General features: G+C 69.7%; 200 protein-coding genes and 7 pseudogenes (2 of these 207 only partly in view). 105 read left to right on the forward strand and 102 right to left on the reverse strand.

What is annotated here, in order from left to right; genetic code table 11:
* Positions 1-393: the final stretch of a M1 family aminopeptidase gene (locus tag QQM72_RS08605; RefSeq protein WP_314220198.1), read on the forward strand. 1608 nt of this gene lie to the left of the window's left edge; the window shows 393 of its 2001 coding nt (coding positions 1609-2001); its start codon lies beyond the left edge, outside the window; the stop codon is at positions 391-393.
* A gap of 225 nt (positions 394-618) precedes the next feature.
* On the opposite strand, the gene QQM72_RS08610 is transcribed toward QQM72_RS08605, so the two are convergent.
* The 6 genes from QQM72_RS08610 to QQM72_RS08635 all read right to left on the reverse strand — a co-directional run bounded on the left by QQM72_RS08610 (position 619) and on the right by QQM72_RS08635 (position 7509).
* Positions 619-1128: an O-acetyl-ADP-ribose deacetylase gene (locus tag QQM72_RS08610; protein WP_314220199.1), complete on the reverse strand. Its 510-nt coding sequence runs from the start codon at positions 1126-1128 to the stop codon at positions 619-621.
* A 35-nt stretch (positions 1129-1163) separates the two neighbouring features.
* The gene (locus QQM72_RS08615) at positions 1164-2576 is read right to left on the reverse strand and encodes a phytoene desaturase family protein (RefSeq protein ID WP_314220476.1); all 1413 of its coding nucleotides are present in this window, start codon (positions 2574-2576) and stop codon (positions 1164-1166) included.
* Positions 2577-2857: 281 nt separating this feature from the next.
* Positions 2858-3715 carry an inositol monophosphatase family protein gene (locus tag QQM72_RS08620; RefSeq protein WP_314220200.1) on the reverse strand — a complete coding sequence of 286 codons (858 nt, stop codon included), beginning with the start codon at positions 3713-3715 and terminating at the stop codon, positions 2858-2860.
* Positions 3716-3890: 175 nt separating this feature from the next.
* Positions 3891-5717 (reverse strand): gamma-glutamyltransferase family protein, encoded by a 1827-nt coding sequence (locus QQM72_RS08625; RefSeq protein WP_314220201.1) that lies wholly within the window; start codon positions 5715-5717, stop codon positions 3891-3893.
* A 49-nt stretch (positions 5718-5766) separates the two neighbouring features.
* Positions 5767-7038, reverse strand: coding sequence for a tyrosine-type recombinase/integrase (locus QQM72_RS08630; protein ID WP_314220202.1), 1272 nt, complete (start codon positions 7036-7038; stop codon positions 5767-5769).
* 168 nt (positions 7039-7206) lie between these two features.
* Positions 7207-7509, reverse strand: coding sequence for a helix-turn-helix domain-containing protein (locus QQM72_RS08635; RefSeq protein ID WP_314220203.1), 303 nt, complete (start codon positions 7507-7509; stop codon positions 7207-7209).
* Between the two features lie 737 nt (positions 7510-8246).
* On the opposite strand from QQM72_RS08635, the gene cutA reads away from it, so the two are divergent.
* Entirely contained in the window at positions 8247-8567 is a 321-nt protein-coding gene (cutA, locus tag QQM72_RS08640) for a divalent-cation tolerance protein CutA (RefSeq protein ID WP_314220204.1), read from the forward strand.
* A gap of 60 nt (positions 8568-8627) precedes the next feature.
* Here the strand turns inward: cutA and QQM72_RS08645 are convergent, their stop codons facing one another.
* Complete coding sequence (locus tag QQM72_RS08645; RefSeq protein ID WP_314220205.1) at positions 8628-9869, reverse strand: helix-turn-helix transcriptional regulator; 1242 nt, start codon at positions 9867-9869, stop codon at positions 8628-8630.
* Positions 9870-10000: 131 nt separating this feature from the next.
* Between QQM72_RS08645 and QQM72_RS08650 the strand changes: the two genes are divergently transcribed.
* Complete coding sequence (locus tag QQM72_RS08650) at positions 10001-10510, forward strand: ATP-binding protein (RefSeq protein WP_314220206.1); 510 nt, start codon at positions 10001-10003, stop codon at positions 10508-10510.
* A gap of 62 nt (positions 10511-10572) precedes the next feature.
* On the opposite strand, the gene QQM72_RS08655 is transcribed toward QQM72_RS08650, so the two are convergent.
* Positions 10573-11073 (reverse strand): SAM-dependent methyltransferase, encoded by a 501-nt coding sequence (locus tag QQM72_RS08655; RefSeq protein WP_314220207.1) that lies wholly within the window; start codon positions 11071-11073, stop codon positions 10573-10575.
* Positions 11074-11145: 72 nt separating this feature from the next.
* Positions 11146-12534, reverse strand: a complete 1389-nt coding sequence (locus tag QQM72_RS08660; RefSeq protein ID WP_199314899.1) for a tetratricopeptide repeat protein — start codon at positions 12532-12534, stop codon at positions 11146-11148.
* A 189-nt stretch (positions 12535-12723) separates the two neighbouring features.
* Between QQM72_RS08660 and QQM72_RS08665 the strand changes: the two genes are divergently transcribed.
* From QQM72_RS08665 to QQM72_RS08775, 23 genes are all read left to right on the forward strand, one after another.
* On the forward strand, positions 12724-13221 hold the full coding sequence (locus QQM72_RS08665) for a DUF6415 family natural product biosynthesis protein (protein WP_314220208.1): 498 nt from the start codon (positions 12724-12726) through the stop codon (positions 13219-13221).
* 229 nt (positions 13222-13450) lie between these two features.
* Positions 13451-15352, forward strand: coding sequence for a glycoside hydrolase family 15 protein (locus QQM72_RS08670; protein ID WP_314220209.1), 1902 nt, complete (start codon positions 13451-13453; stop codon positions 15350-15352).
* A gap of 25 nt (positions 15353-15377) precedes the next feature.
* The gene (locus QQM72_RS08675) at positions 15378-16892 is read left to right on the forward strand and encodes a sensor histidine kinase (protein WP_314220210.1); all 1515 of its coding nucleotides are present in this window, start codon (positions 15378-15380) and stop codon (positions 16890-16892) included.
* A gap of 71 nt (positions 16893-16963) precedes the next feature.
* Positions 16964-17479, forward strand: a complete 516-nt coding sequence (locus tag QQM72_RS08680; protein WP_057608331.1) for a roadblock/LC7 domain-containing protein — start codon at positions 16964-16966, stop codon at positions 17477-17479.
* Entirely contained in the window at positions 17476-17883 is a 408-nt protein-coding gene (locus QQM72_RS08685; protein ID WP_314220211.1) for a DUF742 domain-containing protein, read from the forward strand. Before QQM72_RS08680 ends, QQM72_RS08685 begins: the two co-directional genes overlap by 4 nt.
* Positions 17855-18526 (forward strand): ATP/GTP-binding protein, encoded by a 672-nt coding sequence (locus QQM72_RS08690; RefSeq protein WP_399076460.1) that lies wholly within the window; start codon positions 17855-17857, stop codon positions 18524-18526. Before QQM72_RS08685 ends, QQM72_RS08690 begins: the two co-directional genes overlap by 29 nt.
* The gene (locus QQM72_RS08695; RefSeq protein ID WP_314220212.1) at positions 18526-19164 is read left to right on the forward strand and encodes a GAF domain-containing protein; all 639 of its coding nucleotides are present in this window, start codon (positions 18526-18528) and stop codon (positions 19162-19164) included. Before QQM72_RS08690 ends, QQM72_RS08695 begins: the two co-directional genes overlap by 1 nt.
* Before the next feature lie 83 nt (positions 19165-19247).
* Positions 19248-20501: an acyl-CoA dehydrogenase family protein gene (locus tag QQM72_RS08700; RefSeq protein WP_314220213.1), complete on the forward strand. Its 1254-nt coding sequence runs from the start codon at positions 19248-19250 to the stop codon at positions 20499-20501.
* A gap of 140 nt (positions 20502-20641) precedes the next feature.
* Complete coding sequence (locus tag QQM72_RS08705; RefSeq protein WP_314220214.1) at positions 20642-21124, forward strand: LuxR C-terminal-related transcriptional regulator; 483 nt, start codon at positions 20642-20644, stop codon at positions 21122-21124.
* A complete protein-coding gene (locus tag QQM72_RS08710; protein ID WP_314220215.1) occupies positions 21121-21771 on the forward strand; it encodes a hypothetical protein in 651 nt (216 codons plus the stop codon). The genes QQM72_RS08705 and QQM72_RS08710 overlap by 4 nt, the downstream gene beginning before the upstream one ends.
* Positions 21768-22343 carry a DUF6624 domain-containing protein gene (locus QQM72_RS08715; protein WP_314220216.1) on the forward strand — a complete coding sequence of 192 codons (576 nt, stop codon included), beginning with the start codon at positions 21768-21770 and terminating at the stop codon, positions 22341-22343. The genes QQM72_RS08710 and QQM72_RS08715 overlap by 4 nt, the downstream gene beginning before the upstream one ends.
* Before the next feature lie 74 nt (positions 22344-22417).
* Positions 22418-22885 carry a DUF6082 family protein gene (locus QQM72_RS08720; protein WP_057608337.1) on the forward strand — a complete coding sequence of 156 codons (468 nt, stop codon included), beginning with the start codon at positions 22418-22420 and terminating at the stop codon, positions 22883-22885.
* A gap of 132 nt (positions 22886-23017) precedes the next feature.
* Positions 23018-23206: an FxLD family lanthipeptide gene (locus QQM72_RS08725; RefSeq protein ID WP_057608338.1), complete on the forward strand. Its 189-nt coding sequence runs from the start codon at positions 23018-23020 to the stop codon at positions 23204-23206.
* Between the two features lie 78 nt (positions 23207-23284).
* A complete protein-coding gene (locus QQM72_RS08730; RefSeq protein WP_314220217.1) occupies positions 23285-25324 on the forward strand; it encodes a lantibiotic dehydratase family protein in 2040 nt (679 codons plus the stop codon).
* Positions 25321-26391 carry a lanthionine synthetase C family protein gene (locus QQM72_RS08735; RefSeq protein ID WP_314220218.1) on the forward strand — a complete coding sequence of 357 codons (1071 nt, stop codon included), beginning with the start codon at positions 25321-25323 and terminating at the stop codon, positions 26389-26391. The genes QQM72_RS08730 and QQM72_RS08735 overlap by 4 nt, the downstream gene beginning before the upstream one ends.
* A gap of 35 nt (positions 26392-26426) precedes the next feature.
* Positions 26427-28466, forward strand: a complete 2040-nt coding sequence (gene fxlM / locus QQM72_RS08740) for a methyltransferase, FxLD system (RefSeq protein WP_314220219.1) — start codon at positions 26427-26429, stop codon at positions 28464-28466.
* Between the two features lie 4 nt (positions 28467-28470).
* Complete coding sequence (locus QQM72_RS08745; protein WP_314220220.1) at positions 28471-29583, forward strand: hypothetical protein; 1113 nt, start codon at positions 28471-28473, stop codon at positions 29581-29583.
* A gap of 231 nt (positions 29584-29814) precedes the next feature.
* On the forward strand, positions 29815-31755 hold the full coding sequence (locus tag QQM72_RS08750; protein WP_314220221.1) for an ABC transporter ATP-binding protein: 1941 nt from the start codon (positions 29815-29817) through the stop codon (positions 31753-31755).
* Between the two features lie 144 nt (positions 31756-31899).
* The gene (gene fxlM, locus QQM72_RS08755; RefSeq protein WP_314220222.1) at positions 31900-33162 is read left to right on the forward strand and encodes a methyltransferase, FxLD system; all 1263 of its coding nucleotides are present in this window, start codon (positions 31900-31902) and stop codon (positions 33160-33162) included.
* A 76-nt stretch (positions 33163-33238) separates the two neighbouring features.
* Entirely contained in the window at positions 33239-34378 is a 1140-nt protein-coding gene (locus QQM72_RS08760; protein WP_314220223.1) for an NUDIX hydrolase, read from the forward strand.
* A 57-nt stretch (positions 34379-34435) separates the two neighbouring features.
* Positions 34436-35920: an NUDIX domain-containing protein gene (locus QQM72_RS08765; RefSeq protein ID WP_314220224.1), complete on the forward strand. Its 1485-nt coding sequence runs from the start codon at positions 34436-34438 to the stop codon at positions 35918-35920.
* Positions 35917-37185, forward strand: a complete 1269-nt coding sequence (locus QQM72_RS08770) for a M15 family metallopeptidase (protein ID WP_314220225.1) — start codon at positions 35917-35919, stop codon at positions 37183-37185. The genes QQM72_RS08765 and QQM72_RS08770 overlap by 4 nt, the downstream gene beginning before the upstream one ends.
* A 121-nt stretch (positions 37186-37306) precedes the next feature.
* Positions 37307-38260: an IS481 family transposase gene (locus tag QQM72_RS08775; RefSeq protein ID WP_314220226.1), complete on the forward strand. Its 954-nt coding sequence runs from the start codon at positions 37307-37309 to the stop codon at positions 38258-38260.
* A 15-nt stretch (positions 38261-38275) separates the two neighbouring features.
* Here QQM72_RS08775 and QQM72_RS08780 read toward each other — a convergent pair.
* Positions 38276-39156 (reverse strand): IS5 family transposase gene (locus tag QQM72_RS08780; RefSeq protein ID WP_314220227.1). Its coding sequence is split into 2 segments (ribosomal slippage): positions 38276-38790 and positions 38790-39156, totalling 882 coding nucleotides; the frame shifts between segments, so codons are not numbered across the junction.
* A 187-nt stretch (positions 39157-39343) separates the two neighbouring features.
* On the opposite strand from QQM72_RS08780, the gene QQM72_RS08785 reads away from it, so the two are divergent.
* Genes QQM72_RS08785 through QQM72_RS08795 form a run of 3 tightly spaced genes read left to right on the forward strand, consistent with a single transcriptional unit; the run spans position 39344 to position 41524 of the window.
* On the forward strand, positions 39344-39571 hold the full coding sequence (locus QQM72_RS08785; RefSeq protein WP_314220228.1) for an ASCH domain-containing protein: 228 nt from the start codon (positions 39344-39346) through the stop codon (positions 39569-39571).
* On the forward strand, positions 39568-40245 hold the full coding sequence (locus QQM72_RS08790) for an NUDIX domain-containing protein (protein WP_314220229.1): 678 nt from the start codon (positions 39568-39570) through the stop codon (positions 40243-40245). The genes QQM72_RS08785 and QQM72_RS08790 overlap by 4 nt, the downstream gene beginning before the upstream one ends.
* A gap of 31 nt (positions 40246-40276) precedes the next feature.
* On the forward strand, positions 40277-41524 hold the full coding sequence (locus QQM72_RS08795; RefSeq protein WP_314220230.1) for a bifunctional class I SAM-dependent methyltransferase/NUDIX hydrolase: 1248 nt from the start codon (positions 40277-40279) through the stop codon (positions 41522-41524).
* An 85-nt stretch (positions 41525-41609) separates the two neighbouring features.
* Here the strand turns inward: QQM72_RS08795 and QQM72_RS08800 are convergent.
* Together QQM72_RS08800 and QQM72_RS08805 are read right to left on the reverse strand one after the other, a co-directional pair.
* A pseudogene (locus QQM72_RS08800) lies at positions 41610-42588 on the reverse strand (transposase family protein).
* A gap of 34 nt (positions 42589-42622) precedes the next feature.
* Positions 42623-43429, reverse strand: a complete 807-nt coding sequence (locus tag QQM72_RS08805; RefSeq protein WP_314220231.1) for an alpha/beta fold hydrolase — start codon at positions 43427-43429, stop codon at positions 42623-42625.
* Between the two features lie 259 nt (positions 43430-43688).
* Here QQM72_RS08805 and QQM72_RS08810 point away from each other — a divergent pair, with 259 nt between their 5' ends.
* Positions 43689-43862 (forward strand): hypothetical protein, encoded by a 174-nt coding sequence (locus QQM72_RS08810; RefSeq protein WP_314220232.1) that lies wholly within the window; start codon positions 43689-43691, stop codon positions 43860-43862.
* A 61-nt stretch (positions 43863-43923) separates the two neighbouring features.
* Here QQM72_RS08810 and QQM72_RS08815 read toward each other — a convergent pair whose 3' ends face one another.
* The 5 genes from QQM72_RS08815 to QQM72_RS08835 form a co-directional block, all read right to left on the reverse strand.
* On the reverse strand, positions 43924-45708 hold the full coding sequence (locus QQM72_RS08815; RefSeq protein WP_314220233.1) for a Shedu anti-phage system protein SduA domain-containing protein: 1785 nt from the start codon (positions 45706-45708) through the stop codon (positions 43924-43926).
* 654 nt (positions 45709-46362) lie between these two features.
* Positions 46363-47811 (reverse strand): amidase family protein, encoded by a 1449-nt coding sequence (locus QQM72_RS08820; protein ID WP_314220234.1) that lies wholly within the window; start codon positions 47809-47811, stop codon positions 46363-46365.
* Positions 47808-49016 carry an MAB_1171c family putative transporter gene (locus QQM72_RS08825; RefSeq protein ID WP_314220235.1) on the reverse strand — a complete coding sequence of 403 codons (1209 nt, stop codon included), beginning with the start codon at positions 49014-49016 and terminating at the stop codon, positions 47808-47810. Before QQM72_RS08825 ends, QQM72_RS08820 begins: the two co-directional genes overlap by 4 nt.
* Positions 49013-49525 (reverse strand): hypothetical protein, encoded by a 513-nt coding sequence (locus QQM72_RS08830; protein ID WP_314220236.1) that lies wholly within the window; start codon positions 49523-49525, stop codon positions 49013-49015. The genes QQM72_RS08825 and QQM72_RS08830 overlap by 4 nt, the downstream gene beginning before the upstream one ends.
* Positions 49526-49559: 34 nt before the next feature.
* A complete protein-coding gene (locus QQM72_RS08835; protein ID WP_314220237.1) occupies positions 49560-49991 on the reverse strand; it encodes an XRE family transcriptional regulator in 432 nt (143 codons plus the stop codon).
* A 746-nt stretch (positions 49992-50737) separates the two neighbouring features.
* On the opposite strand from QQM72_RS08835, the gene QQM72_RS08840 reads away from it, so the two are divergent.
* The 11 genes from QQM72_RS08840 to QQM72_RS08890 all read left to right on the forward strand — a co-directional run bounded on the left by QQM72_RS08840 (position 50738) and on the right by QQM72_RS08890 (position 59438).
* The gene (locus QQM72_RS08840) at positions 50738-50884 is read left to right on the forward strand and encodes a hypothetical protein (protein WP_314220238.1); all 147 of its coding nucleotides are present in this window, start codon (positions 50738-50740) and stop codon (positions 50882-50884) included.
* Complete coding sequence (locus QQM72_RS08845; RefSeq protein WP_314220239.1) at positions 50881-51774, forward strand: helix-turn-helix domain-containing protein; 894 nt, start codon at positions 50881-50883, stop codon at positions 51772-51774. Before QQM72_RS08840 ends, QQM72_RS08845 begins: the two co-directional genes overlap by 4 nt.
* Positions 51775-51776: 2 nt before the next feature.
* Positions 51777-52475: a zinc finger domain-containing protein gene (locus QQM72_RS08850; protein ID WP_314220240.1), complete on the forward strand. Its 699-nt coding sequence runs from the start codon at positions 51777-51779 to the stop codon at positions 52473-52475.
* 155 nt (positions 52476-52630) lie between these two features.
* Positions 52631-53272, forward strand: a complete 642-nt coding sequence (locus QQM72_RS08855; RefSeq protein WP_314220241.1) for a WhiB family transcriptional regulator — start codon at positions 52631-52633, stop codon at positions 53270-53272.
* A complete protein-coding gene (locus QQM72_RS08860) occupies positions 53269-54909 on the forward strand; it encodes a hypothetical protein (protein ID WP_314220242.1) in 1641 nt (546 codons plus the stop codon). Before QQM72_RS08855 ends, QQM72_RS08860 begins: the two co-directional genes overlap by 4 nt.
* A complete protein-coding gene (locus QQM72_RS08865; RefSeq protein WP_057608355.1) occupies positions 54906-55097 on the forward strand; it encodes a hypothetical protein in 192 nt (63 codons plus the stop codon). The genes QQM72_RS08860 and QQM72_RS08865 overlap by 4 nt, the downstream gene beginning before the upstream one ends.
* Positions 55098-55182: 85 nt before the next feature.
* On the forward strand, positions 55183-55416 hold the full coding sequence (locus tag QQM72_RS08870) for a hypothetical protein (RefSeq protein ID WP_314220243.1): 234 nt from the start codon (positions 55183-55185) through the stop codon (positions 55414-55416).
* Between the two features lie 317 nt (positions 55417-55733).
* Positions 55734-56042, forward strand: a complete 309-nt coding sequence (locus tag QQM72_RS08875) for a mobilization protein (protein WP_102912502.1) — start codon at positions 55734-55736, stop codon at positions 56040-56042.
* Positions 56039-57781 (forward strand): relaxase/mobilization nuclease domain-containing protein, encoded by a 1743-nt coding sequence (locus tag QQM72_RS08880; protein ID WP_314220244.1) that lies wholly within the window; start codon positions 56039-56041, stop codon positions 57779-57781. The genes QQM72_RS08875 and QQM72_RS08880 overlap by 4 nt, the downstream gene beginning before the upstream one ends.
* Positions 57782-58222: 441 nt before the next feature.
* Positions 58223-58666, forward strand: a complete 444-nt coding sequence (locus tag QQM72_RS08885; protein ID WP_314220245.1) for a hypothetical protein — start codon at positions 58223-58225, stop codon at positions 58664-58666.
* Between the two features lie 79 nt (positions 58667-58745).
* Positions 58746-59438: a hypothetical protein gene (locus QQM72_RS08890; RefSeq protein WP_314220246.1), complete on the forward strand. Its 693-nt coding sequence runs from the start codon at positions 58746-58748 to the stop codon at positions 59436-59438.
* 57 nt (positions 59439-59495) lie between these two features.
* On the opposite strand, the gene QQM72_RS08895 is transcribed toward QQM72_RS08890, so the two are convergent.
* The 8 genes from QQM72_RS08895 to QQM72_RS08930 form a co-directional block, all read right to left on the reverse strand.
* The gene (locus QQM72_RS08895; protein ID WP_314220247.1) at positions 59496-59903 is read right to left on the reverse strand and encodes a hypothetical protein; all 408 of its coding nucleotides are present in this window, start codon (positions 59901-59903) and stop codon (positions 59496-59498) included.
* Between the two features lie 149 nt (positions 59904-60052).
* Complete coding sequence (locus QQM72_RS08900) at positions 60053-60874, reverse strand: DUF317 domain-containing protein (RefSeq protein WP_314220248.1); 822 nt, start codon at positions 60872-60874, stop codon at positions 60053-60055.
* Between the two features lie 15 nt (positions 60875-60889).
* Positions 60890-61180 (reverse strand): hypothetical protein, encoded by a 291-nt coding sequence (locus QQM72_RS08905; protein WP_107454353.1) that lies wholly within the window; start codon positions 61178-61180, stop codon positions 60890-60892.
* A gap of 104 nt (positions 61181-61284) precedes the next feature.
* Positions 61285-61638 carry a DUF317 domain-containing protein gene (locus QQM72_RS08910; RefSeq protein WP_314220249.1) on the reverse strand — a complete coding sequence of 118 codons (354 nt, stop codon included), beginning with the start codon at positions 61636-61638 and terminating at the stop codon, positions 61285-61287.
* Positions 61639-62144: 506 nt separating this feature from the next.
* Positions 62145-62693: a GNAT family N-acetyltransferase gene (locus tag QQM72_RS08915; RefSeq protein ID WP_314220250.1), complete on the reverse strand. Its 549-nt coding sequence runs from the start codon at positions 62691-62693 to the stop codon at positions 62145-62147.
* 202 nt (positions 62694-62895) lie between these two features.
* Positions 62896-63318 carry an endonuclease VII domain-containing protein gene (locus QQM72_RS08920; protein WP_314220251.1) on the reverse strand — a complete coding sequence of 141 codons (423 nt, stop codon included), beginning with the start codon at positions 63316-63318 and terminating at the stop codon, positions 62896-62898.
* A gap of 130 nt (positions 63319-63448) precedes the next feature.
* Positions 63449-63919 (reverse strand): hypothetical protein, encoded by a 471-nt coding sequence (locus QQM72_RS08925; protein WP_314220252.1) that lies wholly within the window; start codon positions 63917-63919, stop codon positions 63449-63451.
* Between the two features lie 127 nt (positions 63920-64046).
* Complete coding sequence (locus QQM72_RS08930) at positions 64047-64364, reverse strand: IS3 family transposase (protein WP_314220253.1); 318 nt, start codon at positions 64362-64364, stop codon at positions 64047-64049.
* 361 nt (positions 64365-64725) lie between these two features.
* Between QQM72_RS08930 and QQM72_RS08935 the strand changes: the two genes are divergently transcribed.
* Positions 64726-65295, forward strand: a complete 570-nt coding sequence (locus QQM72_RS08935) for a hypothetical protein (protein ID WP_314220254.1) — start codon at positions 64726-64728, stop codon at positions 65293-65295.
* Positions 65296-65489: 194 nt separating this feature from the next.
* Here QQM72_RS08935 and QQM72_RS08940 read toward each other — a convergent pair whose 3' ends face one another.
* A complete protein-coding gene (locus tag QQM72_RS08940; RefSeq protein WP_314220255.1) occupies positions 65490-65951 on the reverse strand; it encodes a TSCPD domain-containing protein in 462 nt (153 codons plus the stop codon).
* Positions 65952-66421: 470 nt separating this feature from the next.
* Here QQM72_RS08940 and QQM72_RS08945 point away from each other — a divergent pair, with 470 nt between their 5' ends.
* Together QQM72_RS08945 and QQM72_RS08950 are read left to right on the forward strand one after the other, a co-directional pair.
* A complete protein-coding gene (locus tag QQM72_RS08945) occupies positions 66422-67141 on the forward strand; it encodes a leucine-rich repeat domain-containing protein (protein ID WP_314220256.1) in 720 nt (239 codons plus the stop codon).
* A 321-nt stretch (positions 67142-67462) separates the two neighbouring features.
* The gene (locus QQM72_RS08950; protein ID WP_314220257.1) at positions 67463-68986 is read left to right on the forward strand and encodes a gamma-glutamyltransferase; all 1524 of its coding nucleotides are present in this window, start codon (positions 67463-67465) and stop codon (positions 68984-68986) included.
* A gap of 457 nt (positions 68987-69443) precedes the next feature.
* Here QQM72_RS08950 and QQM72_RS08955 read toward each other — a convergent pair whose 3' ends face one another.
* Positions 69444-69683: a hypothetical protein gene (locus QQM72_RS08955; protein ID WP_146046172.1), complete on the reverse strand. Its 240-nt coding sequence runs from the start codon at positions 69681-69683 to the stop codon at positions 69444-69446.
* A 114-nt stretch (positions 69684-69797) separates the two neighbouring features.
* Here QQM72_RS08955 and QQM72_RS08960 point away from each other — a divergent pair, with 114 nt between their 5' ends.
* The gene (locus tag QQM72_RS08960) at positions 69798-70355 is read left to right on the forward strand and encodes a helix-turn-helix domain-containing protein (protein WP_102908859.1); all 558 of its coding nucleotides are present in this window, start codon (positions 69798-69800) and stop codon (positions 70353-70355) included.
* 120 nt (positions 70356-70475) lie between these two features.
* Here QQM72_RS08960 and QQM72_RS08965 read toward each other — a convergent pair whose 3' ends face one another.
* The 18 genes and pseudogenes from QQM72_RS08965 to QQM72_RS09055 form a co-directional block, all read right to left on the reverse strand.
* The gene (locus QQM72_RS08965) at positions 70476-70649 is read right to left on the reverse strand and encodes a hypothetical protein (RefSeq protein WP_314220258.1); all 174 of its coding nucleotides are present in this window, start codon (positions 70647-70649) and stop codon (positions 70476-70478) included.
* A 96-nt stretch (positions 70650-70745) separates the two neighbouring features.
* Complete coding sequence (locus tag QQM72_RS08970) at positions 70746-71741, reverse strand: SpaA isopeptide-forming pilin-related protein (protein ID WP_314220259.1); 996 nt, start codon at positions 71739-71741, stop codon at positions 70746-70748.
* 33 nt (positions 71742-71774) lie between these two features.
* Positions 71775-72263: a hypothetical protein gene (locus QQM72_RS08975; protein WP_314220260.1), complete on the reverse strand. Its 489-nt coding sequence runs from the start codon at positions 72261-72263 to the stop codon at positions 71775-71777.
* 29 nt (positions 72264-72292) lie between these two features.
* A complete protein-coding gene (locus QQM72_RS08980; RefSeq protein WP_314220261.1) occupies positions 72293-73165 on the reverse strand; it encodes a DUF317 domain-containing protein in 873 nt (290 codons plus the stop codon).
* Positions 73162-74391 carry an ATP-grasp domain-containing protein gene (locus tag QQM72_RS08985; protein WP_314220262.1) on the reverse strand — a complete coding sequence of 410 codons (1230 nt, stop codon included), beginning with the start codon at positions 74389-74391 and terminating at the stop codon, positions 73162-73164. The genes QQM72_RS08980 and QQM72_RS08985 overlap by 4 nt, the downstream gene beginning before the upstream one ends.
* Positions 74392-74443: 52 nt before the next feature.
* Positions 74444-74746 (reverse strand): hypothetical protein, encoded by a 303-nt coding sequence (locus tag QQM72_RS08990; RefSeq protein ID WP_314220263.1) that lies wholly within the window; start codon positions 74744-74746, stop codon positions 74444-74446.
* Between the two features lie 32 nt (positions 74747-74778).
* Entirely contained in the window at positions 74779-76014 is a 1236-nt protein-coding gene (locus QQM72_RS08995; protein WP_314220264.1) for an MFS transporter, read from the reverse strand.
* The gene (locus QQM72_RS09000; protein ID WP_314220265.1) at positions 76011-76514 is read right to left on the reverse strand and encodes a regulator; all 504 of its coding nucleotides are present in this window, start codon (positions 76512-76514) and stop codon (positions 76011-76013) included. The genes QQM72_RS08995 and QQM72_RS09000 overlap by 4 nt, the downstream gene beginning before the upstream one ends.
* The gene (locus QQM72_RS09005; protein WP_314220266.1) at positions 76511-77353 is read right to left on the reverse strand and encodes a winged helix-turn-helix transcriptional regulator; all 843 of its coding nucleotides are present in this window, start codon (positions 77351-77353) and stop codon (positions 76511-76513) included. The genes QQM72_RS09000 and QQM72_RS09005 overlap by 4 nt, the downstream gene beginning before the upstream one ends.
* Positions 77354-77395: 42 nt before the next feature.
* Positions 77396-77809: a hypothetical protein gene (locus QQM72_RS09010; protein ID WP_314220267.1), complete on the reverse strand. Its 414-nt coding sequence runs from the start codon at positions 77807-77809 to the stop codon at positions 77396-77398.
* 10 nt (positions 77810-77819) lie between these two features.
* Positions 77820-78263, reverse strand: coding sequence for a hypothetical protein (locus tag QQM72_RS09015; RefSeq protein WP_314220268.1), 444 nt, complete (start codon positions 78261-78263; stop codon positions 77820-77822).
* Positions 78260-78742 carry a hypothetical protein gene (locus QQM72_RS09020; RefSeq protein ID WP_314220269.1) on the reverse strand — a complete coding sequence of 161 codons (483 nt, stop codon included), beginning with the start codon at positions 78740-78742 and terminating at the stop codon, positions 78260-78262. The genes QQM72_RS09015 and QQM72_RS09020 overlap by 4 nt, the downstream gene beginning before the upstream one ends.
* A gap of 95 nt (positions 78743-78837) precedes the next feature.
* On the reverse strand, positions 78838-79191 hold the full coding sequence (locus QQM72_RS09025) for an SH3 domain-containing protein (RefSeq protein WP_314220270.1): 354 nt from the start codon (positions 79189-79191) through the stop codon (positions 78838-78840).
* A gap of 147 nt (positions 79192-79338) precedes the next feature.
* A pseudogene (locus tag QQM72_RS09030) lies at positions 79339-80084 on the reverse strand (hypothetical protein).
* 18 nt (positions 80085-80102) lie between these two features.
* Positions 80103-80775 (reverse strand): annotated as a pseudogene (locus tag QQM72_RS40855) (hypothetical protein).
* 18 nt (positions 80776-80793) lie between these two features.
* On the reverse strand, positions 80794-81279 hold the full coding sequence (locus QQM72_RS09045; RefSeq protein ID WP_314220273.1) for a hypothetical protein: 486 nt from the start codon (positions 81277-81279) through the stop codon (positions 80794-80796).
* Positions 81276-81818, reverse strand: coding sequence for a DUF4913 domain-containing protein (locus tag QQM72_RS09050; protein ID WP_314220478.1), 543 nt, complete (start codon positions 81816-81818; stop codon positions 81276-81278). Before QQM72_RS09050 ends, QQM72_RS09045 begins: the two co-directional genes overlap by 4 nt.
* Before the next feature lie 250 nt (positions 81819-82068).
* Positions 82069-82824, reverse strand: a complete 756-nt coding sequence (locus QQM72_RS09055) for a DNA-methyltransferase (RefSeq protein ID WP_314220274.1) — start codon at positions 82822-82824, stop codon at positions 82069-82071.
* 515 nt (positions 82825-83339) lie between these two features.
* Between QQM72_RS09055 and QQM72_RS09060 the strand changes: the two genes are divergently transcribed.
* From QQM72_RS09060 to QQM72_RS09105, 10 genes are all read left to right on the forward strand, one after another.
* Positions 83340-84464, forward strand: a complete 1125-nt coding sequence (locus QQM72_RS09060; protein ID WP_314220275.1) for a C40 family peptidase — start codon at positions 83340-83342, stop codon at positions 84462-84464.
* Between the two features lie 136 nt (positions 84465-84600).
* Positions 84601-84915: a DUF6112 family protein gene (locus QQM72_RS09065; protein ID WP_314220276.1), complete on the forward strand. Its 315-nt coding sequence runs from the start codon at positions 84601-84603 to the stop codon at positions 84913-84915.
* Positions 84915-85607 (forward strand): hypothetical protein, encoded by a 693-nt coding sequence (locus QQM72_RS09070; RefSeq protein ID WP_314220277.1) that lies wholly within the window; start codon positions 84915-84917, stop codon positions 85605-85607. Before QQM72_RS09065 ends, QQM72_RS09070 begins: the two co-directional genes overlap by 1 nt.
* A gap of 36 nt (positions 85608-85643) precedes the next feature.
* Positions 85644-87014 (forward strand): SCO6881 family protein, encoded by a 1371-nt coding sequence (locus QQM72_RS09075; RefSeq protein ID WP_314220278.1) that lies wholly within the window; start codon positions 85644-85646, stop codon positions 87012-87014.
* An 81-nt stretch (positions 87015-87095) separates the two neighbouring features.
* Complete coding sequence (locus QQM72_RS09080) at positions 87096-88568, forward strand: SCO6880 family protein (protein ID WP_314220279.1); 1473 nt, start codon at positions 87096-87098, stop codon at positions 88566-88568.
* Positions 88569-88667: 99 nt separating this feature from the next.
* Positions 88668-89129 (forward strand): DUF6238 family protein, encoded by a 462-nt coding sequence (locus tag QQM72_RS09085; protein ID WP_314220280.1) that lies wholly within the window; start codon positions 88668-88670, stop codon positions 89127-89129.
* Between the two features lie 28 nt (positions 89130-89157).
* Positions 89158-90672 carry a VirB4 family type IV secretion system protein gene (locus QQM72_RS09090; RefSeq protein WP_314220281.1) on the forward strand — a complete coding sequence of 505 codons (1515 nt, stop codon included), beginning with the start codon at positions 89158-89160 and terminating at the stop codon, positions 90670-90672.
* A 13-nt stretch (positions 90673-90685) separates the two neighbouring features.
* The gene (locus tag QQM72_RS09095) at positions 90686-91258 is read left to right on the forward strand and encodes a hypothetical protein (RefSeq protein ID WP_314220282.1); all 573 of its coding nucleotides are present in this window, start codon (positions 90686-90688) and stop codon (positions 91256-91258) included.
* A 278-nt stretch (positions 91259-91536) separates the two neighbouring features.
* A complete protein-coding gene (locus QQM72_RS09100) occupies positions 91537-92460 on the forward strand; it encodes a hypothetical protein (protein ID WP_314220283.1) in 924 nt (307 codons plus the stop codon).
* Positions 92461-92961: 501 nt separating this feature from the next.
* The gene (locus QQM72_RS09105) at positions 92962-93882 is read left to right on the forward strand and encodes an HNH endonuclease family protein (protein ID WP_314220284.1); all 921 of its coding nucleotides are present in this window, start codon (positions 92962-92964) and stop codon (positions 93880-93882) included.
* Between the two features lie 75 nt (positions 93883-93957).
* On the opposite strand, the gene QQM72_RS09110 is transcribed toward QQM72_RS09105, so the two are convergent.
* Together QQM72_RS09110 and QQM72_RS09115 are read right to left on the reverse strand one after the other, a co-directional pair.
* Positions 93958-94128, reverse strand: coding sequence for a hypothetical protein (locus QQM72_RS09110; protein ID WP_314220285.1), 171 nt, complete (start codon positions 94126-94128; stop codon positions 93958-93960).
* 30 nt (positions 94129-94158) lie between these two features.
* On the reverse strand, positions 94159-95436 hold the full coding sequence (locus QQM72_RS09115) for a PIN domain-containing protein (protein WP_314220286.1): 1278 nt from the start codon (positions 95434-95436) through the stop codon (positions 94159-94161).
* 195 nt (positions 95437-95631) lie between these two features.
* On the opposite strand from QQM72_RS09115, the gene QQM72_RS09120 reads away from it, so the two are divergent.
* From QQM72_RS09120 to QQM72_RS09230, 23 genes are all read left to right on the forward strand, one after another.
* On the forward strand, positions 95632-96540 hold the full coding sequence (locus QQM72_RS09120; RefSeq protein ID WP_314220287.1) for a hypothetical protein: 909 nt from the start codon (positions 95632-95634) through the stop codon (positions 96538-96540).
* A 37-nt stretch (positions 96541-96577) separates the two neighbouring features.
* Positions 96578-97036 (forward strand): hypothetical protein, encoded by a 459-nt coding sequence (locus tag QQM72_RS09125; RefSeq protein ID WP_314220288.1) that lies wholly within the window; start codon positions 96578-96580, stop codon positions 97034-97036.
* A gap of 33 nt (positions 97037-97069) precedes the next feature.
* Positions 97070-98212 carry a hypothetical protein gene (locus tag QQM72_RS09130; RefSeq protein WP_314220289.1) on the forward strand — a complete coding sequence of 381 codons (1143 nt, stop codon included), beginning with the start codon at positions 97070-97072 and terminating at the stop codon, positions 98210-98212.
* A 277-nt stretch (positions 98213-98489) separates the two neighbouring features.
* Positions 98490-100037, forward strand: a complete 1548-nt coding sequence (locus tag QQM72_RS09135; RefSeq protein WP_314220290.1) for a restriction endonuclease subunit S domain-containing protein — start codon at positions 98490-98492, stop codon at positions 100035-100037.
* Between the two features lie 206 nt (positions 100038-100243).
* On the forward strand, positions 100244-100417 hold the full coding sequence (locus QQM72_RS09140) for a hypothetical protein (RefSeq protein WP_314220291.1): 174 nt from the start codon (positions 100244-100246) through the stop codon (positions 100415-100417).
* 412 nt (positions 100418-100829) lie between these two features.
* On the forward strand, positions 100830-101096 hold the full coding sequence (locus QQM72_RS09145; RefSeq protein WP_314220292.1) for a hypothetical protein: 267 nt from the start codon (positions 100830-100832) through the stop codon (positions 101094-101096).
* A gap of 46 nt (positions 101097-101142) precedes the next feature.
* Complete coding sequence (locus QQM72_RS09150) at positions 101143-101640, forward strand: hypothetical protein (RefSeq protein ID WP_314220293.1); 498 nt, start codon at positions 101143-101145, stop codon at positions 101638-101640.
* Positions 101641-101739: 99 nt separating this feature from the next.
* Positions 101740-102165 carry a hypothetical protein gene (locus tag QQM72_RS09155; RefSeq protein WP_314220294.1) on the forward strand — a complete coding sequence of 142 codons (426 nt, stop codon included), beginning with the start codon at positions 101740-101742 and terminating at the stop codon, positions 102163-102165.
* A complete protein-coding gene (locus QQM72_RS09160) occupies positions 102162-103007 on the forward strand; it encodes a relaxase/mobilization nuclease (protein ID WP_314220295.1) in 846 nt (281 codons plus the stop codon). The genes QQM72_RS09155 and QQM72_RS09160 overlap by 4 nt, the downstream gene beginning before the upstream one ends.
* A gap of 14 nt (positions 103008-103021) precedes the next feature.
* Positions 103022-103717 (forward strand): hypothetical protein, encoded by a 696-nt coding sequence (locus tag QQM72_RS09165; protein WP_314220296.1) that lies wholly within the window; start codon positions 103022-103024, stop codon positions 103715-103717.
* Positions 103718-103740: 23 nt separating this feature from the next.
* Positions 103741-104499 (forward strand): hypothetical protein, encoded by a 759-nt coding sequence (locus tag QQM72_RS09170; protein ID WP_314220297.1) that lies wholly within the window; start codon positions 103741-103743, stop codon positions 104497-104499.
* Positions 104496-105146: a hypothetical protein gene (locus QQM72_RS09175; RefSeq protein WP_314220298.1), complete on the forward strand. Its 651-nt coding sequence runs from the start codon at positions 104496-104498 to the stop codon at positions 105144-105146. The genes QQM72_RS09170 and QQM72_RS09175 overlap by 4 nt, the downstream gene beginning before the upstream one ends.
* A gap of 14 nt (positions 105147-105160) precedes the next feature.
* Complete coding sequence (locus QQM72_RS09180) at positions 105161-105568, forward strand: hypothetical protein (RefSeq protein WP_314220299.1); 408 nt, start codon at positions 105161-105163, stop codon at positions 105566-105568.
* Between the two features lie 274 nt (positions 105569-105842).
* The gene (locus QQM72_RS09185; protein WP_314220300.1) at positions 105843-106226 is read left to right on the forward strand and encodes a hypothetical protein; all 384 of its coding nucleotides are present in this window, start codon (positions 105843-105845) and stop codon (positions 106224-106226) included.
* Positions 106223-107026 carry a DUF317 domain-containing protein gene (locus QQM72_RS09190; RefSeq protein WP_314220301.1) on the forward strand — a complete coding sequence of 268 codons (804 nt, stop codon included), beginning with the start codon at positions 106223-106225 and terminating at the stop codon, positions 107024-107026. The genes QQM72_RS09185 and QQM72_RS09190 overlap by 4 nt, the downstream gene beginning before the upstream one ends.
* Positions 107027-107053: 27 nt before the next feature.
* Positions 107054-107410 carry a hypothetical protein gene (locus QQM72_RS09195; RefSeq protein ID WP_314220302.1) on the forward strand — a complete coding sequence of 119 codons (357 nt, stop codon included), beginning with the start codon at positions 107054-107056 and terminating at the stop codon, positions 107408-107410.
* Positions 107401-108219: a DUF317 domain-containing protein gene (locus tag QQM72_RS09200; RefSeq protein ID WP_314220303.1), complete on the forward strand. Its 819-nt coding sequence runs from the start codon at positions 107401-107403 to the stop codon at positions 108217-108219. The genes QQM72_RS09195 and QQM72_RS09200 overlap by 10 nt, the downstream gene beginning before the upstream one ends.
* Before the next feature lie 73 nt (positions 108220-108292).
* Complete coding sequence (locus QQM72_RS09205; RefSeq protein WP_314220304.1) at positions 108293-108805, forward strand: hypothetical protein; 513 nt, start codon at positions 108293-108295, stop codon at positions 108803-108805.
* Positions 108806-108932: 127 nt separating this feature from the next.
* Positions 108933-109529, forward strand: coding sequence for a DUF317 domain-containing protein (locus QQM72_RS09210; RefSeq protein ID WP_314220305.1), 597 nt, complete (start codon positions 108933-108935; stop codon positions 109527-109529).
* Between the two features lie 3 nt (positions 109530-109532).
* A complete protein-coding gene (locus QQM72_RS09215; RefSeq protein ID WP_314220306.1) occupies positions 109533-111323 on the forward strand; it encodes a type IV secretory system conjugative DNA transfer family protein in 1791 nt (596 codons plus the stop codon).
* Positions 111320-112591 carry a DNA cytosine methyltransferase gene (locus tag QQM72_RS09220; protein ID WP_314220307.1) on the forward strand — a complete coding sequence of 424 codons (1272 nt, stop codon included), beginning with the start codon at positions 111320-111322 and terminating at the stop codon, positions 112589-112591. The genes QQM72_RS09215 and QQM72_RS09220 overlap by 4 nt, the downstream gene beginning before the upstream one ends.
* Positions 112591-113709: a DnaB-like helicase N-terminal domain-containing protein gene (locus QQM72_RS09225; RefSeq protein WP_314220308.1), complete on the forward strand. Its 1119-nt coding sequence runs from the start codon at positions 112591-112593 to the stop codon at positions 113707-113709. Before QQM72_RS09220 ends, QQM72_RS09225 begins: the two co-directional genes overlap by 1 nt.
* A gap of 65 nt (positions 113710-113774) precedes the next feature.
* Positions 113775-115145, forward strand: a complete 1371-nt coding sequence (locus QQM72_RS09230; RefSeq protein WP_314220309.1) for a DUF317 domain-containing protein — start codon at positions 113775-113777, stop codon at positions 115143-115145.
* 178 nt (positions 115146-115323) lie between these two features.
* On the opposite strand, the gene QQM72_RS09235 is transcribed toward QQM72_RS09230, so the two are convergent.
* Positions 115324-116220 (reverse strand): DUF5655 domain-containing protein, encoded by an 897-nt coding sequence (locus QQM72_RS09235; protein ID WP_314220310.1) that lies wholly within the window; start codon positions 116218-116220, stop codon positions 115324-115326.
* Positions 116221-116652: 432 nt separating this feature from the next.
* Positions 116653-117105 (reverse strand): NUDIX domain-containing protein, encoded by a 453-nt coding sequence (locus QQM72_RS09240; RefSeq protein WP_314220311.1) that lies wholly within the window; start codon positions 117103-117105, stop codon positions 116653-116655.
* A gap of 652 nt (positions 117106-117757) precedes the next feature.
* Between QQM72_RS09240 and QQM72_RS09245 the strand changes: the two genes are divergently transcribed.
* Genes QQM72_RS09245 through QQM72_RS09260 form a run of 4 tightly spaced genes read left to right on the forward strand, consistent with a single transcriptional unit; the run spans position 117758 to position 125667 of the window.
* Complete coding sequence (locus QQM72_RS09245) at positions 117758-119314, forward strand: hypothetical protein (protein WP_314220312.1); 1557 nt, start codon at positions 117758-117760, stop codon at positions 119312-119314.
* Entirely contained in the window at positions 119311-120126 is an 816-nt protein-coding gene (locus QQM72_RS09250) for a hypothetical protein (protein WP_314220313.1), read from the forward strand. Before QQM72_RS09245 ends, QQM72_RS09250 begins: the two co-directional genes overlap by 4 nt.
* 25 nt (positions 120127-120151) lie before the next feature.
* Entirely contained in the window at positions 120152-124609 is a 4458-nt protein-coding gene (locus QQM72_RS09255) for a coiled-coil domain-containing protein (RefSeq protein ID WP_314220314.1), read from the forward strand.
* Positions 124606-125667 carry a Wadjet anti-phage system protein JetD domain-containing protein gene (locus QQM72_RS09260; RefSeq protein WP_314220315.1) on the forward strand — a complete coding sequence of 354 codons (1062 nt, stop codon included), beginning with the start codon at positions 124606-124608 and terminating at the stop codon, positions 125665-125667. Before QQM72_RS09255 ends, QQM72_RS09260 begins: the two co-directional genes overlap by 4 nt.
* 101 nt (positions 125668-125768) lie before the next feature.
* Here the strand turns inward: QQM72_RS09260 and QQM72_RS09265 are convergent, their stop codons facing one another.
* Positions 125769-126374 (reverse strand): hypothetical protein, encoded by a 606-nt coding sequence (locus QQM72_RS09265; RefSeq protein ID WP_314220316.1) that lies wholly within the window; start codon positions 126372-126374, stop codon positions 125769-125771.
* On the reverse strand, positions 126371-127477 hold the full coding sequence (locus QQM72_RS09270; RefSeq protein WP_314220317.1) for a helix-turn-helix domain-containing protein: 1107 nt from the start codon (positions 127475-127477) through the stop codon (positions 126371-126373). The genes QQM72_RS09265 and QQM72_RS09270 overlap by 4 nt, the downstream gene beginning before the upstream one ends.
* A gap of 340 nt (positions 127478-127817) precedes the next feature.
* On the opposite strand from QQM72_RS09270, the gene drmD reads away from it, so the two are divergent.
* The 5 genes from drmD to drmC are packed head-to-tail and all read left to right on the forward strand — an operon-like array spanning position 127818 to position 141600.
* On the forward strand, positions 127818-131051 hold the full coding sequence (gene drmD / locus QQM72_RS09275) for a DISARM system SNF2-like helicase DrmD (protein ID WP_314220318.1): 3234 nt from the start codon (positions 127818-127820) through the stop codon (positions 131049-131051).
* Positions 131048-135088, forward strand: a complete 4041-nt coding sequence (locus QQM72_RS09280) for an Eco57I restriction-modification methylase domain-containing protein (RefSeq protein WP_314220319.1) — start codon at positions 131048-131050, stop codon at positions 135086-135088. Before drmD ends, QQM72_RS09280 begins: the two co-directional genes overlap by 4 nt.
* On the forward strand, positions 135085-138843 hold the full coding sequence (drmA, locus tag QQM72_RS09285; RefSeq protein WP_314220320.1) for a DISARM system helicase DrmA: 3759 nt from the start codon (positions 135085-135087) through the stop codon (positions 138841-138843). Before QQM72_RS09280 ends, drmA begins: the two co-directional genes overlap by 4 nt.
* Entirely contained in the window at positions 138840-140873 is a 2034-nt protein-coding gene (locus QQM72_RS09290; RefSeq protein WP_314220321.1) for a DUF1998 domain-containing protein, read from the forward strand. The genes drmA and QQM72_RS09290 overlap by 4 nt, the downstream gene beginning before the upstream one ends.
* Positions 140866-141600, forward strand: coding sequence for a DISARM system phospholipase D-like protein DrmC (gene drmC, locus QQM72_RS09295; protein ID WP_314220322.1), 735 nt, complete (start codon positions 140866-140868; stop codon positions 141598-141600). The genes QQM72_RS09290 and drmC overlap by 8 nt, the downstream gene beginning before the upstream one ends.
* 255 nt (positions 141601-141855) lie before the next feature.
* Here drmC and QQM72_RS09300 read toward each other — a convergent pair whose 3' ends face one another.
* The gene (locus QQM72_RS09300; RefSeq protein ID WP_314220323.1) at positions 141856-142473 is read right to left on the reverse strand and encodes a hypothetical protein; all 618 of its coding nucleotides are present in this window, start codon (positions 142471-142473) and stop codon (positions 141856-141858) included.
* A gap of 227 nt (positions 142474-142700) precedes the next feature.
* Between QQM72_RS09300 and QQM72_RS40860 the strand changes: the two genes are divergently transcribed.
* Positions 142701-142994 (forward strand): hypothetical protein, encoded by a 294-nt coding sequence (locus tag QQM72_RS40860; RefSeq protein WP_399076644.1) that lies wholly within the window; start codon positions 142701-142703, stop codon positions 142992-142994.
* A gap of 68 nt (positions 142995-143062) precedes the next feature.
* Here QQM72_RS40860 and QQM72_RS09305 read toward each other — a convergent pair whose 3' ends face one another.
* The 5 genes and pseudogenes from QQM72_RS09305 to QQM72_RS09325 all read right to left on the reverse strand — a co-directional run bounded on the left by QQM72_RS09305 (position 143063) and on the right by QQM72_RS09325 (position 148963).
* Positions 143063-144073, reverse strand: a complete 1011-nt coding sequence (locus QQM72_RS09305; RefSeq protein WP_314220324.1) for a hypothetical protein — start codon at positions 144071-144073, stop codon at positions 143063-143065.
* 95 nt (positions 144074-144168) lie between these two features.
* Positions 144169-144717: pseudogene (locus QQM72_RS09310) on the reverse strand (transposase); the annotation flags it as partial.
* Between the two features lie 21 nt (positions 144718-144738).
* Complete coding sequence (locus tag QQM72_RS09315; protein WP_314220325.1) at positions 144739-146193, reverse strand: argonaute/piwi family protein; 1455 nt, start codon at positions 146191-146193, stop codon at positions 144739-144741.
* A complete protein-coding gene (locus QQM72_RS09320; RefSeq protein WP_314220326.1) occupies positions 146190-147680 on the reverse strand; it encodes a DUF4365 domain-containing protein in 1491 nt (496 codons plus the stop codon). Before QQM72_RS09320 ends, QQM72_RS09315 begins: the two co-directional genes overlap by 4 nt.
* Before the next feature lie 230 nt (positions 147681-147910).
* Positions 147911-148963, reverse strand: a complete 1053-nt coding sequence (locus QQM72_RS09325; protein WP_314220327.1) for an IS110 family RNA-guided transposase — start codon at positions 148961-148963, stop codon at positions 147911-147913.
* A gap of 301 nt (positions 148964-149264) precedes the next feature.
* Between QQM72_RS09325 and QQM72_RS09330 the strand changes: the two genes are divergently transcribed.
* A complete protein-coding gene (locus tag QQM72_RS09330) occupies positions 149265-150470 on the forward strand; it encodes an IS110 family RNA-guided transposase (protein ID WP_314220328.1) in 1206 nt (401 codons plus the stop codon).
* A gap of 284 nt (positions 150471-150754) precedes the next feature.
* On the opposite strand, the gene QQM72_RS09335 is transcribed toward QQM72_RS09330, so the two are convergent.
* Together QQM72_RS09335 and QQM72_RS09340 are read right to left on the reverse strand one after the other, a co-directional pair.
* The gene (locus QQM72_RS09335; RefSeq protein WP_314220329.1) at positions 150755-150964 is read right to left on the reverse strand and encodes a DUF6243 family protein; all 210 of its coding nucleotides are present in this window, start codon (positions 150962-150964) and stop codon (positions 150755-150757) included.
* Between the two features lie 321 nt (positions 150965-151285).
* On the reverse strand, positions 151286-154192 hold the full coding sequence (locus tag QQM72_RS09340) for a putative dsRNA-binding protein (RefSeq protein ID WP_314220330.1): 2907 nt from the start codon (positions 154190-154192) through the stop codon (positions 151286-151288).
* 2005 nt (positions 154193-156197) lie between these two features.
* On the opposite strand from QQM72_RS09340, the pseudogene QQM72_RS09345 reads away from it, so the two are divergent.
* Positions 156198-156450: pseudogene (locus tag QQM72_RS09345) on the forward strand (DNA polymerase III); the annotation flags it as partial.
* 135 nt (positions 156451-156585) lie between these two features.
* Here the strand turns inward: QQM72_RS09345 and QQM72_RS09350 are convergent.
* The 5 genes and pseudogenes from QQM72_RS09350 to QQM72_RS40865 all read right to left on the reverse strand — a co-directional run.
* Complete coding sequence (locus QQM72_RS09350; RefSeq protein ID WP_314220331.1) at positions 156586-158400, reverse strand: UvrD-helicase domain-containing protein; 1815 nt, start codon at positions 158398-158400, stop codon at positions 156586-156588.
* Positions 158397-160559, reverse strand: coding sequence for an ATP-dependent nuclease (locus QQM72_RS09355; RefSeq protein WP_314220332.1), 2163 nt, complete (start codon positions 160557-160559; stop codon positions 158397-158399). The genes QQM72_RS09350 and QQM72_RS09355 overlap by 4 nt, the downstream gene beginning before the upstream one ends.
* A gap of 330 nt (positions 160560-160889) precedes the next feature.
* Positions 160890-162341 (reverse strand): hypothetical protein, encoded by a 1452-nt coding sequence (locus QQM72_RS09360; RefSeq protein WP_314220333.1) that lies wholly within the window; start codon positions 162339-162341, stop codon positions 160890-160892.
* Positions 162338-162655, reverse strand: a complete 318-nt coding sequence (locus tag QQM72_RS09365; RefSeq protein WP_314220334.1) for a hypothetical protein — start codon at positions 162653-162655, stop codon at positions 162338-162340. The genes QQM72_RS09360 and QQM72_RS09365 overlap by 4 nt, the downstream gene beginning before the upstream one ends.
* Positions 162656-162742: 87 nt before the next feature.
* Positions 162743-162863, reverse strand: a pseudogene (locus tag QQM72_RS40865) (IS5/IS1182 family transposase); the annotation flags it as partial.
* 277 nt (positions 162864-163140) lie between these two features.
* Between QQM72_RS40865 and QQM72_RS09375 the strand changes: the two are divergent.
* Positions 163141-164292 (forward strand): hypothetical protein, encoded by a 1152-nt coding sequence (locus QQM72_RS09375; RefSeq protein WP_314220335.1) that lies wholly within the window; start codon positions 163141-163143, stop codon positions 164290-164292.
* Positions 164293-165159: 867 nt separating this feature from the next.
* Positions 165160-165828, forward strand: coding sequence for a hypothetical protein (locus QQM72_RS09380; protein ID WP_314220336.1), 669 nt, complete (start codon positions 165160-165162; stop codon positions 165826-165828).
* Positions 165829-165912: 84 nt separating this feature from the next.
* On the opposite strand, the gene QQM72_RS09385 is transcribed toward QQM72_RS09380, so the two are convergent.
* The 9 genes from QQM72_RS09385 to QQM72_RS09425 form a co-directional block, all read right to left on the reverse strand.
* Positions 165913-167451, reverse strand: coding sequence for an NCS1 family nucleobase:cation symporter-1 (locus QQM72_RS09385; protein WP_314220337.1), 1539 nt, complete (start codon positions 167449-167451; stop codon positions 165913-165915).
* Between the two features lie 200 nt (positions 167452-167651).
* On the reverse strand, positions 167652-168671 hold the full coding sequence (locus QQM72_RS09390) for a TIGR03842 family LLM class F420-dependent oxidoreductase (protein ID WP_314220338.1): 1020 nt from the start codon (positions 168669-168671) through the stop codon (positions 167652-167654).
* Positions 168672-168682: 11 nt separating this feature from the next.
* Positions 168683-170086 carry a dihydropyrimidinase gene (gene hydA / locus QQM72_RS09395; protein WP_314220339.1) on the reverse strand — a complete coding sequence of 468 codons (1404 nt, stop codon included), beginning with the start codon at positions 170084-170086 and terminating at the stop codon, positions 168683-168685.
* Between the two features lie 124 nt (positions 170087-170210).
* On the reverse strand, positions 170211-171053 hold the full coding sequence (locus QQM72_RS09400) for a nitrilase-related carbon-nitrogen hydrolase (RefSeq protein WP_054243088.1): 843 nt from the start codon (positions 171051-171053) through the stop codon (positions 170211-170213).
* Positions 171054-171234: 181 nt separating this feature from the next.
* On the reverse strand, positions 171235-172818 hold the full coding sequence (locus tag QQM72_RS09405) for a PucR family transcriptional regulator (protein ID WP_314220340.1): 1584 nt from the start codon (positions 172816-172818) through the stop codon (positions 171235-171237).
* Positions 172819-172847: 29 nt separating this feature from the next.
* Positions 172848-174131: an aspartate aminotransferase family protein gene (locus QQM72_RS09410; protein WP_314220341.1), complete on the reverse strand. Its 1284-nt coding sequence runs from the start codon at positions 174129-174131 to the stop codon at positions 172848-172850.
* Entirely contained in the window at positions 174128-174970 is an 843-nt protein-coding gene (locus QQM72_RS09415; RefSeq protein ID WP_314220342.1) for a nitrilase-related carbon-nitrogen hydrolase, read from the reverse strand. The genes QQM72_RS09410 and QQM72_RS09415 overlap by 4 nt, the downstream gene beginning before the upstream one ends.
* A 180-nt stretch (positions 174971-175150) precedes the next feature.
* Positions 175151-176827, reverse strand: coding sequence for a hypothetical protein (locus QQM72_RS09420; RefSeq protein WP_314220343.1), 1677 nt, complete (start codon positions 176825-176827; stop codon positions 175151-175153).
* 141 nt (positions 176828-176968) lie between these two features.
* Positions 176969-177220 carry a helix-turn-helix domain-containing protein gene (locus QQM72_RS09425; RefSeq protein ID WP_314220344.1) on the reverse strand — a complete coding sequence of 84 codons (252 nt, stop codon included), beginning with the start codon at positions 177218-177220 and terminating at the stop codon, positions 176969-176971.
* A gap of 32 nt (positions 177221-177252) precedes the next feature.
* On the opposite strand from QQM72_RS09425, the gene map reads away from it, so the two are divergent.
* Together map and QQM72_RS09435 are read left to right on the forward strand one after the other, a co-directional pair.
* On the forward strand, positions 177253-178023 hold the full coding sequence (gene map, locus QQM72_RS09430; protein ID WP_314220345.1) for a type I methionyl aminopeptidase: 771 nt from the start codon (positions 177253-177255) through the stop codon (positions 178021-178023).
* 466 nt (positions 178024-178489) lie between these two features.
* Positions 178490-181048, forward strand: a complete 2559-nt coding sequence (locus QQM72_RS09435) for an ATP-dependent Clp protease ATP-binding subunit (RefSeq protein WP_314220346.1) — start codon at positions 178490-178492, stop codon at positions 181046-181048.
* 69 nt (positions 181049-181117) lie between these two features.
* Here the strand turns inward: QQM72_RS09435 and ggt are convergent, their stop codons facing one another.
* Complete coding sequence (gene ggt / locus QQM72_RS09440) at positions 181118-182929, reverse strand: gamma-glutamyltransferase (RefSeq protein WP_314220347.1); 1812 nt, start codon at positions 182927-182929, stop codon at positions 181118-181120.
* 143 nt (positions 182930-183072) lie between these two features.
* On the opposite strand from ggt, the gene QQM72_RS09445 reads away from it, so the two are divergent.
* Together QQM72_RS09445 and QQM72_RS09450 are read left to right on the forward strand one after the other, a co-directional pair.
* Complete coding sequence (locus QQM72_RS09445) at positions 183073-183819, forward strand: hypothetical protein (protein ID WP_314220348.1); 747 nt, start codon at positions 183073-183075, stop codon at positions 183817-183819.
* Positions 183820-183917: 98 nt separating this feature from the next.
* On the forward strand, positions 183918-185471 hold the full coding sequence (locus tag QQM72_RS09450) for an alpha/beta fold hydrolase (protein WP_399076647.1): 1554 nt from the start codon (positions 183918-183920) through the stop codon (positions 185469-185471).
* A gap of 49 nt (positions 185472-185520) precedes the next feature.
* On the opposite strand, the gene QQM72_RS09455 is transcribed toward QQM72_RS09450, so the two are convergent.
* The 5 genes from QQM72_RS09455 to pcaDC form a co-directional block, all read right to left on the reverse strand.
* Positions 185521-186264, reverse strand: coding sequence for an amino acid ABC transporter ATP-binding protein (locus QQM72_RS09455; RefSeq protein ID WP_314220350.1), 744 nt, complete (start codon positions 186262-186264; stop codon positions 185521-185523).
* Between the two features lie 116 nt (positions 186265-186380).
* Complete coding sequence (locus tag QQM72_RS09460) at positions 186381-186800, reverse strand: DUF6278 family protein (RefSeq protein ID WP_314220351.1); 420 nt, start codon at positions 186798-186800, stop codon at positions 186381-186383.
* A gap of 116 nt (positions 186801-186916) precedes the next feature.
* On the reverse strand, positions 186917-187696 hold the full coding sequence (locus QQM72_RS09465; protein ID WP_314220352.1) for an exodeoxyribonuclease III: 780 nt from the start codon (positions 187694-187696) through the stop codon (positions 186917-186919).
* A gap of 39 nt (positions 187697-187735) precedes the next feature.
* The gene (locus tag QQM72_RS09470; RefSeq protein WP_314220479.1) at positions 187736-188371 is read right to left on the reverse strand and encodes an MBL fold metallo-hydrolase; all 636 of its coding nucleotides are present in this window, start codon (positions 188369-188371) and stop codon (positions 187736-187738) included.
* A gap of 43 nt (positions 188372-188414) precedes the next feature.
* Positions 188415-189743, reverse strand: coding sequence for a bifunctional 3-oxoadipate enol-lactonase/4-carboxymuconolactone decarboxylase PcaDC (pcaDC, locus tag QQM72_RS09475; RefSeq protein ID WP_399076548.1), 1329 nt, complete (start codon positions 189741-189743; stop codon positions 188415-188417).
* A gap of 224 nt (positions 189744-189967) precedes the next feature.
* On the opposite strand from pcaDC, the gene QQM72_RS09480 reads away from it, so the two are divergent.
* Genes QQM72_RS09480 through QQM72_RS09490 form a run of 3 tightly spaced genes read left to right on the forward strand, consistent with a single transcriptional unit; the run spans position 189968 to position 196535 of the window.
* Positions 189968-195169, forward strand: coding sequence for a DNRLRE domain-containing protein (locus tag QQM72_RS09480; protein WP_314220354.1), 5202 nt, complete (start codon positions 189968-189970; stop codon positions 195167-195169).
* Entirely contained in the window at positions 195166-195678 is a 513-nt protein-coding gene (locus tag QQM72_RS09485) for a hypothetical protein (protein ID WP_314220355.1), read from the forward strand. Before QQM72_RS09480 ends, QQM72_RS09485 begins: the two co-directional genes overlap by 4 nt.
* 17 nt (positions 195679-195695) lie before the next feature.
* Complete coding sequence (locus QQM72_RS09490) at positions 195696-196535, forward strand: ISAs1 family transposase (RefSeq protein ID WP_314220356.1); 840 nt, start codon at positions 195696-195698, stop codon at positions 196533-196535.
* Positions 196536-196743: 208 nt separating this feature from the next.
* Here the strand turns inward: QQM72_RS09490 and narI (QQM72_RS09495) are convergent, their stop codons facing one another.
* From narI (QQM72_RS09495) to QQM72_RS09520, 6 genes are all read right to left on the reverse strand, one after another.
* Complete coding sequence (gene narI, locus QQM72_RS09495; RefSeq protein ID WP_314220357.1) at positions 196744-197517, reverse strand: respiratory nitrate reductase subunit gamma; 774 nt, start codon at positions 197515-197517, stop codon at positions 196744-196746.
* Positions 197514-198200: a nitrate reductase molybdenum cofactor assembly chaperone gene (gene narJ / locus QQM72_RS09500; protein WP_314220358.1), complete on the reverse strand. Its 687-nt coding sequence runs from the start codon at positions 198198-198200 to the stop codon at positions 197514-197516. The genes narI (QQM72_RS09495) and narJ (QQM72_RS09500) overlap by 4 nt, the downstream gene beginning before the upstream one ends.
* Positions 198197-199897: a nitrate reductase subunit beta gene (narH, locus tag QQM72_RS09505; RefSeq protein ID WP_314220359.1), complete on the reverse strand. Its 1701-nt coding sequence runs from the start codon at positions 199895-199897 to the stop codon at positions 198197-198199. The genes narJ (QQM72_RS09500) and narH (QQM72_RS09505) overlap by 4 nt, the downstream gene beginning before the upstream one ends.
* Positions 199897-203586 carry a nitrate reductase subunit alpha gene (locus tag QQM72_RS09510; protein WP_314220480.1) on the reverse strand — a complete coding sequence of 1230 codons (3690 nt, stop codon included), beginning with the start codon at positions 203584-203586 and terminating at the stop codon, positions 199897-199899. Before QQM72_RS09510 ends, narH (QQM72_RS09505) begins: the two co-directional genes overlap by 1 nt.
* A 304-nt stretch (positions 203587-203890) precedes the next feature.
* A complete protein-coding gene (locus tag QQM72_RS09515; RefSeq protein ID WP_314220360.1) occupies positions 203891-204364 on the reverse strand; it encodes a hemerythrin domain-containing protein in 474 nt (157 codons plus the stop codon).
* A gap of 31 nt (positions 204365-204395) precedes the next feature.
* Positions 204396-205643 (reverse strand): MFS transporter, encoded by a 1248-nt coding sequence (locus QQM72_RS09520; protein WP_399076556.1) that lies wholly within the window; start codon positions 205641-205643, stop codon positions 204396-204398.
* A 301-nt stretch (positions 205644-205944) separates the two neighbouring features.
* On the opposite strand from QQM72_RS09520, the gene QQM72_RS09525 reads away from it, so the two are divergent.
* Positions 205945-206367: a pyridoxamine 5'-phosphate oxidase family protein gene (locus QQM72_RS09525; protein ID WP_314220361.1), complete on the forward strand. Its 423-nt coding sequence runs from the start codon at positions 205945-205947 to the stop codon at positions 206365-206367.
* 87 nt (positions 206368-206454) lie between these two features.
* On the opposite strand, the gene QQM72_RS09530 is transcribed toward QQM72_RS09525, so the two are convergent.
* A complete protein-coding gene (locus QQM72_RS09530) occupies positions 206455-207465 on the reverse strand; it encodes an Acg family FMN-binding oxidoreductase (protein ID WP_314220362.1) in 1011 nt (336 codons plus the stop codon).
* A gap of 338 nt (positions 207466-207803) precedes the next feature.
* Entirely contained in the window at positions 207804-208817 is a 1014-nt protein-coding gene (locus QQM72_RS09535; protein WP_314220363.1) for a 2-hydroxyacid dehydrogenase, read from the reverse strand.
* A 580-nt stretch (positions 208818-209397) separates the two neighbouring features.
* Between QQM72_RS09535 and QQM72_RS09540 the strand changes: the two genes are divergently transcribed.
* Positions 209398-209730: a cupin domain-containing protein gene (locus QQM72_RS09540; protein ID WP_314220364.1), complete on the forward strand. Its 333-nt coding sequence runs from the start codon at positions 209398-209400 to the stop codon at positions 209728-209730.
* Positions 209731-209790: 60 nt separating this feature from the next.
* Complete coding sequence (locus tag QQM72_RS09545; RefSeq protein ID WP_314220365.1) at positions 209791-210003, forward strand: hypothetical protein; 213 nt, start codon at positions 209791-209793, stop codon at positions 210001-210003.
* Between the two features lie 18 nt (positions 210004-210021).
* Here QQM72_RS09545 and QQM72_RS09550 read toward each other — a convergent pair whose 3' ends face one another.
* From QQM72_RS09550 to QQM72_RS09605, 12 genes are all read right to left on the reverse strand, one after another.
* Positions 210022-210573 (reverse strand): vitamin K epoxide reductase family protein, encoded by a 552-nt coding sequence (locus tag QQM72_RS09550; protein ID WP_314220366.1) that lies wholly within the window; start codon positions 210571-210573, stop codon positions 210022-210024.
* Between the two features lie 89 nt (positions 210574-210662).
* Entirely contained in the window at positions 210663-211439 is a 777-nt protein-coding gene (gene narI, locus QQM72_RS09555) for a respiratory nitrate reductase subunit gamma (RefSeq protein WP_314220367.1), read from the reverse strand.
* A complete protein-coding gene (gene narJ, locus QQM72_RS09560; protein WP_314220368.1) occupies positions 211436-212233 on the reverse strand; it encodes a nitrate reductase molybdenum cofactor assembly chaperone in 798 nt (265 codons plus the stop codon). The genes narI (QQM72_RS09555) and narJ (QQM72_RS09560) overlap by 4 nt, the downstream gene beginning before the upstream one ends.
* On the reverse strand, positions 212230-213762 hold the full coding sequence (gene narH / locus QQM72_RS09565; protein ID WP_314220369.1) for a nitrate reductase subunit beta: 1533 nt from the start codon (positions 213760-213762) through the stop codon (positions 212230-212232). The genes narJ (QQM72_RS09560) and narH (QQM72_RS09565) overlap by 4 nt, the downstream gene beginning before the upstream one ends.
* Position 213763: 1 nt before the next feature.
* Positions 213764-217465 carry a nitrate reductase subunit alpha gene (locus QQM72_RS09570; RefSeq protein WP_314220370.1) on the reverse strand — a complete coding sequence of 1234 codons (3702 nt, stop codon included), beginning with the start codon at positions 217463-217465 and terminating at the stop codon, positions 213764-213766.
* A 1236-nt stretch (positions 217466-218701) separates the two neighbouring features.
* The gene (locus tag QQM72_RS09575) at positions 218702-219370 is read right to left on the reverse strand and encodes a response regulator transcription factor (protein WP_314220371.1); all 669 of its coding nucleotides are present in this window, start codon (positions 219368-219370) and stop codon (positions 218702-218704) included.
* Positions 219367-220665: a sensor histidine kinase gene (locus QQM72_RS09580; RefSeq protein ID WP_314220372.1), complete on the reverse strand. Its 1299-nt coding sequence runs from the start codon at positions 220663-220665 to the stop codon at positions 219367-219369. The genes QQM72_RS09575 and QQM72_RS09580 overlap by 4 nt, the downstream gene beginning before the upstream one ends.
* 27 nt (positions 220666-220692) lie before the next feature.
* Entirely contained in the window at positions 220693-221532 is an 840-nt protein-coding gene (locus QQM72_RS09585) for an ABC transporter permease (RefSeq protein WP_314220373.1), read from the reverse strand.
* A complete protein-coding gene (locus tag QQM72_RS09590) occupies positions 221529-222467 on the reverse strand; it encodes an ABC transporter ATP-binding protein (RefSeq protein ID WP_314220374.1) in 939 nt (312 codons plus the stop codon). Before QQM72_RS09590 ends, QQM72_RS09585 begins: the two co-directional genes overlap by 4 nt.
* Before the next feature lie 128 nt (positions 222468-222595).
* Complete coding sequence (locus QQM72_RS09595) at positions 222596-222913, reverse strand: hypothetical protein (protein ID WP_314220375.1); 318 nt, start codon at positions 222911-222913, stop codon at positions 222596-222598.
* Between the two features lie 173 nt (positions 222914-223086).
* A complete protein-coding gene (locus QQM72_RS09600; protein WP_314220376.1) occupies positions 223087-224016 on the reverse strand; it encodes a M48 family metalloprotease in 930 nt (309 codons plus the stop codon).
* Positions 224016-224384, reverse strand: a complete 369-nt coding sequence (locus tag QQM72_RS09605) for a BlaI/MecI/CopY family transcriptional regulator (RefSeq protein ID WP_314220377.1) — start codon at positions 224382-224384, stop codon at positions 224016-224018. The genes QQM72_RS09600 and QQM72_RS09605 overlap by 1 nt, the downstream gene beginning before the upstream one ends.
* A gap of 134 nt (positions 224385-224518) precedes the next feature.
* Here QQM72_RS09605 and QQM72_RS09610 point away from each other — a divergent pair, with 134 nt between their 5' ends.
* The 3 genes from QQM72_RS09610 to QQM72_RS09620 are packed head-to-tail and all read left to right on the forward strand — an operon-like array spanning position 224519 to position 226424.
* Positions 224519-225187 carry a DedA family protein gene (locus QQM72_RS09610; protein ID WP_314220378.1) on the forward strand — a complete coding sequence of 223 codons (669 nt, stop codon included), beginning with the start codon at positions 224519-224521 and terminating at the stop codon, positions 225185-225187.
* A complete protein-coding gene (locus QQM72_RS09615; protein ID WP_314220379.1) occupies positions 225184-225792 on the forward strand; it encodes a phosphatase PAP2 family protein in 609 nt (202 codons plus the stop codon). The genes QQM72_RS09610 and QQM72_RS09615 overlap by 4 nt, the downstream gene beginning before the upstream one ends.
* Positions 225789-226424, forward strand: a complete 636-nt coding sequence (locus tag QQM72_RS09620) for a phosphatase PAP2 family protein (RefSeq protein WP_314220380.1) — start codon at positions 225789-225791, stop codon at positions 226422-226424. The genes QQM72_RS09615 and QQM72_RS09620 overlap by 4 nt, the downstream gene beginning before the upstream one ends.
* Positions 226425-226812: 388 nt before the next feature.
* Here QQM72_RS09620 and QQM72_RS09625 read toward each other — a convergent pair.
* The 3 genes and pseudogenes from QQM72_RS09625 to QQM72_RS09635 all read right to left on the reverse strand — a co-directional run.
* Positions 226813-227280: pseudogene (locus tag QQM72_RS09625) on the reverse strand (sulfite oxidase); the annotation flags it as partial.
* A gap of 103 nt (positions 227281-227383) precedes the next feature.
* On the reverse strand, positions 227384-229888 hold the full coding sequence (locus QQM72_RS09630) for an SWIM zinc finger family protein (RefSeq protein ID WP_314220381.1): 2505 nt from the start codon (positions 229886-229888) through the stop codon (positions 227384-227386).
* Positions 229888-230686, reverse strand: partial view of a DEAD/DEAH box helicase gene (locus QQM72_RS09635; RefSeq protein WP_314220482.1) — the end only. Its footprint extends 2036 nt past the window's final position; only the last 799 of its 2835 coding nucleotides appear in the window; its start codon lies beyond the right edge, outside the window; the stop codon is at positions 229888-229890. Before QQM72_RS09635 ends, QQM72_RS09630 begins: the two co-directional genes overlap by 1 nt.

Raw genomic sequence — 230686 nt, forward strand, 5'->3', positions numbered from 1 at the left:
TGGTACGGGATCGTCGGCGACGACGAGTACAACAGCCCATGGCTGGACGAGTCGTTCACCGACTACGCCACCGACCTGGCGCTGGGCAAGACGGGCACCAGCTGCTGGAGCAGCGTCTCGTGGGCCTCGTCGGCCGAGAAGATCACCAACTCGATGGCCTACTGGGACACCCACTCCTCCCGGTACTCCACCGTCGTCTACGGCTACGGCAAGTGCGCCCTGCACGACCTGCGGCGGCTCATCGGCGACACCGCGATGGCCAAGCTGCTGAAGGACTACGCCACTTCGCACTGGTACGGCGTCTCGACCACGGCCGAGTTCAAGGCTGCCGCCCAGGCCGCCACGAGCACGGACCTGACATCGTTCTGGACCACCCACCGCATCGAGGGCTGACCCCGCCCGGGGTCACCGGCCCCTTCGCCGATCACCCGTTCCGCGGGGACACCGCCCGGCGTCCCCGCGGTCCCGCTGCCGATCGTCGGCCTTCCGAACTTCCGGCCTTCCGAACTTCCGGGCTTCCGAACTTCCGGGCTTCCGGGCTTCCGGCTTTCCGAACTTCCGGGCCTCCGGGCCTCCGGGCCTCCGGGCCTCCGGGCCTCCGGGCCTCCGGCCAGCCGATCAGCCGATCAGCTCGGCGAACACCTGGTACGCCTGCTCGTCGAACAGTACGAACCGCACCTCCTCGACGGACGTCTGCGCCGCGCGCACCGCCTCGACCGCGATGCGGGCGGCATCCGCCATCGGCCAGCCGTACGCCCCGGTGGAGACGGCCGGGAACGCGACGGTACGCGCGCCCAGCTCGTCCGCGACCTCCAGGGATGCGCGGTAGCAGGAGGCGAGCAGGGCGGGGTCGGTGCCGGAGGCCTGGTACACGGGGCCCACGGTGTGGATCACCCACCGGGCGTCCAGTTCCCCCGCGGTCGTGGCCACCGCCCGGCCGGTGGGCAGGCCCTTGCCGTAGTGAGAGGCGCGCAGCCGACGGCAGTCGGCGAGGATCTCGGGGCCGCCCCGGCGGTGGATGGCGCCGTCGACGCCACCGCCGCCGAGCAGCGAGGAGTTGGCCGCGTTGACGACGGCGTCCACGGACTGCCGGGTGATGTCGCCCTGAACGAGCGTGATCGTGGTCATGCCTGGGTGTATACCAACAGGTGGCTGACGGGCGGTCACCTTTTTTGCCGCAGGCTCCGCCATACGGCCTTCGCCGCGTTGTGGCCCGACATGCCGTGCACGCCCGGGCCGGGCGGGGTGGCCGAGGAGCAGATGAAGACGGCCGGGTGCGGGGTGGCGTACGGGAAAGGCGTCAGCTTGGGCCGCAGCAGGATCTGGAGCCCGGAGACCGCTCCGGAGGCGATGTCCCCGCCCACGTAGTTGGCGTTCCGGGCGGCGAGTTCGGCCGGGCCCGCGGTCGCCCGGGCGAGGACGCGATCGCGGAACCCGGGTGCGAAACGCTCCAGTTGGCGTTCCATGGCGTCGGTGAGGTCGCCGGTCCAGCCGCTGGGCACATGGCCGTACGCCCAGAAGACCTGCCGGCCGGCCGGGGCGCGGCCGGGGTCGACGACGCCGGGCTGCACCGTGATCATGAAGGGCCGGTCCGGTGCCCGGTTCTCCCGGGAGACCGCTCTGAGGGCGGCGCCGATCTCCGCGCTGTCCGCGCCGATCTGCACGGTCCCGGCGGCGCGGGCCTCCTTCGCGGTCCACGGGACCGGACCGTCGAGCGCGTAGTCGATCTTGAAGACGCCGGGTCCGTACCGGTAGCCCTCGTAGTAGTTGCCGAAGCCGGCGATGCGGCCGAGCGCGGTGGGCGAGGTGTCGAAGACGTAGGCGCGGGCCGGGGGCAGGTCGTCGAGGCGCTTGACCTCGTAGTCGGTGTGGATGCTGCCGCCGAGGTCCTTGAGGTAGGCGGCGAGGGCGTCCGAGATGGACTGGGAGCCGCCGCGGGCCACCGGCCAGCCGCGGGCGTGCGCGGCGAGGGCGAAGACCAGACCGATGGCGCCGGTGGCGAAGCCGCTCAGCGGGGCCATGACATGCCCGACGAGTCCGGCGAAGAGGGTCCTGGCCCGCTCGTCACGGAAGCGGCGGGTGAGCCAGCTGGACGGCGGCAGGCCGACCAGGCCGAAACGGGCCAGGGTGAGCGGGTCGCGCGGGAGCGCGGTCAGCGGCAGTGACATGAAGTCGCGGGCCAGGGTGTCCCACTTGGGCAGGAAGGGCTCGACCAGCCGACGGTACGTGCCCGCGTCGCGCGGCCCGAAGGAGGCGGCCGTCTCGGCGACCGACCTCGACAGCACCGCTGCACTGCCGTCGAGGAAGGGATGGGCCATCGGCAGCTCGGCGTGCAGCCACTCCAGGCCGTAGCGCTCCAGGGGCAGTGCGCGGAACGCGGGTGAGTTGATGCCGAGGGGATGCGCGGCGGAGCACGGGTCGTGGTGGAAGCCCGGCAGGGTGAGCTCCTCGGTACGGGCTCCGCCGCCCACGGTGTCCCGCGCCTCGAAGAGCGCCACGGAGAAGCCACGCCTGGCCAGCTCCACCGCCGCGGTCAGCCCGTTGGGCCCCGCTCCCACCACGACCGCATCGAGCATCGACGGCACTTCGACCCCTTCGTCAGCCGGTGACCTCCGTAGACCGGTGGCCCCCACACTCAGGATATGCCGGGGGTACGACAACGCCTGCGGCGCGGGGCCCTCGAAGCATCCCCGAATGCCTCGACGGAACCCACCCGTGGGGCCGTCCACCGGAGGGTCCCGTGCGTCGGCGGCCGGACGCGGCCCAGGGTCTCTCGACGCGGCAGTGACTCGCTCGCGCCCGGCAGGAGTGGCCGCGGTTCCGTCACGAGCCCGGAACGGGATCCTCCCCGGCCCCGTCAGCTCGACCGAGGTCCGGCGCCCGACAGCAGTCCCGCCACGCGACGGGCCGTCGCCGCGTCCCTTGCCGCCGTGAAGGGCAGGGAGTTGCCGCCCGTGACCCGGAACGGTCCGCCGTCCAGGGTGAGATGGGCACCGCCCGCCTCCTCCACCAGCAGCAGGCCCGCCGCGTGGTCCCAGGCCGCCTCCCAGGAGAACGCCGTGGCGTCCAACTCGCCGCGGGCTATGGCGAGATACTCGAGCCCGGCCGATCCGCACGCGCGCGGTGCGACCCCGTCCGTCCAGACCCCCAGCAGGGCACTCTTCTGCTCGTCGGTCGTGTAGTCGGGGTGGGAGGTGGCCACCACCAGGTCACGGCCCGGCTCGGGCGGGCCGGCGAACAGGCGCTCTCCGTCCAGGAAGGCACCGCCGCCGCGGACGGCCGTGGCCAGCTGGTCGCGGGCCGGGGCATAGGTCCAGGAGGCGAGCAGGACGCCGTGCCGGACGAGCGCGACGAGCGTGCAGAAGCCGTCGTCGCCGTGCACGAACTGGCGTGTTCCGTCGACGGGGTCGACGATCCAGACCGGCGCGTCGCCCTGTATCGCCTCGTACGTGGCCGGGTTGGCGTGCACGGCCTCCTCGCCGACGACGACCGAGCCGGGCAGCAGGGCGCCGAGGGCCCGGGTGAGGTAGAGCTCCGCATTGCGGTCGGCGTCCGTCACCAGATCGTGCGGTCCGCTCTTCTGGTCGACCTCGTGCGCGCCGAGCTGCCGGAAGCGCGGCATGATCTCGGCCGCGGCGGCCTTGCGGACCGCTTCCTCCACGTCGGCCGAGTGGCGGGCGAGAAACTCGTCGATGGTTTCCGTGTCTTCGATCATGCCTCCATGAGAGCACGCCCCACTGACAATCCCCACCTGCCCGGTGCATCCCGGGTGGAATCGGGATGAAGAACAGGAACGCGATCCTCCGCTCTCCCCGCGTGAGCGACACGCCCGGCACGCGCGGAAGCGAACCGCCCCGCACGCGTGCCGGCGACCCGAGCCGCGCTCGGCGTCAGCGACCCACCGCGTATCCCTGCATCCCGCGCGGGTTCGCGGCCGCGAGCAGGATCCCGGTCTCCGGGTCGCGGCCGACCGCGCACAGCCGGCCCTCGGACCAGGGGTCGCCGAGGGTCACGTCATGGCCGCGTCGCCGCAGCTCCTCCACCACCGCGGCCGGCATCCGGGACTCCACGGTGACGCTGCCCGGCCGCATGCCGCGCGGGTAGAAGGAGCCGGGAAAGGCGTCGTTGTGCCAGTTCGGGGCGTCGATCGCGCCCTGGAGGTCGAGAGCGCCGCGCACCCGCGCGCGCAGCGCCGCGGCCAGCAGGAAGTGCAGCTGCCACTGGTCCTGCTGGTCGCCGCCGGGTGTGCCGAACGCCAGCACCGGCACACCGTCGCGCAGCGCGATCGAGGGGGTGAGGGTGGTGCGGGGGCGGCGGCCGGGCGTCAGCGAGTTCGGCAGGCCCTCCTCCAGCCAGGTCATCTGGAGCCGGGTGCCGAGCGGGAAGCCCAGCTCGGGCACGACCGGGTTGGACTGCAGCCAGCCGCCGCTGGGCGTGGCGGCGACCATGTTGCCCCAGCGGTCGACGACGTCGAGGTGGCAGGTGTCGCCCCGGGTGGACCCCTCCGCGCCCACCTCCGGTTCACCCGGCACCGGGGACGTGGTGCGCTTGGCGACCGTCGGCTCGCCGGCGCCGATGGGGCTGAAGGCGGGGTCGTCGTCGGCGACCACGTACGCGTGCGTGCTCAGCCGCGGGGTACGGCCGCCGGGGCTGCCGGGCCGCAGCTCGTAGGACGCCTTGTCGCCGATCAGCCGCCGCCGCTCCGCGTTGTAGCCGGCGGCGAGCAGCTCGCCCAGCGGGACCTCGGCGGCGTCGCCGTACCAGGCCTCGCGGTCGGCCATGGCGAGCTTGCAGCCCTCGATCAGGAGATGGACGTAGTCGGCGGAGCCGTACGCGGGCAGCTCGGGCGGGAGCAGGGCGAGCTGCTGGAGGAGGGCCGGGCCCTGGCTCCACGGGCCGGCCTTGCACACCGTCCAGCCGTTCCAGTCGTACGTCGCCGGCGCCTCGTAGGAGGCGGACCAGGCTGCGAGATCGGCGGCCGTGAGCGTGCCGGTGTGGCGCTCCCCGCTGGTGTCCAGGGTGGGCCGGGCGGCCTGCCGGACGAGGGCCTCGGCGACGAACCCGGTCCGCCACACCTCCCGCGCGGCCTCGATCCGCGCCTCCCGGTCGCCCGCCCCGGCGGTCTCGGCGAGCAGTCGCCTCCAGGTGCCCGCCAGGGCGGGGTTGCGCAGCAGTGCGCCGGGACGCGGCGGCTTCCCGCCCGGCAGGTACACCTCCGCCGACGAGGTCCACTCCGTCTCGAACAGCTCCCGTACGGTCTCGACGGTCGCGCCGACGTTCTCCACGGGCGCGTGCCCGTGCTCGGCGTACCCGATGGCGTACTTCAGCACCTCCTCGGGGGACTTGGTGCCGTGGTCGCGCAGGAGGAGCAGCCAGGCGTCGAACGCGCCGGGCACGGCCGCGGCCAGTGGTCCGGTGCCGGGTACGAGGTCCAGGCCGAGTCCCCGGTAGTGGGCGACGGTCGCGCCCGCCGGCGCGACTCCCTGCCCGCACAGCACGCGCACCTCGCCGTCGGCCGGGGCGAGCAGGATGGGCACCTCGCCCGCGGGCCCGTTGAGATGCGGTTCGACGACGTGCAGCACGAACGCCCCGGCCACGGCGGCGTCGTAGGCGTTGCCGCCGCCTTCGAGGACGGCCATCGCCGACTGCGAGGCCAGCCAGTGCGTGGACGACACCATGCCGAAGGTGCCCTGGAGGGTGGGGCGGGTCGTGAACATACGGCCTCTCACCTCGCTGTTTACGTGTGCCGGCCCGGACGATGGGCTCTCAGGACGGGTCCTGGGGAGAATCTGGGGAGTTTGCGCCAGAGACCTCCTCCCGCTCCCCCAGAAGGCTATCGATCGCCCTGCGCCCCTTCTTCCCCGCCTCCGGCATGAAGTGGGCGTAGTGGTCGAGTGTGATGGTCGGCGACGAGTGCCCCAACCACTTGGCGAGGGTCACGACCGACTCGCCTGCCTCGAGGACTAGGGACGCATACGTGTGCCTCAACACGTGGAAACCGTCCTTCGGAGCGGCTTGCCACTGCCAAGGCTTCGCCCCTTTAACCTGCGGCATTATGACGCCTGCTCTGGCCAAAGCGGGCTTCCAGATCTCGGTGTTCCACGTGTTGGCGGCGATCGCGTTGCCGTACTTCGTCGTCAGCACGAGACTGAACTTCTTCCGCTCCTTGTCAGGCTCCGGGCCGCCCCACGGCAACTCGATCTCGCTACCGGGGTAGGCCCGCACGTGCTTCAGCAGCTCGCCAGCCACGGAACCTGGCATGTCTACGACACGTGTCTTCCCGCCCTTCGGCAGCGTGTAGTACTTGCGGCCGTTGAGTATCTGCACCTGCCGCCGGACGTTGAGGACTCCACGCCCGTAATCGATGTCCTCCAGGCCGAGCCCGAAGACTTCCCCTTGGCGCAGGCCACACCCAAGGCCCAGAACCACCGCTACACGGTGCCTCTGACTGATCTCATCGCGTACCTTCCGCGCCGTCGCCTCGGGCCATGCCTCACGACGCTCATCGGGCAATTTTGGCCAACGGACCGACCTCGACCTCATCGGGTTCCGCGCGAGGCGCTTGTCATCCACCGCTGTCTCGAGGACGCTCGACAGCGCTGTGAGGATGCTGCGGGCGTACTGCGGGGAGCAAGAGGATTCGAGCTTGACTATGTAGGCGCGGAGCTCGGCCGCAGAGACCTTGTTCAGGGGCATGTCGCCCAGGTGCGGCACCACGTGCAGGCGCATTCGCTGCTCAAGACTCGTACGGGTCTTGGCTGCTCCCCGCATACCCGGCATCCAGAACAATTCAATGTATTCGGCGAGCGTCAGGGAGCCGTCACGTGGATCGACGAACTCACCACGCTCTTGATCGGTACTTGATTGCCGGAGCCATGATTTCGCGTCCTCCAACGTATCGAAGGAGCGGTCTCTGACTCCGGGTATCCCCCCTACTCGATACCTCTTACCTTTTCCATAGCGCTCTGTGCGCTCTCGCTTTCCGCTGATCGGATCCTTCTTCTTCTTGACCCATCGATCTTCGATGTAGCCGGCCAAGTACTGGTCTCCTTTGCTTCCTCGGTTAACTGCAGCGCACGTTGGCGCTAAATGAGCCCTGAGAGGCCACGCGTACGACCAAACCGCCCCCGGCGGCCGCGCCTTGGTCTGGCTCAGCTGACGCGGCTCATACCGGGGCGGCATGGATTGTGCGGGACGACGGTTCCGTTAGGCATCGGGCATGCGGCTGGACCGCTGCTGAGGGACGGCCTTCAGCGGGCTCAGAGAAGTGTTCGAGCGGGAGTCGGCCAGCTCCTGCGCACGGATCCAGGCATCGAGAGATTCCCGCCTGTACATGACACGTCCGCGAGGACCCATGCGGAAACTCGGTGGTCCCTGCCGTCGGTGCCTCCAGACGTAGAGGGTGTGTGGTGAGAGACCGAGGTAGTCGGCAGCGTCCTTCACGGTGAGAAACGCTGCGCGTAGGCCCCGAGAGGCTGAGGAAGAAGCGAGTGGGGATTGCGCGGGCATGCAGAAGTTCCTGTGAGATTCGGGTCATGCGAGCGGGAGAGCCGGGCTGTCCGGCACCCGCCGATGTGACCTCGTGGACAAGTCGTCAGGCTGCACGGCCGGTCGGGCACGCAGCAGTCGCCGACTGCATATTTCGTGGACGCAGCAAGGCGTAGCCGCCTGTCAACTCCTCACCTCTCTCGCGGCACTGCACTGCGTTCGCCTCGGCTCCACCGCCAAGCACAGCTGAAGGCGAACACCTATGCTCCGGACGATCGGCGTTTTGGCTAACCGGCGATCGTCGGCTATGTTGCCCGCCCCCTCCGCCTCTCGGCTCCGTCGCGAGTCACGAGGCCATCCGTCAGGCTCCTTCAACCAGACCGCTCTAGCCGCCTTTTCCGGCACGCATTTCCGGGAGCTTTTACGTTGACATGCTCCCAGCAGAGGTTCCAGTCCTTTGGGGCTTCTTCTTGTCTGCCGTAGGCGAATGCCCTGACAGCTTGAATGGAGTCTTCTCGTCTTGGACCGACGAAGGCGCAGCGATCAGCCGAAATCTCCGTCACGCACCGATCGATCTCATCAATGAGAGGACCTGCCACCGCAGTGCCGAAGCCAGGCACTACCTGCATACGCCGCTGCTGCCTGACTGATCCAGGTCGGCGATTGAGCCCCACCCGCCTTCACCCGTAGCGACCGGCTTGGGGTGCGCCCTGGACGGCTGGGTAAGGTCGCGGTACCCGAGCCGGAGAGGTGATCGTATGGCCAACGACATTGTGATCGCGCAGACGACCAGCGACGACGAGGATCAGGCGAAGGCGCTAGCCCGCGGCGCGGTTGAGAGCAAGCTGGCAGCAGGCGTCCATATTGATGCGCCGATCACAGCCCTCTACTGGTGGAAAGGGAAGGTCGAGACGGCGCAGGAGTGGCGGATTTCGTATATGACTACGTCGGACCGTCTCCCGGCACTGGAGGCGTGGCTGCACGAGAAGCACCCGTACGACGTCCCCCAGTGGATCACGCTGCCCGTGACCGGCGGGTCGGATGCGTACCTGTCCTGGGTTGTCGAGGAGACCGCATAGATTTCGCGGCGTGCCGGGCCGGCCGTACGACTGCGTTCGCTTCCTGGGCCCGCGCAGGGCTCAGGATGCGAACTGCCGCAGATGCAGGCCGAGTTCCTGCTCTTTATCGGGGAGAGACGCTGCGATGGTCGCTGCGCGCTCCTTGCCCATAGTGTTGGGCTTGGCTTGTGCCGCAGCGGCGAACTGGCGTGCCACGTAGACCCCTTGGTCGACGTCACCTCCAAGCAGCAGGGCCGAAGCGAGATCACCGAGAACCACGACGCCTCCATCCGGGAGTTCGTCTCCGAGGCGGTCGACTGCGGTGTCTGCTGCAGCGGTGAGTTCGGGACGCCCCAACTGCCCGTATACAGAGAGGGCCAGCGAGTCCATGCGGTACGGGGTCACGAACCGGACCCACGCCTGCTCGTTGGTGTGATCCGCGAAGTCGTAGGCGAAGCGCGCTCGCTCCAACGCCCGGAGCGCCCCCATCTCGTCACCGGCCGCCGCAGCCTCCTCGGCGTGCCTGCCGAGGACCCAAGCGGCAGCAGTAGCGTTGCCGTGGCCTCGCACATCGCTGGCCGCCTGGGAAAGGAACTCCAACTTCGCCTTCGGCGTCGAGGCGCCGTAGCTGCTGTAGGTCAGGGCCAGGGCTCGGAGCGGAGGGTGCCCGGCGGTCGTCGCACACTGCGACGTGACCTTGTAGTAGGCGTCGGCTTTGTCGTGCTCACCCAGATCCCAGGCAACCCAACCGGCCAGGGCGGCGGTTTCTCCGGCGGCGATGGTGAGAGCCCGCTCGTGCTCGCCGGCACGAGGCAGAGCCGCGGTGATCGCGTCAAGATGCGACTCGACCGTGCTTTGTAGCCGCCGGGCGCTGAGATTGAGTTCCTGGACGTGTAGTTCAGCGGCCCGGTCGATGAGCGCGACGGCGGAGGGAGAATCGATCTTGGACCCCTTGCTGAGGGCGAAGGCGAGGCGCCCCCAGGGCTCGGCAGCCGCGCTCACGCCGACAGCGGCGCCACCCAGCAGCGTGCGACGCTTCACGGCGTCCTGGTCCTCCTCTGCATTGGCATGCCCCTTTCTCTTTCGAGCGCGGGCAGCCTTGGCCTCCCGCTGTAGCTCCTCGAAGGGCACACCGCAGGCCGCCGCGATGTGGGCGATTGTGTGATTGGTAGGGACGTTCTCGAAGTTCTCATAGCGGCTGATCTCTCGGCGGGTCATGGTGTCCCGGCCGGAGACAGCGTTGATCGCGTCTGCCTGCTCCTCCTGCGTCCTGCCCGCCTCCTGCCGGAGCCGGAGGAGCAGGTCGGCGAACGGATCTGGCATGAGTGTGACCTCTGTTGGTGGGCGGAATCCAATCATGGCCTCAATTCCCCCTCCAACTTTCCCCCTTGACAGATATTTCCCCCTCGGGATTCCCCTGGTCGACGGCGTCGCCACGCGGTGCGATAGCCCCCATGACCAGGCTCCAAGAGGAGACCCCGCCCGGCGGGGGCATCCGTAGCTTTGCCGACGTGGCAGGCATGTCATGCGCGAGGTCGGTTCACGAAGACCGGCACAGCACATCGGCGATAGCAGGCATACCGGCGGCATCCCACGGCTGTCAGGCGGCCTTTCTCCCTGATCTCGCGAAAGTTGGGGAGATGCGGCAGACAGCCGGGGCGTTCCTGCGGCGGTGCCGTGTTTCCGAGCCGGTGGCAGGGGTCGTCGTACTGGCCGTCTCGGAGCTGGTCACCAACGCCGTGATTCACGGTGAGGGAGAAGTCGTGCTCCGGATCACGGTGGCCGTCGACGTGGTGCGCGTCTCGGTCACCGATCACCATCCGGCCCCAGCTGTACTCAAGGAAGTCGGACTCGACGGTGAATCCGGTCGCGGGATCCGGCTTGTCGATGCGATCTCAGACGCGTGGGAGAGCAGCGGCGAGGAGACGTGGTGTGAGTTCCGGTATGCGAGGGCTGCGGGTTGAGCCAGACTTCCAAATGGTTCCCGGCCATGCGGTTGACGAGTCGGGCAGCTCAGTCACCTCCCCTACAGGGGACGCGCGGAGGGCCGTTCGCTTGCCTTCGCCCAGTAGTTCGGTTCAAGCATCTCGCCAGGCCATGCGGGCTGACGGATCGGGCCCTGAGGCCCCATCTGTTCGAAGTACGGTGCCAGGTCGATCACGGGCGTCCCGTAGACGGCGTCGAGATCGGTGACCAGGAGGTCCCTGCCTTCGACCTTGAGCAACCGCGGGTAACTGACCGCCAGTTGGTTGGGGCGCCGGTGGTTGCGGTGGACGAACGTACCGGTCGCCGGCCAGTTCTGGTTTCCCCTTGGACTGCGCGCGTGGAGCTGGACGTCTTCGGGTCGGGCCAGATGGAAGCGCCAGGTCACGGTCAGGTGGGAGAACTCCTCAATTCCTTGCAGCGTTTCCAGGGGATACGCGTCGTCGAGCCGGATGATCGATTCGACCCCGCCTTGGTAGTCGTCCTGTACGCGGGTGTGGCCGCCGACGACCGTTGCGATCGACTTGACCTCGTAGGTCGGCATCAGCGCTCGTTCCTCTCCCTGGGCGTAGCGTGCGCGGCGGCCTCCGGTCAGCGCCGCGAAACCGTTCTGTGGTCAGCCTATGGCGCGCAACATGCCTCGCGTGCGACGGTCCAGTTCGGCGACGTAGCGACCACCGCGCTGCCGGACGGGCGAGATGTCGCTCTGCATGCGGACGATGACGTCGCGGGCTCGCCCGGACTGGATACCGGCCATGGCGTCGAGTGCTTCGTTCCAGGTTGCGCATGCCTCGTCGAGGCGTCCCTGCTGGACTTGGACAGCGCCGAGGTAGCCGAGCGTCACGCTGTGGGTACGGGCGAACTGTTGGCGTCGGCGCGTGGCCACGCTGCGCTTGAAGTGGATCTCCGCGTCGCGAGGCTGGCCCATGTCGCGCAGAGCGCAGGCCGTCTCGTGGGCGAGGGAGGCTTCCTGGAAGAAGCCGACGCGGGCCGGTGCCTCAGTGGCGTCGGCGCGGGCGAGGTCCCGCTCCGCGCGGCTAATGGCCGCGAGGGTGCCGGCCCGGTCGCCGTCGGACGCAAGGGCGCGTGCATGGACGATCGCCAGCAGCGCCTTTTCACGATGGCTGGCCTGGCCGTAGCGGTCGCGGGACATCGAGGCGTCGGCCAGGGCCAGTGCCCGGCGTGGATGCCCGAGGTCCACGGCCTGGTGGGCGAGGGCGCGCAGGACGTGACCACCGAGCGGTCCGTCTCCAGCTTCCGCCGCGATGCGGGCGGCAATGGTGAGGTACCGCTGGGCAGTGCGGTGTTCGCTGGCGTCGAAGGCCATCCAACCGGCGAGGTAGGTCATCTCCGCCACGGCGGAGTACGTGTCGCGGCGGAGCTGATCTGTGCGGAATCGGCCGCCGAGCAGCGGTACCGCACCGTCGAGCAGGTGACTGGCGAGGGCCTTGCGGCCGGATGCGCCGCCTCGCTGCTGGTCGCGCGCGGAGTAGTAGACCGTGAGATCGCGGACGTCGTCGATGTCCGCCTGGGTCACCGAGCGCGAGGAGGACGGTCGGCGGTTCGCCGCTGCAGCGGGGGCGGCTGCCCACCACGAGATAGTGGGCAGGGCAAGGCCGGCCGCGGAGTAGGCGGCGGTGGCCAGCAGCTTGCGTCGGTGCATGTCGAGATCGTCGCTTCCCAGCTCGGCCAGTGCGGTCAGAGGGTCGACGCTCCAGTCGGAACCGCTGTCGGTCGTGCCTGTCGGCTCTTCTTCCAGCCCGAGATCAGCCAGGGAGAGGCGGCGGCCGAGTCTGCGGGACAGCGTCTCGCGCAGGATATGCGGTGCTCTGCCGCTGGGCTTTGTGCCCTGGACCCACATGGCGATGTGCGAGCGGGAGATCGCGTCGAGTTCGCGCACTCCGCTCTCAGCGGCCACGCGGGCCACCGCGGCGGCTGCTTGTGGCTGGGACCAGCCTGCTTCGCGCAGAAGTGCGGCGAGGGCGACGTTGCGTTCACGGGCCATGGACTGCCCCTCGGTTCCGGAATGATCTTTGACGCCTTTGACGGCCCTGCGGGCGGTGTGGGCATACCGCTCGGCCGTGATTCACGGTTCGCTCAACGTAGTGACCAGGTCACTCACTTCGCACGTCAGTCGTCGGTGCCACTTGGTGACTTGGGCTCACTTTGGCTTGATCCGAACAGGAGTTGTGTCATGCGCCTTTCGCTGGACCCTCGCCGAAGCGACAGCCAGATCGGAGGCGGGCGCGGGCGGCGAGAGTCCGCCACCGTGGTGCTGGCGCCAGAGCGCGATCACGTGGTTGCCGCGTGGGAGACGGTAACGCTCGTGCTGGGCGAGGATTCACCGCTGCCCGAGAACGCTGCCGATGTGGAGGACCTCGTTCGGCTTCTGCGCGGTCATGTCGCCCAGTTGGGAGCACGGACCGCTGTGGGCAGCCCCGTCCTGGTGCGAGCGCAACGGCTCTGCTCCGAAAGCATTCCCGAGGGCTACATGCCGAGCCGGGTGTACCTGGTCAAGCTCGCCGAAGCCACCCGGGAGCTGATGGCACACGTGGAACGGGGCGGTCCCGGGCCGAATCGAGCGAAGCGCGGGCGGCGCTGGCGGAAGCCGCAGATCAACGCGCTGCGCGGGGCGGTCTTCGCCGTCGCCCTGGCCTGTCTGGTCTTCGCCGCTTCGGTACCGCGGACATGACGGTGACCGGGGCCGTCGTCATCGGGCTGGTCCTCGGGCCGATGGCCTGGCTGGTTCTTCGCGGCGAGCGCGCGGCCGGCCCTGCAGGGGCCGACGAGGACTTGCCGCCGCCCCGGAACGCCCCTTCCTCACTCCGGTAACCACCGGCCACTCCTCTTCCCACCGTTCCCGGCCGCTGCGGCGGCCCCGATACCGCCCCGGACCTGCGGGGCTCACGGAGATCCACACGATGAAACGGATTCGGCGCATCGAGCAGTACGGATTGATCGGCGACATGCAGACCAGTGCCCACGTCTGCGATGACGGTTCGATCGACTGGCTGTGCCTGCCCCGGTTCGACTCGCCGGCCGTCTTCACCAGCTTGCTCGGCACGCAGAAACACGGCACCTGGCGGATCGCTCCGGCCGCTCCTGCCGACCGTTCCAGCTCCGAAGCAGTCGCCGAGCGCCGGTACCGCGGTGACTCGCTCGTCCTCGAATCGGTATGGCGCACCGAGGCCGGTTCGGTCTGTGTCCGGGACTTCATGCCACCGCGCGACGGAGCACCGCAGGTGATCCGGATCGTCGAGGGCCTGACCGGTGAGGTCTCCATGATCTCGGCCATGCGTCCACGGCCGGGGTACGGAAGCGTCAGCCCGTGGATTCACGAAGTCGGTGGGCGCATGGTCGCGGAGGCCGGCGCGGACGCTCTGTGGCTCGACACCTGCGTCCCGCAGGTGGAGAAGGACGGCGTCATGGTCAGTGCTTTCTCCGTCGCCGCCGGGCAGAGCGTGGCGTTCGTCCTCAGCTGGTGCCCGTCCCACGCAGCGGCGCCCGACGTTCCCGACCCCGAGGCCGCGCTGACCGAGACACTCACGTTCTGGGAGGACTGGACACGGGAGTGCACCTACGAGGGGCCATATCGCGAGGCCGTGGTTCGATCCTTGATCGCGCTGAAGGCTATGACGTACGAGCCGAGCGGTGGGATCGTCGCGGCGCCGACCACGTCGCTGCCAGAGGAGATCGGCGGAAACCGGAACTGGGACTATCGCTTCACTTGGTTGCGGGACGCCTCCACGACGCTGGCCGCGCTCCTGGGGACCGGGTACCGGCAGGAGGCGCAGGCATGGCGGCGATGGCTCTTGCGCGCCGTGGCCGGTGATCCGGAAAACCTGCAGATCATGTACGGGATCACGGGAGAGCGTGACCTGCGGGAACGGGAGCTGTCCTGGCTGCCCGGCTACGAGGACTCGACCCCGGTACGGGTCGGCAATGGGGCGGCGGACCAACTGCAGCTCGACGTGTACGGCGAGGTCATCGAGACCCTGTACCTCGCACACGAGAGCGGTGTCGCCCGCTGCGCCGACACCGCCGTGCTGCACCAGCGACTCATCGAGCACCTGGCACAGCGCTGGCAGGAGCCCGACGAGGGCATCTGGGAGATCCGCGGAGCACGCCGGCACTTCGTCCACTCCAAGGTGATGACCTGGGTGGCGGTCGACCGCACCATCCGCCTGACCGAGGCCGGTGCCCTCCACATCGACGTGGCCCCGTTGATCGAGCTGCGGGCAACCATCCACCACGAGGTCTGCACCAAGGGCTTCGATCCGGTGCGCAACACCTTCACCCAGTCCTACGGTTCCCAAGAGCTGGACGCCGCCACGCTGCTGATCCCCCGCGTCGGCTTCCTGCCGCCCGACGACCCCCGCGTCATCGGCACCGTGGACGCAGTGCGTCGTGAACTCGCCTCGCCGGACGGGCTCGTGCGCCGTTACCCGACCATCGGTGACCGTACCGGGGTGGACGGCCTGAAGGGCGATGAGGGCACCTTCGTCCTCTGCTCCTTCTGGCTCGTCGATGCCCTGGCTCTGATCGGCAGCCACAACGAGGCCCACGCCCTGTTCGAACGCCTCCTCGCTCTGCGCAACGACCTCGGGCTCCTTGCCGAGGAGTACGACCCCGTCCAACAGCGCCAGCTCGGCAACTTTCCGCAGGCGTTCAGTCACATGGGCCTGATCCAGAGCGCCCGGCTCCTTCAGCTCCTGTCGACGCAGTCCTCACACCATCGCGGCGCGGTCGCGGTTCCGACGCCCCGTTCGGCCCCACGCAGCACACGCCAGATCTGCGCAGATCTGACGCCGCAACACGCTTAGTCACCCCCACCTGACGAGGATTCCCATGCCTGACAGCGCCTTCCCGGCACGGCCGGCCGCTACCGGCCACCGCAGACGGCGGCCTCCGATCGACGCGTTCACGCTGCACCGTGTCCGCCGCGCCGTGGCATTGCCCCTGGTGCTGCTAGCCGCGCTGCTGGGTGCCGCCTTCCCCCTCTGGTCGGTGTCCGCCGTAGGCCCCGGGTGGCTCCTGGCCTGCCTGGTCTGCGGACTGGCCGGGGTCGCCACGGCGGCGGCTCGCGGAGCGCGTACGGCGGCAGGGGCCGTGCAGGCGACCGCGGAGGAGGACTGGGCAGCGGCACTGGCAGCGGTTGCGGGGGCAGCGGCGGCTGTCGAGAAGTCGGTGCAGTGGTCGGCGGATGAGCTGTGCCGCGGGGGACGCCCGCCGCTGCCGGACCTGCAGGCGCCAACGTCGGCCGGTCCGAACGCCGAGATCAACACGGCGTTGAGTGCCCTCCAGGTGCAGGCCATCGCGTCGCTGATACGGGTGCACGACGAGTCCCAGTCCGTCGTCCTCCTGGAAGTGCTGCGCCGTCTGGCCATGCGCGAGCACGCCCTGGTCGGCAAGGCGCTTCAGGCACTGAGCGAGCTGGAGATGCTGACCGACGACCCGGAGCTACTGGCCAAGATCTTCGAGATCGATCACCTCGTGACGCGGATGCGTCGCCAGGTCGAGAGCACTGCGGTACTGGGCGGCCAGTCCCTGCGCAGCGTGCGCCGGCCCGTTCCCGTCGCGACGGCACTGCGCGGCGCCGTCTCCGAGGTCGTGCAGTATCCACGTGTGTCCGTCGCCGCCGGGTCCGTAGGCGCCGAGCTAGGTCTTCCCGGCCATGTGGGCCCGGACCTGACGCACCTGCTGGCCGAGCTGATCGAGAACGCCTGCGAGTGCTCCGATCCCGCGACGAAGGTGATGGTGCGTGCGCAGCGCGTGGCGAACGGGCTGGCGGTCGAAGTCGAGGACCGGGCTATCCCCATGCATCCACAGACGCGGGCACAGATGAACCACCTGCTCAAAGCCCCCGACGAGGTCGACGTCAGCGGCCAAGTCCGAGCCGGCCAGCTCGGCTTGCTGGTCGCTGCGAAGATCGCCCAGTCGCACGGGCTGTCCGTTCTCCTGCAGGAGAACGTGACAGGAGGCACCACCGCCCTCGTCGTCATCCCGGCACGGCTCCTCGTAGCGATTCCCTCCGTCGACGATGCGACCGCGCGACCCCAGGAAGCCCGCCCCTCCGCTCCGCCGCAGCAGGTCGCCGCGGCTTCAGCCGTCCCGACGGCAGGCCAGGTCACACACCCCGGCAATGTGGGGGCACCAGGAGCCGTAGAGGCGGGTCACTCTGCTGATGCGCCCGCTCTTCCCACGCGTAGACGTCAGTCCGGCTCGTTCCGTCCATCGCGCGAGCGGGAGCAAGCCCCCGTGACCGGGGCGACGCCAGGGCTCGCAGCCGCCTTCCGAAACGGCATCCAGGCCGGCGGGAGAGCCGGTTCTTCCACCGCTTCGGCAGAGCAGCCCGCGCCCTGAACCCCCGGTCCCTCGACGTTCCCGGTGGCCCGTTACATCCACGGGCCCTTCCCCCTTCTGGAGCGATCCCTATGAGCACCCACCCCGCGATGGACAACGTGACCGGCGACGCGCCCGTAACCGAGACAACTGCAAGCGGACAGCGGGACAACATGGCCTGGCTGCTGCGTCAGTTCGCCTCCGACGTCCCGGGCGTCACGCACGCCGTCCTGCTGTCGCGCGACGGACTGCGGCTGTTGGACAGCGACGTCGACAAGGACTGGGCGGACGAACTGTCGGCCGCCCTCAGCGGAGTTGCCTCCCTCGCGGCGAACATCACCGGCCCCAGCCACAAGAAGAGGCCGGCCCGGCAGGTCATCATCGAGCGCGACGACTGCCTCTTCTTCGTTCAAAGCGCCGGGCGTAGCGCGGCCTTCGACAACCACCCCGGCAACGAACGCGGTGAGGTGGACACGATCCTCGCCGTCATCGCAACCACGGACGCCGATGCGGGCACCGTCGGATTCGAGATGGGGCGCCTCGTCCAGAAGTTCGCCCCCTACATGCTGATCCCGGTCCGCGTCGGCACGGGCGGAGAGGTCCGGTGAGCACACACGGCCGCGCGACCGAGGAGTCGATGTTCGTGCGGACCTACACCCTGACGCGCGGGCGGACCAGGCCGCGGCACCTGCTCGGTCTGGAAACCGTGCTGGAAGCAGGACGGGGAAGGCCCGGCCCGGCCCAGGCCGAGGAATGCGAGGAGATCCTCGCCCTGTGCCGGGAGCGCCGACGATCGGTGGTCGAACTGGCGGGACGACTTGGCCGGCCCGTCACCGCCGTCAAGATCCTCGTCTCGGACCTCCTGGACGCCGACGCCTTGGTCGTCTCCCTCACCCACCCCTTTGCCGATACAGGCGCGGAATCCGGTCCGTCTACCCAACTGCTGGCAGCCCTTTCAGCGGGCTTGAAGAGGAAGTGGCCTGATGCCATCGCCTACCCCCAGGCCGGATGACCTGGGCGCGGTGCTGCGTACTTCGCCGCACCCGCGCGCCGGCGCCGCGCCGACCGTGCTGAAGGTCGTGATCGCCGGGGGCTTCGGCGCGGGCAAGACCACCGCCGTAGGCGCCGTCAGCGAGATCGCGCCGCTGAGCACGGAGGAGTACCTGACCGAGGCGAGCGCAGACGTGGACAGCCTGGCGGGCATCGAGGCGAAGCAGACCACCACGGTCGCCTTCGACTTCGGCCGCCTCAGCCTGCCCGACGCGCCCGTACCCCTGGAACTGTTCCTGTTCGGCACGCCCGGCCAGGACCGGTTCGTCGACCTCTGGTACGACCTCTCCCGCGGCGCCGTCGGGGCGGTCGTCCTGGTCGACACCCGCCGTCTGGAGAGCAGCTTCACCCCCATCAGCTTCTTCGAAGACATCGGCCTGCCCTTCGTCGTCGCCATCAACCAGTTCGACGGAGCGCACCGTTACCAGCCCGAGCAGGTCCGCACTGCCCTCGAACTCCCTGCCTCCGTACCGATGATCACCTGTGACGCCCGCGACCCGAACCACGTCGCAGGCGTCCTGCTGACCCTCGTCGGCCACGCCGTGAAGAACGCCTCCGCGAGCCGCGTTCACCACACGCCCACTACCACCCTCCAGGACGCCTGATGTCACATCACCCCAACCCCTACCTCGCATCGCCGACCGCCCCACCCGCACTGTCCCTGCCGCGGCGCGGCACGCGGGACGCCGCCCGCGGGCTGATCACCCCGCCCGCCACCGCCGTCACCGGGCCACAGACCCAGCAGGCACCGGAGCTGGCGCAGCGGTACGAGCTGCTCAACCGCCTGGGCGTGCCTACCGTGGCGAGCGAGGACTTCGACGACCTGGCCCGCGACATGGCCGCCAAGGCCGGGTTCCTGTACGGGTTCGTCAATCTCTTCCTGGAGGAGCAGACCTTCGTCGGGCTGCACCAGCCGCCGGCGGACAGCGGGTACCTCATCGTCGGCCGCACCATGAGCCGCGACCACGGCTGGTGCCCGGAGGTCATGGTCCGCAAGAAGGCTCTCCCGCTGCACGACGTGCACGCCAGTCCGCGCTTCAGCGGCAACCACGTGGTCGACGCCGTCGGGATCCGCTCCTACTTCGGCGCCCCGCTCGTCCATGACAGCGGCACCGTGCTGGGCACGGTGTGCGTCATCGACCCCGAGAAGCGCCCCCTGAGCGAGGCCCGACGGCTCAGGGACATCGTCATCAACGCCGGTGCCCAGGTGATGGACCACATGGTCCGCGCCCCCGTCCGCTAGGCCGTTCCACCACCCCCACCCGGGAGCCGTAGGCGATCCCCGGCCGCTCCACGTTGCGACCTTCGCCCAGGGAGAGGGAGACCATGTCCGCCACACCCACTACACCGCCACCGGCACTGCGCCCCTACCTCACCGCCCGCCACGAAGTGCTGTGGGACGAGGCGGACGCCTTCGCGGCCGAGCACATCGCGCCGCGCGCCGCGCGTATGGAGGCCGCTCCGGGCAGGGTGGAGCGCAAGGTCGCCGACCTGATGGCCGCACGGGGCTGGTTCGCCGTCACCATCCCGGCCGCCTTCGGCGGGCTGGGTGCCGGACATGTGGCCAAGACCATCCTGGTCCACCGCATCGCGCGGATCTCGGCGGCTGCCGCAGCCATCCTGCAGGCCACCCTGATCCCCGTCGGCGCCCTGCTGCACTTCGCCACCTACGAGCAGAAGGGCCGCTGGCTGCCCCGTGTCGCGGACGGTTCCCTGCTGCTATCGATCGCCGTGACCGAACCACAGGCCGGCGGACACATCGGTGGCATCGAAACCACAGCCGAACGTGCCGGCAGCGAGTGGGTGATCACCGGCAGCAAGGTCCATATCGGCAATAGTCACCTCGCCGGTGCCCACCTCGTCGTCGCCCGCACCGCCGAAGCGGGCGTGAGCACCTCCCAGGCGCTGACCGCGTTCATGGTCGAATCAAGCCGCCGCGGGCTCTCGGTCCCCGAGCACCGCCCCGGCCTCGGTCTGCACGGCTTCTCCGCCGGCCGACTCGACCTCGATCACGTCCGTGTTCCCGAGGACAACGTGGTCGGAGAGATCGGCCAGGGGCTGAGCGTGGCCCAGAGCAGCAGCATTCTGTACGGCCGTCCCAACCTGGCCGCCGTGAGCCTCGGCATTCACGAAGCGGTCGTGGCCGCCACTACTGCTCGTCTCAAGACCCGTCCTCGCTATCGGGCCAGCCTGTCCGATCTGCCCGTACTGCGGGACCGCATCGGTGGCATGGAGGCCCGCCTGCGCGCCGGCCGGATACTCGCCTACCAGTCCGTGCACCTTCTCGACCAGGGCCTGCCCTGCGACGCCGACCTGATCAACGCCAAGTACCTCGGCCACCAGTGGGCCGCGCAGTCGGCCCAGGACGCCATGGAACTGCACGGCGCCCACGCCTTCGACCGCGACTACGTCCTCCAACGCTTGTGGCGCGACATCCAGCACACCTACCCGCCCGCCGGCACCGGCGAGGTCCAGCGCATACGCCTAGCCGACGCCGCCTTCGACGAGGACCACATCCAGTGGTCCGAACGCCTCGCCGCCGAAGCCGCCTGGGCACGCCCCGACCCGACCGCCGCATGAGCCCCCGTACGCGGCACCCCGTGAATCCCGACCGCCGCGCACGGGCCGGTGCCGCCGGTCCCCGTCCCCCGCGGGGACCGGCGGCACCCACCCCGGTGACCGTCCGTTCCAGCCGAGAAAGAGACACCGTGACCCCGCCCGTGACGACAAGCGCACCGATCACCCCTCTGACGCCGACGCTGCAGCGCGTCGCCCAACACCTCGCGAACGGCTGTGCATCCCAAGAGATCGCCGCGAAGACAGGGCTCTCGGCGGTCACCGTCCGCCAGTACATCCGCGACATCCGCGCGAGCCTCCACTGCCCGCCCCGCTGCAAGCCCCCCGTCATCGTGCACCGCCTGTTCACCACCCAGCAGGTGGCCTCTCCCACGGCGGACAGGCCAGCTCCGAAGCTCAGCCCCGAGCAGCTGCTGCTGTTGCGAGCCGCCGCTGAGCACAGCGATACGCGCGACATCGCCGTCGCCGCCAAGCTCGCCCCGGCCGACCAGCGCGCCGCGCTCGACCAGCTCCTCGCCGACACGGGCGCACAGGACACCACCGAACTGGTGGTCCTGGCGCACGGCTGGCAGCTGCTGCCGGCCGAGCAGGCAGCCCACACGACGCGAAGCGGGGCAAGCCAGTGACCCGGCCTACGACCTCAGCGGCCAGCGAGTACCGCTCCGCCTCCGTCCCCTTCACGCAGACGCCGCCGACCGCCATCTACGAGATGCGCATGCTGCGCACGGCGGCCGAGCGCGAGGAAGCTGCGGCCCTCGTCCAGGACCGCCAGCGCTGGCTCACAATGCACGGCCTGCCAGTACCCGCCCGCGCCGACATCCCGGCACTCTTCCGCGAGGCGCAGACCATGTCCGCCGGACTGTACGAGGACGGAAAGCTGCTGGCCTGCATGATCCCCGAGCGTGACCCCGACCTGGGATGGGGCCAGGGCCCGTGCCTCTTCCTCCAAAGCGTTCACACCCTGCCCGGCCAGTCCGATGACATCACCCGCCTGATCACCCTGTGGGCGTCCGACTTCGCCGCCCGACTCGACCTCCACGTCGTACGGGCCGAGACCCTGGCCCGCCACACTCTCGAAGCCGAACCCCTCGCTGCCCTCCTGCGTCGGCTCACCGACAACGGCTGGGACGTGTGCGGATCCGGCCCCGGACGCGACGGCGATCGAGTCGCCCGCCTCGAACTCCCCGCCGAGCACCGCGCCGGGCTCCGCGCGCTGATCAGCTGCCAGGTCCACGCGCCTCAGCCGGCTCCGGATGATCGGAGCAACGCGTGACAACTGACGAACCGCAGCGGCCCGACCTCGCCCGCGAGCTGATCGCCCGCGCCACGGAATCGGCCACGCACCGGGCCAAGCGCGTACGCGACCAGCTCGACGCCGTCCAACTCGGACAGGGCCGGCACACCGACCACGTCAACACCAAGGTGCTGCGCCGCATCCTGGCCGACCACGACTGGCCCGGCCACCGCCTCGTCGGCCCCGACGCGGCCCGTGCCGCGTGGAGCATCGCCCTGCACAGCGACGACGAACCCGACTTTCAGCGCGCCGCCACCACCCTGCTGGGACGTGCGGTCCAGGCCGGCGACGCGCTGGTCCAGCACTGGGCGCACCTGCACGATCGCGCCCTCATCACCAGCGGGCGCGACCAGGAGTACGGCATCCAGCTCCTGCTGTGCGCCGACGGCATCGAGCTGTGCCCGCTGCGCGAGCCGGAGTCAGTCGACGCACGAAGGGCCACCGTGGGTCTGCCGCCGATCGCTGTCGCTCTGAAGGCGGTGCGCCGCCGGTACACCGCGCATGACTCTGCCGATGAAGGCCCGACCGTCGTCCTCGCGGGGGCCGCGTGAAGCAGCGGAACCCCAGGTTTTCCACCAGTCGGCCTCCCGGCCGCAACTCCGCTCTGCGAAAGGATCGTTGACAGATGAAGCTCACCACCGCCGTCCTCGCTGCCGGTGCTGCCGTCTCCGTCACCACCGCCGTGGTCGGAGCCGCCCGGCTCAGGCAGGACGCGCGGCACCAGGCCGAGCGCAACGAGGCGGTCGTCGCCCGCAACCAGCTCGACTGGCTGGCGCAGATGTCCACCAACGCCGACCTCGCCAAGCTCTGGGCGCCCGAGGACGTGGACGTCGAGGAGTACATGCAGCTGCTCCATGCCAACCAGCAGATCTGCACCCTCAGCCTGCGCGACCGCCTGGGCTTCGTCCGCGACGGACAACTGCCCTTCTACGCCTCGATGCTCATGAACAGCGACGTCTGCCGGCGCTACTGGGCCCGTTTCGGAGACCTCCGCGCCCAGGAGGCCGAGGGCGACGAACGCGCCGAGCACTTCACCAAGGTCCTGAACCAGGCCGCGAAGGCCCACCAGGAAGCGCAGCCCGTAGCAGCCTGACGGCACGGGGCCCATCGACTCCCAGACGTCCTGGACCAGGCGACGCCTTCGCCCGCCACCGTCTGGCACCAAGCTCCGGGCCCCGACCGGGTCCCGGGATCCCGCACCACCCATCGCCACTAGGAGGCAAGCATGACCGCCGTTCAGACGGAGAGGCCGACCGCCCCCGTGCAGTCGGACCTGGCAACCACCGACGAGACCGACCCGTTCGGACTCGACATCACCTTCATCGAGGGCACGCCGGCGACCGAGACGGTCCTGATGTGCAGCACGGGCGACACCTGCGGCAGCTCCTGCCCCAGCGCCTGCACCACCTCGTAAGCCGGGACACCCCGGCAACGCGGGCCGGACGGGGCTCTCCCCGTCCGGCCCGCCACGCAGAAGATGAGGAGAGCGCTGATGACACGGCACCGGTCCAGCCTGTATGAGGGCGCGGGGCAGGCCATGCTGCGCGCCGCGGTGCACACGACCGAGCCCGCTATGCCGCCCTGGCCAGCGACCACGGCGCCCGTGGAGGAGTGGCGCGTGTGGCTGAGCACGGTGTGGTCCGACACCGACTTCCGCCGGACCGTGTCGCAGGCGAGCCCTCACTTGACGGACCAGGTGCAGGCCATCATCGACGGCCGCACACCGAAGGTGCGCCGGATGCGCCGGGCGGCGCTGGCCACCGCCCGCTACGCGATCCGCTACGCCCGCCGCCCCACCCCCTACGGCCTGTTCGCCGGCGTCGCCCCGCTCGGCTTCGCCCAGGCCACGTCCGTGCGCTTCGGTGAGAAGCACCAGGCGGTCACCCGCCCCGACCCGGTGGGGCTCGCAGAGATACTCAGTGCCTGGGAGAGCGACGCTGCGCGCATGGCCGACGCCGAGGTCTGCGTCAACACCCTGATCCGACAGCGCGACCAGCACATCCACGTACCGTCCGAGGGCGATGCCGAGTTCCGCCTCGCCCTCAGCCCCGCGCTGCGTCTCGTACTCGACCTCGCGCGATCGCCGATCACGTACCGCCAGTTGTCCGACAAACTGGCCGCGGAGTTCCCCGCCGTGAGCGACACGGCGCGCGACCAGCTGCTAGGTGAACTGCTGCGGGTGCGGCTGCTGCGCTCCTCCCTGCGTGCTCCCGCCACCATCGCCGACCCCACCGACGTCTTACCGCCTGCAACGCACACCCAGGCAGCCGGCCTGCGGACAGCGTGCGACCTGCGGCTGGACGCCGACGTGCGGCTGCCCAAGCAGGTGCTGACCGAATCGGAGACCGCGGCCACCGTCCTGGCCCGCCTGGTCACCCATCCGAACGGGACACCGACCTGGCGCCGGTGGATCGAGCAGTTCTCCGAGCGCTACGGCGAGAACACCGCGGTGCCAGTGGAAGCGGTGACTGACCCCGACCGGGGCGTGGGCTTCCCGGCAGGGTTCGTCACGGCGAGCGAACCGCCCCGGCCGATGTCCCGGCGCGACCGCCTGCTGCTGGAGCTGGCCGGCACCGCAGCCGCCGAAGGCAGCCGCACTGTCGCGCTGACCGGGGCGATGATCGAGGAGCTGGAAGCAGCGGCCGGCGACAAGCCCCAGGTCCTGGCACCCCACCTCGAACTGGCCGCACAGGTCCACGCCTCCTGTCTTCCGGCCTTGGACCGAGGCGACTTCCGGCTGCACGTTCTGACCGTCTCCCGCTCAGCCGGATCGATGACCGGTCGGTTCTGGCACCTCCTGCCCGGCACCGAGACGGCGTACGCGAACTTGCCCACCGTCGATCCGGAGGCGGAACTCGCGCAGCTCTCCTTCCACGCCGGGCGGGTGCCGGCCGACCTGCTCACCCGCGCACCACAGGCCCTGCCCCGGATCGTCAGCGTCGGCGAATTCCGCCGTCCCGAACCGCACGTGCTCTTCCCACGCGACCTGGCGGTCACCGTCGCGGACGGCCGCCCCCAGCTGGTGGAGTCCGCGACGGGCAAGCCGCTGGAGCTGCTGGCCCCCACCGCCATCAACTTCCTGTGGAACAACTACACCCCGCCAATGGCCCGCTTCCTCGGCGAGATCAGCCGGGCCGCGTCCCCGCAGGTGACCTGGTTCGACTGGGGCGCCGCCTGGACCCTGCCCTTCACCCCGGCCCTCACCTACCGTCGCACCATCCTCACCACCGCCCGGTGGAAGATCCGCAGCCGTACGCTGCCTGCCCGCACCGCCCCACTCCAGCAGTGGGCGGACCAACTCCATGCCTGGCGTGCCCGGTTCCGCGTGCCGGATCGGGTCCTGCTCGCCGAAGACGACCAGCAGCTGCCCCTCGATCTCAACCGCGACGTCGACCTGGACCTCCTGCGCGCGCACCTGGACGCCAGCCCTCTCGGCATCGCCACCCTGCACGACGCACCCCCGCCGGACGCCGACGGGTGGATCGGCGGTCGGGCCCACAGCATCGTCGTCCCCCTGGCCAGGCGCTCATGACCACGACGACCGTGCCCCGTACGCAGGACCTGTCCGAGGGCGCCCTAGGGATGGCGCTGCTCGACATCGAGCGCCGTGATCTGTCCACCGCCCGCCGCCACCTCGCCCAGGCCACCGTCCGGGGCGTCAGCACCGGCAGCAACGCCAGCCTCTTCCACGGCGCACCCGCCCTGGAGTTCGTCCTGGACCGCGCCCACGGGGCCGCAAACGACGTCCGCGCGGCCGTCGACCGCGTCGTGGACGCCCGGCTCGCCGTCGCCCACCGCCGGCAGGAGGCCGGCACGCTGCCCCACCTCGCCGAATGGGACCTCATCCGCGGCATGACCGGGCTCGCCGCACTGCTGCTGTCCCGCCGCCCGATCGCGCCCCGGCTGCCCGACGTGCTCGCTTGCCTCGTCGCGCTCGCACACCCCGCCGGCAGTGACGGCAGGATCCTGCCCGGGTGGTGGTCGCCGGTCGGCCCCGACGGGAAGGACATGGCAGGCGGACACGGCAACAACGGCATGGCCCACGGCATCGCGGGGCCCCTGGCCGTGCTCTCCCTCGCCCTGCGCGCCGGAGTCAGCGTCCCCGGCCAGGAGGAGGCCGTCGGCACGTTCGCGACCTGGCTCGACCGGCACGGCGACCACTACTGGTCCACCGCAGCCCACATGGACGCCGACCAGCCGCCCGCAGCGGAGCCGGCCCGCCAGTCCTGGTGCTACGGCCAGCCCGGCATCGCCCGCGCCCAGCAGCTCGCCGCGCTTGCCCTCGGCGACCCTGTACGGCGCCAAGCGGCCGAGGACACCGTCGAGGCGATCCTCACCGACCCGCTGCGGCTCGCCCGGATCACCGACTCGTCGCTCTGCCACGGCTGGGCCGGGCTGCTGACTCTCACCCGCGCGGTCGCCGCCGACAGCACCAGCCCCGAACGCTTCACCCCGATCATCCAAGACCTGCACCGACGGCTGGCCGCCGACTGGGAGCACCTGCCCAAACCCGGATTCATGGAAGGCCGCGCCGGGGCCCAACTTGCCCTGAAGGCCACCGACGACACCGGTTGGACCCGCGTCCTCCTGCTCACCTGACCCCACCCCGCTGTCTCGCAAGGAGTTCCCCCCTCATGACCCTCGACGAAGAGAACCTGCCCGTCCCCCCGGACACGTCCTGGTGGCACGCCTCCGTGGCCTTTCCCGACCCGCACGCGGACGCCGCCCGGGCCCTGGCGACCGCGCTGGCCGGGCGCCGCTTCCACTTCCTGCGCAAGGACGCCGGCGTGCGCCTGCGTACCGAACAGCCCGTCGCCGACTTGCTGGACCAGCTCGTCGCCGACCGCGTGATCACCGGATGGGTGGGCGGGATCTACGAGCCGGAGACGCACGCCTTCGGCGGCCCCGAGGGCATGGAGGTCGCGCACGACGTGTTCTGCGCCGACAGCCCGGCCGCGCTCGCCGAGACCGGCACCCCCGGCGCCCGCGAACGCAGCGTGATGCTGCTGTCCGCCATGATCCGCAAGGCAGGGCTGGACCCGTTCGAAGCCGGAGACGTATGGGCCCGGTGGGCCGCCCTGCGCCCCCCCGTCACCCCGCCCCAGGGGCCCGCACTGGACAGAGCCGTCTCCGCGATGCGGCGGCTGATGAACGCGGACGCGGCCCTGCGCCCAGACGCGGAAGCGGGCTGGGTCGAGCGCGTCGCCGAGTTCGAGGACGCCGGCCGCCGCCTGCGCCGGCTCGCCGCAGACGGCCGACTGATACGCGGAATCCGGGCCGTCATCGCCCATCACGCGATCTTCGCGTTCAACCGTGCGGGCGTGCCTGCCGACGCGCAGGCCGCCACCGCATGGCTCGGCCGTCACGTCGCCTTCTCCACCGGAGAAGGAGCTGACGTGTCTACCCCCAAGTCCGCCTCAGCGGACCCTAGCCTCCCTCGAATGGAGACCTCCGTGACATCCGTAACCGACCCCAACCAGCTGCGCGAAGCCCTCGCCCAGCGGCTCGTCGACAGCGGCCACCTGCGCAGCAAGGCGGCCATCGACGCCTTCCGCACCACCGACCGGCACGCCTTCCTGCCCGGCGTCGACCTGGAGAGCGCGTACAAGGAGGACGCCGTCCCGATCAAGCACGACGAGCACGGGGAGATGATCTCCTGCATCTCCGCGCCGTCCATCGTCGCCACCCAGCTCGAACAGCTCGGCGCCCAGCCCGGTCACAAGGTCCTGGAGGCTGGAGCCGCCACCGGCTACAACGCCGCCCTTCTCGGCAAGATCGTCTCCCCCGGCGGGCAGGTGTGGACCCTCGACGTCGACCAGGACCTCGTCTCCGGCGCGAGCAAGCACCTCGTCGGCGTCGACAATGCCACCGCGGTGATGGCCGACGGCGCGGCCGGGCTGCCCGAGCACGCCCCCTATGACCGGATCATCTTCACCGTCGGCGCCGGCGACGTACCCGTGAAGATCCTCGACCAGCTCGCCCCCGGCGGACGCCTGGTCCTGCCGATGCGCATCCGCGGCAGCATCTCCCGATCCTTCGCCTTCGAACGCGACGGCGACACGTGGAAGACCGTCTCCTGCGAGATGGCCACCTTCATCCCGCTGCGCAAGGGCGTCTGCGACGACGTGTACACCCTCGTACCGATGGCAGGCGAGGGCAACGTGCGCCTGGAGACGTTCAGCGAGCAGGACGTCGACCGCGACGCGCTGCGCTCCGTCCTCGACCAGCAGCAGACCAAGCTCTACACCGGGGTGAAGTTCCGGAGGGGCTCAGCCTGGGAGTGGCTGTACCTGTACCTGGCCTGCGTGCTGCCCAACGGCCTGTCCCGGCTGCCGGGCCAGCGCCCCGGGTTCACCCCGCACTTCGGGTGGGGCTCCATGGCCGCCCTCGACGGCGGGTCGCTGGCATACCTGACCATCCGGGAGGGCGAGGACGAGCAGGGCCGGTACTGGGAAGTCGGCGTGATCGGCCACGGCGAGGGCAGCGCCGACCTCGCCGAGCGCGTCGTGAGCGAGATCCGCGCCTGGGACGCGACCGGCGGCAACGACGCCCCCGAGCCGGGCTTCCGGATGGCCGTCGCGGACTCGCGTGACCGGCTGACGGCGGACGACGCCCGCTTCCTCGTCGACAAGCCCTACAGCCGACTCGTCATCGACTGGGCGCGCAAGGGCTGAGCCGATGATCCCCGCGATAGCCAGCCGCATCCCCCTGGTCCTCCGCACCAAGGCGCCCGCGCTCCCCTTGGAGGAGCGCATCAACCACCTCACCGGGCTGACCGTCGCGCCCGCAGGTGCGAGCCACCACGACCTGGTGGCCCGCGCCTGCGGGGTCCTCAACTACGCCGCGCTCATCGCCTCCGACGTCGGCCTGCCCAACCTGGCCGCCGACCTGTGCTGGCGCCAGCACCAGGTCTTCGCCGACGCCGGACGCCTGAGCGGACCGATCGCAGTCATGTCGCTGATGCCGCTGGTCAACCTCTCCCGGCTGCTGACCCGGGACGGCCAGGGCGAGGCCGCCTACGACCTGCTGGTCCGCCTCAACCGCGCCGCGCGGCAGCGGGAGAAGACCGAGATCGATGGCCACACCGTCGACCTCTCGACCCTGACCGGCACGGACGAGGATCACCGCGCGGTGTGCCAGGAGCTGTACGTCACCCTCCTCGTGGACGGCGCCCGCGCCCTCGCCTGCATCGGCCGGTGGGCCGAGGCCGCCGACGCCATGACCCAGCACCGCGGCATCGGCAACCGGCTCCTCGACGGCCGCCAGATCAAGATCATGGCCCTGATGGAACAGGGTCTGGACCAACAGGCCCGCGACCTGATCGACACCACCCAGCCCACGGAGCCTTGGGAGGGAGCCATCGCCCTCCTCCTGCACGCCCACTGCCGGCCCGTAGACACCCCCGTCCCTGAACGCGACCTCGACCGCACCCTTGATGAGGCCGTCCAGCTCCTTGCCCACCCCGATCCGCCGACTGCCGCCTTCCAGACCCGGACGGGCCTGTCAGCCCTGGAACTGGACCGCACCGGACGACATGCCGCCCCCATACTCGACTCCCTCGTCAGCGTCGCCCGACTCGACGCCTACGCCGCACGAGACGCACTGCACCACCCCGTCGCCGCGTCCGCCCTGGACGACGGGGCGACAGACGCGCTCAACGCGGTGATCGCCGCGGCCGGACTGGGATCCGGCGTCCTGTCCGCCCACCACCATGAGGCTCTGACGGGCGCGGTCGGCCACGCCGAGACAGAACTGGAAAGGCTGCTGCAGGCCGAACCAGATCCCAGCTAAGAGGGGACGACCCGGGATGCCCCCGTGCTGCCCACGCTGTTTGGCGGTGTCGGCGTTTCGGCCATTTCCTGCCCGCAGCCGCTCCAAGCCAGACCAGGGATCCCGCGCCCGCGGGGTTCCTGACGCAGGAAATAGCGGGCTCCGCAGCACGACCGAATGACGTGTGTTCGATATCGCAGCCGTGTCGTTAGACCTCACGACTCTGCCGCAGCGACCGTCCTAGGGGGAACGATGACCTCGGCCATTACGCAGGACCAGCCGCCGCAACCGCCCAAGAAGACCGCGCCGGACGACGAACCGCAGGAGGCCGGTGTTCGAGAGGAGGAATACCTCTACCGCGACGAGTCGAGGCTCCAGGCCGGCTCCCTGCTGACCTCCCGCACCATGGCGCGGCGCCTTCCCTCGCTCGTGCGGCGCTCGGTGCAGATGGCCTGGCGCGTGGACCGCGGCGCGACCATCGGCCTGCTGGTGTGCCAGATCGGGACCGGCCTCCTCGCTGCCCTCAGCCTCCTGGCCGTCACGGGCACGATCACCGCGCTGATCTCCTCGGGCGACATCACCGAGCGGCTGTGGGACGCCGCCCCGCAGCTGGCCGTGATCGCCGCCGCCACCGGCCTGCGCACCCTGCTGGGCATCACCGTCGTCTGGCTGACCGGCCGTCTGCGCCCGGTGCTCGGCCGGGCAGCGGAGCTGACGATGATCGAGGCCGCGCTCGGCGCGGAATTGGCCGCCAACAACAAGCCCGGCTACAACGACGCCTACGACATCGCCGACCGCGGCGCCCAGGTCACCCCCGACCTCGTCGAAGAAGCGCAGGACGTCCTCGCGGCCACCGCCACGCTCGCGGCAGGCGCCACCGTCCTGACCGTCCTGCACCCCCTGCTCCTTCCCCTGCTCTTCCTCGCCTGCCTGCCGCAGGCCGCCGCCTACGTCCGCTCCGCCCGCGTGATCTACCTCGCCGGGCTGGAGACCTCCGGGCGGCGCCGGATGCTGGGCAAGCTGCGCTGGCACATGGCCTATCAGGAGTCCAGTGAGGAGATGCGCGCCTGCCTGGCCGGCCCTTTCCTGATCGGCCGCTACCGGCGGCTGGCCGCCTCGGTCAACGCCGCCGAACGCCAAGCCGCGAACACCGGTGCCTGGATGGGACTGGCCGGAGCAGTGGCCGGCGGGATCGCCTCGACCGCGGTGTGGGCGGCGCTGCTGTGGCTCCTGGCCTCCGGGCGGATGAGCCTGGCGGCCGGCGGCGGCGCCGTATTCGCTCTCCAGACCGCCACCGGCTCAGTGCGCGGCATCATCAACGGCGGGGCCCGCCTGGTGCGCACCGGCTGGTACGTACAGGACTGGCAGAACTTCCTCGACAACGCCCACGGCCAGGCCATGACCGACTCCCGCGGCACCGCGCCCGTGACCACGGCCCCGGAGCGCTTCGAGGTCCGCGACGTCACCTACCGCTACGACGGCGCCCCCAAGGACAGCCTGAGCAACGTCTCCCTGCACGTGCGACGCGGGGAGATCGTGGCGCTCGTCGGGGAGAACGGCTCCGGCAAGACGACCCTCTCGCGCCTGCTGTGCGGACTGCTGCTGCCCACCGAGGGCGACGTGGCCTGGGACCACGCCTCCACCGCGGACCTGCACCCGTGGGGGTCGTGGGAGCACGTCGCGCTGGTCCCGCAGAAGTTCACGTACCTGCCGCTGACGATGCGTGACAACATCACGTTCGGGCAGGGCGACACCAGCGACGCGGCCCTGCTAGCCGCCTGCGAGGCGTCCGGCGCCGCGGAGATGCTGCCGGGCCTCCGCTCCGGCCTGAACACCCTCCTGACCAGCGAGTGGTTCGGCGGACAGCAGCTCTCCGGCGGGCAGTGGCAGCGCCTGGTCCTCACTCGCGCGTTCCACCGGCAGGCGGCGCTGCTGGTGATGGATGAACCCACGGCCGCCCTCGACGCCCGCGCAGAGCACCGGATCTTCGCCGGCCTGCGCGAACTGGCCAAGGACCGCGCCATCCTGCTGATCACGCACCGCCTCACCAACGTGGCCGTCGCCGACCGGATCGTGGTCCTGGACGAAGGGCGGATCGTCCAGGAGGGCACCTACGCCCAGCTCACCCAGGAGCCGGGTCTCTTCCGGACCCTGTGGGAGCTGCAGCGCCGGATGAGCGGCGACACCCCCTGATCACCCGGCCCGTGCGAGGCCACCGTTCTGCCAGGCAGAGACACAGGGCCGCTCCCGATGCTCCCTCCGCTCCACGTCCGAACCCGCCCAACTAGCCCCGGAAGGAATGCCGTGACGACTCCACCGGCTACGAAAGTTAGCGACGTGAGCGAGCTTCGCCACCAGCTCGTCGAGCAACTCCGCGCCGACAACCACATCCGCACCGCCGCTGTCGAGCGCGCCTTCGGAACCGTGCCCCGGCACGTCTTCGCTCCCGATGTCGCTGTGGAAGCGGCGTACGCCAACGACATCATCCCCACCCGCCACGCGCCCGACGGCCGGGTGATCAGCTCCGTTTCCGCACCGTGGCTACAGGCCGACATGCTCGAAGCCGCTCGCATTCGGCCTGGCCACCGCGTCCTGGAGATTGGCTCCGGGGGCTACAACGCCGCCCTCATGGCCGAACTCGTCGGCCCGGCCGGGCACGTCACCACCCTCGACATCGACCCTGCCGTCGCCGAGAGGGCCACCCGCCTCCTCAGCGAGAACGGATACGACCAAGTCCACGTCGTCACCGCCGACGCCGAGCACCTGCCCACCGGTGTGGTTCCGGACGGCGGCTTCGACGCCATCGTGGTCACCGTCGACACCTGGGACCTGCCCTGGATCGACGCCCTGGCCGAAGGCGGCCGTCTCATTGCACCGCTGCGTCTGTACGGCTACCACTGGGCCATCGACTTCACCAGGGACGATGGGGCACTGCACAGCGACGAGCCCCTCATCGTCTGCGGCTTCGTCGCCATGCAGGGCGACGGCGCCTGGCAGACGAACCGCCACGCCGTCCCCGGCACCGGAGTCCACCTGTCCTGGGAAGACGGCACCCCGCTGCCTGTCGACCAACTCGCCCCAGCCCTCACCCACGAGCCGACCGTCACCCGCACCAACATCACCGTCCGCGGTCAGGAACCCTTCGACGCCCTCACCCTCTACCTCGCCGGCGCCCTGCCCGGCTTCTGCCGCCTGGAGGTCGACCCCAACGGCGACAACCAGGTCCTGAACCCGCCGCCCCAGCACTGGCCCGGCGCCGCCATCGTCCGCGGAGCCTCCCTCGCCCAGCTGGCCACCGAACGCATCGGCGACGGAGACGACGGCAAGGGCCTGTACGAGTTCGTCGTCCACGGCTATGGCGCCCAAGGACACGTCGCCGCACAGGAGATGGCCGAGCAGGTCGAGCACTGGCAGCGCAACCACCGCGGTGCCCGCTGCCCCCTCATCACCGCCCGCCCGGCAGCCGGCTGTACCCCGGCGGGCACGGACCACGAACCGCACGTGTTCGCCAAGAAGCACACCCGCATCACCGTGGACTGGCCGATCGTTCCCAGCAGCGCTGCCCTGCTCACCAACCCGGGGAGCTGCAGCGCCCGATGAACGGCTGTGCCTCCTGATCACCGCTCGCCCGCCCGCGCTGCACTCGCCCGTCCACCGTCTCGGAAGGCAGAGCTACGTGACCTCTCCCGTCTCCCCTTCGGATCACGTCACACCGCGTGCCGCCCTGTTCACGGGACAGCACGCCGCATCCCGGCACGCAGTATGGCTCGGCGCCGCCGCGATCATCACCGACGAGGTCGGCCGGGTCCTGCTGGTGCACCCCACCTACCGCGAGGACGGCTCGTGGCTGCTGCCCGGAGGCGTCGTCGAACCCGGCGAACATCCGGACGTCACTTGCCGCCGCGAGATCACCGAGGAACTGGGCCTGGCGAACCTGCCCCTGGTGGGCGTACTTGCCGTCCACTCCCTCTCCCCGCACCACCCCGACATTCAGCCCGGCACTCCCTTCCCCGGGGAGATCCGGTTCGTCTTCGATGGGGGAACCCTCTGCCCCGACCAAGTCGAGGCCATCCGCCTGCCGCGCGAGGAGCTGTCCGAGTTCGCCTTCCTGGAGACCCGGGATGCGGTACAGCGGCTGCGCCCTGTGGACGGGCAGATCATGCTCGCCGCCTACCGTGCCCGGCTCGGGAACACCGCCACCGCTCACCTCGCCGACGGCCGACACATCCTCGACGTCCCGGCGCTGGACCGCCATGACGTGCACGTCCGCTACCGGCCTTTGTGGGACAGCCCTCTCAACCGCGGCCCCGTCCCCGAGTGGCTCCCCGTGCAGCAAGCCTGGGCGTGGTGCTTCGTCCCCGACGGCCGGGTCGTCCTCGTGGCCGACCCCGGCCCCCGTGGCGCCCTGCCGATGCTGCCCGGCGGCACCGTGGAGACGACCGACACGACGCCCGAGGACACCCTGCACCGCGAAGCCGCCGAGGAAGCCCAACTCACCCTGGCCGATCCGGTACGACTGGGCTGGGTGCTGGACGAGACCGGCGAGGTCTACGGCGGAGTGGGGCCCAACGCCCGGCTCCGCCTGGCCGCCCGGGTCACCGCCATCGGGCCTGCGACCGCCGACCCCGCCACCGGGCGCCCTTTCGCCCGCCTGCTCGCCACCCCCGCCCAGACAGCCGCTCTCCTGGGATGGGGCCCGCCCGGAGCGCGGCAAGCCCTGCTCGCCGCGGAGACAGCCCGGAAGCGGTGGCGCCTGCCCACGGCTCGCGCCGCCGCCATCGAGGAAGTCCCGCCGGAGGGGATGCGGCTGAGCTGACACGAACGACCACCCCGCCTCGACTCGTCCCGCTCCACGCACCTCTGAGGTAGCCCCATGCCGCTGTCGCACCACCACATCCGCACCACCGTCGAGACCTACCTTGCTCGCCACCCTCACGAGCGAGAACAGCTCGGCGGCCTCCTGGACGCCCTCGACCGTCCCACCGACATCGCCAGCCGGACCACCTTCACCGGACACGTCACCTGCGGCGCGATCGTCGTCGACCCGCCCGGCCGCGTCCTGCACGTGCTGCACCTGGCGAGCGGGAAGGTCCTCGCCCCCGGCGGACACACCGAGCCCGCCGACGAGTCCCTGGCAGCAGCGGCGCTGCGGGAGCTGCACGAGGAGACGGGGATCCCGTCCCAGGCCGTGACACCGTGGCCCGGCTACGAGGCCGTGCCGTTCGACATCGACATCCACGACATCGACGCCCACCCGGGCAAAGGCGAACCCGGCCACCAGCACTTCGACCTCCGGTTTCTCTTCCGCCTGCACACCGCGACCGAGGTGCCGGTGGTGCTGCAGGACGAAGAGGTCGGCGGCATCGAGTGGCGGCCCGTGGACAGGGTGACCTCCCCCTCCCTGCGCGAGAAGCTGCTCAAGCTCACACCGGAGACCGAACCGCAGACCGCCAACGCCTCCGCCCTGATCTACAACGACCGCGGCGAGTACCTGCTCCACCTGCGCGACTACTTCCCCGGCCGGATCTGGGAGCCAGGCATGTGGTCCCTGCTGGGCGGCGGCCGAGAGCCCCAGGACGCCACCCTGGAACACACCGTGCGGCGCGAACTGGCCGAGGAAGCCGGCCTCGACATCGCCGGCCTGACCCCGTTCGGCACCGAGTACGCCTCCGACGACGCCGGCGCGAGCGTGCCCATCGCCATCTACGCCGGCCGCTGGAACGGCGATCCCCGCGAACTCCGCCTGACGGAAGGGGTGATGCTGGCCTGGTTCGCCCCCGACGACCTCCACCGCCTGCGCATCGCAGACACCACCAGCGACCTCGTACGGCGCCACGCCGCCAGCCTCCCGGCCAACACCGCGCCGCAGAGCGGGCCCTCATCGCACGAGGAGCGCCGCCCAGCATCGCCGCACGGCACGGTCCTCAACGTCATCGGCGTCCACCTCTACCTGGAGCGGCCCGACGGGACGGTGCTGCTCGGGCTGCGCCACCCCGACTCCGCGTTCGCGCCGTCCACCTGGCACGCCCTGGCCGGCCACTGCGAGCAGGAGAGCGCCATCACCTGCCTGATCAGGGAGGCCCGGGAGGAAGCCGGTCTGCACATCGAGCGACGGGACGTCGAACTCGTCCATGTCGTCCACCACATCGACCGGGCCGGGGACCAGCCCCGCATGGGCCTGTTCTTCCGCGCCCGGACCTGGACCGGCGAGCCGGAACTACGTGAGCCGGACAAGTGCACCCAGTGGAAGTTCTGGGACCCCGCCGCGCTCCCCGACAACCTCGTTTCCTACACCCGCCAAGCCATCGCAAAGATCCAGAACGGGGATATGTACAGCGAGACGGGCTGGCGCACATGACCGGCACACCGAGCGGCGCACACCGTCGCCTGTCCACTGCAACTGCGGCCGGCCGTGAGGACACCCGCCTCGTGGTGATCCGCGGCAACTCGGCGTCAGGCAAGTCGAGTGTGGCCCAGGGCCTGCGAGATCACTACGGCCGCGGTATCGCGATCGTGGGCCAGGACGTGATCCGCCGGAACGTGCTCAGGGAACACGACACCGCGCGCGGCGCCAACATCGCCCTGCTCGGCCGGATCGCACGCGAAGCACTGAACGCCGGCTTTCACGTGGTGCTCGAAGGGATCCTGTACGCCGACCGCTACAGCCACATGATCACGTCTCTGGTACGCGACCACCGCGGCGTCTCCAACTGCTATTACCTGGACGTGCCGCTGGAAACGACGTTTGTCCGACACGCGTCGAAGGCGGATGCCGCGTACCTGGCGCAAGTCACCGACAACCACCTCGCCTCCTGGTACCGCGAACTGGATCTGCTGCCCGGCAGTCTGGAGACCGTGATCCCGGCCGACAGCACGCTGCAGGACACCATCGCGCGAATCCTGCGCGAAACCGATCTAGCCTCTGCCTCCCCCGTCCCGCCACCGCAGTGCAAGCCGTCACAGGGAGACTCGATGGACCTTCTGGTGTTGATGTCCGATCCGCGGGTCGCCGCGATCCCGATGCGCGAGTGTGGGGAGCCGCTCGTCGACGTGCGTGACCACAGCTTCCGCGTCGACCCCCGCAGGCAAGATCCGCTGGGCGCTTTCGCCCACGTCCGCGAGGGCGTCCTCGCCCGGCTGGAGCACGCCCGCTCGCTTCTGCCCGCTGGCACGGACCTGCTGTTCATCGAGGGCTACCGGCCGCTGGTCCTACAGCAGCGCTACTTCACCGAGTACCGGGGCGAGTTGGCCGCCGCTCACCCCGGCTGGACAGCTGAGCGGCTGCATCAGGCCGCCAGCCGGTACGTGTCGCCGCCGGAGATCGCGCCTCACTCCGCGGGCGCGGCCGTGGACGTAACCCTCGCCGACCAGGACGGCCACGAACTCGACCTCGGCACCCGCGTCAATGCCTCCCCCGAGGAGAGCGACGGGGCCTGCTTCACTCACGCCCCGAACCTCAGCGATCGTGCGCGCTACCACCGCACGCTGCTGCTCAACGCCATGGAGAACGCAGGTTTTACCAACTATGGAGCGGAGTTCTGGCACTTCTCGGTAGCGGACCGGTACGACGCGCTGATGAGGCAGGAGCCGCACGCGCGTTACGGACCGATCGAACTGCCCTAGCTGTTCTGTCTCGGGAGGTTGTGGACGGGTGAGCCAGGTCTCGGCTGAAGGATCTTGAACAGGTGAGGGCCTTCCGGGTTCGGTGTGGATTGCGACGTCTACACCGACCAGAAAGGCCCTCGTGGTTCACCGTAATGCACCCCTGACCGAGACCGGCCGCCTGCGTCTGGCCCGCTGCGTGGTCGAGGACCGCTGGCCGTTGCGGCGGGCCGCCGAGCGCTTCCAGGTCTCACCCACCACGGCCCAGCGATGGGCCGAGCGCTACCGGCAGTTCGGCGAAGCCGGGATGTCCGACCGTTCCTCCCGCCCTCATCACAGCCCGCGCCGGACACCGACCCGCACCGAACGCCGGATCATCAAGGTCAGGCTCCTGCGCAGATGGGGACCGGCCCGCATCGCACACCTGCTCGGCCTGGTGCCCTCCACCGTCCACCGGGTCCTCGTCCGCTACCGACTGGCCCGCCTCACGCACCTGGACCGCGCCACCGGCCGGGTCATACGCCGCTACGAACGCGACCGCCCGGGCGAACTCGTGCATGTGGACATCAAGAAGCTCGGCAACATCCCCGACGGCGGAGGCCACAAGGTGCTGGGCCGGCAAGCGGGCCGCAAGACCCGCTCGAACGCCGGCTACAGCTACCTCCACACCGCTGTCGACGACCACTCCCGCCTCGCCTACAGCGAGATCCACGCGGATGAGAAGAAGGAGACCGCGACCGGTTTCTGGACCCGCGCCCAGGCGTTCTTCACCCAGGCCGGCATCACCGTCGAACGGGTGCTGACCGACAACGGCTCCTGCTACCGCTCCCGCCACTGGCGCGACCTGCTCACCGCGGCCGGGATCGCCCACAAGCGCACCCGGCCCTACCGGCCGCAGACCAACGGCAAGGTCGAACGCTTCAACCGCACCCTGCTCGACGAGTGGGCCTACGCCCGGCCCTACCGCTCAGAGACCGAACGACGCGAAGCGTTCCCCGGCTGGCTGCACACCTACAATCACCACCGCGGACACACCGCGCTCGCAGGCAAACCACCCGCCAGCCGCGTCCCCAACCTCACAGGGCAATACACCTAGGGAGTGTCCGACGGATCATGATCGGAGCCATAAGCGGATCGCTGCTGCGGTGACGGTGCCATGGAAGACGTAGGCCCTCTTGTCGTAACGGGTTGCGACGGCACGGGAGTTCTTGAGCCGGTTGATGGTGCGTTCGACCTCGTTGCGTCGCTTGTAGCGGTCGCGGTCGAAGCCGGTGGGTCTGCCGCCCGCACTGCCTTTGCGGCGGCGGTTGGCTCGCTGGTCCCTCGGTTCCGGAATCGTGTGCCGGATGCGGCGTCGTCGCAGGTAGCGGCGGTTGCGGCGGGAGCTGTAGGCCTTGTCGCCGCTGACGTGGTCGGGCCGGGTCCGAGGCCGTCCGCCCAGCGGGCGGGGAACCCGGATTCGGTCCAGGACCTCAATCATCTGCGGGGCGTCACCCCACTGACCTGGAGTGATCAGAAGGGCCATGGGGCGGCAGCCGCCCTCGCCGGCAAGGTGGATCTTGCAGGTCAGGCCGCCCCGGGACCGTCCGAGTCCCTCGTCGGGGCGGTGGTGCCGGGGCGTCGTACTTTTTTCGGGATCCGCGGCTTGGCCGTGCGGGCGCCAGCCGCGTGCTGGTGGGCCCGGCAGGACGTCGAGTCGACGCCGATCATGCCCCAGTCGATCCGCCCGGCAAGGTCGGCGTCGGCCTGGACCGCCTGCAGGATCCGGTCCCAGGTACCGTCCGCCGACCAGCGACGATGCCGCTCGTAGACGGTTTTCCAGGAGCCGTAGCGTTCCGGCAGATCACGCCACGGGACACCGGTACGTATCCGGAACAGGATCCCGTTGAGCACCGTGCGGTGGTCGCTCCACCGGCCGCCTCGGCCACCTGGAGGCGGCAGATGCGGCTCCAGCAGTAACCACTCGCGATTCGTCAGATCCCCCCGACCCATGACCCAACCAACGAGCGACCAGTCAAAAAGTCACATGATCCGCCGGACAGAACCTAGCGCGCTGGCATCCTCGTCCACTTCATCGCCACCCACGCCGATCCGGACGGACAGGAGCGCCGCCACCGCACCCTGGCCCGGTTGCGATCCCAAGACCGCGACGGACGGAACACATCGAACGGAGGCACGCGTGCCTGACGACACCCAGCAGGCGATCCCAACTGTCCCGAGTCCGGCGACCGGAGGTGAACCACCAGAGCACCACATGCACCTGCTCGGGCGGTACTACCGCCAAGTGGAAGCAGGCCGCAAGACGATCGAAGTGAGAGTGGCCACCTCGCAGAAGCGCGCCGTCGCAGTCGGTGACACGGTCGTCTTCCACGACCGGGACACCGGGCGGGACTCGACGTCATCGTGAAGCGGATCGCCCCGTACCACTCCTTCGAGGATCTGCTCAGCTCGGAGGACACCGTGCGCATCGACCCTGACGGGCCTCCTGGAGAGCTGCTCGCCAACCTCCGCAGCATCTACCCGCCGGCCAAGGAAGCCCTCGGCGTTCTCGCCCTCGCATTCGACCACCGCCCTGCCCGGCCCGGCCGCCCCATGCCGATGACGCCCACGCAGTACGCGCAGACCGTCCCCCACCACACGGTGTACGGCTGCCTCTACATCCGCGACGAATACGACCGGCCGATCCAGCTCCGCTCGGTCTACGGCTCGAGACTCTGGCAGTTCCCGGGCGGCAACCTGGACGCCCCAGGCGAAGACCCGCTGCAGACCGCACGGCGAGAGGCGGTCGAGGAGACGGGCCTCGCACTCGGTCTGGACACGCCGAAGCTGCTCCTGACGCACTTCCTTCACGCCGGGCCGCGCCTGCCGCTGAACAAGGTGGGGCTCATCTTCGACGGAGGCCAGCTGACCGCCGGCCAGTTCGGCCGGATCCGACTCGATCCCGCAGAGCACGACATGTGGGCCGTCCACGACCTCGCGACCTGGCAGGAGCTGATGGCGCCGCGCGCCTTCGCCCGCCTCGACGCCCTCGAACGAGCCCGGCGCGGCGAGGGCCCCGCCTACCTGATCACGCACACCTGATCTCCCCAGCACCCCCACCCAGGAGGCAACCGTGCCCGCCGAGGACACCAACACCCGGGTCTGGCAGATCTACGGCCAGCGCCAGCTGGCCCGCGCCTACACCCCGCCCATCCCCGACCGGCTCGGCTGGACGCCCTGGGAAGGGATCGGACCGGGTGCAGAAGTCCTCGGTGACGTCGCCGGCCACCGGACCCTGGACATCGGGTCCGGAGCCGGCCACCACGCCGTCCACCTCGTCCAGGCTCACGGAGCCCGCGTCACCGGCATCGAGCTGTCCCCGACCCAGCATGAACGCGCCGTCTCCGCCCACGCGGACGTTGACGGCGTGGAGTTCGTCCAAGCAGACGTGGCCGAGTACCTGGCCGGAGCCGAGCCGTTCGACGCCGCGTACGCGATCGGGACGCTCGCCTTCATCGACCCGCACCGCTCGCTGCCGGCACTGCGCGACGGCCTGCGTCCGGGCGCCCCCTTGATCCTCTCGCTCCTGCACACCGACCTGCACGGCCGCGGTCCGTCCACGGAAGTAGCCCCGCGCGAGCAGATGATCCTGCTGCGCGACGACCCACCCCTGCCGACACAGATGTGGGTCCTGGCACCGCAGCTATGGGAGGACCTGCTCACCGAGTACGGCTTCCACGTCGAGGCCATCGATCTGCTACCGCACCCCGACAAGTGCGCCATGGTCATCCAGCAGCTCATCCGCGCCCGGCGCGTCCCCGACCGGCCGGCGCGCGTCTCCAGCCGACCCCGCAGCACCAGAGCGCCGAAAGCGCACGCGGCCGTCGGCGTCGGAGCGATCCTGCTCAGTGAACAGGACATCTTGTTGGGCCTGCACCGCCGCGGCACCCTCGAACTGCCTGGCGGCAACGTGGCGGCCGGGGAATCCTTCGAGGACGCGGTGAACCGCGAACCCACCGAGGAGACCGGTCTGGTCGCTCGCGCCAAGGACGTGGGGCTCCTGGGCACGCTCGTCGATCACGTCGCTGGTGTCCTGCGGGTCACCGTCGGCGCGCTCGTCCACGACGCCGGCGTGGCTGCGTGCCGACCGCAAGTCGCTCAAGCTGGACTTCACGACATTGCCGACGGCGTTCGTCCCCACCGCCAAGCGCCTGTTCTACGCCCAGCTCACCCAGGACACCCCGCCCGGGGAGCAGCCGATCACCATCGCCAGCATCCGCACTTACTTCAGCTGCGTACGCCACTTCCTGCTGGGGGCCAACGCCCGCGGACGCACGCTCGCCCAGATGAGTGGCGCGGAGTTGAACGACTACCACCGTGAGCTGGTCGGCCTGCGTCTGTGCCTTACGGGGTTGTGAGCGAATGAGTTCGAGGTGCGCTGGCCTGTTGGTTCGGCTGGTGGGTGATCAGGCGGTTGCGGGGCGGGCGAGGACGAGTTCGGTGCTTGTCGGCCCTCGGGTGGTCCGATGGCTGGCGCGGTCGGAGACCAGGCCGGCGATGGCGCGGTAGGTCTGTGCGAAGTGTTCGCGACGTCCCGTGTACCGCTGCAGCGGGCGCCACTGCTTGTGTTCGGCGTTTGGCGTGCTCGACGCAGATCCTGCGGGAGGACTGCAGTCGACGCCTCTCGCGCCAGGCGTACTGCTCGCCGAGCGGGGCGTCGTCCTTCGGTTTTCTCGGCGGAGCGGAGATCTGGCCGGGGAACTCGTTGGCCAGGCCCCGGTATCCCTCGTCGACCTCGGCCTTCACGTGCGGGTGGAGGCGGAACTGTTCGGCGATGCCTTCGGTGCGTACTGCGGTCTGGTCGTGCATTCTTCCGGGCCGGTCGGCCCCCGACCACAGAGTGCGGCCCTGGCCGTCGCTGATCGTGGTGGTCTTGCAGGTGTTCTGCTTCCTCTTGCCCGAGATGAACGCCCGCCGTCCGGGCCGGTGGGCTTGGGGGCGACGGACCTGGGTCTCAGTGCCGTCGATCCGCAAGGTGACGTCTTCCGCTTCGGCGTAGGCGAACACGTCGGCCAGGGTGTGCAGCCGCACATTGCTCCGGTCGGGGACGGCGAAACCCCGCTCGGCCAGCAGTGGGCGAATCTCCCCGATCGCCCGGGTGATGGTGGACCGCTCCAGGCCGTACAACTCCGCGAGAGCGGCATGCGGGAGCTGATGACGCAGGTAGATCAGGGTGACCAGGACCCTGTCGGTGAAGACGAGGTCGTGCTTCGGCCCTGCGCCCGGCTGTTGCCTGCGTTTCCCTCCTCGTCGCTGGTGCAGCGTGGACTCACACCGCGCGGCCCACGGAAGGGCCAACTCCTCGATCAAGCCGCCGAGATGTGCGCGGGAGATGCCCGTGAAGGCGGGATGGGACAAGGCCGCACGGGCCCATTCCTTCGTCATCACACACGAGGAACCCTGCACGGTCCTTTCCACGTCACGCTCTGGCCTCGCGCGCGGCCTGTTGGTCCTGGTCTCGGTCTGCGAGTGCCGCCGCGGTGGCGCGGGCGAAGGCTTCCAGGTTGTCCAGCATGATGTTGTGTCCGCAGTCCGGGATCCTGACGACGGACACCCCTGCCGCGGTGAGTGCGGCGGTGCCCGTGAGCGGGCCGTCGGCCTCGGGCAGCAGGTAGGCGCGGGGAATCCGCAGGTCCAGCAGAAGCTCACGCATGGTGGGGACGGTGCCGCGGGTGAGGTGGACCGCGCTGCGATGCAGGGCCTCACGGCCGGCCAGACGCATCGTGGACCACCAGTGGGGGCCGACCCGGTCGCGGACCTCTCCCCACCCGTCTGCCAGAAACTCCTGCTCGGAGTAGGCGGCGATCCCGCTGCTGCCCGACGAGGCAGGTGTGCGCGCGATCGGGTCAAGGTTGGCGTCCACCAGGACCAGACGGGAGACCAAGTGCGGGTGCCGGGTGGCCAGGACGATGGCCACCGAGCCACCCATGCTGTGTGCGATCAGCTCGGCACCGGTGACACTCGCGCAGGTCAGGGCTGCGGCGAGCGCATCCGCGTGTGATTCCAGGGTGTAGTTGAAGCCCGTCGGCCGGTCGCTGATGCCGTGACCCAGCATGTCGATCAGCAGCGAACGGCGGCCCGCAAGCAGGGGATGGACCGCGACCTCCGTGAAGTAGGCGGGTGAACTGGCACCCAGACCATGCACGTAGACGCGTGGCGGCTCCTGCCCCGGCAATTCAACCCAGCGGATCTGGTCGCCCTCGGGCGTCACGGTGGCATGGCGCACAGTCTGCTCCCCTGTAGTCAAGATCAATGGAGAGACGAGAGTAGCCACCGAGCCTCGGTGTATCACCACCGGTCCACCGCGCCAGGCCCTTACACCCCGAAGCTCGACCTCGGGCAGGACACCTCACCCGACTATTCGTTCACAACCTCGTTACTTCCACCTACCGCTACCGGCGTGCGGTGCGGCTTCTGTGGGCCTACCGCAGCCGTCTGCCCGATCACCTCGGAGCCGATCCGCTGCGGCGGCCGTCCTGGCAGCCGTGGGCCCGCGCGAACCGGCCCTTGCCGCCGACCTGCCCGCCGCAATTCTTGCCGACCTCCTCGGCCTCCACGTCAACACGGCCGTCCGCTGGGTCACCTACGGCCGCCGAGACTGGGCCGACTACCTCGCCGCCCGCCTTACACAAGACCACGAGCAGAGTTCAGGCCAGTAACACACGCTCGGCGGCATGAGAGTGCATCGACTTGTCCGCAGAGAGACCAGCGTGTACCTCATCAGGGTGCACTCTCGATACCAGGAGTTTCGAGGTCGTCCTCGACGAAGCGGAGTGCTTCTTCCGCGCGTTCGATCAGATCCAAGTAGGTGAGTACCTGAACTCGGCTCTGGTCCGTGTTGAAGGAACGGATGGTACGGGCGACCATCTGCTGAGTGACTCCAGGTACCTCCACGTGATCAGGATTCCCGATCACAACGGTTCCCCGTGTACGAAGGTAATCGTAGTCAAGGTCAAGTGTGTTGCGGTGGATTGTTTCCAGTGTCGGTCCCGCGTCATCCATTCTCTGAACGTAGTTCCTGCATTGACTCACCGCCTCGTGCACCTCGTTCGACATGATCAGGCCGTTGCGGTGCCACCTGACAAGTGCGGCGCCGGGCTTCTTGAGTTCGACGACGTGAACGCTGCGGTCAGCGCGCACGAGAAGAATGTCGTGCTGGTCGAGGGGCAACAGGTCACGTCGTTCCGAGGCTTCTGTGTACTCACCCCCGAAGATCCAGTGATTGCGTCCGATTATCCGTTGAACTGCGGCTTCCGGCGCACTCCTGTCGCTGACGACCTTCCGAAGCTCCTGCAGGAGTTCGCGGCGTTGCCTGATGACCTTTAGCTCGGCCGATCGGTGGTCCTTCTCGGTCGAGTCCAATGCGGGAACGACGCTGCCGTCTTTCCGGTACGTGACGACCTGAATCCGCACATGTTCGTCGGCGCCCGAATCAGGGGGCCCGGATTCTTGGTCGGGTCTCGCCGCCGCAATTACGTCATAGTGACCGCCGCCTGTCCAGTTCACTTCATGTGTGATGCCGCCTGAGTCGTTACCGCTGATCACTTTGTCCAGACGGTCGCGGACGACGTGCGACTCGCTGTCGACAGCGAGCCAGTGGCGGCCAGTTTTGTGCGCGACCGCAGCGGCCGTGCCTAAGTCGCCGAAGTAGTCGAACACGAGGTCACCGGGGTTGGTCGCGATCGTGAGAATCTGTTGCAGCAGTTGTTCCGGCGGCGGAGCTGGCTGGTGCATGTCATCGAGCAGTCCGCGCAGGTGCTGGCGCGCTTGGAAACTTGTCCCCACGTCGGCCGGGCTCCATACCGTGGAGGGCGGCTTGTCAGGGGCCTCCGATAGATAGAGCTTCAGCGTCGGACGGCCGCTGGGCGACCATGCGATACGTCCGTCGCGATCGAGTTCCTCGAAACGCTGCTGGGTGAATCGCCAAGAACGGCGGGCAGGTGGCTGTATGGCCGTGCCGAACGGACCTACCACTTCGTAGCGCAGGTTCTCACGAAGAACGGGGAAGGAGAGGTCGGCTGCTCGCCACGGCCCGCGGGGATCGTTGTCAGGGTTGCGGAAACTCGACTCTGATTCGGCTGTACGAGGGAGAGGGTTCGGCTGCCATGTCGAGGCGTCTTTCGCGAAGACAAGTAGGTAGTCGTGGCTGACCGTGAAGTGACGGGAGTTATTCCGTGCAGGCTTTGGAACGACGACTGTAGATACGAAGTTCGATCGGCCGTAGACCTTGTTCATGAGCACATGGCAGTCAGCGAACTGCCGGTCGTCGACGTGCACCCACGCAGAGCCGTCAGGGGCGAGCAGGTCGCGCACCAGACGCAGATGCACCTGCATCATGCCGAGCCAGGACGCGCGGCCAGGAGCTTCGTGGTGCTCGAACCCCCATTGCATGTCCCACGGCGGTCGCAGATATGCCGACTTGACCCTGCCTCGATACTGGCCGGTGTCCTTCAGGGTGCGAAGTGCGTTCTCGTTGCCGCCATGGATGAGCAGGTTGTCCGCCATCTGATCAGCTTAGGGCTATGGTGCGGGGCCGGGGAGCCGAGGCCGTGCACGTACTTCGGCACCATAAGGTTACGCTCGCTCATCGGCACGAGCGGACGTTCGGGGTGGCGTGAGCCCACGGTCTCGACTAGCGCGCTGACACATCCGCCTTGGGCGAGGATTGCGCATGGTCCGAATACCACCCCTGCACCAGTAGTCAAGCACCTGCAACGCGGCTGCTTGAGCGTCCAACGCGATCCGGACGGCTGCGTCTACCGCCACCGGCTGCGTAGTCTCGCTTTCAAGGGCGAAGACGCCCATGGAGTTCCGGCCAGCTGGATCATTACCGCCCCGGTCGCCCGGGCCGTCGCCGTCCTGGAACGCTTCCAACCAGCCGAGCAGCTCGCCGTCCAGAGTGGTGGCATCCGGCAGTTGCACAGCCCCAGCCCCCATCTCCGGGAACGCCGGAAGTATCTCGGTGCCGCGCCTGGAGCGCAGCACCACCCGGCCCATCGCCTCATGAAGGCGTTCGGGGGCACGTCGCGGTGGCCGAGACGTGGACAACGGACAGCAACAAATCCTGTCCATATCCCGAAGCCTTGGACGACTTCTTCGCTCGGTTCGAACCGCCTACCGCCGATGAAGACGCAGTCACCTACAACGGTGACGTAGAGGTCATCCGCTCCATGGTGCGATGACGCCCTCGGCCGTCCCTCCGAGCAGGGGCGCCAGGTGCTCGGCCATCACGAGCAGGGTCCGGTCCGAATAAGCCGGTCCTACGAGCTGCACACCGATCGGGAGGCCGTCGGCGCCGTGCGCGATAGGCATGACGAGGCTGGGCAGACCGACGTGGCTGGTGAGGTTGGCCCAGCCGGTCTGGTCGAAGAAGCTCCGTTCGACGCCGTCGACCGTGAGAGAACGGCTCCCGGCCGGGATCGCCGCGGTGGGAGCGGCGGGCGTAATGAGGACGTCGTACTGACCGTCGGCGAAGAACCGGTGCCACGTCTGCTGGAGCCGGAGGCGCTCCTCGTTGGCGCGGAGCCAGGCGCGGTGTGTCTGCGTGCGGTGGCGGAGGATGGCGGCCCGTGGGCTCGCGTCGTCCGCGTGCAGGCCACGGGCCGCGGCGAGTTCGGCCTCGCCGACGGCATCGTCGGTGGCGGCCGTCGTGGTGGCGTGGAGGAGCTGCTCGAAGAGGCGGAGGGATTCGGCGAAGCCAACCGGCTCCGCAGTGCGGTGGACACTGGCGCCGGCGGAGGCGAGTGTCCCTTCCAGGGCGGCGACAGCATCGGCGATGTTGCGGTCGATGGGGCAGCTCGCGTCTTCGGCCCACACCGCCACGCGGAGCTGGCCGATCTGGCGCTGCGCCGTGGGCAGCGTGACGCTCCAAGGGTTGTTTTCGTCGGGTGACGGTGTCGTCAGTGCGGCGAGGAGCAGGTCGAGGTCGCGGGGGTCGCGGGCCAGGGGGCCGGGGGTGAACATGTCGCTGCTGGTGATCCATCCCGGCGGGCGGGGGATGTGGCCGCGGGCCGGGATGAGTCCGTGGGTGGGGCGCAGGCCGTAGACGCCGCAGTAGTGGGCGGGGAGCCGCAGGGAGCCGGCGAGGTCGCTGCCGAGGTCGGCGGGGGTCAGGTGGGCGGCGACTGCTGCGGCGGGGCCTCCGGAGGAGCCGCCGGTGGTGTGCTTGGGGTCGTGCGGGTTGAGCGTGGGGCCGAACAGGACGTTGTCGGTGTGCAGGTCCTGGCAGTACGCAGGGGTGTTGGTCTTGCCCATGATGACGGCACCTTGGTGGCGGAGCCGGGCGACCGCGTCGGCGTCGCGTGTTGGGACGTGGTCGGCGAGGTCTTCGGCGCCGCTGGTGGTGCGCAGGCCCGCCGTCTCGAAGCTGTCCTTGATCGTGAGGGGAAGGCCGTTGAGGACGCCGGTGCTCTCGCTGCGGGCGCGGCGTTCGTCGGCTGCATGCGCGGCGGCTCGGGCCGCGTTGTCGTCGCGCGTGACGACGGCGTTGATCTGGCTGGCGTCTATCTGGGCGAGGTGCAGGTCGAGCAGTTCGCGGCTGGAGATCTCGCCGCGGTCCAGGGCCCGGAGCTGGACGTGGGCGGGCTGGTGGGTGAGGTCGTTCGTCATGCGGAGACTCGCTCAAGGTGGGGGACTCGTGCGGGCTGGCGGGGCAGGTGGCGCGCGACATCGAGGAGAGCGTCGATGTCGTCCATGGGCCTGGTGGTCTGGCGTTCGAAGTCGGCGAACTCGGTGAGCTGGTCGGGCTCCGGGCGGGCGCCGGCGGCCCTGGCGGCGATTCCGGCGAGGATCTGGTCCGCCGTGACGGCCGCGGACAGATCCTTTCCGTGCAGCCCTCGGGCCCGGTGACGGGCTTCGCTGGCCTCACGGACGGCGGCGTCGAGGTACTGGCGGATCACGAACCGGCCGTCCCGGATCTCGACGGCTCGGCGGTAGAGCCGGATCGAGATGCGACGGAAGCGGCGCCGCTGGGCCGGGTCGACCCTGTCGATCGGCAGCTCGATCTCGGGTGCCTCGCTGTAGAAGGCCAGCCATAGGGGGCGCAGCCCGTAGTAGCTGCGGTACTGCTTGATCCGGTACCGGACGCTCTGGGCCTGGTCGCTGATGGTGGGCACGAGCCAGCCGATCAGCGTGAGCATGGCGCCGACATCGCCGCAGGTCCAGGCAAAGCCCTCCCATTCCGCGAGAGAGGTGTCGAAGGCGGCGGCGATCACGTTGCCGATGCGGACGGCGCTGTATCCGAGGGTGACGGTCGCGCCGAGGGCGACGATGCGCAGGCCGACGCGGACGGACCCGCGAATGCTGCGGAGGGCCAGGCGCCAGCAGGCGCGGGCGAGGAAGACTTCGCCGATGGTGTAGGCCGTGACGTACAGGGTGAGGTACGCGGCGTACCAGTCGTCGTGCGCATAGTAGAGCGTGAAGTCGATCGGGTGCGGCGCGTTGGGCGTCAGCAGGGCGAACAGCACCAGCAGCCCGGCGATCACCGCGAAGCCGACCCAGAGCCAGCGGCGACTGCGCCGGCGGGCTACCTCGGGCGGGGATCCCCAGTGGGTGAGGACCACCTGTTGGCAGCCCAGGAGCGCGACCACGCAGCCCTGCGCGAGGGGCACGGAGATGTTGACGGTGCCGAGCACACGGTCGAGGTAGTTCCACATCGGCGTGATGGAGAACAGGAACGAGAGCCCTGACAGCAGGAAGACGGCGGCCAGCGCGGCCGAGGCGGGGTCGCGGCGCCGGGTGGGCACGTCCCGCAGGAGGCAGAGGAAGCCGAGCGTCGCGACGACGAGGCTGATCGGGTGGAGCAGGTCCTTCACGGCCGGGCCTCCCGTCGGCGCAGCAGCGTGTGCGTGACCCGGTCCTGTACTTCGTCCCCGGAGGACTCGTCGCTGCGCAGCCACCGGTCGATGATCTGGCGCTGGAGCAGCGATGCTAGGAGTTCGGTGTCTCGCTCCTCGTCCTCGTCGTACTTGGTGCGCCCCAACATCATCTGCACGGTGGCCGGGTCCACGCTGGTGATGAAGGCCGGAGCCAGCGCGGAGACCGGTCGGTTCTCGTGGTGGCCGAGCAGTAGGTGGCTGAACTCGTGGGCGATGATGTGGTCCTGGTGCAGGACACTGGTCCACGGGTCGTAGAAAACGTGGACGGCACTCTCTGTAACGGCACATGCCCCGCACACCGAGGGCGCCTGCTCCCGGGGCTCTAGGACCACCGTCCGTCCCGTGCGGCGAGACACCTCGTCGCTGAGGTCGCGGATATTGGTGACGTACGGGAGCTTCAGCTCGGCCAAGAGGTCAGGCCGGCGCAGCCTACGTGCAGACCACATTGCTTTCCTTGATCATTAACTGAACTACGGCCGTTTACGCGCCAGTTGAGGGCGGCAACCCCTCGGATTTACGCACGCTCTCAACGATCCCCAGGACGGCATCCTTTCCGTCTGCGGAGACGTCGGATAGACGAAGAAGAACGTTCTTGATCTTCGTGTCGCGAAGCAGCGCGAGCAACTCAAGTTCCTGCACGGTCCTTTCGGCGACAGCATCGTCGAACCAATAGGCGGGATCCACGCCAAAGAACCCTGCGAGCGCTTCGAGATGACGCTTCGTCGGGTTATCGCGCTGCCCGGTCCGCAAGAGCCACAGGTACTGCCCCGACAGCTTGCCCAGCCCTCGCTTCTCCATCAGTTCGGCCACTTCAGCGTTGCTGTAAGGGCCGCGATCGGGCGGGTGCACGGTGTCGAACAGGCGGTTTAGGCGATCCATGAGCCCCTTGGAGCTCACCTGACCTTCGGCCACTCTTTCATGATCCTTTCCGGGGCGGGCTTCGTCGTCACGTCAGCCACCCTACCCCGCCATAAACAGCAGTTTGACGCGCCGATCACACGTGTGGAAAGTTCTTCCTCACCAGCACGTTTCCGTGTGACGCGTACCGCCTGTTTCAGGGCGACCTGTCCGTTTCTGCCGACTGGAGTACGCCGGGCGGCGTGGCGCAAGCCACATTCACCCAGCCACATACGTCACGTCTGGCAGGCCGTATTTGATCTTCGATCGGAAAGCGCGGAGGCGACCGTGGAAACTCCTCATCCACATCGCTTTTCCGCTGCCGGAAATACCAGACTCCCGCTCCAACTCGGGCACAATGGCACGCTCTTGGCGTACGTGGCAACCGCGGCAACGGTGCGCTTCGACGCGAGGACGGGCCCCGCCAGGCCCTGTGCGGACGGCTGCGGCACACGACCGTTCGGGGACTCTCTGCGACCAGTACAGAGTTTAAGAACCAAGTCTGGATCTTGACACCGGTCCGTGCGTATGTTCGTCGTCCCCGGGCAGCCCGCCTGCGGCGACGAACGTGAGGAGACCGCGAGCACGGACCGGACCGCGAAGGTCCGCAAACAGCGACGGCGCCCGAGAGCGGTAACTCACGGACGCCGAACGCTAAGCGGCATACCCGCCCCGGCAAGGGCGGAGATTGCCCACCATCACCACGCTGAGTCCTTCCGAGGGGCGCGTCAGCGTGGCAACACTGCAAAGGGGAGTATCGCATGCCTCCTGCCCTGCGTAAAAGGCTCTTCCGCCTGGCCTGCGCGGCAGCCACCACCGCCTCGGCGCCTCAGCGCCCCGAGCCGGACCGCACCACCCTGGCCCCGGCGAGCAGCCGGACCCGCCCGCTCGTCTGGAGCGGCCGATGAGCAGCGAAGCCCGCGAGTGGGTGTGGGAGCACAGCTCCAGCCGAGGGGCCGCGCGCCTGGTCCTGCTGTCGATCGCCGACCGGGTGGCCGACGAGCAGTGCATCTCCTGGGCCTCGTTGTCCAGCCTGGCCAAGCGCACCCGCGCCTCGGTCTCCACGGTGCGCGAAGCCGTCGAGCGCCTGCTCCTGGCCGGCGAGCTGGAACAGCTCGATGACCTCGTAGGCCCTCAGCGCAGCACGGTCTACCGCATGCCTCTCGCCGCCGAAGTGGTCGCCCAGGCCCAGCGCGAGCAGCAGGAAGACAGCGACACGGCGGCAGTAGACGAGCCCGCAAGCCCCGCGAAGCTCCGGCTCTCTGCTCTGCGGCGGTACGGAATCCGCCCGCGTGAGGTGCCGGAATCCCCCGGGAGGGTCCGGAATCCGGCAGTACCGGAAACCGGCAGGTCGAGGCGAAAACCGGCACAGCGCCGTACCGGCTACCGGCACAGCGATGTACCGGCTACCGGCACACAGAACCGTAGTGAACCTGATTTGAACCGGAGGTACAGCAGTAGTGGTGCTGCCGTCCTCTCGGCTGCCGAGTGGCAGGTCGACTCCGCCACCCACACCTGGGCCCGCCAGCAGGGACACCTCGATCGCCTCGGCGAGCAGGGCCTTCGGGCCGCCGACGCGAAGTGGCGTGCACACCGGGCGGGCCATGCTCCGAGGGCGGCGGAAGCCTGGGCTGCCGACTGGCGCTCCTGGGTCGCCCGGGAGCACGCTCCCAGCCGACCGAACCTCTACGCCGTGCCCGGCAAGAACACCGCCGTACCGGGGGGCATGACGCGGACGGAGGCCCACACCGCCGCCCTGCTTGCCGCCCTCGACGAGCCGACCGGAACGGAGGGCTGACCGTGGACCGCCGCGAAATCGCAGCCCTGCTGGCCTACATCGGCCGACTCGACCCCCGCACCATCCGCACCGACCAAGGCGAGGCGCGCGACCAGCTCGCCCAGTGGCACGAGCTGCTGGGCGACGTGCCGATGGCCACCCCGCACGGCTGGGACGTCCGCGTCGCCGCCCGCCAGCACATCCGCGCCTCGCCGTACCAGATCCTGCCTGCGGACCTGGCCCGTCCCTGGGAGAGCTACCGGCGCGACCGCCTGGCGAGGCACTCCGATCCCACGCCGTCCGTCGACCCGGACGACCAGGCCGCCTGGACCGCCGAACTGGTCGGCACCCGCCGAGCCGTCGCCGCCGGTACCGCGCAGCCCGCGCAGCCCCGGGCGATCACCAGCGGTCGCGACGGAGTCGACCCGAAGCTGGAGGCGCGGCTGCGGGAGATCGGCTCCTGCATACCGCCCGCCGCCCGAGCAGCCCTCGCGCCCTACCGGCCCGCCCGCGCAGTCCGTGAGGCCGCTGTCGCGCAGGGACTGCCCGACGTCCTGAGCGTGCGGTGCGACTGGTGCCTGGCCCAGCCTGGCGAGCCGTGCCGCCGCCGCAGGATCGGCCCCGACGGCGGAGCTCGTGGAACCGCCCCGCGCGCCACCCCGCACCCCGGCCGACTCGACCTCGCCACCGCCCAGCAGGCCCAGCAGCCCGCCCTGGCCTGACCGGCGCACCCGGCGCGTGCACCCCCGTCCGCTGCACCGCCACCCGACACGTCCCGCACCGGCTGCGACGCACGCCCCGCGCCGCAGCCGGCACCCGACGCCGCACCCGCCGAGCACCGCCCTAGCCCGCCGCGGCAGCACATCGGAGACCCGCCTTGCGCCACATCACCACCCACGAAGCGCCGGCCACCGGCCTGCGCGGCATCGCAGACACCAGCTGGCACACCCGCGCAGCGTGCCACGGCATGGACGTCGAAGACGCCGACGCCGTGTTCTTCCCCGGGCCCCGGGACCACGAGGAGATCGCGGAGGCGAAGGAGCTGTGCGGCTGGTGCCCCGTACGCCGCGAGTGCCTGGACTTCGCCCTGGAGAACGTCCTCAAGGAGGGCGTCTGGGGCGGCCTCACCGAAGCCGAGCGGCGCCCGCTGCACGACGGACTGCACCAGCGCCTGGACTACCGGCGCGTGACCGCCTTCTTCCAGGGACGCGACGTGCACCTGACCGAGGCCGAGCGGCAGGTCGTCATCGACCACGCCTACGTCCGGGGCTGGCAGCCCGACCGGCTCGCCGCCGCCCTGCAGATCAGCCACAAGCACGCCCGAGACCTGCTCCGGCAAGCCGCCAACAAGGTCCTCGACCGCGACCGTAACTACGGCGCGCCCCGCCCCAAGAAGAAGCGGAAGAGGACCTCCAAGACCAAGGGCACCCCCGCGCCCGCAGCTCCCGGCACGCAGCAGCCGGCAGGCCGCCCGGCAGCGTCGCCCCCGACGCACGCCCCTCTCGGAAAGGCAGCATGACCCACCCCGTCCTCGCCTTCGGTGCTACTTCGGACCTCCCTCTCCTCCTCGCCGCCGTCGTGCCCGCCACCCTCGCGCTCGTGCTGACCGCCTGGACCATCCGGCGCCGGGGATCTCGCTCGCAGAAACGTCTCGGCGGCCCGGCGGTCAAGGTCGCCGCCGTCGCCGCCCTCGGCTGCACCGCCTACAGCGCCGACACCTCGTGGCGGTTCGCCGCCGACTACCTCGACATGGCCGGCGCCGCCGAGCGCGCCGGCATGTTCGCCGCCGCCGAACTCGCCCTGTTCGCCACCGCGCTGATGGCACGGCAGAACCTCGCCGTCCAGGGCGCCCCCGGCCTGCCGGGCACGCTGGTCTGGGTGATCACCACGGTGCAGGTGATCCCCGCCTACGCAGAGAGCGGCCCCATCGGCGGCACGGTCCGCGCCTTCGTCGGACCAGTCATGGCGGCGATGCTGTGGCACCTGGCCATGGGCATCGAACTGCGCCTGCGCACACCCGGCGCCGCCTCAAAAGGACTGATCGCCGTCCTGGGCCGGGAGGCACGTGAGCGTCTCCTGTCCCGCCTCGGCATCGCCGCGCGAGACCGCGACGCCGCACAGATCACCCGGGACCGGGCCACCGCCCGAGCGGTCGCCCTCGCCGCCCGACTCGCCGAGCGCACACCCGAGCAGCAGCGGAACCGTCGAGGCCGGCGGCTGACCCGACGCCTGTCGAAGGCGGTCGGCAGGGCTTCGGTCGGCACCGACCCCCTCCAGCAAGCACAGCTGCTCGACCAGCTCGCCGCCCGGCGACACGCGCTCGCTCTCGCCACGGTCCCGCTCCCTTCTCCCTGGTCCCCGGCGCACAGCAGCGCATCGGCGGCCACGGCCCCCGCACAGCCGACATCGAATGTGCCGGTCCCCGTCCCCGGTCCCGACAGTTCCGACGAGCCGGTCCCGGACCGAGGACCGAGGACTCCTCGGGGACCGGTCCCGGAAGAGGCGGACCCTGAAGCCAAGGTCGGCGCGGGGACCAAGGGCGACGAAACGGGAACTACCGCGGGGACCAAGCCCCCTGAGGACGGCGCGGTCCCGGGGACCGGTCCCGCCGATCCAGAAGCCGCAGCCCGGGTCTCAGCGGCCACGAGGACCGACCGCAACGCGCGAGAAGTAGCAGCTCAGGACCCAGATTCTCATCGGGGACCGAGCCTCGCGAAGTCGGGGACCGAGAGCACCGAGGACCGGGGACTGACCGCCACCGAGTCCGGAACCGAGACCACCCAGGACCGAGGACCGACCGCCACCGAATCCGGGACCGAGACCACCCAGGACCGAGGACACAAGGTCCCACTCCGTCGGAAGCCGGCCAGGAAGTCCCGGACGAAGAACAAGGACAACCGTGCCCGGTCCCGCTCTCCGCAGACGGAGCGCCCGGCACGCGAGCTGGGCGAGTCCGAGCGCCAGCTTGTCCACGAGGTACGCCCCCATGTTCCCGCCCTGCTCGAACGGGACGGCAACGGAGCGATCACCCGGGTGCAGCTGCGCGAAATCATCCGCCGCCAGGGCCTGACGGGTGTCGGGAACGACCGACTCGGCCTCGTCCTCCAGGAGCTGCGGAACGAGGACATCACGACGACGAGGAGCACCGCCCGATGAAGACCTGCCACCAGTTCGACACCGTCCGCGCGGAGTACGAGCGAGAGATCGGGTTCATGCTCGCTCACTCCGAGCGGCACGCGGGCAGGCCGGCGGCGAAGTCCAGCGCGAAGCAAGCTGCCTCGGCGAAACAGCGGATGGCTCGCGCGCTCAACAGCCACGTCGGGCGCTGCCCCGAGTGCGGCTGAACCGGCAAAGCCCCAGTTCAAAGCCCGTGCCCGCAAAGGTGGCCCGGCTCCGTACCGGGCCACCGCCCCGCTTAGGAGGTACGCCGTGATTCCGCGTCCCCCTCGTTCTTCCGAGCCCACCGTCGCCGAGGCCGATGCCTGGGCGGACGTCCTGGTCCGCCAGCAACTCCTACACGCCGTCGTCCTCACGCCGACCGGGCAGTGGCTCGTCCAGGACCGCCCCGACGGGCCGGTCCGCGTCCTTGCCAGCCCAGCCGATGTCCTCGCGCTGGCCGCAACCATCCAGCAGCGCACCCGCTCTACGAGGCCCGAATCCTGATGACGAACGCACGCAAGAACGGCACTACCCCGGAACCTGATCCCGACTCCAACTCGGTCTCGGGGCGAGCAAGTTGGGGCGGAAGCGTAGCTTCCGCCGAACCCGCCCCCTCGGGGGCGGGAGAGGACCTGCACCGGAGGGCGCAGGTCCTTGAGGCTTCGACCGGGGGCGGATCGAAGCCAGGGCAGGAGGAGAAGCAGACTGAACCGCGTGTACGCCGACAGCGCGCTCCTCGCGCCCGCCAGCGTCCGCGCCAGTCGCCCGAGAAGAAGCGCCTCCACCAGCCCAACACACGTTTCAATGATGATGAGTTCGCCGTGATCAAGTCCGCCGCCGCCCAGTGCAATCTGTCCGTCGCCGGGTTCCTCGCCCGCTCCGCGCTCGCCGCCGCCCGCGACCTCAACCGCACCAGCGCCGAGATCGCCGACGAACGCGAAGTCATCACAGCCCTCTTCGACAGCCGACGTCGGCTCGGCTGGGCCGGCAGTAATCTCAACCAGGCAGTCAAGGCGCTCAACTCCGGTGCAGACGTTCCTCAGCTCGAAGCGGCCGTCGCCGCCGTACGGCGTGCCGCCGACACCGCCCACGAAGCCGCCACACGGCTGATCGAGCACCACGGCTCATGATCCCCAGCGTCAACCCGTCCGGGTCGGACACCAGAGGTCTCCTCTACTACCTCTACGAGACCGGCAAGTACGAGGATCACACCGACCCCCATCTCGTCGCCTCCTTCGACGGCATGTCCCCCGACCCCGGACGCCACCCGAGCGCCACCCTCACAGACCTCCAGCAGCTCCTCGACCAGCCCGTGATGGCCCTCGCAAAGCACGCCCGCCCGGCCAAGCACGTGTGGCACACCTCCGTACGCGCCGACCCCGGCGACCGGATCCTGTCCGACGAGGAGTGGGCCGGCATCGCCCGCCGCATCGTCGCCGCCACCGGCATCGACCCCGGCGACGGACAGCCCGGCTGCCGTTGGGCCGCCGTACGCCACGCCGACGACCACATCCACATCGTCGCCACCCTCGTCACCGAGGACGGCCACCGCCCCGACGACTTCCGCTCCGGCGCCCGCGCCCAGGCAGAAGCCCGGCTCATCGAGAAGGAACTCGGCCTCCACCAGGTCGCCCCCGGCGACGGCACCGCAGCCCAACGGCCCACCAGCGCCGAACGCCACAAAGCCGAGCGGCAGGGTCGCGAGCGCACCGCCCGCGAGGAACTGCGCGAAACCGTACGACGGGCGGTGGCCGGCGCGAGGAGCGACGAGGAGTTCTTCGACCGGCTCGCCACCGCCGGCCTCCTGATCCGCAAGCGCGCCGCTCCCTCTGGCGACCTCCTCGGGTACAAGGTCGCCCTGCCCGATGACCTGAACAAGGACGGCGAGCCGGTGTTCTACCCCGGCGCGCGCCTGGCCCCCGACCTGTCGCTGCCCCGCATCCGCGAGCGCTGGGCCGGTGACGCGCAGGACGTTCCGGCTGCCCGGCGGGAGGATGCGATCCGTACGGAGCCGGGCAGTCCGGCCGCCGCACGCCGCGGAACAGCCTCGGCCGTGTGGCAGGCCGTGCTCGTCGTCGAGCACGGCGAGGACGCGGTCGCCGCCGCCCACATCGCAGCGGCCGGCGAGGTCCTGGATGCCCTCGCGAAGACCTCCGCCGCCCACACCCGCCGCGAACTGCGCGACGCTGCAACGGCTTTCGAACGGGCCTCGCGCTCTCACGTCCGCGCCGTGCGCGGGCACGATCGAGTCCTGCGGCAGGCCGCCCGCGACCTCGTCCAAAGCGGCCCGGCCCTCGGCCGCGGCGAGGACGGAGCCACCACGGCCATGGCTATCGACATGCTGTTCTTCCTCATCACCGCCGCCGCGCACTGGCACGCCAGGAAGGGGCACGCCCAGCAGGCCGAGGCCGCTACCCGGGCCGCCGCGCACCTGCGCACCGCCTACCAGGCCGCCGCCGCCCAGCCCCTAGGCGTGCTCTACCAGCGCGGCCGACGTCTGAGCCGACCGATGCTCCAGCGGCAGACCGTGCTGCTGCGCGAGGCGCTGCCGGAGCTGGCCGAGCAGATCCTCGCCGAACCCGGCTGGTACGCCCTGGCGGCGACCATCGCGGAAGCCGAAGCCGCCGGACACGACGCGGCCGTCCTTCTGTCCGACGTTGCCGGCCGCCGCGAACTCGGCACCGCGGACTCCGTCAGCGACGTGCTCGTGTGGCGGATGCGGCGGACCGCCGATCTGCCCGCCGACGCCTCCCACCTGCCCGAGACCAGCACCGCAGGGCGCCGGTCCGCAACGCGCGGGACGACCACCAGGCCCTCCGCGCCCGGCAGGCAGCGCAGCGGAGAGGACACATCACGTAAGCCCCTGTGAGCCCGCCGGGTGCCTGCACGCGGACTCAGTGCATCACCGAGAGAAGGGACAGCGCCACCGCTTCGCCCGCAATCCAGAGCATGGCCGTGCGCCACATCGAACCTCGGTGGCGACCAGGTCCGATGTGGGGGCTGTCGGCATCCGTGCACCCGCAGGACGGACGAGCATGGCGCAGGTGGGGCGAGTCGAGCCAGTAGGCGTCGCGAAGTTGAGCGGTCGAGGGAGACGATGGCGTGTGATCGGGCACACCCTGGCATGGCCACCCCGGCGCATGGAGACACGCATCGTGGCCAACTCATCCTCTGGGCAGCCGAGAAGCCGAATACCTCTGCTGACCTGGCCGGAGGTGACTGTGGACTTTGTGAATTGAAACCGCCGGGGGCGTGGGGCACGATCATGAAACGCGCAGGACGAGGTGCTGAGGTAGAGGAGGACGCCGAGGTGTTTCACCGGATACGCCGCAGGGCCAAGGAGCCGAGCGAAGCCCAGAGACAGTTCGCCGAGCTGTACGTGCAGCTGCAGGGCCAAGTCCCGCCCGGCTTCGGAGTGTCGGCGCCTGAGACGGAGTCCGCCGAGCCAGCCGCCATCGTGGACGACTTCCTCCCGCCGGAACTGCGCGTGCCGAGCCACGACCAGGTCGACGGCAAGATGATGCCGTGGAAGCAGCCCCTCGTCCTCGAAGGCGAGATGGCCGCCTGCACCGAGTGCGGCGCATATCGGGACTGGCTCATCCTCTCCACCCGTGGCGAGATCTGGCTGCGCTGCCGGGCAGGCCACCAGCAGCAGGAGACCCGCATCGACACCGCCTGGTACAACCGGCACTCCGGACCGGCGGACGCGACGCACGCCACGTTCGAGGACTGCCTGCGCCACCTCGGGCACTGACCACCACTCCTACGACCCCACCGGGCCTGCAGGCCCGCACTGACCACCCGTCGCCTAGCACCAAGGGGTCAGTTCCGTCATGCGCGTTCGCGTCGCCACCACCGCACTCGGCATCACCGCCGCCCTCCTCGCCCTGCCCGCCTGCGCCACCGACACCACCGGGGCCAAGCACCAGACCCCCTCCTTCCGTACGGGAAAGCCGGCCGACGCCGTCCAGAAGCCGACCGCGCTCTCCTCGGCCGCACTCGAGTCCCGCCTGCTCGACCCGCGCGACCTCGGCAACGGCTACCTTCCCAAGCCGGAGCGTCCGGCCCACCACGACGACGTCAGCGTCATCGGCTGCCCGGCCCTGAGCGAGCTGGGGGGCGACGCGGCGACTGGCGGCACGCTCGCCTTCCCGCACAAGGCGAAGGCGGACTTCACCTATGGCGGCAGCTCCTCGGAGATCTCCGAGGAGCTGTACAGCGACAGCGTGAAGAAGCTCTCCGACGGCATCGACCGGATCTTCGACGCCATGACCGGCTGCCCGACCTATCAGGTCGTCGCGGGCGGCACCCCAGTCGACGTGACCTCGCAGAAGTTGCCCGCACCCCACGTCGGCGGTGACGAGCAGTGGAGCCAGCTCCTGACGTTCATCGCCGGGGGACGGAGCACTGTGGTCAAGCAGACCGCGATCCGCGACGGCAACCTGCTGCTGGTCGTCTCCGGCTCCCCGGCCCTGGTCGACCGCCACCTCGACAAGGCTCTCGCCAAGGCCACGGCAACGAGCTGACCTGCGCGCACGTCACGCTGCTGCCTCCGACCACCGCAGGTCGGAGGCAGCAGTGCGTTACTGGCTGACGCGTTGAGCGGCGCGAGCGGCTTGGCCTGGTACCCAGGCCCGGACCTGGCCGGGCTGGACGTAGAGCACGTTCGGATTGTGACTGTGCGGCCCGTAGCCGCTGGAGGCGTTCACGAGCAGGTACGCGCCTGCGGGAACGTGCCAGTCCCAGAACCAGGCGTCCTGCTGCCGCCCGGTGTCGCACCAGGTCACGACAGCTTTGGAGCCACGGCGGCCGTGCTGGTAGACCCGCGTCACCTGGAGGAGTTGCCCCTGCCCGGAGCTTCGGTGCTGCTGAAATGCCTGCCACTGCGCCGCGAGGGCAGCCGTGCGCTTGCGGCGTGAACGGACCGTCAACGCGATCGTCACGGCGACGATGAGAGCGATGACCATTAAGGCGCCGGGGCTGGGGTGCATTGCCGCATCCTGCATCGTTCCATCAACGGCCGGCAATTCTTCCTGGGCATCGAAGACCGAACGGCCACTTCACCCGAGAAGCAAGAAAGTCCGGCACCCCCAACTGAGAGGGTGCCGGACTGCGATCGTCGAGAGTTGTGCACGGGACGTTAGATGGCCGGCGCGCGCAGGAGTCGCTCCTGGGTGGCCTCGGGCAGTACCCGCCGCAGGACCGGTGCGGTCGAGCTGAGGGAGGCGGCGAAGGCGGCGACGAGGTCGTGCGGGACGCTGGCGGCGAACGATGCCGCCCACAGACACGGTGCGCCGAGCGCGGGCTCGGCCCACGCCTGCCATCCGGCCAGTCCCGTCTCGTCGTCCTCGGCGGACAGGGCCCGCGGGTCGGCGTCCTGGATGAGGGGCGGGACCTCGCCGAGGCTGATGTGCGAGGTGAACGTCGGGTCCGTCGCCGCCGACTGAGGTTGGTCGATGTCGCGGAACCATCCGTGGGCGGCGACAGCATCAAGGACCAGCTCGGATCCGGCGAGCGGCACGGCAGGCTGGTCACTTGCGTCGAGCGCGATGAGGAAGTCGACCACCGCCTCGCCGGGGACGTCACGGGTGAAGTAGGCCGACCACTGGGCGAGCGGGCTGCTCGCCTCGGCTCGGGCGGAGATCTGCCAGGCGATCGGCAGCTCGCCCAGGTGGAACGGCTCGTCCGCCAGGCCCCACTGGGCCCAGCGCAGAGCGTCGGGGCTGATGTGCAGGACGGTGCTGCGCAGGACCTGGCGGTCCTCCGGTGCCTCGTCCGGCTCGTGCCGTCCGCGGACGATCGTCAGGCTCAGCCAGCCCAGGCCGGCGAGCGCGTCGGCGACGACGTCGTAGAGGCGTCCATCGTCACCGGCCAGGTGCCGGGGGCCGACCCAGAACGCGGGTTGGCCGCCGCGCGGGGTGGACGAGTCGAGCGGGAAGTCGGGGTACAGGGGCGCCTCCAAGGGCTCGGTGAGGGTCTAGTTGCCGCCGGCGCGGCGGCGGGGGCGGCGCGGGGGCGCCTGGACGGGGCCCTGCCACGTCAGCTCGATGGCGACCTCCGGCGGAAGGTGGCCGAGCTGTGCGTCCGGGTCCGGTCCTTCGGCGAGGTAGACGACGGTCTGGCCGGTCTCGTCGACCGACTGGAGGACCTGCGCCAAGCGGTGCGCCATCGGGGCGAAGGGGTTCATGGCCTGGCGGACCGGAGCACTCCGGTCGCAGCCGGACAACAGGTCGATGAGATCGCCGACGGTCATCTCCGGGGACGTCAAGGACAGCCTCCTGGGGTTCGGGGGAAACGGGGGCAGTGGAACGGGCCGGCCTTCGGTACGGCCAGCGCTCACAGGGCGGGCACTACGTGTCGGTGTCCGCGCTGTCAGAGGCGGCGTGAGGTCTCCAGCACACTCGCTACGGTGGCGGCGACGATGTCGGCCGGCGTCTCGGTATCGAACGACAGGTGGTAGCCGCGGATCTTGGCGGTTCCAGTGACAGCGATCTTCCATCCCTCGCCATCCGTGCCGGGGCGGCCGAGCGGAAACCAGCCGAGGTAGAACCGGCCGTCCTTGGAGCTGACGTGCACGTCCGCGCGATCATCGACGATCAGGTGGAAGTCCTCGGCGGAGAACTGGTCCATGACCAGGGTCGGCTGACCGGGGCCCAGCTGCCACTCCCGCGGTCGCAGGGCTTCGACGGTGGTAGAGAAACCGGGGCCCGCAGGGGCTACGGTCACGGGCAATCACCTCTCTGACCTGGGGTTTCTTGCAAGGTCGTCTACGTTGACATGCCCTCGCGCCCGTTGGCCAGTCTTTCCGCGATCTTTCCTGTCTGCCCCCGGCGAACTGTTGTCCTTTGTCATCCAATCGAGGCGATTGACAGCGAACCCAGTCGTTCCGTCTTCCTTGCCAGCGAACCTAGTTGTAGGAGATGACGTGCTGGGGGCGGTGGGTGGCCGTACTGGTCGGGGCGGATCTTGCGCCGCCTCGGACAGTCCGCCTCGCGCTGGACGCCTCACGCCCAGTCGAAGGGGAAGCCCTCCCGGGGAAGGGCCCCGCTCAGAGGCAGTCTCCCATCGGCCTAATCGACAGCATGCTCACCGACAACCTCAACGTCAGGGGCATTGGAGCAAGCTCATGGACAACCACGACTACTTGGTCTCCTACGCATCCATGCGCTACCACTTCAAGCACCAACAAGACCAGGGCGCCCACACGGAAGACGAAGCCGCCCAATCCAGCCTCAGCCGGACACCGTGACCGGGGACCACACGCCGAACCACTGCTCGGCGCCGTACTCCTCGAACCGCTCCACCTCGGTGAAACCCAGCTTTGCCGCGAGGCGCATCGAGCGGTCGTTGGCGGTCTGGGTGCAGAGCACCACCGGCTCGCCGGGAAGCGTGTCGGTGAACCAGTCGAGTGCCGCCGCGCATGCCTCGACTGCGTACCCGTGTCCCCACGCGTGCGGCAGGAACATGTAGCCGAGCTCGGCCTCTTCGGCGTCCGGGCGGAGGTGCCCCGGACGCTCCGCGTCGCGCCGGTCGAGCATGACCGTGCCGATCAACGCGCCGTCGAGCTCGATCACGAAAACGCCGGGGCGCCGACCGGGCACCTCCGGCACCGTGCGTTCAAGCTCATCGTGCGGTCGAGGGCCACCAAGGTAGGTGCGCACCTCCGGCGAGGTAAACAGCTCGATGAACGCCGCGCGGTCCCGAGCCTCGGACTCGCGGAGCAGGAGCCGATCGGTCCTTATCGGGGCAGGTGGCCAGGCGACGGGTCCTAACTCAGTCATGCCGGGCAACCTATCGCACGCCCATGGGCGTGACCCGAAACAGAAGCCCAGGCCAGAGATCCGTTCTAGGCCCTGTCATTCAACATAGTCGCCGCAGATCAGCGCTTACCTACCGATCGACTTCGTTATCGAAGGACAACGGCTGTCCTTGAACAACAAAGGTGGTCAGCAGAGGCGCTCTGACGGTTGCCCACATTCACCCTCAGTAGCCCCGGAGGTACTCGGCTATCCGTTCAAACTTGTCCGGGTCATCGCCGAGGTAGCCGATCACGGAGTTGCACCGCCGATGAAGGATGCCTCTCACGCAATCACCGCGGGATGCCTTCCCGGGGCAGCACGAGTGATCGTGGTCAATCACAACATCCTTGTCGAACTTCCCGAGGTGTTGTCCGCATACCGGGCACCGACCGCCTTGACTCAAGTGGATCTCCGAGTACCTGTCGTACGTAATGCCGTGCCTCGCCGCCCTCCTGGCGATCTCCTTCTGATCTTCGTTGCACTTGGCGCTGTCGCATACGTACGTCCACACGGTTTCGTCTCCGCTGGAGACGAATCTGCGCTCGTTCCTTCCTCCGCAGCATGCGCACTTGGGTGTGCCCTTGATCACCGACATTCCGACCTTCACGGGTCCTTTCTCCAGGCGCGCCGGCTGTTGAGCCGAGAGGTCACTCGGCTTCCGAGGCCAAGGGCGTCGAACCACCCGTCGTCTGTGCATGCGCTCGCTTGTTCCGCAGGGCAGGACCAGCAGGCAGGCTTCACGCAGCGGTTCCGTTGCCCACAGGACGTGTACGGTGCAGACGCTGAAACGCCTTAATCAGCTCGTGCTCCACCCATGAGGCGCTGTGGCCCAGTGGGTGAGCCGGATCGCGGTCGGGAGCCAGCGAATACGCGCAGAAGCCTCCTCGTGCCATCAGCCACTCGTGCGCCGGATGCCCAGCCCAGCGCTCGTGAGGGCCGTTTTTGATCCTGCCTCGATGCTGGCTGACCCGGCCCCGCACTCCACGCTGCTGCTCTGCTTTGCCGAAGTAGACGATCGAGGACTCGCCGACCGGATAGGTGATGGGCTTGTCGCCACCGGCCAGGAAGACATAGACGCCGATCTTGGTGGGGATTCCGGCTGGCCACTCCTCGATTATGTCGAACATACCGCCGAAGGGCGGCCAGCCGTAGGCCCCTAAGATCTCGGTGTTCAACTGCTGCAGTGTGGATTCAGGGTGCTCGGTCACACAGGAATCCTAGGTACGGCCACTGACAGCGAGGTTGTCTCTTGACCGTGTTCCCGCGGGCTCCGGGCCCCGCCACTGACAGATGCGCACTATCCCTGAGGTTCCCCCGCAGTGCGGGAGTGGCTGACTAGCTGGTCAGAGCGGGTTGACGTGGTTTCAGGTTCACTTGTTCGGTCGCTGCCTGGTCGGTGTAGTGCTTCTCCTCGTATTCGATCGGGCTGAGGTAGCCGAGCCGTTTCTGGATGCGGCGGGGGTTGTAGAAGCCGTCGATGTACTCGAAGAGCGCAAGGTTCGCTTCGGCCCTGGTGGCGAAGACGCGGCCGCGGATGCACTCGGTCTTGATGACCATCCACAGGTTCTCCGCCAGGGCATTGTCGAACGAGTCGCCGACCGAGCCCATGGACGCCTGGATACCGGCCCGGACCAGGCGCGTTGTCAGCTTCACGGACGTGTACTGACAGCCGTGGTCGGCGTGGTGGTCAGCGGTCTGCCCACGACTAACTTCGCTGTCGAAGGACAACTGTTGTCCGGTGACACTGAATCTTGACCGCTTGCCACTGAAGTTTGACCGCGTGGGACTCGGCGGCTTGGAGGGGAGATCGCCGAGATAAGCACAAAGGCGCCACGGAACGCCTTGAGTGCCCGGTTCAATTCGGCGGCGGGCGGCGGGTTCGCGTTCGGCGACGTGCTCGGCGACCGCAGCAACACTGGGACGGGCCTACAGGCCCCAGCCCTCAGTGTCGGTGCTTGCCGCCGGAATGCGACGGCAACAGGCAGCACGGAGCTCCAACGTACACTGCACCGTTGTGGCGATACCTGACACTTGCCCGAGCTGCGGCGAGACCGATGGCTCCTGCATCACGCTCACGCCGCTGCTCGATCGGCCCGAAGCTGTCGTCGGGTGTTTCGCTCATCTCTGGTTCGACGTCCGCAACCGTGAACCGTACGCGAACCGCGAGGAGTGGCTTGCGGCTCTTGAAAATTTCGCGCTCACGGCAGCCAGCGAGCCTGTGAAGGCAACCGAGACCCTGCGGACGCTGGAACTGCGGGAGACGGCGCAAACCATGGCCATGCCCGATGGGCTCATGGAGTACACCGGCTGTGGGGACATTGCCCTCGACATCCACGAGTACCTTGGGCCTGTCGCCACCTGCCCAGACTGCATGCAACCCCTCGGCAAGCACATCTTCGCTGCCGGAGCGGCCTACTGCTGGCAGCACTTCTCCCAGCAGTACAGGCTCATCGACTGCCCGCACCTCGACGACTTTCCCCGTGACGCTGACGTACTCAAGACCGAGATGAGCAGCCAGGCATGGGCGACCATCAAGGACCGGTTCCCCCTGGTGCCCATCCCGTACGAGGACGACGAGGAGTAGGGCGCACGGCGAGTCGAGAACTCCCTCGTGCGTTCAGCAGGCCACCGAACGTACTCGTGGCTTCAAGATTGCGCCTCCCGTCTCGAATGATCTGGCTTCCGCCTCAAGTGGTCTGGCCCGAATCGATTGTGGTCTCAGGTGACCTGGTCCGCTGTCCGTCCGTTCCACGACCGCATTCGGGCCAGGCTGAGGGGTCAGCTACGGCGTGGTCGTGCCACGAGGGGAGCGGACATGGACAGGCCCACCAGGTCGGTCCACACGGCGTCGCCGACTCCGTCGATGGCTTCCTTGGTGGCCCGCTCTTCGGTGGTGAGGACGTTGAGTTCCATCCGGAGGTCGTAGGGCAGGTAGTCGAGGGCCAGGCGGCGGCCGACATAGTCCATGACGGAACTGGCCTGCTTGATCTCTGGGTCGTTGGTGAGGCCGGCGGGCTCGAAGCGCATTCCGACGTAGTCGGTGACGAACGCCCTGAGCGGAACCCCATGCCGGAGGCCCTGGGTGATGGTCGAGGAGAAGGCGTCCATCATGCCCGCGAGCGTGGAGCCCTGCTTGGCCATACGGATCAGCACTTCGGCGGGGGCCCCGTCCTCGGTGCATGCGACGGTCAGGTACCCCTTGCCCTCGCCGACAGTGAACGACCGGGTCGTCGACTGCATGCGCCGCAGAGGATGCTGCCGGGCCGGCTCGACAGCGTGCTCCCCGCTACGCGTTCGCGTCGTGCTGTCACCGAACCGTTCGGCCATGGAATGATCCCCATCCTTAGTCGCGAATCTAGGCAGAGCGCAAACGAATACACAAGCTGTGGGCATCAAGTCGATGACGACCACAACATGTTGGGGTTACCGTAGGGGCGGGAGGCAGACGGCGCCAAACACGGCACGCCGAACGAGCCCGCCTGAAGCCACGAGGGGCACAGTGACTACAACACCCCAACTGCACGGTGGTGTTGGGGTCTGTGGGCGTGTCGGTAACCCCGGGCTTCCGGGGCGGTACCGTTGCCACGGGCTGTCTTCCGTGCTGCGGGACGCGAGCGCGTGACAGCAACGTACGTGCACGGGCTCGCCACTGGCCCGAGGGCTGTTTCGACAGGAATCAAGTCCGGATCATCATCGAAAAGGATCAGGCTGTGCAGCACGTGTTGAATCTGTGGCGTCAACAGCTCGGAGAAGTACCCGAGTCGGTCTGGCAACGCACCGAGCTGAACGTGCTGATCCTTGCGGACACCGGACTCACCGCCCTCCCGGCCGAGATCGGGAGGTTGTACCGGCTGACCACCCTGGACCTCGGCCACAACAGCCTCACGTCCGTCCCGGACGAGCTCGGCGACCTGACCGGCCTCAGCGGCTGTCTGTACCTGCACGACAACAACCTGTCCCAGCTCCCGGGCTCGCTGGGAAACCTGACGCGGCTGCGCTACCTCAACGTGGGCGAGAACGCTCTCGCCACCCTGCCCGAGGCCGTCGGCCGGATGGCCGCCCTGATCGAGCTCCGGGCACAGCACAACCGGCTGGGCACGCTGCCCGCCAGTATCGGCCGCCTCCGCAACCTCCGTGAACTCTGGCTGAGGGGCAACGTGCTGGAGAGCTTGCCGCCGTCTGCAGCCGACCTACGCGAACTACGCCACTTGGACCTGCGGGAGAACGCACTCGCCGAACTGCCGGAGATGCTGGCGGGCCTGCCCCGACTACGCCAGCTGGACGTGCGAAGCAACCGCCTCACCCGGCTGCCGGACTGGGTCGTCGACATGCCCTCACTGGAAAAGCTGGATCTGCGCTGGAACCCATGCGAGCTCGCCCCGCAAATGGTGACCACGCTGGAGCGGCGGGGATGCATCGTCCTGACGTGACTGAGCGAGGAGAAGCTCTCTGCCGGGGCTGCCAGTCGTGGCTGACGATCCAGGCGTGGTAGCAGTTCGAAACGGCAGAGCCAGACCAGACCAACTGGGACAAGCTCCGGCATGCACTCGCCCGCTACCAGATCAGCTGAGACCACCCACATCCGCAGATCTCAACCGACCTGGTCGCCGCAGGTCACAGCTCCGGGCCGGGGCCAGATCAGTTGAGACGGGACAAGTGTCGAAGGGGGGTCGGACCACCCCGTCACAGTTCCGCGGACGGCTCGGCACCCGGCGCCGGGAGCGGTCTGCGGCCGTGCCAAGGTGATCTGCATGATCCCCGCACATGTCCCCGACGAGCCGCCGCTGACCTACGCCGACAGCTTCGACATACCGGTCCTGTTCCGTAGCGGGCCCGCGAAGAAGCCACGGCGGCAGTGGCGGACGGCCAAGCACAAGGCATGGACCGGATCGGACGGATTCCCGGCCGCCGACGGCTGGTACGCGCCGACCACCACGTGGCGGGAGATCATCAAGGCCGCCACCGAAGTCGGCCGCGACGTCACCCCGCACCTGCAGAACCAGCCGCGCTACGCCCACGGGGAACTCGTCGCCCGCGTCTCCCCGCTGTACGCCTACCTCGGCGCACACCCCGTGACGCCCCGGCATCCCGTGCCGGGGGCCAAGGGCCGGCGCCTGACCTGGAATCCGGTCTATGCGCACGGCACCGAGCGCAGCGCGAAGAATGCCGCCGGCTACCGGCTGGGCATGACGATGACCGAGTGGGCCTGCCGCTCGCTGCTGGGCCTCGGCCAGACCGAGCACCTCGAACTCGGCGGACCCGTCCCTGCTCTGTATGACACGTTCAAGGATCCGAAGAAGAAGCTGCCCGACCTGTGGGGGCTCCACGAGACGGAGGAGCTTTACTGGCTGATCGAGGCCAAGGGCGGCGACGTGGGGCTCAGGAGACTCCGCGAGGGGTGGGCGCAGCTGGCGGCCGGCAGCAAGGCTCTCGGCGCGTACGGGGACCGCACCGTCCTGGTCGGGGCGTCCGTACGGCCTGACGATGACCTCTTCCTCACGATCGACCACGACCTGCACCCCGGCCAGGCGCCGCTCGCACCTGCCGAATCTGATGCCGACGACGAGGCAGCGGGCCTAGGCAACCTGGAGGATCGCCTCGGCGACAGCGACGACGCGCTCATCGGTGCCGCCCGCGCCCAGATGCTGGCCTACCTGGCACTGCGTTCGGCTCCCGCCTCGCAGTTGCGCACCGTACCCGTTGCCGCCGACCGCGCTTCCCGCCGCCGGCGCTCCGGGCTGACCACGCCCCTGGAAGACGACAGCCTTACTCTCGCCATGCGGGCCGACGCCCGCGGAGCAGCGACCGGCACAGAACAGCACGCTTTGCTCGTCGGAATCCGTTCCGTGGGCCTTGACGATTTCCTGAGCTGCCGCATCCCCGGCACGGAGGTCCACCTCGGCATGTCCCGGAAGCTGTTCGCCGCCTGTGAGCGCCTCCACGAGGAGGACCTCGCCATCGCCCGGCGCACCCCGGGACTGCGCGCCGAGGACCAGCCGCCCGCCGACCTGGACCTCAGCGACGAAGCCCAGGAAGAACAGCGACTCACCCAGCGGCGCATCTTCCGCGAACAGCAAGAAGAAGCCCGCCCACGGCTGCGGCCCCTACTCCGCGACGCCTACGAGCGAGGTGCAGCGAGCAACTGGAGCGACCTTCTCCGTCGTCCCCAGGAGCCGGAACTCGACCTGGAGGGCGACGAGAGCCTCCTCGAAGCAGCGACGCCGGAAACCTACCTGGCCGTCAGCCGCTACGACCTGCCCCCCGCACGCGCCTAGCTTTCCTCGCGCGACGACCGTGGCGAGGAGTTACCTCGTCTTTGCGACCTTCAGCGATAGTTGGCCAGAGACGCCCCCTGGTGAGCGGTCGGTGCTCAACGGTGGTCGGCCATTTCCCTCAGGGATAGTTGGCCATCGCGGCGTCAGCGAAGGAACTCACGGGCGCCGCGGAGCCTGGTCCGCGACCGCTCCTGCGTTGCGCCGCTGTCGAAGCGTACGTCCAGTCGGCCCCGCTGTTTGATGCGTTGACCACGACCGACGGGGCCACGTCGGCGATCACCCGGGCGACACACGCAGGGGCCCGGACGTCGAGCCGATGCCCGGCGACACCTGAGGCCCCGCCGGGCCGGGATGCAAACGTCACGGAGCTCGCGGGCGCCCAGATGCGGGCCCGCCACATGGCACGGGCAGCCGGACTGACTTCTCATGCAGCGCGCCTCCTGTCGACTGGCGCTGCTTACAGCGTGATTATCGCAACTGCCGCCATCCCGACAGCCGCAGAGCCCCAACGGAAGACCTCCTTGGCAGCCCGCACCCGGGTCGAGTCGGTCGCGAGCGGGGCCATCTCGTCGTAGAACTGGCGCGCGCCTGTGGCGGCCTTTCCCACACCAGGAAGCGCGTAGATCCCACCCGAGGGCCCGGTCTTCTTGGCCAGTGCAGCGGCCTCGGAGCAGTCGTCGTAGTTGTCCATCTCCATGCCCATCATCTCCAACAAGTGGTCGGCGTTGTTGCCAGTAGTTGGAGGTTATGACAGCTCTGACGGGGTGCGCAACAAATTCCAACTAGTCAATAGTTGGGGTAGCCTTGCGGCGTGGATGACGGTGATAGGCAGCTGGAGACCCACATTGGCGAGCCGTCGCCGTTTGTGGACATGGTCGTAGGGCCCGGAGAAGCGGACAACAGCCGCTTCGGTGGGCTCCTGGAGCGCCTGCGCTGGAAGGCCGGGTTGTCCCGCGCCGATGCGGCGGCCAAGCTCGGGTTCTCTTCCGAGTACCTACGCCTCATCGAGGTCGGTAAGCGCACACCCGCCCTCGGACAGATGCGAAATCTACTGAGTGTCTACGGTGCGGTTGGTGCGGTGGAAGAAATCTCACCAGATGGCTACCGGCAGGACTTGATCGTCTTTGACCCGCTCGATGGCGACGACGGCGATCCGGTCGTCGTCGAGTTCACGAGCAGGATCCGCGAAGCACGACGAAGCGCACTCGGCGGCCTTCCGGACGACGACGAGGACTCGCGGCAGACGGCCCACGAGCGCCCGACCGCAAGCCGGGCTGCCGAACTCGGCATGGTGGTCTCCCTCCTGGCCCGAGCGGACGACGCCACTTTGCGCAAGGTTCACAAGCTCCTTGAGGAACGGGTCGACTGAGAGGGCATTGTGTCCGGTTTTCGCTCCACGGGTGTTTGCGGTGGGGTTCGACGGATCCCAATGGCAACATCTGGCCTGCACGTGGCACAGGACAACTGAACCTCATGTCGACTGTGACCTTCAGCGATAGTTGGCCAGCTCGTGCACCGCAGCGCAGGTGCTTCGGCGGTGCAGGGCGGCCACATTCCAGCGCTCCAGCGTGTCGGCCTGCGGGATAACCCAGAGTTCGTCGTCGTAGGAGATGCGCAGGTGCAGCCCGGAGAGATCGCCGGGGAGCGAAGAGGGGTCGATCACTGCGGCAACGTAACGAGGCCCGCGCGCGTTCGTGGACGACAGAGCCCCCGGATTCCAGGCTGTGGAATCCGGGGGCTCGGAGTCGTGGAGGGCGGGTCAGCTCTGCGTGCGGCTGCGGCGTGCCAGGAGGAGAGCGCCTCCGCCTGCTGCGATCAGCACGGCCGCGCCACCGATCAGCCACGGAGTGGCGTCGGCTCCGGTGTGGGCGAGGGAGCCCGTCGGCGTTTTCTGCGTGGACTCCTTGACCGAGGTCGCGGCGACGGGTGAGGAGTCGGGCTCCGGTGTGTCGCTGCCCGAGGCGGAGGGCGTGGCACGTGCGGTACCGCTGTTCGGCTTGCCCGGACTGGACGGGGAGTCGGTGGGCCTGTGCGTCGGCTTACTGGAGGGGGCAGGCTTCGGGTCGGTGGCCGTCTTGGCGTTGGTGACGGTCACCGTCACCGGGGCGCCGGGACCTGCGGTAAACGTCTTCATCGGCTTGTAGAAGTCGTAGCCGGCAGGAGCCTTGATCTCCTTGACCCAGAACTGCGTCCTGCGGCTCGACACGGGTAGTTCTCCGGAGGCGGCGCCCTTGGTGCCGGTAGTCAGGGTGAGCAGCGTGGAGGTGCCGGTGCCGATGTTCACGGTCGCGCCGGGCAGGAGCTTTCCGGACTTGTCGTCCTTGGCCTGCAGGAGGACCTTGGCGGACTTGAACGGGTCGGTGATCGTCAGCCGTGTGGTCGCGCTCGGGGTGACGATGACGTCCTGATCGCTGACAACCTCGTGGAGCGGGCTGCCGGAAGCCGTCTGCTTGAGCCGGTAGACGCCCGGCGCGAGGTCGGGGAAGATCAGCCTCCCCTGGACGTCGCTCTGTCCGCGTGCGGCTTCCTGGCCGGCGGAGTCGAGCAGCAGGAACGCGGCGCCGGGCAAGACGTCTCCGGCCGTGTCCTTCGTAGTGATCTCGACGCTGCCCGCGTCCGAAGCCGGTGTCGCGGCGGGAGCGGCGGAGGCCGAGGGGGTCGGTTCGGAGGGCTCGGCACTCGCGGCCGGCGCCCAGCTCAGGGTGCCGGCCGCGACAGCGAGGGCAGCAGCGGATCGGACGAGACATGCGTGCACGGGGAAGAGGACTCCTTGATCGGTCGGCGCAGGTCAGCGGGTGCGGCCGACGACTGGGGTAGCCGGCTGGGTGGGAGTGCTGCGCGGGGTGCGGCCAACCGCGAGCCTGGGCCTGGACGCGGCCCAGGCGCCGGGGAACCAGACGGCGGTGTACTGCTCGATGGCGTCGCGCAGCCCGGTGGTGACAGCCCCGTCCCACGGCGGGCGGCCGGGGCGGTGATAGGTGTCGAAGGTGCCGTACTGCTTGGTGTTCGGCCGGGTATTGGTGGCTTCATCGCGGCGGTGGAAGGTCCCGTGGTCCACGAAGCTGAGCGCCACCGCGTCGATCTCGCCGCGTTCCGGATGAACGACGGTGACACGCAGCCCTCCGTAGGTGTCCGCGTGGATGGTGGGGGTGAAGTCGATCCGCATCCGCAGCGGTGCATCGGGGATCGGGATAGCGAAGTAGGTGTTGCCAACAACGGTGTGGTCGTGGAAGGGAAGGCACAGCTCGGCGAAGAACTCGGCGGCTTGCACGGACAAGAGAGGCTCCGGTCGAGGTCTGGCTGGTCCTACAGGCGCGGGCCGGGCAGGGCCGGTCGGCTGGTGGTGCTCCAGCGCGGGACGCTGGCCGCGGGCAGCGCAGCCGGACGGCGGGAGGAGACGGCCCGCTGCACGTCGAGCGGAGTGGGAGCCGACGGGCCCGGCGGGAGGATCGGGGTGAGCTGGGCCATCCCCTTGATGTAGCTGGAGGTCACCTCGCGCCACCGGGGCAGGGGAGCCGGATCGGCGACGCACTGGGTGACGGCGGTGAGCAGGGCGACCGGGGTGTCGGTGCTGGCCGTGGCGTACCAGACGGGCCGGTCAATGGACTTGCCCGCCCACAGCTGCCAGCGCGCGTCGCGCGTGGTCAGTTCGGCTTCCGGATCGAGGTCGCCGGTGGTGAACTCCATGCCGGCGAGCCCGTCCGGGGCCTGGACCGCCAAGACGCCCCAGCGCGGACGGTCGATCTCCCAGCCCTGCTTCAGAAGCGGCACGACCGCGAGGAAGGGATCGTGCTCGTCGATGCCGGAGATCGGCCGGGCAAGGTAAGCATCCGGCCCCTGCTCGTACGCCGTGGCCAGGATGGTGGTGAACGCCTGGACAAACTCGGTGGGAACGCGGTCGTTAAAGCAGACGCCCCAGGCCGGCGGTCCGAAGGAGTCCTTGTAGGCGTTGATGCGCCAGAGGCCGTCGTCCTCGCCTTCGGGCAGGTAGCCCAGGCGCACGCGCCGGTCGGGAGCGGTCACATACACGTTGGAGTCCTCGTCGTACCGCAGGTCCCAGCCGAGGTCGAGCAGCGGGGCGAGGGCGGGGTCGCCGGTTCCGGTGGTGGAGGCGAGGTGGCGCGGGGAGACGTAGACGTCGCCGTCTATCTCGTGGTGCGACTCGAGCTGTGGGTTCATCGGTCTGCCCTCGTGGTGACGGTGATCTCGTCGGCGGCGGTGTCGAGGCGTTCGGTGACCTCGGCAGTGGTGCGGCCGGTGACGATGTAGAACCCGGCCCGGGCGGTGAACAGGTCGCCGTCGGGCGACAGGACGAGCTCGTCGCCGATCTCGCGGATCCACTGCACCTGGCGCAGCCAGGGCGTGTGGGCGGCGAAGGGCTGGTTGATGTGCCGGGCGATCAGGGTGCCGGAGGTATCCGGGTAGAGCATGCGGATGCCCGCAGCCCCGCTGCGGGTCGGGGTGAGGTCCGGCGCTCGGCCGCAGGCGAGGTCGGCGGCGGCCCGGGGCAGGTCGATGCCGGTGGCCAGACGGACAAGGTGGCCGATCATGTCGCCGCCGATCCTGGCATTGACCTCGATCAACCGCGGCCGACCGTCCACCAGGCGCAGCTCGACGTGCTGCACACCGTCGGTGATCCCCAGGGCCTTGACCGCAGCAGCGGCGGTCGGGGCGACCTGGGCCAGGAGCGGGTCTGCGGCATCGACGGTGTGCCCGACCTCGTCGAAGTACGGCGCGGGGCCCAGGTGCTTGCGGGTCACGGCGACCGCCGTGGTCGCTCCGCGGTAAGTGACGCATTCGACCGAGAATTCCGGCCCGTCGAGGTACTCCTCGACCAGCACGCCGGTGTCGTCGCGACTGCGGCTCGCACCGGCCGAGGCGAACGCGAACGCGGCGGGCAGTTCTTCGGGCCGGTCGACGCGGATCACGCCGATGCTGCCCGCGAAAGCCGCCGGCTTGATGACCGCCGGCAAGCCTAGGGTCATCGTCGCCAGGCCAGCCTCCAGCAGGGTCCGCGCCCTCATCGAGGCGGCCGAGGGCACGCCATGGCGGGCGAACAGAATCCGGGCGGTGGCCTTGTTGCGACAGGCCCGCATCACCTCGACGGACGTCGAGGACAGACCGAGCGCGCGAGCGAGACGGACGGTGGGGACGAGGTGCCACTCGTCCCAGGTGACCACGCCTGCAACATCGTGGCGCTCGGCCAGCGCCCGACCGCCGGCAAGCAGCGCTGCGGGGTCGCTCAGATCGACGACGGCGTGGTCGACGACGAACGGCTTCTCCCACGACGGCTCGGTGCCGGTGAGCAGGACGACGTCGTACGCGGCAGCCACCTGCTCCAGGCAGTAGCCGCGATAGGTCTCGTCGCCGGGAGAAACGACGAGCACGAGAGGACGAGCGGACAAGAAGGGGTTCTCCGTATCGGTGGACGGCAGGGCGAGAGAAGAAAGGAGCGTCTTAGGCGGCACGGCGGCGGCGCAGCTCGAACGCCGCAGCCCAGTGAGGGTGTTCGCTGATCAGTCGGCGGGCGTAGAGAGCGGTGTAGTTGTTGTTCAACCCGGCGCCCCCCTGAGGGAGCTGGCGGCGCAGGTCCTCGAACAGGTCCTTCAAGCTGACCCGAGTGGCGCCGGCGGCCAGACGGCGGGCGGCCATGCCCTCCAGGGCCCAGTAGACGTGCGGGTTGCGGGCGTCGAAGGCGTGGAACTGCTCGGTGATGGTGCGACCGGTCGCGCGGTGCGATCCGAGGGCGGCGATGGGCATGAAGTTCTCCACAGGCTGGGGGCGCAGCAGGATCAGGCGCGCAGGGCGGGATCAGTGCGCAGGCGGGCGAAGGTGCAGAACAGACCCAGGGCCTGCAGCGCGGCGCAGACGGTGATGACGTGGCCCAGCGCGTCGGGCGGGGTGAGCGCGGTGAGCACGCCGGCGACGGGGAAGGGCAGCAGGAGGACGAGGATCGTCGCCGACAGGGTGCTGCCGAACTTCTCCGGAGTGATCAGACGGGAGCGCAGGGTGCGCAGGACGACCGTCATGCCGCCTTCGCCCGCCATGAGGACCGCGACCAAGACGAGGTAGGACCGGTAGTCGGGGGCCTGGGCAGCTGCGAGACAGCCGAACGAGGAGACGGCGGCGCAGGCGGCGCCAACCGACCACAGGCCGAGGCGGTCGAGCGCGAACCGGCAGAGCGTGACGCTGAGGAGCGTCGCTGCGGCAGCGGCGGACCAGACCAGGCCGACAGCGGTGGTGGACTGCCCGAAATGCTTGACGACGATCACGGGTCCGGCCGCTTGGAGAAGGCCGGTGGCCAGGTTGGACAAGGTCAGCCCGGTCACGAGCCAGCCGAGCGCGGGCAGCGAGCGGATGGTGCGCCACCCGGTGAGCAGTCCGGCGCCGGACTGCCCCTTCGGCAAACGGGCCGGCGCCACGGGCGAGGGCGGGGTGCGCAGGGCGAGCAGCGCGGCAAGCAGCGAGAGCATGGTGATCACCGCGAGCATCGACGGCGGCCCGGCAAGCAAGAGCACTCCGGCGAGCGCCGGACCGGCCAGGGTCGCCGTCTGGTCGATGCCGAGCAGGACAGCCTGGACACGGTGGGCCCGCCGTCCTGCTCGGCGTCCGGCGGCGGCACCCGCAGTCTCGGCCGCGATATAGCTGAACTCGGTGAGCACGCCGGTCGTCGCCGCCAGCACCATCACGGTCGCGCTCGCCACGGTGCCGGATGGGTGGAGGTGGAGCAGGACCGCGCCGACGGCGAGGGCCAGCGCCCGGCCCAGGGAGGCCAGGTGGAAGACCAACGCAGCACCGCGCCGGTCGACAACCGATCCGGCCCACCCGAACGCAGCCAGCCGCGGGATCCACTCCAGGGCGAAGGCTGCGCCCGTCAGTGCGGCGGAGCGCGTCGTGGCCAGGACGAGCAGCGGGATGCCGTAGGTGGACATCGCGAACGCCAACGCGTCCGTCGTGCGCGGTAGGTAGATGCTGCGCATCAGCCCGCCCGTGTTGCGTGCGTGCCGGGGTGTGACCGCTGCGTTCACGCGACCGGCTCAGGCTCAGACACCCTGGCCACCTGGGGGTTGTCGGCCAGCCACTGGATCAGGAGCGTGCGGGGACGAGCCAGCCCCGCCTCGGCTCCGTCGCCGATCAGCGGGGAGGGAGCATCGGCTCGCTCGGCGGTGAGCGATGGTGCCAACAGGTCGAGGACGTGCCGGATACGGCTGCTGAACTCGCAGACGGGGGCCGGGACGGCGTGACGCCGGGCCCAGCGGGCCATCACGTCGTACAGATCTGCCAACTCCATCCCGCCGTCGGTCAGTTCCAGACCGGCGCCGGGCGCAACCCGGACGAGACCGTGGGCGCGGGCCGTGTCCGAAACGCTCCGCAATTGGTGCGTGGAGAGGTCGGGCAGGACGCCGGGCAGCCGTCGCGGCGATATGGCGCCGTTGTCGTCGATCTCGGTGACCAGGCGGACCAGGGGGCGCGAGGCGAGCAGTTTGACAGCGCGGTGCACTTCGGCAGAGCTGTAGAGGATGCTCATCGGCGCGGGCCTCCCGCCGGGATGGCTGCCTTCGGGCGGGCGATCGTGGCGTGCGAGAAGAGATCGCGGTTGTGCCACGCCGGAGAGGACTGGGGCGTCCGAGCGCGCGGGAGCGCCGCGGGGGCCGGTCGTGACTGGCTGCTGACCCACGGCCTCTGCGCGGGCTTCGCCTGCGGGTTCCCCCAGACCGGGTGTTGGGACGCCTGGTCGAGGGGCTGCCCGGCGGACCATGCGGACAGGGTGCCGAGAACGGGGCTCAGGCCGTCGCCTGCTGCGGAAAGCCGGTAGGGCCGGCCGGTGCCCTTGGTGTCGACGAGGCCGTCGGCGACCAGCTGCCGCAGCGGCGGGTAGATGTTGGTCCAGTCGCTGCTGGGCATCACGATCCGGGCCAGGGCCCGCCCGCTGACCTCCTGGCGGGACTTGAGCACCCACAGGATGGCGGCGGCGTGACGCCGGGTGAGCAGGGTGAGGCTGTCCTCGATCTGCTCGATCGCGGGCAGCGGGCGGTCCGCCTTCTCCAAGTGTTCCTCGGCCCAGGTGACGATCATCGGCAGGACCGGCAGCAGGGCAACACCACGGTTGGTGTGGCCATAGGTCACGTGCCGTGAGGTGTGTTCGGTGCGTTCGACGAGTCCGGCGTCGCACAGCGCCTTGAGCTTGGGGTGGAGCTGGCCGTTCTGCAGCCAGGACACCTTGGCCGCCAGCTCGCTGTAGCGCAGCGGCGGGCCGGAGAGGGCCAGGAGGATCCTCACGTTCCAGCGCGGGGTGATCATGGCCAGGGCCTCGGTGACCCGGGCGATGTCGGCGTCGGTGTCAGGGGGCAGAGCGGTGATGGCCAAGGGAGGAACTCCTGGGTGAACGAAAGGGGGATGGCCTGCGGGTCAGCGGCTGTGCGCCGGGCTCTGCGCCGCAAGAGGCGGAGCTGGAGCAGGCGGCGAGGGAGTCGGCGGGGCCGGCGTCGGGGCCGGGATGCGGGCCAGGCTTTGCAGGACGGCGGCGACCGATTTGGCCTGGACCTCGCGGACGGCGACGGCTTCGGCGAGGCGGCGTGCACCGTCGAGGAGGTGGGAAACCTCGTGCGGGCCGATCTGCCGCTCGGGGTGGATGAGCCGGGCGAGGTGGTCGCGGTGGAAGTCGATGCTGCGCTCGGCGAGGGCGAGATCGTCGTGCATGCCGAGCAGGGCGGAGAGCATGCCGGGCGGCTGGGCCTGGGCCTGGGCTTCGAGGTCGGCGAGCGGTGCGCCGTACAGGTCCTCGATCCGTCCGGCTATGTCGGTGGACGTGGGGTGGGGCAATCGAGGGCTTTCACGGTCGGCGGGCCCGGGCCGCCCCGGCACGCGGGGGTGCCGGGGCAGCGGACGGGGGCAGGGTTGCGGTGGCGCTGAGCGGTGCCGTGCGGACGGGCCGGGCCTGCTGCTCAGGCGGGGGCATGGTGCGCAGCAGCTCGCCGAGGGCGGCGCGGTAGCCGTCGCGGGCCTCCAGTGCCGCGTCCAGCCACTGCGCGTCGAAGCGGAGCCTGTCGGCCGACAGTTCGCTCATGTCGCGGTCGGGATCCATGTCGGCGTATACGCGGTCGCGGACACGGGCGACTTGCTCCTCGGTGAGCGCCAGGAAGGACCGCAACTCCAGGGCACGGGCGAACGCGGGCGAGGCATCGTGGCCGGCAGCCGCCTCGTACAGCTCGGGTACCGGCTTCCCGAAGACCTTCTGCAGGTCGCCGTCCATGGTGCTGGCCTTGTCCCGGCTCATCGGGCGGCCCTCGTCGACCGCCACGCCGTCGCCGGTGCGGCTGTACTCGCAGGCCGGTTGGGGGCGCTGGTCTGCACCGCTGGCCCGGTGCGGGGCCGAAGACGGGCGAGGCGCTCTGCGGCGAGGTCCTTCTTCCCTGGGGCGTCCGGGTCGAGGAGCCATCGCACGACCAGGGCCCGGCCGTCGCGGGCCGTGACGGCCGCGTTCACCTGGTGAGCGAGGCCCATCGTCGGGTCGTCGACCTCGCTGGGCTGGGTATGCAGTGCAGCGAGGAGGTCGTCCTCCGCGCGCTCCAGCACGGACTGGGCCTCAACGAGAAGGCCGTGCCACTTGACGACGTCGGTGGCGTCAGGGTTCGCGGTCGGCGCGGCGGCGACCGCGGCCTTCAACTGGTCCATGCCCATGTCGAAGCGCGCTTCGATCCGTTCGGTGAGCACGCCCACGACATCCGCAGAATCCTCGGACATGCCGTCGGACAAGGGGGATCTCCTGTTCTGGATAGGCCGATGCGTAGGGAATGTGAGGGGCCCCGTACTGGGCGATCAGCCGCTTGCCGGGACGTGCTGAAGTCCGGTCAGTCCAGGCACATACGGACGTCGCGGTACACGTACGTGCCGGAGACCCAACCCTTCACGCCGGTCGTCTTGTCCGTGATGTAGACCCAGTTGCCGCTCTTCTTGGAGACGGTGAACTTGTGGCTCTTGTAGAGCACGCCGAGCGCCGTGGACTTCGAGCTGGCCTTGGACCGGATGGTCACGGCCTTGGCGTGCACTGCGTACGGCAGCGGCGGGAGGGACGAGCAGTTGCTCGCGGGGAGAGCGGAGGCGGAGGCGGTGGTCGGTGCCGCGTTGGCGGTGGTGGCGGACAGCACCGGCAGAGCGAGTGCGCCGAGCATCGCGGCGGATATGGCAATTCGGGTGGAGCGCATGCGGAAGAAACCTCCGTGAAGGCGTGGGGAATGTAGGGAAGGGCGCCGCGGGGTTGTCCCGGCGGCTGTATAAGAGTCCGGAGAATCGCCGGTTTGGCTAACCGGCGATCGTCGGCTATGTTGCGCCGCCCGCGTCAGGCTGAGAGCTCAGCGCGAACGGCCGGGCGGGCGCGGAGAAGGGGCCTTCGCCACACCGGCCAGGCGGCTGGCGACGGCTGCCGGGCGGACCGGCGGGAGAGGGTCGGCCTCGCCGGTGAGCCGGTCGTCGCACCACTGCAGGGCCTCGCCCACCGTGTCGAAGCCGCCCTCGCGCAGGGTGTGCGTCCACGTCTCGGTGTCGACCTCTTCGACCACGACGCGGAACGGCGACGGGGCACGCTCGTCCAGGGCGCGCAGGGCCACGACGACGACCATGTCGTCGGGGTCGTCGCTGGTGTAGGAGTAGCCCATGGCGTAGTGGTCGCCGTCGCCGGCGAGGCGTCGCTCCAGCGCTCGCGTGGCCTCGTCAGCCGGCGGCGGGCCCAGCTCGGGGTCGAGGCCGATGGCATCGTGCGGGCAGCCGCGGTGGATGAGCCAGGACTGCGCCATCGCGGGCAGCGGTAGCGGGGCCTTCTCGAAGCTGAACGTCCGGTTCTCGTGGTCCCGTTGCAGATGCACGGCGAGCACCTGGGGCATGCCGGGGTGTGTCCCCAGGTCGCGGTGCGGTCGAACAGGACGTAGTAGCTGTGTGGACCGTCGTGATGTTCGGCGAGGGGGACGAGCATGTCCTCGTGGACGCCGACCTTGCGGTAGAAGTCGAGGTACCTCTCCTCGTCGGCGTCGAGGTCGTCCAGATCGAAGTCGACTTGGGGGATGGACTTCCGGACCGGCGCCGGTTCGGTGGGAGACAACAAGGGGCCTTTCGGTGGAGTTCAGCGCCGCTGCGCCGGAGTGGACGGCGATATGCCGGGGCGAGCTGGGACCTTCGGCGTCTGCGTCGTGGGGGGCCCGGCGGGCGGCGGACAGCGCGGCTCTTCCGGCGTCGGTGAGCGCGACCGGCTGGCCAGCGTGTACGGGGGGCCGGTGTCGCGGGCGACCAGGCCGGCGTCCTCCAGCCGCCGTAGCTTGGTGTGGGGGATGCGGGTGCCGGAGGCGGCTGTGACGGACATCCGGCCGGTCAGCAGGTGTTCGTAGAGCTTGGCGCCGCCGGCGATGGCGAGCAGCGCCGCCTGGTCGTCAGTCGAGAGCTGCTGCGGCTTCGATGGGCTCCAGGGCGGCGAGCACATCCCGGGCAGCGGCGTCCCGCGCGTCGGCAGCCTCTTCCAACTGGTCCACGGTGCGGTCGATCCGCGTGAACAGAGTGCCGTCGACGTCGAACTCACCGCTGGACAGGCGGTTGAGGAGGCGCAGATGGAAGATGACGCCAGTCTGCGTCTTGGCCAGCTTCCGGTGCCGGTCCACCAGTTGGGCGTGCTGCTCGTCGAGGACGCCGCGGTCGCAGTAGACCCACAGGGTGTCGATGTCGTGCCAGGTGGCGGCTTCGAGGCGATGGTCGAGCGGGGAGACCGCACGCCGGGAGGGTGTCGGCGCGAGTTCAGGGGGCATAGGCGACGCTCCGTGCGTTCAGCGGGTGGGATGGTGCGCGGGGTTCGGTGCGGGACGGGGCAGACCCGGTGGCGCAGTGGGTGGCGGACCGGGCCGGGGCACGGGCCCGTGGGTGGCCAGTTGCGGGGAACGGGAGCGTGCCGCGTGAGTGCGGGCGCTCAGCGGCCGGCGAGTCATGCCCAGACGGCGGCCGACCTCGTCGTAGACGTCGTTGCCCGCGCGCGGCCGGATCGCGACGACGTGGATCTCCTTGTGGTGGGCGGACTCCGCGGGCGCCGGACGGACGGCGTAGACGACGCGCCAGTCCTTGCGGGAGTCCACGAACAGCTTTCGACAGCCCTCCAGGTCACCGTCGAGGCGCAGTCCGAAGCGCTGCGCGTTCACGACTTCCTGCAGGTAGGCAAGGGTGAGATCGCGTATGTCGCTGGGGGCCTGGAGGAGATCGGTCAGCGCGCGTGGATCGAAGCTCAGTCCGAAGGCGGGCTGTCCCTGTCCCTCGGTCATGACGCCGGCTCGACCTGGTCAGCGGCTTCCGCCGTGGCCGCCGTCTCCGTCCGTACGGACGGCGGCGGACCGGGCAGGAGACGGTGTGCGGGCCGGTCGGGAGAGGTCATGCAGGCCGACAGCGGGCCGCCCGGTGCGCGGATCGCCGCGACGGCGTGGGTGAGGAAGTCCCGTTGCCACACGAACAGACCGGAGAGCCCGGCTTCGGGGTCCTTGTGCTGCTGGTAGGCGAGCCACAAGGCATGGAGCCAGGCCACGACGTCGTCGTGCTCCTGCCACTGCAGGCACCAGGGCGCCGCGGTGGTGACCTCCGCCCCGTAGACCGGGAGGAAGAAGTCGTCGACCCAGTCGGACAGGGCGTCGAGTTCGTCCTCGCGTTCCTCTCCGTCCAGTTCCAGGATCGGACGGGGCTCCGGTGGAGCGGCGGCCGGCGGGCCGCCGAGTCCCGGCATGCCGAACGCGGCGAACGGTGATCCACTCGGCGACGGGGCGGACGCGAGGTGGTCGAGCTGCTGAGCCTGTTGCGCCGACTGCTCCATGAGCCGCCGCACGCTCGCCTCGATTCCCTCCAGCTGTGGATCCGGAATACGAATCGGCTCCAACTCTCCATCGTCGGCAGGCTTTTCGGATTCGGACATTGAGATGTTCGGCCTCCTACGAGACGCGGAATGAGAGAAGGTCGGGGGCGCCCTCGCGGCGCCGCCGGCGGATTGCACGTTCCTCCGGGCGGTATTTCGCCTACGGCTGCGCGTGGGAGCTGGTCGCCTTGGCGACGGGCAAGGACGCGGCTCAGGCGGTGAGAACCACGTCGTCCTGCGTGAGGGTTGCGTGGATCGTCTCGGTGAGCCGGTCGGCCGCGATCGACGCGTAGTGCTCGGTCTTCTCCACGCCGATGAAGTCCCGGCCTTCCAGCAGGGCGGCCACGCCCGTGGAGCCGGAGCCGGCGCAGAAGTCGAGGACCGTGCCGCCCTCGGGGCTGATCTTGACCAGCTCGCGCATCACCTCGACCGGCTTCTGCGTGATGTGCTGGCGCTTCGCGCCAGAGGGCTGCGAAGCCGAGTACATGCCAGGCAGATAGACGGGGTTGCGGGAGCCGTCGATCGGCCCCTTGCTGGCCCAGATGATGAACTCGCAGTTCTGGGTGAACCGGCCCTTCTGGGGCCTGGCCTGCGGCTTGTGCCAGGCCAGGACACCGCGCCACAGCCATCCAGCCGCCTGGATCGCGTCCGTCGTCGTCGGGAGCTGGCGCCAGTCGGTGAACAGCAGGGCCGTCCCGCCGGTCTTGGTAAGGCGGTGGGCTTCGGTCATGATCTGCGTCAGCCAGAACGAGTAGGACCTCTGGTCCATGTTCTCGCCGGTGAAGTCGGCGAGGTCGTTCTTGGCGTCGGCGGAGGTGTACTTCTGCTTCGCGGAGCGCGTGGTGCGCTCCTTCGCGGTCCGCCCTCCGCTGTTGTACGGCGGGTCGGTGATGACGGAGTCGACGCAGCCGTCCGGAAGGCCGGAGAGAACGGCCAGAGCGTCGCCCTGGTGAAGGGAAAAAGGCAAAGAAAAACCCCGATTCGGGTGCGGAAACGCGGAGAGAAATAGTCGCCTCGCGCAGGAGTCCTCGCGGGCCGGAAGTGGGCATGCAGAAGCCCAGGGCCGCAGACTGAGGAGGGCGAGGGGAGAGTCCAAAAACTGTAGAGGCGAAACCGCCGACGCCCAAGAAGTGCCCTGTCGAGGTATCGGTTTCCGGCACCTCACGCCGACTTTTTGGTCAACCGCCGATCCGCGCCTACTGTTTTTGAACCGCCCGGCGCACACCGCCGCTGGCCACTCCCCTGCCACACCTCACGGAGGTACCCCTTGCCCCGGCACACCTAGCTCACGGTCCGGCCACGCGGAGCGAGCGGCAACTCGCCCCGCACTGGTCCGTCCCGATCGCCCACCCCGGCTGCCGCGCCCTTCCGAGACGCCTCGCGCACGCGGTATGCCGGACACCGCACCCCCAAGGACACGTTCATGACGTCTCGCTACCCACCCATGCCCGAAACCGCTGACCGGCGAGCGGCCCGCTCGGATTGAAAGGGCTCGCCACCGGCATCGGCGTCGTCTTCCTCTCCCCGATCCTGATCGCCGGCACCGGCATGATGCTGGCCTCATCGGCCGACGCCGTGCAGAGCAGCGGCTCCTTCAGCAGCTGCCTGAGCGACATCGACAGCGACAAGGTCGCCGAACAGGTCACCAAGATCCTCGACGGCGCCTCCGGCAAGGACGTGCACGTCGAGGGCCTGGACCTGCCCGCCGAGCAGGTCCCCAACGCCCAGACTGTCGTGGCCGCCGGCCTCTCCCTCGACGTCCCCAAGAAGGGACAGATCATCGCGCTCGCCACGGCGATACAGGAGAGCCGACTGCGCAACCTCGCCGACGGCGACCGCGACTCCCTCGGCCTCTTCCAGCAGCGCCCTTCCCAGGGCTGGGGCAGCGCTGAGCAGATCCGCGACCCCACCTACGCGAGCGAGCAGTTCTACAAGCACTTGCTCAAGGTGAGCGGGTGGCAGCAGATGACCGTCACCCAGGCCGCCCAAGCCGTGCAGAAGTCCGGACTGCCGGACGCCTACGCGCAGTGGGAGAAGCTGGCCACCGCGCTGCAGGCTGCCATCGCCAAGACCTTCCCCGGCGGCGGTGGCGCGGACGGCAAGGACACGGACCAGGACAAGCAGTCGGCCATGACCGGCTGCGCGCCGGGCCAGGACGGTTCCGGGTTCGGCCGCATCCCCGAGGGGAGCGTCCCGAAGGGTTACTCGATCCCCAAGGACGCCGATCCGAAGGCGCGCAAGGCCATCACCTGGGCGATGCAGCAGCTCGGGACGCTCTACCAGTGGGGCGGCTCCTGCACGAACTCGCATGGTCCTGACCCCATGGGCCGCTGCGACTGCAGCTCGCTGATGCAGCAGGCGTACGCCCACACCGGAATCACGCTCACCCGCACGACGTACACGCAGGTCAACGAAGGCAAGGCGATCTCGCCCGCTCATCTCAAGCCCGGTGACCTAATCTTCAGCCGCGGTACCGACGCCCGGCCCGAGCACGTCGGCATGTACATGGGCGAGGGCCTCGTGATCGAGGCGCCGCGCACCACCAAGCCGGTCCGGATCACCCCGATCAAGGACTGGACGATTCTCGTCGCCCGCCGCGTCCTGTGACGCCGCCCCCGGCCCGGCATCGCCCCGGGCGCCCTGGCCCCACGGCCACTTCCGGGCCCTTCGCGCGCCCCCTCCGCTTTCGCCTTCCCCGCCGGCCCTCACTGGGCCCGCGTATGCAAGGAGCCCCACCACCCCTATGTCCGTCCCCCTCGCAGACCGCGTCATCAAGCTCGCCTACGACCCAGGAATTTCGCCCAAGGGCGGTGGTCTGCCCGGCCTGAGCGTGCTGAAGAACGTCGTCAACTCGATCAACATGTTCGGCATCATCGCCGTCGTTGGCGCCCTCGCCGTCTCGCTCGGCGTCTGGGCCTGGGGCCACCACACCGGTGGCCACCAGGCTGAGGCCAATGGGAAGAAGGGCGCTGTGGTCGCCGCTGGCGCCGCCCTCGGTCTGGGCGCCGCGAACGGCATCGTGGCCTTCTTCTCCAGCCTGGGCTCGCAGGTCCACTGATGCGGAAACGATCCCCGTCCCTCTCACTGTCCTCGTACGGCTCGGGATGGTCGGCCAACCGGCGCATCGCGATCGTCGCCGCCGCCGTCGCCGTCCTGCTCGCCATCGCCGGGGTCGTCGCCCTGCTGACCGGAGGCGGGAATAGCCACCAAGCTCCGGGCGCCGTGGCGCCTGCCCCAACCGGCAGCCCGTCCTCCTCCGAGGCAGCCCCGAAGCCTTCCTCCGGATCCGGGTCGGTGCCCAAGCCGCCGCAGATCTCCGAGCCGGTCGCCTACGCCAAGGCAGCAGCCCAGATGCTGTGGTCCTACGACACCCGTGACACCAGCCGCGACCAACAGCTCGCCGGCATGCGCGCCTGGATGACCGCCGAGACCAAGTACGCCGACTGGGCCTCGGTCTCCGGCCAGGTTCCTGACCCGGTGCTGTGGTCACGGATGGCCGACCAGGACCAGTACGCCACCGCCCACGTCACCGAGGGCCACTACCCCGGCGCGTTCAAACAGGCCCTGGCCGAGGACCCGTCCGCGATCACCGAGGCGTACATCTACGTCGTCACCGTCAACGGCAAGCAGACGCTCAGTTGGAAGAAGGGCGGCGGAGGGGCCGAGGAACGGGCCGTGACCCTCGCCGTCCAGTGCCGCCCGAACCACGACTGCACCCTGGCCGCCATCGCTCCGAGCGTCACGCAGTGACCCGCGCCTGAGACACGAAAGGAGGAGTAACTCCCCGTGGGCTTCTGTGATTACCCCCTGGCCGACAAGTTGTGCACGGTCGGCGACGCGGTGGATTTCGCCTCGGACCCCGGCAAGGCCATCGGTGACTGGATGGCGAAATCCGCCGGTGAACTGGCCGCCGCCGCAGCCGACCTGGCCGCCGAGGCGGTCGACACCACCACGAAGGTGGATCTGAACGCCGGATGGTTCCGTGACAACTACGAGATGCTGCTGCCACTGGGCCTGGTCCTGCTGGTCGCCACGTTCTGCGCACAGCTGGTCCGGGCCGCCATCCGGCGCGACGGGCAAGCGCTGACACAAGCGTTCACCGGCACCATGAGCGGCGTCCTGTTCGCCTTCTGCGCCATCGCCCTGACCACGGTGGCCGTCGAAGTCGTCGACGCCGTCAGCGACGGCCTGTTCAGGACCGCGCACCTCAACATCGAGTCAGCCGTGCGCCGTATCGTGAAGGTCAACCAGATCGGATCGCTGTCCGGACTCGGCTGGCTCGTCCCGGTCGTCGTCGGGCTCGGCGCCGCCATCGGCGCCTTCCTCTACTGGTGCGTGATGATGGTCCGCAAGATCGGCATCCTCGTCATGGTCACCCTCGCCGTCTTCGCGTCCGCCGGCGGCGGCTGGGAAGTCGCCCAGCGCTGGCGCAAGGGCTGGATCGAAGCCACCGCCACCCTTGTGGTCTCGAAGCTGCTGATGACCGTGATCTTCGTGCTCGGCATCGCTGCCATGGGCAAGACCGAGGCCGAGGACGGCATCGCCGCCCTCGCCGACGTCATGTCCGGCATCGTCATCATGATCCTGGTGCTGCTGTGCCCGTACGCGGTCTTCAAGTTCGTGCACTGGGCGGCCGACGGGACCGACGGGGAGTCCATCCACCGTGCCGGCGGCGCCGGTGCGCAGATCGCGAAGGCTCACGCCGAGAAGGCCGCCCGCAAGGCCGCCGCTGCTGCGGCCACCGCCGGAACCGGTGGCGCTGCCGCCGGCGCGGGTGCCGCACCGCAGGGCCCCGACGGCGGCGGGTTCCCCGGCGACATCGCTGCCAGCCCGACCGGCGGAGGCGGCGAGGGCAAGGAGGGATCGCAGAGCGGCGGAACGGGTGCCTCGCCCGGCGGCGACGCGGTCAAGTCCGGCTTGGAGAAGGCCGTCCAGCCCGCGCCGACTAGCGTGTCCGACGACACCAGCGGCCAGGTGGGCGGCAGCCCGGGGCCTGGCGGATCCGGTGCGAGTACCGCGTCTGGGCAGAGCGGCGGATGGCAGTCCACCCCGCCGACCACAACCCCGCCGCCGCAGGGGGCACCGCCGTCCTCCGGCACGCAGAACGCCCCGTCCAGCAGGGCGAGCGGACCCCCGCCGCCTCCGACCGGCCTCTGATTCCCTGACCGACTCCCGGGGGCGGGACGTGCACGCGCCCTCCCGCCCCCGGGTTCCACCCGCGCCTCCAGGACCCGCCCCATGACTGATCTCTCCGTCGCCCCGGTCACGGTGAAGTTCCCGCACCGGAGCCGCCGCGGCATCCTCCTCGGCCTCTCCCTGCCCCAACTCGTCCTAGTCTCCTGCACGCTGGCCCTGCTGCTGATGACGGTGATATCCACCGGGCTTCTCGGCGCCGTCGCCCTGGCACCGCTGTGGGCGGTATCCGGGGCACTCGTCGCGATCCGCAGGCACGGCCGCTCCCTCATCGACTGGGCGCCGATCGTCACCCGGTACGCGCACCGCCGCCGCACCGGCCAGACCCTCTGGCTCGCCCGGCCCGTCACCCGGCCCCGGCAGGACGGCGTCCTCCATCTGCCCGGCACCGTCGCCTCCCTGAAGGTGGTCACCCCCGGCGACTCCGCCAACGGCGCCGCAGCCGTCCACGACCCGCGTCAACAGACCCTGACCGCCATCGCCCGCGTCACCAGCCGCGCCTTCGCCCTCCTCGACCCCGCCACCCAGAACCACAACGTGAGCAGCTGGGGACGCGCGCTCGCGGGCATCGCCCGCACCGGGCACATCGCCACCGTCCAGGTGCTGGAACGCACCGTCCCCGACAGCGGCGACACCCTCACCCGCCACTGGACCCACCACGGGCAGCCCCAGACCCCCGTCGCCGGACAGATCTACTCCGAACTGGTCGCCTCGGCCGGCCCCGCCGCCGCCCCACACGAGACCTACCTCGCCATCTCCCTCGACCTCAAGGCCGCCCGGCGCCTGATCAGCCAGGCCGGCGGAGGGCTGCCCGGGGCGTTCACCGTCATGGGGCAGACCACCGCCTCCATCGCGCAGGCCGTCCACAACGCAGGTCTCCAGGTCACCGGCTGGCTGAGCGCGCGGGAGATCGCCGCCGTCATCCGCACCGCCTACGACCCGAAGGCCCTCGCAGCCCTCCAGCAGTGGTCCGAGACCGGCCGCGCCGAGGCCGACCCCGCAGCCGCCGGGCCCGTCGTCCAGTTCGAGGAGTACGACCGCCTCGCCACCGACAGCGCGCGGCACGCGACGTACTGGGTGGAGAACTGGCCGAGGACCGAGATGGGGGCCGGGTTCCTGCACGGGCTGATGTTCACGGCCGGCGTGCGCCGCAGCCTCTCCCTTATATACGTGCCGCAGGGGCTCGAGTCCGCACTGCGGGACGTCCAGCGCAAGAAGGCCGCGATCATCGCCGACGCCAACGAGCGCGCACGCCGCGGACAGGTCGATTCCGAAGAGGACTCCGTCGAGTACGCCGACGTCAAAACCCGCGAACGCCAACTCATCGCCGGGCACGCGGACGTGGCCCTGACCGGCCTGGTCACCGTCACCGCCGAGACCGACGCCCTCCTGGACGCCGCCTGCGCACAGATCGAGACCCACGCCGTCACCTCCGGCGTCGACCTTCGTCGGCTCAACTACCAGCAGCCGGACGCCTTCGCCCTCACCGCGCTCCCGCTGGCCCGCACCGCCCTGTGAACCAGCCGCGCCGTGCGCGCCCTGACCCACCGCACTCCGGTTCACCCGCGACGGGTCGCCCCTCACTGCCCTGCCTACCGGCAGGAAGGACCACCACCTTTGACCTCTCCTACGCGCCCCGACGACGCGCACCCCTACCTCCGCGCCGCGAGCGCCGGCATCCGCCACCACGCACGGGCCTTGGCGCCGTCGGACGCGGATCCGCCCAAGCCCGGAGATCGTCTGCACCTTGACGTGCTGCACGCCCACCTCACCGCTCTGCTCCAGCTTCTGGACCGGCTCGCCGACCACACCCGGCCCCCGCACCCGGTCGCCGGACGTCACCTGGCCACCGCCCACACCAGGCTCTGGCAGGCCACCAGCGAAGTCCACGCCGCCTTCCACCTGCTGCCCGGCACACCCCAGGCCGACGCCGAGACAAGCGCCTGCCATCCAGAGCGGCTTCCCGAGGGCCCGCCCGTGCTGACGATCTGCCAACGCCACCTCGCCGCCGGACACGTAGTCCGCCGCAAAACCACCCCCACCGACCTCCGGCCGCACACCACGGCCTGCGTGCGATGAGCACCACCCGCAGAATCGAGGGCCCCCGATGAGCCACCGGCCCGCCCGTCGCGCCCGCCGCGCGTCCGCCAGCCCGCTGTTCACCCCCCACGGCACCGACCGCGCCAGCCGCAAGGCCGCCCGCCGCCAGCTCGCCGAGGCCACCGCCAAAGCCCGCGCCGAAGCCAGCGCCCACCAGAGCGAAAGCACGCCCGCCGAGCACCAGATGCCCGCCCCGCTCTACCCACCGAGCGGACGCCCCGGGCCCGCCTCCTCTCGCGGGAACCGGCTGAAGCTGCCCGCCCACCGCATGACCACTGCGGTCGCGGCTGGCGCCTATCCCTTCCTCGCCGAAGGCGGACTCGGCGCCGAGGGCATCTACATCGGCCGCGACGTCCACGCCGAAGCATCATTCGTCTTCGACCCGTTCGCTCTGTACGGCAAAGTCGAGGGATTCACCAACCCCAACCTTTTGCTCGCCGGCGTGATCGGCCAGGGCAAGAGCGCCCTCGCCAAGTCCTTCGCGCTGCGATCGGTCGCCTTCGGATACCGCGTCTACGTCCCGTGTGACCCGAAGGGCGAGTGGACTCCGGTGGCAGAAGCCCTCGGCGGCCGGTCCGTCGCCCTCGGTCCCGGACTGCCGGGTCGCCTGAACCCCCTTGACGCGGCGCCGCGCCCGGAGAGCGTGTCCGAGGCCGACTGGGACGGCGAGATCCGCAAGCGGCGCTTGCTCCTGCTCGGCTCCCTTGCCCGCACCGTCCTGGGCCGGGACCTGATGCCCATGGAGCACACCGCGCTGGACGTCGCCCTCGACGCCGTCGTCACCCGCGCCGCCGACACGCACCGCACCCCGCTACTCGGCGACGTCGCCGCCGCCCTCAACAACCCAAGCGCGCTCGATGAGGCCGCCGGCATGATGTCGGGCCAACTCGGCGACGCCGCCCGCGACTTGGCCCATGCCATGCGGCGCCTGGTCCACGGCGACCTGGCCGGCATGTTCGACGCCCCCTCCACCGTGAGCTTCGACCCGAACGCGCCGATGCTCACCATCGACCTGTCCCGCCTCGGCGGCAGCGGTGACGACACCGCCCTCGTCCTCGCAATGACCTGCGCGAGCGCCTGGATGGAGTCCGCCCTCTCCGACCCGAACGGCGGGCGGCGCTGGATCGTGTACGACGAGGCATGGAGGCTGATGCGGCACGTCGGCCTGCTCCAGCGGATGCAGGCCCAGTGGAAGCTCTCCCGTGGTCTCGGCATCGCCAACCTCATGGTGATCCACCGGCTGTCCGACCTGCTCACCGCCGGCGACGCCGGATCACAAGGCCGAGCCCTGGCCGAGGGACTCCTCGCCGACTGCAGCACCCGGATCATCTACCGCCAGGAGAACGACCAACTCCACGCCGCGGCCTCCCTGCTCGGCCTGACCTCCGTCGAGATGGACGCCATCGCACACCTCAACCGAGGGCGCGGCCTGTGGAAAGTCGCAGGTCGGAGCTTCATTGTTCAGCACCTCCTGCACAGCCACGAACTGGCGCTCTTCGACACCGACGCCCGTATGCACTGAGATAAAGAGGCCCGTGAAGCCCGACTTCCCACGCGACTTGATACCGAGCGACGAGGTGCTCCAGCTTATCGGCGGGCTCAACGCGATAAAGGACAAGCTACTCAACGCTGCCCAGCAGTGGGAGCTGCCGGACGAGAACGGACACGTACCAGCCACGCCTTCCTACACCGCGCTGCTCCAGCACGCCACCGACGCACAGAACCTCTCCCGCGATGTCCTCCGGCTCACTGCTGACTTCGCCCGGAGCCCACACCACACCACCCGCGCCGGCAGCACCGTTCTGAAGCATCTCGGCACGGCGGCGACCATGTCGAGCCACGCAGCCCCGCACTTCACCGAGACTGCGGAGTGTGCCCTGGCCCTGCCCCGGTCTGCCAACCCGATCGACCGGCACTACCTCACAAACCGCATGGTCATCGACCACGCCTCAGCCCGTGCCTTCCTGCGGCGCACCTCGGAATCCCTTTGTGACGCGGCCAAGGAACTCGACGACCACCTCGGCTTCCAACGCTTCCTCGCGACGCTCACACGTCAGGAAGGCCCGCCAGCGCCTCCGCCACCCAGGCCGGGCGGTCGTCACCGCTGACCGCGCCTGCCCCGAAGCCCGATCCACCCACATCCCAAGGAATGCTCTGAACCGCCCCGCTCATTTCAGCGACGCCGACTGGGCCGAATACCAGCAGTGTCAGGCCGAGCACGACGACCTCATGGCGCAAGTCGCCGATCGTGAAGCCCAGCTGGAACACGACCTGATCGCCGCTTACGACGAGTACGAACTCGACTTCAGTCCGGTTCCGAAGCCGGAAGCCGACCTCGCTCGCCGAACGCCTCCGTCACACCGACCGGCGTCCCGCAGGAGAATCCGTGGCCGCTGACGAGGCGAACGCTACGGACGCCCGCGCGACTCCGATCGCGCCACTTCCAGACCACCGCGACGTGAACATGCCGTGGTGGCAGGAGCTGTGGCGTCGCCACGCGCACATCACTACGCCGCTGCGAGCGCGCGGACTGCCATGCGACATCGAGTTCGGCCTCAGCGCCTACATCGTGCGCGTCTCGCTCCCCGACGACAGCTACCTGAGTATCAGTCCGCCGCAGGAACCGTCCTCCGACCACCCGCCCGGAGATCCCGAGGGCTGGATCGCGACCCGCGAGCACCCCGACAACCAGACGCTGTTCGAAGTCCTCTACGACTCCGCCCCCTCCGACAACCCCGGCGCTCGCCAGCGCCCCGAAGCCCGCCACGGCGGCAGCGCCCAACCCCTGATCGACGCGATCGACCACCGCCTCGCCCAGCTCGGACTGCTACCGCACCCCCTTCTGCCCAACGAAAGCCCCCATGTGCACCCGCCCCAACTGACGCCCCCGCCCCCGTCCAAGGACGCCCCCGGCACACCAGACCGTCGCCCCGCCTACGTCTACGGCGACGCGCTGCGCGAGCTGACCGACCGGCTCAACGGAGCCGAGTCGCACGCGGATGCTGCTGCCCTTTTGCATCAAATCCTGGAACCCACCGACGGCCTGCTGGCACAGCTTGGCGAGTTCTTCGAAGCAGCCGGCGAGAAAGCCAAGGAAGCCGAGGAGGACGACGGCTTCGACCTGTCCTACGACCTCGCCGACGCCGCTGCCGAGATCCGCAACCTCGGAGAGGTCCTGCACGTGGCCGAGGACCGGATGCGGGCCCTCACCCCGCTCGCGCCCGCACCGCGGCTGCCTTCCACCCCGGCTCGTGCACCGTCCCTTCACCCGCGAGCCCTCCCGTCAGCTCCGCCGCGGCACACGCGCTGACGCCGCACCGCCGCCTCCCTCCAGGAACACATGACCTCGCCCGCACCAGCGCGAGTTGCAGGCCGGGCAGCCGTGGTCGCGGGCTGCGTGACGTAGACAGCGGGCCGGGGCGGACCGTCAGAGCCCGCGGGTGGTCTTCTGCCCCGGTTGCTGACGCTCGCTTCGCGGTGCTGGGTATTCTCACGAGGCGTCTATGGTCGTCCCGGCACGTGCCGAGGAGCTAACGCTCAGGACCCGCTTCCATGGATACCAGAACGAGAAGGCGCTTCAGGCAACGACGTTCGAGTCAGCATCGGACTGATCCGCCCGGTTCCGGCGGACTGGTCGGCGCGTCCTCAACGCCTGGGGTAGAACGGTCGTACGCGCAGCAAGTGGTTTGGGGGCACCATGGTTCGTGCAGCAGTCCGCGCTGTCCGCTACAGAAAGGGAGGTCCTAACAAGGAGCTGCGTCTCGCCTTGTGGGAAGCCTGGGGCTCGAAGTGCTACTGGTGCTCCAAGCCTGTGGAGTTCAGCATCGCCCAGATCGACCACATAATCCCCAAGGACGTCAGCGAACTCCGACTGCGCGAACTCAGGCGCGCGTACGGCCTGCCGCACGATTTCGACATCCATGACCCGCATAACCTCGCGCCCATCTGTGTTCTGTGCAACGGGGCAGAGAACAAGACCAACTCCACCTACGACGCCCCCATCGTGGTTAATCAACTGAAGACCGCAGAGAAGCACCGCGCCGGCGTTATCGCTCGCGTGCGGAGGTTCGGCCAGTCCGGCAAAGTAGCCGCATATCTGCTGGAAGCCGCCACGGCGGATCTCAGCGACCCGGGCCTCCGGCAGGAGTTCCTGGACCACGCCCCCACCGTCGTTCAGATCCTGGCGATGATGGATCCGCAGCTCGTTGACTACCAATCCTTCCGTGAGTTGGAGGTGGCCGTCTGCGAGGAGACAGGGAACTACCAGCGCATCGACGTCACCCTGAACGGCCGGGGGCGCACCGCAGCGTCGTTGCTGGAAGAGGTCTGCGGGACCGAACTGGTCGATGCGCTCCAAGACCCGGTTGTGCAGCTCATCAGGGAGATTCACGACCGGGTGACGGCCGGATTCGAGGCCACCGAAACGGGCGACCCGATCACCGCGGGGCCGCCCACCCCCAACTTCATAACGCTCGACGTCGAAATCCTCGACTTCAGCCGCTTCGCCGGGGGGATCGAGTTCACCTTCGGTGGCACCTTCGAGGCCAGCCTGTCGGCGTCCTTGGTACGCAGCAGTTCCGACGGAGACGGGACGGAAGAGCTGCAAGGCGACGCCGCGGTCAGCGGAACCTTCTCCATCGTGGCTGTCTGGGACCTTACGGCCGAACCGTCCGACGTGTCAGCGGGCGACTGCACCATCAGCGACTGGGAGCAAGACCTCCACATCTCGTAGCAGGCTGGCGACCAGGACCAACAAGCCGTCCACCGCCACCAGGCTGCCACAGCGAACGAAGAAGTCCGGCACCCCTCATCCGGAGACCAGCAGGGTGAGGCACCAGCGGTTTTTGCCCTTGCCGAACAGCAGCCTGATCGTGGGGATCAGGAGCCTACCGCCGGCCACGCCCCTGATCGCGGCGACTACGCCGATGCCGAAGCCGGCCGCGGCCTCCCGGTACGGACGTAGCTTCTGCAGCGGCACGGCGAGCGGGACCGGGCGCCGGTAAGGCGTCTAATCCTCGTCGTCAGACTCCGGGATCTGCAGATTGCGCAGAGTCTCCGCGAGCCGTTCATTCAGGGCGCGAGACACCTGGTCGCCAGTGGCCAGCTTGCGGATCGTCTCCTGAACCGGCGTCAACTCGGGGGCAAGCTGCTCAGCAAGGCTGGAGAGGGTCACCTGCATCGCCGGGGTGTTCATCAACGCAGCGATGTGCGCTTCACCCAGCCGGATCAGACGATCACGTTCCGTCGTCGCCTCGGTGGCCGTCGGAACGTTGGGAATGTCGTCCCGTGAGATGGAGGTCGGCCGCTTGAAATCGAGGACCGCCATGGCGTTGTCCGCCGCCGTGCTCAGCAGGACTCGAGTTTCCCAGGCATATGCCCGTTGCTGCTCCTCGCCTCCGATGACTTTGCTGTCCCGGAGCAGCCAGCGCGCCCAGGCAGTGAACCAGTGGTGCCCGTCGACCTCATGGCTACTCACCTCCACCACGTTGTCCAGCACCACCGCCGTAGGGGTCCAGGGGGTGGTTCTGATCGCGGACAGCCTGGTTCCACCGTCGTTGGTTGTGCGCATCAGCGAACCGTCGACCAATCGGTAGCGTTTCGGGACGGTTCGAGCCGTTTCCAGGATCGTTGCGCGGCTCTCCTCGGTACCCAAGAGCCCTTGAATGTCCTCAGCCTTGGCCTCCACCCCGACGGAGAATTTCGGCAGAACTCCATCCAGCGAGGTGAACAAAAAGAAGCGGCCTTCCATGTCGGCGATGTCCTTCTGCATCGCTTCCGGCAACGTGCCGTCGTTGGAGAAGTCCGAGTCCTTGCTGATGAAGTACACGGCCTCGTCCGGGTGCTCGCGCGCGTACTCGACCGCCGTCAACCAGATCGCAGCATCACGGGCTCCGGTCTTCTTTTTGCCGGCGTCGACCAGCTTGCATGGAGCGATCAGGTTCGTCTCCCGGTACATGGCCTGCTGGTACGCGGTGTGGGACGTCTCCAGGACTTCCGTGATGGACGCGTAGCGCTCGCGCCAGTGCTCACGTACGTGCTCCGCCGAGAATCTCCTCGGGTGGGCGACATCCTCCCAGGGCGTGGCCCGGCGGAGTTCGTCCATGGCCGCCACGGCCGCCTCGTGCTTCGTCTGGTAGCGCTGGGCCTCCTGCGCGAGGATCTCCTCCACGGCGATCCATGGAGTAGCCACACGTTCCACGTTCGCAGCCCGGATGGTGCGGAGCACGTCCGCGACTGAAGACCGCAACGAAATCCCCTTGATGATGTTCGCGTCGAGGATGATCAATGAGGGCCCCGTCCTTCTCAGCTCAAAGTCGTACGTGCTCACCCTCTCAACTTCCGATCACCGGGACAGGGGAATTCCAGCACCGACAGTCAGGGCGGCGAAGTCCCCGGCCCCGTCTCGCCCTCCTTGACCGAGCGTCACTCTGATTACAGAGAGCAACTTGTCACTTCGCCGTAACTTCGGGAGAAAGAGCCTTTGTGGCGGCGTCCGGGGAGCAGCCGCCGGTTCATCGGCGACGCCGCCCGCGACCTCGCGCGCCTCCTGCCCGGCCAGTGGCACGCCTCGGTCGAGATCTACTCGCACCCCGCCTGGCAGGAAGACCTGGTCCCCTGGATCTGGGACAGCGGCGACCTCGGCCGCGCCTTCCAGAGCGACCGGATCCCCTACGCCGCGCTCCTCACCGACATGGTGCAGGGCACCACGCTGCTGTTCATCGAACGTCCCGGCCGTCAACTCGACTACCTGGTGGGGGCCTTCTCGCCCGAGAGGCTCGAAGGGGGCTACGGCGATCCCCACGCCCCGCGCAGCATCGTCCTGCCGCCGTTCCCCGGGCGGGCTGCCCAGGCCCTCACCGACCGGTACCTCCCCGCCTACGAGCAGGCCGTTTACGCCCGCCAGACGGCGGCCATCGTAGCCGTGCTCGGGGACATCCGCTCCGAGCACGACACCTGGCAGGCCATGAACGCCTCCGGTCGCTATAGCGACCCCACCCCGCTGAGCGCCGCCGCCCTCGGCGCCGCGACGGAGTTGTTCCTCGACCACGCCTGGCGCCGTTTCTTGACCGTCGTCGACCACGCCCCGACGCTGCTCGACCGGTGCCGGCCCGCGAGCAGCCCGTGGCCCGACGACGCCGCAGCCCTGTCCCGTCTGGCCGACGCCGTGATCGATGCCGAAACCCTGGTCGACGAGATCGTCCACGGCGGTTCCGTGCCGGAGCAGGAGCGCCGAGCACGCGCGTGGCCGGCCATCGAGACGTGGCTCTCCGACGGCGAAACGTTTTTTCGTCAGGCCCGCATCAGCGCACCCCACCGTCGCCCGGCCCTGCCCGTCACCGCGCCAGCCCGCCCCCTCACCGCGGCCCGGCCCGCGCACCGCGGCCCCTGACCCTTCCGTCCCACGCCCCGAGGAGAACCCCGCCCCCTTGCGACCCGGCACCCACTTCGCCTTCGGCGACCACGAGGAACACGGCTTCGTGGCCTCCTTCACCGCCGCCCTGCCCGCGCACCTCGCCCACTGGTACCTGGAGCGCGAGCAGTTCGAGCCCGTTCCCGGAGAACCCGGCCTGTACCGGCTCAGCGAGCCCGAGCGCGACGGAGTCCGCCGCACCCGCCAAGCCGTCCACGACCTGCGCCGCCACGGCTACACCGTGGAGGCCGACATCCGCTTCGACCCGTCCCTCTCGGCCGGCCCGCCACGCCCCGCCCGGCTCAACGGACTCCAGGAGCGCCGCAGCCGTCTCGCCCAGGCCGCCGCCGGCCGGACGACGCAGCGCTCCGCACCGCCCACCACCGCCCCGCCAGCGGCCCGGCCGATCCCGCCGAAGCCCACGTACGCTCCGACCGTCCATTTGACGGCCGCGACCGGCGGGCGGTCCCGATGACACCCGCGAGCAGCCCGGCCCCCGAACGGCCACTTGCCGACAGCTCCCGAACTGGCCAACGGGGCACGTGACTTCCGCTTGCGGATGGCGGTCATCGACAGCGAGACCGAGGCCGCACTCGACATGACACGCGACCGCTACGGCCGTACCGTCCACGCGGGCGCCGCCGCAGCCGCACGAGCCCACCGCGAAAAGGCGGCCGTGGAGGCGTACGCCACTCACCTCGCCCCGCACGCCGAGGCTCTCCTTAATGCCGCCCGCCGCGTGCTCGACGAGCTGCCACCCGCCCGGCACCTGGCCGGGTGGCGGGCCGTCCTGGACGGCCTGGCTGACTCCGCCGCCGAGATCCGCCGGGCCCTCGACCGGCCAGCCACCCCTGGCTCCCAGGCCGAACTCACTCAGCACGCGGCCTTGTGGCCGCACCTCACCGCTTGGGCGAACCACAGCTCTATCGCCAGCAACCTCGCCGACCAGCACCACAAGGCTCCGCTGACCGACGAGGAGCAGCAGATATGGACCGAGAGGGCCCAGGCCGCGCAGCGGCGCGGTGAGTTGGAGCTGACCGAGTCGTGGTATGCCGCCGACGGGCAGCCGATCACCCTCGCTTACCTGGTCGAGGACGACGACTCCAAGGTGGTCGCGCTGCGCGGCGATCCGGGGGTACCGGGCTGGCAGGTGATCGGGTACTACGCCCACGCGTACGAGGCGGGCAAGGCCCTGCCCGCTCCGGTCCCGCCCGGCGTGCTGCGAGCAGACGTCTCCCGGTTCAACCGCCCGGCACCGGCCCCGGAGGTGTCCCTGCAGAAACTCATCCGCGACGTCGTCGAAGACCACACCGCCGGTGACGCATCGAACGCTCTCCTCGGAGCCGTCCAGCGCGGCTACGCCGCCGGCCCGATGGTCTGCCTGCAGGAACTCCTGGAGACGAGCAGCCAGTTCGCCAGCGCTCTGGAGACCGCACAGGGCCGTCAGATCGCCGCCCGCCTCTCAGCGCTGGGCTGGCAGATCGAGTTCCTCACCCGCGAAGTCGAAGAAGCGGCCGAGGACCTCGGCGCGACCGTCGCCGTCCTGCCCCCGCACCGCGCCCCCGTGCTGCGTGCCCGCCCGCGCCCGGCCGTGGACACCACCCCGCCCACGCCGCCACCCCGCGCCAGCACGACCGCCCGCCGTCACTAGACCCCGGGAAAGCCCCTCGTTGTCCCTGACCGCACCCACGGCCTCGGCCCCGCGCATCACCTACGGCACAGTGCTGGGCAGCCCGTACGTCGCCCGACTCCTCGGCGGCACCCTCACCGGCCGCCTCCCCAACGACGTTGCGCCGTCCCTCGCTCGCGAACCCTCAACGTGTCGGAGCGGCGTGCCGATCATCCGCCAACCAAGCCCCAGGCCAACACGCCTGACGGTGCATTCTTCCAACATCGTAAGATCTCGGCATCACGATCCTGGGGGGGCCTTGTCCAACACTGAGCAGCACGAAGAGTTGTCGCCGGACCGCCTGCCGTTCGATTCGGTGTTCAGTACGGTCTTCAACGGATGGGCTTTTGACCGTCGGGCCGCAGACGGCACCTGCGGCCCGGCCGACTCGGACGCTGTCCGCCTCATCTGGCTGAAAAACATTGGGCGAGATGGTGCGATCGCGGAACCGGATCCGGAAGTCGATGACTGGCGTAACGATGCGCCGGAGCGCTTTCGTCTCCGCGTCGGCGACATCTTGCTGTCCTCGGTGATCTCCGGTCGGCCGAAGGCTGCTCTAGTACAGGAATCCGATCTACCGGCCGTTGCTGTGCGTAGCCTCTTCGTGCTCCGCCCGGCCAAATCCTTGTCGCCGGAGCACGCCCGTCTGATCCTCGCGTTCCTGCGCTCCGATACCGTCGGAGATCTCGCAGCCGGATCATCAGGGCAACAGCACCTTAGGCTCTCCCAGCTCAAGGCGCTGGACCTACCAAATGAAGACCAAGCGCTGTCCGCAGCTCTGTCCGATCTCGCAGCCGCTGGACAGCGGCTGGGTGCAATGGCGGCCGAAGCTGGCGCGCTCGCGGAGTCGGTCTTCGATCGGAGCGGGAGCCCGGAGGAGGCCAGGCGGCTCATCATCACTACCGGCCAGCTCACCCGGCTCCGATCTGTGGCAGCTGCCCAACTCGACGATCCGGACTTCATCGTCCGCACGCGATACCCCTATCCGATCGCTCTGCGATGGCGGAACGTCGAGGCGCAGAAGAGCGCGAACAGCCAGGACGATGCCCAGGCGAAGGAGTACGCGGCCGTACTCAAGGCCGCGGAAACCCTGCTTGGATACAGCGCGCTTCTCACGACCGCTCTGGCGCACGAGGCTGGCATCACCTGCAAGGCCATCAGAGCGTTCAAGAAGAAGATCGCAACCGGGCCTGGCGGCCCGGGCTTCGGAGACTGGCAGCGCATCCTCCAGCAGATTGCAACAGCGGAGGGAATGTCCCGCCTTCCGCTTGAGCACCCCCTCCATGAGCTCGCAGTCTTCCTTGCGGACGACGAGGCCGAGGCAGCGTGTCGAAGCCTCGGCACCAAGCGCAACAGCAGGGCCCACGGGCGTGAAGACCTCCCCGCTATCTCGGCCGCCAAGTTGAAGGAGGCTCAAGACGGCCTGCGCTTCCTCCTCGACCGAGCACGGTTCCTCGCTGACCTGCAACTGCTCGATGTGACCAACGTGGTGTGGGATCCCCACGAGCAGTCGGACACCGTCACCTTTCGGCGGCTGATGGGCGACCACCCGGTCGTTCCCACAGAGAACCTGTGTTACGCAGGACCGGAACGCATCGGCCACATCCTGTACCTGGCTGACCGCGACCAAGGACTCCACCCGCTGAGCCCGTTCCTAACCTGCGAGAAGTGCAAGCATTGCGCCGCTCTGTCGCTGTTTCATGCCGACAAGGAAGAGGGGGTGCTGCTCCAGACGAGCCTCGACCACGGCCACTTCTACCCGTACGAGGGGGAGGAGCGTGCGCTCCGAGCAGTCGGGCTCCAGTAGCTCCCGACGCTGAGGGCACGGCGACACAACCGCACCACACCGCAGATCCAAGCCCAACGGTTGAGCGGAAAGACTTGACAGGGAAGGCGCCCGTCGCAATCCCACTGATGGCCACCGTGAGCGGAGGCAGCATCGCCTTCGGCAGGCTGCACACTGCCCAGTCTGGGCGGTCGTCCGCGCTGGCTCAGCCGGTCAAGGAACGCCTTATGGACCACTACAGCCAGACGGCGGTGCATCTTCCGGCCGCCATGCTCAAATCGGCCCTCCTGGTGGCCCTGCCGTTGGCCGGACCGTACGGCGAACCGGGCGTCGCCACGTCCATCGTCGTCGCCGGCGGCCTGACCACCCCGGCCCTGGAGGCCGGGCTGCGAGCCCTGTAGCCCAGGGTGCTGCCCGACCCCCGCCTTCGGCACGCCGCGCTCGCCCTCGACACCGTCACCGTCACCGGCACCGGCACGCAGGGCCTGCTGTACATCGTCGGCCCCCTGCTCGTCTCCGTCCTCGCCTCCGCGTACAACCCCACCGTCGCGCTCACCGTCACCGCCGTCCCCGGCCTGGCCGGCACGACCCTCGGGCATCATCCCCGCCGCGTTCTCCACCGGCAGCCTCCTGTGCGGCCTCGTCTACGGGCGCCGCACCTGGAGTCAAACCACCGCCGACCGGCTGATCATCGCCAGCGCCGCGTTCCGCGCCGGGTGGCTCCCGCTCGTAACCCTGCCCGCGCCGTTCGCGGCCACCGCCGCCATCGCAGTGCCCGGTGCGTTCCTGACCGTCATGGTCGCTTGCGCCTACGTGACCACCGATGCCCTCGCCCCGGCGGGCCGGACCAGCGAGGCGTATGCGTGGCTGATCCTCTCGATCGGCGTCGGACAGTCCGCGGGTACCGCCCTGGCCGGACGCCTCGCCGAGCAGCCGCTCACCAGCGCTGTGCTCCCCGCCGCCGGCGCGGCCTTCACCCTCGCCGTCCTTCTCGCCGCGCGCCGACAGCTCCGCCCCGCCGGACACCGGCCGCGCGGCCGACACCGCCGCCCACTCCGAGGCCGGCACAAGACGCCCTGATCTGGGCGCACCCCCACCTTCCAACCCCTTTTGAGGAGAACGAATTATGGCCGTGCGTACGCACTGGACCGTGGAGCACGCCTGCTCCCACAGCGTGGATCATGACCTGTCCAATCGCCCTGCCGACAAGCGGGCAGGCTTTGCCCGTTGGCTCGCGTCGAAGGACTGCACCAACTGCTGGAAAGCGGCGCGCGACGCCGACTCCGAGTCCAAGGACGAGTGGCTCGCGACCAAGCGTGCCGAGGAGCAGGAGGCAGCCGTCGCGTGGGCCAAGCAGTTCGACATGCCGCAGCTGGAGGGCCCGGAGAAGGCCCTGGACTGGGGCGAGCGCTCCCGCCACCAACTGATGACGGCCGCGCACACCGAGCTCGTCGTCGAGGGCACTTGGGACGAGGCGGACTGGGCGGAGCTGGAAGAGAAGGCCCGCTCCATCACCCGTGCCGGATGGTGGATCGACCAGCGCGACGCCGACGGCACTGACCTGGTCGAACTCCTCGACGCGGCCAGTGAGGCGGACCGCGGGACGGAGAACCCCTTCCGCTGACGGCGGGGCAACATAGCCGGGAAACGCCGGTTAGCCAAACCGGCGTTCCTCCGGACTATTGATGCTCCCACCCCGCCAGCAACCGCGCGGAAGGAACTCATGTCCCAGCCCCCGCCCACCTCGGCCTTCGCACCGACGCCCGACACGCTCACCCCCGACCGGGACATCACCCACGCCCACTTCCAGGCCGGTGACACCGTCGTCGTCCTGAAGGGGGTGGCCGGCGGAGAACTGTGGGGCGACGCGATGCGCGTCGTCGCCCCGTCCTGGCACACCCCGACCGACGAGGACGGGTGGCGCCTGCGGGATGCGACCGGCGGCGCCAAGTCCTACGTCACCGCCCACCCCCGCCACCTCGTGCACCTCTCACGCCGCTGCCCGGACTGCCTCATCTATCTACGGGCCATGGAGGACACCCTCCTCGCACGGTTCGCCGACCGCGACGAGCTGATCGACTGCGGCTGGTACACCACCACCGCCTTGGGCCAGCTCGTGCACATCGCCGACATCCGGAGCGGCCGGTGATCCCCCGCCTGCACGAGCGGACCCACCGGCCCCACGACCCGCTCGAAGAGGCGCTGGGGCGGCCGGTCTCACCGAACGAGGGCCTGACGGAGCACACGATCGTCGCCCACTGGCCCGGCCTGGAATACTTCACCCTGGACGACGAGCAGAGGATCTGGACGTCCGTCCAGTGGGCCGAGCACCTCGAAGACCCCTACCTGGAGCATCCGTCCGCCGCCAGCCCCGACGACGACCGGCGGGCGATCCTCCACCTCGACATCCGCCTTCACCCGGACGACCGAGAACTGACCGGACCGGAGTGGGCCGAGGTCGCTCAACGGCTCGCACGAGCCGCCGGCATCGAGAGCCCCGGCAAGGAACATGGCTGCCGATGGATCGCCGTCCAGGCCCAGCCCGGCCGCCTCGACCTGATCGCCAACCTGATCCACCTCGACGGTGCGTGGCACGCTCCTCCCGCGGACAAACTGCGGCGCCTGAAACATGAGGCGCGTCGCATCGAACAGGACCTCCACCTGATCCCTGTCCGATCCGACCCCCCTTCGCGGCCTGCCGTCCGCGCGGCGCTCACGGCGTCGGCCCAGCTCGCGACCATCCTCACGCAGCTCGCCAACGAACAGGCCGGCCCTCTGCCCGCGGTACGCGGACTCGTCGAGCACACCTCGCACCGGATCGCCCGCCAGCCGGGAGCAGCCAGCACCGATACGGCACACCGCCTGGAGCTGATCGCCCGCCGCCTCCACGCCATCCAGCAGGACCTGGACACCACCGCCAACCGCCTGGCCCAGCCCCGCGCCGTCCCGGCCCCGGCAGCCGTCCGGCACAACGCCCACCGATCGCCGTAGGAGAAAACGTCTCCTTGCCCCGCACCGACCGCTTCCTGGACATCCGCCGCGACCCGCACTCCGACGAACTCCTCGCCCGCGGCGGCGACTCCGAGGCACACAGCATCCTCCAGCGCGCGGGCTTCGTCGCCGTCGTCCGCGTCCATGAGACGTACCACCGCACCCCGACCGGCCTAGCGGAGGACGACGAGTCCCGTCTCGCCACCGACGCCGTGGCCCGCCTGCGGGCGGCCGGACACCACGTCGACTGCGACGCGGACTTCGACACCGACTCGCGTCCGGCCAGCTACCTGCCGCTGGGCTCCTCCGTTGCCCACGTCGCCGAGCGCCTTCGCGAGGCCGCCACTACGGACGAGGCGGCCGATGCGCTGACTGAGCTGACCGCCGCCCACGACGGCGTCCTCGCCGCGCTGGAGGAAGTCCTCACCGCCACCGCCGACTTCCACGACGGGCTCGGCCAGGCAGCCGACCCCTACATCGCGCGGCGACTGCGCTACCTCGCCGACGAGCACCTTCGCGTCATCCGTACCGACCTCTCCGATACCCGCAACCAGCTCGCCGACCGGCACGCCCCGCACCCCGGCCGCAGCACCTGCACCGGGGAAGTCCCGTCAACCGAGCAAGAGCGCTCTGCCATGTGCGCCTGCCCGCCACCGCCGCGCACCCTCCCGGCCCCGCCGCCCCCGATGGCCGCCGGGCTGCGCCGCTGACTCCCACCTCGCCCAAGGACACCATGCACGACCACGACACCTCCGAGCGCCTCGCCTCGTATGCCGACGTTCTCGCCGGCGAACTCCCTGACAGTTGGACCAGCTCCCACCTGCCAGCCGACGCCAAGGACGACCTCGCCGAACTCGCCGACCGCATCTGGGACCTGGACCTGGTCGCCGCCTCTCTCGCCGAGCACCCCCTGCAGCAGGCCGCCGTCCTGAGCCGACAGGACGGTGCGCAGCTCGTCCTTCTGGACCGGAACGACGAGCGCGACGGCTTCATCATCGCCGCCGTCGCCCCGCATGCCCTGCCCGACGAGGCGTTCCGCGGCGTTCCCGAGCCCAACGGCATCGCCCTGGCCGATGACCCGTTCCTGAGCGCCGAGCAGGTCACCGGCGACCTGCTCGCCCGATACGACAGCGCCCTCGCCCAGGTCCGCCACAACGCCCTGGGCGGCATCCAGCCCTCCCAGCCGGACCGGGTCGTCCTGACCTGGCAGCCGGACGGCAGCATCGCCACTGCCCCCGCTGACGACCGCGCCAGCGCTGTCCTCATGGCCCACGGCTTCGTCCAGGACCCGCAGAGTGGCATCTACCGCCTGAGTGGCGACGACACCCAGGCCCAGGCCCGCGCCCTGCGCGAGATCGGTCCGCGCCTCGACGCGCTCGGCATCGGCACCGCTCTGCAGCATCCCGCAGGCCGGACCGCGCCCACCGCCGCCGCCCCTTCCGTGCCGCCCGTCCCGGCCGGTCCCCGTACGCCGGCCACCCGGTCTCGGTGAAGCAGACGGAGCCCGACTTCTGGGTGCTGGAGTACGTCACCATCACCAAGGACCCCCGCACCGACCTGGTCGTGGCCATCGGCGGCACCGACCAGGCCGCGGACATCCTCCAGCGAACCGGCGGTTTCCTCTCCGCTCCCGGACCGCGCGGGGACTATCACCGGCTTCCACACGGCCTGCCCGTCGAGCAGCAGCGCCGGAAGGCAACCGCAGCCTCGCACGCCCTGCTCGCCGCCGGTCACAGCGTCCACCTCGACCCCACGCTGAACATGCTGGTCGCACCGGACGGTGAACGTGAGGCCGCCCTGCGCTACCTGGCGTGCCTCACTGAGCGAGCCGCATCCGCCACAACCAGCAGCGAGGTGGCCGAGGTCCTGACCGAGGTCGCTGCCCCCGTCTACGGGCTTCTGCCCCTCGCCAGAGAGGTCGTCGTCCGCGCCTGGATCGCCGCCGGCGACTTCCAAGGGGCCGCGCCCGCCGGGGAACCCGATCCCATCGCACGGCTCGGAAGCACCGCCACCTCCATGAGCGAGGCCGCGCGCGCCATCCTCCACGCCCGCAACCACGCCGCGCGCCCTGCGCAGCGGCCGGCCACTACCTCACCACCGCCGAGCCGGGCCCAGCCCGCCGAATCCCGCCGCCGCTGACCCCGGAGAACCACATGGCCAACCTGGCCGACGAATACGGCACGGACGTCGAGATCTACATCAAGGCCCTGATGACCACCATCCACGCCGACACCCCGACGGGCGCCCCCGCCCAGCTCCACGACCTGCTGGAACACCTCGGCCTGGAACGCCACGCAGACCCCACGGACGCGCCGCTCTACATCTGGCACACCGTGCCCGAACACCTCGACGCCGGCGAGCAGAAGCAGCTGGCAACCCGCGCCATCCCCGTCCTGCTCCTGGCCGGGTACAAGGTCAACTGCACGCCCGAAGTCTTCGACGAATCCGCCTACCGGCAGGCCGTGCATGACCTGCGCACCCGAGCGGGCCGCCCTGCCGTGCGGCAACAGGAACCGATCGGCTCCCCCTCGCCTGCAGCTCCGGCCCGCCGCACCCCGTAAGGCGCCTGGGCGGTCCCGGCACCGCGCCGGGACCGCCCGCCTCACCACCCGAGCCCCGGAGATACCCGTAGCAATCCGCACACCCCCACCGATCAGCAACCGGCTCAAGCCCCGACTCGCCACAGCCCTCTTCCGCCGCTATCTGCGCGCCTGTATTCCGACCGGCCCCGACCGCGCCTCCCCGCTGGCAGGCGCTCGCCCGGAGGCCGCCCTCGCCGAGACACAGCGCGTCGGGCACCGCCACCACCACTGACCGTCCACCGCCCGGAGGAGCATGTCCCACCCCACCCCCCACCCAGTGAGACCGGCCGACGAGATCACCCGCCAGCTCGGCCAGCTCGCCGACCACCTCTCTCAGCTTCCCCCGCCCCAGGCCGCTCACGTCATCGCCCGCGTGCTCGACCCGGACACCGGAGTCCTCGGCGGCGTCACCCACCTCGTCGCCACCGGCAGCGTGTTCGCCAAGGACCAGGCGGAGCGAGGCGCGCTCCCCGCGGAGGTGTGGCTCGCCCTGGGCCGTGCCTCGAACGAACTCGGCGACATCACCCTCGACCTGGACGAACACAAAGACACCCTCCAGCGCGTCGGCGCCCAGCCCGCCACTACGGCGGCGAAGCCCCCGGCACCCGCACCGCTCGTCGTCCGGCGCCGCCGGTGAAGAAGAAGCAGTGGCAGGGCTGGGGACCCGACGAACAGGCCGAACAGCACTACCTCATCCAGCCCCGCGCCCTGGCCGGCGGCGGCGACGTCCGGCACGTCTCTGAGTTCCTGCGCGCCGCCGGCTGGCGGGACAAGTCCAAGACGGGCGGACCCCTGCACATGGAGAGCCCGGACCGCACCGTCCGCATCGCCTACGACCCCTACGTCCTCCCCGGCGGGTGGACCATCCACGGCAAAGCCGACGGAGCGAACGGCGAGTGGTCCGCCCACCTGGGCCAGCAAACGCCGGTGGAGATCGTCGCCGGCCTGACCGATGCCCTCACCCGCCCCCGCTCCGCCCATGCCCCTAACGTCTGGGCCCCTCTGCGGGAGCAGAGATGGCACACGCGCTTCGAGGGCCAGGACTACATGGCGACGAGCCCCGACTGCACCGCGTGGGTGCAGTACCGGCAAAGCCCCGACGGGGCGGCGATGTGGTGGACCGGAGCGCAGGACAAGCAGGGCAACGGCTGGACGGCCAACTTCACGCCGAACACCCCGATGCACCTGGTGCAAGCCTTCTCCACCGAACTCGCCAGCCCAGACCCGGTGATGCGCCCACGCGGACGCGTGCCGATGAGCTCGCAGATCCGTACCTGGTCGGTGTCCGTGAAGCCCTCCCAGCTCAGTGCGTGGCAGCAGGCCCGCATCACGGCCGCCCGCGCCGCCACCTGGGCCCGCAACAGCGCCCGCAGCACCAGGCCGCGCACCAGCGCCCGCCCCTACACCCCGGCCGGCGGCACACGCACCCGCCGCTGACCGCAATAGCCCGCCCCGAGGAGCCCGATGGCCGCACTCACCCCGGACACCATCCGCACCCTGACCGAAACGCTCGCGGACCTCACCGACTACCTGCGCGAGAACCCCGACCCCGCAGAAGCCCTCGCCCTCGTCGAGCCCCTCCTCGACGAGTACACGGGCCTACCCGTCCAGTTCGCCGACACGCTGCGCGCCCTCGCCCGCGCCGTTCAGGAGAGCCCTGACGCGCCGCGCACGGCGCAGGGCGACCTGCTGATCACCGAGCTGCGCACGGCCGCGTGGGAACTGGCCGACCAGCACACCCTCCACTACGTGCTGGACGATCTCCGTGACCTGTACGGCAGTTCGCCGACGAGCGAGCAGGGGTGCTGCTGGTGCCGCTGAGCGAACGGCAGCTCGCCGCCTTCGCCGACAAGCACGCCGTGCAGATCCCGTACGACACCAGCCCCCGCCACCTCGCCGGCCCCGGAGACGCCCGCCACGTCACCCACGGCCTGGCCGCCGCCGGATGGAACGCCGTCTCCGACCCCCTGAGCGCCGAAATCATCCTGGCAAGCCCTGACCTTCGCCACCGGCTCCAGTTCGACCCGCAGTCCCGCACCTCGGCGTGGTGGCGGCTACGGGCGGAGCCCGTCGGCACCGAGCCCGGCTGGTACGCCGAGTTCGGCGAACTCGTGCCCGCGGAGGTCCTCGCCGCCTTCACCGACGCCCTCACCGCCCCGCCGCCACAGCAGCCGGACCCGTGGCAGCAGGTAACCTCGGCAGGATGGCACCACGAGCCAGACGGCGCGCGCTCGCCGGACTCCATGTGCCACATCGAACTGCGGCCGTTGAGCGAATTCCACGACCGGTCGTCCTGGCACATCGAGACCCGCGAGCCCGGCCACGGGGAGTTTTCCGGCCCGCGCATCTGGCACGCCTACCTCGACGAGCACACCCCCGCTCACCTGGTCAGCGCGTTCCTCACCGCGCTGACCGACCGCAGCCCGCTCCAGCGCGGCATGTTCGAACGCACCGGCCACTACAGCGCCGTACAGGAGCCCAGCCCGCTGCGCCCGCAGCAGGTGGCAGACGCCCACGCCACGCGCATCAAGCATCTGCGCGCCCAGGCACGCTCAGCCCGCCGCCAGCAGACGAAACCCGCGACGATCCCGGCGCACGCCAGTACCGCGCAGCCGGCCGCTCGCCGCTGACCTGACAGGACCCCTCCCCATCTCCCGAGACCACCACGCACACCGCGACTTCCTGCGCCACCTCGACCACTACGTGCGGGACAGCGAGAAGATCCTCGACGCCTGGGACGCCTACTCCGACGAGCACACCGGCCTCGACGGCTGGCCCTACGACGACCACGCCTACGGCATGCGCAAGAGCCAGCGCGATGCCGACACCGCCGACGCGTTCGAGCCGCTCCGCTACGGCGCCCGGCACCTGCTGGCGACCGCCGAGACACAGCTGGCCCAACTGCCGGAGAACACGGTGCAGAGCCGCTGGGTATACCAGCTGGGCGTCCTGCACACGGCCCTCGACCGTCTCGACGAACTGCACGAGCAATGGCTGCTCACCCGCGACGCCCTGCCCGCCACCGCCAAGCCCGGCACCGCCGAATTCGACGACGCCCTCGCCGAACATCACGCCGAATCCTGGAGCTACCTCGACGACTGGGCCACCCACGGCAAAGCGCTCCGGGAGATCAACACCGCAGCCCGCAAGGCCCCCTCATCCCTGGCTCCCATGCCTGCCCTCGCACCCGTGCGACGAACCGCGGCACGGAAGTGACTAGGGCCCCGACTCCCGAAACCGTCGAGGTCGACTTCATCACGCCGCGCCGCCTCGCCGGCGGCGGTGACCCCGCCTGGATCCCCTCCACCGTGCCTGCGGATGGAGCCACGGCAACGACCCCCTGATGCCACGCGTCCTGCTCTCCAGCCCCGACCAGAAGGCCCACCTGCGCCTGGAGCCCGACCCCGACGACCAGTGGTGGACCCTGCACCACGTAGCCGAGTCGGACCGGCCCGAGCCACTGACGCGCCTTACGACCCATACGGAGCGCTCCGCCAGGCAGGCTGGTCACCGTACGGCGACAACGGCCTCGCTTCCCCCGACAAGACGGCGTACGTCGAGCGGCTGGGAACACCGGCTGATCCGGAAGCCTGATTCGTCACCGTCACCCCTCGGCACGCACCAGAAGGTCTGGCAGGCCCGCTTCAGCGCCCGTACCCCGCCAGACCTCGTCGCCTCGTTCACCGTCGCGCTCGCTGACCCGAAGCTGGTGCACCGCACCGACAGCGGGCGCAGTCTGCCGGCCCTCGGCCCGAACGTCGTCACCCGCAAGGCCACCGACGTGCTCGCCGTGTACGTCGTCGGCGCGCTGGAAGACCGCGTCCACTCCCCCGCTGCCCGGCACACCACCACGCCGACGGCCCTGATCCCCTCTCGGGCAAGCGCCGCCCAGGCGCGGCCGCAGCCGCTGACCATCCCCTCCCCGCCCGGAAGCACGTAGCCCTTGCCCCCTTCCTCCTCCAGCAGCAACACCGACGGATACGACCTCGTCCTGCGCCTCCTCCTCGGCGTGCTCGCCGTCGTCGTCCCCCTGTCCCACCTGGCCTGGCTGTCCGGCAACGTCACCGCCTACCTCACCGGCACCAGCTGGGCCCCCTACCAGCCGACCAACGCCCTGCTCCACCCCGAGCAGGTCTGGTCCGACGCAGGAGAAACGTCCCTGCTGATCGGTGCCCGCATCGTCCCCGTTCTCCTGCTCCTCGCTCTCGGGGCAGGGGCTGGCGTCCTGTGGGCCCGGCACAACAACCGAAGCGGCAGCCGGAAGAAGATCACCGACATGGCCAAGGCCCGGGACATCGAGCCGCTGATGGCCAAGGCGATCACCGACAAAGCCCGCTCCCTGCGCCCCAGCCTGAAGGACAGCAAGCACATCGACGCGAAGGACACCGGCATCCTTCTCGGCAACCTGCAGGGCAGCCGCCACGAGGTACGGATGGGGTTCGAGGACGTCGCCGTCGCGATCATGGCGCCCCGGTCCGGCAAGACCACCTCGCTCGCCATCCCGTCCATGCTCGGCGCACCCGGCCCGGTCCTGCTGACGTCGAACAAGGCCGCCGGCGACGCCTTCACCACCGCCTACGAGGCAAGGGCCCGGGTGGGGGCGGTGTGGACCATGGATCCACAGCAGATCGCACATGCCGCCCGCGAGATGTGGTGGAACCCTCTCGCCAGCGCGACCACCTTGGACGGGGCGAATCGTCTGGCCGGACACTTCCTCGCGGCCTCGGTGGACGCCTCCCAGCAGGGCGACTTCTGGTCGAAGGCCGGCAGCAACATCTTGTCCCAGCTGCTCTTGGCCGCGGCGCTCGACGAGCGGCCCATCACCGACATCATGCAGTGGCTCGCCTTCCCCGCCGACCGCACTCCGCTGGACATCCTGCGCGACCACGACTTCGCCGCCGTCGCCGCTCAGCTCAAGGGCACCGTCGAAGGCCCCCCGGAAACGAGGGACGGTATCTACGAGACAGCCCGGCAGTACGCCTCCGCGCTCCTGAACGCGGAAATCGCCGCGTGGGTGACGCCGCAGAAGGACGTCCCGGAATTCCGGCCGGAGCAGTTCGTCACGTCCACCGACACGCTGTTCCTACTCAGCAAGGACGGTGGCGGCGGAGCCTCGGCGCTGATCGCCGCGTGCGCGGACTCCGTGATGCGGGCCGCGACCGCGCAGGCCGAACGTGCCGGCGGGCGCCTGGATCCGCCCATGCTGGCGATCCTCGACGAGGCCGCCAACGTGTGCAAGATCAGCGACTTGCCGGACCTGTACTCCCACCTCGGCAGCCGCGGGATCATCCCGATCACGATCCTTCAGTCCTACCGCCAAGGCCAGAAGGTCTGGGGAGACGCGGGCATGGACGCCATGTGGTCCGCCTCGACTGTCAAGGTGATCGGCAGCGGTATTGACGACCCGGACTTCGCGGACAAGCTCAGCCGCCTGATCGGCGACCACGACGTGGAGACCACGTCCACCTCGCACTCAGAGTCCGGCAAGAGCACGTCAGTGTCGATGCGGCAGGAACGGATCCTGCCCGCCGACGCGATCCGCGCCCTGCCCAAGGGCACCGCGCTCTGCTTCGCCACCGGCATGCGCGCCGCCATGCTCGACCTCCGGCCGTGGTACCGGGAGCCTGGCGCTGAGGAACTGTCCGCGGCGTCCGCCCGCGCATCGCAAGCGATCACCGCCCGCGCCGTCGCGAAGCACGCGCCGACACAGTCCGACTTCGGGCTGGCCACGTGATACTCGACCTCTTCGCGGGGCCGGGCGGCTGGAGCAGGGCGCTGCACGTCTTCGGCGTGCGCGACATCGGGCTGGAATGGGACGAGTGGGCGTGCAAGACCCGGGCCGCGGCTGGGCAGTTGACCATTCGCACCGACGTGGCAAAGTATCCGACCTGGCCCTTCATCGGCCGCACACGCGGAATGACCGCTTCCCCTCCGTGCCAGGCGTGGAGCATGGCCGGCAAACGCCTCGGCCTGCTCGACCAGCCGCTGGTGCACGCGGCGGTCGCGGACCTGGCCGCCGGACGCGACTCCCGCGAACGCCTCCTCGCCGCATGCCGTGACGAGCGCTCCCTGCTCGCAGCCGAGCCGATGCGCTATCTGTACGCCCTGAACACGGTCGGCGAGCCCGACTGGGTCGCCATGGAGGAAGTGCCTCACGTCCTGCCCTTGTGGAAGCAGTACGCGGCCGTCCTGCGCGAGTGGGGGTTCTCCGTCTGGTACGGGATCCTCAACGCGGCCGACTTCGGCGTCCCGCAGACCAGGAAGCGGGCGATACTCCTGGCCTCCCGCGTCCGTACGGCGCAGCCTCCTACCCCCACACACTCCCAACTGGCCGAACCGGAGTCGCTGTTCGGTCCCGGCCGCGCCCACTGGGTCAGCATGGCCGAGGCTCTGGGATGGGGCGCAACCGACCGGCCCGTCCCCACCGTCTGCGCGGGCGGTGGACCCGGCGGCGGACCCGAACCGTTCCCGTCGGGCTCCCGCAAGACGCTGTCCGACGCCCGTGAGCGCGGCACCTGGATGCCCCGGCCGGACGGAGTGGTCCTGCAGTCCTGCCCCGAAGGCGCCGGATGGGCGGCCCCGCACGGCACACACGAGAACCGAGCCGCCGACGCTCCGACGCCGACGTTCACCGCCGAGGCCCACCGCTGGTCCTGGTCCCTGCGTAGCAACAACCAGGCAAACGCCACTGTCCGTCCGCTGTCCGAGCCGGCGGGCACGCTGTTTTTCGGGCACCGCGCGAACGAGTGCACATGGGTCGCCGAACCCGCCTCACCGCCGGCCGAAGAAGCCGATGGGCCAGCCGTTCCCGAGCCGATCCGGATCACCGCCCGCGAGGCCGGCCTCCTGCAGACCTTCCCCGCCGACTACCCCTGGGCCGGTAATAAGGGCCAGCAATTCTCCCAGATCGGCAACGCCGTTCCCCCGCTGCTCGCCGGCCACCTCCTCGCCCCGCACCTCGGCGTCACCCTCGACCCCGACGACTTCACCCTCGCCGCCTGATGCCTCACGCCCCCGAACCCGACGAAGACGACCTCGACGCCATCGCACAGCCCCAGCCGGTGTTCCACGTCGAGCAGGCCCTGCTCGGGGCCCTCCTCCTCGACCCGTACCGCCTGGACGACGTGAGCGGCATCGCCGCCGACTCGTTCTCCACCGCCGCGCACGCTGCCCTGTACGCCGCGATCACCACCCTGCCACTGCCCGACCCTGCCGAGCACTCAAAGAACACCAAGTGGCTCGACCGCGTGCTCGCCACGGGACGCGAGCAGGCGCGCGGACTGACCGCCTCGTACCTGCACACCCTCGTCCAGGTCTGCCCCCGGCCCCGCCACGCGCCTGCCTACGCGCGGATGGTCGAGGCCGAACATGCCCGCCGCCGTCTGCAGACGGCCGCCGAACGCCTCGTCCAGACCGTCCACGATGTCTCCCTCCCGCACCCCGTCCAGGCGGTGCTCGCCGAGGCCGACGCGCTCGCCGCGGTCGTGGACGACATCGCAGCCCGCTTCCCGCCGCGCGCAGGCGTGCTGCCCCGCACCGCGACACCATCGCCGCCCGTCGCGCCCGACTACACGGAGGCGGTCGAGGAGGAGCAGATGCTGCTCGCGACCGCCACCGCCAACCCCGCCGACATCGAGTCCGTCCGGTGGCTACTACCCGACGACCTCACCCTGCCCTTGCACGCCGGCCTGTGGCAGTGCCTGACCGCCCTGGCGCGCCGCCGCGAGCCCGTCGACCCCGTCACCGTCCTGTGGGAGGCCCAACAGCGCGGCCTGCTCGATGACGAGAGCGAACCGGGCGAGGTGCTCCACCTGCTGGCCGAACCGGCCGGTTCCGTGGAGCACTGGAGCGAGCGCGCACTGCAGCGCTCCCTCCTGGCCACCGCCGATCGCACCGGACGGCGCATCGAGGCGTACGCCAGCGACACGGCGAACACCCCGTTCCAGCTCGTCGTCGGCGCCCGCCGCTCCCTCGCCGACATCGGCGCCGTCCACACCCGCTGGCAGCACACCACCGGAACGGTCCCGACGCCGCAACCGCGACCGGCTCCCACCACCCGTGCCGGCCCGCCAACAACGACGGCCGCGTACACCGGCCGCGCCGCGCGAGCAACCCGATAGCACCCCGCACACGCCGGTGGCCGGACCCGAGGCCCGGCCACCGGCAGAAGAGACGACACCCCAACGTGACTCCCACCATCGACGCCCACGTTCGCCTCGATACCCACCCCACCCATGCCAGCGCCGTGACTGCCGTCCTGACCGGCACCCAGGCCCACGTTGCCCACCTGAGTCTGGAGGCAGCCGACTGGACCGTCGTCGCCGACAACCTCCTGGTCCTGGTCCGCATCGACCACGAGGAGCCCTACTGGGCCAAGGACGCAGCCAAGCACCTGTCCGCCGACGGCACCACCGTGGAGATCACCCCTCGGCTCCAAGAGGCCATGGACGAGGAATGGACCTGGGCGAACTATCCAATGCCGTGGTGCACCCGCAGCGAAATCCGCGAGGTCTCCAATCAGGCGCAGAAGATCCACGACGACATCCGCCACGGCCAGCTCCTCATCCACGCCCACGCCCACGACGGCCACACCACCGTCGCGGTCGGCACCTACCTCCACCGCAACGGCAAGTCCGTCTACCTCCACGGCGAGGACCACCTGCGCCAGGTCACCGACACCTTCGACTCACCCGCTGGGGCCCTGCTCGCCTTCGAGAAGATCCACGGCGCCGAGATGCGCCCCGGCCCGGCACCCCTGACCGACACCGAACGCGCCGCTGCCGAGGCCCGCGCCCCGCTCTCCCTCACCGCAGTCAAGGCCGAACCGGCCCGTCCGGAGCCGGAGACCGTCCCGGCCTACCTGGCCGATGCCGGTGACCACGGCGCGCTCCTCGACGCGTTCATCGACTCCCACAGCGAATGGGAGAAGTGGCGGACTTGGTCGGACGAGACGACCCACGCCATCCACGAGTCCCAGACCCTGCGCATCGCGCGCGTCCACGAAACGCCCGCTCACGAAACAGCGTGGACCGTGGCCGCCTACGAGACACCCGTATCCGACCGCATGTGGGTCCTCACCGCGACCGGCGCCACCCCAGCCCCGATGTTGGAGGAGCTGCTGAATCACCTCGCCGAAGGCGCCGGCTGGGACGCGGCCATCAGCGCCCCGGTGGACGAGAAGATGGTCACCGTGGCCACGCAGCCCCTCTCCGACGCCGGATGGAAGCACACCGTGGACGGGCGATGGATCCGCTGGAGGTCCCCCACCGGGGACGCGGGCGTCCAGTTCGACGCCTTCACCGCCCAGCACCCGAGCCACAACCTGGCCACCTGGACCGTCTGGGCCGGTCGCGGCCCTGACCGGCCCACCTGGGCCGTCATCGCGTCCCCACACACCCCGAGTTCGCTGCTGGCCGATCTCTCCGAGGCCCTCGCCCACAAAACCGGCACTCGCCACCCACAGACCGGAACCCCCGAACGCAGAACGAGCCTCGTCACCAGCCCGCCGGTCACCCCCGCGGTCGCGGCCACCCCCGCTGCCAGCCGTACACGCTGATCGTCAGCACGCAAGAGCGGGGCACCATAACGCGGGATCGCCGATTAGCCCAACCGGCGATCCCGCACATCATTGGTAGTCCACCGCCACGCCCTACTCGCACGTCGAAAGGGGCCGCCCCACGGTCATCGAAAGGGGCCACCCCACTGCCACAGAGCAGCCATAGGCCGACAGACGATCACGCCGCCGCGTAGCTGGCCCGGAACAAATCCTGCGCCCGCTCCACGTCTCGCGGCGTACGCAGCTGCACCTCCAGATCACCCGTCCCGTGGTGACCGAGACCGGACACGTCACGGGTGAAACCCGGAACGAGGTCGACGTCCTGCGGATCGACCTTCAGGTAGACCAGCAGCTTGCTGCGCTGCGGCGGGCAGAGGCAGGCGAAGTTCCGCAGCCGCTGATAGGCCCGGTAGGTCTTACGCTCGACGCGGTTCACACCGTCCCCGAGCCCGAGCAGTACCTCGTCGACAGCGTTCGCCAGCTCCACCATCGACGCGCCCCCGGCGCCGGCCGCCGCCCTGGCAACCGCCTGGCGGCGCGGCCGGCGTGCTACCTGCATGCCGCCGCTCACGGACGCCACGGTCTCAAGGCCAAGCAGGTCGCTGCCGAAGAGTCGGTAGCGGACCAGATCGATCGACCTCCGGTGCTCGCGCACGGCATGCACGTCGTAGCGCGTGAAGTCGCCGGCGATACAGATCAGGCGCGGTCCGCTCCACAGGACCTGGGCCGCGGCCGTCACCCCGAGCCGGTCGCGGACCAGCTGCTCGAACTCGGCGCGATGGTCCATCAGCCACGCCAGGTAGAACAGGCCCTGGTTGATGACGCCGGCGTCAACACCGCGCTTGTACTCGACGATGACCGGCGATCCGTTCTCGTCCAGCCCAAGCGAATCGATGCGGCCCCCGTGAACCGGCCCCGTGCCGTACTCGCTCGCCAGGAACCGGACACCCAGCAACGTCTCCATGTGCGCCTCGACGAGACCTTGCACATCTGCCTCGGCCTCAGCAAGACGCGGCGTGACCTCGGTCATGCCGCTATTCGTCGTGTTCGTGCGGAACAGCTTCAGGCCCGACACCTTCCTCTCCTCGACTCGGAGATCACCAACGCCGGTGAGGTGCGGAATTGTTTCCGCGAGAGGCTGCGGAGGCGTCCCGGCCGGAGAGCGCTCGCCTCTCTCGGTCACCGGGAATTTACGGTTCCCCCATGCGTCCCCCGCGCCCCAGGGGACAGCATTAGGAAGCTCTGGGGCATGGCGCCACGAGGGCTGGCCGCGGCAGCGCTATGGGGCCATTCCGTTGGCGGAACGGGTGCGGAGCGAGTGCAGGCCGGACCTGGAGAGCAGGGCCGGCCGGCCGATGGCGCTGTTCTTCTGCGCGAAGGTCGCAGGGCCACACGTGCACCCAGGGGCCCCCGGCTGGAGCCGGCCAGGAAGGAGGCCGCGCGGCTCATTGCTGAGCTTCACAACTTTGGACGACGGCCCCGCGGCAGCTGCCCGGACTGACCGTCATCAGCCCTCTGGCCAGCCGTCCAACGAGAGGATCGGGCCCCCGTCCAAGTACCGCTTGACCGCGACCAGGGTGGTGTGTGTAAAGGGTTGCGGAAGGTCGTCCGGAGGCACCCAGGCGATGGTGTCGTGCTTGTGCGGCTCCGTATTGCGGGGAGTACCACTCCACTGGTCGGTGTGGAAGACCAGGGCCATGAACATCCCTGGGGCTTCCGCTCCCCAGCAGCCATGGACGACGTGGACGAGGCGCAGGTCCGTCTCGGCGACGACGACGCCCGTCTCCTCCTTCAGTTCTCGTACCGCAGTCGCGGTAATCGGTTCCCGGGGTTCGCCCTTCCCGCTGGGGACGTCCCATTCGCCAGGCGCGAAATCCAAGTGGCTGCTCCGCCGCAGGATGAGGAGTCTGCCGTTGTCAGGATCCGTGACGAGAACAGCAGCGATGAGCCGCGTCGTCATCGGTTCACTCTTCCACCGGGCCGCCGACTGATCGGACTCAGTCAATCGCCTTCCTCCAAACGATCTCAAAGCGTGGGAGCGATACACCCAGCTCATAAGCTCGGCCAGTCTGCACCAGAAGCCGAACGATGCGCCTCAATATTTCGCGGCGTTAACGCCCGGTGGTCGCTCTTCATGACCAGCCCTCGCCATGGTCATGGGCCCTTGACTCGAATACTGCCCCTTGCCGGGATGCCCAGCCTTCCCACGCATAGACCGCCCCGGCCGATCCGCAAGAAACGCCTCACCGGACAGGACCCTGCGCCCACTTCCTCACCATCCAATCGCTACCGAACCTTCGGAGCGATCGGCCCCGGGATGAGGCACGGCCCCGGCACAACACCATCGGACGCCAAGGACCTCCACCTCAGCAGGAGATCAGGGAAACGTCTTTGAGCCATAACTTTCGCGCCAGCAGCTGTTATCTGCCCCCATCCGCCGCCATGGCGGCCACACGAACTGGGAACGGTCACCCGAGAGCGGCACGCCAGCCATCGCAGGCTGCCCCTCACCGCATCCATAAATAGCGCACCAGTTCGGATTCTGAGTGATTGTCAGTGCCGTGTCCTAGCTTGAAATCACAACGCGAGACCGGGAATTGGGGGAAGACCTGGTGATCTTTGAAGAGCCGTCCGCAATCTACGAAAGCATCACGTCGCGGATGCGAGCCCTAGCGGTGGTCTATCCGGTGCTGGCCTTGGATGCCAGCAAGGCCAAGAAGGAGCGCGGGTGGGACCCGTACCGCATGGCTGAACTGGCCTTGGCCGCGATTGACTTCGTAACGCTGCGCACCGACATGCGGACAGCCGTGCGGCAGGAGACGGTCGTGGAACACGTGGCCGAGTTCGCCGCACTGCAGCAGCCAGGCCGGCCTGGGGAGGAGTACCGGGCAGTCGCCCGCTGGGTGACCGAGCGGCTGATCAACACCGAAGAACGCGACCGCGCTTTCCGTCACGACGTCGGGTACGTGACAGACAACAAGTTCGAGACGCGCGAGGCATCTTTCCAGATCCTCAAGGAAGTCCCTGACCACGTGGGGCAGGCAGCTCTCATCGCCACGGACGCGGCGATCACCGTGCTGGTGCATGCGATCGACGTCGATATTGCCTCGGAACAGATCGCCGCCGAAGCCAAGCTGGAAGCTCTGCTCAAGCGTTCACGGATCAGCGAGGCGTGGCAGGCCGCGCACAACGCACGGATCCAGAGCGTCCGGTACGCCAAGGACATCCATGGGCGCATCGAAGCCATGAAGCGCAATGTGCGGGCTGTGGACTGGGACACGGAAGTCAGGGACACGGTCGATGAGGCTTTGGAGCACGTGCGCAGCCGGTCCGCGGCCGAGACGAAGCACAAGGAGCGGGTCAACCAACTACTGGAAGCCACCGCCGATGAACGCAAGCGCAGACAGCTACAAGACCTGGAGGCGCTCATCCACGAGTGCTGGCAACGTCACGCGGTACTGATTGACATGCTGATGACGGTCGGTCCGGAGTTCCGGCGCCAACAGGACCGTCAGGTGTTCGTGGCTCCGGCGATTCACACCCGCGTACATCTACATGAGCAGCTCCTTCAGCCGGTGCTGGAACTCTCACTTAACGCGTGCTTGGGCCCCTTGGAGGCGTTCACTCGTGCCGTCATGGGGCCCGTGCGTCCTCGTGTGATGTACCTGCCCGACTTTCTGGAAGGGCTCACCAGGGTCGCCGAGGAGGCCGGCGGGGAGCTGGTGCCGGTTCAGAACGAGTACGACTGGTCGGAGATCGACGCCCGTCCCGCTTTCAGCGAAGAGCAACACTACGCGGTGGACGGGCTGCTGGCTGCCATCACGGACCAGGGCGTGCGGCTCTCGACCCTGCTGGCGGCCACACGCCAACCAGGCCCGGGCACAGGACCGGAATCAGGCACCGACGAGTTGCTCACGCTTCGCACCCAGCAGCTCTTCCGGCTCATTCCGGTGCGCCAACTCGTCGATGGTGAAACTGCCGTGGTGGCCGTCGACGACGGCACAGTCCTGGATGACGTCCTCTTTGGCGGCAGCGACTTCCTCCTGGTCCGCACCGGGGGCATCGGTCCCTCGCAGGAGTCACAGACGAACGCGCCACTGCCCACTTTCCCAGCACCGCGCCGCCCGCAAGGCCCTGACGCCCACCAGCTTGATCAGGAGAGTGCATGAACCGTCACGAGGATGCTGCCGAGGCTGCCCGGATGGTCGCCTTCGCCATGGCCCGCCGCAAAGCGCCCGCTCGCTCTGGCGACTACGCCCGACTCGTCCAACGCTTCGACACTGAGCCGGACTTCGCGCAGGTAGTGCGCAAGGTCGCCCAGGGATTCGACCTGACGGTGCTGGAAGTTCATCCCATGACCGGGTTGGTCCTGGGCACCACGCCCGAGACCGACTTCGGGGTGTCCGTCTCCGACCTCGTCCCGCAGACCGCCGATCGCCCCCTTTACCTGCTGGCCCAGCTGACCATCGCCGCCATGGTCTTCCCCCGTCCCGAAGACCTCGACGATGACGAGCATGTCGGCCGGATCTCAGTCAAGCAGGTCGATGAAGAGGTCCGGGTCCTGGCGTCGACCATCGAACGCCGCCTTGCACAGAGTGACGCAGATGTTGATCCACCCTCCGATCAGCCGGGGCTGGAAGGACTGTGGCGGGCCTACCTGCGCCGGAACGCCACGGGAAAGACGCAGACCGACAGGGCCCCACGAGCCTCGACGAGAGCACTGGTGAAAAAGGCGTTCGCGCATTTGGAGAGCCACGGCTTCGTACGCAAGGTCAGCGACGAAGACGCCAGCACATATGTCACCAACGTCAAGTACCGACTGCAGATCCGCGACCAGGCCGCGCGGGACATGCTGGAGGAACTCGCAGCACTGGGAGTCGCAGCGCTCCCCACGGACGGCACACCCAACCACGACCAGCCATCACCGGACGACCCCCCGTCGCCGACCGAGAACACGCCGGTAACCGACCTGTTCAGCTGACCGCCCTACTGCAAGGACCTCTTTCATGTATGAGCTCAATCGCATCCTGCTGCGAAACTTCGGGCCGCGAGATGCCCGCTACGAAGACGTACCCCTGGACTTCTCCGGCGTCGGCGCCGAAGTGGAGACCGCCTCGCTGATCCCCGACGCCGGACATGTCGCCCAGCGCCCGGCACCCGCCAGCCTGGTGATGCTGCAGAACGGCGGCGGCAAAGGCGTCTTACTGACCGGCATCACCTGCACCACCATCCCCTACCGTCACAGCGATCTGGAGACACTACGCAACTTCACCGTTTCGATGGCCCAGCCGTCGCACGTGGTACTCGAATGGGCCGACGCCCGCACCGGACGCCTGCTGGTCACCGCACAGGTCCTGGCCCCCGAACACGACGGCAAACTGCACCGCTGCTTCTACAGCTTCCACCCTTCTGCAGCCCTGGACGCCGACCGGCTTCCCTTCCACCGTCAAGGGCACTGGACTCCGTACGAGGACTACTGCACCGAACTGCGCGACTGGGAAAAACGAGTGGAAGCGCTCGAACTGCACATCGTCGAAGGCCAGGAGAAGTGGGAGAAACACCAGCGCGGCCTCGGCCTGCAGCCCGAACTCTTTGACGTGCAGCGCAGGATGAACGCCAAGGAGAGCGACGCCGCCGCAGCCTTCACCACCAACACCGCCGACGCCTTCGTCGAATGGCTGCTGCGCAAGGCCACAGACGATGACCGGTACACCGAACTGGGCACGGCCTTCCACGGTTATGCCGCTGCACACGACGAACGCGCCCTGTGGGAAAGGGAGCGGCAGTTCGCGGTGGAGATGCAGCACGCGTGCGAGGACGTCGCCAGCCTCCACGACACGCTCAACCGGCACGCCGGTGCAGCCAAGAACGCGGAAAAGGACCTCGTTCACCTCACCTCCGCGATCCGGGCACGTCACGCCGCCCTCACCGCCACCGAGGCCGAGAGAAACACCACCCTCAAGGACACGCACCGCGCGCTGGAAGCCGCGAAGCGCACCAGCGAACTCGCCCACTCCCGCGCCCAGCACGTACAGGCGTGTTCCCACACCCTCGAACTGGACGAGATCACCGCCCAAGTGCAGGAAACCCAGAAGAACAGGCAACAGGCACAAGATGAGAGGACGGCGTGGGCGAGCGTCCCGATCGCGCTGCGTCACACACAGGCACTGGACAACAACAACCGTGCCCAGCGGGCCCTCGTCCAGGCCGAACTAACCGCCGCCCCCTTCGTCCAAGCCCTCGACGCCGCAGCAGCAGCGCTGCGCGCGGGCTATACCCGGGCAGAGAAAGAGGCCCGCGACACGATCCGCACGCACAAAGACACCACAGCCGAGACGCAGAAGCAGATCGAACAATGGCGTACCCGCAGCAACAAGCTACTCACTGCGGCAGGCGCTGCCCAGGAGGAGACCCGCACCCTCCAGAAGCAGACCGACGCCTTCGCATTACGCCTGAACGCCGCCCGGGAACGTGATCTCCTTGCCCCGCAAGAAAGCGCCGCCGATGCCGCCGCCCGCACCCAGGATCACGCACGCCACAGCAAGCAGCTGCTGCGTGAAGCCGACCAGGTCCGCAAGAGCGTCCGAACCGAACGGGACCGCGCCCACACCGCACTGGCGGAGCAACAAGCACTGGCCTGGTCCGCGCGTGCGGCCGCGACGGCAGCGGACGAGGAGACCAGCCAACTGCGAGCTCAGGCTGTAGCCATCCGCAGCAACCCGCTGTGTGCCGAGCTATTGGAAGCCAACAGCGACGAGCTTGGCGCCGGCGACGCATTGCGCTGGCTGGGTGACCATGTCGGCGCCCTGCACCAGCTCGCCGAGCGTCGCACCGGCGGCCTCCAGACCGCACTGACACGCAAGCACATCGACCTGCAGAACGATCAGGATCTCCTCTCCCTCCTCGACACCAGCGAGGGCCTGCTGCCTGCCGCCGAAGAGGTACGCGACCTGTGCGGCCAACTGTCGGACCACGGGATCCACGCGGTGCCCGGCTGGCAGTGGATGCGCGACAACGTCCCGACCACGGAGCGCCAGCAGGTCATCAGTACACACCCCGACCTGGTCGGCGGGATCATCGTGGGCGGTCTCGACGGCTTGGACACAGCCCAGAGCATTGTGGAGCGCCTTCGCCCCCTGCCCTCCGCGGCCGTCACGGTCGGCACCGGAGAACGGATGCTGAGCACCCAGGCAGCGTCCGATGGCGGACGATTCGTAGTCGAACCTACCCCCGCCCTCCACGACGAAGAAGCCGCCGCACACGAGCGCGCGGCGGTCGACGCCCGCATCACCGAGGTCACCCGCGAGTTGAACTTGCTCGGACAGCGCATCACCGCTGTACGAGACCTTCTGCGCCAGATCGCGAACTGGCGTGATGCCTGCGGTATGCGGCCTGTGTCCGACCTGCTTGGCCAGCTGGAACTGCTGGAGACCTCTGCTGAAGAGGCCGAGACCGCACTGGCCGCAGCCCGCACCGCAGCAGGTGAGCAGGAGACTGCGCTGGAGGTCGCGGAGGAGGAATGCGAACGCCGTACCGAAGGTCTTGAGACCGCGCAGAGGATCGCCGAGGATCTGGCTCGCCTGGCGGAGGAGGAGACCGCTGCCGACCAAGCACGGGCCCGTATCAAGGCCCTTGCCGGCGAGAGGGCCGCCCGCACCAACGAACTCGAGTTGCTGGCGGGCCAGATCGACCAGGCGGGTGAGGAGATCCTGTATCTCGCGCGCGCCATCGAATCAGCCGAGCAGGCCGCAGACCGATACGCCCGGGCGCGCGAAGAGATCACCAGCACGTCCCAAGCGCAACAGGCACACGGCACCTCCAACGCAACCGTGTTGCCCCTCCCCTCTCTCCAGCATCGCTATCAGCAAGCGCAGGACGAACTGAGGGGCGTTGAGGTCGGCGAGGACCAGCAAGTGCGCGCCACGGCCGCGCAGAAGGCTCTGCTCGTCAGCCAGGAGGAATGGAACAAAGTCCCCGAACAGGTACGGGGTCTGGCCATGGCCCACAGTCGCGATGGACAGGCCGGTGACCCCGTTCAGCGCGACGCCATTCTGCGCGCCCTCACCGCCAAGATCGACTCCTGCGACGTGGCCCTTCAGCGACTTCGGGATCAGTCAAGCCGTCTTGCGGAGCGCTCCAAGCATCTCACCCCGGCAGTCTCGCTGAACGACGAAGACGCCGCAGCCTGGACGCCGACCACCGTTACTGAGGCCCGCGAGCTGGAGGCCCGGGCCACGGGCGAACTCGACACGGCTCAGGACAAGGAACGTCTTGCCGCCGCAGCCTTCAACACCGCCCGCCGCGATCAGGCCAGTTCCACCAAGGAGCTTGCGGCATTCGACCGTGTCCTGCCGATGCTCGAAACCGCTGTCCACGGCCTAGCCATTCCTTCGGACCGGGAGCCCTACGACGGCACTGCGGAAGCAGCCGCATTCGCCGCTCGACAGGTGACAGCCGCACACACCACGTGCCGGGACGCAGCCCGCCAGACAGAGCGAAGCCTGGAAGGAAGCGTCAGCCGGCTCAAAGAAGTACCCGCCGATGTCCGATTCGAAGGACTCGACATCCCGCTGCGTACGCAGATCTCCGCCCTGGACAGCCGCGACATCCCAGCAATGGCTGCCACCTGGACCGATGCACTGACCTCTCGCATCGCAGCCCTGAACTCAGATCTCGAAGGCATGGCCAAGGCCCGCGAGGCCCTCGCCTCACAACTCAGCGGCCACGTCACCGACCTTTTGCAGCGCCTCGACCAGGCCAGTCGCTTCTCCGCCTTCCCTGAGGGGGACGCTCCCTGGTCCGGACAGAAATTCCTCAACATCCGCTACAAGAAACCGGATCTCACTGCCCTAGCCGCCCAGATGCACGAATCCGTCGATGCACTGGCCGGCAATCAACGCACTCGCAAGCTCAAGGGCATCGACGTCGTCATGCGCTGCCTCGTAGCAGCCGTCCCCCGCGGATTCACCGCCGAGGTCATGAAGCCCAACGCCTCCCAACGCCTGGACCGCGTCCCCGTCGAGGAAATGAGCCGCGTCTTCTCCGGTGGCCAGGAACTGACCGGGGCCATCCTCCTGTACTGCGCACTCGCCGCACTCCGTACTTCACCCGGACCTCGCAGCCGCACCCGCAACGGCGGACTGCTCCTGCTCGACAACCCCATCGGCCGGGCCAACGCCGGGTACCTCGTCGACATCCAGATGGAGATGGCCGCCGCCCTCGGAATCCAGCTGATCTACACCACCGGACTGAGTGACGAGGACGTCATCTCGCGGTTCCCCATGCGCATCCAGCTCCGCAACGACGCCGAGGCCCGAAGCGGCCTCTCCCTCATCCGGCTCGCTGAACAGGTACGCAACGCTCTTGTCCCCGCCCCCCGTATCACCCCAGACCAAGACGTCCCCGAACCCGTCGGTGTCCTCACCTCCGCCCGGCTGTACAGGAAGCAGGGCGACGCTCAATGACCTCCCCCACGGGACAAGTCCAGGTGCCGCTCTCCCCCGCAGCAGCACAACTCAGCGCCGCGCTCCAGGCCCGCACCGACCGCGTCACGGTCGGCCGGGCCACCCTCATCGAGGCATTCCGCGACGCTCTACCGGGCGCCGCCAGCGGCGAGAACGCACGCAGCACGCTGGCCACGCTCCTGTACGAAATCGCCGAACACGGCATCATCAACCTGCCCACCTCCCGCACCAAATGGGACGCCGGCCGCCCAGCCCTTCCGGAACAGCTCCGGATCCCCACCGCGCCGCCAGCGAAATCCGCCACCCCACGCCAGCATGCGTCATGGCGGCCAGAGCTCAACTGGGCCTACGATGCCCGGTTGACCGTGTCCCAGACCGAGGACCTCCTCGCCTGCAACCGCTGGTTCCGGGATACCCACGACCAACCAGCCCGCCGCGCTCCCCTCCCCCTACGCGAGCGCTCACACGAGATCTTCCGCCACGAAAAGCGCCTCGACACCCTGATCACCGGAGCACTCTTCGCCCCCAGCAGACTGACCCTCGAACAGCTCTCCACCTACCGCGAACCGCCACCGCTGGCCCACCGCAGGCTCGGCGACGGCGACACCATGCTCGTAGTGGAAAACAGCGACACCTACGCCACCTTGCACAACCTACTCAAGGCCGCCCCCGGCCCCATCGGATACATCGCCTTCGGCTCCGGAAGAGCCTTCGAAGCATCCGTAGAAAACATCGCTGAGCTCCCTGGCATCCATCGCATCGTCTATTACGGCGACCTCGACGCTGAAGGCATCGCCATCCCAGCCAGAGCCTCAATCAACGGCGTCCAGCATGGACTGCCACCTATCGAACCGGCGACGGGGCTGTACCGCCTGTTGCTCGCCCGCGAACCCAACGCCGGCGACATCATCGCCAACGACCGGTCCCACAGCCTGACGGCATGGCTCCCCGAGGAACTCCGGCAGGCAGCGCACGTCCTGCTGACCAAAGGGCAACGCATCGCGCAGGAAGCAACCAACCGGAACGAACTCAGCGTCGATTCAGACTGGCGATGGTGAGCCTCCCCCTCGGCAATTGTTCGCCGTGACTCTCCTGGTGGGGTTTCGCATGGGCCTGCCTCCTTGCGCAGGGGCCGTCCTACGGACTGGGGAGGCAGTTTTTACGTGGTGTGCGCGGTAGCTTCGTCGTCACTCTGACCAGGTAAGAGTTCAGCGAGCGACCATGGGAGGACGGTGAGGTCGGCGACAGACTGGGGAAGCCGCGGATAGCGGTTCAGCTGGCGCATCTTCTGCATCAGGGCGAAGCCGTCCTCCGCCGTGACGAATCCCGCTTTCACGGCAAGCTGCATCACGTCGAGCGTCTCCGCCGTCATGATGCCCTGCCCAATCGCATACTCCAGAGCGGATTTATCGTCCGATATCCACCATGCACCGGAGAACTGGGGCCAGCGTTGGATGATGTGGCAGGTCTCGGCCTCGCCGAGGTGCTGCAGGTAACGGTCGGCTTGGCCGCCGAACACGGCTGTGCGAAGGTGCCCGACGTTCTCAACGTCATCCGGAGCCGTTACTCGGATTGCTTCGCCGAGCCAGCCCTGCTGCCTCAGATCGTGAAGAGCGGGCAGCTGTTCGGCCGATTTGCGGGCCTCCCGCGACACAGCCGCGGTCCACTTGCCGCGGCCGGCCAGGACCGCGCGGAGCAGATCGAGGCGTTCAACGGCGGCGAAGTTGCACAGGACGGTGTTGTCCGGGAACAGGAAGTCGCTCATGCTGTACCGCCGTTGTCCTGTTCGGACGCTAACTGGTCTCTGAGCTCGTCGACATCAACCCCGAGTAGCGACGCGTACGGACGCAAGGTCGCCTTGCCGGCCTCATAGGCAGCGCGCGTGTCGCGTACAAGAAGTCCGGGGAGCCTTTTCTCCTGCGAGACCGCGACTTGCCGGTCGAGTTCTTCCACGCGGTCAGCGACGACTGCGGCCTCGCGCACGGTCATGCGCTTGTAGTAGTCGCAGGCGCCGGCGTCGATCACACGAAGCGTGAGCAGTCTGTAGGCCAGGGTCGCAGGGCTGACCATGAAGTCGCAGCAGAGCGCGGCAAAGCTTTCCCGGGTCAATTTCACCGCACCGACTGCTTCGCGCAGCGTTTGCTCGGGCAAGAGGAAGACGGAAGCGAAGGCGTTGGCTCGCTGCTCGCTCGGGTCCATCTTCTGGGCCCGTTCGAAGATATCGCGATCGAGGTGGACGTCCTGGTCGTCGTCGGCGAGAAGGTGCCCAAGTTCGTGCGCGAGAGTGAAGCGCTGACGTGCCGAGTTAGATGTCGTAGTCAAGAGGATGAGCTTGGCACCTTGGCCCGTGGCAGCGAGGCCGTCAAAACCGTCGCCCAGCGGCTCGACAGCCACATCGGCCCCGAAGACCGACTCGATCAGTTCCGGCAGGCCGCCCTGGACCACCAATCGTCCCTGGAGCTCTACCGCCCTCCGAGCTGATTTCGCCAGCGCCTCTCCCTGGGCAGCGTAGGTGCTGCCAGCAGGCGCTGCCGGGGAGACGGGCCGCCAGGGCTGCGTATAGCCGAGCTTGTCCAGGTCGGCGCGTCGGGCAACGTAGTCCCGAGCGGCTGCCAGTGCCTCGGCCGCCTTTCCAGTGGTCGTTCTCGCTGCCACGGCCAGTGGGGGCTCGGCTCCGGTGAGCAGCCAGTCCATGGAGACGTGGAATTCATCGGCAATGACCGCGAGATCAACAGTTGAGAAGGGGCTCGTGCCGCTGAGGCACTCACGGAACTGCTCGGCGTCGAGGTCGGCCTGGTCGGCGAAATCGTGGAGGCTCAAGCCCGACTGGTCGATCAGGCTTCTCACTCGATCGGAGATGCTGGACACCCGTGGACAGTAGTCCGCCATCTGCCCAGTTCTCAAGGCGCATGGCAGACGATCCCCAGGTGTCGAACCTGTACTGCTCCCCAGCCGGAGACACCAGCTTCAACTGGATGATCGCATCGCAATTGACCCGAGATCGAGCGGAGCCCGGTCCCAGGAGCCCGTGGCTGCCAACGTCTCCCGGGACAGTCTGTAGGGGCACTCCTGCACCCGGCTGACCAGCGCTGTCAGCGAGTTCGCGCGACTCGAAGCAGGCCGCACCCACGGTCGTAGATACTGGTGCTTTCGTGATCCTCCAGCGCCTCGTGGCGGCGTGAAGCGCAAAGGGGATCTCAGTCCGGCAATGACGGCATCGGTGAAGGAGTCTGCCCAGGTGGCGACCGCTACGGAGCATCCGCAGGGATCAGCGAGCAGTACCGGGAGCGCGACTGCCCTTCCACCGGTCCCGGAGCCCGGGCAGGTCGTCAAGGTCCGGGGCTCGACCTGGGCCGTGTCTGATGTCCGTAAGCAGGGGCTTCCACGTAGCCCCGCAGATGAGGGCGTGCCGGGCCTTACACATGTGGTCAGCCTGCAGTCGCTGGACGAGGACCGGCTCGGGCAGGAGCTGACGGTGGTCTGGGAGCTGGAGGTCGGGCACACCGTCGCGCCGGACCAGGGGCTGCCGGAGACCGTGCGGGCGGAAGCGTTCGACGATCCGAACACGCTCGCCGCGTTCGTGGACGCAGTCCGCTGGGGCGCGGTCACCTCGGCGGACGCGAACTCCTATCAGGCCCCCTTCCGCAGCGGCGCGAATGTGGAGGCGTACCAGCTGGTGCCGCTGAGCCGGGCCCTGCAGTCGTCGCGTACGAACCTGCTGCTCGCGGACGATGTCGGCCTGGGCAAGACCATCGAGGCCGGGCTCGTCGTGCAGGAACTGCTGCTGCGGCACCGTGCGCGGTCCGTGGTGATCGTCTGCCCGCCGAGTCTGTCGTTGAAGTGGCAGGACGAGATGCGGGAGAAGTTCGGCCTCGACTTCGTGATCGTCAACAGTGAGCTGATGGCGAAGGTGCGGCGGAGCCACGGGCTGAACGCCAACCCGTTCCGGCTCTTCCCACGCGTGATCGTGAGCATGGCGTGGCTGCCGTCACTGCGGGCGCAACGCCTGCTGCGCGACGTTCTGGCCGATGTACGCAGCGCGGGCACGGCCAAGCGCTACGCGTTCGACGTGCTGGTGGTCGACGAGGCGCACCATGTGGCGCCGGCCAGCCCGACGACGGCGCCAGGGCAGCGCGGCTACGCGGTGGACAGCAAGCGGACCACCGCAACGATGAAGCTTGCGGAGGCGTGCGAGCACCGGCTGTTCTTGAGCGCGACGCCGCACAACGGCTACTCGGAGTCGTTCACCGCCCTGTTGGAAATGATCGACAGCCGCCGGTTCACACGCGGTGCGGACATTGATGAGCGTGCCCTAAAGGAGGTGATGGTGCGGTGGCTGAAAACCGACCTTCCAGGAAAGGGGTTCAAAACCCGGGAGCTGAAGACTCTCCCCTTCACGCCGGTGGAGGAGGAGCAGCAGCAGTTCGCGCGACTGGAACGGTTGCTGGCGGAAAGCGCCCGGGCGAACGGTAAGGGATCGGGCGGCGACATCGTCGCGATGCTGTTGAAGAAGCGCTTCCTGTCCAGCCCTTGGTCGTTCGCCCGCACCCTTGAGCTTTATGAGGGCGCGGATGGCGGTGACCGCCAGCTGCGGGTGGACGACGAAGACGAGTACTACACGGAGGTGCTGGGCAGCGGTCAGTCGGACGAGGAGGAGGGTGCTGCCGAGCACCCCGAGTTCACTGCGCTGCGTCACTCCAAGGGCTCGGACCCTCTGGTCGCGGCCACCCGTAGCGAGATCGCCTCACTCATCGAGTGGGGGCGCAGGTACGAACACAAGCCGGACTCGCGGCTGGAAGAACTGCTGACCTTCCTCAACGCCGTCTGCCGGCCGGACGGCACCCACTGGACCAACGAACGCGTCGTGGTGTTCACGGAGTACGCGGCCACCCTTGAATGGATCGAACGCGTCCTGCGGCAGCGCGGCTACAAGGACGTGCTGGAGGTCATCCAGGGTTCGACCCCGACCGAGGAGCGGGAGAAGATTCGCGCCCGTTTCACCGAGAGCCCGGACAAGCACCCGGTCCGCGTTTTGCTCGCCACCGACTCCGCCGGCGAGGGCATCGACCTGCAGGCCCACTGCCATCGCCTGGTCAACTTCGACATTCCCTTCAACCCGTCCCGTCTGGAGCAGCGCATCGGCCGAATCGACCGGTACGGACAGACGGAGGTCCCGAAGATCTTCCACTTCGTACCGGTCTCCGGCTCCACGACATACGACGCGGACATGAAGTTCATGGGGATCATCGCGACCAAGGTCGGGCGGGCCACCCAGGACCTCGGCAAGGTCAACCAGGTCATCGACGCCGAAGTGCAGGAGCACTTCGCTCCCACTCGTACGGCGCGCAAGTCCCGGCTCACGGCCCCGGACGACGGCAACGAGGTGATCACCCGCGTGCTGGCCGGCGGGATGGAGCTGAACCGCCAGCTCACCCGGCTGTCGGAGACGTACAACGAGCACAAAGCCGCCATGCATCTCACGCCCGCCAACGCCCGCCGGGTCGTGGACACCGCGCTTACCCTCACCTCCCAGCCCCCGCTCGTCGAGATTGGCGACGACCGCACCGAGGCACAGGTCTTCGAGATTCCGAACCTCGGCCGCTCCTGGCAGCCGGCCTTGCGTGGCCTGGACACCCGCCTGGAGCCGGGTGTCCCGCGCCCTATCACCTTTGACGACCAGGCGGCCCAGAAGCGCACCGACCTCGTCCATATCCACCTCGGGCACGCCCTCATGCAGCGCGCCACCCGCACCTTGCGCTCCGCGCTGTTCAGCACGGACTCCCCCGTACACCGGGTCACCGCCGTCATCGCCCCCGGCCTCCCCGAGTCCTGTGTCGCCGCCGTCTCCCGGCTCGTCCTGGTCGGACGGGGCGGGCTGCGCCTGCACGAGGAGGTGTTCCTCACTGGCGTCCGGCTGCGTGGTCAGGCCCTTGCCGAGTCCAAGGTCGAGCAGGTCCTCGACGAGACCCTCGACTCCGCTGATCTGCTCCTCGCCGATGAGAAGGTGCGTGCTCACCTCGCCGAGCAGTGGAACGACGACGGTTCCCGGCTGCGTACACGCCTGCTGACCGCGATGGAACGCAAGAGCGCCAGCCGTCAGGAGAAGGTCACCGAGGCGCTCACCCAGCGCCGGGACGCCGACATCAAGCGCGCCCACGAAATCTTCGGCGCCTTCCGGCTCAACCTGCGCGAGTCCCGTGACCGCCTGGAGCAGGCCATCCGCGCCGAGGAAGAGCTGCTGTTCACCGACGACCAGCAGAAGCAGCGACGCCGGGACCTGCACCACATGAACGAGCGCCTGGACAGCCTGGACGACGAGGAAGCGCGCGAGATCGCCTCGATCCAGGAGCGCTACAGCGACATCAGGCCCTATGTGTCCGCCGCCGCGGTCGTGTTCGCCCTCACCCCCGAAGACGCGAAGAACGGAATGGTCAAGGCATGAGCCGCCGCTACCCCCCGACCGCCGCCGACCTGCACCGCGCCTGGCTCGAACTCGTCGACACCGACGGCCCCTTCCTCGCCATCCCCGCCCTGGAACGCGTCTACCGCGAAGGCATCCCCCAGCCCGACTCCCGGGCGCTCGACGCCATCAAGGACGCCAAGCCCGCCTTCGAGAAGGCATGGGAGAACTGGGACGAGCACCCGGGCGACGAAGCCGCCCTCGACCTGTACCGCGAGGCCCGCGACACCTGGGTCGACCTCGTCCTGCGCCACGGGCTGCGGTGGGGCGCCTCCTACACCGTGCCCGCCCCAGCCGCAGCCGAGGTCCACTCACCCGATTACACCGTCACCGTGCGCGCCGACGGTGCCCTCGTCCACGGAGACACGACCGGGGCCCTCGTCCTGGTCACCGACCCTACGGACTCCCTGCGCGACCCACTCACCGACGGCTGGTCGGCCAGCCCCATCGACCGCATGGAGGAGCTGCTGCGTGCCTCCGACGTCCCCATCGGCGTTGTCACCGACGGCCGCTGGTGGGCGATCGTCAGCGCCCGACCGCAGACCATGGTCGCCTCCGGCATCGTCGACGCCCAGACCTGGATCGAAGAGCCCCAGACCCGCAACGCCTTCATCGAGCTCCTCCAGCGCCGCCGCCTTGTCGGTGGCAAGCAGCAGGACCGGCTGACCGAGCTCTTCGGCGAGTCCGTCACCGCTGCGGAGAAGATCACCGAAGCGCTCGGCACCCAGGTCCGCCGCGCTGTCGAACTCATCGTCCAGGCCCTGTCCGAAGGCGCCCTGGACGCACAGCGACGCGGCGAGCCCGACCCGCTGCCGACGGCAAGGGGCGAGGTCTACGAGGCCGCCGTCACTGTCATGATGCGCGTCGTCTTCCTCCTCTTCGCCGAAGAACGCGGACTACTGCCCCAGAGCCGCCTTTTCGCCATGGGATACGGCATCAGCGACGAACTCGACCTCCTCGACGCCCGCGAGAAGGAGGAAGGCGAACAGGCCCTCGACGCCACGTTCCTGACCTGGCACCGGCTCCTGGCCACCTCCCAGGCCCTGTACCGGGGCGCGAGCTTCGAGGACCTGCGCCTGCCCGAGTACGGCGGCTCCCTCTTCGACCCGGCCCGCTTCCCCTTCCTCACCGCCTGCGACTCCCAGGACACCCTGGCCATCACGGTCAGCGACCGCGTCATGCTCGAAGTCCTGCGCGCCGTCCAGATCGCCCAGCTGCCCGGCGGAGCACGACGGATCTCCTTCCGCGACATCGACGTCGAACAGATCGGCTACATCTACGAGGGCCTGCTCGGCTACTCCTGCGAACCCGCCGAAGAGATCATCGTCGGCCTCACCGGCAGCGCGGGATCCGAACCCGAGATCCCCCTCGCCGCCCTCGAAGAACTCAGCCAGGCCAAGCGCACCGAGACCGCGCTGGCCGACGCGATCCTCGCCTGGACCAAGCAGCATCAGCCGGCTGCGAAGCCGTCCAGCAAGGCCGCTCTCACCAAGGCGCTGAAGGCGGGCGAGATGCTTGATGACGCCGAGATCGCCCTGCGCGACGTCACCGCCGACCCGGACCTGCGCGACCGGCTGCGCCCGTTCATTGGCATCATCCGCCGCGATCTGCGCAACCGCCCGCTGGTGGTCGAGCCCGGCGGCGTTCTGCTGGTGGAGACCCCCTCGCGCGCCTCGGCCGGCGCGCACTACACGCCCCGCTCTCTGGCCGAGGAGGTCGTTCGGTACGCGCTGGAACCTCTCGTCTACTCGCCCGGACCACACCAGACCGCAGACCAGGACGCGTGGCGGCCCATCGATTCCGACCAGATCCTCGACCTACGCATCGCCGACATCGCCTGCGGGTCCGGCGCCTTCCTCGTCGCCGCGGCGCGCTACCTCGCCGACCGGCTCGTCGAGGCATGGCAACGCGAGGGCGTGGCGTACGGAAGGACACCGCACGACCTGCACGTCCACGCGATAAGGACCGTCGTCGCGACCTGCCTGTACGGCGCCGACATCAACGGCATGGCCGTGGAGATGTGCAAGCTGTCGCTCTGGCTGGTGTCGCTGGACCCGAAGCTCCCATTCTCCTTCGTCGACGACAAGGTCCTGCACGGCAACGCCCTGCTCGGCCTGACCGACGCCGACCAGCTGCGCCGCCTCCACATCAACCCCGCCGCGGCCGGCAACCAGTTCAGCATCTTCGCCCTGGACGTGGATGACATCCTGGGCCAGGCCAGCCGTCTGCGCCGCCAGCTCGCCACCGAGGTCGACGACAGCGACCCGCAGCGCTCGGCCGCTACCAAGCGGCGGCAGTGGCGCAGGTACCAGGAGCTGACGGCGCAGCTCGCCGACGTCGCGGATGGGGTAGTAGCGGCCGCGCTGCGATGGGGCGGAAAGCCCAGCAAGCAGCTGAAGGCGGCGTACGAGGATCTGCGGATCGCGGTGGAGAGCGCGTACCCCGCCGGGGGCGGGGAGACAGACCGGGTGATGCTCGACGACATCAAGGAAGCCGGGCTCACACCGACGGTGACGACGGACTACGAGCGATGGAAGCCGCTGCACTGGATTCTGGCGGTGCCGGATGTCATGGAGCGGGGCGGGTTCGATGCGGTGATCGGGAACCCGCCGTTCCTGGGCGGATCAAAAATCACTGGATCCATGGGGACTAACATCCGGGATTGGCTCGTCAGCGTCCTTGCCAACGGGAAGAAGGGCAACGGAGATCTGGCTGCGTACTTCTTTCTGCGGGCATACGCCATGCTCACCCGCCGTGGAGGGCTGGGGCTAATCGCGACGAACACGATCGCGCAGGGCGACACTCGACAGGTCGGCCTCGACCAGCTAGCGATGGCTAAGTTCACGATCACCCGCGCCATCCAGAGTCGATCCTGGCCTGCAGCCAGCGCAAACCTGGAGTACGCGGCAGTGTGGGGTACGCGGGCCGTCGTTGACTCGGCTGCGACACGGGTGGTCGCGGAGGGTGAGGAGGACGTCGAAGTCGCCCGAATTTCCACTCTGTTGGAGGCGGGCGGACGTGTAGACGGCACCCCATATCCACTTGCGGAGAACGAAGGGATTGCGTACAACGGCTGCAAGGTCGATGGGCTGGGATTCGTGCTGGATCCCGAGGAGGCAAAAGCCTGGATCGAGGCATCCCCTGCGAACGCAAGAGTTCTATATCCGTACCTCAATGGTGAGAACCTCAATTCACGGCCAGATGCCTCGCCTGCGCGCTGGATCATCGACTTCACCGGCATGTCTGAGGAGCAGGCAAAAATGTACGAGTTGCCATATCAACGGGTGCTCGAGCGCGTAAAGCCGGTACGAGCGACAAACAATCGTAAGGTTCGACGCGAGCGTTGGTGGCTGTTTGCAGAGCAGGCCCCTGGAATGCGGGAGGCGATCCGCCACCTCGACAAGGTACTTGTGATCGCTTTGACGAGTAAATCCGTGGTGCCAATTCAAGTGCCCGCGGGGCAGGTATTCAGTCACATGCTGGGAGTCTTCGCTACGGACTCATTCGCCGATCAAGCGGTGCTGTCTTCGTCGCTCCATCAAACCTGGGCCATCAAGTACGGATCAGGTATGAGGAACGACCCTCGTTACACGCCGTCAGATGTGTTCGGTACGTTTCCTCGCCCGAGACTTGCAGATCGGCTTACTGACGTTGGAAGCACTCTCGACATCAACCGACGTGAGATCATGCTCCGCCGCAACCTCGGCCTCACCAAGCTCTACAATTTGGTCAACGATCCCGCTATCTCCGACTCTGCCGATCCCGATGTAGCCCGGCTCCGCGAGATCCACGTTGAGCTTGACCGAGCCGTCATGGCCGCCTACGGCTGGGACGACCTCCCTCTGGGCCATGGCTTCCACACATACCGCCAGATGCAACGCTGGACGGTGAGCCCCGCTGCCCGAGTGGAGGTCCTCGACCGCCTCCTCGAAGAGAACCATCGCCGCGCCGCCTCGCAGGGCGTTGTCAGTCCCCCCGGCAAGAATGAGGGCATCGAGGACGAGGAGGACTACGAGTGACCACCCCGCGGCGCAGCAGCACCCCGCCCGCAGCCGGCACCCCCCAGGCCCCGGCCTACCGTCTCGCCCTCGAACCCGATGGCCGTTCCTGGACGGCCCGCGAAAACCTGGTCGACATCCTGGAGCGTGAGCTCCTCGGCCCGGCCAACGGTCCGGACGAGATCCTCGACGGGGTCCCTGACTCGGCGTACCTGATCGGCCGGATCGCGCCCGTGCGGCTCACCTCCGGCCAGGACGACCCCGGCGAGGCTGGATCGGACGACGCTGCGACCGACGTGGGCGACGCGGTGGACGCTGTCGAGAGCCGGGGCGTGCCGCTCACCGCCGTCGACGACAGCAGCGCGAGTTCGGACGAGGACGAGGTCGAGGACCAGCCGCAGAAGCGTGGGCTGATGATCCCGGCGTCGATGGGGCTGCGCTTCCAGATCCCTGACCATCTCGATGAGTTCACGGTGACCGCCTCGTGGGGCACGTACGAGCCGGTGAAGGAGAAGCGTGGCGAGGGCACTGAAGACGGCGGGGGCGAGGGCACGGCACCCGCGCCGGCTCTCCGTCGTTTTCAGCGCACCCCGCACGTTATTGCGAAGGTGATCAAGGTTGCCGACCTGAAGCCGTCCCGTACGACCGAGATCGCGCTCAAGGACAAGATCCTTCTTAGGGTGGATCGTTACGACGACTCCGAGCGTGACTGCCGGCTGATCGAGGTGGCGCTGTGCAACGACCGGGAGACGCCTCGCAAAATCCCGGTCGAGGCGTGGCTGTACCAGACCAAGCTATCGGTGTCGGCCGGTGGCGCTGAGGTTTTCCTGCCGGTCAATGACGTACTCCTCGACACCCGCGAGGAGCCGGACGACGAACTGCGGCGACTGCGGCTTCAGTACCGCAACCGTCTGGAGTTCGCCCATGGCCGGACCTGCTCGGTGGACTGGAAGGTAGCCGAGGGAGCGCGCAGGGCCAGCGAGGTCTGGACGACATGGCTGCCGGTGAGTGAGACGCCTCAGACGGCCGCCGAGGAGATCGGCGCGGCCCTGCTGGACATGCGCAAGCTCCAGGAAGCGTCGACCGACGAGCTGCGTACGGGCCTTGAGCCGATCGTCGCGGGTTATACAGCCTGGCTGGACGGCGAGGAGCAGCGGGCCAAGGCTCTTCCGCAGCATCTGCGGTCCGAGGGTTTGGACGCGGTCACCGAGGCGCGTCGGGTGCAGCGCCAGCTTGAGGAGGGCCTGAAGCATCTCCTCGGGGACGAGGAGGCGTTGCGCTGCTTCCGGTTCATGAACCGGGTGATGGCCGATCAGCGTGTGCAGTCGCAGGTCGCGGAGCGGCGGGCGAGTCGGCCGGAGGAGAGCATCGACGAGGCTCGCGAGGCAATCCTCGCGGAGAAGGGGGCACTGGCGCATTCGTGGCGTACCTTCCAGCTCGCCTTCGTGCTCATGCAGTTGCCGTTGCTGTCCGACCCGGCGACCGAGAAGCGGTCGGGGGATCTGGCCAAGGCGCAGCTGCTGTTCTTCCCGACCGGTGGTGGCAAGACGGAGGCGTATCTGGGTCTGGCCGCGTACACGTTCGCGATCCGGCGCCGCCAAGGCGTCGTGGATGCCTTTGAGGGGCCATTGGACGGACGGTCCGGGGTGGCCGTTCTCATGCGGTACACGTTGCGTCTGCTCACCGCCCAGCAGTTCCAGCGCGCCACCGCCCTGGTGTGCGCAGCGGAGATGGCGCGGCGCGATGATATGGCGACCTGGGGAGACGAGCCGTTCCGGATCGGGCTGTGGGTCGGTACCGATGTGAGCCCGAAGCGGTATGACGAGGCTGCCGAGCAGTTGCAGAAGGCCCACGGGGGCCGCGGGTATCGGCTGACGGTGCTGCAGATCCAGCGCTGCCCGTGGTGCGGGACGCGGGTCGAGGCGCGGGATGTGCGTACGGAGCCCGCGCTGCGTCGGGTGTACGTGTACTGCGGTGACGAGCTGGCCGAGTGCCCGTTCTCCGACGGCGGCGAGGTCCCTGACGGGCTGCCGGTCCTTACGGTCGACGAGGAAATCTACCGGCTCGCGCCAGCGTTCGTCATCGCCACCGTGGACAAGTTCGCCCGCCTGGCGCGGGAGGGCGAGGCGGCCTCGCTTTTCGGGCATGTCTCACGGCGCTGCGAGCGGCATGATTTCGTCCATCCTGACTATCAGCAGTGCGACATCAAGGACGGCAGCAAGCACCCCAAGAAGGACGGCCACCCAGCCGCTCCCGTGCACCCGGCCACCCGGCTCCGGCCCCCGGATCTGGTCATCCAGGACGAGCTTCACCTGATCACGGGAGCCCTTGGCACCACGGTGGGCCTGTTTGAGGTGGCCATCGACGTGATGACCGACTGGCGTACGAAGGACGGGCGCCCGGTTCGTCCGCTCCTTGTCGCCTCCACCGCCACCGCACGCAACGCGTCCGACCAGGTACGTGCGTTGTACGGGCGGGACGTCACTATCTTCCCGCCGCAGGTCCTGGATGCCGGGAACACTTTCTTCTCCAAGGAGATCCCGGTCTCCGAGGACAAGCCGGGTCGCCGGTACGTCGGGATCAGTACGACCGGGGTCCGCTTGACCACGGCGGAGATCCGGGTTGCCGAGGTTCTCATGGCGGCCGGGCAACTGCTTCTTGACCGCTCCGGCAGCGCGGCCGATCCGTACATGAGTCTGGTCGGCTACTTCAGCGCTACCCGTGAATTGGCCGGCATGGCACGGTATATGAGCGACGACATCCAGACGGCGCTCGCCAAGGGCCGCCCCTGGTCGAAGCTGCCCCGCCGCACGGGTACCAACTACGGGTCGCTGCACGTCGCCGAGCTGACGTCACGTGTGGCCAGCGCCGACATCACCGCGACCCTCGACCAGATGGCGGCGTCGTTCGATCCAGGTTTCGACTCCACCGCGGGCAAGCGGAACCGGCGCGCGTTGCGGGAGGCGAAGAAGCCTGAGCCCACGCGCGATGTGAACCCGTACGACGTGGTACTGGCCACCTCCATGCTGCAGGTGGGCGTCGACGTGACCCGGCTTGGTCTGATGCTCGTAGTCGGCCAGCCGAAAAACACGGCCGAGTACATCCAGGCGTCCTCCCGCGTCGGCCGGGCCGCAGACCGGCCGGGCCTAGTCCTCGCTCTGGGGAACTGGGCGCGGCCCAGGGACCTCGCCCACTTCGAGCAGTTCCGCCACTATCACGAGACGTTCTACGCGCAGGTCGAAGCACTGTCCGTGACTCCCTTCTCGGTGACCTCACTGGAACGCGGCCTGGACGGGGTGCTGGTCAGCGCGGCCAGGGTTCTGCAGGCCGCAAAGGCCGGCCCCGGCCAAGGGCTGTCCCCGGAGGACGGTGCGGCCCGTATCGAGGCCGAGCAGCACTTCGCCGGTGAGCTCATCGACGCCCTTGTGCGCCGAATCGCTCGGGCCGGTGACGAGGACGCGGCAAACCGCGCCCGCCTGCGCTTGGAGAACCGGCTCGACCAGTGGGGCAAGCGGCGCAAGCACCTCGTAGAGCTGCGTAAGTCACTGGTGTACGAGAGGGTTCTGGACGACAGTCGGCACGATGCCCTGATGATGAGCGCGGAGAACGCGAAGGCGGGCCTTGACACACGAGACGCGCCGCCGTTCATCGTGGCGAACTCGATGCGTGAGGTACAGCCAGAGATCAACTTGCTGGTGAGCCCCATCAAGGAACGACTGGTGTACCGAGCACCTGACTATGCCCCGAAGTGGCAGATGCCGGAGGAGAGTTCATGAGTGACGAGACGCGGTTCGTCTACGACGTCGCTCACGCCGTCGACCCGCTGGGTGATCTGGAGCAGGAGGCAGAGAAGGCCACCAAGCACAACCGCGCCAAGGTCGGCTCAGCCCGCCCCTCCTCCCTGCTGTACACCTACGGTCCCGGCGCGATCATGGACTTGCCGCAGTTCACGATCATGCCCACTGGCTTGGACGAGTGGGATCGCATCTGGCAGCGGCGTGACTCCGCGCCTCCTCAGATCCATGCCCCACGGCTCCGTGACGTGGTCCGTATGATGCTGCGCTCCCCCGACGTCCAGCTGAGGCCGTATCCCTGGCAGCCGAAGAAGCACAGCCGGTCCGCCGAGGGCAACGACCTCGGGGTCCCGTCCCGGGTCTTCCCGCAGTGGCTGCGGTGCACTGGCTGCGACATGCTCGGGTTGCTCGCCCAGTTCGACTACCGCAATACGCATCCCTTCCGCACCGACCTGGCCGTCTTCGAACATGCCAAGTGCACGGGGCGCGCGGGTGGCCGCACCCGCAGGCCGATGCGGCGCACCGCCATCCCGGCCCGTTATCTGCTGGCCTGCGTCGATGGGCACCTGGACGAGTTCCCGTACGACCTGTGGGTGCACCGCGGGCAGCCATGCAGCAAGGCAGAACTGCCCGCCCTGAAGATGGTCGACCGGACGGCCGGGAAGGGTGCCTCGGCCGTCATCCAGTGCGCATCCTGCGACTTGCGGCGCCCGATGAACGAGGCACAGGGCGAGGCCGGCAAGGCGAAACTGCCGAAGTGTCGCGGACGTCACCCGCACCTGGACGCCTTCGAGCCCAGGGGGTGCGGCAACGACACCCGGCTGATGCTCGTCGGGGCCTCCAACCTGTGGTTCCCGGCCACCCAGTCGATCATCGTCATGCCGGAGTCCCAGGAAGAAAAGGCCAGCGACCTGGCCGACCGGGTCCGCACCGCGCTCGGCGACAAGCTCGCCAAGTACCGCGCCAGCCTCGACCTGATCAGGGACCTGCTGGGGATGGACGGCGGCGTAGACGTAACCGGCCTGTCTGACCACGACCTGGAACAAGTCCTTCAGGCCGCCTCCGCACCCACCGACACTCCGGAGGAGCAGGAAGAGAAGCTCCGCGACTGGGATCCGGTCGACCTTCTCGTCCCTGAATGGCGTTACTTGCTGCGCGACATCGTCGGCACCCGCGTCGAGGACCCCAAGAGCGGCCTCACCCTCGCCACCCGCGAGCGAGGCGAGACCCTGCAGCCGGAGATCACCCGCGTCCTCGCGGTCGAACGTCTCCGCAAGGTGAATGCCTTGGTCGGCTTCACCCGCATTGATGACATGGACCGCGTCGGCGATCTCCCGCGCCGCCTGGCCCCACTGACCCGTACACCACGACCGGCCTGGACCGTAGCAACCGAGGACCGGGGCGAAGGCATCTTCCTCCAGCTCGACGAGAACGCAGTCGCCGCATGGGAAAAACGCGTCCTCGACACCGACATGTGGAAGTTCCACCGCGAGGCACACGTCAGAAACTTCAGACGCCGCTTCTCCGACACCGCCGACCAGGTCGACCCCGACACCCGCCTGAAGCCCCCGCGCTACTGGCTCGTCCACACATTCGCCCACATCTTGATCCGTGAACTCGCCCTCACCTGCGGCTACTCGGCGGCAAGTCTCAGCGAACGCCTCTACGCCTGGCCCGCCGCGGAGGGCCGAGACCCGTCGGCCGGCCTTCTGATCTGCACAACCGCCTCCGACAGCGACGGCACCCTCGGCGGCCTCGTCCAGCTCAGCGAGCCTTCCCGCCTCCAAAGGGTCGTCGACAGCGCGCTACGCAAGGCCGCCCGCTGCTCCTCCGACCCCATCTGCTCGAAGCGCACCCCGCAGGACCCTGAGGACTTCCTCCACGGTGCCGCCTGCCATTGCTGTGTCATGGCCTCGGAGACCTCCTGCGAACGCGCCAACCGTTTCCTCGACCGCCGCTTCCTCCTCGACCTGCCCGGCAGCAACCTCGGGTTCTTCCAGGTCCATGAGTGAGGCGGACGCGCCACGACGCCTTGGCCAACTCCTCACCGGGACCGAGGCCAAAGGCATAGCGGACCGGCTCGCCGACGGTGACACCCTCACCGCAGCGCTCAAGGTCGTCGCGGTCGGCCAGCGGGCAGAGGTCCGACGCCTTCTGGAGGCGGTTGCCAGCGGCACCGGGCCAAGGCACCAACAGGTCCTGGCCCTGCGCGCAATCGAGGGGGCACGGGCTCTGCCGACCACTTTGTCACCGCTCTGGACCATGCCCGGACACCTCGTCCAGAGCGGGCCGCTCACCACCTCGGTGACCCGCCTCGTGGACAGCGCACGCCACGCAATCACGTGCTCAACCTTCAACTTCCAACGGACTTCAGCGCTTTGGAAGTCATTACGAGAAGCCGCACAGCGTGACGACATCGCCGTCCGCGTCTATATGGACGCCCGGGCCGCGGACGGCGTCGGACAGCAACGGTCCCCGACGACTGCAGAAGTCGCTGCGCACCTAGCGCCGGCCGAGGTCTGGCGAACCAAGCAGTTCGACGGCACATACGTCCGCAACCACGCCAAGTTCCTCGCCATCGATCACCATCTTCTCCTGGTGACCAGCGCGAACTTCTCCTGGAGCGCGGAGAACAACAACGTCGAGTTCGGCGTCCTCATCGACAACCCGAACCTCGCCGAAGCCGTCGAGCGCGAGCTGCGCGAGGCGGAGGGCGCCCTGTACGAACGGATTTCCTGACGTCTCGCAGAGCGGCCTTCCGGAGCCTCTCTGTGAGAACCAGGCGTCGCCAACCCACCCGAGCTGCATCGCCAACAAACAACGGTGCCCTCGCCGGACACTGCACGCCGTCGTAGCCCGCCGTGCGCAGACGCCCCGCCGGAGTTTTTCGGCGGGCTTCGTCGTCTCAAGGGCGGCAGCAGTGCGCCCGGCCATCAGATGAGCTGGCCGGGCGCTTCGCTTCTGCCATTGAACGGCGGGGGCCGCCGCGCCGTCTCACTCAGAGGCGAGACACGCAGCCGGTACCCCGCGTTCACCAAGCAGTGTCCTGAGCGACGAGACCGGATCCGGTGCAGCGGTGATGGCGGTGACCTCCGTATCGCTGATCCGGATGGTCGGGAGCCAGTCGTGCACGGGCGGCAGCAGATCCGCCAGTGCGTCCCTGAAGGCGCGTTGCCGATGGCGCCCGCCCTCGCCAGGGAACAACGGCGGCTTTGACTTGCCGAAGCCGCCGCCGGGTTCACGCCCGGTCAGAGCCTGCGAGCGGGCCAACCATCGAGAGGCGTCGAAGCCGAGCTTCACGCCTGCCGGGTAGTACTCCAGCGTCAGAGCGCGGGCTGCGGTGAAGTGCTGCTTCTCGTCAACCTCCAGGATCTGCTGCTGCCCGTTCTCGTAGGTCAGCAGGACGTCCAGGCTCCGCCGCTCGCGAGAAGGGGCCTGCTCCGGCAGGACCAGTCCAGTGAGCGCGCCGTAGATGGCCGCGACCGTCTCCCACATGCCGACGCACTCGGTCCGCCCTGGCCGCCGCAACCAGGTCGGACAGCTCTCTGGTTCAATCTCCGCCTTGACCACGTCAGGCAGTAGGCGGGTTATGCCGTTCTGCAACTCCTTCACACCGGCACCCTCTCACCTGATAAACCATCCGAGTATCGGCGACGCCTCTGACACCGACTCGCTCTCGTTGGCCCTGCCTCCGGCCTTCCAGCATGGCCGGGCGGCGCCGCCCACATACGTCCACCAGCTTCCGCGCGCGTGGTCGAATGCCGATCGCGGGTCCAGCCCAGCGAGCGGGCTGGCGGGTTCTGCACGTCATCGAGCAGGGCAGCATCGTCATCTCCACTATGGAAGGGCAGGCGATTTTCGGGATGTTGTCCGTGCTCGCCGGACCCCAGCGCAAGCTGATCGTGGCGAACACCAACGACGGGCTCGCCTCCGCGAGGGCCCGCGGCCGGTCCGGGAGCCCGAGCCCAGTTCACTCCCCACCAGGCCAAGCTCGCCCAGCAGCTCTACGACGCTCGGGAGAAGACCGTCCAGCAGATCGCATACCTGTTCGGAGTGCCCTGGTCCTCGGCCTACGGACATCTCGACAGGAAGACTGTGCCCCGCCAGCCGAAATCGCAGATCCCGCTCGCTGAGTCCCTGACGGCTACCTTGCGTTTGGGGACAGAGGGGAGTTCGGGGCCTGTTTTTCTGGTCTCCCCTGCTAGTTGGTGCTGGCGTTGTGCAGGTGTTCACCGAAGAATCCCACGACGATCAGGCCGCTTTGATCCGTGTCATCGAGGTAGTGCAAGCGGGGTGCAGGTGGCGCTCCGTCGCCGATGCGGATGTGTTCCAGCATTGCCGCGTATCCCGCCGGGTCAATATCCTCGGGGACCCGGAGTCTCCTGTCAGCCTTGCCGCGAGGGCTGCTGCTGGCGAACTTCCCCTCGTTCAGAATCACCTTGACTGGTGAGAGCAACGGGGATGGACGGCTGCCGCAGTATGCCCTCAGATTGGCGAAGTCAGGGCCCGCCCCGCGGCCGCGCGCCCTGGTCAGATTCTTATCTTCGGCGTACGCCTGGATCATCGCGAGGGCGTCTGCAAGGCGATCCCTCCAGAGCGACGCCTTTTGATGGTGCTCCAGCCGCTCGGCCTCGTCAGGGTCAGCGGTGATCACGAGCAGCGTGCAGTAGCGCTTCGCTTGTTCGAGGACGCCGCGAAGGGTGGGTGCATCCAACCTCAGCTGGAGGGCCTCCGCGTCTCCCTCCACAATGCCGTCCGCCTGCCGGGGTCGCAGGCGTGCGTGGGCAGCGTCACGGGCGCGTAGGGCTGCGTCTCGCTCCTCCTCTGCAGCTCTGAGCAGCTCGGCGAGGCTGTCCCGCTCCTTCTCCGCCGCCCTGAGCTGAGCTTCCAACTCAGGGACCTCGGGTTCCTTCGGCAGGTGCTGCACTTCCTGCACCAAGTCAGGGATCATCGATTCGAGTTTCGCTTTGAGGTCATCATGCTGGTCGATCACTTTGGCGTAGGACCTTGCCCTAATCTCGGCCTCGCGGCGCGCGTCCCTTTCTATTTCAGCAAGGTGCTGGTACTTCGCGGTCTCCTTCCTGTATTCCTGCACGAGTGCCTTGGACAGGTTCTTAACGTTCTCGTCGAGCAACAGCAGCTCAGCATGGGCCTTGATGTTGCAGTGCTGCTCCGCTGCAGGGCCAAACGGGCTCCGCGCTATCGGGTTCATGCATCCCCCTCAATGTCCGTGTGGGGTCGATCGTATGGGCGGAGCGTGACGGCCCTGACCAGTACCAGCGAGTTACTTGTCCCCTGGTGTCTGAGTCACTGAACTCTTTGGAGTGTTGTCGGCTGATGCGTGAGCTTGAGTCCAGTGCCGGCAAGGCACCCGCCGCTCAGGTCTGGGCGGAGCTGAATATGACGCAGACCCCAGCGGAGGGTGCGTTCGGGATGGTCGTCGTCGGTGAAGGCGGTGTTGGCCAGCGGACCGCGCCTTAACAGCGGCCAGACACCTCCACCGGTTTCAGATCCGGTGCATAGGAGGGTAATTGGGCGATAGCGAACCAGTCGAGTTTGCTCGCGTACTCGCGCATCCCGGCGGACCAGTGGGTGTTGAGCTCGTCCCAGATCAGGACGATAGGGGCTTTGAGCTGGATGTGGGGCGCAGGACCAAGTCGCGGCAGTCGGTCCCAGCGAGGCTGTTGCGTACTGCACCCCGGTGCTTGCGTGGCCGGTAGATCAACCGGGAGGAGTCGCCCGGCCGGTAGCAGCACATGGCGGCGATCGACCAGCCCGCCAGGACCGGCCGCGCACCCGCACCACGGGCGTGCGACGCGCCGGAACGGATCGGCGTGCGGGCCCGGCCAGCGGAAAGCGAATCGCCGGGTCGGCTGACTACATGTAGTGGGCGTAGCGGGTGGCGACAGCGTGGTCGGGCGGGCAGAAGCGCAGGACGGATTTGACCTGGTTGGCCGTGCGCAGGGTGACGGGGAGGCGCCCGTCGAGGCGGGTCTGGTTCCAGTTCATCTTGGTAAGGGCGAGGACTTCGGCTGCCAGTTCGCGGGGGTTGCGGGTGGGGGTTACGGGCCTGATGCCGATCGGGCGCGGAATGTACATGCCGGGGTAGGTGCGGTAGAACTCGATGCTGCCGGTGGCGTACAGCGCGAGTTCGCGTTCGCCGAGGGTGACGAGGGTGCCGCGCAGGGGCGGTGCGTCTCCGGGACGGAAGGCTGCGGCTCCTTCGCTGCTGGTGATCCAGCTCATCTCCAGCGTGTCGATGAACCGTTCGTCCGCGGCGTCTTGGAAGCCGCCTGCCTCGTCGTCGGTGAAGGCCGAGGTCTTGTGCAGCACGATGCGCGCGGGTGCGGTGTGGTGCTCGCGCCGGTAGGCGCCCAGGGCGTGGACCAGGAGGGCGTGCGCGTCGGCGCGGGCCAGGTGGGGCTGGTGGTCGGTGCGGCTGATCCTCGCCGGCCCTCCGCGCACGATCACGCCGTCCCCGCGTTCGTTGAATACCTGCGCGACGGAGGTGCTCAGAGAGCTCCCGTCGTCGCTGCGGTAGAAGGCGACACCGACGTAGCAGGTCGTGAGGTCAGCGGGACTGCGCAGGAGGCGCCACGGGACTCCACCGGCCTTGTAGTAGAGGGCGACGTGCAGGTTCCAGGCCCGGCTGGCCTCGTCCTGGCGACTGTGGCCCTCGGGAGGCCGGGTGGCTTCGTCCCAGGTGCTGCGTCGGATGATCTGGATGGGCTGGCGCAGGTGCAGCAGCCGGGCTTTGAGCAGGTCGTGGAAGTTGGCGAACTGAGCCGGGGGCGGCTCGTTGAGCGTGTCCCGGGCTGGAAGCTCGTCGGGCTCCTTCGGGCCGCGGGCTGATCGGCTGGCGGTGTCGATGAGCTGCTCGGGTCTGGCGACCAGGAGGACGTCGACACGGTTCTCGTCAGCCAGGGTCCTGATCTCTTCCGCGTAAATGCTCACGGCCTTGGTCAGGGCTGCCGGCTGGCCGGCGGTCTCGATGGCGCGCAGGTCGCGGCTGCTGATCGCCCGCGTGTTGCGGTCGCTGAAGACAAGGGTGGTGTGCAGACCGCGGTCGGTGTCGCAGCCGGGGAATTCCGGGAAGAGATGCGGGTACTTCTCGTCCTTGGCCGCTATGGGTTCCCGGCAGCGCTCTAGCCATCGGCGCAGCCCGTCGAGTTGGTCCGCAGGACCGACCAGGCCGACGCGGATCGCCCTGGGCGCGTCGGCCACGCCGAGATCGGCGGGACCGTAGTTCGTGATCCCGAACCGTGGATCGATGTGCCGGGCCGCTCCGCCGAATTCCAGTTCTGGTTCGTCAAGGATCACCGAGCTGATCACCGGCCTCGCCTCGCACCACTCGCCCGTCCCTGACGGGGCGTCCGCAGTCCTGCAGACCTGGCTTTGCTTCCAGGGCTTCTTCGCCGAGGAGCGCCCTCGTCGCTCTCGCCGTCCTGGAGCAGGCTGAGGAGATCCTGGGTGTCCGCATCCGCGGCAGCCAGTACAGCGTCCAGACATTCCTGCCCTCCGGCGGACGGGCCCTGGTCGTCCTCGGGTGCGGCCCCGGACGGCGCCGGCCCCCACAACAGGTCGTCGATACCGCGCTCGACTGTCATGGTGGCCAGCTCGCCGAACCGGACGGGCCGTGCTTCCGTGAACAAGTCGGCGTCCTGGCGCAGGTAGTTGGCCCACATGCGGGTCCAGCCTCGGACCGCCGGATGCCGGTCGAGACGTTTGATCCCCGCCAGGAGCCGGTCGGCGAAAGGGTATTCGGTGTACCCGTCGGTGGTGAAGCAGTAGTCCGGTTCCAGCTGGCAGTACCAGACACCGTCCAGGCGCCGGAATCTCGTGCGCAGTGCGGCATGGTGGTAGTAGCCGACGCGCTGTGGGTCGGCCTTCGAGGTGTGCGGACCGAACACGGTCCGGCCGCGTGATCCGGGTCCCTTGCCCGCCTTGCGGGGCCCCAGGTGCGAGGTCGCGCGAAAGTGCATGTGCTTGCGGTTCTTGTGCCACCGCAGTTCCGGATAGGAGCCCTGAACGGTCCGGGAGAGCAGGTCAGCGAAGCGGTGCTGGGTGTCGAGGTCTTCGCTGTCCGCCCACTCTCTGGTCTCGTGCCGCTCGGGATCTCCGTCGCAGAGCACCCGCAGAGGCGAGTTCCGCAGGTCGTGGAACGACAGGACCAGGTTGTCCCGCAGGATCCAGCCGGACTCACGCCGGCCCTGCGTCTCCAGTGCGCCACCGGCCGCGCGGTAGTCAGTGAAGGCCGTCGGGGCCAGATGCACGGTCGGCGGCATCTCGATGACGGGCAGCAGGTTCGTGGTCAGCACTTCGGTGATCGGCGCGGGCCGCAGGTACAGGCCCGTCGTATGCGGCATCGCCAGGCGCAGCAGTGCCTGGGCGGCGTCCCGGTCGAAGCGCTGGGTGTGCTTGTCGATGTCCACGCGGCGGGCAGCACGGCTGACCGCGTCCGGGAACGCCGCCTTGACCTCCACCCACCACGCCTCATGACTCTCGGGGTGGGAAAAGACCAGGATGACCGGCGAGTTGCCGGACAGCCAGTGATCAAGATCGCGCTGGTCGCAGAGGTAGTGGAAGCCGTCGTCCGTCTCGCCAGAGAAGCGTCGGTCCTGCGCTTTGCTCTGGACCAGCAGGGTCAGGTTCAGCACGGCACGGCTGTCGGGGTCGACCAGATCTATGTGTCCGTCGATGCCGTGATCGACGCGCCGGGGATGGAAGAGGTGGCCCATCTCTAGGCAGCGTCGTTCGATCAGGGCGATACCTTTCTCACCGATGAACGTCTGGCGCGTCACCGTCTTGCGATCAGCCATCGCCTCATCCTCCTTGCTGGACACGACCCGTCGGCAAGTAGCCGGCCGAGGTGCTCATTCAGGGTATGGGGCACCACTGACATCGATGCTGATACTCAGGTTCCGGTGGTCGTGGCTCTGCCACTGACTGACGCCCTGTTGGGCTGTCTTGCCACTGTTCTGTCCGGCCGCCGGGACCTGTTCTCATGGCTCCGGCCGGGCGGAACATGACCTGATAGCGCCTCTGTGTGTCAAGCGGCTTGAGCGAGGTGGTTCTGTTGGTCGCGTTTCATGATCCGGTAGACCACGTTGGACAGGCGTCGCTTCAGGGCTCTGCGGGCTTCGGACGGTGTCTTCCCTTCGCTGATCTTGCGGAGGTAGTAGTCCTGCCCGCGTCCGCCGTCGCGGATCTGGCAGACGGCGATGGTGTGCAGAACCGAATTCAGCGCGCGGTTGCCGCCGGTGTTGAGCCGGTGGCGGACGTTGTTGCCGCTGGAAGCGTCCAGGGGTGCGCTGCCGGTGTAGCTGGCGAAGTGGTGCTCGGTGGGGAAACGGGTGACGTCGCCGACGTGCCCGAGAACCTTGGCAGCCAGCACGGTGCCCAGGCCCGGCAGGCTGGTGAGCGTGGTGCGGGTCGCGGCCAACGCCTCGCGCATCTCGGCTTCGTAGTCCTTGACCTGCCGGTCCAGTCGGCGGAGGTCGGCCAGCAGGTCGCGGGCTATGTCCCGGCGACAGTTGTCGGTGGCCGTGGCTGGCCGGATCCCCTTCATCAAAGCGGCGGCTTTCTCAGCCGACAGGCCGGTGGGTGCTCCGCCGGGCAGGAGATCGCGAAGGACGGCGTGGAGTCGGTTGAGGACGCGGGTGCGCTCGTGGACCAGGTCGTCCCGGCGCTCGGTCAGCAGCCGCAGGATCGTGGTCTGGTCCTCCTGGACCACGGGGCGCAGGTCGTGGCGGAACAGAGCGACCTGGGCGACGTGGAGAGCATCCTTGGCATCGGTCTTGCGGTCGCCGCCGGTGGCCAGCAGCCGGGCCCGGGCCGAGAGCGTGGAGGGCACGTCGACCACGTTCTCGCCACCGGCGGCCAGCTGTTGGGCGAGCGAGCGGCCCAGGCCGCCGGCACCTTCGACAGCGAAGCGACGATCGGGCCACTGCTCGCACCAGCGCATCAGCTGACGGAAGGTACCGGCGTTGACGACGAACCGGCGCTGGGCCACCTGGTGGCCCGTGGCGTCGACAGCGACGGCGGTGTGGGACGACTTGTGGGGATCGATGCCGATCAGGATCACAGGCTTCTGGCCTCGCACTCGATGAGACGGGAAGGGGAGTGCGGTGGGCACCCTGACTTGAAGTCACCGTGTCACCTTCATGCCTCTGTCGAGCCACACCGCGCGGGTGTCGGCTGGCGGCGGCACGCTATCAGTGAGCCAGCCCGAAGGCGGCAAGAAGCACTGCGGGCCCGTGCCGACCGACACCCTGGACGCTACGGCTGCAGACCGAGCATCTGGGCTCGATTGAACAAGTCAGGAGCTTGGCCAGAAGCCCCCTCGATGTCCTGTCTGCGCCACCCGGCCGGCGCCCACCTTCGGCTGGGAAGGCGTCATCAGCATGACATCAGCGGTCGTAGACGACACAGCAGAGCAGGATGTGTTCGGCGGGGTCGACTCCCACGCCGACACCCTCCATGTCGCGGTCATCAGCGACAACGGCGGCCACCTCGCCGACGCCGAGTTCACCACTACCGCCGCCGGATACGCCGCGGCCCTGGCCTTTGTGACCGCCCACGGCCACGTGATCGCGATCGGGGTGGAGGGCACTTCCTCCTACGGCGCCGGCTTCACCCGCGCCGCGCGCTCGCACGGGCACCAGGTCGTCGAGGTCAACCGGCCTGATCGGGCCGAACGCCGTCGCATCGGAAAGTCCGACCCCATCGACGCCTACGCCGCCGCCCTGTCCGGACGGGCCTGCGGTGCACCCAAGGACGACACTGTCGCCGGCATACGTGCTCTGCACAACGCCGCCCGCTCCGCCGTGAAGGCACGCACCGCTGCTCTGAACCAGATCGGTCACATCCTCATCACCGCCCCCGACGCCATCCGCGCCAAGTACGGGCATCTGAAAGGAACGGACCGCACTGACATCCTGGCCCGGCTCCGGCCGTGCGGGGACGCCGTCCACGCCGCGGTCCTCGCCGCACTGAAGAGCCTGGCCCGACGCGTCAAAGAGCTGACCGCCGAGCACGAGGCACTGACCCGGGCCCTGGACAGCGAGGTCACCGTCCACAACCCCGGACTGCGGGCCGCCTACGGAGTGGGGCCCGACACCGCAGCCCAGCTCCTGGTCACAGCGGGAGGCAATCCCGAGCGCATGCGGACCGAGGCTTCCTTCGCCGCCCTGTGCGGAGTCGCACCGGTCCCGGCCTCCAGCGGTCGGACAAACCGGCACCGTCTCTCACGAGGCGGTGACCGGGCGGCCAACGCGGCCCTCTATCGCATCGCTCTGGTCCGCATGTCCAGCGACTCCCGCACCCGCGAGTACGTGGCCCGGCAGATCGCCGCCGGCCGGACGAAGAAGGAGATCATCCGGCTCCTGAAACGGGCCATCGCCCGGGAGATGTTCCGGTGCCTGACCACCACGGTCACCGTCCCCGGCATCGCCGACCTGCGGCCTCTGCGGCAGTCGAAGAACATCACGCTCACCGCCGCCGCCCAGAACTTCGGCGTCTGGCCAGCCACCATCTCCACCCTCGAACGCGGAATCCGCCGAGACGACGACCTCGCCCACGCCTACCGCGACTGGCTCCAAGCCGCTTGACGAGCAATAGGAGCATCAGTCAGGCCCGACCGCATCCAGCGCTCCGCTGACGATGCCTGTGCCGAGACCATTTTCGCGCTGGTTGTGACACTGCTGGTGCAGCTCGGGGTGGTGACGGTGACGGGGCTGCTGAATCTGCGGCTGCCCCGGTTGGTCGGCTGAGACGCGGGTGCTCGGCCGGGACCTGAGCGGGGCAGGCCGCGCCCGGTACGGCAGCAGGGCCCGGACCACGTGTCGCGGTCCGGGCCCTGCCCCGTGCGGTGCCGCCCTGCGGTGGCGGTGCGTCAGCTCTGTGTGGTGTTGTCGCCCGTCTGCCCGGCGCCGTCGGCTGTGCCTGCCTTCTCGCGCATCTTGCGCACCAACTCCGCCTTCTGGTCGGCGGCACCCTGACGGTCGAGGTTGCGGTGCGGACCGTTGTTCTGCCGTTCGGCGCGGGACAGCTTCTTGCGCTGGCCGCCGCCCATGCCCACGGGGTTGTTGATGTTCTTGCTCACGGGTTCTCCCGGAATGTGGTGAAGTGATCTACGGATTCATCGGTGGGGAACGGGCACGGCGACGTCGAAGGCCGTCAGCAGGGGCCCATCACGCACTCACTCGTAAATCGGCGTCTGGAAGAACATGAGCAGGACGTTACCTGGTCCCGTCAACTCCGCATACCAAGTTTTTCGCCGTCCCGGCGCCGGCCGGGCCTTCGGTGAGCGCCCAGGGGCAGCCGCTTCCTTCCAGACCCAGCAGGCGCTCTGCAGCGCCATTCCTGTCACGCCCTTGCCACGCTGCAGCGGAGCGAAGAACCTGGCCCGGCTCGCGTTACGGGCTCACGAATACGGCTGCTTGTCCTGTGCTTCCGCAGGCCCGTCAGCGACTTGCTCAATGAGCCGCCGCCGGCCCCTCGGCCCGGAGGCGTAGGCATCCATGCCTGCGGCGGCCAAGGGATGAAGGGGATCTGTCTCGAGATCGCCGTGCAGGCGCAGCAGTACATGGTCGTCACCGACCAGGCAGTCGGTGTACGGAAGGGTGTGCGACAGCAGGCGGGCGAAATCGTCGCAAGCCGCCCGGACGTCCACCCTGTCGAGGCCGAGCCAGACGTGCAGCGTGCCGTCCTGAACCGTCAGCTCGACGTCGATGCGGGTATCGGCCGCCGCGGCGGCTTCGCCGACCCACTTCAGGGTCTCGTCCAACGCGCCGAGGTGGATGGGGAGCGGGCGGAAGACCTCATGGCGCATGTCGTCGCGGACCGTGACGCCGGTGGCCGGGGCCTGATCGCGCCACCAGTCCTGCACGACGTCGCGAACGGCGGCGGCCTGCGGCCCGCTGCTCAGTGCTCGCCGTACGGCGTTCGCCGCGTTTCGCCGCACCACGCTCGCGACGTCGGATCCAGGGTCGGCAGCCATACGGCGTAGTAGCGATCCAGGCCCGAGTCGGGTGTCGTCGAGGACCTTCGGGTACAGCTCGCGCAGCGCGTCCGGTACGGCTGTGCCGTCCGGCCCGAGCAAGGCACGGGCGCGTTCTGCCCAGGCAACAAACGCCTCGGTGTCGCCGGTGGTGAGGAGGTCGGTGCCGAGGTCGCCGCGGGAGAGTATCCGGGCACGCTGCCGTTCTGTCGGCTGGCCGAGGCCATCGAGCTGGGCGCGCAGGAGGAAGATGAGCAGGTCCCGTTCCGGGGCGGGGAGGTCGTCGGCGACACCGTTGATGGGAGTGGCGAGGATGTCGAGGATGGCCTCGGCGGTCGCCTTCTTGGCCTCCGGCTTCCCGGGGGTTCCGGGCAGGCGCTCGCTCCACCGGTGGACCCGGCCCCGAGCGTCCCGGAGCCCGATCGTGGCGGTATAGCTTTTCAGATGCTCTGGCCCCGAGACGTCGTACATGTACTCGTAGTCGATGCCGTACGTGGTGGCCATGGCGTCGAGGACGGTCACCGGGTCGTGCTGGTGTTCCAGGCCGGAGAGCCAGTCGTCGAGGATGGCGGGTCGGCGCCCAAGCAGCCGAGGCCCGTGGACGCGCCAGGCCGCGGCGACGACTGCCTGGGCGGCGTCTGACACCACTGTGCGGCCCTGTCCGCTCTCACCGCGGCTCGTCAGCAGCCCTTCCGCAAGCTGGAGGGTCGCACCGAGCCGGGCGGCGTCGTCGTCAGAGGTGGTGAGGATGCGCGCCTCGTCCTCGCCGGGGGTGAGGCAGTGCGCGAGGGCCTGGCGGACGCGGACGTGGGCGGCAAGGTGGTTCACCACGTGCGAGCCGTGGTGGGCGAGGATCTGGTTGTCGCGCTGGCGGGCGGCGGTCGCTGCCGCCTGGTTCTCGTGGACCCAGGAGGCATGAGTGAGGGCCTGGGCGAGGAGCCCGTCCGCGCGATGGCCAAGTTCGAACATGGCCGCCAAGTCGCTCACAGCGTCTCTATGCCGGTTGCCCGGATGCGCGTAGGGCAGCAGCGACACGGCAGGCAGGTTCGCGGGTGCTGTCTTTCGCTCGGCGCTGGCCGCCGCGGCCACTTTCGGGTATGCGGCGAGCAGCGCTCGTGCCGCAGCCGCCCGCGCTGCCTTCTTGGACTGGCCGGTGCCTTCCGCCGTGCGGCCGGTTCCGGTGCGGACCGCGGCGCGGAAGACCTTGCGGTGGTCCGGGCCCTCCTCGTCGTAGTCGTAGGTCAGTCCTTCCTCGTGGAAGGCCGTTTGCGCCAGAGCGACGGGCTCGGCTCGCGTCTCCGACGGACGGTCGAGGTCGGGCCACACCGAGGCGACCAGCCTCCGGGCGATCTCGTGCTCGCCACAGAGGCTGAGCACGCCCAGGATCTGCCGGACCACTCCTTCGAAGACGGACCTGGCGGGCTGCTGCGCCTCCCCCGCGCCCATGCGCACCAGCCCCTGCTTGGTAACCCACGTACCCAGCGCGAGGTCGGCGGCGGCGCGTCGCCGGGCGTGTTCGCTTGACTGTTCGGCCGACTTCCGAGGGTTCGCCCATTGTCTGTAGGCGTCGACCAGGATCACGTCGAGCGCGGTGCCGCCGAGCCGGTCGAGCAGGCCGAGCACGTGCGGTGTGACCTGGTCTGCGTGGTGGCTCTCGTAGAGGTGACTGCGGTGTTCGACGGCCAGGCCGAGCCAGGCGGTGACCTCGGGGCCGGCGTCCCATCCGCGCACAGCCTTCCCCACGACCTCGCGGACCTCTTGCCCGTACGTGCCCACCAGCGACACGGGCGGCTCACACAGCGCCGGATACGTGACGTCGTGGACCTCGAGCCGCCGTTCGGCGCGGGAGTAGGGCCGGACCGGCTCGGGCGACGGACGCTGTCCGGTCGGTGTGGACCGCGCGGGCCGTGCCGGGCGGACGGCTTCCGGGGGTGTGGTCCGGACCCGGCGGGTGGACGCCGAACGCGAGACGGTATGTCGGGGAGCCGCCTGCGCCTTACGCCCGACAGTCGGCGGTGTGCCAGACCTGCCGTCCAGGAGGTTCTGAAGTTCGTTGGTGAGCCAAAAGGGCAGTCCGGTCGGGGGGTGACCGCCATCAAAGAAGTCGCCAGCCAGATCGACGCAATACGCGTACCGCTCCCACTCCCTGTGGCGCGCATGCTCCTGACCAAGCGTGCGCAGCGCCCACCGCATCCGCGCGTACGACACCGTCTGGCCGGCCAGCTGGTACGACGTCCGGTTCCGCGCGGCATCAATTGCGAGCGCGATACGGTGCACGGGTGTCGGCGGCGCGGTCTCGCGCAGCGACACGATGCCGACCCAGCGGTTCATGGCCCTCCCCCTGCCGGGTGACGCGGCCCTGCCCTGCCCCGGCACGCGCTCCCGGGTAGCGTCGGTGCGCTGTCCCGCTGCTTGCGTACGGGCGGCGGCCTGCCCCCGTCCTGCTGTCCCCTCCTCCCGCCGCTCCTCACGACTTGGTGATCACGGCGGCACTGGCCCGTCAGCGTAGGCCGCCGGACGCGAGTTCGGGAAGGGTTACATCGCAGGCAAGGGGTGAAGCCGGTGGCCCCACCACCTGCCGCTACTGGTGCCGTCCGCCGCTCCACCATCGGCGCCGCTGAGCGGATGGTGGTTGCGGCGGGTTCACTGGCGCCGCGCCGGTTCGACGGTCGCCAAGGTCCGTAGCCGGGTGACAGTGACACGCGTGGCCGAGCCAGCTGTGGCGGTACACCCACTCATTTTCGATCGCCTGAACGCCCCGGTAGCTGCGGAATTTGACGTACCGCCTGAGACGCGGTGTCCTGCGTCCATGACCAGGAACACGAGTCGCAGCGGCGCTGCCGCCACCCCCGCCAGTGACTTCGAACTCGGCTGCGGTAAGGCTTACTTGCGGATGGGTAATGTCACGGAGCGAGTCCAACTGTTGCTTGCTACAACGCTCCTTGTTGCCGTCCTCGGGACACTGGCCATCAACGCATTGGTGGTGGCGCGAACCCCTCGCCTGTGACGGTTGCAGGGGCAGCCCGTCAAGGGTTTGGCGGTGGCAGCCCTCGCCACCGTCACAGGAAGCGGTCTTGCCATTTGGCTCACGTCCCGATGATGACCCTCCGGACAAGCGGGCACCGAGGAGGGGAAGGGGGCTTCGGGACGTAGGGGCAACTCCGACCCGCCGGCCCCTGCAAGGTCGGAAGGCTTGTCGTCGTGTTCACTCTGCCGGACTCGGCCCCCTGGTGGGCTTGGCTGGTTGTCGTCGTGCTGTTCGTATTCCTCATGTTCGTCCGGGCCGTCTGGCCGCAAGAATCCGCAGACCGAAAGGAGCTGTGGCTTGGTAGTCAGCGGGAGTGTGCCCGCCGCCGACGAGAGATCGACAAGCGGAAGAAGCCACAGGACCGCTAGGCCGCAGAGCTGAACTCCGTTGCTGTCTCCAGCTGGTGTCAGTCGCGGCACAGCACGTGCACGTTGCCGTCCGTGTCCGGTCCCGCCCATGGCGAGAGGCCGGCGTACGTGGTCCACGTCCACCCCGGACACGGAGAAGTCGCCCAAGCACCAGGCACACCAGGCGGAACCCTTCCGCTCGATGTCCGCATCACGATTCCGGCCGCGCTTCTCGTCTTCTAGGTCGGGGTCGGTGTCGGGGCCGCTGGCAACGCCGAAGAGCAACGCAACGAGCGTCAGCAAAAAGGGCGAGCCACAGCCCACCGTGACAGAGACCGCCGCCGCTGACACCTCACAAAGCGAAGCCGTCAAGACGGCCAGCGACGACAAGCCGACTGCCGACGCGCCCAAGAAGGCGACCGTCTCCGACTTCGTCGGCATGGGCCTGCAGTCAGCCCAGGACAAAGCGCAGGGAGCCGGTTTCCGTGGGCTCACATCCCACGACGCACTTAGCCGGGGAACCTATGCAGGCGTTCGACCGGAACTGGAAGGTATGCAGTCAGACCATGGAGGCTGGCGCACTCAAGCCGACCGACAGCGACCTCCACTTCGGGGCGTTGAAGCTCAGGGAGGACTGCCCGGCGAAGGACGAGAAGCCGCCGACCGCTGAAGGCGACAAGGTGCCGAACTTCGCCGGCGAGTCGGTCAAGGCCGCGCGTTCGGCCCTGGACTCCGGTGTCTCCCTCACGGTGAGGGATGCCCTGCCGGACGACCGCTGGGTACTGGTCGAATCGAATTGGAAGGTGTGCACGCAGAGCCGGCCGCGGGCACATCGCTCAACGGGCAGCCGGTCACTTTCAAGGCGGTCAAGTTCGAGGGGTCCTGTCCCTGACCGTCAGTCGAGCTGCGGTAGGGCACACGACGCCACGTAAGTCACCGAGTTGATTGGGCAACCCACGCGGTGAGTCTCGTCTTTGCTGGCTTGGATATACCCACCGCAAGTGACTACGCCTGCGATCTGGGCGCTGATCGATGCAGAAACCTCAGTACTCGTACCCCGACGGGACCGAGTGCTGTCCGTCGCGGTGGTGACGATCAGCCCGGAAGGCGAACGGTCCGGAGAGTTCTCGACCCTGCTCAACCCTGGATACGGCCCGGGGCTGGTCGAGGTACACCGGCTCACGGCTGAGCGACTGCGGGGCGCTCCGACTTTCGCCCACCTCCTCCGTGATCTTTGGCGGCCGGGAGCTGCCCGAGGTCGTCATGAGGCGATCGCATCCGGGCGACCAGCAACCCAGGGCATCCCTTGTTGGGGTTGGCCCGGGGATCCGTCCGGCCTGCCTCGTCCCTCACTCACCACCCACCACCGTATCCCCGTCGAACCGCAGCGACGTGATCCGCGACTCGCCGACCCACTCCCGGAGGGTGTCGAGTGCAGCGGGCTCAAGTTTCGTGGTGAAGAGGATGGCCAGGTGCTCTCTGGCCCGTGAGCATGCCACGTAGAGGAGGTTGCGGGCCCTGATGAACGCGTCCAGTTCCTTGTCCATCAGTTCGTCGCGCCGGGAGAAGTTGGCCAGCATCTCGGGGATCTGGAAGCGGGAGTGTCCCTTGCTGACCACGGCGAGGACCCGGTTGAACTCCAGTCCCTTGACTCCGTGTTGTGTGGCGAAGGGCGTGCCGCCGCCGAGGTGCTCGTTCAACGCCAGCAACTCCGCGTACGGCACCTGGCGCAGTTGTTGGTACTCCTTCGACCGCGCCGCCGCCCGGGCTTCGGCCTTGTCGTCACTCACAGCCTGCGGGTCGGTGCCGGATGGTGCCACGGCCTTCCGGTGACGCTCGCGCACCTTCCCCAGGCCGTCGAAGAGCTGCTGCTCAAGACAGAGGTCGAGGACGTCGCCGACCGTGCCCGTCTTGCGGGCCTCCCCCAGTTTCGTCAGGAACGCCATCCATTCCTGCTTGTCGGCCGACGAGTTGATGGGTGGGCGGCCACGGGGGTCGAGTGCGTCGAACATCGCGCCGTAGCGCTTGTTCCGGTGGTGGAGCAGGGCCGGTTCCAGCGTGTCCATGAAGAAGGCCATGGCGTGGTCCTCCTTCCTCACGTAGGAATCGTTGCGCCGAAAGGCCCCGTGGAGCTTCTGATATCCCAGTTCGCCGGCGATCGTCTCGTGCGTGAGCATGAGGATCTTCGTGCTGGGCTCCTCCGCCCGCGCCTGGGCATCGTGACTGGATGCCCCGGTGCTCCATAACCGGTCGCGGACGTCGTCCAGTACCCATTTCCGGGCCGCGTGGGCCGCGTCCCAGCCGAGCTGACCCTTCCGGTGGTGGGTGAGCCTCGTCCCGGCCCATTCGTTGGTGTGATAGACGGCGACGGTGCCCTCGCCAACTCCTGACGCCGTGGTCTGCCTCAGTTCGGGACGCATCGTGTTCAGGAGGTTCACGACGGCGCGCTGCGAGCGCCGATTGCGCCGTCTGAAGACCGGTGTCGGGCGGGCGTCCTCGAGTGCCCCGCACGCGTTGTCGTAGATCTGCTGCCAATGGTCCCCGAAGAAGCCGCAGAGGGGGCCGCGCGCGGTGGCCTCATCGCCCGGCGTGCCCAGCATGGCCTCCGCCAGACCGGCGGGGGTGTCCTGGTACTCGTCCACGAAGACGATCGGGAACCGGTCGGCAGCCAGGGCCCGGAACTTGGGAAGGGCGAAAAACGCCCTCGCGAGGACGGGCAGATCGTTGTGACCCAGCTGCACGCGACGGCTGTCGTGGTCCACTTTCTGGAAGCCGGTGCTGTACTCGACGGTGTAGCCGTCCAGTGAGGTGTGGCCCTCCATCTTCGACCGCATGAGGTCCAGTTCGACGATGTGGCGCAACAGGTGCTTGCGGAAAGGGGAGAGCAGCTGCCACAGGAAACCATGGATGGTTTCGGCGAACACGTACGGGCTGCGGTCGGTACGGCTGATGATCTCGTCGCGGGCCACATTGGTGTAGGTGACGCAGGCGACGCGCTGGTGGGGCCGCGGGAGGTAGCGGGGGCGATCAGCCAGGATGCTCTGGAGCGCCTCGATCAGTGAGCTGGTCTTGCCCGCACCGGCACCGGCCTCCACCTTGAAGTGACGGCCCGTCTGGAGAGCCGTCAGGATCGTGTGCGTGACGTCTTCCGCCTCGGTCGTCACTGGACGTCCGCCTTCGTCGCCGTCCCGTCCTGTGCCATGAGCCACTCGAGGCCGCGCCTGATGTACTTCGGGACCTGCCAGTCGTGGTCTCCGAGGACGTGGTCGAGGGCGAAGTCGACCTTGCTGCGCCTGGTCTCCACGCTGCTACGGGCCTGTTGTTCCAGTTCCTCGGCGGGAGCGTCACCCGTGGGGATACCGAACAGGGCCCGGTTGGCCAGCGCGAAGGCGTCCTCGAAAGTGCGGCCGCACGGACCGCCGGGCTCCTCCGGCACCTGGTAGGCGAGGCACATGCTGCCGCCGGCGATCGGCGGGTCCGTCTCGGCCCGCTGCAGCAGCTCGGCCACCGTGATGTCGGCCATCTCGGGGGACCACGCCCTGATGGACTGGTTGGACGTGCGTCCGGATTCGGACACCAGGCATTTGCGGATCTTGGGCTCCCTGTCGTCGACGGGATCAAGATCCGTGATGATCAGGGCTGGGATCCCGAGGACCTTCAGCAGCGGATAGAACCTGTGGGCATGCGCCCCGCCGACCTCCATCAAGGTCACGTACTGGTGCTGGGGCGTCTCTCCGGGCCTCCTCGCCGCCAGCTTCTCCTCCGCAGCCGGGACGAAGATACGCTCGCTGGCGCCCTCGACGAGGATGGCCTTGTCCGCGAAGTAGAGGTCGGCCCGGGTGAGGGTCAGGTACTTGCGGAGAAACCTCTCATCGCCGGTCACCTGGGACAGGTCCTTGATGACGGTGCGGGCCGGCCCCGGCTCGCTTCCGCTCTCCACGGTGTCCTCCTCCTTCCGGAAGTACCGGATGTCGGAGAAGTGTCCCCGGTTGGCCACGTGTGCCGAGTGGGTGGTCACCACGAACTGAGCGTTCCACCGGGGGCTGCTGTCGATTGCGGTGCTGCTCTCCTCGACCGCTCCCTTTTGCCCGGGCATCGTCGCTCTCATCTGCGCGTCGATCCGGGGGAACAGATTGACGGAGTACGTGAGTCGCTGGATGAACGCCTCCTGCATCTGCGGATGCAGATGGGCCTCCGGTTCCTCCAGGAAGACGAGATGGATCCCCGACTCCGGAGAGGTCGCCGTGTGGTCGCGGTAGCAGGTGAAGAGCCTGAGCAGAATCATCACCAAGTTCCGCGTACCGAGGCCGTTGTACGACTCCGGGAACCGCACACCGGCCACTCCCGGATAGTGAATGCGCGCGAAGTTCCTGAGCAGCCTCTTGGAGTCCAGCCGGGCGGCCGTGACGAACTCCTGGTTGGCCAGACCCGGATAGCCGAATGCCTTCAACGTCGGCGCCACCCGTTCTCGGACCTTCTGGAGGCTGCTGTCGAGACTGCCGGAGGTGTCCACGAGTGTCCTGTCGATGTTCGCGGCGAGCTCCTCCAGCCACGTCGCGTTCTGGCTCTTCTCCGCCGCGGTCAGCAGTTGCTCGAAGACCGCTCCGATTGGTGCGGCATGCCCGTCGCTCTCGTCGTCCAGCCCTCGCTGCGCCTCGACGAAGTCCACCCTCACCAGGGTGCGCACGTCCGCGAGGTCGACCGGTCGGACGTTCGCCTCATCGGTCGGGTCGACCGCCATCACTGACATCTCGAAGTGCTTCGGGATGCCTCTGCCCAGCTGCTCAAGCGTGGCCGTGGCATCCGGCCCCACCGGCACGCCGCCGAAGAACTCCTTCAGGGCACCGTCCCCCAACGCGAAGGCGAACCTGATCACAACCTCGGAGCAGTCGGGGTCGAGGTCCACCACGAAGGGGGCCAGGGGTCCGTACTGGCCGCAGTCATTGTCGTAGGAGATGTGGAGGGTGAGGGTGACTGCCGGAACCGTGTCGCGCGCCTGCTCCGCTTCACCCGAGGCGAAGAGGCGATGGGCGGCGAGGAACTCCTCGTAGCAGTCGGCGGAGAAGTCCTCGATGCGCAGCGCGGCCTTCTTCCTCGCCACGAAGAATTCGAACAGTTTCGCCAGCGAGGTCTTTCCCGTGTTGTTGCGGCCGACGCACAGTGTCACCTTGTCCGTGAAGGAAAGCTCGGTTCTGCGGAGCAGCCGGAAGTTGCGGATGGCCGCCTTGGTGAGCCGGGGCGGCACCGGGACTACGGTCCCGTGTGGTTCGGCGGAGCCGTCTCGCGGGCCTGGGATGGCACGCGGATCACTGGGCTGGGTCATCGCGGCTCCTTGCTGCGCTCGTACACACCCTGGGATCTCCGGCGGGAACACACAGCAAAGGAAGCCACAAGCCCCATGAGATGCCGTCACCCCCTCAGGATCTGGGGCCGCATCTTGTCACCATAATTCTCTAAATGCACAGCGGTCACATTTGATTCAGTTTCGGTCGCCTATCGATCTGAATTCACTCCCGAATGTTCGAGATACGGCACCCATGCGGCCACCACCTCATAGGCCGACGGACCGGGTGAGGGATGGCCATGCACGAGGCGCACAGCGTGACCGGTGCTCAGCGAAGGCGTTACGCCAGGAGCTGTGAATGGGTCCGCATCAGGTCCGATGCCAGCCCATGTCCAGTCCCGTCGAATCCTTGAGGACCTGGTTCAGCGCTTCGACCTGTCCGACGACGTCGAAGAGGCTGCGGGGAAGGTGGTCGTCAGCGAGAGGGCCGACGCCGTGCAGGATGTCGTCGTACGCCGACGCCACGGCGGCACCTATCAGTAGGTCCGTCGCCTCATCGAGGCCCACGTGCTCCGCCGGCCACCGGTACTCACCCTGACTCACCTGGAACACCGGGAACAGCCACTGCATGTCCCGGTCGGGCTTGATGAACCTGGTCGCTCTCTCGCCCAGGAAATTGACGCCGTAGTGCGAGATCGAACAGACGTCTCTTTCCCGCAGGGCAAGCAGACGTGAAGCGCACATGAGGGACACGGCAGGCGTACGCGCGGACAGGTGCATGGGGGCCGTGGCGGCTTCCCGGAGGGTCGAGAGGTCGGACAGACGGGAAGCCACGCTTCCCATCCGGAGCCCACTGCGCTTGGCCAGCATGTGCTGGAAGTGGACCGTCGCCTCGTGGCTCGGATACTGAAACTCCAGGTCCGTCTCCCAGCCTGTCATCGCCTTGGCTGCCGTCACGAAGCGGTAGGGAGGGTAGAGCTCTTTCCAGTCGACGGACGGATCGTCGGCGTTCAAGCCCGGCACCACAGGGTTCAGTGCGAAGTCGATGAGGGCCAGGACGGTACTTCCGCCGAGCGTACGCCCTGCGAGAGCACCTGCCAGGCGACACGGCATCCCGTACTCGCCGTTCAGCACCTCGAGCAAGAACTCGCGCAGCGCCGGATCAGCTTTCCGTATGAAGGCGCCCTCGAACTGGAAGAGTTCGTCGAGCACCGCCGCGCACTCGAAGAGGACACGAGTGGTGAGCGGGCCCTCGGAGGTGTGCACGAGCTTTAGGGGCCCGTCGATGCCGACGCGTACGTCATCGGGACACTCGACCATCTCCATGCCCGCACCCTGGCGCCACATGTCTTCGAGGGAGTGCTCCATTGCCGCCCGCATGTCCCAGGTGGCGGTGTCGAACTCCGTCAGACCCTCCGGATCCAAGAGGAGGTAGTAGGCGAAGTAGAGGTTGAGCCAATCCAATTCGCTGTATTTCAGTTCCCCTTGGGCGTGCTTGGGGTAGCGCTCGAAGGAGAAAAAGGGGAGTCCGCTGCTCCGGTCCTCGTGGAGATGCTCCACGTCTTGCCGGGGCAGGTGAGAGATCGTGTACGCGGCCAACTGGTCCCTCGTGCGCCGCAGCAGGCTCAGAAGAATGCCGACAGTGGATCCGTGATATCGCGCCCAGTGGCTGCTCTCGTGGACGTAGGTCTTGTGCCAGGAGCCGACCGCCGTCACAAGATCGCTGGTGCGCGTGCGGGTCTGATCCTGGAAGAGGATCTGGCTGCGCAGATTCAACTCGGCGCCGCTCGAGTTCCGTAGACGTGGAGAGTGGACGGTCACCGGTTCACCCCTTCCGAGCCGTCCGCACCCTGGTCGTCGTCTTCCGGTCGAGGAGGCGCCTCCTCCACGGGCCCCCGGTCACGCGCCCGCTCGACCAATGCCTTCAAGGCGTCATACAGGGTGTTCGTGGCCAGTCCGGCGGCGACGGAGATGGAGATCTCCGCCCAGTGGGCGTGGCGTAAGGACTCGCGCCTGTTCTGCTGCAGGGGCGTGAGGGCGAGAGAGCACTTTCCGGCGAGGTGCTGATCCGCCTCTATTTCCCGTGCTAGCACCTTCAAGTTCGCGGCCTCGCCCCGATATTCAAAGATCGGCATGGCGGGAGCCTATAACTGGCCTCCGGTTCCCGGATCGGGACTCGGACACCGCCGCCTTCGCTGGAGGACCGCGGTAGCGCAACGTCGGGTGAGTTCGCCCCCGGGTGGTCGTTTGAGGCCGGCGGCGACGTGGGGGGCTGGCGCCGGTATAGGCGCGGTCGGCGAGGACAGGGACGCCTTGTCGCTCACAGATCCGGATGATGTGGTGGCCCACGCCGACGCTCACTTTCCAGCAACATACGGCTGTCGTGGGTCGCTTCGGTGACTGATGGCCGACGCGGTCCGACCCGCCCGTCGCCATCAGGGCGGCACGCGGACACAGGCGCCTGGCGTGGCCGGAGCCATGCGGCGAGCCAGACTTCCCGGGGATCGCTTCCATCTCCGCTAATGCCGGGGCGGACCGCGGACCGGGGTGATAGAGAGATGCCGGTACGACGATCCTCACGGTCTGTGTATGACGGCCCTGAACCCGGAAAGCGGCGACGATGTTCTTCAATGGCCCCGCGCACGTGCAAACCAACGCCACGCTCTTCCCGGCCAGTACCGGCGTCCCCGTCGAGCAGGATCTGCCAGTCCTGCCGCAAGACTTGGCGCGCGCGTTGTTCATCACGGGCAGGGCCCCGTACGACCAAACCAAGCACGGGAGGTCATCGGCGTACGAGTGGTGCCACAGGGTGGCGGTCCTGCCCGCCTACCTCGGCTGGAGCGATGATCCGGTCCGTCGCATCACACGTACCGACCTCGCCCGCGAGCTCGACCCCTCCGAGAAGGGCATGCTGTCCTACACCCTGGGGCAGGCCATGTGCCAGATCTTCGCCGAGAGACAGCTGTCCGTCCGGTTCTTCATGCACGTCGCCCGCTACGCCTCCGCCTACAATCTCGCCTTCGCCCCCGGCCGGAGCCGGGCCGACTTCTTCGGAGAGCGGACCGTCGGCGGTTATGTCGTCGCGGAAGCCAAGGGCCGCTCCGGCCCGCTGACGCATGAGCTGCGCGAAGCCATGGAGGAACAGAAGAGGACAGTCAAGACCATCAAGGGCAAAGCGCCGAAGATCGCATACGCGAGCGCGGTGCACTTCTCCTCCCCCCATAGCCCCATGCGTCTGACGGCAATCGACCCGGACGCAACCGCCCCTCGCGCCGTAGACCTCCCCGTCGACCCGGATCTACATGTGCTGGCCTACTACGCGCCGTTCCTGGACGCCTTCGCCCATCAGGAACCACTCGTTCTGGGCGACTACGTCGTGGCCGGCTTCGCGGCGCTCGGCGTGACACTCGGGGTCTTGGCGCCGGTGCTGCAGCGCGTGGAACGGGCGGCTCGACGCAACGAAACCGCGGGCCTTCGCGACGACATCCTGGGCCTGCTCGCCCGGCACCGTCCCCGCCAGGAGCGCACGCTCTACATCGACGGCACTCTTTTCGCGGCGGACTGGACGGTTCCTGAGGACCGGCGCCGCCCGGGCCGTCGGGACAGCGAGGTACTCCCCGGCTTCCTGCACGAGGCGTTCCACAGCTTGAACGAGGAGGACGACTGGCGAGTAGCGCCCGTGGAGGAGGGGGACCTCGACTGGCGGGATCTGTCCCCTGCCAGAGGCTACATGCCGGGTATCTTCCCCCAGGGTGATCTCCTCGAGGGCTGAGGCATGGACGGCCGCTGCAGATTTCACCGCCGTGGTGTGGATGCCGCGGAGAGCTGCTGGCTTGGCGTGAACCGCTCCACCATCGCGCGTCCAATCGGTCAAGTGCGGCACCCACTGGAAGGCCGGGGGCCGCCCCGTCGCCCCGGACATCCGCGGGCCGAATTACTCCGGCGCGTGCGCGGCCATCTTCGAGACCCCTGTGAGTGGCCTTCCGCTGGCGCCCCCGCTGCTCCGCATGGGGAGCGGCTGGGGAGTTTTTCGTCGCTGGGGGAGGCTCTGGGGAGTTCCGGCAGCATAAGCCGGCACCCCACCGAAAGACGCTGAAAGAAGCATCACTGCAGGTCAGGTACTCATCGGGCAACAAAAGCCCAGGTCAGCGACCCGCCCCCGGGACCACCATGCCGAAGGTGCCCTGGAGGGTGGGGCGGGTGGTGAACACGGGGGCTCCTCACTGCGCTGCGGCCGTTCCCGGGATCGTACGTACCCACCCGCCGGGCAACCGCACCCGTCCCACGCCTCATGAAGAGGCCCCGTGGAGAGGTCGCGTGAAGAGGCCGCGTGAAGAGGCCCCATGGAGAAGCCGCATGGAGTGGCCGCGGGAGGAATCCGCACAAGGAGGTCGTACGAGGTCGTACGAGAAGGCCGCAAGAAGGCGCCCCGTGCGGCTGTCGCATGCGGACGTCGCGCGAAGGCGTCTCGTGAAGATGTCTCATGAAGGGCCCTGATGTCCCGGTTGGGCAGGGCCCCTTCGTCACCGCGCAGCCACGGAGCGAGTTCACACTTCCGCCCCACAGGGAGTCGTGTGACACTGGCGTCCACTGTCCGCACCGCGGACTTCGTCCGCACCGTCCCCCACGAAAGTGCGCCGTGCGCTCACTCCCACTGCCGCTCGCCCTCACCGCGCGCCTGACCCCCGTGGTCGTGCTCGCCTGTGCGGGCTGGGCGATGTCGTCCGGCCCGCTCACCGAAAAGCAGGACACCGCGGCCAAGGACACGCAGAAGACCCAGTCCGAGAAGGCGTCCGGCCCCTCCTCCACGGCCGTGGCCAAGACGTACGCCGCCGCACCCGCCCCGTGCACGAGCATCGCCGCGAAGACGGTCACCGCACTCGTGCCGGGCGCCAAGACGGCGGGCAAGGAGATCCCCTCCACGGACACCGATCTGCGCCGGACCTGCTCCTGGAACGCGCTCAAGGGATACGACTACCGGTGGCTCGACGTCTCCTTCGAGATCACGGAGTCGGACGAGGCGGCACAGACCTCGTACAAGGAGCGGACCGGCGAGAAGAGCGGCGGCGGCGCGGTCCCGGGGCTCGGCAACGAGGCCTATTCGGTGGTGAACCTCACGACCGAGGACAAGCAGCAGACCCGTGAGGGCGTCGTCATCGCCCGGGTGTCCAACGCGCTGGTGGTCGTCAACTACAACGGCAGCGACTTCGAGACGAAGAAGGCGCCGAGCACCGACGAGATCAACAAGGGGGCGATCAAGGCCGCGAAGGAAGTGGTGGCCGCCCTGTCGAACGGCCGGAAGAGCTGAGCGCTCCCGCCGCGCACCGCACGGACGGGACACGCCACGGCCGGAAGAGCACAGTCGCTCTTCCGGCCGTTCTCGCACCACACGTCAGACGGCGTCCGCGTGTTCTTCCTGCCGTGCGGGCAGCAGCAGCATCAGGGCCACGTACAGCACCATCGAGGTGCCGAGCCCGACCGCCCAGCCGTAGTCGGCGAGGGATTCGAGCGCCGGGATCGGCCGCCCGTCGACCAGCGGCTTGAAGCTGGCGCCGCCGACGGCGAGCACTCCGCCGGTCACGAAGGCCACCACCGCCCGCCAGTTCCAGCCGCCGTCGTACCAGTAACGGCCGCCCGTGCGGTACAGATCGGCCAGGTCGAGCTTCCCGCGGCGCAGGATCCAGTAGTCGGCGATGAGGATGCCTGCGACCGTGCCCAGCAGACCGCCGACCAGTCCGAGCCAGGTGAAGATGTAGCCCTGCGGGTCGGAGTACAGCTTCCACGGGAAGATCAGCACCCCGAGGACACAGGTGGCGAGGGCGCCGGTACGGAAACTGATCTTCCGGGGCGCGATGTTGGAGAAGTCGAAGGCCGGCGAGACCAGGTTGGCCGCGACGTTCACGGACAGGGTCGCCACCAGCACGGTCACCAGCGCGAACAGCAGGCCGAAGACGTTGTCGGTCTTGGCGGCGAGCTGTACCGGATCCCAGATCGTCTCGCCGTACACCGCCTGCGAACCGGAGGTCACCATCACCGACAGCAGCGCGAACAGCGTCATGGTGGTCGGCAGGCCGAGCGCCTGACCCCAGGTCTGCGCTTTCTGCGACTTTCCGTACCGCGTGAAGTCCGGGATGTTCAGCGACAGCGTCGACCAGAAACCGATCATGCCCATCAGGGACGGCCAGAACAGCTTCCAGAAGTCGCCGCCCCAGCCGAGCTTGGACGGCTGGTCGAGCAACGGGCCGAAACCGCCTGCCTTGTTGCTCATCCAGATCAGCATCACCAGCGCGCCGACCAGGACGAAGGGCGCGGCCCAGTTCTCGAAGCGCCGGATCGTCTCCATGCCCCGGTAGATGATCGCGACCTGGATCGCCCAGAAGATCGCGAACGACAGCCACATCGTCCAGGCGTAGCCACCGATCTCACCGGCGTCGCTCCAGCCGTTGCCGATCAGCTTCCCGGCGAGGAAGTAGATCGCCTCACCGCCGATCCAGGTCTGGATGCCGAACCAGCCGCACGCCACCAACGCCCGTACGACGGCGGGCAGGTTGGCGCCGCGGATACCGAAGGAGGCACGGGCGAAGACCGGGAACGGGATCCCGTACTTCGGCCCCGCGTGCCCGGTGAGCAGCATCGGCACCAGCACGATGACGTTGGCCAGGGCGATGGTGAGCACCGCCTGCTTCCAGTCCATGCCGACGGCGATCAGACCGGAGGCGAGCGTCCACGACGCCGTGTTGTGGGCCATGCCGACCCACAGCGCGGAGAAGTTGTACGTGGTCCAGGTGCGCTTCTCCACCGGAACCGGAAGCAGGTCCTCGTTGGCGTAGGGGCCGCTGAGCTGCGGCGAACCAGGGGCGATCTCCACCCGGCCGTCGGCGAGGGTGACTTGAGAAGTCGGCGGTATGGCCGTGGGAGCGGTGTCGGTCATGGGCAGGCCAATCAAACGAGGGGCGGATCCGGAAAGGCCGTGCGGGCTCCGGCCCCCTCCCCCGGGACGTCGGAGGAGGGGAGAACTGGAGTGGGGGGACGGGGAGTTGAGCGGTCTCTGGGGTTTTCGGTTGTGCGACGCCGTACGGCGCTCCGTGCGCCTCGCGACGGGCGGTGCACCGTACGGCGGTCGGTGCGCGGTCAGCCGTTGACGGCCGGGATCACCCTCGCCCCGTAGGCGTCGATGGTGGCCTCCTGGGCGTCGTGCATGTCGTAGACGGCGAACTGGTCGACTCCCAGCGCGCGGAGCGCCTCGAGCTTCTCGATGTGCTTCTCGACCGGTCCGACGATGCAGAAGCGGTCGACGATCTCGTCGGGCACGAACGCGGTGTCGGGATTGTCGGCCCGTCCGTGGTGCGAGTAGTCGTACCCCTCACGGGACTTGATGTAGTCGGTGAGTTCGTCCGGTACGGCGGCGGAGTGCTCGCCGTACTTGGACACGAGGTCGGCGACGTGGTTGCCGACCATCCCGCCGAACCAGCGGCACTGCTCACGCGCGTGGGCGAGCGCCTCGGGCGAGTCGTCCTCGGTGACGTACGCCGGGGCGGCGACGCAGATCTTCACCTCGGCGGGGTCACGGCCTGCGGCGACGGCGGCGTCCTTGACGGCCTTCACCATGTACTCGGTGAGGTAGAGGTCGGCGAGCTGGAGGATGAAGCCGTCGGCCTCCTCGCCGGTCATCTTCAGCGCCTTGGGGCCGTACGCGGCCATCCAGACGGGGAGTTGGGCGTCCTCCTTGATCCACGGGAACCTGACGACCGTGCCGCCGAGGTCCGCCTCCTGGCCCGAGCCGAGCGCCCTGATGACCTTCATGGCCGCACTGATCCGGGCGAGGGTGTTCGGGGCACGGCCCGCGACGCGCATCGCGGAGTCGCCGCGGCCGATGCCGCACACGGTGCGGTTGCCGAACATGTCGTTGAGGGTGGCGAAGGTGGAGGCGGTGACCTCCCAGGTGCGGGTGCCCGGGTTGGTCACCATCGGGCCCACCGTCAGCCTGCTGGTGTTCGCCAGGATCTGGCTGTAGATCACAAACGGTTCCTGCCAGAGCACGGCGGAGTCGAAGGTCCAGCCGTACGTGAAGCCGTTGCCCTCGGCGCGCTTCATCAGCTCGACGACCTTCGAGGCCGGCGGGTCGGTCTGCAGGACGAGTCCGAAGTCCATGTGCGCTGCTCCTAGTTGAGGTACTGACAGGTGGAGCGCGGGGTGTAGACGCCGTGACCGGCGTGTCCGGTGTACTCCCGCTCGGTGATGACGAGTTCGCCCCGCGACAGGACCGTCTCGACACGGCCGGTGAGCCGCTTGCCCTCGTACGCCGAGTAGTCGACGTTCATGTGGTGCGTGTCCGCGGAGATGATCTGCTCGGCGTGCGGGTCGTAGATCACGACGTCGGCGTCGGCGCCCGGGGCGATGGTGCCCTTCTTCGGGTACATGCCGAACATGCGGGCCGGGGTGGCGCAGGCGATCTCGATCCAGCGGCGGCGGCTGATGTGCCCGTCGACGACGGCCTGGTGCAGCAGGTCCATCCGGTTCTCGACCCCGGGCAGACCGTTGGGGATCTTCGAGAAGTCGCCCCGGCCGAGCTCCTTCTGGCCCACGAAGCAGAAGGGGCAGTGGTCGGTGGAGACGACCTGGAGGTCGTTGGTCCGCAGGCCCTGCCAGAGCTTGGCCTGGTGCTCCTTGGGCCGCAGCGGCGTCGAGCACACGTACTTGGAGCCCTCGAAGTCGGGTTCCGCGAGGTTGTCCGTCGACAGGAACAGATACTGCGGACAGGTCTCGCCGAAGACGTTGAGTCCCTCGTCGCGGGCCCGGGCCAGTTCCGCAACCGCTTCCATCGCCGAGACGTGCACCACGTACAGCGGAGCACCCGCGACCTGCGCGAGCTTGATGGCGCGGTGGGTCGCCTCGGCCTCGAGGAGGGCCTTGCGGACCTCGCCGTGGTATCTCGGATCCGTCTCTCCGCGGGCCAGCGCCTGCTCGACCAGGACGTCGATGGCGATGCCGTTCTCCGCGTGCATCATGATCAGTCCGCCGTTCTCGGCGGAGCGCTGCATGGCGCGCAGGATCTGACCGTCGTCGCTGTAGAAGACGCCGGGGTAGGCCATGAACTGCTTGAAGGAGGTGACGCCCTCCTCCACCAGCAGGTCCATCTCCTTCAGCGTGTCCTGGTTCACGTCGGAGACGATCATGTGGAAGCCGTAGTCGATGGCGCAGTTGCCCTCGGCCTTGGCGTGCCAGGCGTCCAGCCCGTCGCGCAGGCTGCGTCCGACGCTCTGCACGGCGAAGTCGACGATGGTCGTGGTGCCGCCCCAGGCGGCCGCCCGGGTGCCGGTCTCGAAGGTGTCGGAGGCGAAGGTGCCGCCGAACGGCAGCTCCATGTGGGTGTGGACGTCGACCCCGCCCGGGATCACGTACTTCCCGGTGGCGTCGATGACCCTCTCGGCGGTCCAGGCCTCGGCGGCCGTGGTACCGGAGGCGGCGAGGGCGGCGATGCGGCCGTCCTCGATCAGGACGTCGGCGTGGATCTCGTCGGACGCGGTGACGACGAGGCCGCCGCGGATGACGGTACGGGTGCTCATGCGTGGACGCTCCGCTGGGTTGTGGTCGTGAGGTGCGGGTCGTTCGAGGCCGGTCGCGCCCCGCGGCGGAGCCGCACACGGACGCCGCCCCGCGCCCCGGAGAGGGACGCGGGGGCCTCGGGTCTTACGGTGCGGTCAGCGGGCCGTAGGCCTCCGGGCGACGGTCCCGGTAGAACTGCCAGCGGTCGCGGACCTCGCGCAGCTTGGCCATGTCGAGGTCGCGGACGACGAGTTCGCTCTCCTTGTCGCTCGCCACCTCGCCGACGAACTGGGCCTCCGGGTCCACGAAGTACGAGGTCCCGTAGAAGTCGTTGTCGCCGAGTTCCTCGACACCGACCCGGTTGATCGCGCCGACGAAGTACTCGTTGGCGACGGCCGCGGCCGGCTGCTCCAGCTGCCACAGGTACGCGGACAGACCACGCGAGGTCGCCGACGGGTTGAAGACGATCTCGGCGCCCTCCAGCCCCAGCGCGCGCCAGCCCTCCGGGAAGTGACGGTCGTAGCAGATGTAGACGCCCACCTTGCCGACGGCCGTCTCGAAGACGGGCCAGCCCACGTTCCCGGGACGGAAGTAGAACTTCTCCCAGAAACCCTTTACCTGCGGAATGTGATGCTTGCGGTACTTGCCGAGGTACGAGCCGTCCGCGTCGATCACGGCGGCGGTGTTGTAGAGGACGCCCGGCTGCTCCTCCTCGTACATCGGCAGTACCAGGACGATGCCGTGTTCCTTGGCGAGCGCCTGGAAACGCTTGACGATCGGGCCGTCGGGGATCTGCTCGGCGTACTCGTAGAACTGCGGGTCCTGGACCTGGCAGAAGTACGGTCCGTAGAACAGCTCCTGGAAACACAGGACCTGAGCACCCTGCGCGGCCGCGTCGCGGACCGCCTGCTCGTGGACCTGGATCATCGATTCCTTGTCGCCGGTCCAGGCCGTCTGGAAGACGGCGGCACGGATCACTCTGCTCATCGGGACCTCCGGTCGCTCGGTGTACGAGGAGCCTAGGAAGCCGGCGAGCCTGCTTTGAGTTGCACGGTGTCACGCCTGCGGGCGTCCGGCGTGCCACCGTGTCACGTCTTTCCGGACCCATGTTTCACCACCGTTTTCCCTGGTCGTTCCATGTTTCCTGGCTGTTGCCGATCGTCTTCGGTCAGCCCTGTTGCGCGTCGTGCGCGAGAAGCGCGATGTGCACCGAGGCGGCCTGTTCGAAGTCGTCGAGGTCCACTCCCAGCCGCCCCTCTATCGCCTCCAGCCGGCGGTACAGCGCGGGCCGGGAGACGTGGTGGAGCTGGGCGGTGCGGGACTTGTTGCGGCCGGTGGCCAGATACGTCCGCAGCACGGCGAGCAGGTCGTCCCCGGCCGCGCACAGCAGCCCGTCCAGTTCCCGCTCGGCGAAGGACTGCACCCGCGGGTCGTCCCGCAGGAGCCGTACCAGGCCGCGCAGATGGACGTCCTTGAGGCGGACGACGGCCGGCAGGTCGAGGGCGGCCGAGGAGTCGGCCACGGCGTCCGCGACATGCTGGGCCTCGCGCAGCCCGGCGGACACGTCGTCCCAGACGATGCGCGCGGCGGCCGCCGCGACGACCGTGCGGCTCTCCCCGGACTCGGTCCGCAGCCGGGCGGCGAAGTGCGCGGTGAGCGCCTGGGCGTCCTGGTCGCGGGCGAGGCTGAGCAGCACGGCGGTGGCCCCGTCGGCGAGCTCGGCGACCAGCCCTGGCATGCCCAACAGGCGCAGCATGCGCTCCAGTTGGGCAGGGTCGCCGTCACGGACGACCAGGGGGACGAAGGTGCGCCGGTTGACGGGGAGTCCGGCCGCCCGGGCCCGGGGCAGCAGTTGCCTGGCCGGTACGACACCGGAGACCAGGTCGGTGAGCAGGCTCTGCGCGGACTGCTCCTCCCAGGTGTGGGCGGAGGCGCCGCCGAGCATGCGGTGCAGGACGAGGGCCTCGGCGGCCCGGTCGGCGAGGAGCCGTCCGCCGGCGGTGTCGCCGCGGTGGCCGCAGAGCATGATCTGCCCCCACCGCTCGCCGCGTCCGCCCAGCTCGGCGCGGATCCAGCCGTCACCCTCGCTGCCGCCGGCCTGGCGGGCGATGCGCTCCCAGTCCCGCAGCACGTCGTCGACCGCCGACCGCTCCCCCGCCGTCGCCAGCACCCGGTGGGCGAGGTTGGTGACCACCACGGGACAGGCGGCGTGCTGGGCGACCTCGTCGAGCAGCAGCTGAAGCGGGGCGCCCGCGGTGATCAGAGAGGTGAGGGCGGTCCGTACGGCCTCCGACAGGCTGACGGCGGCGAACTTCCGCTGGACCAGCCGGGACTGGACCACCTCCGTCAACTCGGCGAAGGGGAAGGGCCGGTGGAGCACGATCATCGGCAGTCCGCACCGCTCGGCGGCGCGCCGCATCACGTCCGGCGGGGCGGGGAACGCCCGTCCCAGTCCCAGCACCACGGCGGCGGCCTCCGCGCGGTGGAGGGACTGGATGTACTCGGTCTGCGCGTTCTCGTCGCCGGCGAGCAGCACTCCGGTGGTGAGGACCATCTCCCCGCCGCTGAGCATCACGCCGACGTCCGCGGCCTCGGCGACGTGCACCCAGCGCACCGGCCGGTCGAGCTGGCCCGCGCCGGCCACCACCTCGGGTTCCCCGGCCAGCACCCTTTCCAGGGACAGGACCTGACGGACCGACAGGGCGGGTTCCAGGGGCTCTACGGGCCCCCAGGGCTCCAGGGTGATGGTCATGGCGTTGTGTTCCCTTGCTCAGGCCTGCGCTACTGCGTGCTCCTCAGCGCGCCTTCGAGGATCGCGGCGCCCTCCTCTGCCTCCGCGACGGTGAGGGACAGCGGCGGGGCGATCCGCAGGACGCTGGTGTCGTGGCCGCCGCCCTTGCCGATCAGCAGCCCGCCGGCGCGGGCCGCCTCCAGCACGGCGGCCGCCCGGTCCGGGTCCGCCAGGTCGGTGCCGGGCTTCGTCAGCTCGACGCCGATCATCAGCCCGCGCCCGCGCACCTCCCGCACCCCGGGGTCCTGTGCGGCGACGGCCCGCAGCCGCTCGATGAGCAGGCCGCCGACCCGCCGGGCGTTGCCCTGGAGGTCGTGTTCCAGCAGGTAGGAAAGGTTGGCGAGGCCGGCCGCCATGGTGACCTGGGTGCCGCCGAAGGTGGAGATGCTGTTGGCGTCCAGGCAGTTCATGATCTCGGAGCGGGCGATGACACCGCCGATGGACATGCCGTTGCCGATGCCCTTGGCGAACGTGACGATGTCCGGCGGTCCGCTGCGGCCGTGCGCCTGCCAGCCCCAGAAGTGCTCGCCGGTGCGGCCCCAGCCGGTCTGCACCTCGTCGGCGATCCACAGGATCCCGTATGCGTTCAGCACTTCGCGGAATGCCGCATACAGTCCGTCCGGCGGCGAGGTGAACCCGCCGACCCCCTGGATGGGCTCGGCGATCAGGGCCGCGGGCGGGCGGGTGTGACCGAGCAGGTCCTTCAGGTCCGCGACGCAGGCCTCGATGAACCCGGCGTCGGAGAGAGCGGCGAACGGGCCGCGTCCGCGTACCCCGCCGTGCACGTAGAGCGTCTGGAGCGGGGACAGCGAGGTCGGTGACCAGCCGCGGTTGCCGGTGATGCCGACCGCGCTGAAGGACCGGCCGTGGTAACTGTTGCGCATCGCGAGGACGGTGTTGCTGCGCCGGTGGGTGGTGGCGAGCAGCAGCGCCGTGTCGTTGGCCTCGGTGCCCGAGGTGGTGAAGAAGACGCGGGCGTCGGGGATGCCGCTGATGTGGGCGATGCGCTCGGCGAGGTCGACCATGGGCCGGTTGAGGTAGAGCGTCGAGGAGTGGTTGATCCGCCCGGCCTGCTCGCTCACCGCCTTGGTGACCTCGGGCAGTGCGTGCGCGGTCATGGTGGTGAGGATGCCGCCGAAGAAGTCGAGGTACTTGTTGCCCTCGGCGTCCCAGACGTGCCGGCCCTCGCCGTGGGTGATCTCCAGCGGGTCCTCGTAGTAGAGGGCGAGCCAGTCCGGCAGGACCTTGCGGTGACGGGCGTGGAGGTCGCTCACGGCTGCACCAGCCCGCCGTAGGCGTCGGGACGGCGGTCGCGGTAGAAGGCCCACTGCTGCCGGACCTCCTCGACCAGGTCGAAGTCGAGGTCGCGGACCACGAGTTCCTCGTCCTTGTCGCTCGCGACCTCGCCGACGAACTTCCCGCGCGGGTCGACGAAGTACGAGGTCCCGTAGAAGTCGTTGTCCCCGTACTCCTCGACGCCGACCCGGTTGATCGCGGCGACGAAGTACTCGTTGGCGACGGCGGCCGCCGGCTGCTCCAGCTGCCAGAGGTGGGCGGAGAGGCCGCGGTGGGTCGCGGACGGGTTGTAGACCAGCTGGGCGCCGTTGAGACCGAGTTGCCGCCAGCCCTCCGGGAAGTGCCGGTCGTAGCAGATGTAGACGCCCACCTTGCCGACGGCCGTGTCGAAGACGGGCCAGCCGATGTTGCCGGGCTTGAAGTAGTACTTCTCCCAGAAACCCTTTACCTGCGGGATGTGGTGTTTCCGGTACTTTCCGAGGTACGAGCCGTCGGCGTCGATGACGGCGGCGGTGTTGTAGTAGAAACCGGACTGCTCGACCTCGAAGACCGGCACGACGACGACCATGCCCGTCTCGCGCGCGAGTTCCTGCATACGACGCACGGTCGGCCCGTCGGGGACCGGTTCGGCCCAGCGGTAGTGCTCCGGCTCCTGGACCTGACAGAAGTAGGGAGCGTTGAAGACCTCCTGGAACCCGATGATCTTCGCGCCCCGGCGGGCCGCCTCGCGGGCGTGCTCCTCGTGTTTCGCCACCATGGACTCGGTGTCGCCGGTCCAGGTGGCCTGGACCAGTGCGGCACGTACGACGTTGGCCATGAGCTGCTCCTTCGACGGGACGTCAGAGCCTCTACGCCCGTAGACGAAGGTCGTAGAGGGACGAACGTAAGCCTCCGGGACGGGCTTGCCAAGACCATCGTCGTTAACCCGCCGAGTCGATCGCGTTTCACACTCCGGTGGGTGAGTCGCCGGGCGTACGGCGTAAGGGCGTGGCGCGGGTCAGGCGGTGAAGCCGGCGACCCTGAGGGCGTGCACCAGGTCCCAGTGGCGTTCCTCCGAGACCGTCCGGGCGGCCTCCAGCACGAGGGGGACGAGGGTCCCCGGGGCCGGGGCGACGCTGCGGGCGGCCTCCTCGGGGGTGCGGACCCGGACATAGGCGTCGAGCAGCGCGCCGACCTCGCGTCGCCGGCCCTCCTCGACCAGGCCGAGGACGGCCTGCCCGATCTCGGCGGCCGGGCGGGCGACGCCCTGGCGCAGGATCTGCTCGCCGTCCGCCGTGCGCCCCACCGCGACCAGCGCGTCGGCCGCCGCGACGAGCCGGTCGGCGGGGAGGGAGGCGGCCTCCCAGAGCAGGGTGGTCCAGTCGGCGGTGAGCCCGGCGCGCTGGAGTTCGGCCGCGAGCAGCGGGATACGGGCGGCCGGCCAGTAGGCGAGTTCGACGAGCAGGGCGTGCGCCTCGCCGCTGCGGCCTTCGCCGCGCAGGCGCACCAGCCGTTCGACCGTCTCGACGGTCTCCCGCCGGGCCGCCGTGTCCAGCGGCTCGCGCCGCGGCTCGGACCGCTCGGCCTTCTCGGTGGCGGCGCCGGCGAAGCGGGCGCCGCGCGGGGTGCGGCGCCCGGTCGGGGCGGGCGCGGGCGCCACCGGTTCGGCGGCGGGCGGTACGGCGAGGGAGACGGCGTTCTCCTTCTCGGCCATACCGGCGAAACGGGCGCTGCCGCGGCGGCGCTTGCGCTGTTTGGGGACGACGGCCGGGTCGGGGACGGGGGTGTCCTGGTCGGGAGCCGGCCGGGAGTCGGGCGCTTCGGCCCCGGACGCCTCGGCCGCGACCTCATGCGCGTCGACCGGCGCCCCGGCCATGGCCCCGGCGGCGCCGTACCCGTCAGGGGCGTCGTACCCGTCAGGAGTGTCGTAGCCGTCACGAGCCTCGCGCCCGGCAGGGGCGCCGTACCCGGCAGGAGCCTCGCGCCCGGCAGGGGTGCCGTACCCGGCAGGAGCCTCGCGCCCGGCAGGGGCGCCGTACCCGGCAGGAGCCTCGCGCCCGGCAGGGGCGCCGTACCCGGCAGGAGCCTCGCGCCCGGCAGGGGTGCCGTACCCGGCAGCCGTCGCGTGGGCGGGGTCCGCGGCGGCGGCGTGCGGGGCGGCGGGCCCGGAGGCCGCGCCCGCCGACGGGAGCCGGTCCGACTCCGCCATCCGGTAGCGCAGTTCGGCGCACCGTGCGGTGGCCCGTTCATGGTCGTCGTGGGCCCAGGCGAGGTCGAGACGGATGGCCTCGGCCTGCTCGTGGGTGGCCGCGGACGGGAGCCTGCGCCCCAGCTCGGCCAGCCGTTCGGCGGCGTAACGCTGTTCGCGGAGCATCACGTCGAGCCGGTCCCCGAGGGCGTCGCGGCCACCGGGCCGGGCGTCGTGGGCGGCGAGGGCCGCGGCGTGCAGGGGCCGGACCCGTTCCGCCTGCTGCGCGGCGACCGCGGTCCCGTACTCGGCGGCGAGGTCCTGGAGCACCGCCTCCACCACGTCCCAGGGCGGCACCTCGCGCCCGTCGAGGCAGGCCCGCATGCCGTCGGGATCGCGTTGCCAGAACACCGCGCACCAGCCGGCGCCCTGATCGAGGCGCGACAGCAGTCCGTTCAGGTAGCTCGCGAACTCCCGTACCCTGCCCGGGAGTTGATCCACAGCCATCGCTCGACTCCCGCCCTGACCGGAACACTCCGGCTCGTAGAAAACACCAACCGTGTTACAGCGCGGCTACAGCCAGTTTTCGAAACCGACGCGACGACCGGTGCGTGATCCCGAACGGGCGCGGGCAGCGACCCCAGGGTGTCATGCGGGGGCGGGCACGCACAGCCCCGCCAGCTCGTCCATCGACAGACCGAGCACGCGGGCGAGCGCGGCGACGGTGAAGAACGCCGGCGTCGGGGCGCGGCCGGTCTCGATCTTGCGAAGGGTCTCGGCGGACAGGCCGGCGCTCGCCGCGATGTCCGCCATGCTCCGGCCGCCGCGGGCCTCGCGCAGCAACAGACCGAGCCGTTCGCCGCGTTCACGCTCTTGCGGGGTGAGGGGGGTGCGCACCATGCCACCATTCTAATACCGGTATAGTAATTGGCATGGTGGAGCTCAAGACAGACACATCGATCGAGGCCATGTACGAGGCGGGACAGGTCGTCGCACGGGCGCTGACGGCCGTGCGCGAGGCCGCCGACGTGGGCGTATCCCTGCTGGAACTGGACGAGGTGGCACACGACGTGCTGCGGGAGGCGGGGGCGACGTCCCCCTTCCTCGGCTACCGCCCGTCCTTCGCCACGACGCCCTTCCCGGCGGTGCTCTGCGCGTCCGTGAACGACGCGATCGTGCACGGCATCCCCACCGGCTACCGGCTGCGCGACGGCGACCTCCTGTCGGCCGACTTCGGCGCGGTGCTGAACGGCTGGGCCGGCGACTCCGCGATCAGCTTCACCGTGGGCACGCCCCGCCCGGCTGACATCCGGCTGATCGAGACCGCCGAGCGGGCCCTCGCGGCCGGTATCGAGGCGGCGGTCGTCGGCAACCGCGTCGGCGACATCGCGCACGCGATCGGCACGGTGTGCCGGGAGGCGGGCTACGGCATCCCGGACGGCTTCGGAGGCCACGGCATCGGTCGCCAGATGCACGAGGACCCCGGCGTCCCCAACGAGGGCCGCCCGGGCCGCGGCTACCCCCTGCGCCACGGCATGGCCCTCGCGATCGAACCGATGCTGATCGCGAGCGGCAAGGACGGCTACCACGAGGCGCCTGACGGCTGGACCCTGTGCACGAACGACGGTTCCCGGGCGGCCCACGCGGAACACACGGTGGCGATCACGGACAGCGGACCGAGGGTCCTCACCGAGCGCCGGTAGGACCACTGCGCCGAGGGCGCGGGCCGTATCGACCTGCGGCCCACGCCGGTCGGCGCGACCGCCCACGCAAGGACCGGGGCCCCTGCCCCGGCAGGCACAGGGCCGTACCGATCTGCCCCGGCGCAGGTCGTACAGGGCGTTGCCGCTCCGCCCCTGGACGGAACCGCCCACGCAAGGACCGCGGCCGCTTCCGCCGGCCGGGACAGGGCCGTAACCATCCGCGGCGCCGCCCCATGGGCGACCGCCCGCGCACCACCCGCGCCCTCCGCCGACGGCAGGCGTGGTGCCGTACCGGTCTGCCGCTCCGCCCCGTGGGCGCGACCGCCCACGGACGACGGGACCGGCCGCCGTGCGGCGGGCGGCCTCAGGACATGCCGCGCCCTGCGGATCGTGCCATCGTGGTGTAGCCCGGGACGGACAGGGCAACCGACCGCACCGGCAGCGCAAGTCGATCGAACGGAACGCCATGACCAGCGGCTTCTCCAGCCCGGAGGGGTACGGCGACCCCTTCGGCGAGTTCCTGGCCCGCTTCTTCGGCGGGCCCAGCCCCGGCCCCCGGCACATCAACATCGGTCAGCTCCTCAGCCGGCCCGCGAGAGAGCTCGTGCGCGGCGCGGCGCAGTACGCGGCCGAGCACGGCAGCCGCGACCTGGACACCGAGCATCTCCTGCGCGCGGCCCTCGGCGCGGAGCCGACCCGCACGCTGCTCAGCCGGGCCGGCGCCGACCCCGAGTCCCTCGCGTCGGAGATCGACGAGCGCTCGGGCCCGGTCCAGCACCCGCCGGGCGAGGTGCCACCGCCCACGTCGCTGTCGCTGACCCCGGCCGCCAAACGCGCCCTGCTGGACGCGCACGACCTGGCCCGCTCGCGCGGGGCCGGCTACATCGGCCCGGAGCACGTGCTGAGCGCCCTCGCGTCGAACCCGGACTCCGCGGCCGGGCACATCCTCAACGCGGCCCGCTTCGCCGCCGCGGCCCTGCCGAGCGAGCCCACGGACAGCGCGCCGACGGCCCGCCCCGGCGACCGCCAGCGGCCCACCGGCACACCCACCCTGGACAAGTACGGCACGGATCTCACCGAGCTGGCCCGTCAGGGCCGGATCGACCCGGTGATCGGCCGCGAGGACGAGATCGAGCAGACCATCGAGGTGCTCTCCCGGCGCGGCAAGAACAACCCGGTGCTGATCGGTGACGCGGGCGTCGGCAAGACCGCCGTCGTGGAGGGACTGGCCCAGCGGATCGCGGACGGGGACGTGCCGGACGTCCTCGTCGCGCGGCGCGTGGTCGCCCTGGACCTGACGGCGGTGGTCGCGGGGACCCGCTACCGCGGCGACTTCGAGGAGCGGCTGACCACCATCGTCGACGAGATCCGCGCCCACTCCGACGAACTGATCGTCTTCATCGACGAGCTGCACACCGTCGTCGGCGCGGGCGGCGGCGGCGAGGGCGGCGGGTCGATGGACGCCGGCAACATCCTCAAGCCGGCCCTGGCCCGAGGCGAGCTGCACATCGTGGGCGCGACGACGCTGGAGGAGTACCGGCGGATCGAGAAGGACGCGGCCCTCGCCCGCCGTTTCCAGCCGATCCTCGTCCCGGAGCCGTCCGTCGCGGACGCGCTGGAGATCCTGCGCGGGCTGCGCGACCGCTACGAGGCCCACCACCAGGTCCGTTACACCGACGAGGCGCTCGTCGCGGCCGTGGAGCTGTCCGACCGCTACCTCACCGACCGCCGCCTGCCCGACAAGGCGATCGACCTGATCGACCAGGCCGGCGCCCGGGTGCGGCTCGGTGCCCGCACCAAGGGCACGGACGTACGGGCCATGGAGCGCGAGGCCGAGGAACTGGCCCGCGACAAGGACCAGGCGGTCGCGGACGAGAGTTACGAGCAGGCCACCCGCCTGCGCGACCGCATCGTCGAGTTGAAGCAGCGCATCGCGGACGCGACCGGTGAGATCACCTCCGACGAGGGCCGGCATCTGGAGGTCACCGCGGAGGCGATCGCCGAGGTGGTGTCCCGGCAGACCGGCATCCCGGTCGCCAGCCTCACCCAGGAGGAGAAGGACCGCCTGCTCGCCCTGGAGGAGCACCTGCACGAGCGGGTCGTCGGCCAGGAGGAGGCCGTACGGGTCGTCGCGGACGCGGTGCTGCGCTCGCGCGCCGGGCTCGCCAGCCCGGACCGGCCGATCGGCAGCTTCCTGTTCCTCGGCCCGACCGGCGTCGGCAAGACCGAACTGGCCCGCGCGCTCGCCGAGTCGCTGTTCGGCAGCGAGGAGCGCATGGTGCGGCTCGACATGAGCGAGTACCAGGAGCGGCACACGGTGAGCCGTCTGGTCGGCGCTCCGCCCGGCTACGTCGGCCACGAGGAGGCCGGACAGCTGACGGAGACCGTCCGCCGCCACCCCTACTCGCTGCTCCTGCTCGACGAGGTGGAGAAGGCGCACCCGGACGTCTTCAACGTCCTGCTCCAGGTCCTCGACGACGGCCGGCTCACCGACTCCCAGGGGCGCACGGTCGACTTCACCAACACGGTCATCGTGATGACCAGCAACCTGGGTTCGGAGGCGATCACCCGGCGCGGCGCCGGCATCGGCTTCGGATCGGGTGGCGCGGACGCGGACGAGGAGGCGCGGCGCGAACAGATCCTGCGGCCGCTGCGCGAGCACTTCCGGCCGGAGTTCCTCAACCGGATCGACGAGATCGTCGTGTTCCGGCAGCTCACGGGCGAGCAACTGCGGCGGATCACCGACCTGTTGCTGGAGCGGACGCGGCGGCTGGTGCAGGCCCGGGGCATCACGGCCGAGTTCACCGACGCGGCCGTCGACTGGCTCGCCGAGCGCGGCTACCAGCCCGAGTACGGCGCCCGCCCGCTGCGCCGCACGATCCAGCGCGAGGTCGACAACCAGCTGTCCCGGCTGCTCCTCGACGGGCGGGTCGAGGAGGGCGACCGGGTGACGGTGGAGGTCGAGGACGGGCGGCTCGCGTTCCGTACGCGTACCGGCGGCGAGCCACCCGCGCCTGAGCTCTGACACCCGACGCCCGACGCCCGACGCCCGACACCCGACGAGGCCGGACGCCCGGTCCGTCCGCTCCGGGCCCTAGGGAGCCGGACGCACCACCTGTGCCGAGCCGCCGCCGCGTCGTACCTTCTCGGCGGCGGCCAGCCACTTGCCGTTGGGCAGCCGCTGCACGGCGGTGGCCGCGCCGATCTCCGGGTTGAGCTTGAAGGAGTGCCCGATGGCCTCCAGCCGGGCGCGCAGCCCGTCGGGGCTGGTGTCGTCGTAGAGCGCGGGCTCCAACTCCGTCTGGGCGGCGTTGCGTTGGCTGGCGCGCGGGGCGGCGATCGCGTCGACGAGCGGCAGTCCTCGGTCAAGGAACTCGGTCAGGGTCTGCAGCACGGTGGTGATGATGGTCGCGCCGCCGGGCGAACCCAGCGCCACCACGGGCTTGTTGTGACGGTCGAGCACGATCGTCGGCGAGATCGACGAGCGCGGCCGCTTGCCCGGCCCTGGCAGGTTCGGGTCGTGGACGGCCGGGTTGGCGGGTGCGAAGGAGAAGTCCGTCAGCTCGTTGTTGAGCAGGAAGCCGCGGCCGGGCACGGTGATGGCGCTGCCTCCGGTCTGCTCGATGGTGAGCGTGTAGGAGACCACGTTGCCCCACTTGTCGGCGACGGTGAGGTGCGTGGTGTTCTCGCCCTCGTACGTCGTCGGCGCCGCCGTGCCGCCCGCGCCGCAGGCGGCCGGGTGGCGCGGGTCGCCGGGCGCCACGGGGCTGGTGAGGACCGCGTCGTCCTTGATGAGGCAGGCGCGTGAGTCGGCGTACTTCTGCGACAGCAGCTGCTTCGTGGGGACGTCCTCGAAGGCCGGGTCGCCGACCCAGCGCCCGCGGTCGGCGAACGCGATCCGGCTGGCCTCGAGGTAGTGGTGCAGGTACTGGACCTCGCTCGCCTTCGACAGGTCCGTCCGCTCCAGGATGTTGAGGGCCTCGCCGACCGTCGTGCCGCCCGAGGACGAGGGGGCGATGGAGTAGACCCCCAGGCCTCGGTACGAGGTCCTCGTGGGCGCCTGGAGCTTGGCGCGGTAGGCCGCGAGGTCCTTGGCGGACAGCTCGCCCGGCCGGGCGTTCCAGCCCGAACCGGGGTCCACGGGCGGCTTGTTCACGGTGGCGACGATGTCCTCGCCGAGGTCGCCGCGGTAGATCGCGCCGACGCCCTTGCGGGCCAGCTCCTCGTAGGTGCGGGCGAGGTCGGGGTTCTTGAACGTCGATCCCACGACCGGGAGTTGCCCACCGGGAAGGAACAGCTTCGCCGTGTCGGGGAAGTAGCGGAAGCGGGTCTCGTTGGCGGCGGTCTGGGTCCGGAAGGTGTCGTCGACCGTGAAGCCCTCGCGGGCGATGCGCTGGGCGGGCTCCAGGACCGTGCCGAGCTTTTCGCTGCCCCACTCCTTCAGCGCGGTCGCCCAGGTGGCGGGGGTCCCCGGCGTGCCGACGCCCAGGCCGCTGCTGACGGCGTCCGCGAAGGCGAGCGGCTTGCCGTTCTCCAGGAAGAGACCGGAGTCCGCGGTCAGCGGGGCGGTCTCCCGGCCGTCGATGGTGTGCACCGCACGGGACTCGGCGTCGTAGTAGACGAAGTAGCCGCCTCCGCCGATACCGGAGGAGTAGGGCTCGGTGACGCCGAGGGCGGCTGCGGTGGCGACGGCCGCGTCGACGGCGTTGCCCCCCTTGCGCAGCACCTCGATGCCGGCCGCGGAGGCGTCCGCGTCGACGCTGGCGACCGCACCGCCGTAGCCGACGGCGACCGGGACCTTCGCAACAGCGGCTCTCTCAGCGGCGGGTGGCGCCGCGGCACCCACCGTGACCACGGCGGCCGAGACCGCCAGGACCGACAGTTTCCGCGCGACAGGGCGACGCATCCGTACCTCCAGTCCGGGACCGTCCGCGCAGCGTAACCACATTCACGGGGGCCTGACAGCCTCCTTCCGGGCACTGTCATACGAACGCCACACCTCGAACACGGGTACGCCCCGGCCATGGTGGCCCGCTACCATGCGCGCCCATGAACGACGACGTGCGCAACATCGTCCTGGGCGTGGTCGCGGCCGGCATCAGTGCCGCGCTCGGCTGGTTGGCCCGCACCTACCTGTGGAAGCGCAGACTCCGGCGCAAGCAGGCCTTCTTCGGGCTGCCCGAGAACTCGGAGTGCCTGCTGGTCGTCAACCGCGACGCGGGCAGCCCCGACCTCGCGGTGCACCGCCACGACGTGTTCGCGCTCCTGGAACTCGCCGCGCTCATCAAGGACTGCGGCGCGGGCGCCGAGGTGGTCACCCAGGACGCGGCGCGGCAGGGTTTCGGCGAGCGGACGGAGTTCTGTGTCGGCGGCCCGGGATCGAACCGGCGGATGGCGGCCCACATCCAGGCCATGCTGCCCGGGGTGCGCATCAACACCGACCGGGAACCGGGCCCGGACCGGCTGGCGTTCCGGATAGGCGGCGAGCACCACCGCATGGAACCGGGCGTCACCGAGTACGTCCTGCTGGCCCGGCTCACCGCCGGCCGGCGGCGCGAGGCGCGGCCGGTGTTCCTGTTCTGCGGCCAGCGCGCGATCAACAACCAGGCCGCCACCCGCTACCTCGTCCGCAACCACGAACGGCTGGCCCGCAAACACGGGCACGACTCCTTCGTACTGCTCCTGAAGGTCATCAACTCCCAGGTGTACGGCCCCGATGTGGTCGAACTGGTCGCGGACGTGACCCGGGCGGCGCAGGCGCCCCTGCCGGACACGACAATTGTTACTGCGACGTAACTTACCGACGGTTACCTCGGATGGGGCACAGCGGTTACCGTCGGGTCACTTTGCGATGGCGCAGGCAAGAGGAGTGACCCGTGGGACGACCGCACCGCATGGCCCTACGCGCGACCGCCATGGGCGCCGTCTCCGCGACCCTGGTCGCCGGCGGGGTTCTGGGCCTGGCGCCCGCCGCGCAGGCAGCCGCCGGCGAGGTCCGGTACGTCGACATCGCCGGGGACGGCGGCACGGTCCTCAAGGCCAACGTGGTCACCCCCGCCGGCGCCGACGGCACCCGCCGCCACCCGCTGATCGTGCTGCCGACGAGCTGGGGCTTCCCGCAGGTCGAGTACCTCGCCCAGGCGCGGCGGCTCGCCGACTCCGGCTATGTCGTGCTCAGTTACAACGTGCGCGGCTTCTGGCAGTCCGGGGGCGAGATCGACGTGGCCGGGCCGCACGATGTCGCCGACGCCGCCAGGGTCGTCGACTGGGCCCTCGCGAACACCCCGAGCGACCCGGAGAACATCGGCATGGCGGGCGTCTCGTACGGCGCCGGGATCAGCCTGCTGGCCGCCGCCCACGACCCGCGCGTCAAGGCCGTCGCCTCGCTCAGCGGCTGGGGCGACCTGATCGACTCGATCTACTCCGGCCGCACCCAGCACGTCCAGGCCGCCGCCGTGCTCGACACCGTGGGCACGGTCACCGGCCGTCAGAGCGCCGAGTCCCGGGCGGTCTTCTCGGCCTTCTACTCCAGCGACCTGTCGAAGGAGAAGGACATCGTCGCCTGGGGGCAGAAACGTTCCCCCGCTACCTACCTGGACCAGCTCAACAAGAACGGCGCGGCGGTCATGCTCGCCGGCGCCTGGGGCGACACGATCTTCCCGCCCAACCAGTCCGCGGCCTTCTACGAGGGGCTGACCGGCCCGAAACGGCTGGAGTTCCGTCCCGGCGACCACGCGACGGCCGAGCTCCCCGGTCTGTTCGGGGTGCCCAACGACGTGTGGACCGACACCGAGCGCTGGTTCGACCACTATCTCAAGGGCGAGGACAACGGCATCGACCGCGAGCAGCCCGTCCGGCTCAAGTCCCGTTCCACAAGCGGTTACGAGGGATACCCGGACTGGAAGTCGGTGAACGCGACCCGGAAGAAGATCGCCCTCGCCGGCTCCACCACGATCCACACCAACGTGGACTCGGGCGCCGACGGCGGGATCGTCTTCCTGTCCAGCATCCTCGACCAGGTGGCGAAGCTGCCCCCGGTGGCCGCGATCCCCCTGCTCCCCCGCCGCTGGGCCGCCGTGTGGCAGTCCGGGAAGTACGCCACCGCCCAGCAGGTGCGCGGCACCGCGACGATGCACACCACCGTCACCCCGACGAAGGAGAGCGGCACCCTCGTCGCCTACCTCTACGACGTGGGGCCGCTCGGCCTCGGCAAGCTGGTCGCCAACGCGCCGTACACCTTCCACGGGCACACGCCGGGCCGGCCGTTCGGTCTCGACCTGGATCTGATCTCCACGGCCTACGACGTTCCGGCGGGACACCGGCTCGCCCTGGTGGTCGACACCGTCGACCCGCTCTACACCGAGCACAACCCGTCCGGCGCGCGGCTGACCTTCTCCTCGCCGGCGGACGACCCGTCGTACGTGTCGGTTCCGCTGCGCGGGCAGTGATCTCCGGCCGCCGCCGGGGCGGGTGGGCTCTGCGGGCTGGCGCCGTCGCTCAGTGCTTGAGGATCTTGGACAGGAAGTCCTTGGCCCGGTCGCTGCGCGGGGCGGTGAAGAACTCCTCGGGGGTGCGGTCCTCGACGATACGGCCGTCGGCCATGAAGATCACCCGGTTGGCGGCCGAGCGGGCGAAGCCCATCTCGTGGGTGACCACGACCATCGTCATGCCCTCCTGGGCGAGTTGCTGCATGACTTCCAGGACCTCGTTGATCATCTCGGGGTCGAGGGCGGAGGTGGGCTCGTCGAACAGGAGCGCCTTGGGGTCCATGGCGAGGGCGCGGGCGATGGCCACGCGCTGCTGCTGGCCTCCGGAGAGCTGGGCGGGGAACTTGTCGGCCTGGTCGGCGAGGCCCACCCGGTCGAGCAGTGCGCGCGAGCGGCGGTCGGCCTCGTCCTTCTTGCGCTTGCGTACCTTCACCTGGCCCAGCGAGATGTTCTGCAGGACCGTCTTGTGGGCGAACAGGTTGAAGGACTGGAAGACCATGCCGACCTCGGAACGCAGTCCCGCCAGCGCCTTGCCCTCCTCGGGCAGCGGCTGTCCGTCGAGCGTGATCGAACCGGAGTGGATGGGCTCCAGCCGGTTGATCGCGCGGCACAGTGTCGACTTCCCCGACCCCGAAGGGCCGATCACCACGACCACCTCCCCCCTGCCGACGGTGAGGTTGACGTCCTGCAGGACATGCAGCTCCCCGAAGTACTTGTTGACGTCACGCAGCTCGATCAACGGATCGACGGCCATGCGCAGCCCTACTCACTTTCAGCTGTGTCGTGGTCGCCGCAAACTATCCACACGAGACCGGAGCTGAGGCACGACACGCACCTTTCCGCCATTAGCCGTATTTACGCGCTCGCACTTCAGTTCTCGGCCACCTCGGCGTACAGCTGGGACAGTTCGGGGGTCCCGGTCGCGGCCCACTCACGCCCGGCGGCGACCACGTCGACCTCCCGGCCGGACGCCAGCCGGACGACGGGTTCCCCGCCGGGCCAGATCACCCAGACCGAACCGGGGACCGTACGCACGACGACCGTCCCCAGGTAGAGCCCTGCGTCGTGACCGAACCAGGGCAGGGTCTCCTCGTCCTCGCGCCAGCGCGGCGGAAGCTGGTCGAGCGCCTCCAACGAGGCGGCCGTGTCGTCGAGTCCGATCCCCTCCCGGGCCGCCTGGGAACGCAACAGCTCGCATTCGGAGAGGAGTTGGGCGATCCCCTCGGGGTCCTCGGCGAGCACCGCCGCACGGTACTTCTTGCTCCTGTTGCCCAGGAAAGGGATGTTCATAAGCCCAGCGTGACATTCACACCGGCGTGCGCACCACAGGCGCGCTGTCACGTGGCGAGGGCCGAGGCCGCGGTCCGGACGGGCATCGCGCGTAGACGGACGGGCACCGGCTCCCGCTACACCTCGAGGTCGACCACGACCGGAGCGTGGTCCGAGGCGCCCTTGCCCTTGCGCTCCTCGCGGTCGACATAGGCGTCCTTGACGGCCTTGGCGAACGGCTCGTTGCCGTACACCAGGTCGATGCGCATGCCGCGGTTCTTGGGGAAGCAGAGCTGGCGGTAGTCCCAGTACGTGAAGGGGTGGTCGTACTTCAGGGGGCGCGGGACGACGTCCGACAGGCCGGCCTCGCGCAGCGACGCCAGGGCGGCGCGCTCGGCCGGGGTGACATGGGTGAGGCCCTCGAAGGCGGCCACGTCGTGCACGTCGTCGTCGGTCGGCGCCACGTTGTAGTCGCCCATCACCGCGAAGGGGCGGCTGCCCGCCGCGTCGCCCGCCACGGCGGCCTTGAGGGCCTCGAACCACTGGAGCTTGTAGGCGTAGTGCGGGTGGTCGACCTCGCGTCCGTTCGGCACGTACACCGACCAGACGCGGACCGGGCCGCAGGTGGCCGAGATGGCGCGGGGCTCCTGCGCCCCGTCGTAGCCGGGGTCGCCGGGCAGGCCCTTGACGACGTCCGCCAGGCCGACGCGGGAGATCACCGCCACGCCGTTCCACCGGCCCGTGGCGTGCACCGCCGCCTCGTAGCCCAGTTCGCGCAGCTGGTCGAGCGGGAACTGCGCCTCGGCGACCTTGGCCTCCTGGAGGCACAGCACGTCGGTGCCGCTGCTCTCCAGCCAGGCCAGCAGCCTCGGCAGGCGGGCGGTGATCGAGTTCACGTTCCAGGTCGCGATACGCATGCCCCACAACCTACCCGGCGGGTCCGACAACGCCCTCGCTCAGACCTGCGCGCAGGCCCCGGGCGCCAGCCGGCCGTGGTCGGCGCCGCCCAGGTTGCCCAGGTGCGTGTCGTAGATCGGGCGGGCGAGGTCGGTGAGGAGGGCGTCGTGGATGTCGTAGACGCGCTGCGGCCGGACCTCGCGGACGTAATCGATGACCTCGGAGATCTTGTTCCAGGGGGCCTGGACCGGGGCCAGCAGGGTTTCCACCGGGCGCCCGGGGACGGTGAGCGCGTCTCCGGGGTGGAAGACGCGGCCCTCGTCGACGAGGAAGCCGACGTTGGTGACGCGCGGGAGGTCGGGGTGGATGACGGCGTGCAGCTCGCCGTGGACCTGGACGTCGAACCCCGCGGCGGTGAACGTGTCACCGTGGCCGACCGTGTGCACCCGGCCGGGGAACGCGGCGGAGAGCTGCCCCGCGACGGACCTCAGGGTCCATACCTCGACGGCCGGGTCGGCCTCCAGAGCCGACCGGAGTCGCTTCTCGTCGAAGTGGTCGGGGTGCTCGTGGGTGACCAGGATCGCGTCCGCCCCGACCGCGGCGTCCGCCTCGCTGAATCCGCCCGGATCGAGGACGAGCGTGCGCCCGTCCTTCTCCAGGCGCACACACGCGTGCGCCTTCTTGGTGAGTTTCAGAGCCGTCATGAGATCCATCCTGCCCCCGCGCCCGGTGCGGGGCTCACTCGGTGGGAGTGGTCTCCTCCCGGATGACCTGCTGTGCCACCTTGAACGCGCTGTTCGCCGCGGGTACGCCGCAGTAGACGGCCGCCTGGAGCAGCACCTCCTTGATCTCGTCCGGGGTGAGCCCGTTGCGCAGCGCGGCGCGGATGTGGAAGGCGAGCTCGTCCAGGTGGCCGCCCGCGACCAGCGCGGTGAGCGTGACGCAGGAGCGGGAGCGCCGGTCGAGGCCGGGACGGTCCCAGATCTCGCCCCAGGCATAGCGGGTGATGAACTCCTGGAAGTCCCCGGAGAAGTCGTCGGCCTGCGACAGCGCCCGGTCGACATGGGCGTCCCCGAGGACCTCCCGGCGCACCTTCAGACCGGCGTCGTACGGATCGGGGCGGCCCATGGCCTGCACCGGTTCGAGGACCGGGGCGGGCGCGATCTCCGCGATGGCCACCGGCTGCGGAGGCTGCTGGGGCACGGTCAGGACCGCCCTGACGGGGATGCCCGGCACGGCCGTCTGCCCGGTGCCGGAGTCGTAGGCGGGCTGCCAGGCGGTGGAGAAGTGGCGGACCAGCAGGTCGGTCACGGCCGCGGGCTGCTCCACCGGGACCAGGTGCGAGGCGCCCGGCACGACGGCCAGCCGGGCGTCCGGGATGCCGGCCACCAGGGTGCGCGCCTCGGCGGGACCGGTGACCTGGTCGTCCGAGCCGACGAGGACCAGGGTCGGCACACCCACGAGACCGATCTCGGCCCGCACGTCGAAGGCGGCGAGCGCCTCGCAGGCCGCTATGTAGCAGCCGGGATCGGTGGTGCGCACCATCTGCACGGCCCACTCGGTGATCGCGGGCTGCGCGGCCGCGAAGCCGCTGGTGAACCAGCGGTCGGGCGAGCTGCGGGCGATGGGGTCGAGACCGTTGGTGCGGACTATCACGCCCCGCTGCCGGAACTCGTCGGCCGTGCCGAAGCGCGGCGAGGCCGCGATCAGCGCGAGGGAGGCGACCCGCTCCGGGTGCCGCAGCGCCAGCTCCACGCCGACCGCGCCGCCGAACGCGCAGCCCGCGTAGCCGAAGCGCTGCACGCCGAGCCCGTCGAGGGTGGCGAGCAGCCGTGCGGCCAGGTCGGAGACCGAGCCGACGGGGTAGGCCGGGGCGCCGCCGTGGCCGGGCAGGTCGTAGCGGAAGACGCGCCACTGCTGGGCCAGCTCGGGAACCTGACGGTCCCACATGTGCCATGTGGTACCCAGCGAGGGGCCCAGGATGAGGACCGGGGCGTCTTCCGGCCCGTCGAAGCGGTATTGCAGGGTTTCGACGTTGTTCTCACTCACCCGCTCACGCTCCCACATCTCACACTCTCTGCGGGATCGGGGGTGGAGACGCTCGCCAGACCTCCCCAGGTATCCGCGGCCGGACGAAGATCCTCCACGTCCGGCTTCACATACCAGTCCTTCGTGGTCTGGACGTCGGTGTGCCCAGCCCACCGGGCAAGGAGGTGGTCCGGCACCCCGTTGTTGGCCAGGTACGTGAAGCAACTCGCGCGAGCATCGTACAAACGGACCCGCCGCAGCGCGTGCTTGTCCATGACCTTGTACGCCCGCTCACGCAGCTGCCGCCCGTTGAGCGCCCTGCCGAGTCCGTCCACGAGCACATACCCGCTGTCCATTCGGGCAATACGGACTGCAAGGCTTACCCCTGGGGTGTCTACAGCACGGGCAAGGCGTCCACGGCCTCGCGCTGGACGTCTCAGCCGACCTGGGCCGCGACGGCTTCGGCGACCTCGACGGAGACCAAGGGCAACCCCGCTTGCACCGCGGCGCCGGACGGCTGGGTCAACGCGGATGTCACCAACCTGGTGCAGACGTGGGCGTCGGCGAAGAACGCCACCTCCGGTATGGGCCTGCAGGCGGCGAGTGAGACGGCGACCGCGCAGTGGAAGCGCTTCAACTCGGCGAACGCCGCGTCCAACCCGCCCAAGCTGACCGTCACCTACAACTACCGGCCCAAGACCGGCACCGACCAGCAGGCCGGCCCGCCGTTCTTCCAGGACGCGACCGGCACCTGGTACGTCAACACCCTGACGCCGACGCTGAGCGACACCTTCATCGACGTCAACAACGACAAGGTCGACGGCACCTTCGAGATCGACGATGCCGCCACCGGCACGCAGGTCGGCAACTACCTGGTATCGCCGTTCGTACCGTCGGGGCAGCCGGCGTCGGTGACGGTTCCCTCCGGTCTGCTCACCAACGGCAAGACCTACAAGTTCCGCACCAACCCCTACGACGGTCTGCATTACAACAACGACTGGTCGGCGTGGGCGACGTTCACGGTGGACACCTCCGCCCCGTCCGCGCCGACCGCGGTGACCTCGACGGACTATCCGTCCGCGTCGTGGGTCAAGGGTGTCGGCCAGGCAGGCGTGTTCAAGGTGACGCCCCCGTCGGGCGACCAGAACGGCATCGAATGGTCGCTGGACGGCACGACCTGGACGAAGGCCGCCACCAGCGGCACCACCCCGGTCAGCATCACCATCAAGCCCGCCAAGGCAGGCACCAACACCCTGCAGGTGCGCGCGACGGACAGGGCCGACAACAAGTCCGAAGCCCTCTCCTACACCTTCCACGTCGGTCCCGGCGGCGTCACCAGCCCCGACGAGGGCTCCCGCACCGCCGCCCGTCTGCCGCTGACCGCCGAGGCCGACGGTTCGAAATTCACCCAGGCCACTTTCTCCTGGCGCCGCGGCGAGGCCGACACCTGGACGGTCATCCCGGCAGGTGACGTGACGGTCGCGGGCCAGCCGCTGTCGGCCTGGCCGGTGGCTCTGACCAGCGGCAAGAGCCCGAAGCTGACCTGGAACGCCACCTCCACCGTCAACCCGGACGGGGCCGTGCAGATCCGGGCCGACTTCACGGGTCCCTCGAGTGCGTCCGCCTCGTCCGATCCCGTCAATGCCACCGTCGACCGCGGCGCCGACGGCGCCGCGAGCGAGGAGGTGGGGCCGGGCTCGGTGAACCTGCTGACCGGTGACTACACGCTCTCCGACAACGACGCTTCCTTCTTCGGCCTGTCGGTTGACCGCACCGCCTCCTCACGTTCTCCGCAGGCGGGCGCCGGCACCGGCCAGCAGGCGCCGATCTTCGGCAAGGAATGGCTCTACGGCGCCCAGACGTCCATCCCGTGGACGGTGCTGGCGAAAACCGCCACGACGTCGGTGAGTGTGGGGGCGGCGGGCGATGACACCCGCCTGAACTTCACCCAGAACGCGGCGAAGACCGGCTGGATCCCCGAGGTCGGCGCCGAGGACTACGAGCTCACCGGCAGCTTCGGCGGCACGTTCACCCTGAAGAGCTCCGACGGCGAGGTCACCACCTTCACCGCGGTGAGCGGCAGCACCACCTTGTGGAACGCCTCCACCTCCTACCTGACGGGTCTGGCGAACACCACGACCACCACCGTCAGCGAAGCGGTCACGGTGGGCGAGACCAAGACCTCCCGCCCCAAGCTCCTCATCGCCCCGACGTCTGCTGTCGCTGCCTCGGCGTGCGCGGCCGACCCGTCGGTCAAGGGCTGCCGGGTGCTGGAGTTCGTCTACGCCACCGCCACCACCGCATCCGGTTCCGCGCTGGGAGACGTCAAGGACCAGGTCTCAGCGATCAGGCTGTGGTCGACCGCGCCCGGGGCCTCTTTGTCCACCGTGCAGACCACCGCGTCCTACGCCTACGACGCCAGTGGCCGGCTGCGTGAGCAGTGGGACCCCCGTGTCAGCCCGGCGCTGAAGACGGCCTACACCTACGACGACGCCGGCCGTGTCACCACGCTGACCCCGGCCGGGCAGCTGCCGTGGACGTTCACCTACGGACAGGCGGGATCCAACCCTGCCGCCGGCGCCGGCATGCTGCTGAAGGCATCCCGCCCGACGCTCACGCCGGGCAGCGCCGGCCAGACCAACGGCACGGCCGCCACCAGCGTCGTCTACGGCGTGCCGCTGACCGGCTCCACCGCGCCGGAGGAGCTCGGGGCTTCCGCCCTGGCCTCGTGGGGGCAGACCGACGTTCCCAGCGACGCCACCGCGGTCTTCCCCGCGGATCAGGTGCCCGCCGGCAACGACGGCAGTGCTCTGAGCGCCGGCTCCTACGCCCGGGCCGGTATCCATTACCTGGACGCCTCGGGCCGTGAGGTCAACGAGGCCACGCCCGGCCATCACGTCACGGTCACCGAGTTCGACCAGTTCGGCAACACGATCCGGTCGCTGACCGCGGGCAACCGCGAACTGGCCCTGGGGACGACTGCGGCCCAGAAGACAGAGCTGACCGGGCTGGGCATCAGCAACCTCGCCTCGGCCGAGCGGGCCCAGCTGCTGTCGAGCACCAGCATCTACAACGACACCGGCACCCGCGAGGTGGAAGAGGACGGCCCGATCCACCAGGTCGTGCTCGCCTCCAAGCTGCTCAGCGGCACCACTGCCGTCGCGCAGGCCGGCAGCAAGGTCATCGCCCGCACCCAGACCCTCAAGGAGTACGACAGCGGCCGCCCCACGGACGGCACCGCCGCGGTGAAGGACCAGGTCACCAAGGAGACCACCGCTGCCCAGTTGCGGGCCTGGCCGACCCTGGCCGCCGACCCGCGCGTGGTGGCGACCGGTTTCGACTGGGTCAAGGGCGTGGCCACCACCAGCACTCAGGACCCGGCCGGGCTGGCGCTGACCACGACCACCACCTACGACGACCAGGGACGGGTCACAAAGACCGCTCTGCCCGCTTCCACCGGCACCGACGCGGGCGCGACGCAGACCACGTACTACTCCGCCACCGGCACGGGCACCTGCAACGGGCGCCCGGAATGGGCGGACATGGTCTGCCAGACCATACCCGGCGCAGCGATCACCGGGGGAGGTTCCAACCCCACCCAGCTGCCGACCACGACCACCGAGTACGCGGTCGAGGGACAGATCGCCAAGGTCACCGAGACCGCCAACGGCACCACCCGCACCACCAACAACGGCTACGACGACGCCGGCCGCCCCACCACCGTCACCGTCACCGGCGGCCTTGGTACGGCCGTCCCGGCCACCACCACCGGTTACGATCCGGCGACCGGTCTGGCGAACAAGCAGACCTCCACCGCCGGCGGCACCATCAGTAAGACCTTCGACCAGCTCGGCCGTCAGCTCACCTACACCGACGCCGGCGCGGCCACCACCACCACCGAGTACGACGCCCTCAACCGCCCGTCGAAGATCACCGACACGGTGCCCTCAACAACTACCTACGCCTACGACACCGCCATCGACCCGCGCGGTCTGACCACCTCGGTCACCGACTCGGTCGCCGGCACCTTCACCGCGCGCTACGACGCCGACGGTGACCTGGCCACCCAGACCCTGCCCGGCGGCTACACCCAGAGCGACGAGCAGGACACCACCGGCTCAGCCACCGCCCGCACCTACACCCGCACCAGCGACGCCACCGTCCTGGCGGCCGACACGGTCAGCGAGAACACCCACGGCCAGATCGTGGCCCACGCAGGCGCCCCCGGCGTCACCGCCTCCCAGGGCTACACCTACGACAACACCGGACGCCTGACCCAGGTCCAGGACACCGGCGCCGACGCGGTGTGCACCACCCGCACCTACACCTTCGACAAGAACAGCAACCGCAAGTCCCTGGCCACCGCCGCCGCCGGCGTCGGCCTCGACTGCACCACCACCGGCGCCACCACCACCAGTTCCACCTACGACAGCGCCGACCGGCTCGTCGACACCGGCTACGCCTACGACAACCTCGGCCGCACCACGGCCCTTCCCGGCGCCACCCTCGCCTACTACAACAACGACCTCGCGCAGCAGCAGACCGCCGGCACCCAGCGCCAGACCTGGACCCTCGACTCCAACCTGCGCTTTCGCGGCTGGACCACCGAGACCAACACCTCCGGCACCTGGACCCAGACAGCCGCAAAGACCAACCACTACGACTCCGACAGCGACGGCCCCCGCTGGATCAGCGAAGACACCAGCGGCAGCCTGACCCGCAACATCGACGGCCCTTCCGGCGACCTCGCAGCCACCAGCACCGCCACCGGCGGCACCGTCCTGCAACTCGCCAACCTCCACGGCGACATCACCCTCCAGCTCCCCCTCGACACCGCCGTTGCCCCGACCGTTCTGGACGCCGACGAGTACGGCAACCCCCGACCCGGCCAGCAGCCCACCCGATACGGCTGGCTCGGTGCCAAAACCCGCTCCAGCGAGACCCCCACCGGACTCACCCTCATGGGCGTCCGCCTCTACAACCCCACCACCGGCCGCTTCCTCTCCACCGACCCCGTCCCCGGCGGCAGCGCCAACGCCTACGTCTACCCCAGCGACCCCATCAACCAATTCGACCTTGACGGCAAGCGGTGGACCTGGAAGTTCTGGCGGTACAAGAAGGTGAGACGCGCTGGAGCCCGAGCACTGGGATACGGGCTCGCAGGCGCTGGCCGCCTCATGGGCTACAAGTGCAGCTACCGCTACGGCATGAGAACGTGCGTTGGGGGATGGGGTCTGCACGCGCGTGGTGGTACAACACTCGGAACTACCTACTTCACGTCGAATAACTCCCAGTACCTCACAAGGGACCGGATTACCCACGAGAAGAGGCACAGGTCCCAATGGCTGCGCTACGGCCTTGGTTTCGGCATCCGCTACCTGCGAGCGGGCAGTAATCCCTGCCGCAACCGGTGGGAGCGGTTGGCCCACTGGGGACAGGGAGGATACAAACAGTGCTACCGGTGATTCGTTCCACGCGACAGCAGGGCACCTTGTCAGGTCTCCTGACCCTGATCACAATGCTGGGGGCATCCGGCTGCGGCATGCTTCCATCGGATCCGGCCGACCCACCAGAGTTCGGGGCCTCGGTCGATGGCGACACGATCGTCGTCAAGGTACCCATGTGCCCCACGGATGAAATCAAGAGCGTTGAGGTCTACGACTTCGACGATGTCACACACGAGAGTCCGCGCGTCGTATGGTCCGCCTCAGGGCCAACCTCGCCATCGACCCGGAAGGGTCTGGTCACCCTCTGGTCTGGAGAAGGATTCGCACAGCACTCGGACAAGCCCAGCAAGTCAGCTGTTCCTCCCAACATCGGAGTGAGCTACACGGATCCGACGGGCGATGGCCGCGACGACGTCTTCGCCCTGCACACGATCGAGAGCGCGAAACTGGAACCAGGCAAGTACTGGACCCGCGACGGTCCCATGACCGCCAAACAAATCGACGCGCAACTCCACTGCAGTGAGTAGCCGTAGCTCAACCGATCTTGAAATCCGCGAGTGAACGGAGTTCCTGGTCGGGTAATCCGTCGGTAGTAGGCGCACGAAGACAGGGCCTCCTGACAGCTCGGGGGTGCAACCCCATTCCGGGCGGTTCACGGAGGCCCTGTTGTCGTTGTTGTACGCGCCCGATCCCGTTCACTGCAACCCGCCCACCGTGTCGTGTCACTTGCGCACGTGTACGGCAAGCAGGAGCGCAGCAAGTCCACGTCGAACACCACGCATCAGGCCCACTCCCGAACGCAGAGCCCCCGGCGGAGCAGCGCGCCCACGCTGGCCGTGTCATTGCAGCCCAGGGCCACTACCTCCTGGTCGTCAAGGGCAACCAGAAAAGGCTCCGCAGGCAACTCAAGACGCCGCCCTGGCACGAGATCCCGCTACAGAACCGCACCACGGCCACCGGCCACGGCCGCCGCGAGGTCCGCCGCCTGAAGGTCTGCACCGTCCAAGCCGGCCTGCTCTTCCCCCACGCCGTCCAGGCCATCGAGATCAAGCGCCGCCGCACCAACCGCAAGACTGGAAAGGTCCAGACGAAGATTGTCTACGCCATCACCAGCCTGACCCCGGACCAGGCCAACCCTTCTCAGCTCGCCGAACTGATCGAGAACCACTGGTCAGTTGAGGCCCTGCACCATGTCAGGGACGTGACCTACGGCGAGGACGCCTCGCGGATACGTACCGGCACCGCACCGCGCGCCATGGCCACCATGCGCAACCTGGCCATCGGTCTGATGCGGCAAGCCGGCTGGACCAACATCTCCGCCGCAATCGATCACTACAGGTCACATCCCGAGTACGCCACCGCCATGCTCGATCTCACCACGTGAGAACGCATCAGCCCTGCCTGTCCCTCCGGGAGCTCGCGCCGGAGCTCGTGGCCCTGCGATCCGAGCAGTGGTCGTGGGCGGCAAGGGAGTCCGGGCGGAACGTGAACGGGCAACGGAGATGCCCGACGATCCGGACGCGGGCAATCGCCCCTGATGGTGGCCACTCACCGCGCGGCCCGGTATCCCCGCACGTGCGAGGACCGGTCGCTCATGAACCGTTGCGTTCCCAGCCCCGATGCGGGGCCCGGGCACCGAGTCGGACGTCGCGGCTGCGGTAGACGATGTAGGGGCGGGTCAGATAGCCCAGCGGCGCGGTGAGCATGTGGACGAGCCGGGTGAAGGGCCAGGCGGCGAACAGCAGCAGGGCGCTGATCGCGTGGAGTCGGAACAGCACCGGGGCGCCGGACATCAGGTCCGGGTCGGGCTGGAAGTAGAAGACGGACCGGAACCAGGGAGAGATGGTCTCGCGGTAGTCGTAGCCGCCGCCGACGACGTTCGCGGCCACCGTCGCGGACAGGCCCAGCACGATGGTCACCGTCAGGGAGACGTACATCGCCTTGTCGTTGCGGGTGGTGGCGGAGAAGACCGGGCCGACGGTCCGCCGACGGTAGATCAGGATGGCCAGCCCGCCGACGGTGGCCACCCCCGCGACGGTGCCGAGGACGACCGCGCCGACGTGGTACATGTGCTCGCTGATCCCGGCCGCCTCGGTCCAGCTCTTGGGGACGACCAGGCCGCCGATGTGGCCGAGGAGCACGACGAGGATGCCGAAGTGGAACAGCGGGCTGCCGATGCGCAGCAGGCGCCGCTCGTAGAGCTGGGAGGAGCGGGTGGTCCAGCCGAACTTGTCGTAGCGGTAGCGCCAGATGTGGCCGAGGACGAACACGGCGAGGACGACGTAGGGCAGGGCGACCCACAGCAGGACGGCGCCGGTGCCGGCCTCCGCCGCCGCCGACGTGAGGGGCTGCGCGGGCGCGGTCATCGGGGACCTCCTACGACGGGATCGGGCAGGAACACGGGGACGGACACGGGCGAGGACATCGGGGGCGCGTACGGGTCGAGTCCGACCTGTTCTTCCGGCGGGCCCTGGGCGGCCAGGCGCATGACGGCCTCGCGGTCGTCGCCGGCCAGCGCGGGCAGGGTGGCGGAGACGGAGTCCAGGACGTGGGCCCAAGGGGAGCCGTCGTCGTTCAGGGCGAGCCGCAGGAGTTCCAGGCCGGCCCGGTGTTCGGTGAGCAGGCCCGCTCCCGTCGCCGGGTCGGTCGCGGCGAACTCGAGAACCACGGCGAGGTGGTCGGGCAGTTCATCGTCACCCAGGCGCCAGCCGGCAGCGGCATAGGTCTGCTTCAGCCGCAGCAGGCCGAGGCCGCGCTTGCGGGTGTCGCCGTGCGCGTAGTAGGTCAGGTAGAGGCAGCAGCGTTTGCGGTGGTCGAAGGTGGCCACATAGGCGGCGGCCAAGTCGGCGGAGGCGGTCTGCTGCGCGTGCGCGGTGAAACGGAGCAGGGGGCGGGCGACCGGTTCCGGCAGGGTGGCGGCGACCCGGCCGGCCAGGGCCAGGTACCGCTCGAACCGCTCGTCGGGGTAGGCGAGCAGCAAGGACTGGGCCTGCCAGGCGTCGGCGTGCCAGGGCTGGGTGCGGGTGGTGCGCGCGGTCTTCCGTTTCATGGCTTCGGTTCCGCCTCCCCTTCGCGGTCCGCGCCGGTGCCGTTGTCAGCCGGCCTGTCCGGGAACAGGCCGGGTGGGGAACTCTTGCCGTCCCAGTTGAGGAGGTTGACCCGGGTTGCCTTGTCGGTGGGGGTGGCCGGGGAGTCGGCGGTCTGCCGGTCGCGCAGGGCGTGGAAGTTCTCCACCGCGATCGGCGCGGCGCCGCCGGAGGTCTCCCCGAAGGGACCGGAGCCGCCCATGCCCGGACCGCCCTCGTAGTCGAGGCTGCACTCGGTGGCGAGTTCTTCGAGCTTGTGGGCCTGTTCGGCGTGGGCGGGCGGGATGACGTACCGCTCGTCGTACTTCGCCAGCGCCAGCAGCCGGTACATGTCGTACACCTGCTCCCCGGTCATCCCGACCGCCTCGGGGACGGCGTCGTTCGGCTCGCGGCCCAGGTTGATGTCACGCATATAGGCGCGCATCGCGGCCAAGCGGCGCAGCACCGCGTCCACCGGTGCCGGGTCGCCGGCGGTGAACAGCTGGGCAAGATAGTCGACGGGGATGCGCAGGGCGTCGACGGCGGCGAAGAGGTTCTGATGGTTCTCGGCATCTCGTCCGGTGTCGCGGACGGCGTCGACCACCGGGGACAGCGGCGGGATGTACCAGACCATCGGCATCGTCCGGTACTCCGGGTGCAGCGGCAGGGCCACCTTGAAGGTGTTGATCAGCGCGTGGATCGGGGAGCGCTGGGCGGCCTCGATCCAGTCCCGGGGGATGCCCGCCTTCTCGGCCGCGGAGACGACCTCCGGATGACGGGGGTCGAGGAAGACGCCTCGCTGGGCTTCGTAGAGGTCCTTGTCGTCGGGGGTGGAGGCGGCCTCCAGCACGCGGTCGGCGTCATAGAGGACGAGGCCGATGTAGCGCAGCCGGCCTACGCAGGTCTCGGAGCAGACGGTGGGCAGGCCCACCTCGACGCGCGGGAAGCAGAAGGTGCACTTCTCGGCCTTGCCGGTGCGGTGGTTGAAGTACACCTTCTTGTACGGGCAGCCCGTGACGCACATCCGCCAGCCCCGGCAGCGGTCCTGGTCGACCAGGACGATGCCGTCCTCCTCCCGCTTGTAGATCGCACCGGATGGGCAGGACGCCGCGCAGGACGGGTTGAGACAGTGCTCGCAGATCCGCGGCAGGTAGAACATGAAGGTCTGCTCGAACTCGAACCTGATCTTCTCCGAGACCTGGTTCAGCAGCACGTCCCGTTCGCTGGTCGCGGCCGATCCGCCGAGGTCGTCGTCCCAGTTCGCCGACCAGGAGATCTTCATGTCCTTGCCGGAGATCAGGGACTTGGGGCGGGCGACCGGGGTGTGCTCCTGCAGCGGGGCGTTGGTGAGCGTCTCGTAGTCGTAGGTCCAGGGCTCGTAGTAGTCGTCGAGGGACGGCAGGACGGGGTTGGAGAAGATCTGGATCAGCTTCTTGAACCGGCCGCCCGCCTTCAGCGCGAGGCGGCCCTTCTTGTTCAGCTCCCAGCCGCCGCGCCACTTGCCCTGGTCCTCGTAGCGGCGGGGGTATCCCTGGCCGGGGCGGGTCTCGACGTTGTTGAACCACACGTACTCGACGCCTGTGCGGTTGGTCCACGCCTGCTTGCAGGTGACCGAGCAGGTGTGGCAGCCGATGCACTTGTCGAGGTTCATCACCATCGCCATCTGGGCCATCACGCGCATCAGTACGTCACCTCCTGGTTGTCGCGGCGGCGGATGACGGTGACCTCGTCGCGCTGGTTGCCGGTCGGGCCCAGGTAGTTGAAGGCGTAGGAGAGCTGGGCGTAGCCGCCGATGAGGTGGCTGGGTTTGATCAGCAGACGGGTCAGGGAATTGTGGATGCCGCCGCGCCGGCCGGTGGTCTCGGTGCGGGGCACGTCGATGAGCCGGTCCTGGGCGTGGTGCATGTAGACGGTGCCCTCGGGCATGCGGTGCGAGACGACGGCGCGGGCGGCGACCACGCCGTTGCGGTTGACGGCCTCGACCCAGTCGTTGTCCTTCACGCCGACCTTGGCCGCGTCCTGGGTGCTCATCCAGATGGTCGGCCCGCCCCGTGAAAGGGAGAGCATGAAGAGGTTGTCCTGGTACTCGGAGTGGATGGACCACTTGTTGTGCGGGGTCAGGTAGCGCACGGTCACGCCGAGCTCGCCCGTCTCGCCGATGCGGGGCTCATCGAACAGGGCGTGCATGTTCAACGGCGGCCGGTAGACGGGTAGTTGCTCGCCGAGCGCGGTCATCCAGTCGTGGTCGAGGTAGAAGTGCTGGCGGCCGGTGAGGGTGTGCCAGGGCTTGAGGCGTTCGACGTTGATGGTGAACGGGGAGTAGCGGCGCCCTCCGGTCTCGGAGCCGGACCATTCCGGGGAGGTGATGACCGGCACGGGGGCGGCCTGCGTGTCGGCGAAGGTGATCCGCCTGCCCTCGTGCTCGGCGGCCAGGTCCGCGAGCTGTGTGCCGGTGCGGGCTTCGAGGGTGTGGAAGCCCTGGGTGGCGAGGTGGCCGTTGGTGGTGCCGGACAGGGCGAGGATCGCCTCGCAGGCGTGCGTGTCGCGGGCGATCGAGGGCCGCCCGTCGGCCGTGCCGCCGCGCACGGTGCCGTTCTTGTGCCGCAGGTACTCCAGCTCGCGGTCGACCTTGAAGGTGACGCCCTTGGTGGTGGCGCCCAGGGTGTCCAGCAGCGGGCCGAGGGCGGTCATCTTGTCGGCGACCGCAGCGTAGTCGCGTTCCACCGTCACCAGCTTCGGCATCGTGCGGCCGGGGACCGGCTCGCACTCCCCCGCCTTCCAGTCGAGCACCCGGCCGTGCGGGTTGGCCATCTCGTCGGGGGTGTCGTGCTGCAGCGCGGCGGCGACCACGTCCTTGCGAACGCCCAGGTGATCGGCGGCCTGGCGGCTGAACTCCCGGGCAAGGGTGTGGAAGGCGTCCCAGTCGGTGCGGGTCTGCCACGGTGGGGCGATGGCCGGGTTGAAGGCGTGCACGAAGGGGTGCATGTCCGTGCTGGACAGGTCGTGCTTCTCGTACCAGGTGGCGGCGGGCAGGACGACGTCGGAGAAGACGGTCGTGCTGGTCATGCGGAAGTCCAGGGTCAGCAGCAGGTCCAGCTTGCCCTCGGGGGCCTCCTCCCGCCACACCACGTCTCGGGGGCGGGCATCCGGCGGCGCCTCGGTGGCCCGGACCGAGTGGTCGGTGCCGAGGAGGTGTTTGAGGAAGTACTCGTTGCCCTTGGCCGAGGAGCCCAGCAGGTTGGCCCGCCAGATGGTCAGCACCCGCGGGAAGTTCTCCGGGGCGTCCGGGTCCTCGCCCGCGAACCGCAGCCGCCCCGCCCTCAGTTCGTCCACCACGTGTTCGGCGACCGGCCGGCCCGCGTTCTCGGCCTCGTCGGCGAGGTCGAGGGGGTTGCGGTCGAAGGTCGGATACGACGGCATCCAGCCCATCCGCGCCGACTGCGCGATCACATCGGCCGTGCTCTTCCCGGCGAACGGGCCGCCCGTGCCCGGACCGGCCGCCGCGAGGGTGTCGGCGGAGAACGGGTCGTAGCGGAACTGGTCGGCGTGCAGGTACCAGTAGGCGGTCTGGATCATCTGCCGGGCCGGCCGGTTCCAGTCGCCGGCGGTCGCGATCGCCGAGTAGCCGGTGATCGGACGGACCTTCTCCTGACCGACGTAGTGCGCCCAGCCGCCACCGTTGACCCCCTGACAGCCGGTCAGGGTCGTCAGCGTCAGGAACGCGCGGTAGATGGTGTCGGAATGGAACCAGTGGTTGGTGCCCGCCCCCATGATGATCATCGAACGGCCCCCGGACTCCTCGGCGTTGGCCGCGAACTCCCGCGCGATCCGCGCCGCCTTCCCGGCCTCCACTCCGGTGATCGCCGCCTGCCACGCCGGGGTGTACGGCTCCTCCGCGTCCTCGTACGAGGACGGCCACCGGCCGGGCAGGCCGTCGCGAGCCACCCCGTACTGGGCGAGCAGGAGGTCGTACACCGTGGTCACCAGCCGCCCGGCGACCCGCTGCACCGGGACGCCGCGCCGCAGTCGCGCCGCGCTGCCGTCGGGGGCGTCGAAGCGGGCCAGTTCGACGGCGACCGGCGCCTCCTCGCCGCCCTCGGCGGACAGCAGCGGCTGGATGTCGCCGAGATCCAGATTCCACTTGCCGGCGCCTGCCTCGCCGTAACGGTCGCCGAGCGTTCCATTGGGCGTCACGGGCCGGCCGGTGGCCGCGTCCAGCAGCACGGTGCGGAACTCCGCGTGCTCGGCCCGCGCATACTCGCCACCCAGATCGGCGGCGGTCAGGAACTTGCCCGGCGTGTACGTGTCCGGCTCGCCCTCGACCTCGTCGAGGGCGACCAGGAAAGGCAGATCCGTGTACTTCCTGACGTAGTCGGTGAAGGACGGGGTCTGCCGTTCGACGAAGAACTCCTTGAGGATCACGTGCCCCATCGCCATGGCGAGGGCCCCGTCGGTGCCGGGCTGGGCGGCGAGCCACTCGTCGGCGAACTTCACGTTGTCCGCGTAGTCGGGCGACACGGCGACGACCTTCTGGCCGCGGTAGCGGGCCTCGGCCATCCAGTGCGCGTCCGGGGTGCGGGTCACCGGCAGGTTGGAACCCCACATGATCAGATAGCCGGCGTCCCACCAGTCCCCCGACTCCGGTACGTCGGTCTGGTCGCCGAAGACCTGCGGGGAGGCCACCGGCAGGTCGGCGTACCAGTCGTAGAACGACAGCATCGCGCCGCCGAGCAGCGAGTAGAAGCGAGCCCCGGCCGCGTGCGAGACCATCGACATCGCCGGGATCGGCGAGAACCCGGCCAACCGGTCCGGCCCGTACTCCTTGATGGTGTGCACGTGGGCGGCGGCGACCATCTCCACCGCCTCGTCCCAGCTCGCCCGGACCAGGCCGCCCTTGCCGCGCGCCATCTTGTAGCGGCGGGCGCGCTCCGGGTCGGAGACGACGTCCGCCCAGGCCGCGACCGGGTCGCCGAGCCGGGCTTTCGCCTCCCGGTACATCCGCAGCAGCACGCCGCGCACATAGGGGTAGCGGACCCGGGTGGGCGAGTAGGTGTACCAGGAGAAGGCCGCCCCGCGCGGGCAGCCGCGCGGCTCGTACTCCGGACGGTCCGGGCCCACCGACGGATAGTCGGTCTGCTGCGCCTCCCAGGTGATGATGCCGTCCTTGACGTACACCTTCCACGAACACGAACCGGTGCAGTTCACGCCGTGCGTGGAGCGCACCACCTTGTCGTGCGACCAGCGGTCCCGGTAGAACTCGTCCGCCTGCCGGCCGCCCTTTCGGTGCAGGGTGCGCAGGTCGTCGGAGACCTCCGCCCGGGTGAAGAACCGGCGACTTCGTACCAGCGCCTGCGCCAGCTCGCCGTCCATGCCCGCCTGAGCCCGTCCCGGGCTGGTCTCCTTGCTCACCGTGCCACTCCACCCCGGGCGCATCGGCCCTTCGAGTCGTGATCGAGTCCGGCCGCGCACGACCCTATGGCCGTAGTCCCCCGGAAGGTCAACCGTCACACCGTAATCAGGAAGAACACGGCTTATGGAGCTCGTCTGCGCGTCGGAGCGATCACCCGGGTTCCGCAGGACCGGGCCGACGTTCCCGTGCCCGACCGGGAATCCGGTCGGGCACGGGAACGGTGAACGGGCGGATCAAGGCTGCCTGTCGCCCGGCCGCGGACGGTCAGGCGGCAGGCCGGGACAGGGCGCTGCCCGCTTCGGCGCGCACCGCCTCGACGGCCTCCCACTGCTCGGTCGACAGGGTCGCCAGCGAGGCGGGGAAGACGCCGTCCTGCTCCTTGAGGATGTGATCACGCAGCAGGGCGAGCACATCCAGCAGCCGGTCGGGCCAGGCGGGATCCTCCGGCACGCCGTCCGCGGCCTCGGCCAGCACCGCCTCGACGCTGCGGTGCTCGGCCTCCAGGGCCGCGATGTGGTCGGGGAACTCCAGGGCCATCGCGGGGAACAGCCCGTGCTCCTCCACCCGGGTGTGCGGGACCAGGACGGCGGTGATGCGGCGGGCGAGTCCGGCCATGCCGGCGAGGTCGCCGTCGCGCCGGGCGTCGCACACGTGGCTGATGAGGGTGACGACCTCGTCGTGTTCGCGGGTCAGCTCGTCGATCGTCGCCACGGACTGGCAGCCGCAGTACTCGCACATCGAAGGACTCCGGTTTCTGCTCTGCGTCGGTTCAGTGGGAGGCAGCGGTCGGCGTGCGGCGGGTGAGCGCGCGCCGCACGCCGGTTTCGGTGAAGGTCAGCGCCGCCAGAGCGACCACACCCAGCAGGACCAGGCCGATCGCGTACGAGCCGTAGGCGCCGTACAGCGACCCCATCACCAGCGGTGGCACGAAGCCGCCCAGGCCGCCCGCGGCACCGACGATGCCGGTGACCGAGCCGACCTTGTTCTCCGGGGCCATCAGGGCCACCAGCGCGAAGACCGCGCCGCTGCCCGCGCCCAGCGCGGCGGCCATGGCCAGGAAGGCGATCGTGCCCACCGGCGCCAGGGCCGGCGTGAAGGACTGCGCGAGCGCCCCGGCCAGCACGATGCCCAGCGCACCGGCCAGCACCCGCACCGGGCCGATGCGGTCGGACAACCAGCCGCCCATCGGCCGCATGGCCACCGCGAGCAGCACGAAGCCGGCCATCCGGTTGGCCGCGTCGGCCTGGGTCAGGCCGTAGCCGGTCTTGAGGTAGGTGGGCAGGTAGACGGAGAAGGCGACGTAACCGCCGAAGGCCACCGCGTACAGCGCGGACGCCTGCCACGTGACGCCCAGGCGCAGGGTGGCGGCCAGCCGGCGGCCCAGCGGTTCGGTCGGCACGGTGCGTCCGGGGGCGTCCCGCAGCACCAGCGCGGCCACCAGGGCGTAGGCCGCCAGGACGGCCGCGGTGATCAGGAACGGGGTCGACATGCTGTGCGCGTCGACCAGCTTCACCGTGGTCAGGGCGCTGATCGCGGTGCCGCCCATGCCCATGCCGAAGACGCCGATGGCAAGGCCCCGCCGCTCGGGCGGGAACCATGCGCTCACGAAGGGCACGCCGACGGCGAAGGCGGTGCCGCCGATGCCGAGGAAGAACCCGCCGGCCAGCAGCGCGGTGAGCGAGGAGTGTCCGGCCAGGCCCAGATAGAGCACCGGGACGATGGTGGCCGCCGAGACGATCGGGAACATCACGCGCCCGCCGAACCGGTCGGTCAGCGCGCCGACCGGGATGCGGCCCAGGGAGCCGACAACGACCGGCACGGCCACCAGCAGCGACTGCTGAAAGGAGGTCAGGTCCAGGGTGTCCTTGAAGCGGGGGCCGAGCGGGCTGAGCAGCGCCCAAGCCCAGAAGTTGACCGCGAACCCGACGGTGGCCAGGGCCAGCATCAGCCAGGCCCGGCCGGTCGCCGGCGCGCCCGAGGCCGCCCTGCTGCTCTCCGTCGTCGAAGACTGGACCATGCTGTCCGTCCTTTCCCTCTTGCTCACGCTGGTTCCGCCGATCGGGGCGCGGACGATCGCCGGGCCTGTGCCCGCAGATCGGCGCCCCCACAGCCACTGTCCGCCGCCGGACACCCGAGAGGCATGGGCCATGGGTCCCTGCCGCCGGGCTGACGGTCCCCACCTCGGCTCCGGCTGGGTCCTCCTCGGACGCGAGCCCCGGCTTGCCCGCACGACTCCTTCGGCACCGCGGCTGCGGCCGGGAGGGAAGTAGGGCCGATCGGCCCTACCCGGCCCCGGGGTCGACGCTGACGATGGCGTGATGCTCGAGACCGATGCCTTTCGCATTCTCGACCGGGATGCCTGCCTTCGCCTGCTGGCACAGGTGCCGGTCGGCCGGGTGGTGTACACCCGGCAGGCGCTGCCCGCGGTCCTGCCCGTCAACTTCTCCCTGGACGAGGACGCCTCCGTCCTGCTCTGCACCTCGGCCGGCTCCGACCTCGTGCGCGCCGTCGACGGCGTCGTGGTCGCCTTCGAGGCGGACGAGTTCACCGCGGCGACCCGGTCCGGCTGGAGCGTGGTCGTCACCGGCCGGGCCACCGTGGTGACCGACCCCGCCGAGCACGAAAGGCTCGCGCAGGCCGGCCCGCCGTCCTGGATGCCCGTGCGTGACGGGGTCTTCGTGCGCATCGAGTCCGAGCTGGTCACCGGACGTGAGATCACGGGGACACGCACCACGCGATGAGCCGCGGTCAAGGCGGCTGTCTCTGCTTTCCGGCCGGCCGGCGGGGCGCCCGCCGGCCGGACACGGGTCATCCGCAGGGAGCGGTCCTCACACCGCCGGAGGCCGCCGGCCGGGGTCCGGCGCGTGCTGCGTCGTGACGTGCGCGGCGGCGCGCGGTGTGCGGCCGCCCTCGGGGCCGTAGCCGAACCGGATCAGCAGCTGCGGGCAGCACCGCTGCCGTGGTCCGCCCGTCGCCGCCCGCAGATCCGTCCATTCCATCGCCTGGTGCAGCATCGAGGTGCGCACCCCGTGTTCGGTCGCGGTGAGCAGCACACGCTGCAGCGCCTGGCCGGCCCGCAACCAGTCCTCCCGCCGGTCCCACGCCGTCCACAACAGCGCCACCTGCGCGTGGCGTTCGAAGTGCAGGGCAGGAAGGTGCGGCACGGGCAGCCGACCGGTGAAGTCCCGCATCGGTATCCGTCCGGACGCGTCCAGGGCCCCTACGGCGGTCACCGGGATGCCGTAGCCGGTGTCACGGCCCGGGGCGGTGAGCCGGCCGCGCACCTCGGCCGTGCGGCCCGGATGGGATGCGTTGCGGGCCTCGCCCGCCCGGGTCAACCGCAGCAGGCGCCGGGTCCCCACGATGTCGGGAACCTCCAGGTGCGCGCCCTCCGCGCGTACCGCGCTGATCATCTCCGTCACGATCGGCTCCGGCACGGGGCGGCCGGTGAAGGGCATCCGGCTGGTGTGACGCCGTTCCACCGCCTCGTACAGGTGCCGCAGGGACGAGGGCCCGCACTCGACGGGCCCGGCCAGTCGCACGCGGGCCAGCAGGCCGGGATCGTCCGCGGCGGGCAGCAGCCGGACGACCGGCTCCCAGCCCAGGTTCGCTGCGGCCACCCGGAGGTTGAAGACGGCCGCACCCACGGACAGGTGCTGGGCGCGCAGGTCAGGATCGGTCATCGGCAGCCGCCGTCGGGGGTCGGCGCGGACCTCGACCGACCGGGTGCCGGGGTCCAGGCCGAACCGCCATGGCTGCGTATTGTGGATCGACGGCGCGGCCACCGCCGCGGCCAGCAGGCACTGGACGGCTGTGGCGTCGATTTCCCGGGTCAGCATCGCTGCTCCTCTGCAAAGCTCTCTCCCCACATCGCCTACCCTGCGCCGCCATCCCCGCTCGGGAGAGGGTTGACCGGCCCCTGCCAGGGCGCCATGCGGCCCCAAAACCGAGCGCCGGACACGGCGGGAGCCCTGCGGGAGACCCAGGATCTCGGCCCGCCCCGTGCCGGCACTGATCCTTACTGACGCGTCGTACGACACGGTTCGTCCGCTGACACCGGACGAGTGTGCTGCCGCGCGCTCCGATCCAGGCGGAGAAGGAGACCGCGTCGGGGGTTTCCTCCCGCCGCTCGACCACCGTCCACACGGCAGAGCCAGGCACGCACCGGCCCGGCACCTCAGGCGGCGGGCGACCGGACGAGGGTGTTGTCACCGCTCCGGCCGGCGAGGTAGTCCGCCACGTTGGCCACCGTCGTCCCGGCGATCTGCCCCACGGCGTCCCGGGTGAAGTACGCCTGGTGCGAGGTGACCAGCACGTTGTTGAAGGTCATCAGCCGCGCGAGGCGTTCGTCGGTCATCACCTCCAGGGACCTGTCGAGGAAGAACACGCCGGCCTCCTCCTCGTACACGTCCAGGCCCACGCCGCTGAGCCGCCCCGCACGCAGGGTCTCCAGCAGGGCGTCGGTGTCCACCAGGCCGCCGCGACTGGAGTTGACCAGGATCGCGTCGTCCTTCATCAGCCCCAGGGCACGCCCGTCGAGGAGGTGGTGGGTTTCCGGCAGCAGCGGCACGTGCAAGCTCACCAGGTCCGCCTCGGCGAACAGCCGCTCCCGCTCGACGTAGTGCATGCCCAGGGCCAGGCAGTCGGGGTTCTCGGCGACGTCCCAGCCCAGCAGCCGCATCCCGAAGCCGTGGGCGATCCGCGCGAACGCGGCGCCGATCTTGCCGGTGCCCACCACGCCGGCCGTCCGGCCGTGCAGGTCGCGGCCCATCAGTCCGTCCAGCCGGAAGTCGAACTCCCGGGTGCGGTGCGCGGCGCGAACGATCCGCCGGTCGACCGCGAGTGCCAGCGCCCAGGCGAACTCGGCGACCGAGTACGGCGAGTAGGACGACACCCGGGCCACCGTCAGGCCGAGTTCCCCGGCCGCCGTCAGGTCGATGTTGTTGTAGCCGGTGGACCGTTGGGCGATCATCTTCGTGCCGCCCTCGGCCAGGGCCCGCAGGACCTCGGCGTCCAGGGTGTCATTGACGCTGCTGAGCACGATCTCGTGCCCGGCCGCGGTGGGGGCGGTGTCCCGGTTGAGGAACAGTCCCAGACAGCGCAGTTCATGCCGGCCCGCGAACTCATGGTCGAACGCGCCGTGCAGCAGCGGCTCCTCGTCCGCGAGGACGCCGTACGCAATGGCCTCCACGTGCTCTCTCCTCCTGTGGTGCGGTGGCCCCGGGCGAGGCCGGGCTGCCCGGTGGTGACCGGGTCCGCTCCCAGCGTGACAGCCGGGAGAGGTGTCATGTGCGGGCCGCATGCGGACGGCATCGGGGACGTCGGCCCAGCCGCCTCCCGCGAAGAACGCCGGCTCGGTTCCCTTCGCGCCGGCTGTCCGCCATCGCCATCCCCTCGTTCTGCGCTGTCCGTCGCGGTACCGGCAGGCGCCCCCTGGGCGTGACCGGTTCCCCTGCCTCTCAGAGATCATCCGCGATCACGGGCAGAAGAGCCAGGGCCGGTCGCCCCGGTGCGTCGCCGGCGGAAGGGGCGGTTTCCCTGGCTCCCGGGGCCGACCGGCCCCATCCCCGAGGACGTCCAGGACCTGCCGCCCTGGTGGGACGGAGCCGAGGCTGGAAGCGCACCGCGCAGTCGGTTCTCTCGAGGAGCATGTCTTCGGGATGTGACCACCGGAACCACACAACCGCCGCCGTGGCCGCGGCCGCTTGCGACCCACCGTACGGCGTACCGGCGGTCGCCCCTCGTCCGCGAAGACACGGAGACTTGAGACCATGCAGAAGCTCTCACTCGACGCACTGGCCCGCGAGCACCTGGAACGCGCCACGGCCGCCTCCACCGGACGCAGCGCCGCCACCGTCTACGGCGGCCACGAGCACGCCTTGCGCCAGACCGTCCTGGCGCTGACCGCCGGCACCGCCCTCGCCGAGCACGAGAGTCCCGGCGAGGCAACCCTGCTGGTGCTGCGCGGACGCGTGCGGCTCACCAGCGGCGACACCTCCTGGGAGGGCCGGACCGGTGACCTGATCACCATCCCCGAGGCCCGCCACAGCCTGCACGCCGTCGAAGACGCGGCGGTGCTGCTCACCGTCGCCAAGCACGGCTGACGCCGAACCGCCGAGTTCGAGAAACTCGGGGACCGCCGCGGCCGGGCTGTGCCGTTCTTCGTGGAGTCGCCGCCCTGCCGGCTCCCCGCCCCGCGTGCGGTGCTGGTGGCGATGTGGTCCTCCGCGCGCGCCTTCCCGCGCAAGTGCTCGACCGTCATCGTCGCCACCGGCGTCGTGCTGTGGCTGCTGCTGAACCTGCCGCCGCACGCGGACGCGCAGCTGAGCGCGGCCGGCCTGGACACGCTCTCGTCCGTGTGGTCTCCGAGGGCCTGAGCCGTCGGTAGGGGTCGGTTACGGCAGGCTGCTCCAGTACGTCCAGAAGCGGGTGAGCACGAGCAGCGCGATCACCCCGAACCATGCGGCGAGCAGCATCCAGTGCGTGTCCCGCACGAGCACCAGCACACCCCGGGGCACCGGAACGATCCCCTGTTCGAGGCAGTGCACGGTGACGTACCAGAACAGGGCGATGGTGACGGCCCAGACGACGGCGCAGTACGGACAGAGCCTGTTGAGCTCGTAGAGCGACTGACCGATCAGCCAGTGGACGAACACCACTCCCACCAGGGCCCCCGCGTCCAGCGCGAGCCAGAGCCGGCGGTGCAGGCGTGCCCCCGAAAGGACCGCGACGGCGAGGACGGTCACGGCGGCGAAGGCGCCCAGTCCGAGCAGCATGTTGGGGAAGCCGAGCAGGCTGCCCTGCGGGCTGGACATGACACTGCCGCAGCTCACGACGGGGCTGATGTTGCACGGCGGTTGGTAGGAGGGGTCGCGCAGGAGCCGCCAGTCGTCCACGGTGAGCTGGAACGAGGCAAGCCAGCCGACGGCTCCGGTCAGGAGCATCATCAGGCCCGTTCGGCGGCCGGCCCCCACCGTCTGCGTACGCCGTGCGGTCGAGGCGTCCGGGGCAGTCCCGCATCCGTGACCCATGCGGCTCACCGGGAGCCGGAGGCCGACCGGGTCCGGCCCGCGGCCGTCGGGGCCTGCGCCGGTGTGGCCCGCCTGCGGTAGACGAGGTACGGGCGGGTCAGGTAGCCGATCGGGGCGCTCCACACGTGGACGAGCCGGGTGAAGGGCCAGGCGGCGAAGAGCAGGAAGGCGGTCAGGGCGTGGAGTTGGAACAGCAGTGGTGCGCCGGCGATCGCCTCCGGGTGCGGCTGGAGGACGAACAGGCCGCGGAACCACACGGAGACGGTGGACCGGTAGTCGTAGCCGGGGCCGAACACGTTGTGCGCGGCGGTGGCGGTGATGCCGAGCAGGACGGTGGCGGACAGCAGCGGGAAGAGGAGTTTGTCGCTGCGGTCGGTGGTGAGCCGGATCCGGCGGGTCAGCAGCCGGCGGGCGCAGAGCATGCCGAGGCCCGCGACCATGGCGACGCCCGCCACCGAACCCGCCCAGACTGCCGTGGTGTGGTACGCGTGCTCGGAGATGCCGACGGCCTCGGTCCACGAGTCGGGAACGGCGAGCCCCACGACATGCCCGGCGATCACCATGAAGGCGCCGAGGTGGAACAGCGGGCTGCCCCAGCGCAGCCAGCGGTGTTCGAGGAGTTGGCTGGTGTGGGTGGTCCAGCCGAACTGGTCCTGACGGTAGCGCCAGATGTGTCCGGCCACGAAGACGGCGAGGCAGATGTAGGGGACGGCGACCCACAGCAGGAGGTCGGTGCCGCTCGCCGGTGCTGCGGCCGACGGGGAGAGGGCAGCGGCGTTCATCGGGTGCCTTCCATACGGCTGGTGGGCGGGCCGGCGGGCGGCACACGGGTCGGCGGAGCGGCCATCGGCGGGACGAACGTGCCTGGAGGCGCGAACTCCCCTTCCCCGTACGTCCCGTAGGGGTCCAGGCCGACCTCCTCGTTCGGCGGGCCCTCGGCGACGAGCCTGGCCACCGCCGCGCGGTCCGCCTCGGTGGGCGGCGGCAGCAGGGTGAGCAGCGCGGCCAGGACGTGCTCGTACGGGGAGTCGGAGTCGGTCAGCGCCCGGTGGATCAGCTCAAGGCCGCGCCGGTGCTGGCGCAGCGGTGCCTCGCCGCCGCCCGGTCCCGCGAGGGCGGCGAACTCCAGGACGACCGGGAGGTGGTCGGGCAGTTCGCCTCCGTCGGTGTCCCAGCCGGCGGCCTTGTACCGCTGGTTCAGGGTGAGCAGGGCCATGCCCCGGCGGCGGGTGTCGCCGTGCAGGTAGTAGGTCAGGTAGAGGCTGCTCTTGCGGCGCAGGTCGAACATCTCGACGTAGTGCCGCTGAAGCGCCTCGGGGTCCTGTGCGGCGAACCAGCCGGTGAACCGGGCCAGGTGCTCCGCCGCGGGCGTGTCCGGCAGGGCCTCCACCACGGTCGTCAGGTCCGTCCGGGCTGCGGTCAGTTCGGAGTCGGGGTACTGCAGCAGCAATGACACGAGTCGCAGGATCAGGGCCCGGCCCGCCGTCTCCTCGGGGGTGAGCCGGGCCGGGCGGCGCACGGCCGCCCGGACGCGGGTGCGGACGAGGGCGGGAATGGTGGCGGGCAGCGGGCTCACGACTGGCCTCCGGCGGTCTTGCGTCGCAGGGTGGGGATGCCGAGCATGACCCGTCGGCCGCCGGCGTCCGCCGGGTCGTCGGGGGATTCGACCGGGCAGCGGTTCTCCATCGCGCTCAGCGCGGCGGCGTCCTCCTTGTGGGCGGCCGGGACGACGTAGCGATCCTGGTACTTGGCGATCGCGAGCAGCCGGTGCAGGTCCTCGGCCTCACGGGCGGTCAGGCCGACCGCCTCGAGCACGGCCTCGTCGCCCTCCTCGCCGAGGGTGCGCTCGCGCATGAACGAGCGCAGCGCGGTGAGCTTCATCAGCACCCCGGCGACCACATCGGCGTCCCCGGCTGTGAACAGCTCCGCCAGGTACTCCAGCGGGATGCGCAGCCGGGTGACGGCGGCGAAGACGTGGTCGGGGTCGTCCTGGTTTCCGCCGGCCGCGTCGACGGCGTCCAGGACGGGCGAGAGCGGAGGCACGTACCAGACCATCGGCATCGTCCGGTACTCCGGGTGCAGCGGCAGCGCCACCTTGTACCGCATCACCAGGTCGTACACCGGGGAGCGGCGCGCCGCGTCCAGCCAGTCCTCGGGGATGCCCGACTCCCGTGCCGCCGCGATCACTTCGGGATCGTGCGGGTCGAGGAAGACGCCCCGCTGCGCGTCGAGCAGGTCCTTCTCGTCCGGGGTGGCGGCGGCCTCGCCGACGCGGTCGGCGTCGTACAGCAGCAGCCCGAGGTAGCGCAGCCGTCCCACACAGGTCTCGGAGCAGACGGTGGGCTGGCCGGCCTCGATGCGTGGAAAGCAGAACGTGCACTTCTCGGCCTTGCCGGTGGCGTGGTTGACGTACACCTTCTTGTACGGGCACGCCGTCACGCACATCCGCCAGCCGCGGCAGCGGTCCTGGTCGACCAGGACGATGCCGTCCTCGACCCGCTTGTACATCGCGCCGGACGGACAGGCGGAGACGCAGGCCGGGTTGAGGCAGTGCTCACACAGGCGGGGGAGGTGGAAGAGGAAGGTCTGCTCGAACTCGAACTTGACCTTCTGAGCCCATTCCCCGGTGAGATTGGGGTCGCCGCCGGCGTTCTCGGGGGCGCCGCCGAGGCCGTCCTCCCAGTTGGCTCCCCAGGCGATGGCGGTGGGCTCGCCGGTGAGCACCGAGCGGGGGCGGGCCACCGGCATGTCCTTGCCGGCCGGGGCGCTGATGAGGTTGTCGTAGTCGTAGGTGACCGGCTCGTAGTAGTCCTCGATGCTCGGCAGGTCCGGGTTGGAGAACAGTGACAGGAGCCGTTTGATCCGGCCGCCGGAGCGCAGGACCAGCCGTCCGCGCTTGTCGAGCATCCAGCCGCCCTTCCACTGCTCCTGGTCCTCGTAGCGGCGGGGGTAACCGACGCCGGGCTTGGTCTCGACGTTGTTGAACCAGGCGTACTCGACGCCGGTGCGGTTGGTCCACGTCTGCTTGCAGGTGACCGAGCAGGTGTGACAGCCGATGCACTTGTCGAGGTTCATCACCATCGCGATCTGTGCCATGACGCGCATGTCAGTACTCCACTTGCTGGCTGCGGCGACGGATGACGGTGACCTCGTCGCGCTGGTTGCCGGTCGGGCCGTAGTAGTTGAAGGCGTAGGTGAACTGGGCGTAGCCGCCGGCGAGATGGGTGGGCTTGAGCAGCAGCCTGGTCAGGGAGTTGTGGATGCCGCCGCGCTTGCCGCTGACCTCGGTCTTCGGGACGTTCACGTTGCGGTCCTGGGCGTGGTACATGTACACGGTTCCCTCGGGCATACGGTGCGTGACCACGGCCCGGGCGGCGACCACGCCGTTGCGGTTGTACGCCTCGATCCACTCGTTGTCCTTCACGCCGATCTTCTCGGCGTCGGCGGTGGACATCCAGATCACCGGGCCGCCGCGGGACAGGTCGAGCATGTACTTGTTGTCCTGGTAGTTGGAGTGGATGGACCACTTCGAGTGCGGGGTCAGATAGCGGACGGTGACCTCCGCCCGGTCCTTGTCATGCAGGTGCTCGTCGCCGTAGTGCCGGGGAGTGTTCAACGGTGGCCGGTAGACCGGCAGTTGCTCGCCCAGTTCGGTGATCCAGTCGTGCTGGACGAAGAAGTGCTGGCGGCCGGTGAGGGTGTGCCAGGGCTTCTTGTGCTCGGTGTTGATGACGAACGGCGAGTAGCGTCGCCCGCCGGTCTCCGAGCCGGACCACTCGTAGGAGGTCATCACCGACCGGGGCTGGGTGCGGGTGTCGGCGAACGTGATGCGCTCCGCCTCCCGTTCGGAGGCGAGTTCCACCAGGCCCTCGCTGCCGGTCTGGCGCTGAAGCTCCCGGAAGCCCTCGGTGGCGAGGCGTCCGTTGGTCGTGCCGGACAGGGCGAGAATCGCCTCGCACATGTGGGTGGCGGTGGCCAGCGAGGGCCGTCCGGCGGCGATCCCGTCCCGGACGGTGCCGTTGCGGTGCCGCAGCTCGTCGATCTCCTGGTCCGGGTGGACGGTGACACCTTTGGTGGTGGTGCCCAGGGTGTCCAGCAGCGGGCCGACGGCGCGCATCTTCTGAGCCACGGCCGCGTAGTCCCGCTCGATGACGACCAGTTTGGGCATCGTCCGGCCCGGGACCGGTTCGCACTCTCCGGCCTTCCAGTCCCGTACGACTCCGCCGGGCTGGGCGAGTTCGTCGGGGGTGTCGTGCGTGAGCGGCACGGCGAGGACGTCGGTGCGGGTGCCGAGGTGGTCGGCGGCCAGTTCGCTGAACCTGTCGGCGAGGGTCAGGAAGGTGTCGTAGTCGGTGCGCGCCTGCCAGGGCGGGGCGATGGCCGGCGTGAAGGCGTGCACGAAGGGATGCATGTCCGTGCTGGACAGGTCGTCCTTCTCGTACCAGGTCGCGGCAGGCAGGACGACGTCGGAGAGCAGGCCTGTGGAGGTCATCCGGAAGTCCATGGTGACCAGCAGGTCGAGCTTGCCTTCGGGGGCCTCATCCCGCCACACCACGTCCTTCGGACGCCCCTCGGGCGGGGTCTCCTCGGAGCGGACGGCCGCGTCGGTGCCGAGCAGGTGGCGCAGGAAGTACTCGCTGCCCTTGCCGGAGGAGCCGAGCAGGTTGGCCCGCCACACGGTGAGCACGCGCGGGAAGTTGGCCGGGTCGTCGGGGTCCTCGGCTGCGAACCGCAGCCGCCCGGACTTGAGTTCGTCGACGACGTGCTCGGCGACCGGCCGGCCGGCGGCCGCGGCCTCGTCGGTGAGGTCGAGCGGATTGCGGTTGAAGCCGGGGTGGCCGGGCGTCCAGCCGAGCCGTATCGCCTGTGCGAGCGTGTCCGCGAACGCCTTCCCCTTGAATCGGCCCGCACCGAGCGGGGACGCCAGCTCGTCGGGGCCGAAGGCCTCGTAGCGCCACTGGTCGGAGTTCAGGTACCAGTACGAGGTGCCCGCCATGTGCCGGGTGGGCCGCTGCCAGTCGAACGCGAACGACAGATGCTGCTGCCCGGTGAGGGGGCGGACCTTCTCCTGGCCGACGTAGTGCGCCCAGCCACCGCCGTTGACGCCCTGACAGCCGGTCATCGTCGTCAGGGCCAGGAACGCCCGGTAGATGGTGTCGGAGTGGAACCAGTGGTTGGTGCCGGCACCCAGCGCGATCATCGACCGGCCGTTGGTGCGCTCGGCGTTGCGGGCGAACTCCCGGGCGATACGGGCCGCCTGCTCGGCCGGGACGGAGGTGATGGTCTCCTGCCAGGCCGGGGTGTACGGCTGCGACGCGTCGTCGTACGACGTGGGCCAGCTGCCCGGCAGACCCGGCCGATGCACCCCGTACTGGGCGAGCATCAGGTCGAAGACGGTGGTGACGAGCCGTCCGCCGATCCTGCGGACGGGCACCCCACGGACCATCACCGAGCCGCCCTCGGTCGCACCCTCGTCGAAGCGCGGCAGGGCCACGGCCACCGTGTCCTGCGCGCTGTCGACCAGGCTCAGTTCGGGGACGGTGTCGCCCAGGTCGAGGTTCCAGCGGCCTGGCTCGGCTTCCCCCCAGCGGAAGCCGAGCGAGCCGTTCGGCACCACCGGTTCGCCGGTGGCCGAGTCGAGGAGAACGGTCTTGGACTCGGCGTGCTCCGTGTCGCGTCCGAGGTCCGCGGCGGTCAGGAAGCCGTCCGGGACCAGGCCGTCCTCGGTGTGCTCGCGCAGGGTCACCAGGAACGGCGCGTCGGTGAACTTGCGCAGGTAGTCCTTGAAGTAGGGCACTTCGCGGTCGATCAGGAACTCGCGCAGGATCACGTGGCCCATGGCCATCGCCAGCGCCCCGTCCGTGCCCGGGTGCGGGGCCAGCCACTCGTCGGCGTGCTTGACGTTGTCGGCGTAGTCGGGGCTGACCGCGACGACCTTGGTGCCGTTGTAGCGGGTCTCGGTGAGGAAGTGCGCGTCGGGCGTGCGGGTCACGGGGATGTTGGAGCCCCACATGATCAGATAGCCCGCGTTCCACCAGTCCGCGGCCTCCGGCACGTCGGTCTGGTCGCCGAAGACCTGCGGCGAGGCGATCGGCAGGTCGGCGTACCAGTCGTAGAACGACAACAGCGTGCCGCCGATCAACGAGTGGAACCGCGCCCCGGCCGCGAACGACGCCATCGACATCGCCGGGATCGGCGAGAAACCGGCGACACGGTCGGGCCCGTACGCCTTGACGGTGTGCACCTGCGCGGCGGCGACCAGCTCGCTCACCTCGTCCCAGTCGGCGCGCACCAGGCCACCCTTGCCGCGGGCCCGCTTGTAGGCGCGGGCCTTGGCCGGGTCACCGGTGATCTCCGCCCAGGCCGCCACCGGGTCACCGAGGCGCTTGCGGGCCTCGCGCCACAGCTTCAGCAACTCGCCGCGCACATACGGGTAGCGGACCCGGCTGGGCGAGTAGGTGTACCAGGAGAACGACGCCCCGCGCGGGCAGCCCCGCGGCTCGTACTCGGGGCAGTCCGTGCCGATGGAGGGGTAATCGGTGGCCTGGTGCTCCCAGGTGATGATGCCGTCCTTGACGTACACCATCCACGAGCACGAACCGGTGCAGTTCACCCCATGCGTGGAGCGCACCACCTTGTCGTGCGCCCACCGGTCCCGGTAGAAGCCCTCCCACTTCGGGTCGCCTTCCCCGAACACGGCGCGTCCGTCGGCCGACACCTCACGGCGGGTCAACAGTCTGCGGGCTGCCAGCGGCCAGCCCTCACCGGCGGGCAACGCCTGACGCCGTGCGTTCTGATCGTTCTCCATGGCCAGGAACGCTAGAAGCCGCAGGCCGTGGCGCACCTGGGGCCGGCGGTCCCTGCCGGATGACCTTCCGGCCCCATCCGGGTGGTCGCGATGGGGACCAATGGTCCCGGTGCCTGGGTCCGGTCGGCCGGGGAGTCGGCTGCGCCCGGGGTGCATGCTGGGCACTGATCGAACCGCAGATGCCCATCTGTACGACCGCATTCCGTGCCTGCCAGGCGGCCGATTCCCCCGTCCCCGGCTGCCGCAGGTGTAGCGCGTACGGCGCGTGGCGCCCGGTTCGCTCCGGCGTCCGGCCGCTCACCGCGGCCGGACGCGGCATCCGCCCCGTGGTCGGGCTCCGGAGCGCCGTCCCCGCCCGCATCGGCCTCGCTGACGTCCGCCTACCAGGCACGGCACCTCACGACCCCGGTCACGGGCCTGGGGGGCCGCACTGACCGGCTTGGGCGTCGCCACGGTGGCCACCGCGGACGCCCTGGCACCCCGTTCCCCGAACCGCTCCCGAAAACGGGGCGGCGCGCACGGGGCCTGGACTGCGGCCCGCTTCTCGGGGAGCCCTCCGAGCGCCGTCCGTGCCGGCGCGTCGTTGTCGTCCCGACGGCCCGACCGGCCCTGTCGCACCCGCCGACGGCAGGGACCGTCGGCCCTGTCCGAGCAGACCGTTCGGCCGCCGCGCCGCCCACCGCCGCCGGTGGATGCTGACGGCGACCGATCCGGAGGTATCCCGTGCACGACCACGTCGACCGCCCTCAAGGCCGATTCCGCCGCTGCCACTCACGGCGGGTGCCGCGCCCGGTCCGGCCCGGTCACCGTCCGGCCGCCCGCCTCGTCTGCCCTGACTCCAGGGCGGCCGGACGCAGCACGAGGGCGCTGGGAAGGGCCGCGCGATGAGCGCCGCCGCCCATGCCGTCCGCCGCCAGCGGCACGACGCGGCCGACCACCGGCCCTTCGTCGTCCCGGGCGGGCGGAAGCCGGTCTCCCGGCCCGCGGAGCCGCCCTTCTGAACTCCCTGAGCGCCCGGCACACAAGGTGAGGAACAGGTCCTGGCCGGTGATTCCCCTGCCCCGGCCAGGATCCCGCCCGCCAGGCGGCCGATACGCCCCCTCCCCCGCGCGTCGAACAAGACCGAGCCGACGCCCCGGTCCGTCCCGGCAGCCTGCCCCGCATCACCACCCTGCGCGGCCACGGCTGCCGCCTGGAACCCTGACGGAGGCCGCGGGACTGCCCGGGCGCTTCGGTTCAGTCCCCGTTGGGCCGGGCGAGGCCGTGGTCGTAGGCGAAGATCACGGCCTGGATGCGGTCGCGGGCTCCGATCTTGGCGAGGACGCGGCCGACGTGGGTCTTGACGGTGGACTCGGACAGCACGAACCGGGCGGCGATCTCGCCGTTGGTCCAGCCCTTGCCGACGGCGACGAGGATCTCCCGCTCGCGGTCGGTGAGGGAGCCGAGTCCCGGGTCCTCGGCGGAGCCGGTGCGGTGCGCGGGGACGTAGCGGGCGTATTCGTCCAGGAGACGGCGGGTGAGGGCGGGCGCGATGACGGCGTCGCCGGAGGCGACGGCTCGGATGCCGGCAAGGAGCTCCTCGGGGCGCACGTCCTTGAGGAGGAAGCCGCTGGCGCCGGCCCGGATGGCGGCGTGGACGTACTCGTCGAGGTCGAAGGTGGTGAGCACGAGGACACGCGAGCGGCCGCCGGCGGCGACGATGCGGCGAGTGGCCTCGATGCCGTCCATGCCGGGCATGCGAACGTCCATCAGGACGACGTCCGGGCGCAGTTCGGCCGTCTTGCGGACGGCCTCGGCGCCGTGGGCGGCCTCACCGACGACATCGGTCTCGGCGACGGAGTCCAGGAGCAGGTGGAAGCCGTAGCGCTGCAGGGGCTGGTCGTCCACGATGAGCACGGTGGTCATCGCTCACCACCGCTTCGGGGCGTGAGGTCGAGGACGGCCTCGACGCTCCATCCTCCGCCGCCCGCCGGCCCCGCGCTGACGGTGCCTCCGTACAGAGCCGCTCTCTCCCGCATGCCCACCAGACCGTGTCCTTCCTCGTTCGGCGGTCCGGACAGCAGGGCCGGGCCGGTGTCCCGGACCCGGACGGTCAGCCGGGTGTCCTTCTCGACGATCGCCAGCCGTACCAGGGTGTCGGTGTCGGCGTGCTTCAGTGTGTTGGTGAGGGCTTCCTGGACGATGCGGTACACCGTCAGCTGCACGCCGCTGTCCAGAGCGTCCACCTCGCCTGAGGTCCGGTAGACGACCTCGAGCCCTGCGGCGCGCACCTTGGCGCAGAGTGCCTCGATGTCCGCGATGCCGGGCTGCGGGCTGAGTTCGGGCCCGCCCGGGGAGCCGCCGCCTGTCGCCTCGCGCAGCACGCCGAGCACGCGCCGCAGTTCACCGAGGGCCTGGCGGCCCGTGTCGCCGATGAGCCGGAGCGCCTCCTTGCCCCGTTCGGGAGCGATGTCGGTGGCGTAGGCGCCGGCATCGGCCAGCGTGATGATGACGGACAGGTTGTGGCCGACGATGTCGTGCATCTCGCGGGCGACCCTGGTGCGTTCGGTGGCCGTCGCCAGCCTGCTGCGCTGGTCGCGCTCGATCTCCAGCCGGGCGGCCCGGTCCCGCAGTCCGGCGAGCTGGGCCCGGCGGATCCGTACCACCAGGCCGAGTGCGAGGGCCGCGGTCGCCGTGCTCAGCAGGAAGAACAGCGCGTCCCACACGGACACGGCCGAGGACACCCGGACCGCGACCAGCGCCATGGCGGCCGCCATGGCCGCACAGGCCCACGGCAGCTGGCGCAGCCACCCGTGCAGGGCGAGGCTGTACAGGGCGATGAACAGGGCGACGTCCGCGCGCAGCGCCGCGCCCACGGACCACTGGACGACGAACACCACGGTGATGGCGGCGAACGCCATGAGGGGTTTGCGTCGCCGCCACAGCAGGGGCAGAACCAGTCCGGCCTGGAAGGCCAGCATTCCCGCGACGGGCAGCTGGGTGAGGGCGAGGCGGAACCGGCGCGGACCGTCGCCGTCGCCGTCGCCCTTGTCCCCACCGCCGTGGAACAGGTCGGGCAGGCAGAACATCACAAGGACCAGGACGACGACCGCGGTGTCCAGCACCCAGGGATGTGTCCGGTCGGCCTGCCGCAACCGCTGGCCGCCCCGGGAAAGCCGGGCGACCAGCGGTCCCATCCCGCTGAGGTCATCGGTGGTCACGGGCGTCACCTGTCCATGGTGCAGGCCTCAGACGTCGCTGCGCACGAGCCGGTAGGCCGCGCCGCCCAGCGCCAGCGCCGTCCAGCAGAGGAAGACCAGCAGTCCGGCGCCCGGTGACAGGGTCGTGGAGTCATGGGTCAGCGCGAACATCGCCGCGCCCGCGTCGGACGGCAGGTAGGGGCTGATGTCGTCCTGCCAGGAGCTCGGCAGCAGGGAGATCAGTCCCGGGACCAGCATCAGGGCGGCCACCAGCACCGAGATCCCGCCGGCCACCGACCGCAGCAGCGCGCCCAGGGCGGTGCCGATCACCCCGACCAGGCCGAGGTAGAGCCCCGCGCCCAGCAGGCTGCGCAGGACACCCGCGTGCGAGAGGCTCATGGCAGCGGGCGTGCCCGAGACGATCCCGCTCCCGATCAGAAAGGCGACGAAGCCGCCCAGCGTCCCCACAACCAGCGCGACCAGCCCGAACACGGCCGCCTTGGACCACAGCACGGGCAGCCGGCGCGGTACCGCCGCGAGCGTCGAGCGGATCATGCCGGTCGAGTACTCCCCCGCGGTGACCAGCACACCGAGGACGCCCAGGGCCAGCTGGGCGAAGTTCGTACCGAAGAGGGACAGGCTGACGGCCGTCGCGTCGGCGAAGTCCCGGTCCGTGTGGCCTGAGTCGATCCCCGACTTGTAGTGGCTCGCGGAGATCAGGCCGAAGGCCACCAGGAACAGCAGGCCGAGGCCCAGGGTGATCCACGTCGAGCGCAGGGACCACAGCTTGGCCCACTCCGAGGACAACACGCGCCGTCCGGTCACCCGGTAGACGGGTCGGACGGGCGTGGTCCGAGGTTCCCCGGCAGTTGCGGTGAGGGTGCTCATGCGGGCCTCCCAAGGGTCTCGATCCCGGTCGTGGAGCCGTGGTACTCCACGGCATCCCTGGTCAGGTCCATGAACGCCTCCTCCAGCGACACGGTCCGCGCGCTCAGGCCGAACAGCGCGATCCCGTGCTCCGCTGCCTTCAGCCCGATCTCGCGGGCGGTCAGCCCGGTCACCTGGAGCTCCTCGGAGCCGATCCGGCCGGTGACCTCGACGCCCGGTCCCGCCAGCACGTCCCGCAGCCGCGTCGGGTCCTGCGTCGCGACGTTCACCGTGGCGCTGCCCGCCTCGCGGATCAGGTCCGCCACGGTCGTGTCGGCCAGCAGCCGCCCGCGCCCCACGATGATCAGGTGGTCCGCCACCAGGGCCATCTCGCTCATCAGGTGCGAGGACACGAAGACCGTCCGGCCCTCCTCGGCAAGCGCTTTGAGCAGGTTACGGATCCAGAGCACGCCCTCCGGGTCCAGCCCGTTGACCGGCTCGTCCAGCATCACCGTCTGCGGATCGCCCAGCAGCGCCGCCGCGATGCCCAGCCGCTGGCCCATCCCGAGGGAGAAGGCGCCGGCCCGCTTCTTCGCCACGCTGCCCAGTCCGGCGAGGTCGATGACCTCGTCGACCCGGCGGCCCGGAATGCCGTGGGTCAGCGCGAGGGCCCTGAGGTGGTTGTACGCCGAGCGGCCCGGGTGGATCGACTTCGCCTCCAGGAGGGCACCGACCTCCTGGAGGGGTGCCCGGTGGCGGGCGTAGCGGTGGCCGTTGACGGTGACGGAGCCGCTCGTCGGGGCGTCGAGGCCGACGACCATGCGCATCGTCGTGGACTTGCCCGCTCCGTTGGGCCCCAGAAAGCCGGTCACCGTTCCCGGCCGCACGACGAAGTCCAGCCCGTCGACGGCCGTCTTCTCGCCGTACTTCTTGGTCAACTGCCGTGCGTCGATCATTCGCGTTCTTCCTGTCGGCCACCGGCGTCCTTCGCCTCCGACGCCGCACCGGCAACGCTAAGCGCCGATTCACGCCGATCCGGTGGTACCGGGAGGCTGAACCGCGCCGCGCACGTCGTACCGCGGTACTACACCCACCACCCGCGGTGTCTTCCGTGCCCGTCGGTTCCACCGTGGTGGCAGCGGACGTCCGGCCGCTGGGGAGGACGGCCCGCCCACGCCGCGCCCAGCGCCCCGGCGTCCGCGGCGCACCGGGCCCGTTCCGCGCTCTCGACCGGGTTCCCGCTGTCCGAGGCGGCGTCGGCCAGGCCGGCGCAGCACAGGGTGAGCAGGAGGGCGCCGGGCGCGAAGGGCAGGGCGGGGCGCTCGACAGGCGGGGCCGGCAGGGCCTGCACCCGCTGGGGTACTGCCCCGCCGGTCACGGCCAGGGTGGCGGGGCGTGGCATGCCGGCGGAGGCGGGAGCCGCCCGCCCGACGGCGCGGGCGACGACCGTCCGGCTGCCGATCCGGGCTGCGGCCCCCCTCGTCGGCCCATCGCTCCGGTACGGACCCGCCCGCCTCGGCCGGCGGTCGCGGCAGCGGTGAGTGATCCTCGTGGTCGAACACCGCTCCGAGGCGGTCATGGACCTTCCTCGCCCTGGGCGACCTCGACCTCGTGGTGGAAGTCGACGACGCCGGTTGTTCCGGCGGCGACGGACAGGACCGTGCAGGCCACGAGGAGGAAGGCGGTACGGCGGGTGGTGCGCGAGCGCTTCTCGGAGGGTGCGAGGAGGGCGGCGACGCGTTGCGGCACCGGGCCTGTCGTCGCCGCGGGTGCGAAGTCCGGGCGGGTGGAGGGGGAGGCGTGGCCGGCGAGGGCGGCGCGGGCGATGGCCGTGGCGATCAGGCGCCGGTCTCCGGTGACCTCGGCGGCTGCCTCGTCGGCGGCGCGCTCGGCGGCGAGACGGATGGTGTCGCGGGTGGCGCGGAGAGCGGGGTGGCAGTGGGCGGCGAGTTCGGCCGCGGCCAGGAAGTAGTGGTGGCCGGCCTGGTTGTGGGCGCGCTCGTGGGCGAAGAGGGCCTCACGCTCGGCGGGTCCCAGGCTGCGCAGCATCGCGGTGGTGACGACGATGCGGTGGGGCCGTCCGGGCAGGGCGTAGGCGTCCGGATCGGGCGAATCGATCACGCACAGGTCACCGGCGGCGGGGCGGCGGTCGGCCTGCGCGCGGGCGCTACGGAAGGCGCGGGTCTGCCGGAAGACCGCGCGCACAAGGGTCCAGGCGCTGACGGTGAGCGCTCCGGTGGCCGCCGTGGCGGCGGGGAGGACGAGGTAGTCCGAGGGGGTCCGCAGGGGGTGGACGAGTTCACCGAGAGCGGCGAAGGCGGGGAGTTTGAGCAGTCCGGTCAGGACCAGGGCGCCGAGGGCTGCGACGCAGGCCCCCGCCAGTGCCAGGGCGGAGGCGGTGAGGACCCACAGCGCGGTGGCGGGGGCCAGGCGATCGAGGGTCCGGCGGGCCGGCACCGGTGCGAGGAAGGGCAGGATCAGCGGGAGGAGCAGCAGAACGGTCATCACTCGTCACCCTCCAGGAGGCGGCGCAGATGCTGCTCGTCGCCGGGGCTGAGCTGGGCGACGAAGCGGGCCAGGACCGTCTCCCGGTCGGCGTCCCGGTCGAGTTCGGTATGCATGCGCCGGGCGGTCAGCCCGGGAGCGTCCTGCACGGGGAAGTAGGCGTAACCGCGCCCCTCCCGCTCACGGTTGACGACGCCCTTGTCGTGCAGACGCGTCAGGATCGTCGCCACCGTCGTACGGGCCAGGCCGGAGCCGAGTTCGGTCTGCACCCGCCCGGGCGTGAGCGGAGCCCCGGCAGCCCACAGCGCGGCCATGACGGCGGCTTCGAGTTCGCCGGCCGGCCGCCTGTCGTCCTTCGCGTCGGTCATGGAACGTTCCTCACTCCGCCATCGTCTACAGTTCAGCAGACCGTCTACAGGATTGTAGTCAGTCGTCGGATGCCGCCCTCCAACCGTTGCGCCGCACCCGACAGTCCGGAAGAACGATGAAGGGGCTCCCGACGATGACCACAGCCACGCACCTATCGTCGCAGCTCGCCGTCAATGTGCTGGACGCCCGGTCGCTGCTGTCCGCCTTCGGCGTGCTGGGTGTGGGCGCGGTGCTGTTCGCCGAGACCGGGCTGCTGATCGGTTTCTTCCTCCCGGGCGACTCACTGCTGTTCACCGCCGGTCTGCTGTGCACGGGCGCCGACGACCGCGGTCTGAAACTGTCGCTCGCCCCGCTCCTGACCGCCGCGGCGGTGGGAGCGCTGGCGGGCGCGCAATGCGGATATCTCCTGGGCCGAAGAGCTGGCGGTACCCTGCTCGCCCGCAGCCGCTCCGCCCGCCTGCACGACGGGGCGAAACGCGCGGAGGAGCTGCTGGAGCGCTACGGACACGCGAAGGCGATCGTCCTGGCCCGCTTCGTTCCGGTGGTGCGCACGGTCCTGAACCCGATGGCCGGCGCCCTGCGAGTGCCCGTGCGAACCTTCACCGTCTGGCAGGTGACCGGCGGGCTGGCGTGGAGCCTGGGTCTCGCCCTGGCGGGCTACGCGCTGGGCTCCTCCGTACCCGACGTGGACCGGTATCTGCTGCCGATCGTCGCGGTGATCGTGGCCCTGTCGCTGATCCCGGTCGCCTCCGAGGTGTACCGCTCGCGCCGGGACGCGAAGGCGAAGGAGGCACGCGGATGATCCTCGCCTTCAACGGCTCGTCGGTCGACGGCTCGGCCTACACCGACGTGGTGAACCTCGCCCGGCACGCTCCCCCGTGGCTGGACGACACGGCGTCGGCGTGGTCGACGTACGGACTCGCCCTGTTCGCGGTCCTCATGGCCGTCGGCTGGTGGCACGCCCGACGGGCGGGAGCCACCGCGTCGGTGATCGCGCTCGCCGTGCCGTTCGTCGTGGTCGTGGCCTACGGGGTGAACGCGGCGCTGAAGCTGCTGGTGCGCGAGGACCGGCCCTGCCGGAGCCTGCGGGTGGCCACGCTGGAGGCGTGTCCGGCGCCCGGCGACTGGTCCTTCCCCAGCAACCACGCGGCCATCGCCGCCGCGGCGGCCGTCGCGCTGCTGTTCGTCTCCCGCCGACTCGGCGCGGTCGCCGCAGTGGCCGCCTGCGCCATGGCGGTCTCGCGGGTCTGGGTCGGCGCGCACTACCCCCACGACGTGCTGGCAGGGGTCGTGGTGGGCGCTCTGGCCGCTCTGCTCGTCATGTCGGCACTGCGCGGGCGTGCAAAGGCCGCAGCCCTGCGGCTCACGGCCACGCGCCTGCGGCCGCTGCTGATGGTGGTGTCGTGAAGCGCGGCGAGGTCGCCGAACTGGCCGGCAGCTGCGGCCTCGGCGCCTGGACGGCCTTCGGCGTGCTCACCATGGTCGTGGTGGGCCACGACGGCAATCCGCTGTTCACGGACGCCGGCCTCCTCTCGTGGTCCGTCGGCCACCGGCCGGACGTGGCGGTGGCGTTCGCCCGCGGGCTGACCGGCACCGGGACGGGTCTGGTCCCGTTCGCGCTGGCGGTGCTGGCCGGGGTCATCGCGGGGCGCACCCGCCGGCAGCGCGCGTTGGCCGTCGCGCTCTGTCTGGGCTGCCTCGGGGCGGGCCAGGCGCTGCGGTACGCGGTGATGGCGCTCGTCGCCCGGCCGCGGCCGCCCCTGACGGACTGGGCGACGCACGCCTCGGGATGGGCGTTCCCGTCCGGTCACACCACCACGGCGGCCATCACCGCGGGACTCCTGATCATCGCCGTCCGCCTGCGGGGTCCGCGCGGCCGGACCCCGCTCACCCTGGTCATCGGCGGCTGGGGCGCGTCGGTCGGACTGACCCGCGTCTACCTCGGAGTGCACTGGTTCACCGACGTCGTCGGCGGCTGGCTGTTCGCCCTCGGCTGGCTCGGAGTATGCCTGGGCGCCGTGGCCCGCCGGCTTCCCTAGCGATGAATTCCAGGCACGACGGGCACGGACACGGTGCGCAGGACGGCACCGTCGCCCCGACCGTCCTGGACGCCGCACATCGAACCGTGGCCCGTACCTCACCAGGGACCGGATCGCCCACGAGAAGAGGCACAGGACCCCATGGCTGTGCCGCGGCCCGGGTTTCGGCATCCGCTACCCGCGAGCGGGCCGCAATCCCTGCCGCGGCCGCTGGGAACGGCCGGCCGACTGGGGACAGGGAGGACACCCAGTGCCGGTAAGGGCAGGGCATGGCCGACCGGTCCCCGACGCGCGTGCGCCGTCCGGGCGGCCCCCGTGGAGCCCGTGCCGGAGGAGTCCGTGCCGGGGCCTCGGCCGATGCCCTTGCACCGTCGTACGCGCGTTCCTCTCACACCGCCCGGACGGGGTGGCGGACCACGGCGTCGAACAGATAGCCCTGGGTGTTCGGGACGGTCGTGTCGGGCTGGGTGCGGCCGGTGCTGTCGGTGGCCCGGGCCAGCAGGGTGTACGCGCCCGGGGCCGACGGGCGCCAGTCGGTGGACCAGCGGACCCGGCCCGCGCGGCGCGGGGCGTCGTGCAGCCGGGCGCGCCGCCGGCTGATCCCTCCGTCGGTGCTGACGTCGACGCGTACGACCGCGCCTGCGCCGGACCAGGAGCGTCCGGTCAGACGGTGCACGGCACCCGCCCCGAGGCTCGCGTCCCAGGGCAGCTCCCAGGCGCTCTTGACGGTCTGCCGGGTCAGCGGGGCGCTGCCGCCGTCGGGGTGGGCGCTGCCGAACAGCCGGTAGAAGTCGGTGTTCCAGGGCGAGTAGAGGGGCTGCGCGGACACCTCGATGTCACCGACCCACGGCGGAGAAGTGGGGGGCGGATCGGGCGGATCGGGCGGCCGCGGGGCGCGGATGCCGGCGGCCCGTGACCGGCTCCGCCGGGCGCCCTGCGCGCCGACGGGACCGGGCGCCTCAGAGCTCGTCCGAACCGCCCAGACCGGTCAGCGCGCCCACCGGGTCCGGGTCGGGGGTGCCGCGCGGCCACCAGTCGTCGTGGCCCGGTTCGGACTCGTACGCGTACCACAACCCGTCGCGGCCGAAGCGGAGTTGGACGTGGCCGCGGGGGTGGGTGAGGTGGTTGCGGCGCGGGCGGAAGGCCGGGAGGTCGGCGGCGAGGAGGAGCGGCCGGGCCCGGTCGAAGCGCCCGGCCGGCGGGTCCCAGGTCTCCTCCAGGACGGTGAGCCCGTCCGGCCCGCCCTGCCGCCAGGCGGCCACCGCGCGGGCCAGTTCGACAGAGGTGCGGCCGACGGCGGAGGCGAGCGCCGCGTAGAGGGCGCGGGTGGTGACGGTGAGCCCGGAACCGGGTCGGGACGCGGCGAGCCGTACGGCGTCCCGCCAGAGGGTGAGTTCGCCGATCTCGTCCCGGCCGGTGACCAGCAGGGCGTGGGCGCGGGCGGCCGCGTCGGTCGCGAGGTGGTCCAGCGCGAAGGAGTCGGGGCCGTTCGGCGCGGACGGGTAGGCCGGGGGCTGCTCGGGGTGCGGGGGCACGGGCAGCGGGGCGGGCAGCGGCGGGAGCCGGCGCTCGGCGAGGGCTTCGGCGGCCCGGACGCCCGGCAGGGGTTCCGGTTCCTGCTCCTGGGCGGCGCGGGCCGCGCGGGTGGCGTTGCGGCGGGACAGCGCGTCGAGCACCTCGCGTTCGCCCCGGCCGCGCAGCAGGAGCAGCACGAACGGGTCGGCGTCGAGCAGCCGCGCGGTCTGGTAGCAGAGGGCGGCGGCGTGCTTGCAGGGGTGACCGCGGTCGGGGCAGCTGCACTGCGGCTCGAGGTCGCCGGGACCGGGAAGCAGTGGCACCCCGCACTCGGCGAGGGACTCGGGCATCTCCTTGTCGAGCAGCGCGGCGATGTGCCCGGGGCTCTCGACCGCGGCCTCCAGGAAGCGCTCCCAGTCCTCGGCGCCGAGGGTGCGCAGCCGTACCTGTACGCGGTAGGGACGCGGGCGGCTGCCCTGCACGTACGCCAGCACGAGCCCGGGGGTGACGGTGATCGCGTCCACGTTCCCCTGCTCGGCGTAACCGCGCCCGCGGGCCAGGCGCTTGGCGTCGAGGGCCCCCTCCTCCAGCGCGGCGACCCAGGCGTTGCCCCACCAGGTCCCCGCGAAGTCCCCGCCGGTGCGCGGCGGGAAGGCCGGGAAGGTACGGCGGTGCTCGCCGTCCCGTGCGGGGGCGGCCATGGAGCGGGGGGTGCGGGGCGGTTCGGGACGCGGGGAAGGTGCGCCACCGGGGGGACTCACGGAGACCGCAGCAGCGGGTGAACTTCCTTCGGCCGTCGTCGCGTTGCCGATGGCGGCCTCTGGCTCGGCCCAGGGCCCGGTCCCGGGCTCGGGCTCGGGCTCGGCCCAGGGCTCAAGCCTGGTCCTGGGCGCGGGCTCGGGCCGGGCCCCGGGCTCGGCTTCGGCCGAATCATCCGACGGCATCTGGAAGGCACCGGCGAGCAACTCCCTTACGGCACGGGCACGTTCGTCGGCCACCTGGTCGGATGCGCCGGGGTGCCGCCGGGCTTCGGTGGGGCGAGCGTCGGGGCGAGGGCGGGGGCCGACGTCGCCGCGCGGAGTCCGGCGGCCTGCCCGGGTCCCGGTCTCGGCCGGGTTCCGGCGGGCCTCCGCGCGGGCGGCGCGCAGGGCCTCCCGCGCGATGTCCCCGGGACGCGAACCGGCGCCGGCCTGCGGGGCGCGCGGTCCGGCGGCCTCCGGCGAGGCATCGGCAGGCGATGCCCCCTCCGGCGGGGTGGGGGGCGCTACGGGGTCGCCGTCGGCCGCCGGGGCGGCTTCCCCGGGGGGCGAGTCCGCCACGGTCACGGGGTCGGCTACGGGCTCGGTGTCGGCCAGGGTCACGGGGGCGGCCAGGGTCTCGGGGTCGGCCGGGGTCTCGGGGTCGGCCGCGGCTGAAGGTTGCACCGCGGACGCAGGTTCCGCCGTACGCCGCAGCACCGCGCGGGCCGCGTCGCCAGCGGGCACAGGTTCCCCCACAGGCGCAGGCTCCAGCACGGACGCAGGTTCCGCCGTACGCCGCAGCACCGCGCGGGCCGCATCGCCGACAGGCACAGGTTCCCCCACGGACGCAGGCTCCACCACAGGCGCAGGCTCCACCGCGGGCGCGGATTCCACCGCCCGCCGCAGCGCCGCGCGGGCCGCGTCGCCGGGCCTGGGGGCGGGGGTGCCCGCCCGCACCGTGGAGTCGTGCGACGGTGCTCGCGTCGGTCCGGGGGGCGGTGCTTGCGACGGTCGGCGCGGTGCCTGCGTCGGCTGCTGTTCCAGTGAGCGCTCCCGAGCCGCCCGCAGCGCTCGGCGAGCCTCGTCGGCCGGGCCGGCGCCCTTGTCCCGTTCCTCCCCGGCCGGGCCGGCGCCCTCGTCCCGTTCCTCCCCGGCCGGGGCGGCAGCGGCGGTGTCGGCGGTGGTGTCGGGCTTCTCCGTCTCTCCCATCACGCCTCCCTCCGCAGTCTGACCAGGTCGGTCAGTTCGCGGTCCGTGAGCTCGGTGAGGGCCGACTCGCCGGAGCCGAGGATCGCGTCGGCCAGGGCGCGCTTCGCCTGGAGCATCTCGGCGATGCGGTCCTCGACCGTGCCCTCGGTGATGAGGCGGTGCACCTGGACCGGCTGGGTCTGGCCGATGCGGTAGGCGCGGTCGGTGGCCTGTTCCTCCACCGCGGGGTTCCACCAGCGGTCGAAGTGGACGACATGGCCCGCGCGGGTGAGGTTGAGGCCGGTGCCCGCGGCCTTCAGGGAGAGGACGAGAACCGGGGTCGCACCGGCCTGGAAGCGGTCCACCATGCGCTCCCGCTCGGGGACCGGGGTGCCGCCGTGCAGAAGATCGACCGGGACCGCGCGGGCGGTGAGGTGGGCGGTGATCAGGCGGGCCATGCCGACGTACTGCGTGAAGACGATGGCCGAGCCGTCCTCGGCGAGCAGGGTGTCCAGCAGCTCGTCCAGCAGGGCGAGTTTGCCGGAGCGGGCGGCCAGGGCGTCACCGACGGAGGCGGTCTCCTCCTTGAGGTACAGGGCCGGGTGGTCGCAGATCTGCTTGAGCGCGCCCAGCAGTTTCAGGACCAGGCCGCGCCGGGCGATGCCGTCCGCCGTCTCGATGGCCAGCAGCGACTCGCGCACCACCGCCTCGTACAGCGCGGCCTGTTCGCGGGTGAGCGGGACCGGATGGTCGGTCTCGGTCTTGGGCGGCAGCTCGGGCACGATTCCGGGGTCGGACTTCTTGCGGCGCAGGAGGAAC

Source organism: Streptomyces zaehneri (assembly GCF_032248645.1).
In the GTDB taxonomy this organism is placed as follows: Bacteria; Actinomycetota; Actinomycetes; order Streptomycetales; family Streptomycetaceae; genus Streptomyces; species Streptomyces coriariae.

Coding starts and splice junctions, on each gene's coding strand:
- QQM72_RS09250 (WP_314220313.1), top strand. CDS start 119,311: ATGAACCGTCACGAGGATGCTGCCGAGGCTGCCCGGATGGTCGCCTTC.
- QQM72_RS08660 (WP_199314899.1), bottom strand. CDS start 12,534: ATGGCCCGTGAACGCAACGTCGCCCTCGCCGCACTTCTGCGCGAAGCA.
- QQM72_RS09045 (WP_314220273.1), bottom strand. CDS start 81,279: ATGACCGAGGGACAGGGACAGCCCGCCTTCGGACTGAGCTTCGATCCA.
- QQM72_RS09265 (WP_314220316.1), bottom strand. CDS start 126,374: ATGAGCGACTTCCTGTTCCCGGACAACACCGTCCTGTGCAACTTCGCC.
- QQM72_RS40860 (WP_399076644.1), top strand. CDS start 142,701: ATGGAAGGGCAGGCGATTTTCGGGATGTTGTCCGTGCTCGCCGGACCC.
- QQM72_RS08635 (WP_314220203.1), bottom strand. CDS start 7,509: ATGCCCGCGCAATCCCCACTCGCTTCTTCCTCAGCCTCTCGGGGCCTA.
- narI (WP_314220357.1), bottom strand. CDS start 197,517: ATGACCGCGCCCGCGCAGCCCCTCACGTCGGCGGCGGCGGAGGCCGGC.
- drmD (WP_314220318.1), top strand. CDS start 127,818: ATGACGGCATCGGTGAAGGAGTCTGCCCAGGTGGCGACCGCTACGGAG.
- QQM72_RS09600 (WP_314220376.1), bottom strand. CDS start 224,016: ATGACCGTTCTGCTGCTCCTCCCGCTGATCCTGCCCTTCCTCGCACCG.
- QQM72_RS09225 (WP_314220308.1), top strand. CDS start 112,591: ATGCCTCACGCCCCCGAACCCGACGAAGACGACCTCGACGCCATCGCA.
- QQM72_RS08700 (WP_314220213.1), top strand. CDS start 19,248: ATGTCCGCCACACCCACTACACCGCCACCGGCACTGCGCCCCTACCTC.
- QQM72_RS09610 (WP_314220378.1), top strand. CDS start 224,519: ATGACCACAGCCACGCACCTATCGTCGCAGCTCGCCGTCAATGTGCTG.
- QQM72_RS08750 (WP_314220221.1), top strand. CDS start 29,815: ATGACCTCGGCCATTACGCAGGACCAGCCGCCGCAACCGCCCAAGAAG.
- QQM72_RS09585 (WP_314220373.1), bottom strand. CDS start 221,532: ATGAGCACCCTCACCGCAACTGCCGGGGAACCTCGGACCACGCCCGTC.
- drmC (WP_314220322.1), top strand. CDS start 140,866: ATGAGTGAGGCGGACGCGCCACGACGCCTTGGCCAACTCCTCACCGGG.
- narH (WP_314220369.1), bottom strand. CDS start 213,762: ATGCGCGTCATGGCACAGATCGCGATGGTGATGAACCTCGACAAGTGC.
- QQM72_RS09510 (WP_314220480.1), bottom strand. CDS start 203,586: ATGGACGGCGAGCTGGCGCAGGCGCTGGTACGAAGTCGCCGGTTCTTC.
- map (WP_314220345.1), top strand. CDS start 177,253: ATGGTGGAGCTCAAGACAGACACATCGATCGAGGCCATGTACGAGGCG.
- QQM72_RS09630 (WP_314220381.1), bottom strand. CDS start 229,888: ATGGGAGAGACGGAGAAGCCCGACACCACCGCCGACACCGCCGCTGCC.
- QQM72_RS08880 (WP_314220244.1), top strand. CDS start 56,039: ATGATCCCCAGCGTCAACCCGTCCGGGTCGGACACCAGAGGTCTCCTC.
- QQM72_RS08980 (WP_314220261.1), bottom strand. CDS start 73,165: ATGAACCCACAGCTCGAGTCGCACCACGAGATAGACGGCGACGTCTAC.
- QQM72_RS09170 (WP_314220297.1), top strand. CDS start 103,741: ATGCACGACCACGACACCTCCGAGCGCCTCGCCTCGTATGCCGACGTT.
- QQM72_RS09195 (WP_314220302.1), top strand. CDS start 107,054: ATGGCCGCACTCACCCCGGACACCATCCGCACCCTGACCGAAACGCTC.
- QQM72_RS09595 (WP_314220375.1), bottom strand. CDS start 222,913: ATGCCACGCCCCGCCACCCTGGCCGTGACCGGCGGGGCAGTACCCCAG.
- QQM72_RS09375 (WP_314220335.1), top strand. CDS start 163,141: ATGTTCTTCAATGGCCCCGCGCACGTGCAAACCAACGCCACGCTCTTC.
- QQM72_RS09445 (WP_314220348.1), top strand. CDS start 183,073: ATGAACGACGACGTGCGCAACATCGTCCTGGGCGTGGTCGCGGCCGGC.
- QQM72_RS09385 (WP_314220337.1), bottom strand. CDS start 167,451: ATGACCGACACCGCTCCCACGGCCATACCGCCGACTTCTCAAGTCACC.
- ggt (WP_314220347.1), bottom strand. CDS start 182,929: ATGCGTCGCCCTGTCGCGCGGAAACTGTCGGTCCTGGCGGTCTCGGCC.
- QQM72_RS09320 (WP_314220326.1), bottom strand. CDS start 147,680: ATGGCTGATCGCAAGACGGTGACGCGCCAGACGTTCATCGGTGAGAAA.
- QQM72_RS08840 (WP_314220238.1), top strand. CDS start 50,738: ATGCCTCCTGCCCTGCGTAAAAGGCTCTTCCGCCTGGCCTGCGCGGCA.
- QQM72_RS09185 (WP_314220300.1), top strand. CDS start 105,843: ATGTCCCACCCCACCCCCCACCCAGTGAGACCGGCCGACGAGATCACC.
- QQM72_RS08990 (WP_314220263.1), bottom strand. CDS start 74,746: ATGCCCATCGCCGCCCTCGGATCGCACCGCGCGACCGGTCGCACCATC.
- QQM72_RS08735 (WP_314220218.1), top strand. CDS start 25,321: ATGACCACGACGACCGTGCCCCGTACGCAGGACCTGTCCGAGGGCGCC.
- QQM72_RS09605 (WP_314220377.1), bottom strand. CDS start 224,384: ATGACCGACGCGAAGGACGACAGGCGGCCGGCCGGCGAACTCGAAGCC.
- QQM72_RS08675 (WP_314220210.1), top strand. CDS start 15,378: ATGCCTGACAGCGCCTTCCCGGCACGGCCGGCCGCTACCGGCCACCGC.
- QQM72_RS08730 (WP_314220217.1), top strand. CDS start 23,285: ATGACACGGCACCGGTCCAGCCTGTATGAGGGCGCGGGGCAGGCCATG.
- QQM72_RS08610 (WP_314220199.1), bottom strand. CDS start 1,128: ATGACCACGATCACGCTCGTTCAGGGCGACATCACCCGGCAGTCCGTG.
- QQM72_RS09255 (WP_314220314.1), top strand. CDS start 120,152: ATGTATGAGCTCAATCGCATCCTGCTGCGAAACTTCGGGCCGCGAGAT.
- QQM72_RS09615 (WP_314220379.1), top strand. CDS start 225,184: ATGATCCTCGCCTTCAACGGCTCGTCGGTCGACGGCTCGGCCTACACC.
- QQM72_RS08815 (WP_314220233.1), bottom strand. CDS start 45,708: ATGGCGGACAACCTGCTCATCCATGGCGGCAACGAGAACGCACTTCGC.
- QQM72_RS09280 (WP_314220319.1), top strand. CDS start 131,048: ATGAGCCGCCGCTACCCCCCGACCGCCGCCGACCTGCACCGCGCCTGG.
- QQM72_RS08745 (WP_314220220.1), top strand. CDS start 28,471: ATGATCCCCGCGATAGCCAGCCGCATCCCCCTGGTCCTCCGCACCAAG.
- QQM72_RS09150 (WP_314220293.1), top strand. CDS start 101,143: ATGGCCGTGCGTACGCACTGGACCGTGGAGCACGCCTGCTCCCACAGC.
- QQM72_RS09155 (WP_314220294.1), top strand. CDS start 101,740: ATGTCCCAGCCCCCGCCCACCTCGGCCTTCGCACCGACGCCCGACACG.
- narI (WP_314220367.1), bottom strand. CDS start 211,439: ATGAACGCCGCTGCCCTCTCCCCGTCGGCCGCAGCACCGGCGAGCGGC.
- fxlM (WP_314220219.1), top strand. CDS start 26,427: ATGACCCTCGACGAAGAGAACCTGCCCGTCCCCCCGGACACGTCCTGG.
- QQM72_RS08770 (WP_314220225.1), top strand. CDS start 35,917: ATGACCGGCACACCGAGCGGCGCACACCGTCGCCTGTCCACTGCAACT.
- QQM72_RS08915 (WP_314220250.1), bottom strand. CDS start 62,693: ATGACTGAGTTAGGACCCGTCGCCTGGCCACCTGCCCCGATAAGGACC.
- QQM72_RS08940 (WP_314220255.1), bottom strand. CDS start 65,951: ATGCAGTCGACGACCCGGTCGTTCACTGTCGGCGAGGGCAAGGGGTAC.
- QQM72_RS08720 (WP_057608337.1), top strand. CDS start 22,418: ATGAAGCTCACCACCGCCGTCCTCGCTGCCGGTGCTGCCGTCTCCGTC.
- QQM72_RS09000 (WP_314220265.1), bottom strand. CDS start 76,514: ATGAGCATCCTCTACAGCTCTGCCGAAGTGCACCGCGCTGTCAAACTG.
- QQM72_RS09570 (WP_314220370.1), bottom strand. CDS start 217,465: ATGGAGAACGATCAGAACGCACGGCGTCAGGCGTTGCCCGCCGGTGAG.
- QQM72_RS08820 (WP_314220234.1), bottom strand. CDS start 47,811: ATGACGAACGACCTCACCCACCAGCCCGCCCACGTCCAGCTCCGGGCC.
- narJ (WP_314220358.1), bottom strand. CDS start 198,200: ATGAAACGGAAGACCGCGCGCACCACCCGCACCCAGCCCTGGCACGCC.
- QQM72_RS09455 (WP_314220350.1), bottom strand. CDS start 186,264: ATGGCCGTCGATCCGTTGATCGAGCTGCGTGACGTCAACAAGTACTTC.
- QQM72_RS09340 (WP_314220330.1), bottom strand. CDS start 154,192: ATGAACCGCTGGGTCGGCATCGTGTCGCTGCGCGAGACCGCGCCGCCG.
- QQM72_RS08650 (WP_314220206.1), top strand. CDS start 10,001: ATGACCAGGCTCCAAGAGGAGACCCCGCCCGGCGGGGGCATCCGTAGC.
- hydA (WP_314220339.1), bottom strand. CDS start 170,086: ATGAGCACCCGTACCGTCATCCGCGGCGGCCTCGTCGTCACCGCGTCC.
- QQM72_RS08690 (WP_399076460.1), top strand. CDS start 17,855: ATGCCATCGCCTACCCCCAGGCCGGATGACCTGGGCGCGGTGCTGCGT.
- QQM72_RS08670 (WP_314220209.1), top strand. CDS start 13,451: ATGAAACGGATTCGGCGCATCGAGCAGTACGGATTGATCGGCGACATG.
- QQM72_RS09415 (WP_314220342.1), bottom strand. CDS start 174,970: ATGGCCAACGTCGTACGTGCCGCACTGGTCCAGGCCACCTGGACCGGC.
- QQM72_RS08645 (WP_314220205.1), bottom strand. CDS start 9,869: ATGCCAGATCCGTTCGCCGACCTGCTCCTCCGGCTCCGGCAGGAGGCG.
- QQM72_RS09180 (WP_314220299.1), top strand. CDS start 105,161: ATGGCCAACCTGGCCGACGAATACGGCACGGACGTCGAGATCTACATC.
- QQM72_RS09065 (WP_314220276.1), top strand. CDS start 84,601: ATGTCCGTCCCCCTCGCAGACCGCGTCATCAAGCTCGCCTACGACCCA.
- QQM72_RS09240 (WP_314220311.1), bottom strand. CDS start 117,105: ATGACGACGCGGCTCATCGCTGCTGTTCTCGTCACGGATCCTGACAAC.
- QQM72_RS08680 (WP_057608331.1), top strand. CDS start 16,964: ATGAGCACCCACCCCGCGATGGACAACGTGACCGGCGACGCGCCCGTA.
- cutA (WP_314220204.1), top strand. CDS start 8,247: ATGGCCAACGACATTGTGATCGCGCAGACGACCAGCGACGACGAGGAT.
- QQM72_RS09140 (WP_314220291.1), top strand. CDS start 100,244: ATGGACCACTACAGCCAGACGGCGGTGCATCTTCCGGCCGCCATGCTC.
- QQM72_RS09515 (WP_314220360.1), bottom strand. CDS start 204,364: ATGTGCGAGTACTGCGGCTGCCAGTCCGTGGCGACGATCGACGAGCTG.
- QQM72_RS08655 (WP_314220207.1), bottom strand. CDS start 11,073: ATGCCGACCTACGAGGTCAAGTCGATCGCAACGGTCGTCGGCGGCCAC.
- QQM72_RS08625 (WP_314220201.1), bottom strand. CDS start 5,717: ATGTTCACGACCCGCCCCACCCTCCAGGGCACCTTCGGCATGGTGTCG.
- QQM72_RS08620 (WP_314220200.1), bottom strand. CDS start 3,715: ATGATCGAAGACACGGAAACCATCGACGAGTTTCTCGCCCGCCACTCG.
- QQM72_RS08725 (WP_057608338.1), top strand. CDS start 23,018: ATGACCGCCGTTCAGACGGAGAGGCCGACCGCCCCCGTGCAGTCGGAC.
- QQM72_RS09015 (WP_314220268.1), bottom strand. CDS start 78,263: ATGAGCCGGGACAAGGCCAGCACCATGGACGGCGACCTGCAGAAGGTC.
- QQM72_RS09305 (WP_314220324.1), bottom strand. CDS start 144,073: ATGAACCCGATAGCGCGGAGCCCGTTTGGCCCTGCAGCGGAGCAGCAC.
- QQM72_RS09425 (WP_314220344.1), bottom strand. CDS start 177,220: ATGGTGCGCACCCCCCTCACCCCGCAAGAGCGTGAACGCGGCGAACGG.
- QQM72_RS09405 (WP_314220340.1), bottom strand. CDS start 172,818: ATGACCATCACCCTGGAGCCCTGGGGGCCCGTAGAGCCCCTGGAACCC.
- QQM72_RS09090 (WP_314220281.1), top strand. CDS start 89,158: ATGAGCCACCGGCCCGCCCGTCGCGCCCGCCGCGCGTCCGCCAGCCCG.
- QQM72_RS09575 (WP_314220371.1), bottom strand. CDS start 219,370: ATGACCACCGTGCTCATCGTGGACGACCAGCCCCTGCAGCGCTACGGC.
- QQM72_RS09400 (WP_054243088.1), bottom strand. CDS start 171,053: ATGAGCAGAGTGATCCGTGCCGCCGTCTTCCAGACGGCCTGGACCGGC.
- QQM72_RS09365 (WP_314220334.1), bottom strand. CDS start 162,655: ATGCCGATCTTTGAATATCGGGGCGAGGCCGCGAACTTGAAGGTGCTA.
- QQM72_RS09210 (WP_314220305.1), top strand. CDS start 108,933: ATGCCACGCGTCCTGCTCTCCAGCCCCGACCAGAAGGCCCACCTGCGC.
- QQM72_RS09290 (WP_314220321.1), top strand. CDS start 138,840: ATGAGTGACGAGACGCGGTTCGTCTACGACGTCGCTCACGCCGTCGAC.
- QQM72_RS08895 (WP_314220247.1), bottom strand. CDS start 59,903: ATGCACCCCAGCCCCGGCGCCTTAATGGTCATCGCTCTCATCGTCGCC.
- QQM72_RS08890 (WP_314220246.1), top strand. CDS start 58,746: ATGCGCGTTCGCGTCGCCACCACCGCACTCGGCATCACCGCCGCCCTC.
- QQM72_RS09525 (WP_314220361.1), top strand. CDS start 205,945: ATGCTCGAGACCGATGCCTTTCGCATTCTCGACCGGGATGCCTGCCTT.
- QQM72_RS09050 (WP_314220478.1), bottom strand. CDS start 81,818: ATGGAGCAGTCGGCGCAACAGGCTCAGCAGCTCGACCACCTCGCGTCC.
- QQM72_RS08695 (WP_314220212.1), top strand. CDS start 18,526: ATGTCACATCACCCCAACCCCTACCTCGCATCGCCGACCGCCCCACCC.
- QQM72_RS08860 (WP_314220242.1), top strand. CDS start 53,269: ATGACCCACCCCGTCCTCGCCTTCGGTGCTACTTCGGACCTCCCTCTC.
- QQM72_RS09550 (WP_314220366.1), bottom strand. CDS start 210,573: ATGATGCTCCTGACCGGAGCCGTCGGCTGGCTTGCCTCGTTCCAGCTC.
- QQM72_RS09070 (WP_314220277.1), top strand. CDS start 84,915: ATGCGGAAACGATCCCCGTCCCTCTCACTGTCCTCGTACGGCTCGGGA.
- narH (WP_314220359.1), bottom strand. CDS start 199,897: ATGCGCGTGATGGCCCAGATGGCGATGGTGATGAACCTCGACAAGTGC.
- QQM72_RS09420 (WP_314220343.1), bottom strand. CDS start 176,827: ATGGCTGTGGATCAACTCCCGGGCAGGGTACGGGAGTTCGCGAGCTAC.
- QQM72_RS09330 (WP_314220328.1), top strand. CDS start 149,265: ATGACATCAGCGGTCGTAGACGACACAGCAGAGCAGGATGTGTTCGGC.
- QQM72_RS09520 (WP_399076556.1), bottom strand. CDS start 205,643: ATGGTCCAGTCTTCGACGACGGAGAGCAGCAGGGCGGCCTCGGGCGCG.
- QQM72_RS08830 (WP_314220236.1), bottom strand. CDS start 49,525: ATGTGGTCTGCACGTAGGCTGCGCCGGCCTGACCTCTTGGCCGAGCTG.
- QQM72_RS09540 (WP_314220364.1), top strand. CDS start 209,398: ATGCAGAAGCTCTCACTCGACGCACTGGCCCGCGAGCACCTGGAACGC.
- QQM72_RS09025 (WP_314220270.1), bottom strand. CDS start 79,191: ATGCGCTCCACCCGAATTGCCATATCCGCCGCGATGCTCGGCGCACTC.
- QQM72_RS09355 (WP_314220332.1), bottom strand. CDS start 160,559: ATGACCCAGCCCAGTGATCCGCGTGCCATCCCAGGCCCGCGAGACGGC.
- QQM72_RS08955 (WP_146046172.1), bottom strand. CDS start 69,683: ATGGAGATGGACAACTACGACGACTGCTCCGAGGCCGCTGCACTGGCC.
- QQM72_RS09590 (WP_314220374.1), bottom strand. CDS start 222,467: ATGATCGACGCACGGCAGTTGACCAAGAAGTACGGCGAGAAGACGGCC.
- QQM72_RS08950 (WP_314220257.1), top strand. CDS start 67,463: ATGATCCCCGCACATGTCCCCGACGAGCCGCCGCTGACCTACGCCGAC.
- QQM72_RS08765 (WP_314220224.1), top strand. CDS start 34,436: ATGCCGCTGTCGCACCACCACATCCGCACCACCGTCGAGACCTACCTT.
- QQM72_RS08845 (WP_314220239.1), top strand. CDS start 50,881: ATGAGCAGCGAAGCCCGCGAGTGGGTGTGGGAGCACAGCTCCAGCCGA.
- pcaDC (WP_399076548.1), bottom strand. CDS start 189,743: ATGTGGGAGCGTGAGCGGGTGAGTGAGAACAACGTCGAAACCCTGCAA.
- QQM72_RS09390 (WP_314220338.1), bottom strand. CDS start 168,671: ATGGACTTCGGACTCGTCCTGCAGACCGACCCGCCGGCCTCGAAGGTC.
- QQM72_RS08615 (WP_314220476.1), bottom strand. CDS start 2,576: ATGCTCGATGCGGTCGTGGTGGGAGCGGGGCCCAACGGGCTGACCGCG.
- QQM72_RS09450 (WP_399076647.1), top strand. CDS start 183,918: ATGGCCCTACGCGCGACCGCCATGGGCGCCGTCTCCGCGACCCTGGTC.
- QQM72_RS08665 (WP_314220208.1), top strand. CDS start 12,724: ATGCGCCTTTCGCTGGACCCTCGCCGAAGCGACAGCCAGATCGGAGGC.
- QQM72_RS09080 (WP_314220279.1), top strand. CDS start 87,096: ATGACTGATCTCTCCGTCGCCCCGGTCACGGTGAAGTTCCCGCACCGG.
- QQM72_RS09460 (WP_314220351.1), bottom strand. CDS start 186,800: ATGAACATCCCTTTCCTGGGCAACAGGAGCAAGAAGTACCGTGCGGCG.
- QQM72_RS09260 (WP_314220315.1), top strand. CDS start 124,606: ATGACCTCCCCCACGGGACAAGTCCAGGTGCCGCTCTCCCCCGCAGCA.
- QQM72_RS09465 (WP_314220352.1), bottom strand. CDS start 187,696: ATGCGTATCGCGACCTGGAACGTGAACTCGATCACCGCCCGCCTGCCG.
- QQM72_RS09435 (WP_314220346.1), top strand. CDS start 178,490: ATGACCAGCGGCTTCTCCAGCCCGGAGGGGTACGGCGACCCCTTCGGC.
- QQM72_RS09530 (WP_314220362.1), bottom strand. CDS start 207,465: ATGCTGACCCGGGAAATCGACGCCACAGCCGTCCAGTGCCTGCTGGCC.
- QQM72_RS08865 (WP_057608355.1), top strand. CDS start 54,906: ATGAAGACCTGCCACCAGTTCGACACCGTCCGCGCGGAGTACGAGCGA.